Here is a 223,902-nt window from a genome sequence, read left to right as displayed (position 1 = left end):
TTGCGCTGCCTGCAGAAATGGTCGGGCCTGGATGCGCTGGAGGCGTTCCTGGACGCCAGTCACGAACTGCACGGCTTCGCTCTGGTCCAGGCCGGGATGGATTTCCTGCAGGCGCGCTACGTGGTCGCGCCGGCCCCCGCCGAATGCATTCCGGCACGCGGGCGCCTGCTGATCGTCGCCAACCATCCGTCCGGCGCGCTGGACGCGCTGGCGCTGCTGGATTGCGTGGGCCAGGTGCGGCGCGACGTGAAGATCGTCGCCAACGATTTCCTGTGGGCGCTGGAAGGCCTGCGCGAGCTGTTGCTGCCGGTGCGCATCCATGCGCGCAACTCGGCGCTGTTCAAGCCGGCCGGCACCGCGTTGCTGGCGCGCGAGATGTTCGCCCGCCGCGAGCGCCGCATCGCGCCGAGCCTGGGCCATGCCCGCGCGCTGCCGCAGGGCCAGTCCGACGCCGAACTGATGCGCGGCCTGCGCCGCGGCAGGCGCGCGAGCAGATAGTGGCCTACTACGCGCACTACTACGGCGATGCGCTGGGCGAGGCGGCCTCGGCGCGGCCGTTCGATTATGCGCAGGCGCCGCCGGCGTTCGACGCGCTGGATGCGGAGACCGCGTTCAAGGTGCTCAAGGGCAACCTGGACGCGCTCGGCGCGGCGGTGCCGATGCTCTACAAGCAATACACCGAGTTGTGCGAGCCGGGCGGCGCACGCTTCCTCACCTTCGGCGTCGATCCGGCGTTCAACGACGCGGTCGATGGCCTGATCGAACTGGATCTGCAGCGCATCCGCAGCAAGAAGCGCGTGCGCTACCTGGAACGGCCCCGCAGCGAAGCAGAGGTGACGGCATGAACACGGTGAGCAGCTTGTCCCCGCCGCCACGGCGGGCGGTGTTCGTGTCCGACGTGCATCTAGGTGCGCCGCATTGCCATGCGCGCGAGCTGGCCGATTTCCTCGGCGGCCTGCAGTGCAAGCAACTGTACCTGGTCGGCGACATCGTCGATTTCTGGTGGATGGCGCAGCGCCGTGCGGTGTGGGGCGCGGCGCACCAGCGCGTGATCGATGCGCTGCATGCGCTGGCGCGTGGCGGCACCGAACTGATCTACGTGCCCGGCAACCACGATCGCCCGATCCGCCGCTTCTGCGGCCTGGCGCTGCCGGCGATGCAGGTGCGCCGGCGCGCGGTGCACGAGACCGCCGACGGGCGCCGGCTGCTGGTGGTGCACGGCGACGACTACGACGCGGTCACCCAGTTCGGCGGCCTGCAGGAGAAGTTCGGCGACTGGCTGTACTACCGCATCCTCACCGGCAACCAGCTGATCAACCGCGTGCGCCGCCGCTTCGGCATGCGTTACTGGTCGCTGGCCGACTACCTGAAGCGGCAGAGCAGCGCCGCCGAGCGCTATATCGAACGCTTCGTCGATGCCGGCCTGGACGACGCGCACCGCCGCGGCCTGGACGGCGTGGTTTGCGGCCACGTGCACCGCGCCGGCCTATTCGAGCGCGACGGCCTGGTCTACGCCAACGATGGCGACTGGGTCGAGAGCCTCACCGCGCTGAGCGAGGACCACCAGGGCCGGCTGCAGTTGCTGTCGCATACCGGGCAGGTGCTGCAGACCCTGGCCCCGCGCGTGTTGCGTCTGCCGCAGGCGGCATGATCGCGCGCTGGTCGTGGTGGCCGCATTCCCATCCGCTCGCGCCAGGCTCCACCTGTAGCGGCTTCAGCCGCGACGAACGCAGTGGCGATGCGTGTCCAGCCTGGATGCAGTCGGGACTGAAGTCCCTCCCACAGTGCACCCAGCGAGTTGGCCGCTAGCCCTTGTGGGAGCGACTTCAGTCGCGACGAGCGAAGCGGCGGGCCTTCCGGCTTCGGAAGTTGTCGCAGCTGAAGTTCCTACAGTGCACCCAGCAGGCGATCCGCAGGCCATGTAGGAGCGGTTTCAACCGCGACAAGCAAAGCCAGTAAGCCGATTGGTCGTGGAAGCGTTCCGGGCTGACGGCCCGAAGGCCAGCCAGAGTGCATCTAACTGGTCGGCTGCAAGTCCCTTGGGAGCCAACGACGGCCTCGCGGGTTTCTTCAAATCGCTCATGATCCATGCCTGCTAGCATCGCCCGATGGACTCCCTCACCCAGATCGTGCTCGGCGCTGCCATCGCGCCCGCGCAACAGCGCCGCGCCGCGCCGCGCTGCTCGCTGGCGCCGCGCTCGGCACCGTACCCGAGCTCGATGCGCTGCTGCTGTTGCCGTTGACCCGCGACCCGGTCACGCTGATGACGCTGCACCGCAGCTTCAGCCATTCGCTGTCCGTGCTGCCGCTGCTCGGCTGCGCGAGGCACTCGTCGTCACGTTTAACAGGCCCAGCTTGAGGTGGCGCTTGGCGGCGCTGCGGCCCACGCACACACGCGTAGCGGGTTCGACGCGCGGCGCTCAGGCCGCCGCAGGCACGGCGGGCGGCACGCCGGCGATCAGCGCATCGAAGTAGTCGGCGGTCAGCGCCAGCTGCGCCTGCGCGCTCTCGGCGCGGTTGACCACAGCGCGGAACGCGGCGTTCTCGGGGCGGTCCTTGGCGTACCAGCCCAGGTGCTTGCGCGCGATGCGCACGCCCTGCGCTTCGCCGTAGAAATCGTGCAGGGCCTGCAGGTGGCCGAGCAGGGTGTCGCGCACGAACTGCAGCGACGGCGCCGGCAGCAGTTCGCTGGTCGCCAGATAGTGCGCGATCTCGCCGAAGATCCACGGCCGGCCCTGTGCGGCGCGGCCGACCATCACCGCGTCGGCGCCGGTGGCGGCCAGTACCTGCGCAGCCTTGTGCGGCGAATCGATGTCGCCGTTGGCGATCACCGGGATGCGCAGCGCGGCCTTGATCTGCGCGATCGTGGCGTATTCGGCCTGGCCGTTGTACTGCTGGTCGCGGGTGCGGCCATGCACCGCCAGCGCGGCGATGCCGCAGTCCTGCGCGATGCGCGCGATGGCCGGGCCGTTGCGGTGGTCGCAATCCCAGCCGGTGCGGATCTTCAGCGTCACCGGCACCGGCGAGGCGTTCACCACGGCGCTGAGGATGCGCGCCACCAGCGCCTCGTCGCGCATCAGCGCCGAGCCGGCCCAGGCGTTGCACACCTTCTTCGCCGGGCAGCCCATGTTGATGTCGATCAGCTGCGCGCCGTGGTCGGCGTTGTAGCGCGCCGCCTCGGCCAGTTGCTGCGGCTCGGTGCCGGCGATCTGCACGCTGACCGGGTCCGGTTCGCCGGCATGGTCCATGCGCTGCAGCGATTTGCGCGTCTGCCAGAGGCGCGGGTCGGAAATGGTCATCTCCGACACCGCCAGGCCGGCGCCCAGGCGCTTGCACAGCAGCCGGAACGGCTTGTCGGTGACCCCTGCCATCGGCGCCAGAATCACCTTCGGTTCGATCGTGTAGGGGCCGATACGCATGCCGCCAGTGTAGCGGGGCGGCCGTCGCGCCGCCTCCCCGTGGCGCCCAGGTCGCTGCGGCTGACGGCGCCCCGGCTGTCCGGCGCGCCGCCCCGCGTTGGCTAGTGCGACAGGCGGATGTTGTCCAGGTACAGCGAGGCCGGCCGGGCCGCGCTGGCGCGGAACTCGATGCGGTTGCTGCCGGCGTTCAACGTCACCGCTTGCTGCAGTGTCGCCCAGTCGCTGGCCGAGGCGGTCTGCGCGAACACCGGCGTGCCGACCTTGATGCCGTTGACGTACAGGTCCACGTTGGCGATGCTCGCGCCGGCGGTCGAATAGCGGGTCTGCAATCGATAGGTGCCGGCGCTGGCGACGCGGACATCGTCGCGGATGCTGGCGCCGCCGCCGGTGCCGAAGTCGACGTAGCCCATCCCCTGGTAGTTGCGCAGCGGGCCGGAGACGCCGTTGGCGACCATGCTGCGGATGTTGCGGAAATCGAAGTTCTCCGCCTCGTACTGCTGCACGCCGGTGTAGGCGGGCGGCGCGTCCGGCGCCTGCAGGCTCGCGACAGGGGCGGAGCTCGCGCGGCCGCTGGCGTTGCCGGTGCAGTGCACGGTGATGTCCAGCGGCCCATTGTGCGCCACGCTCAGCGTCAGCCCGTCCGCCGTCGCCGCGCTGGTGATCTTGCTTGGCTGGTGATCACCGCGATCGACGAAGGTGTAAGTCGGGGTGGCGGTGGCGCCATCGATATCGATCGTGTCCGTCTTCAGCGCGCCGTTGGGGGAGTCGAAGTTGCTCAGGTAGATCGACAGCCTGTCGGGGAATTCCTTGATCACGCCGCTGCTGTAAGGCGCGTAGTTCACGCTGACCGCGGCGCAGCTGTTGTACTTGAGCGGGATGGTGCCGCTGGCGGTCTGGTTGGCCTTGGACGGGTTGTAGGTGACCCAGGTGTTGTCCTGGCGCCCGGCGTAGATGGTGCCGGTGTATTCCTGCGGGAACAGCGCATTGAGTTCGCCGAGCTTGGCGGTCATGGTCGGCCAGCGCGCCGCATACGCGGTCTTGGCGATCTGCACCTTGAACGACTCGGCGGTGGCGTCGGTCAGCTGCCAAACGGTGGGGATGGCGGGATAGCGCCCGGTCTTCTTGTACCAGCTGTGCTGGTTCATGTAGGTGCCGTCGCCGTCCAGCAGGTACAGCCCGGAGAACAGCGTTTCCGGCGAGGAATACAGGTTCCTGTCGTCGCCGGTGTTGGTGTCGTTGACGATCACGACCTTGGAGCGGTCGATCACTTCCTGGCGGCTGAGGATGCGCAGCGTGCCGTCCAGGATTTTGCGGTAGATGTCCAGCTGGATGTTGCGGAAATGCGGGTAGAACTCCCAACGGCGGCTGTTGTAGCCGTCGGCGGTGGTCGCGTTCGGCAGGGTGTGCACCGCATCCAGGGTGATCTGCTCGGGGCCGTCGAACACGGTTTCGCCGGTGAAGGTCAGGTGTTCGATCAGGTGCGGCGAGCCGGCCTGCACCGGATAGCTGCTGCCGTCGCTGCTGTACCAGCCGCTGCGGTCCGTGCGGATGCCGTAGTGACCGGCGTAGCCGGACAGGAACATGCCCAGGCTCACGCTCTCGATGTCGTGGTAGCCGTAATCGGTGGTGAATTTCTCTTCGATGATGAAATTCTTGGCGTAGGCGCCGAGGGCGTTCCTGAAGATCGGGTTGCGCTTGACCATGGCCAGCGGATTGATGTTGGCGCTGTAGAAGCCGCCGGTGAAGCTGACCGCCAGATAGCCGCCGTACTTGTTGGTGAGCTTGAGCAGGTTGGCCCAGTGTTCCCAGCGTTGCGCGGGCGAACCAGAGCAGGGCTGGTCGAATCCCCAGAACTGCTCGGCGTAGTTGAAGCCGATGAAGTTGGGGTAGTCGCGGAAGAATTCGCCGTAGGCGGTCGCTTCCAGGTCTGCATTCGGCGCGTAGTCGGGAAGGTGGCTGAAACCGCCGCTGGAGGGTTGGATCATCGCCCACACGCCATTGGCCGCCGCGGTCTTGATCCAGGAACGCGCGGTTTCCAGGCCGTTCTCCACCTGTATCCAGTTGCATTGATTGCCGGTGGCGCCCTGGTGATTGATCGACAGGGAGATCAGCAGCACGGTGTAAGGGCGCAGGTCGGCCGGAATCAGGTCGATGATCTTCTGCGGGTCGGCCGCGTTCCAGGTGTCGGCATGGATCAGGAACATCGGCTGGTGCGGCGACAGCGGCCGGCGCAGCGATGCGTCGGGCGTCTCGCCGGCAGCGGCGGCGGTAGTAGCAGCGCGCGGCGCGGCGGCCGGGGTGCGGGTGGTGACCGACCACGCGCTCGGCGTGGCCATGGTCAGGTCGGCGGCCGCGGCCGCGCCGCTGCCGTCGGGGTCGTCGCCGCCGCAGGAACTCAACAAAACGCTCAGCAACGCGCAGGGCAATGCGGACTTGCTCAATCCTGTGTGCATCTTCATCGGGAGGGGTCAGTTTTTTGGAGGGGGAAAGGTGTACGGTCGGGTGCACAGGAGACGGTCGCGGTATGCGGCACGACGCGCGATTGCCGAGCGCAGGTAAATCCAACAAGTATCGTTCTGCGTTGGCAGATGTCGGTTTTGGCGCGCGCTGGACGCATCGCCTTGGCGACGCGTGGGGACCTGCGATCGTGGCGATGTGAGGTCGCGCAATCGCAGTTGCGAGCGTAGGGTGACCAGTGTTCCGCAGTTCGATGTCAGGCGGATGTCGCCGTTGTGCCGGCGGTGCGGACACGGCATGCGCGCGCCGGCCGCGCGTGCTTCAGCGGATCAGCTGGTACAGCTCGAAGTCCTTGGCGTTGCCGTCCAGGATCAGCAGCAGTTCGTCGGGTGCCAGCGCCACCAGGCGGCCGCCGCCGTTGCCATTGCTGCCATCGCAGACGTTGCCGGGCGCGTAGTGGCCCGGCGGATCGTCGTTGACCTTGCTGGCGCCGAGGAACGTGAACTCGCGGCTGTCCTTGGCCAGCGGAGACAGCATGCCGCTGCGGCGGCGGACAGCGGTGCAAGCAGCGCGCACCGCGCGGCGAGGGACGTGACGGAAAGACGGGGCATCGGACTCCTTGTCGGGATGCAGGCCCGTCGCGGCGACGGGCCGTGGGTTCAGTGCTCTGGGTGCACGGGAACGGATGCCGCCGTCGGCGCGGACCGCTCAGCCGGCGTCCGGCGCCAGCCGCGGCATCGACGCCGCGGCGCCTTCGGCCTCGGTCGAACGCGCCGCGTAGTGGTTGGCGAAGCGCACGTGGGTGGCGAAGCTGGCGTTCGGCGACTGCGCCAGCGAGGCGACCAGCGCACCGTTGAAGGCATCGCCGGCGCCGGTGGTGTCCACGGTCTGTGCCGCCTCGGCGCCGATGCGGTAATACGGCTGGGTGTCGCCGCGCAGGCGCTCTTCCGGATGCGAGATGAACGCGCCCACCGCACCCAGCGTCACCACCACGGTGCCGCCCGGCAACAGCTTGCGGCACAGCGCGTGCAGGCTGCCGCCATCGGTGGCGGCGACGTCGTCGGCATCCACGCGCTCGCCGACGTGGCGCGCCAGCAGCGCGGCGAACTCGGTCTCGTTCGGGGTCAGCACGTCGGCCAGCTTGAGCAGGCCGATGCTGGTCTGCGCATTCGCCGGCGCGGCGTTGAGCACCGTGGTCAGGCCGGTCTCGCGGGCCAGCGCCAGGGTGCCCTCGATGGTCTCGATCGGCGACTCCAGCTGCGCCAGCAGCACCCGCGCCGAGCCCAGCAGCGCGCGTTGCGCCTGCACGAAGCCCAGGCTCAACGCGGCGTTGGCGCCGGCGCCGATGACGATGGTGTTGCGGCCGTGGCCGTCGACGTAGATGCCGCCGGTGCCGGTCGGCTCGGTGCTGGCTTCGGCGGCCAGGTCGATGCCGTCCTGCGCCGCCAGCGCGCGCGCCATCGCGCCGCCGGCATCGTCGCCTAGCGCGCACACGAAGCTGGTGCGGGCGCCGGCGCGGGCGGCCGCCACCGCCTGGTTGAAGCCCTTGCCGCCGGGGCCGGTGCTGTAACGGCCGGCGATGGTCGCGCCCGCGGCGGGCAGGGTTTCGCAGCGCCAGACGTGGTCGACATTGAACGAACCGACGACGATGACCGAACTCATAGGCATGTGCTGCTTCTCAACTACTGGGGAAAGGGAAATCGCATCAGCCGAAATGCGACAGCACGCCGGCGATGGTGGCGGTCATGAAGGTGGCGATCGAACCGCCGAGCACCGCGCGCAGGCCGAACCGCGCCAGGTCCTGGCGCCGCTCCGGGGCCAGCCCGCCGATGCCGCCGATCTGGATCGCGATCGAGCTGAAGTTGGCGAAGCCGCACAGCGCGTAGGTGGCGATCAGCCGGCCTTCCTCGCTCAGCTGCATGCCGGGGATCTGGCCCTTGACGATTTTCGACAGCTCGCTGTAGGCGACGAACTCGTTGATCACCACCTTCTGCCCGATCAGCGAGCCGACCGTGGTCGCATCCGCCCACGGTGTGCCGATCACCCAGGCGATCGGCGCCAGCAGGTAGCCGAAGAGGGTGGACAGGTTGGTCGGGCGGCCGATCGCCGCGGCCAGGCCGGTGGCGTCGCCGAGCCAGGTCAGCGGCGCGTTGACCAGCGCGATCAGCGCGATGAAGGCCAGCAGCATCGCACCGATGTTCAGCGCCAGACGCAGACCGTCGCCGGCACCGGCGGCGGCCGCGTCGATGATGTTGTTGGTGGTCTTCTCCACGTCCATTCTGACCGTGCCGCGGGTCAGCGGCGTGCCGGTTTCCGGGATCAGCAGCTTGGCCACCACCAGCGTCGCCGGCGCGGCCATGATGCTCGCCGCCAGCAGGTGCTTGGCGTAGAACGCCTGCTGCCCCGGATCGCTGCCGCCGAGCATGCCGACATAGGCCGCCAGCACGCCGCCGGCGATGTGCGCCATGCCGCCGATCATCATCGTCAGCAACTCGGACTCGGTCATCTTTGGGATGTACGGGCGCACCGTCAGCGGCGCCTCGGTCTGGCCGATGAACACGCTGGCGCAGACGCTGGTGGTCTCCGCGCCGGACACGCGCATCACCTTGGTGATCGCCCAGGCCATCACCCGCACTACCGCCTGCATCACCCCCAGGTGGTAGAGCACGCCCATCAGCGCGGAGAAGAAGATGATCGTCGGCAGCACTTGGAAGGCGAAAATGAAACCGTTGCTGGTGGTGTCCATCAGGCTACCGAAGATGAAGTTGGAGCCTTCGTTGACGAAGCTCAGCACCTTCACGAACAGCTGCCCCAGCCAGTCGAAGACCTCGCGCCCGCCCGGCACCAGCAGCACCAGCGAGGCGAAGCCGATCTGCAGGACCAGACCGGTCGCGACCAGCTTCCAATCGACCGCACGCTTGTTGTTCGAGAACAGCCAGGTGATCCCGATCAACACCGCCAATCCGAACAGGCCGAAGCCGATCCTCCCCAAACCCTCGACCATCTGCGTTCCCTGGATCGCCGGACCAAAGAGAGTGAGCGTAGTGCAGGGGGTGACGGGCGGCAAGGTAAACCGGGTTCAGCGCCGGAAATCGGTTGCCGATCCAGGCAGCGCGTGGAATGCGAGCGCGTGACGGCCGCCTCGTTACACTGTGCGGCCGCCCGCCGGCCACGTTCGCCGGCACGCACCGCAGGAGGAATTCGCATGCAGTACCGTCGCCTTGGCGCCACCGGCTTGCAGCTGTCGGCGCTGTCGTTCGGGGCCTGGATCAACGTCGGCGGACAGATCGGCCGCGACGAAGCGCGCAACCTGATCGCCGCTGCCTGGGACCACGGGGTCAACTTCTTCGACAACGCCGAGGTCTACGCGCACGGCCGCGCCGAGCAGGTGATGGGCGACGTGATCGCCGATCTGCGGCTGCCGCGCGATGGCTATTGCGTGTCCAGCAAGGTCTATTTCGGCGCGGTCGCCGCGCCGCGCCCGACCCAGCGCGGGCTGTCGCGCAAGCACGTCACCGACGCCTGCCATGCCGCGCTGAAGCGGCTGCGGGTGGACTATCTGGACCTGTACTACTGCCACCGCCCCGACGCCGACACGCCGCTGGAGGAAACCGTGCGCGCGATGGATGCGCTGGTGAGGCAGGGCAAGGTGCTGTATTGGGGGACTTCCGAGTGGCCGGCCGCACGCATCCGCGAGGCCGCACAGGTGGCGCAGGCGCTGGGCCTGCAGGGGCCGTCGATGGAGCAGCCGCAGTACAACCTGCTGCATCGTCAGCGCGTGGAGCAGGAATACGCGCCGCTATACGTCGAACTTGGCCTCGGCACCACGATCTGGTCGCCGCTGGCTTCTGGCCTGCTGACCGGCAAGTACAACGACGGCATCGACCCGGCTTCGCGGCTGGGCCAGGCGAGCAACGCCTGGTTGCACGACGAAGTGATCGGGCCGCCGGCGCAGCGCCGGGTGGAGCGCGCGCGCCGTTTCACCGCGCTGGCGGCGGGCGAGGGCGTGGCGCCGGCGGCGTTGGCGATCGCCTGGTGCTTGCGCAACCCGCACGTGTCCACGGTGATCCTCGGCGCCAGCCGCGTCGTCCAGTTGCTGCAGAATTTCGATGCGCTGCAGCTGGCCGCGCGCGAAGACCCAGCGTGGTGGGCGCAGGTCGAGGCCGCAGTGGCTTGAGCCACTGTATATGCCTCGCATCGGTGGCCGGTGGCCGGTGGCGCCTGCAGCACTGCAAACGGTCGAAGCATTGGCAGGCGCTTTCGGAATTGGAAGTTTCATCTGCATCTTGAATCGGCACAAACGAGACCGGCTCTTGCTTAATTATTGAGAATCATTATCATCCGTATCGACCCCTGTGTACGGAATCCGATCATGACCGCTCACCCCGTCCTGTTGCGTCATCCCGAAACCCTGAGCCTGCGCGAGCGCGCGTTGCCGCGCGCGGTCCCGGCCGAAGAAACGATCAGCAGCGAGGCGCTGCTGAAGGGGCGCCGCGAAGTGCTGATCCAGCATGGCGACCGCGTGTATCGACTGCGCCATACCAGCAACGACAAGCTGATCCTGACCAAGTAAGCCGGCCGGCCGCGCAGCGCGCGGCCAGGCCACCCGCTCGACACTGCCGCCACCTGGCCGGACCCGATGGGTCCGCTGCGGCCGCCCGCAGTCGCGACCGTTTCTCTCCTCGGCCCTTGCGCCGGCTCGCGCCGGCGTGGCCGGGACTTTTCGCGACCCTCCGATGACCTCCATGATCCGTACCGCTCCGCTCACCGGCGCGCTGTGGCTGGCTTTGGCCGCCTGCTGCGCGCATGCCGCTCCCGCCGACGCTGCCGCAGACACCGCCAGTGCCGCCACGCCGCGCGACTTCGAGCGCCTGCAGGTCACCGCCACCCGCACCCAGCGCGCCATTGTCGAGGTGCCCAGCAGCGTCGATGTGATCGACCGCGAGCAGATGGACCAGGAACTGGTGTACGACCTGAAGGATCTGCTGCGCTACACCCCCGGCGTCGCGGTCACCGGCAACAGCGGTCGCTTCAGCGGCATCGGCGGCATCCGCATCCGTGGCCTGGACGGCAACCGCGTGCTGATCCAGACCGACGGCATCCCGGTCGCGGACAGTTTCAGCTTCGGCAACTATCTCAACGCCAACCGCAACGTCGTCGATATGGAAACGCTCAAGCGCGTCGAGATCGTGCGCGGCCCGGCCAGCTCGCTGTATGGCTCCGATGCGCTCGGTGGCGTGGTCGCCTACGTGACCAAGGATCCGGCCGACTACCTGGCGCCGGGCAAACATAGCTACGTGGGCCTGAAGATCGGCTACGAGAGCGAATGGGACGGCCTGTTCGCCGGTGCACTGGCCGCGTTCGGCGGCGAGCGCTGGAGTGGTATGGCCGCGGTCAGCCACCGTCAGGGCCAGGAGAGCCAGACCCAGGGCGACAACCGCAGCACCGGCGCGGCGCGCACCGCGCCCAATCCGCTCAGTAGCGACGGCCGCAGCCTGCTCAGCAAGCTGGTCTACGCGCCTAGCGCGAACCAGCGCTTCAAGCTGAGCGTGGAAGGCAACGAGGACTATTCCAGCATCGATGCGCTGAGCAACGTCAGCTCCAGCATCCTGTCGCAGCGCGGCCGCGACCATCAGACCCGCGCCCGCGTGTCGCTGACCCACGAAGTGGACCAGCTCGACGCGCTGCTCGCCGACGACCTGCAGTGGCAGCTGTATCGGCAGGACAGCGAGAGCCTGCAACGCACCGACGAGCGCCGCAGCAACAACAGCCTGCGGCACATGCAGCACGACTTCGACCAGCGCCTGTACGGGTTGCAGGCCAACCTGCACAAGCGGGTGGACCAGGGCCGCGTGGTCCACGATGTCAGCTACGGCATCGACCTGTCATGGAGCGACACCCACGAAAAGCGCGACGGTGACGCACAGAACCTGAGCACCGGCGCGATCAGCAAGACCGTGGGCGTGGAGACGTTCCCGGTGCGCGATTTCCCGGTCACCGAGACCAGCAAGGCCGGCGCCTACCTGCAGGACGAGATGCGCCTGGCCGACGGTCGCTTCAGCCTGATCCCGGGCCTGCGCCTGGACCACTACCGGCTGTCGCCGCAGGTCGATGCGATCTTCGCCGCCGACAACCCCGGCCTGGTCGCGGAGAAGGTCACCGACAGCAACGTCTCGCCCAAGCTCGGCGCGATCTGGCGCATCGACGATGCGTGGTCGCTGTACAGCAACTATGCGCATGGCTTCCGCGCGCCGCCGTACAACGACGTCAACATCGGCTTCAGCAACCTGCAGTTCGGCTACACCGCCATCGCCAATCCGGACCTGAAACCGGAGACCAGCAAGGGCGCCGAACTGGGCCTGCGCTACATCGCGGCGGCCGGCTATTTCGGCCTGAGCGGCTACTACAGCGACTACCGCGACTTCATCGAGTCCTACAGCTTCGTCGGCTACAACGCCGACGGCCTGATGCTGTACCAGTCGCGCAACGTCGACCACGTGGTGATCAAGGGCGTGGAGGCCAGGGCCGGCGTCGATTTCGGCGCGCTGTCCGCGCGCTGGGCCGGCTGGTCGCTGCATTCCAGCGCGGCCTATGCGCGCGGCGACAACAAGACCGACGCCACGCCGCTGAACGCGATCGATCCGCTGCGCGGCGTGCTCGGCCTGGCCTACGAGCGCGACAGCTGGGGCGCGCAACTGGTCGGCAGCTTCGTGGCGAAGAAGCGACGCCCGGCGCTGGCGACGTACTACACGCCGTCCGGCTACGCGACGCTGGACCTGCTCGCGCACTGGAACTTCACTCCTGGCGCGCGGCTCAACGTCGGCGTGTTCAACCTGGCCGATCGCCGCTACATCGACTGGAACGCGCTGCCCGGCGCGACCCTGGCCAGCAGCAGCGTGCTCGACCGCTATACCGGCGCCGGACGCAACGTCTCGGTCAGCCTGGCGCTGGACTGGTAGCGGCGCATGCGCAAGGCGGCCGCAGCGAGCACCGACGCGACCCGGATCGCCGCATCCGCGCCGCTGCCGCGCCCGGCGCAGCTGGCGGCGCTGGGCACCGTGCTGTGCCTGTACCGCGCGCAGCTGGGCACCGAACTGATGGGCTGGAGCCATGCGCTGCGGGTCGGCGCGCAGCTCGGCGTGGACAGCGACGGACTGCTCGAAAGCCTGTGCTTCTACGATCGCCAGCAACGCTGCTGCTGGCGCCTGTACCTGCTGCCGGACAGCGATTTCGTCGCCTGGGACGCCTTGCTGTCGGCGCTGCCGGCGATTCACAGCGGCAGCGCCGATGCCGGCGTTGCCGAACGCCTGTGGCGACGCGTGGCCGGGCGCCTGAGCGGCGACAGCTGGCGCGCACGGGCGCTGCGTCTGCACGCCAGCGACGGCGCATTGGCGGCTAGCGTCGCCAGCGTGTCGCCGCTGGGCGCCAGCATCGCCCGGCGCATCGCGCGGCTGGAAGCGGCCGAGGGCGAAGTGCTGGTCGACGACTGCTGCTGCGCCCGCGCCGGCCAGTCGGCCGCGCGCCACGATCCGCAACAGCCGTGGCCATTGCTGCGCCTTTAGGGCGCATTTCTGCTTTCCTCCTCAGCTACCGCGAACCGACCACGACGATGAAATCACCGCTCCTGTCCCTGCTCCTGCTCGCCGCGACCAACCTGGCCCACGCCGAGGACGCCGATCCGCAACGCGACCGCGCCAGCATCCTGGCGATGCAGGGCGAGTACGCCGTGGATTTCGCCTTCGACGAGACCGTGCTGCTCAAGCCCGGCTACGCGCGCGCGTCGGCGATGCGCAGCGGCGCCAACGAAGTGGTGATCGTGGTCCAGGACAGCCCGCGCAAGGTGGTGCTGCAGCATCTGCTGGTCGACACCAAGAGCGGCCACGTGACCAAGCACTGGCGCCAGGACTGGAGCTACGAGGCGCCGCAGCGTTTCGAATTCAGCGCCGACCAGACCTGGCAGGTGCGCCCGCTCGCCGCCGCCACGACCCGTGGCGCCTGGACCCAATGCGTGTACGAAGTCAGCGATGCGCCGCGCTATTGCGGCACCGGCCGCTGGGACTACGCCGACGGCCACCCGACCTGGACCAGCGACCTGAGCTGGCGCCCGCTGCCGCGCCGCGAATACACCAAGCGCAGCGACTACAACGCGCTGGCGGTGATCAACCGGCACACGCTGACCCCGGCCGGCTGGTCCCACGAGCAGTTCAACACCAAGGTGCTGCGCAAGCCTGACGGCAGCCAGCAGCCGATCGCGCGCGAATTCGGCTTCAACGACTACGTCAAGACCAGCGATGTCGACTTCACCCCGGCCTACGCCTACTGGAAGGCGACCCAGGGCTATTGGGCCAGGGTGCGCGCGCACTGGGACGGGTTCCTCGGCAAGCCGCCGGGCGTGCACCTGAAGACCAGGCTCGATGGCATGGCGATGATCGTGCCGCTGTTCGAGCAGGCCGAGGCGGTGCAGCAGGGCAAGCCTGTGGCCGATGCGAAGATCGCCGCGCTGTTCGCGCAATGGGTGGAGCCGGCGCCCGCCGCGCGTTGAACGCCGCTGCCGGCGCAGCGCCAGGGTGGGACGGCGGCCGGGAGTGGCGCCGTCCCTTTTGCGGCACGCATCGCGCTGTGGCGCTGGCCTACAGGTCGGTCACCAGGTGGTAGCTCGAGCCCTTGCGCTCGGGCAAGGTGAAGATCCATGGAAAACCGACCGATACCCCGCTGAGGTCCAGCCACTGCGGATTGAACGACTCGATCAGGCCGCGCTGCCAGCAATGGCTGAGCTGGGAGATCTCGGCGGCGCGGAGCAATGCGGCCACTTCGTTCTCGCACTCCTCGTACCACACCGCAAGGATCGCGACCGGATCCTCTTTTTCTCCGCGCACGCTGTTGCGCTCGCGCAGGATTCTGCCCAATCCCTCGAGCGCCTGCAGCGTCGGTGCGGTGGCGATGTAGTACGGCCCGCTGCGGGTCTCGGCCATGATGCAGGCCAGGTGCGGCGTGTCATTGCGGGAGAGGGTGTCGCTCATCGGCCAAGCATGCTCTACGTGGGAATGGCGATTGTGCCGGCAAGCGGCGGCGCTTGCAGCCACCGTCTTGCGCGCGCTCGCCGCGCCGCTAACGGCGGCCGCCCTCCGTCGCCTGCGGGCACTGCGCGCTGCCATCGCCGCGCACGCTCAGTTCTCGCGCAGGGCCAGCGCCGGCGGCGTGCGCAGGATGCGGCGCGTGCCCGACCAGCCGGCGAGCAGGCTCAGCAGCACGCCGCCGACCCCGCCCAGCAGCAGCGCCGGCCACGGCGGCGACAGCGCCAGGTCGAACGCCTGCTTGGCCACGACCACGCCGATCGCGGCCGCCGCGCCGACCGCCAGCAGCGCCGCGAGCAGGCCGAGCGCGCCGAATTCCACCAGCACCGCGCCGCGCAACTGGCCGCGGCGCGCGCCCAGCGTGCGCAGCACCGCGCTGTCGTAGCGGCGCTCGCCGGCGGTGGCCTGCAGCGCCGCCAGCAACACCAGCACGCCGGCCAGCAGGCTGAAGCCCATCACCAGCTGCACCGCCTGCGCCACCTGGTCGATCACCTCGCGCACCCGCCCCAGGATCGCGTCGATGTCCAGCAGCGACACGTTCGGATAGCTGCGGCTGAGGCCGCTCAACTGCGCCGCCGAACCGCGCGGCAGGTGGAACGCGGAGATCAGGTTGTACGGCGCGTCCTGCACCGCGCCAGCGTTGAGCAACAGGAAGAAATTGACCCGGAACGAATCCCAATCGGCCTTGCGCACGTTGGTCACGGTGAAACTGCGCTGCTGCTCGCCGAGCAGCAGGGTGATGCGGTCGCCGAGCTTGAGGCCGTAGCGCTGCGCCCAGGCTTGCTCCACCGAGGCTTCCGCCGCGGTGCTGTCGGCAGCCCAGAAACGCCCGGACAACAACTGATTGGCGGCGGGGAACTCATGCCGCCAGGAAAAGTTGATCGGCCGATCGGCGCCATCGCCGTCGTCCTCCGGGCCTTGCTCCTGGTGCTGCGGCGGCTTGCCGTTGATCGCCACCAGCTTGCCGGTGCTGAACGGCTCCACCGCCGCGTCGGTGACGCCCAGCCCGCGCAGCGCGCCGAGCACGTGCTCGGCCTGGTCGGGCTGGATGTTCATCAGGAAGTAGTTCGGCGTGTCCGCCGGCAGCCGGTCGCGCCATTGGCCGAGCAGGCCGGGGCCGATCACCGCCAGCAGCAGCAACGCGCATAGCGACAGCGACAGCCCGACCAGTTGCACCACGCTCAGCGCGCGGCGCCGGGTCAGCGCGGCCAGGCCCAGCTTCCACGGCCCGCGCAGGCGTGATTGCAGTCGCCGCAGCAGCACCAGCAGCAGGCTGCCGACTGCCGCGGCGAGCGCGGCCAGCAGGGTCAGTCCGCCCAGCACCCAGGCCGCGAGCACGCCGTCGCCGGTGGCGTACACCGCCAGCACCACGGTGGCAACCAGCGCGGCGGCGTAGACCAGCAGCGAGGTCGGCGGCAGCGCGGCGAAGCTGCGGTTGAGCACGCGCATCGGTGGCACGTCGCGCAGCCGCAGCAGCGGCGGCAGGCCGAAGCCGAGCAGCAGCAACAGGCCGATGCCGGCGCCGGCTAGCGCCGGGGTCGCCTGCGGCAGCGGCAGCCGGTTCGGGATCAGGCTGCCCAGCGCTTCGACCAGGCCGATCTGCGCCAGCATGCCCAGGCCCACGCCGAGCGCGCAGGCGGGAATCGCCAGTAGCAGCAACTGCAGCGCCAGTGCGCCGAGGATGTCGCGCTGGCGCGCGCCCAGGCAGCGCAGCACCGCGACCGTGTCGATGCGGCGCAGCGCGAAGCGGTTGGCGGCCAGCGCGGTGGCGACGCCGGCCAGCAGCACCGCCAGCAACGCGGTCAGCGCCAGGAAGCGGCCGGCGCGGTCGAACGCGCCGCGCACGCCGCGCTGGGTGTCCTCGATGCCGACCAGGCGGAACGCCTTGGCGCGCGGCGCCAGCCACTCGCGCAGCGCAGCGATCTCGCCCGGCGCGCCGGCGATCATCAACCGGTACGAGGCGCGGCTGCCGGGGCCGAGCAAGCCGGCGGCATCGACGTCGGCGCGGTTGACCAACAGCGGCGGCGACAGCTGCATCAGCTCGCCCGACGCATCCGGCTCGGCGCGCAGCACCCGGGTCACGCGCAGCGTGCCGGCGCCGAATTCCAGGTCGTCGCCGAGCTTCAGTCCCAGCGCCTCGAGCAGGCGCGGATCGGCATAGGCCTGGCCGCGCGGCGGCGGGCCGGCGCGCTCGCTGCCGGCGCCGACGGTGTCGCGCGCGACCAACAGTTCGCCGCGCAACGGATAGCCGACGTCGACCGCCTTGATGTTGGCCATCTGGCTGGCATCGCCATGGAACAGCACGCTGGGGAAGCTGACCAGGCGCGTGTGGCGCAGGCCGCGCCGTTGCGCCTCCGCGGCGAACGCGGCGGGGATGTCCTGGCGCCCGGTGACGCCGAGGTCGCCGCCGATGACCTCGGCGGCGCTGCCGGTCAGCGCCAGGGTGACGCGATCGACCAGGGTGCCGACCGCGGTCATCACCGCCACGCCCAGCACCAGCGCGGCGAACACGGTCAGCAGGTCGCCGGCGAACAGCTCGCGGCGCAGCGCGCGTGCGGCGTGGCGCAGTACGTTCATGCGTCGGCCACCGCTTCGGCATGGCGCAGGCGCCCGCGGTCGAGCCGGTAGCGGCGTTCGCAACGCTGCGCCAGGCGCAGGTCGTGGGTGACCAGCACCAGGGTGGTGTCGCTACCGGCGTTGAGCGCGAACAGCAGGTCGCTGATCTGTTGCCCGGTGGCCTGGTCGAGGCTGCCGGTGGGTTCGTCGGCGAACAGGATGCGTGGCCGCGCCACGAACGCGCGCGCCAGCGCCACGCGCTGCTGCTCGCCGCCGGACAGCTGCCGCGGGTAGTGCCGCGCCCGCGCGGTCAGGCCGACCGCCTCCAGCACTTCGCGCACCCGCGCCGGATCCTCGCGCCCAGCCAGTTCCAGCGGCAGCGCAATGTTTTCGGCGGCGGTCAGCGACGGCAGCAGATGGAAGCTCTGGAACACGAAACCGACCGCGCGCGCGCGCAAGGCGGCGCGCGCCTCCTCGTCCAGCGCGTTGAGCGATTGCCCGGCGAGCACGATCTCGCCGCGCGTGGGCAGGTCCAGCCCGGCGAGCAGGCCGAGCAGGGTGGTCTTGCCGGAGCCGGAGGCGCCGACGATGGCGACGCTGTCGCCTTCACCGATGGTCAATCCGACCTTATCGAGAATGTGGACCGTACCCTCCGGTCCGCTGACGGATTTGCCGACATCGCGTACGTCGATCGCGATGCCGGTGCGGGGAGTGGGGGCCAGACTGTCGATGAGGAAATCTCCGGATGCGTGGCAACGATACGAAAGGAACGCCTGCCTGGACGCGCAGCGCCTGGCTCTTGGCCTGTCTGGCATGGTGTCTGCTGCTGCCCGCCATCGCCTGTGCCAAAGGTGCGGCGGGGCCGGTGCTGGTAGTCGGCGACAGCCTCAGCGCTGCGCACAACATTCCGCTCCAGTCTGGCTGGGTGGCGCTGCTGGAGCGCCGCCTGCAACAACAGATGCAGGCGCCACCGGCGGTCGTCAACGCCAGCATCAGCGGCGAGACCTCTTCTGGCGCGCTGACCCGGCTGCCGGCGCTGCTGCAGAAACACCACCCGGCGGTGGTGGTGATCGAACTCGGCGGCAACGACGCGCTGCGCGGGCTGACCCCGGCGGAACTGCGCGGCAATCTGGAGAAGATGATCGTGCTCAGCCGTGATGCCGGCGCGAAGGTGCTGTTGCTGGGGATCGACGTGCCACCGAACTACGGGCCGGCGTACCGGCAGCGGCTGCGCGCGGTCTACGCCGACCTGGCCAGGCAGTACCAGACCGGGCTGCTGCCGTTCCTGCTGGAGGGCGTGGCGCTGAACCCGGCGCTGATGCAGGACGACGGCCTGCATCCCACCGCCGCCGGCCAGCCGAAGCTGCTGGAGAATGTGTGGCCCAAGCTCAAGCCCTTGATCGGCGGCTGATTTTGCGCTGGTCATGCATATGAAGCATTCTTCACGCGATCACCACCGGGCTTCCGGCATGTTTCACAAAGCTGAAGACTGAGGAAGCTCTATGCGTCAGACCAAGGAAACCTCCGGACTCGTTCTGGTCGTCGAGGACAACCGCAACATCTCCGAGATGATCGGTGAATATCTGGAAGGCCGCGGATTCGAAGTGGATTACGCCTGCGATGGCCTGGACGGCTACCGTCTGGCCGCGGAGAACAGCTACGACGTGGTGGTGCTGGACCTGATGCTGCCACGCCTGGACGGCATCGAGGTATGCCGCCGTCTGCGCAACGACGCGCGCAAGTCCACGCCGGTGCTGATGCTGACCGCGCGCGACACGCTTGACGACAAGCTCACCGGGCTTGGCTTCGGCGCCGACGACTACCTGACCAAGCCGTTCGCGATCCAGGAACTGGAAGCGCGGCTGCGTGCGCTGATCCGCCGCGAGCGCCGCCAGGTGGGCTCGGAAGTGCTGAAAGTGGCCGACCTGGTGCTGGACCCGGTGAGCATGCGTGCGACCCGCGCCGGCACCGAACTGCAGCTGTCGCCGATCGGCCTGCGCCTGCTGACCATCCTGATGCGCGAGTCGCCGCGGGTGGTTACCCGCCAGGAGATCGAGCGCGAGATCTGGGGCAATGGCCTGCCCGACTCGGACACGCTGCGCAGCCATCTTTACAACCTGCGCAAGATCATCGACAAGCCGTTCGACCGGCCGTTGCTGCACACCGTGCAGAGCGCCGGTTACCGCATCGCCGACATCGCCCAGCCGATGAGCTGAGCGGTACTCGCGTTCGTGCCCAGCAGGCCCCGGAAACGGAGTCTGCTTGCACGGCGGATTTACGATCCGCCCTTCTATAATCGTGGCAAAAAGAAACGGAAGCTTTAATGCCGCACGGTCTGCCGCGCAAAATCCGCCTTGCCTTGATCGCCCGGATCCTGTTCGCGGCCTGCATCGTTGCATTGGGCAGCTACCTGGTCGTGGCGGTCGTGCAGCACTCGCTGGTCGGATCGGTGATGCGCGAGGAAGCGGCGCACTACTGGCGCCTGCACGCGCAGTCGCCGGCGCAGCCGCCGCCCAACAGCCACACCTTGCGCGGTTATCTGGTGCCGGCCGGGCAATCGGATGCGGCGGTGCCAGCGGAGTTGCGCGGCCTTGAGCCTGGCCTGCACGAGAACCGCCCCGGCGGCGAAATGGTGCTGGTCGACGAGACCAAGGCCGGGCGCCTGTACCTGGTGTTCCTGCGCGCGCAGGCGCAGCGCCTGGCGTTCTGGTTCGGCATCGTGCCGGCGCTGCTGACCCTGATCGCGGTGGTGGTGGTGGGATGGCTGACCCACCACGCCTCGCGGCGCCTGCTGTCGCCGGTGAACTGGCTGGCGCGGCGCGTCTCGCAATGGGACCCGCGGCATCCGTCCACCGCCGATCTGGCGCCGGAAAACCTGCCGGCCGACGTGCAGGGCGAATCGCGGCAACTGGCCGCGGCCTTGCACTCACTGGCCCTGCGCGTCACCGATCACGTCTCGCGCGAGCGCAACTTCACCCGCGACGCCAGCCATGAGCTGCGCACGCCGCTGACCGTGATCCGCGTCGCCAGTGACATCGCCATGACCGATCCGGACCTGTCGCCGCGGCTGAGCCGCAGCCTGCAGCGCATCCAGCGCGCCGGCCGCGACATGGAAGCGGTGATCGACGCGTTCCTGATCTTGGCGCGCGAGGCAGACGTGGTGCCGCAGAGCGAGACCTTCGAGGTCGCCGACGTGGTCGAGTACGAGGCCGAGAACGCGCGCGAACTGCTGGCCGGCAAACCGGTGACGCTGCGCGTCAGCGTCGTCGCCGCCACGCGCCTGCATGCGCCGCCGCGGGTGCTGCATGTGGTGGTCAGCAACCTGCTGCGCAACGCTTGCAGCTATACCGACGCGGGCAGCATCGAGGTCGAGGTCGGCAGCGACCGCATCAGCATCCGCGATACCGGCATCGGCATGTCCAGCGAAGCGCTGCAGCGCGCGTTCGAGCCGTTCTTCCGCGCCGAACCGGACCGCCCGCAGGGCACCGGGCTGGGCCTGTCGATCGTGCGCCGGCTGTGCGAGCGCTTTGGCTGGCGGATCGGGCTGGAAAGCGCACAAGGCGGCGGCACCACCGCCACCGTGCGCTTCGACCCGGTCAAGTGAACGGCCGGATCGCCTGAAGCCGCATCGCCTGAAACGGCGGGCGTGCTCAGCGCGTCAGGTACGGCCGCACGATGTCGCGCCACAGCGCATAGCCGGCGGGGTTCATGTGCAGACGGTCCGGGCCGAACAGTTCGCCGCGCGGTTGCCCGTCGGCGCCAAGCATCGGCGTGTACACGTCGATGAAGTCCACCCGCTTCAGCCCTGCGGCCGCCTTGTGGATCAGCGCATTGGCGTCGGCCACCTGCGGCAGCAGCGCCGCGCGCGCCGGACTGGGTTTGATCGAGAGGTAGGCGATGCGGGTAGCGGGCAGGTCGCGGCGCACCCGCGCCACGAAGACCAGGAAGTCTTCGCGCAACTGCTGCGGGCTGCGGCCGCTGTTGAGGTCGTTGTCGCCGGCGTAGAACACGATCAGGCGCGGCCGGTACGGCACCACGATGCGGTCGGCGTACCAGGTGCTGTCGCGGATCTCCGAGCCGCCGAAGCCGCGGTTGAGCGTGTCCACACCCGGGAAATCGCTGGCCAGCGAGGTCCACAAGCGGATCGAGGAACTGCCGACGAACAGCACGCCGCCATGCTTGGGCGGATGCGCGGCGTCGGCCTGAGCGAAGCGCTGCATGTCCTGTTCCCAGTCAGGACTGGAGACTTGTTCGGGGATCTTCGGTGCGGCGGCAATCGCCAGGGCCGAATGCAGGCCCAGCAGGAATATGCAGGTGGCGAGCAGCGCGGCGCGTAACGGCGAACGGGACATGAAGCAGCTCCAAACGACGATCGAGCTTCGATGGTGCCGCAGGCACCGCGCCGCAGGCAAATCCGTTGCCGGCGGCGGCCTGGCTCGGCGGCGAACGGGGGCTTGTGGCAAAATTGGCGCCTACCCCGCTTTGCCATCGCCCATGACCGTTCCCTTCCGGCCGTCGCCGTCGCGTTTCCGTACCGCAGGTCGGGCTTGATCCATGGCCGACCAATTCGGGCACCTGCCGCGCGGGCCGCGCCGGATGCTGATGGCGCTGCGCTGGTCCTACCAGGGGCTGCGCGCGGCCTGGCTGCACGAGTCTTCGTTCCGGCTGGAGGTGTGTCTGTTCGTGTTGCTGGCGCCGCTGGCGCTGTGGCTGGGGCAGGGACCGGTACAGCAGGCGCTGATGATCGGCTCGCTGCTGCTGGTGCTGGCAGTGGAGTTGCTCAATTCCGCGATCGAGGCGGTGATCGAGCGCTACGGGCCCGAGCACCACGAACTGGCCGGCCGCGCCAAGGACATGGGCTCGGCCGCGGTGTTGCTGATGCTGGCCAATGTCGTGCTGTGCTGGGGGCTGATCCTGCTGCCGCGCCTGCTGTGACGTGCGCCTGTCTTTATTTACCGTTATAAGGATTCGACCCCATGGCTTTCGAGTTTCTCGCCGATCCCAACACCTGGCTGACGCTGCTGACGCTGAGCGCGTTGGAAATCGTGCTGGGCATCGACAACCTGGTGTTCATCTCCATCGCGGTGGGCAAGCTGCCCGAGGCGCAACGCCCGGCGGCGCGCAAGTTCGGCATCGCGGTGGCGTGTCTGACCCGTATTGCGCTGCTGGTGTCGCTGGCGTTCCTGGCGCGGATGCAGGGCGAGCTGTTCAGCGTCGCCGGCATGGGCATCTCGGTGCGCGACCTGGTGCTGATCGTCGGCGGCGTGTTCCTGCTGGTAAAGGGCACGATGGAGATCCGCGAGATGATCACCGGCGGCGAAGACGCCGATCCGACCACCAGCAAGGCCTCGGGCGTGTTCTGGATGGTGATCGCGCAGATCGCGGTGATCGACATCGTGTTCTCGCTGGATTCGGTGATCACCGCGGTCGGCATGGCCCAGCACATCCCGGTGATGGTGGCGGCGGTGCTGCTGGCGGTGGCGGTGATGCTGCTGGCGGCCAACCCGCTGGGCCGCTTCATTGACGCCAACCCGACGGTGAAGATGCTGGCGCTGGCGTTCATCCTGATGATCGGCGTGGTGCTGATCCTGGACGGCCTGGACGTGCACGTGCCCAAGCCCTACATCTACACGGCGATGGGCTTCTCGGTGCTGGTGGAGTGGCTGAACCTGCTGATGCGCCGCCGTGCCGCTGCGCACCACGTGCCCGGTGCCGGCCAGTGGTGAACGGCTGACCGCTTCGCGGCTGCGTTTTCACGGGGGGCGTGGCAAGCTGCGCCCTGTCTTTACCCCGGAGAGCGCCATGCGCCTGTTGTCCCGCTCGTTGTTGCTCGCCGCCGTCGCGGTGCTGTTGTCCGGTTGCGGCTACAACGCGATCCAGCAGAAGGACGAGGCGGTCAAGGCCGGCTGGTCCGAGGTCCTGAACCAGTACAAGCGCCGCGCCGACCTGATCCCGAACCTGGTCAATACGGTCAAGGGCTATGCCGACCAGGAGCGGCAAGTGCTGACCGACGTGACCAATGCGCGTGCGCGGGTCGGCCAGGTCCAGGTCAACGCCGATGATGCGGCCTCATTGCAGCAGTTCCAGCAGGCGCAGGGCCAGCTGTCCAGCGCGCTGTCGCGGTTGCTGGTGGTCACCGAGAACTATCCCAACCTCAAGTCCGACCAGTCGTTTCGCGACCTGCAGGCGCAGCTGGAAGGCACCGAGAACCGCATCACCGTGGCCCGCGGCCGCTACATCCAGGCGGTGCAGGACTACAACACCTACATCCGCTCGTTCCCGCAGGTGATCACCTCGAAGATCTTCGGCTACAAGGAAAAGCCGAATTTCTCCGTAGCCAACGAGGCGCAGATCTCCGAGGCGCCGGCGGTGAATTTCGGTGGCCAGCCGGCGCCGCCCAAGCCGCAGCCGGCGCCGGCCCAGTAAGCGTCGCGCGCCACGCGGCGGCATGCTGCCACCGCTGGCGCGCCGCCTCTGTGCTTTCTTCCCTTCGATGCCGCCGCGCGATTGCGTCGGCAGGAGTCTGCAATGCGTGATGCGATCACCCGCCAGCGCCCTGCGCGCCGCGGCCGGCGTGCCTGGATCGGAGCGCTGCTGCTGGCGCTGCTGCCGCTGCTGGCCTGGGCGCAGGCCAGCAGCGAGGCGCCGATCCCGCCGTTGGACACGCCGGTGGTCGATACCACCGGCACCCTGCAGCCGACCCAGCGCCTCGCGCTGGAGCAGCAGGCGGTGCAACTGCAACAACGCAAGGGCAGCCAGCTGCAGGTGCTGGTGGTCGCCAGCACCGCGCCGGAGACGATCGAGCAGTACACCCAGCGAGTGTTCGACACGTGGAAGATCGGCCGCAAGGGCGTGGACGACGGCGTGTTGCTGGTGGTGGCCAAGGACGACCGGCGCGTGCGCATCCAGCCCGGCTATGGCCTGGAAGGGGCGATTCCCGACGCCACCGCCAACCGCATCATCCAGGAGTACCTGGCACCGCGGTTCCGCGCCGGCGACTACAGCGGAGGCATCGCCGAGGCCACGGCGATGCTGGTCAAGCTGATCGACGGCGAGCAGCTGCCGGCGCCGGTGAGCACGCATGCGTCCGACTCGCGGTCCAACGGCAAGCTGCCGTTGGGCTTCTTCGCCGGCCTGTTCGCCGCCTTCGTCGCGCAACTGCTGTTTGCACGCGCGCCGCGGCCGCTGCGCGGGGTGCTGGCGGCACTCGCCGGCGGCGGCGTGGGCCTGTTGCTGAGTCTGTCGCTGTTCGTCGCCGCGCTGACCGGCGCGATCGGGTTGGTGCTGGGACTGCTGTCGGGCGTCTCTCCCGGCCGCTCCGCCGGTGGCGGTGGTTGGGGGGGAGGCGGCTGGGGCGGCGGCGGTTTCGGTGGCGGCTTCGGCGGCTTCGGTGGTGGTGGTGGTGGCTTCGGCGGCGGTGGAGACGGCGGTTGGGGCGGTGGCGGCGGCAGTTCGGGAGGCGGTGGCGCCTCCGGGAGTTGGTGATGCGGCTGCTCCGTCATCTGTGCGCGCCGGCAGCGCGCAGGCTGTTCCCCAACACCAGCCTGGAGCGCATCGGCGCGGCGATCGCCGACGGCGAACGGCTGCACCGCGGCCAGGTGATGTTCGCGGTCGAATCGGCGCTGGCGCCGGCGGCGCTGCTGCGCGGCATGGCGCCGCGCACGCGCGCCGAACAGGCCTTCGCGCAGTTGCGCGCCTGGGACACCGAGGCCAACAACGGCGTTCTGATCTACCTGCTGCTGGCCGACCATCGGATCGAGATCGTGGCCGACCGCGGCCTGCGCGGGCGTGTGGACGAAGCGCAATGGCGCGACGTCTGCGCGCTGATCGAGCGCGACATGCGTGCCGGCCAGCCCGAGCAGGCGGTGATCGCCGGAGTGGCGGCGGTGTCGGCCTTGCTGGTCACGCATTTCCCTGCGCAGCCAGGCCAGGCCGAGTCCGATGAATTGCCGAACATGCCGCAACTGCTGGATTGAGCGCCGCCGCGGCATGACGCGCTGCGATGCGGGTCGCGCTGGCCCATAGATGAAGCCTAGCGCCGTTCAAATCGACCAAGACCACGGTAGCAGCCGGAGCCGATGGCAGACGCTTGCGCTTGCCAGCAGATGAAGGAGAGCACCGTTCAAGTCGACCAAGACCACGGTAGCAGCCGGAGCCGATGGCAGACGCTTGCGCCTGCCGGCAGATGAAGGAGAGCACCGTTCAAGTCGACCAAGACCACGGTAGTGACCGGCGCCGATGGCAGACGCTTGCGCCTGCCGGCAGATGAAGGAGAGCACCGTTCAAGTCGACCAAGACCATGGTAGTGACCGGCGCCGGTGGCAGACGCTTGCGCCTGCCGGCAGATGAAGGAGAGCACCGTTCAAGTCGACCAAGACCATGGTAGTGACCGGCGCCGGTGGCAGACGCTTGCGCCTGCCGGCAGATGAAGGAGAGCACCGTTCAAGTCGACCAAGACCATGGTAGTGACCGGCGCCGGTGGCAGAATAGGCGACCCTCGCCCTCCGGCCGACGCTCCCCGCATGACCTATCTCCACCAGATCGATCCCATCGCCTTCTCGCTCGGCCCGGTGAAGGTGCACTGGTACGGGCTGATGTACCTGGCCGCCTTCGCTTCGGCCTGGTGGCTGGGCCGGCTGCGCATCCGTGCCGGCCGCCTGCCCGGCGTGGACATGGACGGGTTTTCCGACCTCCTGTTCTACGCGATGCTCGGCGTGGTGCTCGGCGGGCGCATCGGCTACATGCTGTTCTACGCGTTGCATGATTTCCTGGCCAACCCGCTGCTGATCTTCAAAGTCTGGGATGGCGGCATGAGCTTCCACGGTGGCCTGATCGGCGTGCTGGTGGCCGCGGCCTGGTGGTCGCGCAAGTCGCGCCTGCATTTCTTCGACACCATGGATTTCGTCGCGCCGCTGGTGCCGCTGGGGCTGGGCTTCGGCCGCGTCGGCAATTTCGTCGGCGGCGAGCTGTGGGGCAAGTTCACCAACGCCGGCTGGGGCGTGATCTTCCCGCGCGCGCCGGAGCTGCAGGACTGGCCGCTGGCGCAGATCCAGGCGCAGTACGCCAGCGGTGCGCTGGACAAGTTCGCGCGGCATCCCTCGCAGCTGTACGAGGTGGTGCTGGAGGGCCTGGTGATGTTCGTGGTGCTGTGGTCGTTCTCGCTGCGGCCGCGCGCGCGCTATGCGGTGTCGGGCCTGTTCGCGCTGCTGTACGGCGTGTTCCGCTTTGCGGTGGAGTTCGTGCGCGTGCCGGATGCGCCGATCGGCTACCTGGCGTTCCATTGGCTGACCATGGGCCAGATCCTGAGCACGCCGCTGATCCTGCTCGGCCTGTTCCTGCTATGGCGCTCGCGCCGTGCGCCCGTGTTGCAGCCAGCGCCGGTCGCAGTGGACGCCACGCCATGAAGGCCTACCTGGACCTGCTGTGCCACGTGCTTGAGCACGGCGCGGAGAAATCCGACCGCACCGGCACCGGCACGCGCAGCGTGTTCGGCTGGCAGATGCGTTTCGATCTCAACGCCGGCTTCCCGCTGGTGACCACCAAGAAGCTGCACCTGCGCTCGATCGTGCACGAGCTGCTGTGGTTCCTGAAGGGCGAAACCAATATCGCCTACCTCAAGGACAACAAGGTCAGCATCTGGGACGAGTGGGCCGATGCGCAAGGCGAACTCGGCCCGGTGTACGGCAAGCAATGGCGGCGCTGGACCGGCGCCGACGGCCGCGAAATCGACCAGATGCAATGGCTGGTGGATGAGATCAAGCGCAATCCCGATTCGCGGCGGCTGGTGATCAGCGCCTGGAACGTGGCGGAATTGCCGCAGATGGCGCTGATGCCGTGCCACAGCCTGTTCCAGTTCTACGTGGTCGACGGCAAGCTCAGCTGCCAGCTGTACCAGCGCAGCGGCGACATTTTCCTCGGCGTGCCGTTCAACATCGCCAGCTACGCGCTGCTGACCCACATGGTGGCGCAGGCCACCGGCCTGGGCGTCGGCGATTTCGTGCACACGCTGGGCGACGCGCACCTGTATTCGAACCACTTCGAGCAGGCGCGCGAACAGTTGGCGCGCACGCCGCGGCCGTTGCCGACGCTGCGCCTGAATCCTGACGTCACCGATCTGTTCGCGTTCACCTACGACGACATCGCGATCGAGGGCTACGACCCGCATCCGGCGATCAAGGCGCCGGTGGCGGTATGAGTAGCCGGGACTCGGGACTCGGGACTCAGGACTCGGAAAACGCAACAGTGGTGGTATCGGCGAGGACGGGGAGGGACGCGTCCCGCGCCCCGCGTCCCGAGTCCAGATTGATCCTGATCGCTGCGCTCGATCGCGGCAACGCCATCGGCCGCGACAACGATTTGCCGTGGCGCTTGCCGGACGATCTGAAGCGCTTCAAGGCGCTGACCCTGGGCAAGCCGGTGCTGATGGGGCGCAAGACCGCGCAGTCGCTGGGCCGAGCGCTGCCGGGGCGCTTGAATCTGGTGATGACGCGCTCCGGGCAGGTGCCGTTCGAGGGCATGCAGGCGGTCGCTTCGCTGCAGGCCGCGATCGAGGTGGCGCAGGCCAGCGGCGCCGAGGAGCTGTCGGTGATCGGCGGTGGCGACATCTTCGCGCTGGCCTTGCCGCACGCCGAGATGCTGTACCTGACCCATGTGGACACGCTGGTCGAAGGCGCCGATGCGCATTTCCCGGTGTTCGATCCGGTGCAGTGGGAGGTCGTGGCGCGGCAGGCGCACGCGGCCGATGTCAAGCATGCGCTGGCGTTCGAATTCGTGGATTACCGGCGCAGGCGTAGCGCGTCGTAGCGGATTGGGGTTGGCGACTGGTGATGCGTCGAGGGAGTCGATTGCCTGAGACCATCGGGATTTTCCCCCGCCGCAAGCGCCGCAGCAGTGCGGCCTTGCTTAGAGCATTTTCGACTGGGTATTTGCAGCCAGCGGAGTGTTGTGGGAGCGACTTCAGTCGCGACGGGCTTTACCGGTAGCGCCCGTCGCGACTGAAGTCGCTCCCACAAACAGCATCCATCGCGACCGAAATGCTTCAGACGGTTCTGTCAGTCTTGAGTGGGCGGCGGCGGTGTAGTGGCACCACCACCCGTACTGCGCCCACTGCCGGTTCTGCGCCGCGGCGGTCGCGCGCGCGGCACCGGCGGCGGTCCCTCAATCGGGCGTCCCGGCACCTGCACCACCTGCAGGTCTTCGCTGTCCAGGCGCAGCGCGGTGAGCTTGCCGCCCCACACCGCGCCGGTGTCGATCGCGTGCACGCCCTGGGTGATGGTCAGGCCCAGCGTGGACCAGTGGCCGCAGACGATCTTCAGGTCGCGCTCGACGCGGCCAGGCACCTCGAACCACGGATACAGGCCCTGCGCCTGGGTGCCCGGCGTGCCTTTCTCCTCGATCGCGATGCGCCCGCGCGGGGTGCAATAGCGGGCGCGGGTGAACAGGTTGATGATCGCGCGCGAGCGGTCGTAGCCGGTCAGTCCCGGCGACCAGGCTGGGCGGTCGCCGTACATGTTGCGGAACAGCTTGCGGTAGCCGCTGCCGTGCAGCTGCTGCTCGACCTCGCGCGCATGCTTCTCGGCCAGGGTGGTGGTCCACTTCGGCGCCAGCCCGGCGTGGATCATCATCCAGCCCAGTTCGCGGTCGGCGTGCAGCAGTTTCTGCATGCGCAGCCAGGTCAGCAGTTCGTCGCGGTCCTCGGCCAGCACGATGCGCTGCAGGTCCGGATTGACCTTGCGCTGTTCGTCCAGACTGCGCTCGCCGATCGCCAGCAGCGACAGGTCGTGGTTGCCCAACACCACCACGCTGTGTGCGCGCAACGAGTGCACCAGGCGCAAGGTTTCCAGCGACTGCCCGCCGCGGTTGACCAGGTCGCCGCAGAACCACAGCCGGTCCACCGCCGGATCGAAGCGGATCTTTTCCAGCAGCCGCTGGGTGATGTCGTAGCAACCCTGCAGGTCGCCGATGGCCCACACGCTCATGCCGATGCCATCAGTGCAGGGTCCGCGGCATGGTCAGCACGAACGGCGCGACCGGCGCGACGAAATGGGTGCCGTCGTCGGCTTCCATGTCGTAGTGGCCGCGCATCGTGCCGTGCTCGGTTTCCAGCATCAGCCCGGAGGTGTAGCGGAAGTCCTCGCCGGGACGCAGTCGCGGCTGTTCGCCGACCACGCCGTCGCCGTCCACGCGCTCCACGCGGCCGTTGCCGTCGGTGATTTCCCAGTGCCGGGCGATCAAACGCGCGGCGACGCGGCCGCGGTTGTGGATGCGGATCGTGTAGGCGAACGCGTAGCGTCCGTCCTCCGGCGCCGATTGGTCGTCGAGGAACCGGGGCGACACTTCGACCTCGATCCGATAGGGGGCATCATCGTTCATGCCACACAGTGTAAGCAAAGCCGGCGCAGGAATGGACGGCGCGCTGTCTACGAGCGCACTGCAGACAGCGCGCGCTGCGGCCGCTGCGCGTGGTGACGCGTGGCCTTGGCCGGTCGCGCACTGCGATCTGCGCCCGCGCTGCTGCGATGTTCGTGCTGTGGCGTGCGCCTGGCGCGGATGGATGCGGATCGCGCTGCGACGCGCCGACCCGGCGGGACTCAGGCCTGCGCCACGTTGGCCAGGCGCACGAAATCGGCGACTTCCAGCTGCTCGGCGCGCGCATCCGGGCGGACCCCGGCGGCCTCGAACTGTGCCGCGTCGCAGACCCCGCCCAGCGCATTGCGCAAGGTCTTGCGGCGTTGCCCGAACGCTGCGCGCACCACGTCGGCGAAGCGCCGCCGGTCGGCGATGCCGATGTCCTGCGGCGCATGCGGCACCAGCCGCACCACCGCCGAATCGACCTTCGGCGGCGGCCGGAACGCGCCCGGCGGCACCACGAACAGCGAGGTCACTTCGCAATACGCCTGCAGCATCACGCTGAGCCGGCCATAGACCTTGCTGCCCGGACCGGCAGCCATGCGATCGACCACTTCCTTCTGCAGCATGAAGTGCATGTCGGCAATCGCCGCGGCGTGGTCCAGCGCATGGAACAGGATCGGCGAGGAGATGTTGTAGGGCAGGTTGCCGACCAGACGGATGCGGCCGGCTCCGGCCAGTTCGGCGAAATCCACCGACAGCACGTCGCGGTTGAGGATGGTCAGTGCGCCGACCCCTTCCGCCGCGGCAGTCAGGGGCGCGATCAGGTCGCGGTCGAATTCGATCACGGTCAGACGGCCGTGGCGGCGCAGCAGCGGGAAGGTGATCGCGCCCTGGCCGGGGCCGATCTCGACCAGCAGCTCGTCCGGCTTGAGGTTGACCGCACGCACGATGCTGTCGATGTAGTGGCGGTCGCTGAGGAAATGCTGGCCAAGCGATTTCTTGGCCGGGGCGCTGAAGCCGGAATAGGAAGTCATGCGGGCATCTTATCTGGATGGGGGACGAAGGCGCGCGCTGCCCTGCAGGAGCGGCTTCAGCCGGGACCGGGACTAGCGGATAGCGCCTGTCGCGGCTGAAGTGGCCTACAGAAGCGGGCTCCTACAGAAGCGGGCTGCGTGCGGCCAATTGCGCGCATTGCGCGACCGCGGCGAACAGGCTGGACGGGTCGGCGATGCCGCGCCCGGCCAGCTCCAGCGCGGTGCCGTGATCGACCGCCACGCGCGGGTAGGGCAGGCCCAGGGTCAGGTTCACCGCCCGCTCGAAGCCGCTGTACTTGAGCACCGGCAGGCCCTGGTCGTGGTACATCGCCAGCACCGTATCGACACCGGCCAGTTTCTGCGGGAGGAACGCGGTGTCGGCCGGCAGCGGGCCGAGCAGGCGCATGCCTTCGCCACGCAAGGCGTCGAGGACCGGCGCCATCACCTCGATTTCCTCGCGGCCCAGATGCCCGTCCTCGCCGGCATGCGGGTTCAGCCCGAGCACCGCGATGACCGGCGCGGCGATGCCGAAGTCGCTGCGCAACGCGGCGTGGACGATGCGCAGGCAGCGTTCCAGCAATGCCGGGGTCAGCGCATCGGCGACCGCGCGCAACGGCAGGTGGGTGGTGGCCAGGGCCACGCGCACGATGTCGTTGGCCAGCATCATCACCACCTCGCATCCGGCGTGGCGGGCGAGCAGTTCGGTGGTGCCGGTGTAGGCGATGCCGCCGGCGTTGATCGCCGCCTTGTGCACCGGGCCGGTGACCAGGCCGGCCAGTTCGCCGCGCAGGCAGGCGTCGGCGGCCTGGGTCAGCGCGTCGATCACCGCGGCGGCATTGGCCGGTTCGGTATGGCCGAAGCGGCTCGGCAGCGCGTTGCGCACCGGGCGCAGGCGCAGGTCGCCGGGTGCAAGGGCCGGGGTGGAGTCGGGCAGCAGCTGCAATGGCAGCGACAGCGCCGCCGCGGCGGCGCGCAAGCTATCGGGATCGGCGAAGGCCAGCAGTTGGCAGTCGCGTCGCGGCTGTTGCGCCAGCCGCACGCACAGTTCCGGGCCGATCCCGGCCGGCTCGCCCGGCACCAGCGCGAGCGGGGGCAGCACGGCTTACTTCTTGGCGGCGGCCGGTGCCGGAGTTGCCGCCGGCGCGGTGGCGTCGGCCGCAGGCGCAGCGGCGCTCTCGGCACCGCCGACGCGCAGGTTCACATAGGCTTCGCCGCGCATTTCCTGCAGGAAGCGGTTGTACTCTTCTTCCAGCTTGCGGCGGCCGATGGTCTCGCGGACCTGGGCGCGCTGGCTGTCGCTGGTCACGTCGGTCTGGCGCGTGGCCACGCGCTGCACGATGTGCCAGCCGGCCTCGGTGCGGAACGGCTGCGAGATCTGGTTGTCGCTCAGGCCTTCGATCTGGTGGCCGAAGTCCGGGCCGAACGCGTCGACCGGGAACCAGCCCAGGTCGCCGCCCTGGCCACGGCTGTTGGCGTCGTCGGACGACTCCTTGGCCACGGCCTGGAAGTCGGCACCGCCGGCGATGCGCGCGCGCAGGGTCTCGATCTTGGCCTTGGCGGCGGCGTCGGGCTGCGCTTCGTTGACCCGGATCAGGATGTGGCGGGCGTGGTACTCGGTAACCGTCTTCTTTTCCGGGTTGGCCGAGGCATCGCGGATCTCGACCAGCTTCAGCAACTGGAAGCCGCTGGGGCCGCGCAGCGGGCCGGCGACCTGGCCCGGCTTCATGTCGCGGATCAGCTGCGCGAAGGCGTTGGGAATCTCGTCCAGGCTGCGCCAGCCGAGGTCGCCGCCTTCCAGCGCGTTGGGGCTGTCGGAATAACGCACCGCGGCGGCGCCGAAATCGATCTCGCCCTTGTCGATCAGGCTCTTGACCCCGTCGATCTTGCCCTGCCCGGTCTTGATCTGGTCGGCGGTGGCGCCTTCCGGCAGGCCGACCAGGATGTGCGCCAGGTGGTACTGGGCGCCGGTGGTGGCCTGTTGCGCCAGCGCCGCGTCCACTTCGCTCTCGCTGACGTTGATGCGGCTTTGCGCGAAGCTCTGGCGCAGGCGCTGCACGGTGATCTCGTCGCGTACCGAGTTGCGGAAATCGTCGAACGCCATGCCGTCGGCGGCAAGCTTCTTGCGCAGGCCGTCCACATCGGTGCCGTTCTGCTGGGCGATGCTGCCGATGGCGCGGTTCAGTTCGTCGTCGCCGACGCGGATGCCGGTGCTGTTGGCGCGTGCGACCTGCAGCTTGACCAGCACCAGGCGCTCGAGCACTTGGCGTTGCAGCACGTTGTCCGGCGGCAGCTGCGCTTCGCGGCCGGCATACTGCCCCTTCACGTTGTGAACGGCACGATCCAGTTCGCTCTGCAGCACGACATCCTCGTCGACGACCGCAGCGATGCGGTCCAGCGGTTGGGTTTGTTGCGCGGCGGCCGGAGCGGACACGCCGGCGATCGCCAGCAAGGTGGCGAGGAAAGTAGAAAGGGTATTGGTCATGGAATCAGGTTCGGATCGTAAGCGTCCGGATCGGTCGTGGTGTTGCTGGGCGGGACCAAGTACAGGTCGTCGCGGTTGTAGCCGAGAATAGCACGGCGCAGAACGCGGTCCGTGTCCTGGCCAAGCGAGGAAAGTCCCTTCAGCACGAACTCGACCTGGAACGCGGTGTCCAGATCGCCTTCGCGGTTGCGCACATAGCGCCGCGCCAGTGCGCGCACGGCCAGGCAGCAGCTGTCCCACTGCACGCCGGCGATGATTTCCAGCGGCTTGCTGTCTTGCAGCGAATAGTAGTGGCGGCCGACCAGGCTCCAGGTGGGGTTGATCGGGTACAGCACCGACACGTCGGTCTGCTCCAGCAGGTCGCGGCGGAAGCGGTAGCTGACGTTGATGATGCCGTCGCCGGGCAGCAGGTAACGGGTGCGGAAGCTGGCCAGGTCCTTGCGCCGGTACTTGGGATCCCACTGGTAGGTGGCGCCCATCGTCCAGCGGTCGTTGAGCATGTAGTTGGCGTCGGCGATCCATGCCGACTTGCCCTGCTGGATGCTGGTGTTGCTGCCGGGCAGACTGATCCTGGAATCGTTGAAGTACAGGATCTGGCCAACGCTGACCGACAGCTTCTCCTTGCCGTCGTCCTGGCGCAGCAGGCGCGAGCTCAGCGCCAGGGTCATCTGGTTGGCGTCGTTCTGGCGATCGGCGCCGGTATAGCGCGAATCGCGGAACAGCTGGCCCCAGCTGAAGGTGAATTCGCGCGTGTCGAAGATCGGCAGGTCGTCCTGGTTGCGGTACGGCGTGTACAGATAGAACAGCCGCGGTTCCAGGGTCTGCAGGTAGCTGGTGTCGCCGAACTTGGCGTCGCGGTCGAAGTACAGGCCGGCATCGACGGTGGTGATCGGCAGGCTGCGCGTGGGCGAGGTGTCGCCGCCCAGCGTCGCGGCCAGATCCTTGTCCAATTGGTAGGCGGTGTAGCGCCAGGCGACGGTCGGCTTGAGGAACCAGGCGGCGCCGGCCAGCGGCATCGACAGATAGGGCTTGAGATCCAGGCGGATGCCGCCGGGCTTGTCTGTTGTCACCCCGGTACGTTCGTAAGTGCCGTCCGTTCTTTTTTCATGCACGTCGTCGTGCACGAAGCGCGCCGCTTCGCTGTAGACGCCGGCTTCGAAGTAGTTGCCGAACGCGTGGTCCCAGTTGAAGAAGGCGCGCGGCTGGCGGTTGTACGGCAGCGCGTCCTCGGTCAGGGTGTAGTCGGTCAGCTGCCAGCGATCGGCCATCAGGCCGGCAGTCCAGGTCTCTCCGGTGCCGTAGACGCCGACCGTGCTCTGCAGGTTGGACACCGAGTTGCCGAGCAGGCGTCTGGAGAAGTCCTCCGTGTAGCGCTCGTCGCTGACCCAGGCTACCGAAGCGCGCGCCTGCCAGTGCGAATCCAGGTTGTGGTAACCCTGGTATTCGAACTTGCCGCGGTCCTTGTCGCGCAACCGGTCGTCCGGCATGTACGTTGACTGGAGTTCGCCCTTGCCGCCGTCGTACAGATAGCGGAATTCGCTGCCGAGCATGAAGCCGCGCGAGCTCATGTAGCGCGGGTACAGGGTGGCGTCGTAGTTCGGCGCCAGGTTCAGGTAGTACGGCTGCATGTAGTCGAAGCCGTTGCGCCCGGACAAGCCGATCGCCGGGAACAGGAAGCCGCTGCTGCGTCGATCGTCGATCGGGAACTTGAACCAGGGCGCGTACAGGATCGGCACGTTGTAGATCTTCAGGACCGCGTTGCGCGCGGTGCCGAAACCCTCGTCGTTGTCGACATCGATCTCCGGCGCATGCAGCTCCCACACCGGTTGCGACGGATCGCAGGTGGTGTAGGTGGAGCGGTGCATCTGCCCCAGCGCGCCCTGCAGGTCGACCGAGTCGGCCTTGCCGTTGCCGCGGCGTTCGATCAGCTGGTAGCGGATGTTGGTGATCTTGTGGGTGTCGGTGTCCTGGTTGCCTTCGGCGCGGTCGGCGACCATGCGGATCGACGAATCCTGGTAGCGCACGTGGCCTTCGGCGATGTAATTGCCGGTCTCTGTGTCCACGCGCAGGCTGTCGGTGCCCATGAACTGGTCGCCGCGCTTGAGCGCGACGTTGCCGTCGTAGTTGGGCAGGGTGGTGGTGCCGGACAGCTTGTCGCCGACGATATCGGTCGGCTGCTGGTCGCGGAGCGCGGCCATCTTCGGATCGACCTTGGGCGCATCGTCGAACTTGGGCAGCACGTCCGGGGTCGGGCACAGCCCCCAATTGGGTGGCTTCTCGGCCGCCATCGCCGGCAGGCAGAGGGCGATACTGAACGGAAGGGGTAGCAGGCGGAGGGCTCGGCGCACGCGCGTCAGGTATCGGGCTAAAACGACCGCTAGCTTGCCCCATCCCATGCATGGGGGCAATGAAGGCGTCCCCGGGGCGGGGGACAGGGTTCATCCGCTCGGGCTGTGCTCAGCACAGCGCGTCGACGTGGGCGACGCTGCATTCGCGCAGCGCCTGCAGGTCGTAGCCGCCCTCCAGCAGCGACACCACGCGGCCGCGCGCATGCCGTTGCGCCAGCGCGCGTAGCTCGGCGGTGAGCCAGGCGAAGTCTTCGGTTTCCAGCATCAAGTCGGCCAGCGGGTCGCGCATGTGCGCATCGAAGCCGGCCGAGATCAGAAGCAATTGCGGCTTGAACGCGTCCAGCAGCGGCAGCATCTGGTCGGCCCAGGTGTTGCGGAAGCGGAAGCCGCCGCTGCCCGGCGGCAGCAGCGCGTTGTGCAGGTTGCCGACGCCGCGGTCGTGGACCCCGCCCGAGTTGGGGAACAGCCCGGACTGGTGGGTGCTGAGATACTGCACCCGCGGGTCGCGCTCGAAGATGGCCTGGGTGCCGTTGCCGTGATGCACATCGAAATCCACGATGGCGATGCGTTCCAGGCCGTGCGTATCGCGGGCGTGGGCGGCGGCCACGGCAACGTTGTTGAACAGGCAGAAGCCCATCGCGGTGGCGGCGGTGGCGTGGTGGCCGGGCGGGCGTACCGCGCAGAAGGCGGTGTCGGTGGCGCCGTGCAGCACCGCGTCCACCGCGGCCAGGCCGGCGCCGGCGGCGCGCAGGGCGGCGGCGCGCGAGCCGGGCGAGATCACCGTGTCCACGTCGAGCATGCGATGGCCGTCGATGTCGGCCAGGACGCTATCGATCAGCTCCCGCTCGTGGACCCGGGCCAGGTCGCCGAGCTTGGCCAGCGGCGCCTCGCGCCATTCCAGGTCGGGAAAGGCCTCGCGCAGCGCCGTGGTGACGGCCTGCAGGCGTTCCGGCCGCTCCGGATGCTCCGGGCCGGGCTCATGGCCCAGGCAGGCGGGATGGGTATAGATCAGCATGACGGCCGTCCGCTGCGCGCGCTGCCGCGGCCGCTCAGGCCTGGCGGCGGTCGTGGCGCCATAGCACTTCGCCCTGGCCATCGGCCCGGGCCAGCACCCGCGCCAGCACGAACAGCAGGTCGGACAGGCGGTTGAGGTAGCGGATCGCTTCCGGCCGTACCGCGTCCTGGCGCGACAGCGCCACCGTCTCGCGCTCGGCGCGGCGCACGATGGTACGCGCCAGGTGGCAGCGCGCCGCGGCTTCGCCGCCGGCCGGCAGGATGAAGTCCTGCAGCGCGGGCAGGGTGTCGTTGTAGCGGTCCAGATGCTGTTCGAGCGCGTCGATGTCGGCGGCGTGGATCGCCGCATGACCGGGGATGCACAGCTCCCCGCCAAGATCGAACAACTGGTGCTGGATCGCGGTCAGCAGGTGGCGCACGTCGTCGGCCAGCGCACAGGCCAGGACCACGCCAATCGCCGAATTGGCCTCGTCGACGGTGCCGTAGGCGGCTACCCGTGCCGAGTCCTTGCCGACCCGGTTGCCGTCGCCCAGACCAGTGCTGCCGTCGTCGCCGGTGCGCGTATAGATCTTGGAAAGACGGTTGCCCATCGCCGGCTGCCAGGCCTTGGCTCAGTGACCGGCCGGCTGGCCGCGCTGGCCCAGCCGCGCCAGCTGTTCGACGCCGACCTGGATCGCCGCGGCCAGCGCGGTGTACAGCGCCGCGCTGCCCAGGTACGGCAGCAGCCAGTCGCTGTAGTTCTGCCACCAGCCGGCCACGCTCGGGTTGGGCACGCTGCGACTGACCCAGTAGAAGCTACCCTGCGCGATCAGGTGGCACAGCGCCACCGCCACCACCAGGCTGGCCGCGGCCAGGCGTAGCGCGCGCCAGTCGGCGCCGCGGTAGCGCCGCGCCAGCCAGCTGCCGCCGGCCCACAGCGCGAAGTAGGCCGGGAGCAGGCACCAGTACGCCGGCGACACGCAGTAGTGCTGCCAGAAGTCCAGGCCCTGGCCGCGGATCACCAGGTAATCGACCAGCACCGCCAGCCCCATCAGCAGCGGGAACGCCCAGCGGGTCCAGCTGCGCAGGTAGAAGCCGCCGATGAAGAACACCGCCCACGAGGCGTCCGGGATCGCGCCGAAGTGGTTGATGCGGGTCGCGGCCAGCAGCGCTGCCAGCAGGAGCAGGGCGGGGAGACGGTGGCGGGAAGCGGTCATGGCGGGCGGCACCGGTGCAGAGACGGACGATTCTACTGGAAGCAAAGCGCCGCGGAGTGAGCCCGCCCGGCCCCGGCGCGCGCCGGGGCCGACCACGCGCACGCGCGAACCGTGCAGTCCGATCACCGACGATTCGGACACCGGTCGTATCATGGCCGGATGAGCAAACGACATGACGTAGTGATCGTCGGCGGCGGCCTGGTCGGCGCCAGCCTGGCCATCGCGCTGGACCGGCTGGGCGTGGACGTGGGCCTGGTCGAGGCCGCGCCGCTGGGCGTGCTGCCGCCGGTGTTCGACCAGCGCAATCTCAGCTTCGCCGCGGCCACGGTCAACGCGCTGGGCGCGCTGGGGGTGATGCAGCGGCTGCGCACGCCGACCGGACCGATCCGGCGCATCCACGTTAGCCGCGAAGGCGATTTCGGCCGGGTGCGGCTGGAGGCGGCCGACTATGGGCGCGAGGCGTTCGGGCAGGTGGTGGTGGCACGCGATTTTGGCGAGGCGCTGGAGGCGCGATTGGCTGAGGCGACCCATGTCAGCCGTTACCGGCCGGCGCAGTTCGTGGCGCTGGAGGCCGGCGCGGATGCAGCGCTGCGCTGCGTGCGCATCGCCCAGGACGGCGTGACCGAGGTGCTGCAGGCGCAATTGGTGGTCGGCGCCGACGGCAGCACCAGTGGGGTGCGCGGCGCGCTGGGCATCGGCGCCGCCCGCCACGATTTCCGCCAGACCCTGTTCGTGGCGCGGGTGCGCGGCAGCCGCCAGCCCGACGGTACCGCCTACGAGCGGTTCCGCGAGGACGGCCCGAGCGCGCTGCTGCCGCGCGGCGACCGCCACTATGGCGCGATCCACGCAGTCGCCGCCGAACAGGCCGACGTCGTGGCTGGACTCGACGAGGCCGCCTGGCTGCAGCGCCTGCAGGACGGGCTGGGCTGGCGCGTCGGCCGCCTGCTGGGCAGCGGCGAGCGCAGCGCCTATCCGATCGTGCAGGTGCTGGCCGAGCGCCTGACCGACGCGCGCGCGGTGCTGCTCGGCAACGCCGCGCAGACCCTGCACCCGCTGGGCGCGCAGGGTTTCAACCTGGGCCTGCGCGACGCGCTGACCCTGGCCGAGCTGATCGAGCGCGACCGCGCCGATCCGGGCGCGCCGGCGTTGCTGCAGCACTACGCACAACGCCGCGAGCAGGACCGGCAGCGCACCGTGACCTTCTCCGGCGGCCTGGCGCGGCTGACCGCCAACCCCGCGCCGCTGCTGCGCCCACTGCGCAGCCTGGGCCTGCTGGCGGCGGCGCAGGCTGCGCCGTTGCAGTCGTTCCTGGTCGGCGGCGCGATGGGCTTCCGCGGCGACGTGCCGCAGCTGTGCCGGGAGGCGATGCCATGAGCCGGCGCGGTGTGCTGGACACGGTGGTGGTCGGCGGCGGCGTGGTCGGCGCGGCCTGCGCGTTGGCGCTGGCCGCCGAAGGCTTGGCGGTGGCCTTGGTCGAGGGCCATGAGCCGCCGCGCTGGTCGCCGGCCGAGCCGGACTTGCGGGTGTACGCGTTCGCCCCGGACAACGCCGCGCTGCTGCAGGCGCTGGGCGTGTGGCCGCAGGTGCTGGCGCGGCGCGCGCAGGCCTACCGGCGCATGCGCGTGTGGGATGCCGGTGGCGGCGGCGAACTGGATTTCGATGCCGATGCGCTGGGCCGCGATCAGCTGGGCTGGATCGTCGAGCATGCGTTGCTGGTCGAACAACTGTGGACGGCGCTGCCGGCGGCCGGCGTGCAACTGCACTGCCCGGCGCGGGTCGAGGCCCTAGAGGTGGCGGAGGAGCGCGTGCGCCTGCGCCTGGACGACGGCAGCCGGCTCGATGCGCGCCTGGCGATCGCTGCCGACGGCGCCGATTCCACACTGCGTGGCCTGGCCGGGCTGGACGCACCGGCGCACGACTACGGCCAGCGCGGCGTGGTCGCCTTCGTGCACACCGAAGTGCCGCACCAGGACACCGCCTGGCAGCGCTTCCTGCCCGGCGGGCCGCTGGCGTTCCTGCCGTTCGCCGACGGCCGCAGTTCGATCGTGTGGACGCTGCCCGAGGCCGAGGCGGCGCGGGTGCTGGCGCTGGACGATGCGGCGTTCGGCGCCGAGCTGACCCAGGCCTTCGGCGCGCGGCTGGGTGCGGTGCGCGCGCTGTCGCCGCGGATCGGTTTCGCGCTGCGCCGGCAACTGGTGGAGGACTACCACCGCGGCCGCCTGCTGGTGCTGGGCGACGCCGCGCACGTAGTGCATCCGCTGGCCGGACAGGGCGTCAACCTCGGCCTGCGGGATGTCGCCGCACTGGCCGCGCAGGTGCGCCAGGCGCAGGCGCGGCGGGTCGATTGGTCGGCGCCGCACCGGCTGGCGCGCTGGGCGCGCGGCCGCCGCAGCGACAACACCGTGGCCGCCTATGGGTTCGATGCGATCAACCGGCTGTTCTCCAACGACGACATGCACCTGACCCTGCTGCGCGGCCCGCTGCTGGGCCTGGCCGGCAGGCTGCCGCTGTTGATGCATGGGTTCTGGAAGCGGGCGTCGGGGGTGTAGCGATTCGGATGGCGCGAGCGGCGTGCGTCGCTGCTGCGGAAGCGGCAGGCGTGGCAGGGGTGGTAGGCGGGGCGCTGGATGGCCGTGGGACATCGGTTCCGCAGGAAGATCCGCCGCTGCGCTTGTGGCGGCTGAAGTCGCTTCTATAAGGGGTGTGGCGGTCTTTGTACGAGCGGCTCCGGGTGGCCTCGGGCCATCAGCCGCGACCGCTGGACTGGCGGCGTTCGTCGCGCTTGCTGGATCGAAGCAATCCAGGGCCATTCCTGATGCGGTGCCGACCCGGCCGCACTGCCTACCTGAGCCAACCGGCCAGCTGCTCGCGGCTTAGGCGTCCGCGGCGTTGCGAATCCAGCGAATCGAATTCGTCGGCCAGCGCCGGGTTGGCCTGCGCTTCGCTGCGGCTGATGTAGCCGTCGTGGTCGCTGTCCAGCGCGTCGAAGTCGATGCGGTAGTTGCCGGCGACCTTGTCGGGCTGGAGCGTGCGCACGGTGATCGGCGTCTGGCCATGCGCGACGTCGAGCCGCACCTGGTGGGTCACCTCGCCGCTGCTCAGCGGCTGTGCCAGGACCACGCTCGCCGGCACGTCGCGCAACGGCTCGGTGACCACGCTCGAGGCCGGGTGGAGGTTCTGCGCGGCCGCCGGGACGATGGCGGCGGCGAGCAGAAAGACGGCGAGGGATGAAAGGCAGTGCATGGACAGGACGGACTCCGATGGTTCGAATGATGGACGGCGCGGCAGGTTCAGCCGGGGATGAACGGGAACGCCAGTTTCAGCAATCCCTTCAGCCCGCCCTCGGCGGTGCTGGCGATGGCCTTGGCGCCGAGGCTGTTGAGCGCGCCGCGCACGTCCTCCCAGCGTAGCTTGCTCACGTCTTTCTTCAACAGGTCCGTCACTTCCTCGGCGGTCGGGGTGAGCTTTTCCAGCTCGCGCACCACCTTCTCCGGTTCCGGCTGCAGGTAGCCCCAGCGCTCGGCGATCTTCAGCAAGGTGTCAAAGCGCACCGCGACCACGTCGCGGTTGCGTTCGTACACCGGCATCGCGCCGACATCGACGATGGCCTGCTCGAAGCGCTGCTGGTCGTCCGGATGTTCGATGCGGATCGCCAGGAAGCCTTCCTTCTTGCTGCGTTCGCTGACGTGCTCGGACCCAGCGCGCAGGTTGTCTTCTGTGAGCACGCTGGCCACGATCCGCTCCAGCGCGGCATCGCCGTCTTCGGGCACCAGCGCGCGCCAGCGCGCATAGCCGTCGCGGCGCAAGCCCTTCACCTTGGCCGGGGTCACCCGCAGGCGCAGCGCCACCGCGTTGTTGGAATCGCTGCGCGAGATCGCGCCATCGCGTTCCAGCAGTACGAAGATCAGCAATTCCAGGTCGCGCTTGGTCAGCGACTGGAAGCCCTGCAACAGGGTCAGGCGCAGGAATTCGTCTGCGAAGCCGGCAGGGTCTTTCAGTTCGATCGGCTGCATGTGCGCGGCTCTCCAGTCAGTGCAGGCAGGATGCCCGACCGCGATTGCGCGGACTGAGACGACGCTGCGATGCGCATCCCAAGGGCATTCTATGGCCTTCGGGTCGCCCTGTGCGGCCACCTCGGCGGCCCAGGCGAGCCGGTAACAAGACGCGGCCGCTGGCGGCGAAGACGGCAGGTCGGCTGGGATGGCGCGATCCGGCGCGCCGCGGAACGGCCGGGTTGCCAGGCGCGCCGACGGCAGCGACAGAGCGCTCACATCGCCGGGCAAGGGATGCGCTAAGGTTTTTGACACAATGTGTCCGGCCATCAGGGATATCCGCATGTCGCTGTCCTCGCCGAATCGTCGCCGTGTGCTGCTCGCCGGGTTGTCCGCGGCGGGCGCGGGCCTGTTGGCATCGCCGCTGTGGGCGGCCCCGCGGGGCAAGCGCAAGAAACCGCTGGGAGTGGCGCTGGTCGGATTGGGCGACTACGCCAGCAACCGTCTGGCGCCGGGGCTGGCGCTGACCCAGCACTGCCGGCTGGTGGGCATCGTCACCGGCTCGCCGCACAAGATTCCGCAGTGGCAGTCGCGCTATCGCATCCCCGATCGCAACGTCTACAGCTACGACGATCTGGAGCGCATCGCCGACAACCCGGACATCGACGTGGTCTACGTGGTCACGCCGACCCATCTGCATGCACCGCTGAGCCTGCGCGCGGCCGCCGCCGGCAAGCAGGTGTGGTGCGAGAAGCCGATGGCGATGCATGCCCACGAGGCGCAATCGACGATTGCCGCCTGCGCGCGCAACAAGGTGCGGCTGAGCATCGGCTACCGCATGCAGCACGAGCCGAACACGCGGCGCATCATCGCCCTGGCCGGGGAGCGCCCGTTCGGCGCGCTGCGCACGGTGCGCGCCGAGGCCGGCTACAACGGCTACGGCGATACCGACCCGGCACAGCGGCCATGGCGGCTGCGCGCGCAGTTCGGCGGTGGTGCGATGTACGACATGGGCGTGTATTCGCTCAACGCGGCGCGCTATACGGTCGGCGCCGAGCCGCTGGCGGTCAGCGCGACCCGTTCCACCGATCGGCCGGCGCTGTTCGACGAGGTCGACGAGCACATGCAGTTCAAGCTGGAATTCCCGCACGAGATGCTCGCCGACTGCGCTACCAGCTTCGGCCGCACCATGAACCGGCTGCGTGCCGAGTGCGAGCGCGGTTGGTACGAGCTGGCGCCGTTCCAGAGCTACGACGGCATCCGTGGCCGCGCCAGCGACGGCCGTGTGTTCGACGCCAAGGTGCGTCACCAGCAGGCGCTGCAGATGGACGAGGACGCGTTGGCGATCCTCGATGGCACGCCGCTGCGCGCGCCGGGCGAGGAAGGCCTGCGCGACATGCGCGTGATCGATGCGATCTACCGTTCTGCGGGCGAGGGTGGCAAGCGGATCGTGCTGTAGCGGCGGGGCGGTGATGTGCCTGCGGTCGCGCGATGCTTTTCTCGCAGCTGTTTCGATTTCCTGTAGGAGCGGCTTCAGCCGCGACCGGGCGTTACCGGATAGATCCTGTCGCGGCTGAAGCCGCTCCTACAGGGGGGCGCCTAGTGCGTTCTCGCAACGTCAGGCCGACATCGCCAGCACCGTGATCTCTTCGCGGTCGTGGTACAGCTGTTTGGCGCGGATCTGCAGCGGGCGCTCGGCGCGCTCGGCGAACAGGTCCAGGCACAGCTGGGTCTCGTCCCAACGTTTCTTCATCGGCAGCTTGAGGTTGAAGATCGCGTGCCGGCACCAGCCTTCGCGGAACCAGGTGCCCATGCGCTCGGCGACGCGGCGCGGCTGCTCGACCATGTCGCAGACCATCCAGTCCAGCGCCTGCGGCGGCTTCCAGTGGAAGCCGTCGGCGCGCAGGTGATCGACCAGGCCGCTGTCGAGCACGTGCTGGCGCAGCGGGCCGTTGTCGACGCTGGTCACGTGGAGGTGCTGGCGGATCAGTACCCAGGTCCAGCCGCCGGGCGCGGCGCCCAGGTCGGCGGCGCGCATGCCGGGCTTTAGCAGCGCCTCGCGTTCCTCCGGCGCCAGCAGCGCCAGCAGCGCTTCTTCCAGTTTCAGCGCCGAGCGCGAGGGCGCTTCCGACAGCAACTTCAGGCGCGGGATGCCCAGCGGCCACGGTGCGCTGTCGTCGCTGTCTGCGATGGCCAGCAAGGCGTGGGTGCCGGCGAGGAAGCACACGTGCAGGCGCGGCAGCTTCGGCTGCGGTTTGTCGCTGAGCAGGCCGGCCTTGCGCAGCGCCGGACGCAGCGCGTTGCCGAAACTGCGCGCCAGCCCGGACAGTTGCTTGCCTTCGTCCGAATCCGGGTGCTCGATCCACAGGTCGCCGAAGCGGTTGTGTCCGCTCAGCGCCTGCAGCATCGGCGCGATCCGGTCGGCCGGATCCAGCTCGCGCAGTTCGGCCAGCAGGCGCAGTTTCTGCCGCGCGAAGATCAGCCCACGCCACGGCAGCGCGCGCGGCGGCAAGGCGGTTTCGCAGATCAGCAGCGCGTAACCGCTGTTGCGTTCGGTGCGCGCGTAGGCCGGCAGGTCGGCGCGCGCGGCGCGATCGTTCAGTTCGGCCGCCAGTTCGGGCTCGAAGCCTTGCCGGCAGTAGCACAGCAGGCCGTTCAGGGAGGACATGGAGGAAGCCTTCGCCGGGCGGCGGTCAGTAGCGGGGGCTGTCGAGTTCGCCGTAGCGGCGTAACACCGCGCAGGCGGCGTCGCGGTGCAGGCCGCGCACCACTTCGATGCCGCGGCGTTCCAGTTCGCCGATCCAGTCCGCCGGTAGCGGGCCTTCGTCGAACGGGGTCAACGCCATCACGTCCTCGGCGCTGGCGCCGATCAGCAGCCGATCGATGCCGGCCCAGATGGTCGCGCCGTAGCACTGGCAGCACGGTTGCGCCGAGGTCGCCAGGGTCACCGGCGCCAGTACAGCGTTCAGTCGCGGCGTCTGCAGGCGCTGTTGCGCGAGCATGTAGGCCATGTTCTCGGCATGCGCCAGCGAGGTGGTCTGCGGCACCACCCGGTTCACCCCGACCGAGATGATGCGGTGGTCCGGGCCGAACACCGCCGCGCCGAACGGGCCGCCGCTGCCGGCGTCCACGTTCCGCCGCGACAGTTCCACTGCCAGTGCCACCTTGTCGGCGTCGCCGGGATAGACCGCCTGCGGATCGACCGCATCGTGGATCCAGGCGGGCAGGGTGAGGTGGACTTGCGCGTAGAGCATCAGCGGACGGGTTCGGCAGGCTGGGGGTCGCGCAGTGTATCGGCTTGCACGCCCCTGGCGCTGCAATGCCCGGCCACGCACTGGCAACCGCTGATGGCGGGCGAGCCGCATACGCTCATAAGACCGCTGGCCTGGCATTGCGCCATCACGCCGTGCGGATCGGTGGGGCTGTCGCGGTTGACGCAGGCCGGCATCGCGCCGCAGCAGTTGCCGACGTCCTTGATCATGCAGTCGGCATCGCTGCGGCAGGTGGTGTCCACCTTCACCGGCAGGCCGTGCGCGGCGGGCTTGGCGCCTTCGCTGCGTGCGCAGCCGCTGAAGACGAGGGTGCCGGCGAACAGGCACAGGCAGCACCGCAACCGCGCGAGACGACTGGACATGGCGACCTTCCGTGCGAGAGACCGCAGCCATCGTAACGCGCATGGCCGCGGTTGCGGCGACTCAGCGGCGGCCGACGGTGATCGTATTGGCGGTTTCCTGCTTGATATGGAGCTCGGTGCCGTCGATGGCCTGGTGGATCGCCTGGCGGATGCTGATTCGGCCCTTCACCGCATTGACCTGCAGCGGCGACAGCGACGGATCGTCGTAGACGATGCTGCAACCGGTGGCATGCGCCAGCTGCTGCGCGGTTTCATCTAAGCGTGCGGCGGGCATGTCGTAGTCGTGGTCGGGCACGGCGTCGCACTTGCCTTGCGCCGCTGTGGATGCAGATCCCGGAGCAGGTGCGGGCGTTGCAGCGGCTTGCGAAGGAGCGGAAGACGGCGCCATGTCGCAACCGGCGAGCAGGGCGAGCAGGGCAAGGCTGATGCAGGAGGTGCGCAACGTAGCGGACATGATGGGATTTCCTAATGCTGGGGAGTGACGCTTTTAGTCTAGGCGGTGTGCCTTAACCCAAGGTTGCATCCGGCTTGCGCACTTGCGGGGGCGCGTGCAGCCAAGCGCACCACAGCACGCCGCCGAGCAGGCAGGCGATCGCCAAGGATTCCAGGGGCGTGGGCCAGCGCGCCTCCCACAGGAAACCGTAGAGCAGCGCGAACACGGTTTCGAACACGATCATCTGCCCGACCAGGGTCAGCGGCAGTAGCCGGCTGGCGCGGTTCCAGCAGGCGTTGCCGATCACCGAGGCGAACACGCCCAGCACGATCGCCACGCTCCAGAAGCGTGTCCACTCGGCTGCAGCGTGTCCGTGGTCGAACGCGAACGCGGGGATCGCCAGGGTCAGCGTCAGCGTGCTGGTGACCACGCCGGTGAGCAGCGACCAGTCGCGCCCGGAGATGTCGGGACGACGCGTGAGCCAGCGCGCATTCTTGATCGAATACACCGACCAGCACGCCAGTGCGCCGACCGCGCAGGCCAGCCCGGCCGCGCGCGTGCCCACGTTGGTCTGCGCGGGATGCGCGGTGTCCAGCGTCTGCGCCGCGACCAGCGCTACCCCGAGGACGCACAACGCGCACGGCGCGGCCAAACGGCGGAAGTGCATCGCGCCGGCCGCGCGCGAACCGAGCACTGTGACCACCGCCGGGAGCAGGCCGATGATCAAGGCGGTGGCCGCACCGCCAGCCCATTGCACCGCGCTGCCCAGCAACACGTAGTAGACGATGTTGCCGAGCAGGCTCAGCCGCAGCAGCGCCGCCCATTCCGGCGCTCCGAGCGCACCGGTGGCGACGCGCCAGCGCGGCGCCAGCAGCAGCGCGGCGACCGTGCCGTAGGCCAGGTAGCGCGACACGGCAAGCTGCAGCGGCGAGAACCCGGCGAGCAACTGCGGCGCCAGGAACACCAGTCCCCACGACGCGCCCGCGGCGATGCCGCTGCCCACTCCCGCCCACAAACCCTTGCGCATGCCGTGTCCTGTCTCTTCGTTGCGTAGTGCGCCAGCATGGCCTGGCAGTTGCGGCGCAGGCTTGGCGTGGGGGCCTACGCTAACGTGCCGCCACTGCCGTTGGAAAGCGCGACGCTGGCGATTGTGGTGGCGCGGAGGCGGCCATCGCGGCAGCGCCTGCGCTCAGGCAGCGCCGGTCGGCAACCGCGTCCGTGGCGCAGCGGGTCGCGGACGCGCGCCGGCCGCAACGGGAAACGGTCGGCGCGGCGCGCTTGCGTCAGGCGGCGCCGTGACCGCCGGTCCAGGTGTCGCGCAGGGTCACGCTGCGGTTGAACACCGGCGTGGCCGCGCTGTGGTCGTAGCGGTCGGCGACGAAGTAGCCGCTGCGCTCGAACTGGAACGCCTGCTCCGGCGCGGCCTGCGCGGCGGCCGGCTCAACGTAGCCGCATACGCGGCGCTTGGAGGCCGGGTTGAGATGATCGCGGTAGGTCTTGCCGTCGGATTCGTCGTCGGGCTTCTCTACCGAGAACAGGCGGTCGTACAGGCGGATTTCCGCCTCCAGCGCATGCGCGGCGCTGACCCAATGGATGGTGCCCTTGATTTTGCGGTTGGCGCCTTCCATGCCGGGACGCGATTCCGGATCCAGCCAGCCGCGCAGCTCGACGATCTCACCGGCAGCGTTCTTGATCACCTCATCGACGCGGGCGATGCCGGCGCCGCGCAGGCGCACTTCGCCGCCCGGTACCAGCCGCTTCCAGCCCTTGGGCGGGACTTCGGCGAAATCCTCGCGCTCGATCCACAGTTCGCGCGAGAACGGCACCTCGCGCTGGCCGAAGCTCTCGTCCTTGGGATGGTTGGAGAAGAGCAACGTCTCGCTGTGGCCTTCGGGCAGATTGCCCAGCACCAGCTTGAGCGGGTCGATCACCGCCATGCGCCGCGGCGCCGCCGCATCCAGGTTTTCGCGCAGGCAGCCTTCCAGCACCGAGAAGTCGATCACCGAGTTCTGCTTGCTGATGCCGACCCGGTCCACCAGCAGGCGTAGCGCCGCCGGCGTGTAGCCGCGCCGGCGCAGGCCCTGCAGGGTGTACATGCGCGGGTCGTCCCAGCCATCGACCAACTGCTCGGCCACCAGCTGGGTCAGCTTGCGCTTGCTCATCACCGTGTAGTTGATGTTCAAACGCGAGAACTCGATCTGCCGCGGCTTGGCCGCCTCGCGCGGCAGGCCTTTGTCCAGCAGCGGCTGCAGCAGCTCGGGATGGCCGGCCAGGTCGACCTTGTCCACGCACCAGTCGTACAGCGGGCGATGGTCTTCGAATTCCAGCGTGCACAGCGAGTGGGTGATGCCTTCCACCGCGTCGCCCAGCGCGTGCGCGAAGTCGTACATCGGGTAGATCGGCCAGGCGTTGCCGGTGTTCTGGTGCTCGACGTGCTTGATCCGGTACAGCGCCGGGTCGCGCAGGTTGATGTTGCCGCTGGCCATGTCGATCCTGGCGCGCAGGGTGCGTGTGCCGTCGGGGAACTCGCCGGCGCGCATGCGCCGGAACAGGTCCAGGTTCTCTTCGACGCTGCGCGCGCGGTACGGCGAATTGCGGCCCGGCTCGGTCAGCGTGCCGCGGTATTCGCGCACCTGCTCGGCGCTCAGGTCGCAGACGAAGGCGTGGCCGTCGCGGATCAGCTTCTCGGCAGCCAGGTAGTACACCTCGAAGTAGTCCGAGGCGTGGCGCAGTTCGGCCCAGTCGAAGCCCAGCCAGCGCACGTCGTCCTGGATCGCGGCGACGAACTCGGGGTCTTCCTTGGCCGGATTGGTGTCGTCCAAGCGCAGGTTGCAGCGCCCGGCGAACTCGGCGGCGATGCCGAAATCCAGGCAGATCGCCTTGGCGTGGCCGATGTGCAGGTAGCCATTGGGCTCGGGCGGGAAGCGGGTACGGATGGCCGCGTGCTTGCCGCTGGCCAGGTCCTCGCGGACGATCTGGCGGATGAAGTCTTTCTTCTCGGCCGGGGCGGTGGCGTCGGTGGCGGGGGTCTCGGACATGCGCGCTTCAGCAGATAAGTAAAGCGCAAGTTTAGCCGAGCTGGCCGCTGGCCGCCCCGCCGCGTACGCTGCGGATCCGTCCACCCCCGAGCATGCGCCATGCCGCTTCCCCGTCTGGTCATCGGCGACAAGAACCTGTCCTCGTGGTCGCTGCGGCCGTGGCTGCTGCTGCGGCACTTCGCGGTGCCCTTCGAGGAAGTGCCGCTGGCGCTGGACACGCCCGCGTTCGCCGCGCGCATCGGCGCTTATTCGCCGACCGGGCGGGTGCCGGCGCTGTGGGACGGCGAACTGCAGCTCTGGGATTCGCTGGCGATCTGCGAGTATGCCAACGAGCGCTGGCTGGGCGGCCGCGGTTGGCCGGCCGCGCTGCAGGTGCGGGCGCAGGCGCGCGCGGCGGCCTGCGAGATGCATTCCGGGTTCCTGGCGTTGCGCCGGCAGCTGCCGATGCAGGCCTGCCGCACGCCCGACGATGACCGCTGGGACGCCGAGGCGCAGGCCGATATCGCGCGCATCGTGCAGCTGTGGGCGACGCTGCGCCAGGCCCATGGCGTCGGCGGCGCGTTCCTGTGCGGCGACTTCGGCATCGTCGATGCGATGTTCGCGCCGGTGGCGGTGCGCTTCGCTGGCTACGGGGTGGCGGTGCCGGCGCCGGCCGCGCAGTACATGGCGGCCCTGGAGGCCTTGCCGGCGATGCGCGAATGGCGCGCCGGTGTGGTCGCCGAAGTCGCGACGCGCGGTTGAGGGCAGGGCATGCAGATCGCCTATCGCGCCCAGCACCTGATCGATGCGCACCTGGCCAAGCACGCGCTGGAGGACGCCGGCATCACCGCGTTCGTGTTCGGCGAGGCGTTGCTCGGCGGCGCTGGCGAACTGCCGTTCGGCGTGGTGCAGGTGTGCGTGGCTGACGAACTGCTGGAAAAAGCGCAGGAAGTGCTGATGGCGCTGGGTCTGGGCGGGTGGGTGACGCGGGCAATGTAGGTGTGGGGCCGGGACTCGGGACTGGGGACTCGCAGTCAACGGCGAGTGCAAGGCCGCGACTGTCTGCGGAAACAGAGTAAGCGCGGCGCTGGGCTTGCGCTGCGCGCCGCCGCCGCTCAGCCTTTCCCGGGTCCCGAGTCCCGAGTCCCGAGTCCCGAGTCCCGGTCCCACCTCAACCTCTCCACCCTGGCGGCACCGCTTCCGGATCGGCCAAAGCGCACAGGCGCTTGAACAGCACCGTGGTCTCGGCCACGTTCCAGACCCGCAGCCCCACTTCGCAACCCGGACGGCAGCACCCGCAAGGTGCAGGCGCGCTATACCTTCGTCTATGAGAAGCGCGACGGCCGCTGGCTGATCATCAACCAGCACAGCTCGGCGATGCCGGAAGTGGCGAGCGGCGGCAGCAAGACCGCAGCGCATTGACCGGGCGGACACTTGGCGTGGGTCGACAACGGCCCGCCGCCATGGCGCCGTGCGGCGTCGGCGTGCCCGGCGCTGCGCCACGCGCACCTTGAAAGCCGGCGCCGGCAGCGCCATCCAGAAGACATCCCTTTCGATGCCAGGAGTCCGCGCCATGTTGGGAATCGGTGCCTTCAAGCAGCGCCTGCCGCGCCCGGGCGAAAGCCTGCCCGGTCGCGCGCAGCCGCTGCCGCTGCACAACCGCCATTTCGTCAACGGCCACCCGCTGCGCGACGCGTTCGCCGGCCTGCAACAGGTGCAGTTCGGGCTGGGCTGCTTCTGGGGCGCCGAGCGCGCCTTCTGGTCGCTGCCGGGGGTGTTCAGCACCGCGGTCGGCTACGCCGGCGGGCAGACGCCCAACGCCACTTACGGAGAAGTGTGTTCCGGCCAGACCGGCCACACCGAGGCGGTGCTGGTGGTGTTCGACCCGCAGGCGCTGAGCTTCGCGCAGTTGCTGCAGGCCTTCTGGGAAAGCCACGATCCGACCCAGGGCATGCGCCAGGGCAACGATACCGGCACCCAGTACCGCTCGGCGATCTACTGCAGCACGCAGGCGCAGTACGATGCGGCGCTCGGCAGCCGCGACGCCTACCAGCAGCGCCTGCGCGCGGCCGGCTACGGCCAGATCACCACCGAGATCCTGTTCCCGGCGCCGCCGTTCTACTACGCCGAGGACGAACACCAGCAGTACCTGGCCAAGAACCCGGGCGGTTACTGCGGATTGGGCGGCACCGGGGTCAGCTGCCCGCTGGGGCTGGAGGCCTGAGCCGCCTCGCGCAGCGCCCACGTGCTGCGCGCTCGTCAGCGAGCCGGAAATCGGCGGCGCAGCGGACACCCGCATTGCCCATTCCCTATTCCTGTTCAGTCCCTGCACCCAAAAAAAAGAGCGGCGCCGCCGCCGCTCTGGTTTGCACTGGTGCAGCGCCGTCGCTCAGGCCGCCAGCTTCTGCCTGATCGTGTCGCGCAGCGTCTGCAGATCCTTGGCGAAAGTGTCGATGCCGCTGGCCAGCTTCTCGGTCGCCATCGGATCGGCGGCCAGGTCGGCGGCGAACTGCTGGGCATGGATCTGCGCGATCTGCGCGCCGTCTGCCCGGCCGGGCGACAGTTTGCGCGGCAGCTCGCCATGATCGGCGTCGAGCTTTTCCAGCAGCTCCGGGGAGATGGTCAGGCGATCGCAGCCGGCCAGCGCCTCGATCTGTGCGGTGGAGCGGAACGAGGCGCCCATCACCACCGTCTGCGAACCGCGGCGCTTGAATTCGGCGTACACGCCGCGCACGAACTGCACGCCCGGGTCGTCGTCGATGCTGGCCGGGGTCTGCCCGTTGGCGACGTACCAGTCCAGGATGCGGCCGACGAACGGCGAGATCAGGAACACGCCGGCCTCTGCGCAGGCCAGCGCCTGGGTGCGGTTGAAGATCAGCGTCAGGTTGCAGTCGATGCCGTCGCGCTGCAGCTGGCGCGCGGCTTCGATGCCTTCCCAGGTCGCGGCGACCTTGATCAGGATCTTGTCCTTGGGCACGCCGCGCTCGGCGTACATGGCGATGAACTTGTGCGCCTTGGCGATGGTGGCGGCGGTGTCGTGGGCCAGGTCGGCGTCCACCTCGGTGGATACGCGCCCGGGCACCAGCGCGCTGAGCTTGCTGCCCACGTCGATCGTCAGGCGGTCGGCGATCTCGTCGACCAGGGCGGCGTGGTCGCGGTCCTGGCTGCGCGCCCAGGCCAGCGCCTCGTCGATCAGCTCGGCGTAGACCGGCAGGTCCAGGGCTTTCTTCACCAGGGTCGGATTGGTGGTGCAATCGACCGGCTTGAGCCGTTTGATCGCATCGTAGTCGCCGGTATCGGCCACGACCACGGACAAGTCGCGCAGCTGGGCAAGTTTGGAAGGAGCGGAAGACGTCATCGACAGGTCTCGGAACGAATGAAGTGAAGAGTAGCCCTGCGCACGTTAACGCGTTGCGCGCGCGGCGGCGTCCGCGGCCTGCACCGCGAGCACGCGCAGCCGCAGCGCGCGGCCGCCGGGCGCCTGCCAGTCGATCGACTGGCCGACGGCCAGGCCCAGCAGGGCGCTGCCGACCGGCGCCAGCACCGAGATGCGGCCTTGCGCGGCATCGGCCTCGTGCGGATAGACCAGGGTCAGTTGGTGGCGCTCGCCGTGCATTTCGTCTTCGCATTCCACGCGCGAGTGCATGGCGACGATGCCGGCGGGAATCTGTTCGGGTGGCACCACCGTGGCACGGCCGAGTTCTTCGCCCAGCGCGAGCGCGGCCGGGTGCTGCTTCAATGCGGGGGACTCGAGCAAGGCCTCCAAACGGGCCAGGTCGTGGCTGGACACGATCAGTGAAGGGGGTAGGCCGCTTTGCGGTTGAGAGGACATGGCAAACTCCTTGGGTCATGAAAAAGGCGGCGCTGCGAGGCGCCGCCCGGATGGCGCTGGCTGTCGCGTGGCATCGGCCGCAGGGCCGATGGCCGCGCTCAGACAGCAGTGACGTGCGGCTGCGTGGGCAGCAGTTGCTCCAGCAACGCCAGCAACAGCGGGCCATCGAACAAGGCGGTGTAGCTGACGCTGACCTTGCTGCCGCCGCGCAGCTGGAACTGCAGGCGCGAGGTCCACGCCGACACGTCCGTGGCCACGATATCGTCGATGCGGATCTCGCTGCCGGCGAAGGCGAGACGCTCGCGGCTCAGCTGCACCGTCTCGAGCGGGCCGCGGGTGAAACCCTTCATGTTGACCGCGAATTCGCGGCGGATCGCGCCGGCGGTGGTGACCATGCGGAAACTCAATGTCTGCCCGGCATCGAGCTTGGCCATCAGCACCGGCAAACGCGCCTGCAGGTAGCCGTGCATGAAGCGGTCGAGGAACGTGTAGTAGCCGCCGATGTTGCCGTTGGCCGCCTGCCATTGTTCCTGGCCTTCGCGCCGCCAGCCGAGGTTGACCGAGAGGCCGGCACGGTAGAACTGGCAGGTTTCGACGATGTCGCGATAGAGATAGGTGCCGTCGCTGCGCTCGGGAAACTGGCGCACGCCCAGTTCGCCCTGTTCCCAGCCGCCGCGGCGGATCGCCCAGCCCAGCAGGAGCGTCAATACGCCGACCAAGGCAAGGCCGAGCATGATCCATTGCAGCGTCTGCGCCGCGTCCGGCGCGACCTTGTCGCGCACCACGAACAGCAGCACGCCGCAGGCCAGAAGTGCCACGCCGAACAGCATGACCAGGATCGACAGCGTCGCATTGTTGCGATGGCGGCCGAGCACGGTTCCGATAGATGTCATCCGCATTCCTTTACACAAGTAATGACGGGATTGTCGCACCGTGGGCTGTAAACCGGGCGTCAGCGTCGCCCGTACGCCTTGCGGCAACGGCGCGGCGCTGCGCTCAGGGCGTCGCCACGCGCGGCAGCGCGGCGGCTACCGGGGCGAGCGCCGACGGCGTGGTCTTGGCCGACAGCAGCGCTTCGGGCAGCGCCTTGAACAGCGTCGCCAACTGCTCCAGGAAATCGCTCATCGCCGAGCTGCGGCGCCACAGCATCGCGATGCGTCGGCTCGGGCCGGAGGCATCGTCGAAGCGCAGTAGATGGATATTGGACGAGTTCGCCACCGGCGGTTGCACCGCCAGCAAGGGCAGCAAGGTCACGCCGACATTGGCGGCCACCATCTGCCGCAGCGTTTCCAGGCTGGTGGCCTGAAATTCGGCCTTTTCCAGCGCGCCGGACAGGTGGCACACGTCCAAGGCCTGCTCGCGCAGGCAATGGCCGTCCTCCAGCAACAGCAGCCGTTGCTGGTGCAGTTCGCTCAAGCTCAACGAATCGCGCTTGGCCAGCGGGTGGTTATCGGGCACCGCCAGGACGAACGGTTCCTCGAACAGGAATTCGGTATGCAGCTGGTCGTCGTGCAGCGGCAGCGCGAGCAGCGCCGCATCCAGCCGGCCCTCGCGCAGCCGGGTCAGCAGCACGTCGCTCTTTTCCTCGATCAGCAGCAGTTCCAGTTGCGGGAAGCGCTCGCGGATGCCCGGGATCACGTGCGGCAGCAGGTACGGGCCCAACGTCGGGAAGATGCCCAGGCGCACCGTGCCAGCTTCCGGGTCCTGGCTGCGCCGCGCCGCCTCCTTCATCTGCTCGATCTCGGCGACGATGCCGCGCGCGCGGCTGGCTGCCTCGCGTCCGGCCGGGGTCAGCATGACCTTGCGCGGTGCGCGTTCGACCAGCGGCACACCGAGTTCGTCCTCGAGCTTCTTGATCTGCGTTGACAGCGTCGGCTGGCTGACGAAACAGGCCGCCGCGGCACGCCCGAAATGCTTGTGATCGGCCAGCGCCACCAGGTATTTCAGATCACGCAGGTTCATCGGCAGGTTCCTTGGCGGTGCGGCTGTGCTGGGAAACAGCATAGACCCCGCGCCGGCTCGCGGCGCGGGGCAAGCAGGTCAGGCCGCTTCGGCGACCGCGCTGCTGACCGGCGCGCTGCTGCGGATCAGGTGGTCGAACGCGCTCAGCGCCGCCTTGGAGCCTTCGCCCATGGCGATGATGATCTGCTTGTACGGCACCGTGGTGGCATCGCCGGCGGCGAACACGCCGGGCAGCGAGGTCTGGCCACGGTCGTCGACGACGATCTCGCCGCGCGGCGACAGCGCCACCGTGCCCTGCAGCCATTCGGTGTTGGGCAGCAGGCCGATCTGCACGAAGATGCCTTCCAGCGCCAAGCGGTGGACGTCGCCGCCGACGCGGTCCTTGTAGACCAAGCCGGTGACCTTGCTGCCGTCGCCGATCACCTCGGTGCTCTGCGCGTTGACGATGATGTCCACGTTGCCCAGGCTGCGCAGCTTGCGCTGCAGGACTTCGTCGGCGCGCAGCTTGGCGTCGAACTCGACCAGGGTGACATGGCTGACGATGCCGGCCAGGTCGATCGCCGCTTCCACGCCGGAATTGCCGCCGCCGATCACCGCCACGCGCTTGCCCTTGAACAGCGGGCCGTCGCAATGCGGGCAATAGGCCACGCCCTTGTTGCGGTACTGGTCTTCGCCGGGCACGTTCATCTGCCGCCAGCGCGCGCCGGTGGACAGGATCAGCGTGCGGCTCTTCAGCGAGGCGCCGTTGGCCAGCCTGACCTCGATCAGACCGTCGGCGCCGGCCGGAAGCAACTGCTCGGCGCGCTGCAGGTTCATGATGTCCACGTCGTACTGGCGCACGTGCTGCTCCAGCGCCGCGGCCATCTTCGGGCCCTCGGTTTCCTGCACCGAAATGAAGTTCTCGATCGCCATGGTGTCCAGCACCTGGCCGCCGAAACGCTCGGCCGCCACCCCGGTGCGGATGCCCTTGCGCGCCGCATAGATCGCCGCCGCCGCGCCGGCCGGGCCGCCGCCGATGACCAGCACGTCGAACGGCGCCTTGGCCGCGATGTTGGCCGCATCGCGCTTGGCCGCGCCGGTGTCGAGCTTGGCCACGATCTGCTCCAGGCTCATGCGGCCCTGGTCGAACACGTCGCCGTTGAGGTACACGGTGGGCACCGACATGATCTGCCGCGCCTCCACCTCGTCCTGGAACAGCGCGCCGTCGATGGCCACGTGCTTGATGTTCGGGTTCAGCACCGCGGCCAGGTTCAGCGCCTGCACCACGTCCGGGCAGTTCTGGCAGGACAGCGAGAAATAGGTTTCGAACACGTAGTCGCCCGGCAGGTTGCGCACCTGCTCGATGACCTCGGCGGTGGCCTTGGACGGATGCCCGCCGACCTGCAGCAGCGCCAGCACCAGCGAGGTGAACTCGTGGCCCAGCGGCAACCCGGCGAAGCGCAGGTGGATGTCGTGGCCGGGGCTGGTCAGCGCGAACGATGGGGTGCGCTCGGCACTGTCGCGGTGCACGTCCAGGCTGATCTGGTCCGACAGCAGCACCAGGTCCTCGAGCAGGTCGAGCATCTCGCGCGACTTGGTGCCGTCGTCCACCGATGCGGTGATGTGGATGGGCCGAACGACCCGCTCCAGGTAAGCCTTCAACTGGGTTTTCAGATCGGCATCCAACATGGCGGACTCCTGACGATGGGCAAAGCGCGGGGAAGGCGTTGCTGCCGCAGGGGCAGACCGCCGTAAAGAATTGGGAGGAGGGGTGAACCGCAGCCAGCGCGCGCTGCCGGTGGCTGGCGTGAGGCAGGCGTACTGGCCGCGACGCAGGCTGCGGTTCACCCCCACCCCCGCCGAAACGGCGGAGATGGGAGTGCGGCGGCTTAGATCTTGCCGACCAAGTCCAGCGACGGCTTCAGGGTCTTTTCGCCTTCCTTCCACTTGGCCGGGCACACCTCGCCCGGATGCGAGGCGACGAACTGCGCGGCCTTGAGCTTGCGCAGGGTCTCGGTGACGTCGCGGGCGATTGCGTTGTCGTGGATTTCCAGCGTCTTGATCACGCCTTCCGGGTTGATCACGAAGGTGCCGCGCAGGGCCAGGCCTTCCTCGTCGATATGCACGCCGAACGCGCGGGTCAGCTGGTGGGTCGGGTCGCCGACCAGCGGGAACTGCGCCTTGCCCACGGCCGGCGAGGTCTCGTGCCACACCTTGTGCGAGAAATGGGTGTCGGTGGTGACGATATAGACCTCGGCGCCGATCTTCTGGAACTCAGCGTAGTTGTCGGCGGCGTCTTCCACTTCGGTGGGGCAGTTGAAGGTGAAGGCGGCCGGCATGAAGATCAGCACCGACCACTTGCCCTTCAGGTCCGCGTCGGTGACTTCGATGAATTCGCCGTTCTTGTAAGCGTTGGCCTTGAACGGCTGGACCTGGGTGTTGATCAGAGACATGGAGTTTCCTCGTGGTTGCGAAGGGGAACGGGGGATAGAACGAGGTTCATCATAGGAGGGTTCGATAGATATCTCAAATCGATTGATGGAATTGAATAGATAGTTTTTGCCTATCGCTATTCAAGCCTGGCTCTTTGCTGCGCTGCGGGGGAAGCACGCAGTCCCAACGTTCTATCACGTTGGCTTTTCCGGACTGCTGCGGCATCGTGACGTCGATGAACGCCCCTACCCCCGAGTCCCTGCTGCGCGCAGCCTGCGCGCAGATCGACCGCGCCGATGCCGAAGCCCTGCTGATCCACGCCCTGCAGCGCCACCGCGCCTGGCTGTTCGCGCATGCCCGCGACCCGTTGCCCGCGGATGCCGTCGAGCGCTTCGGCGCCCTGCTGGCGCGGCGCGCGCAGGGCGAGCCGGTGGCCTATCTGACCGGCCGCCGCGGCTTCTGGACCCTGGACCTGGCGGTCGGCCCGGCCACGCTGATCCCGCGCGCTGACACCGAGCGCCTGGTGGAACTGGCGCTGGAGCGGCTGGACACGGCGCCGGGCCGCCGCGCCGCCGACCTGGGCACCGGCAGCGGCGCGATCGCGCTGGCGCTGGCCAGCGAGCGGCCGCAGGCGCAGGTGCTGGCCACCGACCTGAGCGAGGCGGCGCTGGCGGTGGCGCAAGCCAATGCGCGAACGCACGGCCTGCACAACGTCCGCTTCGCCCACGGCCCCTGGCTGGCGCCGCTGGCCGGACAGCGCTTCGACCTGATCGCCAGCAACCCGCCCTATATCGCCGCCGGCGACCCGCACCTGGCGCAAGGCGACCTGCGCTACGAACCGGCCAGTGCACTGGCGTCCGGTGCCGACGGGCTGGACGACATCCGGATGATCGCCGCCGAGGCATCGGCGCATTTGCGGCCGGGCGGCTGGCTGCTGCTGGAGCATGGCTGGGAACAGGGCGAGGCCGTGCGTGCGCTGCTGGCCGATGCCGGCTTCGATGCTGTGGCGACCCACCAGGACCTGGAAGCACGCGACCGGGTCACGCTGGGGTGCTGGCCGGTCATTTGACTCGGTGGCGATGCGGACTCGCCTGTCGTGTCTCGACGTGTGGATGTGCCACCCCGTCCCTGCGCGAGGGCATCGAACGCAACGTGCCGGTGCAGAAGGGCTGAACACGGCCTGCGCCTATGGCGCCGCCGTCATCCCTCTGGCGCTGCGGGCTGCGGGCATGGCGGGGCATGGCCACCGCTGACCATGCCCTCACTCGCCCCACGGACATGTCGAGCCGTGGCGGCATGGAGCCGTTCATCGGCGAGCAGCACGTACCCGGCAAGCGGCTCGGAAAGATCCAGACCATCGCCGCGATCTTGTATCCGGACGCACAAGGCCAGGATCCGTTCTGGACAAGCCAAAGTCGCGCCGCGTTCAGCGCGTTTGCGTCCTACATGTTTGAAGCCCGGGATCACACCATCGACGAACTCATGGCATGGAAGGCTCCGGAAGCACTGTTTCCGCACATCAACACCTCGCCGCTGTTCCCCAGCCTTGAGCGCATCCTGCATCTGTCCAGCGGCCACGACGGCAACAGCACGCAGCAGATGCTGCAGGACATCCTCATAAATCCCAACTACACCTACATCAGCGTGCAGACGCGCACCGTGTTCGGCAACCTGGCGGGGCTGGCCGAGCAGACGTTCAGTTCCGTCATCGCCACCATGCAGGCGCCGCTGCAGCAATTCCTCAGCCCGACCCTGGCGGCAGCCACCAATGCCACGGACATCGACATTCTGAGCCTGCGCAAGCGCCCGACCACCTTGTACGTGATCATCCCGACCAACAAGCTGGACGAGAGCAGCAAGCTGTTGAACATCTTCTTCAGCAGCCTGATCGGCAACAACCTCGGCAAACAGCTGGGTGAGGAGCCGGACCTGCAATACCAGATGCTGATGCTGATGGACGAGTTCACGGCGATGGGCCGCCTGGACGTGTGGTCCAAGCGCATCTCCATTTCGGCCAGCTACGGCGTGCGCGACCTGTGCATCGTACAAAGCCGCGCGCAGCTGCGTTCCAACTATGGCGACAACGACGCGCAGAACTTCATTACCAACCATGGCGCGCAGGTTGTGTTCGCGCCGCGCGAGCAAAGCGACGCCAACGAGTACAGCGAAATGCTGGGCTACAAGACCGTGCGCAAGCAACAGCGCAGCCACAGCCGCAGCCGTGGCGCTGGTGCGAGCCAGGTATCGATCAGCTGCGTGGAGCAGAAGCGGGCGTTGTTCCTGCCGCAGGAGATCAAGGAACTGCCCAGCGACGACGAAATGATCTTCTACGAAGGCAGCAAGCCGATCCTGGCGCAGAAGAACTGGTTTTTCAAAGACAAGCAATTCAAGGCCCGTGCGGCGATGCCGCCGGCGCGCATCAAGGTGGTGGGGCATGATGCGCAGATGGCATTGCCAGAGCACGTCATCCAGGTGCAGAACGAGAAGGACGTAAACCGGTTGAGCTAAGCACGCCGGGTGTCCGCGCCTCGACGGATGTGATGCAGCAGGCCGCACCATTGCAAGAGACGGTGCAGCAGGCACAGACCCTCAATCAACAGCGCGAGCAGCAGCTGGCGCTGGAAGCGCAGCAGCGGCAGCAGGAAGGCCCTGGCGGTAGGGGGCCGGCCGGTCAGGGGCTAACCTTGCGGGAGTCATCGGTGCGGCTGCTGGGCGACGTTTGCTGCAGGCAGCGCCGCCAATATGCCATCCGCGAGTAAAATCCAGTTTTCAGGCAGGAACCGCCATGCGCACGCTATATCCCGAGATCGAACCGTTTGACAGCGGCATGCTGCCGGTGGATGCGCGCCACACGCTGTACTACGAACAGTGCGGCAATCCGCAGGGCAAGCCGGTGGTGCTGCTGCACGGCGGGCCGGGCGGCGGCTGCAATGCCAAGATGCGCCGCTTCCACGATCCGGCCAAGTACCGCATCGTGCTGTTCGACCAGCGCGGCTCCGGCCGCTCCACGCCGCATGCGGACCTGGTCGACAACACCACCTGGGATCTGGTGGCCGATATCGAGACGTTGCGCGAAACGCTCGGCATCGCGCGCTGGCAGGTGTTCGGCGGTAGTTGGGGCTCGACCTTGGCGCTGGCCTATGCGCAGACCCATCCGCAGCGCGTCACCGAGCTGGTGCTGCGCGGCATCTTCATGCTGCGCCGCTGGGAACTGGAGTGGTTCTACCAGGAAGGCGCCAGCCGCCTGTTCCCCGATGCCTGGGAACATTACGTGGCGGTGATTCCGCCGGTGGAGCGCGCCGACCTGATCTCCGCGTTCCATCGCCGCCTCACCAGCGACGACCAGGCCACGCGTCTGGCCGCGGCGCGCGCGTGGAGCGTGTGGGAGGGCGCCACCAGCTTCCTGCACGTGGATGCGGATTTCGTCGACGGCCACGAGGACGCGCAGTTCGCGCTGGCGTTCGCGCGCATCGAGAACCACTACTTCGTCAACGGCGGCTTCTTCGAGGTGGAAGACCAGTTGCTGCGCGATGCCGGGAAGATCGCCGATATCCCCGGCGTGATCGTGCAGGGCCGTTACGACGTGGTCTGTCCGGCGCAGAGCGCCTGGGAGTTGCACAAGGCCTGGCCGAAGGCGACGCTGCAGATCAACCCGAGCGCTGGTCATTCCGCGTTCGAGGCGGAAAACGTCGACGCCCTGGTGCGCGCCACCGACGCCTTCGCCTGAGCTGGGCATGGCGTGCGCCGCCATGCGCGGCAGGCGCCAATACGCGGTCTGTTGCGCGAATGCGAGGATCTACAGCATCACCAGCAGAGCGAGGTGGACAGCGACTGCGGCCGGGCAGCAAGGCGAAATTCCGGCAAGCGACCGTCTGGCGATGCTGTGTCGCCGCGTTTGCTGGATTGTATCGCTGCCAGCCGAGCAGTGCGCCTCTGCCTTATCCATTACCCCTTTTCGGGGCAGGTGTGCCGGAGCAGCGGGCGGGGGGGCTGAGTTCTGTAAGTGCGCTGCAGTCGGGACTTGAGTCCCTCCCACAATGGGCCGAAGCGTCCGTCGCCTGGCCGAATGTTCCCGCGGGATCACAGCTGGATGGCTTGGGGCTAGCGCTCGCGACCGACTCCCGCTCCCGCCAGCGCCCTTGCCTGCAACCAAGCCATGCTAGGGATAAAGCCCTTCGGTGTGCAGCGCGGCCGCGCCGACGCCGACGCCGCTGGCGGCGGGACGTGGATCCAGGCGCGCCTGGTCGGTCTCGTCGGTCCACACTACGAACGATTCCAGCGTGTTGTAGCCGAAGGTGTTGCTGATCGCCACGTCGGCGGCGTCGCGGCCGCGCGCGATCAGCACCCGGCCGATGCGCGGCAGGTTGTGGCGCGCGTCGAAGGTGTACCACTGGCCGTCCAGGAACGCCTCGAACCAGCCGGAGAAATCCATCGGCGCGGCCGAGGCGGGCACGCCGATGTCGCCCAGGTAGCCGGTGCAATAGCGCGCCGGGATGTTCATGCAGCGGCACAGCGCGATCGCCGAGTGGGCGAAGTCGCGGCACACGCCGCGGCCTTCCTGCAGTGCCTGCGCCGCGCTCTTGGTCGGGCGCGCGTGCTCGTAGCCGAATTGGATCTGCGCATGTACGTAGTCGCAGATCGCCTGCACCCGCGCCCAGCCGGTCGGCGCGCTGCCGAACAGGTCCCAGGCCATGCCGCTGAGCAGGTCGGTCTCGCAGTAGCGGCTGCCGAGCAGGTACATCAAGGTGTCCTCCGGCAGCTCCTGCACCGGCGTCTGCGGCGCGTCGTAGCGATATTGGTCGGGCAGGCCGCTGTCGCGCACCACTGCGTCGGCGCGCAGGGTCAGCGCGCCGGCCGGGGCCAGCATGCGCGTGCAGCTGTTGCCATACTGGTCGCGGTAGCCGCGCAGCGGGATCGCCGGCTCGGTCTGCAGCGCGGTGGCCACGACGATGTCGGTGCGGCGGCTGTCGTGGATGTCGAGCATGGCCAGCACGGGGGTGGGCTGCAGGAAACGGTAGCGGATCTCGTAGCCGAGGCGGATGAGCATGGGGGAGGCTCCGGTGGGAAAGCTAGGGCGTTGAACGGACGGCGATGATCGAGAGTGCGCAGCCTGCGCTCAGCCCGATGTGAAGGCAGCTTGCAACCGATTCAGCATGTTGAGCAAGCGTTGCGCCCATTGCCGCTGTCCGCTGGGGTCGGCGATCAGGTCCTGGCGAATCTCCAGTTCCACGTGCGCCAGGCCGCGCGCCTCGGCATGCACCGGGATCGCGTAGTCGGTGGCATCGCTGACCGAATACGGCTGGTTGTCGCCGACCACCAGCCCCGGTTCGGCGCGCAGCTCGGCCAGCAGCGCCTGCGCGAAACGGGCATCGCGCTGATATAGCACGCCGGCGTGCCATGGCCGGGACTCGCCGGCCATCGACGGGGTGAAGCTGTGCATCGCGATCAGGATGGTGGCGCGGCCGGCGTCGCGGCGCCGGTCCAGTTCCGCGGCGATGCGCGCGTGGTAGGGAACGAAGATCGCCGCGGCGCGCGCGGCGCGCGCGGCGGCATTCAACCCCTGGTTGCCCGGCACCAGGGTGCCGTCGCTACGCTCGGCGACCGAACCCGGCGCCGCCAGCGGCCGGTTGCAGTCGATCACCAGCCGCGAATAGGTCTGCTCGATCGCGAACGCATCCAGCGCCTGCGCCAGTGCGCGGGTGACCGCGGCGATGCCGATGTCCCAGCCGATGTGCCGGTCCAGTTCGTGCTGCGGCAGGCCGAGGCCGGCCAGCGCCTGCGGCACCTGCTGCCCGGCGTGGTCGGCGATCAGCAGGTAGGGCGAGCGGCCCTGCGCCTGGTGCACGCGGTAGGGCGGCGGATCGCCGACACCGAGCAGGGGCGGGCCGGCGTGCGCATGCGTCGTCGGCTCAACCACGTGGGGTGCCGTCCAGCTGGTGTTCGATCATCCACAACCCGGCCCACAGCTTGGCGTCCAGCTCGTAGCCTTCGCCCATCTTCTGCACCAGCCAGGCCGCGGCGCGGGCGCGCGGCACCGCGTGCACGGTGATGTCCTCGCTGGCGTCGCCGCCGCCGTCGCCGACCTTGCGCAGGCCGCTGGCACGCACGAAGGCAACCTTTTCGTTGCTGGCGCCGGAGGAGGTCGGGCCGATCATCAGCACTTCGGCGTGGTCGGCGGTCCAGCCGGTCTCTTCCTCCAGTTCGCGCACCGCCGACAGCTCGATCGATTCGCCCGCATCGATGTCGCCGACCAGCCCGGCCGGCATCTCGATGGTGCGCGCCTGCAGCGGCACGCGGAACTGCTCGACGAACAGCACCTCGTCGTCCGGGGTCACCGCGACGATGATCGCCGCCAGGCCGCCGGCATGCACGCGTTCGGAGTACTCCCAGGTACCGCGCACCACCATGCGCTGGTATTTGCCTTCGTAGACGATGCGGGGCGGGGAATCGGGGCGGGTCATGGGCGGCGTTCGCTCGGTTCGGGAGAGGAGGGCGCGGCCGCGGCAGCGCGCGGCCCGGCTGTACCGCAGTGTAGTGGCATCGCCGTGCTCAGCCGAGCGGAGCGTCCAGTCCCGCCGCCTGCAGCAAGCGGCGCCGGGTCAGCGGGCCGAGGCGCAGCGCTTCGCACAGGCCGTGCAGCATGTCGGCGTCGGCCTGGCCGCAGGCGAAGCCGGGCGCGGCAGAATCCAGCGGCGCATCCAGCGCGATGGTGGCCAGTTGCCGCCACAGCAGCGCCTGTTCGCGTTGCTCGCGCAGGCGCGCCGCCATCTGCGCGGCGCCGCGCAGGCGCAGGAACGCCACTTCGTCGATCCGCGTCAGCAGCGTGTCAAGGTCGCCGAAATGCGCCAGCAGGATCGCCGCGGACTTGGCGCCGATGCCGGTGACGCCGGGAATGTTGTCGATCGCATCGCCGGTCAGCGCCAGGTAGTCGGCGATCTGGTACGCATGCACGCCGTGCCGCGCTTTCACTCCGTCCGCGCCCCAGCGCTGGCCGCGCGCGTAGTCCCACTGTTCGTCGAAGTCGAGCAGCAGTTGCGACAGGTCCTTGTCGGCGGACACGATCACGCCGTGGAAGCCGGCGCCGCGCACGCCGTGCAGCGCGCTGCCGATCAGGTCGTCCGCCTCGTAGTCGTGGTGCGCCAGCACGCCCAGGCCGAGCGCGGCGCACAGCGCCTTGCAGTGTGCGAATTGCCGCCGCAGCGCATCCGGCGCCGGCGCGCGGTTGGCCTTGTAGGCTGGATACAGGCGATTGCGGAAGCAGCTGTCCAGCGCTTCGTCGAAAGCGATGGCGATGTGCTGCGGGCGCTCGCGTTCGAGCAGGTCGAGCAGGAAGCGGGCGAAGCCGTGCACCGCGTTGGTCGGCCAGCCCTGTGCGTCCTGGAACTCGTCCGGGATCGAATGCCAGGCGCGGAACACGTACAGGCTGGCATCGACCAGGTACAGCGGTCGCGTCGGCGTCGTCGCGTTCACGGGGTCCAGTCGCTGAGCAGCTGCTGCGGATCGGGGCGCTCGCGCTCCGGCACTTCCATGCGCGGCGTGCCGATATGGATGAAACCGGCGATGCGCTCGTTTTCGGCCAGGCCCAGCCGCGCTGCCACCGCTTCGTCGTAGGCCATCCAGGCGGTCAGCCACTGCGCGCCGAAGCCGTAGGCCTGCGCCGCCTGCAGCAGGGCGAAGCAGACCGAGCCGGCGGTCAGCCATTGCTCGATTTCCGGCACTTTCGCCTCGCGTTGCAGCCGCGCGATCACCGTGATCGCCAGCGGCGCGTGCGCGAAGCGTTCGCGATCCTTCTCCACCGCGGCGGGCGGCGCGCCCGGGTCGAGCTGCAGCGTGCGTTCGGCCAGAAAGTCGCCCAGCGCCAGGCGCGCCTGGCCGGCGATGCGCAGGAACCGGAACGGCACCAGCTTGCCGTGATCGGGCACGCGCACCGCCGAGCGCAGCATCGCCAGCAGAGTTGCGTCGTCGGGCCCCGGCTCGCCCAACTGCCTGGACGGCACCGAGCGGCGTTCATCCAGCGCTTGCAGCGAGTGAAGTGTGCGCATAGTCTCGATTCCGTGGGGTGGGCGCCGAATTATAGTCGCGCGCCCAACAGCGGCAGCGGATGCCGCGGTTACTCAGAGAGTCAAGTTCCTTCCATGATCTGCCGCTAACTCCCGAATCGATGCCGGTTTCACTTGCGCTTGCGTATCACACCGCCATGCCAATCTCCGAATATGCCGAGGAGCTGCTGCCCAGCCGCAACTCGGACCTGCTCGACCAGGTCCGGGACGTGGTGTCGGTGCCGCTTGCATAGGCGTTCGGCGAGACACGGGACGTGCTCGCCGATGCGCTGTTTCGCCTGGCCGAGCGCGCCGGGGCGACGCAGAACGATTATTTCGAGGCGATCGAGTTGCTGCGGCAGCAGCGCGAGCCGATCGCCGCGCGCTTCCGCGGCCATCTGGCGCAGGCCAGTACCGGCGCAGGGTGGAGATCGCCGCACGCCGCGCGAGCGAGCTGCAGCGCGCCGATGAGCGCCGCGACAAGGCGCGTGGCCTGGCCGTGCAGGCCGTGGACGAGCGCCTGCAGCGCGGCGCCGACCGCAGCATGCTGCCGGGTCCGGTCGAGGCCTTCCTGCGTCGGCCCTGGTGCCAGTACCAGCAGCAATCGGCGCTGCGCGACCACGGCCATGGCGCGGCGGTGAGCGCGGCGCTGGCGCTCGGCGACGCGGTGCTGGCGCAATGCCGCCAGGCGCAGGCCGGCGGCGGCGTGCCGGCAGGCGGCTGGCTGCAGCCGCAGCGCGTCGAGTTCTGGATGCGGCCGCTGCCGCGTGGCTGGGCCTGCGCGCGGCCCTGGACGATCTGGCGCATGCGCGCCCGCTGCAGACCGCGGCGCGCGCGCCGGTGGCCGTCGCGCCCGAGGCGCCGCCGGCCAGCCGGAGCCGGCGCAGGCCTCCGATTTCGACCACCGTACCGCCGGGTATTTTCGCCCCCTGGCGACGGGTGCCTGGCTGGATTTCGTCGATCGCGAAGGGCGCGTGCAACCGGGCAAGCTGTCCTGGGTCAGCCCGATCTCGTCGCCGTTGACGTTCGTCAACCGCCGCGGCGGCCGCCTGTGCGTCGCCTCGCCGGAACCGCTGGCGAGGATTGTGCAGCTGGATCGCCTGTGCCTGCACCGCGACGACGATGCGTTCTACAGTGCCATGCAGGGGGGTGGACCGGCTGCAGTGGGTCGCCGTCGCGGCCTGAATCCGTGGCGGCAGCTGCGGGTTCGCGTCGCGCTGCAGCCGGCGTTGTGCAATGACCCCCTAGGATGGGGTAAGAGGTCATGCTCCGGAGTTTGAAATGCCAAGCGCATCATGGTTGATGTTCAGGTACCCTGCCTACCATGCACAGGCGGAAACAGGGGCCGTGTCCGTTCGACTTCCTCTTACTCTTTTTCTTGCGCCGCTCCCGGCGCGGAGCCTTTGCGCATGAGTTTCAGCCCCAGCTCGCCGCACGCACATCCCGCGCGCGACCCGCATCTGCTGATGCAGGCGCGCGACGGCATGCTGCCGGTGCTGGGGCAGGCGTTCGCCGCCGCACTGGCGCATTTCGACGACGTGCTGTTCGACCGCGCCGAAAGCGCCGGCGCCTCGCAGCTGCTGTTCCTGGATGGCATGCGCGAGCTGCGTCGCCGCCGCGACGAGATCGCCGCGCGCTTCCGTGCGCAACTGGACCAGGCCTGGCAGGCGCTGGATGCCGGCACGCCGCTGTCGGCCGAAGTGGCGCTGGCCGGCTACGGCCAGGGCCTGAGCCTGGTGTCGGAAAGCGAACTGGAATCGCGGCTGGCGGTGCGCAACCTGGCCAGCGTGCTGCTGCGCGAATGGAAGTCGGTGCTCAACCGCATCGATCGCCGCCTGGGCTGGATCGCCGGCGGCCTGGAACTGGACGCCGACACCAATCCGGTCGGCCCCGAACACATCGGCGTTGCGGTGCATGCCGCCTTCTCCACCAGCGACCTGGCCCCGGAAGTGCGGCTGGTGCTGATCAAGCTATGCGAGCGCGATCTCACCGCCGGCATCGGCAGGCTCTACCAGGAGTTGGACGACAGTCTGGCGCGGGCCGGCGTGATGCCGGAGATCTCGCGGCCGCCGCCGCCGCGGCGTGCGCGTGCTGCGGAAGAACGCCAGTCGCGCGGCGACGCTGCCGGTGTCGGCGAGGACGGCGGCGCTGCCGGCGAGACGGGCGAGTACGACGACCACGCGCCGGCCTGGGCCAGCCGCTTCGTCGACCGTTGGGCGCAGAGCCGCGGCCGTCCGCAGTCCGCCGAGGCTGGCGCCAGCCAGGGCATGTTGCTGGAAGCGCTGCACGAACTGCTGCAGCAGACCCGCAACGTGCGCGAGAACGCCACCTCCGCGGCCACCGCCGCGGTCGGTCAGCAGCGTTCGCTGAGCCAGCGCGAGATGATCTCGGTGCTGTCGCTGCTGCAGGCCACGCCCAGCGCCACGCTGCGCGCGGCGATCGGCGACGACGGCGAATCGCTGGCGCAGCGGCTGAAGAGCGAGGTGCTGTCCAATGCAACCCAGCTCGGCGTGGACCCGACACATGCGCGGCTGGATCCAGTCGACGAGGATGCGATCGACCTGGTCGGCATGCTGTTCGACGTGATGCTCGACGAACGCGACCTGGAAGGGCGCTCGCGCGAGATGATCGAACGCCTGGTGGTGCCGTTCGTCAAGGTCGCGCTGCTGGACCGGCGCATGTTCGTGCAGAAGACCCATCCGGCGCGGCGCCTGCTCAACGCGCTGGCCGAGGCCTGCGAAGGCAATACCGGCGAAAGCCCGGCCGAGCGCGTGCTGATGGGCAAGGTCGAGGAGATCATCGAGCGCCTGGTCGCCGATTTCAACGAGAACCTGGCGATCTTCCTGACCCTGGAAGAGGAGTTCCGTGATTTCCTGGCCCAGCACCGGCGCCGCATCGAGATCGCCGAGCGCCGCGCCGCCGAGACCCAGCGCGGCCAGGAAAAGCTGGAACTGGCCCGGCAGCGCGCCGAGGCCGAGTTGCAGATGCGGCTGCAGGGGGCGCCGTTGCCGCAGGCGCTGGACGACTTCCTGCGCCTGCCGTGGCTGCACCACCTGACCATGGCGGTGCTGCGCGAGGGCGAGGACGGCGCCGGCGTGCGCGATGCGCTGGCGCTGGCCGACGGCCTGCTTGAGGAAGCGACCGAGGCGCGGCGGCATATCGTCGGCAAGCCCTGGCTGCAGGCCTGGCAGGGGCCATTGCACAAGGTCTTCGCCAGCGTCGGCCTGCATGCCGAGGCGGCCGCTGCGGCGATCAATGCGCTGCACGACACGCTGCAGGCCGTGGCCGAACTGCGACCGGAACTGGAGCGCCCGCTGCCGGAGCTGCCGCAGGTGGCGCTGCCGCAGCCGCCGCTGCAGGAGGCGCAGCCGGTGGAGGTCACCGCTGCGGAAACGACCGAGGACTACGACAACGCCGACGCCGACCGTTTCCGCGCGATGCCGATCGGCACCTGGCTTGATTTCATCGATCGCGACGGCAAGGTGCAGACCGGCAAGCTGTCGTGGGTGAGCCCGATCTCGGCGCGGCTGCTGTTCGTCAACCGCCGCGGCGTGCGCTTTTGCGTGGTCTCGCCGGAGGAACTGGCGGTGATGGTGCGGCTGGGCCGGCTGCGCAGCCACATCAACGACGGCGCTTTCGACAGCGCGATGCAGAGCGTCATCGACCGGCTCGATCCGCAGAACGCGACGCTGCACTGAACCGGATCGACCTTCGCCGCGTGGCGCGGGCTGTCGCCATGCCAGCGTCGGCCGCATGACGGGAGCGGTCCGCTTGCAGGGCGTCACGATCCCGGTGTGCGCTGATGCACCGTTTTCATATAGCTTCTTGATTGCTGGTCTATACGATTATTTTATATCTGTGCGATGTCGGTTGATGGAGCGGAATCGGCGTGTTAATTTTTCACGGGATTTTGAAAAGTCCCGCGTTGCGCTGTATCTTGATAATGCAATGAAATATGCTCTTCATGCAAATTTAAATAAATGTAATTTCAATAAAATAATCAAGGAGTCCATATGGAAATCAGTTTCTCGTTTTCGCATTTGCAGCGCCGTGCGTCGGCCGTTTCCGCTGCAGTCCTGCTGTGTGCGATGTTCGTGGCTTCTGATGCCAGCGCTGCCGAGGTCGGTCGCACTAGAGTCACTGGGGCAATGCTAGGACCGGGGGAAGACAACAAAACGGTCTCGGACCAACAGGTTTTCAATGCATTTTGGGGAAATGCATATCGTTCATGCCGCATATACCACAGCGACACCAAGTCTGTTGGCTTGGTGAGCTATACTGTTAACAGCAGGGATCTTCAAGGGCATTACAATGTCACTAGTATGTGGGTTTGCAAAAATAATCCGTGACGACATACGGAAATTCATGCTGTGAACGGGGTGTGGATTTTTCAGTCGCTCGCCGAGTCTATTGATTATTTGAGTATTGGCAAGAAGCGGTAGCGCTGCCTTTCCTTTTCCTGCTTGCGGGAAAAGGAAAGGCTCTATCTGCGAATCTGCTTCGTTCCCGGCATTTTCCGTTCTCCACATCGGCTTGATGGTGCGGGGTAGTAACTCCTAGACCCTGTCCATGCCGGGATGCCCCGTCGTCCCGCGATGTCCGGCTCAAGCGTGCCGTGCGGACCAGTCCGTGATGCCTGGCAGTCTTCGTTTTACCTCCATGCCATCCACATGGCGCTTGTCCGGCCGCCATCATGTCGCTGCGTTGTACGCCCAGGCTGCAAGCGGCGAGGGCTAGGCCACGCATGCCGGTTGCCGGCGCTGCCAGCGCCGCGCGGACCCTGTAGCATCGGCGCCGACTAGGGCGGGCAACGCATGGGGAATCGCATGGCAGTGCAGGTGCTGGTGGTGAAGGAAACGGCGCACGGCGAACGCCGCGTGGCGGCGACGCCGGAGACGGTGAAGAAGCTGGTCGCGCTCGGCGCGCAGGTGCATGTCGAACCGGGCGCCGGCGTGTCTGCCGGCTTCGTCGATGCGGCCTATCTCGCGGCCGGCGCGCAACTGGCCGATGCCGCGACCCCGGCGCAGGCCGATCTGGTGCTGTGCGTGCAGCCGCTGCCGGTCGCCGCGCTGCATCAGCTCAGGCCCGCCGCGTGCGTGGTCGGGATCCTGCAGCCGCAGGCCGATGCGGCGCGCGCCGAGGCGATGCAGGCGCGGCAATTGGTCGCCTTTCCGCTGGAACGTCTGCCGCGCACCACCCGCGCCCAGGCGATGGACGTGCTCAGCTCGCAGGCCGGCATGGCCGGCTACAAGGCCACCCTGATCGCCGCGCAGCTGGCGCCGCGTTTCTTCCCGATGCTGACCACCGCCGCCGGTACCATCCGCCCGTCCAAGGTGCTGATCGTCGGCGCTGGCGTGGCCGGCCTGCAGGCCATTGCCACCGCCAAGCGCCTGGGCGCCCAGGTCGAAGGTTTCGACGTACGCCCGGAGACGCGCGAGCAGATCGAATCGCTGGGCGGCAAGTTCCTCGACCTGGGGGTCAGCGCGGCGGGTGAGGGTGGCTATGCCCGGCAGCTGACCGAGGAGGAGCGCGCCGAGCAGCAGCGGCGCCTGGCCGAGCACCTGAAAGGCATCGATGTGGTGGTGTGCACCGCCGCGGTGCCCGGTCGTCCGGCGCCGAAGATCCTTAGCGCGGCGATGGTCCAGGGCATGAAGCCGGGCAGCGTGGTGGTGGATCTGGCCGCCGAGACCGGCGGCAACTGCGAACTGACCCGCCCCGGCGAGACCATCGCGCACGCCGGCGTGGTCGTCGCCGGCCCGCTCGATCTGGCCAGCATGGGCGCGGTTCACGCCAGCGAGATGTATGCGCGCAACGTCTACAACTTCGTCGCGCTGTTCCTGAAGGACGGCGCGATCGGCTACGACTGGGACGACGAGCTGCTGGCCAAGACGCGCTGGACCGGTTGAGCGTGATCCACGCACCATGCCTGGCTGTCAGCCTGCACAGAAAGCGGCTGCCGTCTGCCTTCGAGCATCTTCGGCCGCAGCCTCAACACGCTTACGGGGCGGTCACTCCGAGCCGGGCGAAGGTCCGCTGTCCGGGCCAGCGTTGGCCTTGATCCAGGCGTCGCGCTGCGGCGGGGTCATCGCTTCCCAGCGGTCGCGCAGCGCCTTGCGTTGTTCCGGCGGCAGCGCCCGCATGCGTTCGAACAGCACCCGCGCCTCTTCGCGCTGCTGCGGACTCATGACTTCGTAGCGGCGTGCGCCCTTGCGCGCTCGCTCGCGCTGCTCCGGGGTCATGCTCTGCCAGCGCTGCGCATGCTCTAGCATCCTGCGCCGCTGCTGCGGCGCATCGTTCCAGCGCTGGCGCATCGGCGCGATCAGCAGCTCGCGCTGCTGCGCGCTCAGGTGCTCCCAGTCCGGCAGCGGCGGACCCGCATCGGCGTCGGCATCCGACGGCGGTGGTGGCGCTGGCGGTGCGGCGAACGTCGGCAACGGGGGGGCGCCGGCCAGCAGGGCCAGCGCCAGGGACATGCGGATCAGGCGCTTCATCGTGTTCATTCCATCGCCAGCGAGGTATCGGAACCCAGCCACAGGTACAGGTCGGGGTTTTCTTCGAGCAGGCCGGCCGCGCTGTCGTCGCCGTCGCCTTGCGCGGCGGCGCTCGCCGAGACCGTGGCCGCCGCCGCAGTGCCGGCGACGCTGGCCGGGACCGCGACCGGCAGTGCCGGGCGCAGCAACAGGTGCATGCCGAATGCGGCGCCGAGCAGCGCCGGTGCCGCGGCCAGCAGCCAGCCCCAGCGCCGGGCCGGCGCAGCGTGCCCGCGGCGGGCGGCGCGCAGTCGCGCCAGGGTCGGCGCCGGCAGCGCCTGCAGCGAGGCCTGGTGCGCGCGGCGCATCTGCGCGTCGAATGCGGCCGAATGTGTGCGGTCGGGTTTCACCGGACGTCCTCCAGATGTTTCTGCAACGCCTCGCGGGCGCGCGACAGATGGGTCTTGACCGAGCCTTCGGAGCAGCCCATCGCGCGTGCGGTGGTGGCCACGTCCAGCTCCTCGAGCACGCGCAGGGTGAAGGCTTCGCGCTGCCGCGCCGGCAGTGCGCGCAATGCCGCGACCAGCCGCGCATGCGTCTGCCGCTGCTCGTGGCGCTGCGCCGGGGTCGGGCCTTCGTCGGCCCAGTCCGGCTGGCTGTCCTCGCTGCGCTCGCTGGCCGGCGCCCAGAAGCGCAGGCGGAAGCCGCGGCGGCGCTGCAGGTCGATGATGCGCCGGCGCAGGATGCTCCAGAACAGCGGGGTCCATTCCTGCGCCGGCCGCTCGCGGTAGGCGAGCAGCTTGATCATCGCGTCCTGCACCGCATCCAGCGCATCCTCGCGCTGGCGCAGGCCGGCCTCGGCGAAGCGGAATGCGCGTGGACCGATCTCGGCCAAAAACGCGTCCAGCGACACCGGCAGCTGGCGCATGGCATCGTCGCTGTCGTTGTCGGCCGATGCGGGTTCGAGGGCGGGCGTGCTCACCAGCACAGCTTAGCTTCCTGGCGCGGGGATACCGTGGAGAACGTCTTGCCGGCGCCGCGGTTGACCGGCCATCGTGTCGATGTCTACCGATGGTTGCCGGCCCGGGGCGTGCGCTCGATCGGCCCGGGCCGGGCAAGCGAGAACGCGCCCCGCTGCCATCGCCCGCCGATTCAGCAGCCGGTTATGATTGCGACGGTCGGGCGCGGCGCCCGGGAGAAGCGAGAATGAACGACGGTTTCGTGGCCTTGTACATCTTCATGCTGGCGGCCATCGCCGGGCATGTGATCATCTCGCGGGTGCCGGTGATCCTGCATACCCCGCTGATGTCCGGTTCCAACTTCATCCACGGCATCGTGCTGATCGGGGCGATGGTGGTGCTCGGCCACGCCGACACCACGCTGGAGAAGGCGGTGGGCTTCCTCGCCGTGCTGCTCGGCGCCGGCAACGCCGCCGGCGGCTATGTGGTCACCGAGCGCATGCTGGAGATGTTCAAGTCCAGCAAGAAGCCGGAGTCCAAGCCGTGACCCCGACCACTGCCGAGGCACTGTCCTGGCTGGTGAAGGCCAGCTACCTGGTGGCCGCCACCCTGTTCCTGCTCGGCCTGCAGCGCATGGCCTCGCCCAAGACCGCGCGCAGCGGCATCCATTGGGCCGGCTTCGGCATGCTGTTGGCGACCGCGGCGACGTTCCTGCTGCCCGGCCTGCACAACCTGCCGCTGATCCTGCTGGCGATCGCGATCGGCACCGGCGCGGCCTGGATCTCGGCCAAGAAGGTCGCCATTACCGACATGCCGCAGATGGTCGCGCTGTACAACGGCATGGGCGGCGGTTCGGCCGCGGCGATCGGCGCGGTGGAACTGCTGCGCTTCTCGTTCCTGGCGCACCGCGACACCTCGCACTGGAGCGAAAGCGCGATCGCCGCGCTGGCCGCGCGCCAGCCCGACGCGACCACGCTGGCGCTGGCCATCGTCGGCTCGGCGATCGGCGCGATCTCGCTGTCCGGCTCGGTCATCGCCTGGGCCAAGCTCGACGGGCGGCTGGACAAGCGCGTCACCTTCCCTGGCCAGCAGGCCTTCAACCTGCTGGTGTTCGTGGCGATGCTGGGCCTGGGCGCCTGGGCCGCGATCGGGCTCAGCCCGGTGGCGATCGTGGCCTTCTTCGCGGTCGCACTGGCGCTGGGCGTGCTGATGACGCTGCCGATCGGTGGCGCCGACATGCCGGTGGTGATCTCGCTGTACAACGCCTTCACCGGCCTGGCGGTGGCCTTTGAGGGCTACGTGCTGGGCAACGAGGCGCTGATCATCGCCGGCATGATGGTCGGCGCAGCCGGCATCCTGCTGACCCGGCTGATGGCCAAGGCGATGAACCGGCCGATCAACGGCGTGCTGTTCTCCAATTTCGGCGGCGGCGGCCAGGCGCAGGAGATCAGCGGCGCGCAGAAGCCGATCGAGGCCGGCGACGTGGCGGCGATGATGGCCTACGCCGAACGCGTGGTGATCGTGCCCGGCTACGGCATGGCGGTGGCGCAGGCGCAGCACAAGATTTGGGAGCTGGCGCAGCGGCTGATCGAGCGCGGGGTCAAGGTCAAGTTCGCGATCCACCCGGTGGCCGGGCGCATGCCCGGGCACATGAACGTGCTGCTGGCCGAAGCCGGCGTGCCCTACGATCTGATCGCCGACATGGACGACATCAATCCCGAGTTCCCCAGCACCGACGTGTCGCTGGTGATCGGCGCCAACGACGTGGTCAATCCTGTCGCCAAGACCGATCCGGCCAGCCCGATCTTCGGCATGCCGATCCTGGATGTGGTCAAGTCCAGGAACGTGGTGGTGATCAAGCGCGGCAAGGGCACCGGCTTTGCCGGGATCGAGAACGCGCTGTTCTACGCTGGCAACACGCGCATGCTGTACGGCGACGGCGCCGAGGCGGCCGGCGCGCTGGTCAGCGAATTGAAGGCGCTGGACGGCGGGCATTGAACCGGCGCCGGCGATCGGCGCCCATGGATTGTGCGCGGCTGAAGCCGCTCCTATCCCCCTGTAGGGGCGGCTTCAGCCGCGACCACTACCTCAGCGCGCGCTGAAATAGGCCACGATCAGGCCGATGCCCAGCCACAGCACGTCGCCGGGGCGGTTGGCCAGCACGGTCAGCGTCCACGCGTAGCGCGCGCCCAGTTTCAGCGACGAATCCCACGCATCCAGGCCCAGCCCGGCACCTACATGCGCGGCGGCGATGCCCCAGTTGGCGGCGACGATCACCAGTGCGGTGGCGAGCACCGCCACGGCGATGCGCAGCTTGCCGCGCGGCAGCCTGCCCAGGCGCAACATCCACGCGACCTCCAGCGCCACCAGCACCGCCATCCAGCCGGATTGGTGGCCCAGGCTGAGTGCGACCAGCATCCAGGCGATCAGGGCGGTGAAACAGCCCAGGCACAGCAGCAAGGGCCATAGCCAGTGCGAGGTCCTGGCCGGCGTGGAGGAGGGCGGCATGCGATGTTCCCGGAGAATCCGCACAGGATACCCTCCACCGCGTTCCCCGCGCACTCGGATAAACTGGGCGACTTGCACCGGCGGGGCCTGCCCCCATATCGCCCCCATGTACTCACGCAGCAGCGAACCTGTCCAATTCGAACGCGATTGCGCCGCGGTGATGGTGCCGCAGGGCGATGCGGTGACCCTGCCGGCCGGCAGCTACGGCTACATCACCCAGGCGCTGGGCGGCAGCTATACGGTGTTCGTGGAGGGCAACCTGTTCCGCATCGCCGGCAAGGATGGCGACGCGATCGGCAAGGAACCGCCGCCGGGCCTGGACCTGCCGGAAGGCGCCAGCGACGAGCAGGTCGAGACGCTGATCTGGCAACAGCTGCGCACCTGCTTCGATCCGGAGATCCCGTTCAACATCGTCGATCTGGGCCTGGTCTACGAGGTCGGCGTGCAGCCGCGCGAGGATGGCCAGCGCATGGTCGAGGTGAAGATGACGCTGACCGCGCCGGGCTGCGGCATGGGCGAGATCCTGGTCGACGACGTGCGCAGCAAGCTGGAGCTGATCCCGACCATCGCCGAGGCCGATGTCGAACTGGTGTTCGATCCGCCGTGGGGCCGGCATATGATGTCCGAGGCCGCGCGCCTCGAAACCGGCATGCTCTGACCCGCGCGACTGCGCGACCCGGGGCCGGGACAAGGCGCCGCCGCTGCGCTCGGATGATGTAGCGGCACGGCCGTCCCTCGACTACCACAGGAAAACCGGTGTCCGCTACCGAGCCGTCTTCGCAGTTCCGCCTGATCCCGTCCACCACCGCGCGCAGCGCCGACGAGCGCGCTCAGATCCTCGCCGCGCCGGGCTTCGGCAACTCCTTCACCGATCACATGGTCGCCATCGAATGGGACCGCGAGCAGGGCTGGCACGATGCCCAGGTCCGCGCCTACGGTCCGCTGGCGCTGGATCCGGCGGCCTCGGTGCTGCACTACGGCCAGGAGATCTTCGAGGGCATCAAGGCCTACCGCCATGCCGACGGTTCGATCTGGACCTTCCGCCCGGAGGCCAACGGCAAGCGCCTGCAGCGCTCGGCGCAGCGCCTGGCGCTGCCGGAGCTGCCGGTGGAACTGTTCGTCGAATCGCTGCGTCAGCTGATCGCGGTCGATGCCGCGTGGGTGCCGTCGGCGCCGGAGACCAGCCTGTACTTCCGTCCTTTCATGATCGCCAACGAGCCGTTCCTGGGCGTGCGTGCAGCGCAGAAGGCCGGTTACTACGTCATCGCCAGCCCGGCCGGCGCCTACTTCGCCAAGGGCGTGGCGCCGGTGGCGATCTGGCTGTCCACCGACTATGCGCGCGCGGCCAAGGGCGGCACCGGTGCCGCCAAGTGCGGCGGCAACTACGCCGCCTCGCTGCTGCCGCAGCAACAGGCGCAGGCGCAGGGCTGCTCGCAGGTGCTGTTCCTGGACCCGGTCGAGGGCAAGTACCTGGAAGAGCTGGGCGGCATGAACGTGTTCCTGGTGATGCGCGACGGCAGCCTGGTCACCCCGGCGCTGTCCGGCAGCATCCTCGAGGGCATCACCCGCGACAGCATCCTGCAACTGGCACGCGATCGCGGCATGCACGTGGTCGAGCGCCAGGTGAGCATCGACGAATGGCGCGAGGGCGTGGCCTCGGGCGAGATCGCCGAGATCTTCGCCTGTGGCACCGCCGCGGTGGTGACCCCGATCGGCCAGTTGAAGGGCAAGGAGTTCGTGGTCGGCGACCTGACCGCGCCGGCTGGCCCGGTAACCCTGTCGCTGCGCCAGGAACTGACCGACATCCAGTACGGTCGCGTGGCCGACCGCCACGGCTGGCTGCTGCGGCTGGGCTGAGTCCCGGCGTTCTTCTCCCGCCCACTGGCGGGCGCCGAGCTGGGCGTGGCAACAGCCGCGCCCAGCCTCAATCTTCCTTGCGCAAGTTCGCCGCATCCCGGCGTTGCCGCCGCGGGCGCGGCAGCCCCGCTCTGCCGGTGCCCAGAACACGACTGCTCGGCCCAGGCAGATCCTGTGTCGCGCGTGATCACGCCGCGCCATGCAGGGATTTTCAGGAGGTGTCTCCGGTTTGCGCTTCACTTTGCCGCGAAAAGCGAAGTGGATACCGCGTAATATCTTGACTTGATTCACTTTTATTGATTTTGGACGATCAATACTCCGTCCGTACGCACCTGTATTGAGGTGGCGTTGGATGAACGGCTGGTAACAGGGTCGGCCTGGGAATCGCGCTGCATTCGGAGTCCGTGCCTGTTCTGGCATTCGCAGCGCGAAAAATCGCCGTCAGGTGGCAATCAACGAAACGGAAGTTTCGAATGTCCGATATTTCGCAACGTGGTTCGCGCCAGCGCCCTTGGCTGATCGTACTTGGAGCGTCCGCATTGACCTCGCTGTTGCTGGCGATGCCGGCATTCGCCGGCGACGTCAACCTCTCCGGCCTGTCCGCCGAGCCGACCGTGCAACGTTTCATCGTCAAGACCAAAGGCGCTGCCTCCGTCGCCACTGCAAATGCCGCCGCCACTTCGCTGTCGTTGCGCGCGACGCTGCAATCGGTCGCCGCAGCGATGCCGGCCAAGAACGGCCGCGCGCTGGGGTTGACCAGCCTGCGCCGCCTGGCGGTGGGCGCGTAAGTGATCAAGGCCGACCGGCCGTTGGACCGCACCGAGGCGCTGATGCGCCAGCTGGCCGCCGATCCGAACGTCGCGTCCGTCGAAATCGATCAGCGCATGACCATCGCGCTGACCCCGAACGATCCCAGCCTGTCCAACCAGTGGGCCTTCGGCACCACCACCGCCGGCATCAACGTGCGCCCGGCCTGGGAACAGGCCACCGGCACCGGCGTGGTCGTGGCGGTGATCGATACCGGCATCACCAGCCATCCTGACCTCAACGCCAACATTCTGCAGGGCTACGATTTCGTCAGCGATGCGGACATGGCGCGCGACGGCAACGGCCGCGACAGCAACCCGGCAGACCAGGGCGACTGGATCGAAGCCAACGGGTGCTATTCCGGTTCGCCGGCGACCCATTCCAGCTGGCACGGCACCCATGTGGCCGGCACCATCGCCGTGGTGACCAACAACAGCACCGGCCTGGCCGGTACCGCGTTCAATGCCAAGATCCTGCCGGTGCGCGCGCTCGGCAGGTGCGGCGGCTACACCTCCGGCATCGTCGACGCGATCACCTGGGCGTCCGGCGGCACCGTCAGCGGCGTGCCGGCCAACACCACTCCGGCCGAAGTGATCAACATGTCGCTGGGCGGCAGCGGCGCCTGCTCGACCACCTACCAGAATGCGATCAACGCTGCGGTCGGCCGCGGCACCACCGTGGTGGTGGCGGCCGGCAATCGTTCGGTCAACGTCTCCACCTCGTCGCCGGCCAATTGCGCCAACGTGATCGCGGTGGCCGCGACCACCTCCTCGCGGCCCAAGGCCAGTTACTCGAACTACGGCAGCGGCATCGACATCTCCGCGCCGGGGTCGAGCATCCTGTCCACGCTCAACGACGGCACCAGCACGCCGGGCAACGCGCGCTACGACGGCACCTCGATGGCGGCGCCGCATGTGGCCGGCGTGGCCGCGCTGGTGCTGTCGGCATCGCTGAACCCGCTGACCCCGGTGCTGCTGGAGGCGCGCTTGAAGGCGACCGCCAGTGCATTGCCGGTGGCCTGCACACTGGGTTGCGGCGCGGGCCTGGTCAACGCCGGTGCGGTGGTGGCGGCCACGCTGAAGCCGCAGACCCCGGTCCGCGGCGTGCCACTGGGCAACCTGGCGCTCAAGGCGGGGACCTCGCTGTACTACCAAGTCAGCGTACCGGCCGGCACGCACTGGCTGAAGCTGGCCCTGGCCGGCGGTAGCGGCAACGCCGACCTGTCCCTACGCGGCGGCAGCCTGCCGACCGATACGCTCTACGGCTGCCGCTCGATCGCCGCGGCCAATGCCGAGAGCTGCCCGCTCAACCTGCCTGCCGGCACTGACTACGTGCGGGTGAAGGCGGTCACCGCCGTGGCCGGGGTGGGCGTGACCGCCAGCTACTGAGCGGCGTCATTCGCACAGGTCGCAAGCGCGCGCCTGCAGCACGTCGAGCAATCGCGCGGCGTCGATTTCCAGCAGCAAGCCGCGCTTCCCGGCGTTGAACCACACGCTGCCCGGAGCCAGCGCCGACTGCTCGACCAGCACCGGCGCCGGCCGCTGCTGGCCCAGCGGACTGATGCCGCCGATCTTGTAGCCGCTGCGGCGTTCGGCCTCGGCCACCTCCATCATCCGCGCCGATTTGCCGGCGCCTGCCGCGGCGAGCTTCTTCAGCTGCACGCGGCGATCGGAGGGCACCACCACGCACACCGCGCGCGCGTCGACCCAGGCCATCAGGCTCTTCAGCACCCGCGCCGGCGGCAGGCCCAGCGCCTGCGCCGCCTGCAGGCCCTTGGCGCCGGCTTCGGCTGCGTATTCGTAGGGATGCAGGCGATAGGCGACGCCGGCCGCGTCCAATGCGCAGGTGGCACGGGTGGCCTTGGACATGGCGGCTCAGGCCGGTTCGAAGCGGTTCGCGGCCACGTTCTTGCGGACCTTCTGCGGGTCCCAGATCTGCCCGTTCATGGCGATGTAGACCCCGGCCGGCAGCGACTGCACCGCGCCGACTGCGCAGCCGATGTTGAATTCCGCATCGGAGCCGCGGAAGCGCGCCGGGTTCAGCGCACCGGTCATCACGATGGTCTTGTCCGGGATCGTCTGCAGCACCTTGCCGGTCTGCACCATGGAGTCGGTGCCGTGGGTCAGCAGCACGTGGCGCGCGGACTGCGCGGCGACGGTGGCGCGGATCAGCTCGCGGTCCTCGTCGGTGATGTGCAGCGAGTCCTTGCGAATGATCGGGATCACGCTGAAGCGGAAGGTCACGCCCAGTTCCTTGAGGATCTGGCCGATCTGCGGATCGCCGATCTGGTAGTCGGACTTGTCGTCGAAATAGATCTTGTCGATCGTGCCGCCGGTGGTGACGATCAGGAGTTCTTCCATTGCCGGTTCCTAGAGCATGACGGGCGCCGCGGTGGCCGCAGCTAGGCGGCCATGATACCCGGCAGGCCGCCGGCGCCGGCCGCTCAGGGCCTTTCGCCGCCGGGCGGCCTGGCGCCGCGCTTGCGGGCGAAACGCGCACGCAGTCCCGGTGCGCTGGACAGGCCGATCGCCAGCAGCGCCAGCAGCAGTTCGGCCCAGGCGTAGGCGCGCTGCGGCGGATGGCTCCAGGCGGCCATCACTCCGTGGCTGAACCAGAACAGCCCGAACACGCCGCCCCAGAAGCGCGCCACCGCCGAGCCGCGCAGCACCCCGATCGCCAACAGCAGCGGCGGCAGCGCGAATACCATCAGCGCAGCGAGGCGGTGGCGGTCGTCGTGGAACCAGGCCGCGTACAGCAGCGCCAGGACCAGCAGCGTGGCTGCCAGCGCGTTACGCAGGCGGGCGGTGCTCACGGCACCGCCAGGCGTTGCGCGATGCCGGCCAGGCGCCGCCCCAGTGCGCGTGCCAGCTGCGCTTCTTCCTCGCTGGGCTGCGGGTCGTCGTCGGCGCCGGCGACATGGCTGGCGCCGTACGGGGTGCCGCCGCTGCGCGTGCTGCTGAGCAGCGGTTCGGTATAGGGAATGCCGACGATCACGCAGCCGTGGTGCAGCAGCGGCAGATGCATCGACAGCAGCGTGGCTTCCTGGCCGCCGTGCAGCGAGGCGGTGGAGGTGAACACCGCCGCCGGCTTGCCGGCCAGGGTGGCGCTGGCCCATTCGGCGCCGAGCCCGTCGATGAAGTGCTTGACCGGCGCGGCCATGTTGCCGAACCGGGTCGGGCTGCCCAGGGCCAGGCCGACGCAGTCGCGCAGGTCGCTGGCCTCCACGTACGGCGCGCCGCTATCGGGTACCGGCGGCGCGCTGGCCTGGGTGACCGCGGCCACCGGCGGCACCGTGCGCAGGCGCGCGGCCATGCCGGGCACTTCGCCGACGCCGCGCGCGATCTGCCGCGCCAGGCGCGCCACCGAACCGCCACGGCTGTAGTACAGGACCAGGATCTCGGCCATGCGGCCCTCGCTATGCTTGCACCAGAACGGCCGCCAGTATCGGCGATGCCGGCATCCGTGCGCATCGGGTACCCTTGGCCGATGCAGCCTTTGGACACGGTCAATCTCTGGACGGAGCGGGTGCGCGACCGCGCGCGGATGCGCAGCTTCGCCGGCTTCCTGTGGCGGCGCTTCCTCGACGACCGCCTGTTCCAGGCCGCCGCGTCGCTGGCCTACACCACGATCTTCGCGCTGGTGCCGCTGGCGATGGTGGTGTTCGGCGTGCTCTCGGCGTTCCCGGTGTTCGATCGCTGGAGCGACCAGCTCAGCGACTACATCTTCTCCAACTTCGTGCCGGCCGCGGCGCGCTCGGTGGAGGCCTATCTGCGCCAGTTCTCGGCCAGCGCCGGGCAGCTGACCAGCGCCGGCACCATCGCGCTGATGGTGTCGCTGCTGATCACCTTGAACAGCGTCGAGCAGACCTTCAACCGGATCTGGCGGGTGGTTTCGGCGCGGCCGCGGCTGACCCGCTTCCTGGTGTACTGGACGGTGCTGACCTTGGGCGCGCTGCTGGCCGCGGCGTCGCTGGCGGCGTCGGCGCGGTTCTTCGCGCTGCCGCTGTTCCGCACCAGCGAAGGCCGGCTGCTGGCGCAGATGGCGCTGGGCCTGGCGCCGGTGCTGATCGAGTTCGTCTGCGTCACCCTGGTGTACCGGGTGGTGCCGCACCACACGGTCAAGCTACGCCATGCGGTGCCGGGCGCGCTGCTGGCGGTGGCCCTGCTGGAACTGGTGAAGTGGGGACTGAGTCTGTACCTGGGCAGCTTCCAGTCCTACCAGCGCATCTACGGCACGGTCGCGTTCGTGCCGATTTTCCTGCTGTGGATCTATCTGAGCTGGATCGGGATCCTGCTCGGCGCCTCGCTGGCGTCCTCGATCGCCGCCTTCCGCTACCAGCCGGCGTCGATGCGGCTGCCTGCCGGCTACGAGATCTACGGCTTGCTGCGCCTGCTCGGGCGCTTCGCGCAGGCGCGCAAGGACGGCCACGGCCTGCACGAGGACCGGATCCTGCAGCTGGAGCCGATGCTGACCGATTCGCTGGTGCAGGAACTGCTGTGCGAACTGGAGCGCAGCCGCCTGCTCAGCCGCGCCGAGCATGGCGAGTGGCTGCTGGCGCGCGACCTGGCCGACGTGCCGCTGACCGAACTCTACGAAAACTGCCAGCTGCGCATCCCGATCGCCGAAGCCTACCTGCCGTGCCGCGACGACGCGCTGGGGCAGGCGGCATGGCGCGCGCTGGACGAACTGCGCATGCCGCTGCGCGACGTGCTGAAACGTCGCGTCGGCGATCTTTACACCGATATCGGAGACCTCGCATGACCCTGCGTATCCTGTTCCCGTTGTTCGCCGCTGCCGCGCTGCTGGCGGGCTGCGATCGGCATCCTTCGCCGGCCGTTGGCGCCGCGCCGGGCGCGTCGGCGCCTGCAGCTCCCGCCGCCCCAGCGGCGCCCGCTGCGTCGACCGCGCCGGCCGCTGCCGAAGGACCGAACGTGGTGCAGGAGACCCGGCCGCAGCCGACGCTGAAGGTGAAGGCGGTGGACGGCAGCGACTACGACCTGGCCGCGCATCGCGGGCAGTGGGTGGTGGTGAATTTCTGGGCCACCTGGTGCGCGCCGTGCCTGAAAGAAATGCCGGAGTTGTCGGCGTTGCACGTGATGCGCGACAACATCGAAGTGGTGGGCCTGGCCTATGAGGACATCGAGCCGGCGGAAATGCAGGCGTTCCTGAAGGACCATCCGGTGGCCTACCCGGTGGCGATCCTCGACACCTACGCGCCGCCGGCCGATTTCGCCACCCCGCGCGGGCTGCCGATGACCTATCTGATCGCCCCGGACGGCAAGGTCGCCAAGCAGTTCCTGGGGCCGGTCAATGCGCACGACATCGAGGAGGCGATCGCCGCGGCCGGCGGCAAGGTCGCCGGCCAGGCGAAGGCTGCGGGCTGATGGCGACCGCCCGCTTCCTGGTCTGCGGCCGGGTGCAGGGCGTGTATTTCCGTGCCGCCACCCGCGAATGCGCGCTGGCGTTGGGGCTGGACGGGCAGGCGCGGAATCTGGCCGACGGCCGCGTCGAGGTCATCGCCGCTGGCGAGGCCGCGGCGCTGGAGGCGTTGGCCGAGTGGCTGCGGCACGGCCCGCCTGCAGCGCGGGTCGAGCAGGTGCTACGTGAGCCATGGCCGACGCCGGTGGCGACGGGCTTCGCGATCGGGTGAAGCCCCGGGAACCGTGGCGGCTCGCTGTAGGAGGGACTTCAGTCCCAACGCGCTACCGGTAAGGCCTCGTCGGGACTGAAGTCCCTCCCACGCCACCGCCTGCCGCTGCAGAAGGGGGGCAATCCGGCAGTGTCTTTGCGCAGACGTCCGGTCGCGGCTGAAGCCGCTCCTACAGAAAACCCGTGCACCGTCCGTTGCGCGCTGCACCATCGAGTCCCGAGTCCCCGGTCCCGACTCCCGGCCTCAACCAGGATACGCCGCGATCGGCGGCAACACGCCGAACTTTTCCTTGCGCGGCCTGTGCTTCAGTGGCGGCAGTTCCAACTCCGGCTCCTGCAGCGGCGTGTCGGGCAACTGGTCGAGCAGATGCCGGATCAGCGTCAGGCGGCCGCGCTTCTGGTCGTTGAAATCCACCAGCGTCCACGGTGCCTGTTCGCGGTGGGTGGCGTCCAGCATCGCCTCGCGGGCGCGGGTGTATTCGGCGTACTGGGTGCGCGACTGCAGGTCCACCGGCGAAAGCTTCCAGCCCTTCAGCGGATCGTGCAGGCGTTCGGCGAAGCGCTTCTCCTGCTGCTCCTGGTCCACGCACAACCAGTACTTGAACAGGCGGATGCCGTCGTCGACCAGCAATTGCTCGAACAGCGGCGCCTGGCGCAGGAAGGCCTGGTATTGCGTGTCGCTGCAATAGCCCATCACCCGCTCCACCCCGGCGCGGTTGTACCAGCTGCGGTCCATCAGCACCATTTCGCCGGCGGCCGGCAGATGCGTGGCGTAGCGCTGGAAATACCACTGCGTGCTTTCGCGGTCGGTCGGCTTGGGCAGCGCCACCACCCGGCACTGGCGCGGGTTCAGATGTTCGGCGATGGCCTGGATCGCGCCGCCCTTGCCGGCGGTGTCGCGGCCTTCGAACAGCACCAGCACCCGTTCGCCGCTGTGCTGCAGCGCTTGCGCCAGTGCCGCCAGTTCCAGTTGCAGCGGTTGCATCAATGCCTGGTACTGCTTGCGTTTGAGTTTGCTCATTTGCTGCGCCTGGTGCGGGTGCCGGCCATGCTGCGCGCCACTTCCAGCAGCGCGCCCTGTTGGCGGCTGTCGAGTGTGCGGTAGGCCTGCAGGAGGTCGTGTTCGCCGCGGGTGCGGGCCGGGTCGAGTTGGCTGGCGAGTTCGCCGAGCAGCGCGCCGGCGGGAACGCCGAACGCACGCGCCAGCGCGTTGAGTTGGTCGCGGCCGGGCATCTTTTCGCCGGCCAGCCAGGCCTTGACCGTGGCCGCACCGGCGCGCGGGATGGCGGCGGCGATGTCCGCGGCGCTCATGCCGCTGGCCTTGGCCAGCAGGCGCAGGGTGGTGTCCAGGGGCATGCGCGGTTCCAGGTCATTCCTTCAGGCGTGGGCGCAGCGTGGCCAGGTTGCACGGCCGGGTGCGCGCGTCCAGCTGTGCGGCGACGATCCTTTCCCAGGCGGTGCGGCAGGCCGAGGTCGAGCCGGGCAGGCAGAACACGAAGGTGGCGTTCGCCAGGCCGGCGAAGGCACGCGACTGCAGCGAGGAGGTGCCGATCTCATCGAAGCTGATTGCGCGGAACAGCTCGCCGAAGCCGGGCATCTGCTTGTCCAGCAGCGGCAGCAGCGCCTCGGGGGTGGAGTCGCGGCCGGTGAAGCCGGTGCCGCCGCTGACCAGGATGCCGTCGACCTGCGGGTCGGCGATCCACGCCGAGACCACCGCGCGCATCCGGTAGCGGTCGTCGGGCAGCAGCTCGCGCGCATACAGGCGGTGGCCGGCCTCGCCGAGCACCGACACCAGATAATCGCCGGAACTGTCTTCGGCCAGGCTGCGCGTGTCCGAGACGGTCAGCACGCACAGGTTCAACGCGATGAAATCGGCTTTGGCGCTCATGCCCGAAGCCTAGCGGCTCGCCCGGCTGGCGTATAGCCCGGGGTTCAAAGCGCTTGCCGGCATGCCATGCGTGCCGGCAGCGTCATCGCGGCCAACGCGCGTCACCGGCGCATGCGCCGCGTGGCCGCCAGCAGCGCGGCGGCTCGATGCGCGTGCAATCGGCGATGGCGGCCGAACCGCCGCCATCGCCAGTGCCGCAACTTACGACAATGAAAAATCAAGGGATCGCGTCTGTGGCACTATCGGCCCGGTGCGATCCGCCATCCGCCTATGCCATGCCGAGCCATGGCGCTACGGCCGCCGCCGCGCTCTTGCGACCAACCCGGGCGCCTGCCGCCAGCGGACCGGCAGGATGGCGCTGCGTCACTTTTACGGTTGCTCGCTGACGCTGGCGGCGCTGCCGATTGCGGGATAAGCGTTCTTGACCAGCATGACGAATTGATCGTGGAACCAGGCGCCGGAGATCGGCGCGTTGGGCAGTGCGTCCGACAACACGCCATCCGGTGTCGTATAGGTAGGATCGCACATACGGTCGAAGCCCTTGCCCTGGTTGTTCTTGATGAATTTGCTGGAGCCATCCGATACGCCTGGCTGTTTGACGAATGCATAAGCATGCAGATGCCCGCCCGGCGCCGCAGTCGGGGGCGTGCCGATGCCTGTTGCACTCTGGTTGCACCAGTTGCCCCGATGATCGCGACGATCGATACGTCCCGAATTCACATAGGTATCGATGTCGTTGCCGCTGGCGGAAGTTGGGCGATTGTGCCCGCCCCAGCCGTTGCGGCTGGTATCGATGATGAATCCGATGCTATTTCGCCAGCCTGCGGCGACGAAGCCGTTGTACAAGGCTTCCGCGTAATGGGATTCGTCAAAGTTGGGATTCCACTGGTAGAACTTGGATGACTTGATGGGTTGCCCGCCTACCGTCAGGTCCGGGTTGGGCAGATTCGGTTCGGTCAGCGGTGTCACGTTCGCGGTATTGCTGACGAACCCATCGACGCTGGCAAGGCCTGCAGCGGTGCTTTGAAAGACTTGCGTGTACAGGGAAATCGCCGCCGTCATGTTGTTTTTCCAACCCAGCCAGCCGGAATGGGCGATATCGAGGTAGTTGTAGGTGTTTGGAATCGCATGCAGCTTGTCGACCGCGTACTTGATGCCTTCCTCATAGATGCCCGTGCTTTGCGCCTGCGCGCAACGCGGGGTGCTCAAGTTGGTCACCAGGTTCGGCAGGCTGTCCGGTTCGATGACGTTGACGATGCGGATGTTCTTGTATTTTGGATCTGCGATAATGCCGGCGATCACATCGATGTATTGCTGCTTGTAGCGGGTGAGGCCGGCTTGGGTGAGCGGCAGTTCGCCGTTGGAGGCCAGCGCGTGGCAGTCGCGTCCGGGAATGTCGTAAATGACCAGCCCCACCGTGATCGGCGTATTCGGTTTTTGCTGCGCCAACGCGTTGTTCAGATGAGCGGTCAAGCCGAGCAGGCCCGCATTGCGCGCGCCGCCGTAGATTGCGTTGATCGAATCGAGCCAGACGAAGGTGGGGTAGCCCGCCACGATCTTCATCTTTTGTTTGAAGTGCAATCTCCGGGGCGGCCAAGGTCAGCCTGCGTTCTGCCACCCGCGTTCATGTGCCAGTCCACGCAGCAGCGCGGCGAAGTCTGCTGCGAAGCCTTGCATGTCGAACAGGCCGGCGCTGGCGCGGCGCTGTTGCAGCGTGTCGCGCAGTGCGCGTAGCGCCACCGGATCGCGGCCCAGCTGTACCGCCTTGGCAATGAAGGCATCGTCGTCGGTGACGTTCATCGCGTCCATGCCCAGGTGATGGTTGAGACTGCCGGCCACGCGTGCGGCGAAGGTCGTGCCGGGGCAGGTCAGTAGCGGGCAGCCGGCCCACAGCGCGTCGGAGGCGGTGGTGTGCGCGTTGTACGGATGCGTGTCCAGGAACAGGTCGGCATGCCGGTAGCGGGCCAGATAGTCGGCATGCGCCAGCTTGGTCATGAAGCGCAACCGCGCCGGATCCACTTCGGCGCGGCGCGCGGCATCGCGCAGCCGCGCATCGGCCTGGCCCGGGCCGGACAGCAGCCACAGCACGCTGTCCGGCACCTGGCGCAGCACCGCCAGCATCCGCGTCATGCTGCGTGGGGTCAGCTTGTAGCTGTTGTTGAAACAGCAGAACACAGTGCCATGCTCTGGCAAACCGCAGTCGCGGCGCGCTGGCGGCGCCGCGATGCGGCGGCTGTCGTCCGAGGGCTGGAACGCGCGCGGCAGGCGCAGCACGCGCTCGCTGTAATGCGTGGCCAGCGCATCGGGCAGCGCGAACGCATCGCCGATCACGTAGTCGATCCAGGGCGCGCCGGACGTGCCGGGGTAGGCCAGCCAATTGATCTGCAGCGGTGCCGGACGCAGTGCCAGCACTTCCGGCGCGCCGCCGCCGCCCCAGCCGCGCAGATCGAACAGGATGTCGATGCCGGCATCGCGAATGCCTTGCGTGATCGCCCGGTGCGGCTGTCCTGCTACGTCGTGCCAGGCATGCGCGGCGGCCCGCAGGCGCGCGCCGATCGCGCTGCCGTCGTCGCGGTTCAATGCGAACAGCTGCACCTGCAGGTCGGCATGCGCGCGCAGCCGTTCGAACAAGGCCACGGTCAGCAGCCCGGTGGGATGCGCGCCGAAGCCGTTGGACAGGAAGCCGATCTGCAAGGGGCCGGCGCGGCGTAGCGTCGCGGCCGGCAAGGGCGTCAGCGTCTGCGCCAGGGCAAGCGCACGGTTGCGCGCGCAGTGCAGCTGTTCGGCGGCAGTGGCGTCCTCGTTGAGGAAGGCGAACGGTTCGATCGCCGGATGGCCCTGGCGCACCGCGCCGCGGACCTGCTGCGACAGCGCGTCCAGCGCGCGCCAATCGCACAGTTTGCGTCGCCAGTTCAGCAGGTGCGCGGCGATCGACGGTTCCTGCGGCAGCAGCACATGCGCGTGCGCATAGGCCTGCGCGGCGGCTTCGGCCTCGCCGTTGTCCTCCAGCGCATGGCCCAGCCACAGGGCGATGCCCGGATGCTGCGGCGCGTGTTGCAGCGCCTGGCGCAATGCGGCTGTGGCCTCGGCGTGGCGGCCCTGGCTCCAGCGTACCCGGCCCAGCCGCGCCAGGGCTTCCGGATGCGCCGGGCGCAGCTGCAATGCGCGCACCGCGGCCTGTTCGCCGGCGGCGATCGCGCCGGCACCGAGCTCGGCGTCGGCCAGCATCACCCAGGCGATGAAGTCCTGCGGGTCGCGGCGCACCGCATCCTGCAACTGGCGCAGTTCGTCCAGCGCGCTGCCGCTCACGCGCGTGCGGCGGCCGGCGCACGCGCAGCGGTGCGGCGTACGCGCCTGCTCACGGGCTGTCGCTCAGCCGCGCCAGTTCGTCCACCTGGTGCTCGTGGCTCAGGCGCTGGATCAGCGCGTCGAGATCGCCTTCGATCACGTTCGGCAGGTCGTACAGGGTCAGGCCTTCGACCCGGTGGTCGGTGATGCGGCCCTGCGGGAAGCTGTAGGTGCGGATGCGCTGGCTGCGGTCGCCGCTGCCGACCTGCAGCTTGCGGTCCTGCGCTTCGGCGGCGGCCTGCCTGTTGCGCTCGGCGTCGAGCAGCTGCGCCTTCAGCCGCTTCATGGCCTTGTCGCGGTTGGCGTGCTGGCTGCGCTCGGTCTGGCATTCGACCACCACCCCGCTCGGCACGTGGGTGATGCGGATCGCCGATTCGGTCTTGTTGACGTGCTGGCCGCCGGCGCCGGAGGAGCGGAACGTGTCCACCTTCAGGTCGGCCGGATTGATCGCGATCTCTTCCACGTCGTCGGCCTCGGGGATGATCGCCACCGTCGCCGCCGAGGTGTGGATACGGCCCTGCGATTCGGTCGCCGGCACCCGCTGCACGCGGTGCGTGCCGGATTCGAACTTGAGCTTGGAATAGGCGCCGCGGCCGACGATGCGCGCCACGATCTCCTTGTAGCCGCCGTGCTCGCCGGGGCTGTCCGACTCCACTTCCACCTTCCAGCCCTGGCGTTCGGCGTAGCGCGCGTACATGCGGAACAGGTCGCCAGCGAAGATCGCCGCCTCGTCGCCGCCGGTGCCGGCGCGCACTTCCAGGAACAGGTTGCCGTCGTCGCGCGGATCGCGCGGCACCAGCAGCAGCGCCAGCTGTTCGTCCAGCGCAAGCAGGCGCGTGTGGGCGGCGGCGATTTCCTCCTCGGCCAGTTCGTGCAGTTCCGGATCGCCGCGCATCGCCTCGGCCGCGGCCAGGTCGGCCTTGGCCGCGGCCTCGTCGGCCAGCGCGGCGGCGACCGGCTCCAGCTGCGCGAATTCGCGCGAGTAATCGCGGAAGCGCGGGTTGTCGTTCACCACCTCGGGATCGGACAGCAGGCGTTCGAGTTCTTCGCGACGCTCGGCCAGCGCCTCCAGCTTACGGCGCAGGGTCGGTGTCATCGGTCTTCAGAGTGGGATGGAGATAGCCCGGTTTTTCCGGGAACAAGCGCTCGGCGGCGCGAGCCAGGTCGGCATCGCCGCTCAGCGCCGCCTCGCGCAGCGCAGCAGTGGGCGGATGCAGCAGGCGGTTGGTCAGGGTGTTGGCGAGGAATTCCAGCACCTCGTCGGCCGGCTTGCCGTTGGCCAGCTGCTGCCGCGCCTTGGCCAGCACGTCGTCGCGGGTACTGTCGCCGTGCGCGCGCAGGCGCTTGAGCGGTGCCTGGCGGGTGCTGGCCTGCAGGGTCTCGATGTAGCGCAGCACCTGCAGGTCGATGATCGCCTCGGCGGCCTCGGCCGCTTCGCGGCGGCCGCGGCGATTGTCCTCGACCGCGCGTTCCAGGTCGTCCACGGTGTACAGATAGGCATCGGCCAGTTCGGCCACGCCAGCTTCGATGTCGCGCGGCACGGCCAGGTCGAACAGCAGCATCGGCTTGTGCTTGCGCGCGCGCAGTGCCTGCTCGACCTGCGCGCGGGTCACCACCGGCTCGCGCGCGGCGGTGGCCGAGAACACCACGTCGGCTTCCTGCAGATGCCGTTCCAGCTCGCCCAGCGGCAGCGCCACGCCGCCATGGCGGCTGGCCAATTCCTGGGCGTGGGCTAGGGTGCGGTTGGCGATCAGCAGGCGCCGCACGCGGCCTTCGCTGAGGTGCCTGGCGGCCAGTTCGATGGTCTCGCCGGCGCCGATCAGCAGCACCGTCGATTCGCTGAGCCGGGCGAAGGAATTCTGCGCCAGGCGCACCGCGGTCGAGGCCACCGACACCGGATTGGCGCCGACCCGGGTATCGGTGCGCGCGCGCTTGGCCACCGAGAAGGTTTGCTGGAACAGCCGGTCCAGGCGGTTGCCCATCGCCCCGTGCGCGCGCGCCAGCGCCCAGGCGTCTTTCACCTGGCCGAGGATCTGCGGCTCGCCAAGTACCATCGAATCCAGCCCGGTGGCGACGCGGAACAGATGCCGCACCGCGTCGGCGTTCTGGTACTGGTACAGGTAGCCGTGCAGGCCGGCCGCGTGCGAATCCAGCCAGTCGGCCAGGCTCTGCGCGTCGTCGGCGATCGCGTACAGCTCGGTGCGGTTGCAGGTGGACAGCAAGGCGGCCTCGGCGACGTTCGGCAAGGCGCGCAGCGACTGCAACGCGCGCGGCAGCGCATCGCCGGCGAACGCCACCCGTTCGCGCAGGTCGACCGGCGCGGTCTGGTGGTTCAATCCGAGCACCCACAACGTCATCTGTTCAGTTGCTTGCGATAAGCTGCTGGCCATTCAGGGCCCCATTTTACGGCCCGGTTGCCCCCGATGCCCGCATTGATTCGCATCCGTACCGTTCTATTGCTGTCCGCGCTCGCCGCGCTGCCCGCCACCGGGGTCGCGGCGGCCATGCCGGCCACCACCGCCAAGCCGGCGCCGAGCGCCGCTTCGTCCTCGCTGACGCCGGTGCTGGCCGGCGAGTTCGCGCTGCAGGCCGGGCAGCTTGCCGATGCCTCGCACTGGTACCTGCAGGCGGCGAACGATGCCCCCGGCGATGCCGGCCTGGCCGAGCGCGCGACCCGCATCGCGATGCTGGCCAACGACAACGCGGCCGCGACCCATGCCTTGGCGCTGTGGCGCCAGCGTGCGCCGGAATCGCTGCCGATGCGCAGCGCCGAGGCCTCGCTGGCGCTGCGCATCGGCAACCTGCGCCAGGCGCGCGGCCTGCTGGTGGCGCTGCTGCGTGACAAGGACCCCCGCGGCTGGCGCTACGCGCTGGTGGCGCTGGTCAGCGGCAACCGCGATCCGGAAGTGGCGGCCAAGGTGCTGGACCAGTTGCTCGACGCCAACGCCATCCCCGACCAGCTCGAGGCGTGGCAGGAGTTCGGGCGCCTGGCGCTGCGCCTGGAGCAGCCGAAGCTGGCCGAGCGCATCGTCGATCAACTGGTCAAGCGCTTCCCGGAAGAGCCGCGGGTGGCCCTGCTGCATGCCACCCAGTTGCAGCAGGCCGGCAAGACCGAGCAGGCGCGTGCGCTGCTGCAGGGCGTGGAGCCGAAAGCGCCGCGCGACCCGGAACTGCGCGGTGCGCTGGCCTACGCCTACGACGCGATCGGCGACACCGCCGCGGCGGCGCGGGTGCTGGCGCTCGGCCCGCAGGACACCCAGAACTACGGCCTGCGCGCCTCGATGCTGGCCAAGCTGCAGGATAATGCGGCGTTGAGCGCGTTGTACGATGAGTTGCGCAAGGGTGCGGCGCAGCCGGATCCGGAGCGGCGCCTGCTGCTCGGCAAGATCGCCGAGTTCCTGAAGCGTTATCAGGAAGCGGTGACCTGGTACCGCGGCGTGCCGGGCGGCCCGCTGCGCAACGAGGCGCGGCTGCGCACCGCCGGCGCGCTGTACGAACTCGGGCAGAAGGAGTCTGCCTTCGGTGAAGCGCGCGCGCTGCAGGACGATGCCGAGGCCGACGACGCCGCGCGCCGCGATGCCTATGTACTGGAGGCGGAATTGCGTCAGCGCAGCGGCGACGACAGCGGCGAGCTGCAGGTATTCGAGCGCGGCCTGGCCGCCTATCCTGACGACAACGGGCTGCTCTACGCGCGCGGCCTGGCCTGGGAGCGGCGCGACCGCATCGACCGTGCCGAGGCCGACCTGCGCAAGATCCTGGTCACCGAGCCGGAGAACGTGGCCGCACTCAATGCGCTCGGCTACACCCTGGCCGATCGCACCCACCGCTATCGCGAGGCGTTGCAGCTGATCGACCGCGCGCGTACCGCCGATCCGGACAACGCCGCGATCATCGACAGCTACGGTTGGGTGCTCTACCGGCTGGGCAAGACCCAGGAAGCGCTGGTCCAGCTGCGCCGCGCCTGGACCCTGTTCAAGGATCCGGAGATCGCCGCGCACATCGGCCAGGTGCTGTGGGAGCAGGGCAAGCACGACGAGGCAACCAAATACTTCGACGATGCGCGCAAGCTCGATCCGAAGAATCGCGCGCTGCAGCGGGCGATGGAAAAGGTCGCGCCGTGAGGTCGGCGGCGCGTGCGGTCTGGGCGCTGCTGGCGCTGCTGGCGCTGGCCGGCTGCAGCACGTTGGCGCCGCGGCAGGCGCCGCCGGCCGCGAGCGCGCCGCTGAGCGACGCCGCGCGGCAGGCCGAATCGGCCCGCGGCGCCTGGCTGGCCGCGCATCCGAACTGGTCGTTCCAGGGCCGGGTGGCGATCACCAAGGGCCGCAATGGCGGCAGCGGGCGCATCGACTGGGCGCAGCAGCGGCGGCAGTACCAGGTCGAACTCAGCGCGCCGGTGACCCGCCAGAGCTGGCGCCTGAGCGGCGACAGCCAGCGTGGCGGCGGCCGTCTGGAGGGATTGGAAGGCGGTCCGCGCGCGGGCGAGGACGCGCAGCAGCTGCTGCTCGAGGCCACCGGTTGGGAGATTCCGGTCAATCTGCTGCCGGACTGGGTGCGCGGACAGGTTGCGGTGGACGCAGGCGCACCGGAGCAGGTGAGCTACGACGCTGAAGGGCGTCCGCAGGCGCTACGGCAGATGGGCTGGGAGATCCAGTTCCAGGAATGGTATCCGCCCAGCGACGGCCGTCCGACCCTGCCGCGGCGCATCGAGGCGCGCAACGGCGACGCCAAGGTGCGCCTGCTGCTGGACCAGTGGGGCTTCGTCGCGCCATGAGCGTGGTGGGAGAGCGTGGCTGGTCGGCCTGGCCGGCGCCGGCGAAGCTGAACCTGTTTCTGCAGATCACCGGCCGCCGCGCCGACGGCTACCACACGTTGCAGACCGTGTTCCGCCTGCTCGACTGGGGCGATACCGTGCATCTGCGCGTGCGCAACGATGGCGTGGTGGCGCGGCTTGGCGCTTCCGTGGCCGGCGTCGCCGAGGCCGACGACCTGCCGGTGCGCGCCGCGCGCCTTTTGCAAAAAGAAGCCAAGATCGCGCAAGGTGTGGATATCCGCGTCGAAAAACGCATCCCGGCGGGTGGCGGCTTCGGCGGCGGATCGTCCGACGCGGCGACCGCGCTGGTCGCGCTGAATGCGTTGTGGGGCGCTGGGCTGGACGAGGACACGCTGGCCGGCCTGGGCCTGGCGCTGGGCGCGGACGTGCCGGTGTTCGTGCGCGGTCGCGATGCCTGGGCCGAGGGCGTGGGCGAGCGGCTGACCCCGTTGCGCCTGTCGCCGGCCTGGTATGTGCTGGCCGATCCGGCGGTTCACGTGCCCACCGCGGCCTTGTTCCAGGCCGAGGATTTGACGCGGGATGCTGCGCCCGCGAAAATGTCCGACTTCGTTTCAGGTTTCCTGCTCGGCAATGCGTTCGAGCCGGTGCTGCTCCGCCGCGAACCGGCCATCCAGGTCGCGTTCCAGGCGCTTGCGCAGATCGGCACGCCGCGGCTTACCGGGTCGGGGAGCGGGTGTTTCGTCGAGTTCGCCGATCGCGCTGCCGCCGTGCGCGCGCTGGCGTCCTTGCCGGACGGGTTGCGCGCCTGGGTGGCTGGCGGCGTGACCCGCTCGCCGCTGCTCGACGCGCTGGAGGCATAGCGACAGTTTCATGCAGGGGCGTCGCCAAGAGGCCCAAGGCACCAGGTTTTGATCCTGGCATTCGTAGGTTCGAATCCTACCGCCCCTGCCATTTATGCGAGTCCCTCGCAAGAGCCCGCACATCCGTGTGCGGGGGGTCAAGCGGGGCGACTCCCTCGCAAAAGCCCGCACATCCATGTGCGGGGGTTCAACAGGTAGAAGCGTCGCTTCGCCTGGGTTTTTCGGTTTCATGCTGTTTCTTCGTTCCGCAGTTTTTTCGCCGCCGCCGCTCGAGACACTCCTCATGCAAGATCAACGTAACCTGCTGGTGTTCTCCGGCAATGCCAACAAGCCGCTTGCCAAGAGCATCTGCAAGGAGCTGGGCGTGCGTGCGGGCAAAGCGATGGTGTCGCGCTTCTCCGATGGCGAAGTGCAGGTTGAGATCGAGGAGAACGTGCGCCGGCAGGAAGTGTTCGTGATCCAGCCGACCTGCGCGCCCAGTGCGGAGAACCTGATGGAGCTGCTGGTGTTGATCGACGCGCTCAAGCGCGCCAGCGCCGCCAGCGTCACCGCGGTGGTGCCGTACTTCGGCTACTCGCGGCAGGACCGGCGCATGCGCTCCTCGCGCGTGCCGATCACCGCCAAGGTCGCGGCGAAGATGTTCACTGCGGTCAACGCCGACCGGGTGCTGACCGTGGACCTGCACGCCGACCAGATCCAGGGCTTCTTCGATATCCCGGTCGATAACGTTTACGCCTCGCCGCTGCTGCTGGCCGACATCTGGCGCGCCTACGGCACCGACAACCTGATCGTGGTGTCGCCGGACGTGGGCGGCGTGGTCCGCGCCCGCGCCGTGGCCAAGCGGCTGGACGACGCCGATCTGGCGATCATCGACAAGCGCCGTCCGCGCGCCAACGTGTCTACGGTGATGAACATCATCGGCGACGTCGAAGGCAAGACCTGCGTGCTGGTCGACGACATCGTCGATACCGCCGGCACCCTGTGCGCGGCCGCGGCCGCTTTGAAGGCGCAGGGCGCGCTGAAGGTCGCCGCGTACTGCACCCACCCTGTGCTGTCCGGCCCGGCGGTCAGCAACATCACCAATTCGCAGCTCGACGAGCTGGTCGTTACCGACACCATTCCGCTGTCGGACGCCGCGCGCGGCTGCAACAAGATCCGCCAGCTCAGCGTCGCCGAGCTGCTGGCCGAAACCATCCGCCGCATCGCCTTCGGCGAGTCGGTGAGCTCGTTGTACGTGGATTAAGGCTGCAGAGTGGTGAATCGGGAATCGCAACGGCGCAGTGTCGCGCCTTGCCCGATTCTCCATTCCCGATTCCCCGCTCCCGGCTTCACAGACTCTTCTGGTCGCGGAAGAGTCCTCAAAACCGCCGCGAGGCGGTTCATTCAACCAAGGTAGTAAACGCAAATGGCAACCACACATGAAATCAAGGTTCAGCGCCGCGAGGTCGAGGGTAAGGGTGCGAGCCGCCGCCTCCGTCGCGACGGCCTGATCCCCGCCATCGTCTACGGTGGCGAACTGAAGCCGGTCAACATCCAGCTCAACCACAACGAAGTTTGGCTCGCCAGCCAGAACGACTGGTTCTATTCGTCGATCCTGAGCCTGAGCCTGAACGGCGACATCCAGAAGGTGCTGCTGCGCGATATGCAGCGCCATCCGTTCAAGCAGCTGATCCTGCACATCGACTTCCAGCGCGTGAACGACAACGAGGCGCTGCACGCCTCGGTGCCGCTGCACTTCCTCAACGAGGACACCTCGCCGGCCGGCAAGTCGGTTGAAGTGGTCGTCACCCACGAGCTGAACGAGATACAGGTGGTGTGCCTGCCGAAGGACCTGCCGGAGTTCGTCGAAGTCGACCTGTCCGCGCTGTCCGTTGGCGACGTGATCCATCTGTCCGACCTGAAGCTGCCAGCCGGCGTCGAGTTGCCGGAGCTGAAGCTGGGCAAGGAGCACGACGTGGCGGTGGTCATCGCCAGGCACGGCCAGATCGAGGTCGAGCCGGAAGCGACCGAAGCCCCGGCTGCAGTCGAGCCGGCGAAGAAGGACGGCAAGTAATCGCCTGCGCAGCGCCCGGGCCGTTGGCTCCAGGCGCTGCAGCGATGCTGCGGCATGACTGGTCTGCGTCTGATCGTCGGTCTGGGCAATCCCGGCGCCGAACATGCGAACACCCGGCATAACGCCGGGTTTCGTTTTGTCGAACATCTGGCCGAGCGGGCCGGCGCGCGCTGGAGCGTGGACGCCAAGCTGTTCGGCGAAACCGCCAAGGTCGATGTGGCCGGGCAGGCGCTGTGGCTGCTGAAGCCGGCCACCTTCATGAATCTCAGCGGCAAGTCGGTGACCGCCGCGTTGCGCTATTGGAAGATCGAACCGGCGCAGGCGTTGCTGGCGCACGACGAGTTGGATCTGGCGCCGGGCACGGCGCGGCTCAAGTTCGACGGCGGCCATGGCGGGCAGAACGGCTTGCGCGACACCATCCGCCTGCTTGGGCATGCCGGCTTCCACCGGCTGCGCATCGGCATCGGCCATCCCGGGCACAAGGACAAGGTCGTACCCTGGGTATTGGGGCGTGCCGGCAAGGACGACCAGATCCTGATCGACCGCGCCATCGACGCCGCCATCGCGGTGCTGCCGCTGGCGGTGCAAGGCGATTTCAACGAGGCGATGAAGCGGTTGCATACGGGAAAGGATCGGGACCGGGGACCGGGGACCGGGGATCCGTAACGGCGAAAGCGCCGGCGTTGATGCTTGCGGTCCCGTCCCGCATCAAGACTGTTCCATTACCAATGAGGCTAATCATGCAGATGTGTGCGCTTTTCCCCGGTCCCCGGTCCCCGGTCCCCGGTCCCGACATCGCCTTGGGAGGCCGCCATGGGCATTAAGTGCGGCATCGTCGGCCTGCCCAACGTCGGCAAGTCGACGCTGTTCAATGCGCTGACCAAGGCGGGCATCGCTGCGGCCAACTTCCCGTTCTGCACCATCGAGCCGAACGTCGGCGTGGTGCCGGTGCCGGACCCGCGGCTGGGCGAGCTGGCCAGGATCATCAATCCGCAGAAGGTGGTGCCGACCGCGGTCGAGTTCGTCGACATCGCCGGGCTGGTCGCCGGCGCGGCCAGCGGCGAGGGCCTGGGCAACAAGTTCCTGGCGCATATCCGTGAGGTCGATGCGATCACCCACGTGGTGCGTTGCTTCGAGAACGCCGACGTCATCCACGTCAACAACAAGGTCGATCCGATCTCGGACATCGACACCATCGACACCGAGCTGGCCCTGGCCGATCTGGACAGCGTCGAAAAGGCGTTGAATCGCGCCGAGCGCAGCGCCAAGGGCGGCGACAAGGACGCAGCCGCGCGCAAGCCGGTGCTGGCCAAGCTGCAGGCCGCGCTGGCCGACGGCAAGGCCGGGCGCAGCGCGGGCCTGGACGAGGAAGAGAAGGCGCTGGTGCGCGATCTGTTCCTGCTCACGCTCAAGCCGGTGATGTACATCGCCAACGTGCTCGAGGACGGGTTCGAGAACAATCCGCACCTGGATGCGGTGCGCGCGCGCGCCGCCACCGAGGGTGCCGAAGTGGTGCCGGTGTCGGCGGCGATCGAGGAAGAGCTGTCGCAGCTGGACGATGCCGACCGTGACACTTTCCTGGCCGACCTGGGCCTGGCCGAGCCGGGCTTGAACCGGGTTATCCGCGCGGCGTATTCGCTGCTCGGGTTGCAGACCTATTTCACCGCCGGGGTGAAGGAAGTGCGCGCCTGGACGGTCAAGGCCGGCTCGACCGCGCCGCAGGCCGCCGCGGTGATCCACACCGATTTCGAGAAGGGCTTCATCCGCGCCGAAACCATCGCTTACGCCGACTTCATCAAGTACAAGGGCGAAGTCGGCGCCCGCGAGGCCGGGCGGTTGCGCCTGGAGGGCAAGGAATACCGCGTGCAGGAAGGCGACGTGCTGCATTTCCGCTTCAACGTCTGACCCGCATGCGCGCGTTCGCGCCGCGCCGCAGGCGCGGCGCGCGGGGGCGCGTTTCCTGCGACATCGCGTCAAAATACTGTTGACAAGGTGGGGATGTCAGGGAAGAATAGCGGGCTGTTTCACCCCGTACTGATTTTGGCCTTGCGGCCTGATCGGCACGGGTAGTTGGAGGGATACCCAAGCGGCCAACGGGGGCAGACTGTAAATCTGCTGGCTTACGCCTTCGGTGGTTCGAATCCACCTCCCTCCACCAGTTTTTTTGTTGTGGCAGTGCGGCATCCCGTAGCGGGAGTAGTTCAACGGTAGAACCTCAGCCTTCCAAGCTGATGGTGCGGGTTCGATTCCCGTCTCCCGCTCCATTGAACGCGCTTGTGTCACAATAGAACTACGCTCACGTAGCTCAGTCGGTAGAGCACCTCCTTGGTAAGGAGGAGGTCGAAGGTTCGATTCCTTTCGTGAGCACCATATTCAGTCTCCAAATCTTTCTACGATCACCGAGAAGAAGCAGCCATGGCCAAGGGTAAGTTCGAGCGCACCAAGCCGCACGTCAACGTCGGCACCATCGGTCACGTCGACCACGGCAAGACCACGCTGACCGCAGCGCTGACCAAGATCGGCGCAGAGCGCTTCGGCGGCGAATTCAAGGCCTATGACGCGATCGATGCGGCGCCGGAAGAGAAGGCGCGCGGCATCACGATCTCGACCGCGCACGTGGAATACGAATCGCCGAACCGCCACTACGCGCACGTCGATTGCCCGGGCCACGCCGACTACGTCAAGAACATGATCACCGGTGCGGCGCAGATGGACGGCGCGATCCTGGTGTGCTCGGCCGCGGACGGCCCGATGCCGCAGACCCGCGAGCACATCCTGCTGTCGCGCCAGGTCGGCGTGCCGCACATCGTGGTGTTCCTGAACAAGGCCGACATGGTCGACGACGCCGAGCTGCTCGAGCTGGTCGAGATGGAAGTGCGCGAGCTGCTGAGCAAGTACGACTTCCCGGGCGACGAAACCCCGATCATCCACGGTTCGGCGCGTCTGGCGCTGGAAGGCGACCAGAGCGAGATCGGCGTGCCGTCGATCCTGAAGCTGGTGGAAGCGCTGGATACGTTCATCCCGGAGCCGCAGCGCGACGTGGACAAGACGTTCCTGATGCCGGTGGAGGACGTGTTCTCGATCTCCGGCCGCGGCACGGTGGTGACCGGCCGTATCGAACGCGGCATCATCAAGGTGGGCGACGAAATCGAAATCGTCGGCATCCGCGCCACGCAGAAGACCACGGTCACGGGCGTGGAAATGTTCCGCAAGCTGCTGGACCAGGGGCAGGCGGGCGACAACGCCGGTCTGCTGCTGCGCGGCACCAAGCGTGACGACGTGGAGCGCGGCCAGGTGCTGTGCAAGCCGGGCTCGATCAAGCCGCACACCGAGTTCGAAGCCGAAGTGTACGTGCTGTCCAAGGACGAGGGCGGTCGTCACACGCCGTTCTTCAAGGGCTACCGTCCGCAGTTCTACTTCCGCACCACCGACATCACCGGCGCTTGCGAGCTGCCGGAAGGTGTGGAGATGGTGATGCCGGGCGACAACGTGAAGATGGTGGTCACGCTGATCAACCCGGTGGCGATGGACGAAGGCCTGCGTTTCGCGATCCGCGAAGGTGGCCGTACCGTTGGCGCCGGTGTGGTGGCCAAGATCATCAAGTAATGCCCGCTGCGGCGACCTCGGTCGCCGCGGTTTGACGATGTGCAGGCGGCTTCGGTCGTCGGGTTCAGCGAAGGGCGGGCCGGAACCTTCGGTCCGCCTTCGCCGTCTAAGGGAAATGCAGCGTTCGTAACTACACGCCAGTAGCTCAATTGGCAGAGCAGCGGTCTCCAAAACCGCAGGTTGGGGGTTCGAGTCCCTCCTGGCGTGCCAATCTGCCGCACCCTATCCAGTGACCTTGGTCGCATAGCCGCAAGAGTCGGATGAACAGCAAGATCGAGCATTCCAAAGGCACCACTGCTTCCTCCGGTGGCGATATCGTCAAGTACGTCATCGCTGCATTGCTGGTGGTTGCGGGCTTGTTTGTCTGGTTCTGGTTCGGCGAGCCGAGTCGTGCGACGCAGCTGGGTAACTGGTCCGGGCCGCTGCGTGTCCTCGCGGTCATCGTCGGCCTGGTTGCGGGCGCCGCGGTGTTCCTGCTGACCGCCAAGGGGCGCGAGGCCCGCGAGTTCGTGTCCGAGTCCAGGTTCGAACTGCGCAAGGTGGTCTGGCCGACCCGTCAGGAAGCGATCCGCACCACCTGGGTCGTGATCGTGGTGGTGATCATTCTGAGTTTGCTGCTGGGTGGGTTCGATTTCCTGATCCAGAAGCTGATGCAGTGGTTCGTGAGTCGTTGAGGAGAGTGCAGCAGTGAAGCGTTGGTATGTCGTTCACGCCTATTCAGGCTTCGAGAAGTCCGTGGCCCAAGCGCTGCGCGACCGCATTGTGCGTGACGAGATGCAGGAGCGCTTCGGTGACGTGCTGGTTCCGACCGAGGAAGTGATCGAGATGCGCGCCGGCCAGAAGCGCCGTTCCGAGCGCAAGTTCTTCCCGGGCTACGTGCTGGTGCAGATCGAGACCCATGAAGAAGCCGGCATCCCGCGCATCGACAACGAAAGCTGGCACCTGGTCAAGGAAACCCCGAAAGTGATGGGTTTCATCGGCGGCACCGCCGATCGTCCGCTGCCGATCCGCGACGAAGAGGCCGATGCGATCCTGCAGCGCGTTCAGGATGGCGTGGAGAAGCCGCGTCCGAAGGTGCTGTTCGAGCCAGGCCAGATGGTCCGCGTCACCGACGGTCCGTTCAACGACTTCAATGGCGTGGTCGAGGAAGTCAACTACGAGAAGAGCCGCCTGCGCGTCGCGGTGCTGATCTTCGGCCGGTCCACTCCGGTTGAACTGGAATTCGGCCAGGTCGAGAAGGCCTGAGCCCGCGCCGGCGCAGCTGCGCCGGACGCCAGAATCTCTGCTATACTGCGCGGCTTGCTGTCCAGGCTCGCCGCCTGGCAGGACCGGAAGCCGCCGCAAGGCGGCTTTCTGCGCACGTCAAACGTGATGGCGGGACACGTGATTTTCCCGTCGCGATGGGGAGCCTGCAAGTTGGGCGCTAGCACCCGGAGACCATTGAAATGGCAAAGAAAGTAGTCGGTTACATCAAGCTGCAGGTGAAGGCCGGTCAGGCCAATCCCTCGCCGCCGGTCGGTCCTGCGCTGGGTCAGCGCGGCCTGAACATCATGGAATTCTGCAAGGCGTTCAATGCCGCCACGCAGAAGCTGGAGCCGGGCCTGCCCACTCCGGTCATCATCACTGCCTATTCGGACCGTACCTTCACCTTCATCACCAAGAGCACCCCTGCGAGCGTGCTGTTGAAGAAGGCCGCAGGCATCACCTCCGGTTCCAAGCGCCCGAACAGCGAAAAGGTCGGCAAGGTCACCCGCAAGCAGCTCGAAGAGATCGCCAAGGCGAAGGAGGCCGACCTGACTGCAGCCGAGCTGGAAGCGGCGGTGCGTACGATTGCGGGTTCCGCCCGCAGCATGGGCCTGACGGTGGAGGGTTAAGCGATGGCACAGACCAAGCGACAGAAAGCAATCCGTGCTGCCGTGCAGCCGGGCAAGGCGTATTCGATCGACGAAGCGCTGAAGATCATCAAGTCCACCAGCAAGGCCAAGTTCGTCGAAGCCGTCGACGTGGCCGTGTGCCTGGGCGTGGATGCCAAAAAGTCCGATCAGCAGGTGCGCGGTTCCACCGTGCTGCCCGCCGGTACCGGCAAGAGCGTGCGCGTGGCGGTGTTCGCCCCGGCCGGCGCCAAGGCTGACGAAGCACTGGCCGCTGGCGCCGAAGCCGTCGGCATGGACGACCTGGCCGAGAAGATGCAGGCCGGCGACCTCAACTACGACGTGGTCATCGCCACCCCGGACGCGATGCGCGTCGTCGGCAAGTTGGGCACGCTGCTGGGCCCGCGCGGCCTGATGCCGAACCCGAAGGTCGGCACCGTATCGGCCAATCCGGCCGAAGCGGTGAAGAACGCCAAATCGGGTCAGGTGCGCTACCGCACCGACAAGGGCGGCATCATCCACTGCACCATCGGCAAGGCCAGCTTCGAAGACGAGGCACTGAAGAACAATCTGCAGGCGCTGCTGCTGGACTTGGTCAAGGCCAAGCCGGCGACCTCGAAGGGCACCTACCTGCAGAAGATCTCGGTGAGCTCGACCATGGGTCCGGGCGTCACCGTCGATCAGGCGTCGCTGTCCCTGAAGTAATTCGCGATACGGCGGCGCTCCGCGAGGGGCGGCGCCGGTTCCACCCTTTTGAAGGCGTCGCCGAGGGGCAACCCGGAGCGAAGCCGTCAAAGACCGCAGGCGCGGTCGGCGCATACCGACGACGGGCACGGAAGCTCGATATGGCAAGGAGTCGCCGTCGGTACAGCGGGATCGCTTAATCCAGTCCCCTCGGGGACGCGCCGGCGTAGATGGTGCCGCCTTTCTGGAGTTTTTCTGGTTCAGGCCAGTTCGGGGTTTCCCGAGCGCGCTCACTCCAGGTCTGGAATGGCCGCCAACTGGGATGCCATTCGGCGTCCCCGGCATCCAGGATGGAGGCCGCCCAGGACCGCACGCGGCAGGAGCCGCAAGCGGAGTTTGTTTGAAGCAGGGATTCGGGATTGAGGATCGGGGATTGGCAAGAGCGCATCACGGCTCCTGCGGCTCCCGAACCATCGGCCTGGAACCCGGCTTTAACGGAGGAGTGCAATGGCTCTCAATCTGTCCCAGAAGCAAGAAGTCGTCGCCGAACTGGCAGACGTTGCCGCGAAGGCTCACTCCTTGGTTGCTGCCGAGTACGCCGGCATCACGGTCGCCCAGCTGACCGCGATGCGCAAGAAAGCGCGCGAAACCGGTGTGTACTTGCGTGTTGTCAAGAACACCCTGGCCTCGCGTGCCTTTGCCGGTACCGAATACGAGTGCGTCCAGGACGCGCTGGTCGGTCCGCTGCTGTATGCGTTCTCGACGGAAGAACCCGGCGCTGCCGGTCGTCTGATCAAGGAATTCGCCAAGGGTAACGACAAGCTGCAGACCAAGGTCGTGTCGATGGGTGGCCAGCTGTATCCGGCCGCTCACCTCGAGGTGTTGGCATCGCTGCCGACCCGCGAGCAGGCGCTGGCCATGCTGGCACGTGTCCTCGCCGAGCCGGCGAGCATGTTCGCCCGCGCGGTGAAGGCAGTGGGCGACAAGCTCGGTGGTGGCGAAGAAGCCCCCGCTGCAGCGGAAGACGCCCCGGCCGAAACGGCTTAAGTTCGCGACACCTGAAACGGTTCACTAGAACCTCATCCAGAAAAAAATTCCAAAGGTAATCACAATGTCCCTGTCTAACGAACAGATCGTCGACGCAATCGCCGAAAAGACCCTCATGGAAGTGATGGAGCTGGTCAAGGCCATCGAAGAGAAGTTTGGCGTCTCCGCCGCCGCCCCGGTCGCCGCTGCCGGCCCGGCCGCTGCTGCCGCCCCGGTCGAAGAGCAGACCGAGTTCAACGTCATCCTGAAGGCTGTCGGCGAGAAGAAGGTCGAAGTCATCAAGGCCGTCCGCGCCATCACCGGCCTGGGCCTGAAGGAAGCGAAGGACCTGGTCGAAGGTGCTCCGCAGACCGTCAAGGAAGCCGTGTCGAAGGAAGATTCCGAGAAGTTCAAGAAGGATCTCGAGGCCGCCGGCGCGACCGTCGAAATCAAGTAATCGGCATCTTGCATCGCCAGCGTGTCAGGTGATGCATCGAAGGCTGGGGACGCAAGTCCCCGGCCTTTGGCCGTTTCGGGCGGGAACCGGCAACAGGGAACGGAGAATCGGAAAAGCCGCGTTGCGTGCTCTCCCGATTCCCATGTCTCCAGTCCCGATTCCCAGCCGCACCGAGTTGGTAGTTGGAAGTAGCAAGAGAAGGCGTGCTGGTGCCGGCAATACCAGCGACTTCCAACTGACAATTTATGTTCACTCAGGGCCGCGGACGCGCGGCCCGCACAGCCAAGGTGATACCTCATGACGTCCTATTCGTTCACCGAAAAGAAGCGTATCCGCAAGGATTTCGGCAAGCAGCGCTCGATCCTCGAAGTGCCGTTCCTGCTGGCGATCCAGGTAGATTCCTACCGCGAATTCCTGCAGGAAAACACCGACCCGAACAAGCGTTCGGACCACGGCCTGCACGCGGCCCTGAAATCGGTGTTCCCGATCTCCAGCTACAGCGGCAACGCGGCGCTGGAGTACGTCGGCTACAAGCTCGGCGATCCGGTGTTCGACGAGCGCGAATGCCGCCAGCGCGGCATGAGCTACGGCGCCCCGCTGCGCGTGACCGTGCGCCTGGTGATCTACGACCGCGAGTCCTCGACCAAGGCCATCAAGTACGTGAAGGAGCAGGAGGTCTACCTCGGCGAGATCCCGCTGATGACCGACAACGGCACCTTCATCGTCAACGGTACCGAGCGCGTCATCGTCTCCCAGCTGCACCGTTCGCCGGGCGTGTTCTTCGACCACGACCGCGGCAAGACGCATAGCTCGGGCAAGCTGCTGTACAGCGCCCGCATCATCCCGTACCGCGGTTCCTGGCTGGACTTCGAGTTCGACCCGAAGGACGCGCTGTTCACCCGTATCGACCGCCGCCGCAAGCTGCCTGTGTCGATCCTGCTGCGCGCGCTCGGCTACTCGAACGAAGAGATGCTGGCCGAGTTCTTCGAGATCAACACCTTCCACATCGATCCCAAGGAAGGCGTGCAGCTGGAGCTGGTGCCCGAGCGCCTGCGCGGCGAGACGCTGAACTTCGACCTGGCCGATGGCGACAAGGTCATCGTCGAGGCTGGCAAGCGCATCACCGCGCGCCACGTCAAGCAGCTCGAAGCCGCCGGCGTCGCCGCACTGGCCGTGCCCGACGAGTACCTGGTCGGCCGCATCCTGTCGCACGACGTGGTCGATGCGGCGACCGGCGAACTGCTGGCCAGCGCCAACGACGAGATCAGCGAAGACCAGCTGAACGCGTTCCGCAAGGCCGGCGTCGATGCCGTGGGCACGCTGTGGGTCAACGACCTGGACCGTGGTCCGTACCTGTCCAATACCCTGCGCATCGATCCGACCAAGACCCAGCTGGAAGCGCTGGTCGAGATCTACCGCATGATGCGTCCCGGCGAGCCGCCGACCAAGGACGCCGCGCAGAACCTGTTCCACAACCTGTTCTTCACCTTCGAGCGCTACGACCTGTCCACGGTCGGCCGGATGAAGTTCAACCGCCGTGTCGGCCGCAAGGAAGTCACCGGCGAGTCGGTGCTGTACGACAGGAAGTACTTCGGCGAGCGCAACGACGAAGAGTCCAAGCGCCTGGTCGCCGAGCATGCCGACAGCTCCGACATCCTGGAAGTGATCAAGGTCCTGACCGAGATCCGCAACGGCCGCGGCGTGGTCGACGACATCGACCACCTCGGCAACCGTCGCGTGCGTTCGGTTGGCGAAATGGCCGAGAACGTATTCCGCGTGGGCCTGGTTCGCGTCGAGCGCGCGGTCAAGGAGCGTCTGTCGATGGCCGAGTCCGAAGGCCTGACCCCGCAGGAACTGATCAATGCCAAGCCGGTGGCCGCCGCGATCAAGGAGTTCTTCGGCTCCTCGCAGCTGTCGCAGTTCATGGATCAGAACAACCCGCTGTCGGAAGTGACGCACAAGCGTCGGGTCTCCGCGCTGGGTCCGGGCGGTCTGACCCGCGAACGCGCCGGCTTCGAAGTGCGCGACGTGCATCCGACCCACTACGGCCGCGTCTGCACCATCGAGACGCCGGAAGGCCCGAACATCGGCCTGATCAATTCGCTGGCGGTGTATGCCCGCACCAACCAGTACGGCTTCCTTGAGACGCCGTACCGCAAGGTCGTGGACGGCCAGATCACCGACGACGTCGAATACCTGTCGGCGATCGAAGAGAACGAGTACGTGATCGCGCAGGCCAACGCGCTGCACGATTCCAAGAGCCGCCTGACCGAGCAGTTCGTGCCGTGCCGCTACCAGGGCGAGTCGCTGCTGAAGCCGCCGGCCGAAGTGCACTTCATGGACGTGTCGCCGATGCAGACCGTGTCCATCGCGGCGGCGCTGGTGCCTTTCCTGGAGCACGATGACGCCAACCGCGCACTGATGGGCGCCAACATGCAGCGCCAGGCCGTGCCGACGCTGCGTGCGCAGAAGCCGCTGGTCGGTACCGGCATCGAGCGGGCGGTGGCGCGCGACTCGGGCGTGACCGTGAACGCCAAGCGTGGCGGCGTGATCGAGCAGATCGACGCGGCGCGCATCGTGGTCAAGGTCAACGAAGAAGAGATCGGCGGCGGCACCGATGCCGGCGTGGACATCTACAACCTGATCAAGTACACGCGCTCCAACCAGAACACCTGCATCAACCAGCGTCCGCTGGTCAATGTGGGCGACGTCATCGCGCGCGGCGACGTGCTGGCCGACGGCCCCTCGACCGACATCGGCGAGCTGGCCCTGGGCCAGAACATGCTGATCGCGTTCATGCCGTGGAACGGCTACAACTTCGAAGACTCCATCCTGCTCTCCGAGCGCGTGGTGGAAGAGGATCGCTACACCACGATCCACATCGAAGAGCTGACCTGCGTGGCGCGCGACACCAAGCTGGGGCCGGAGGAAATCTCCGCCGACATCCCGAACGTGTCCGAGCAGGCGCTGAACCGCCTGGACGAGTCGGGCGTGGTGTACATCGGCGCCGAAGTGCGCGCCGGCGACATCATGGTCGGCAAGGTCACGCCGAAGGGCGAGAGCCAGCTGACTCCGGAAGAGAAGCTGCTGCGCGCGATCTTCGGCGAGAAGGCCTCGGACGTGAAGGACAGCTCGCTGCGCGTGCCGCCGGGCATGGACGGCACCGTCATCGACGTGCAGGTGTTCACCCGCGACGGCATCGAGAAGGACAAGCGCGCCCGCCAGATCGAGGAAAACGAGATCAAGCGCGTCAAGAAGGACTTCGACGACCAGTTCCGGATCCTGGAAAGTGCGATCTATGCGCGTCTGCGGGCCCAGCTGATCGGCAAGGTCGCCAATGGCGGTCCGAACCTGAAGAAGGGCGACACCATCACCGACGCGTACCTGGACGGGCTGAAGAAGTCCGACTGGTTTGCGCTGCGGATGAAGGACGAGGAACCGTCCGACGCGATCGAGCGCGCGCAGAAGCAGATCCAGGCGCACGAGAAGGAATTCGAGCGTCGCTTCGCCGACAAGCGCGGCAAGATCACCGCTGGCGACGACCTCGCCCCGGGCGTGCTGAAGATGGTCAAGGTGTTCCTGGCGGTGAAGCGCCGCATCCAGCCCGGCGACAAGATGGCCGGTCGCCACGGCAATAAGGGTGTCGTGTCGATGATCCAGCCGATCGAGGACATGCCGTACATGGCCAACGGCGAGACCGTGGACATCGTGCTGAACCCGCTGGGCGTGCCGTCGCGTATGAACATCGGCCAGGTGCTGGAAGTGCATCTGGGCTGGGCCGCCAAGGGCCTGGGTCGCAAGATCCAGAACATGCTCGAGGCGCAGACCAAGGTCGCCGACCTGCGCAAGTTCCTGACCCAGATCTACAACCACGACCAGAAGCTGGGCGAAGACCGTGTGGACCTGGATCAGTTCAGCGACGCGGAGCTACTGGCCCTGTCGAAGAACCTGACCGACGGCGTGCCGATGGCCACCCCGGTGTTCGACGGTGCGACGGAAGCCGAGATCAAGCACATGCTCCAGCTCGCCGACCTGCCGATCAGCGGCCAGACCCAACTGTACGACGGCCGCACCGGCGAGGCGTTCGATCGCCACACCACGGTCGGCTACATGCACATGCTGAAGCTGAACCACCTGGTCGACGACAAGATGCACGCGCGCTCCACCGGCCCGTACTCGCTCGTCACCCAGCAACCGCTGGGCGGCAAGGCGCAGTTCGGCGGTCAGCGCTTCGGCGAAATGGAAGTCTGGGCGCTGGAAGCCTACGGGGCGGCCTACACTCTGCAGGAAATGCTGACGGTGAAGTCCGACGACGTGCAGGGCCGCAACCAGATGTACAAGAACATCGTCGACGGCGAGCACGAGATGGTCGCGGGCATGCCGGAATCCTTCAACGTGCTGGTGAAGGAAATCCGCTCGCTGGCCATCAACATGGAACTGGAAGACTGAGACGCCGGGACCAGGGACCGGGGACCCGGGAAAAGCCAGAGGCGCAACGCTCCTGCTTTTCCCGGTCCCCGGTCTCCGGTCCCGCAACAAGCTTTCTAGCCCCGTCCTCGATACGAAATTCCTCCGACCCGGAGATACCCAATGAAAGACCTGCTCAACCTCTTCAACCAGCAGCGCCAGACGCTGGACTTCGACGCGATCAAGATCGCGTTGGCCTCGCCTGACCTGATCCGTTCGTGGTCCTTCGGCGAAGTGAAGAAGCCGGAAACGATCAACTACCGCACCTTCAAGCCCGAGCGCGACGGCCTGTTCTGCGCTGCCATCTTCGGCCCGATCAAGGACTACGAGTGCCTGTGCGGCAAGTACAAGCGCATGAAGCACCGTGGCGTGGTCTGCGAGAAGTGCGGCACCGAAGTGACCCTGGCCAAGGTGCGCCGCGAGCGCATGGGCCATATCGACTTGGCCTCGCCGGTCGCGCACATCTGGTTCCTGAAGTCGCTGCCCTCGCGCATCGGCCTGATGCTGGACATGACCCTGCGCGACATCGAGCGCGTGCTGTACTTCGAAGCCTACGTGGTGACCGAGCCGGGCCTGACCGCCCTGGAGCGCCGCCAGTTGCTGACCGAAGAGCAGTTCCTGACCGCGCGCCAGGAGCACGGCGACGACTTCGATGCCGCGATGGGCGCCGAGGCGGTGTACGAGTTGCTGCGCACGATCGATCTGCAGTCGGAAATGACCCGCCTGCGCGAGGAAATCGCCGGCACCGGGTCGGAAACCAAGCTCAAGCGTCTGACCAAGCGCATCAAGCTTGTCGAAGCCTTCCTCGAGTCGGGCAACCGTCCGGAGTGGATGGTGATGACGGTGCTGCCGGTGCTGCCGCCGGACCTGCGTCCGTTGGTGCCGCTGGACGGCGGCCGCTTCGCGACCTCCGATCTGAACGACCTGTACCGCCGCGTCATCAACCGCAACAACCGCCTGCGCCGCCTGCTCGAGCTCAACGCGCCGGACATCATCGTGCGCAACGAAAAGCGCATGCTGCAGGAGTCGGTGGATGCGCTGCTGGACAACGGCCGTCGCGGCCGTGCCATCACCGGCACCAACAAGCGCCCGCTGAAGTCGCTGGCCGACATGATCAAGGGCAAGCAGGGCCGGTTCCGCCAGAACCTGCTCGGCAAGCGCGTGGACTACTCCGGCCGTTCGGTCATCGTGGTCGGCCCGACCCTGCGCCTGCACGAGTGCGGCCTGCCGAAGAAGATGGCGCTGGAGCTGTTCAAGCCGTTCGTGTTCGCCAAGCTGCAGCGTCGCGGCCTGGCCACCACCATCAAGGCCGCCAAGAAGCTGGTCGAGCGCGAAGAAGCCGAAGTCTGGGACATCCTGGAAGAGGTCATCCGCGAACATCCGGTGCTGCTGAACCGTGCGCCGACCCTGCACCGCCTGGGCATCCAGGCGTTCGAGCCGGTGCTGATCGAAGGCAAGGCGATCCAGCTGCATCCGCTGGTGTGTACTGCGTTCAACGCCGACTTCGATGGCGACCAGATGGCCGTGCACGTGCCGCTGTCGCTGGAAGCGCAGCTGGAAGCGCGCGCGCTGATGATGTCCACCAACAACATCCTGTCGCCGGCCAACGGCGAGCCGATCATCGTGCCGTCGCAGGACGTGGTGCTGGGCCTGTACTACATGAGCCGCGCCCTGGAGAACAAGAAGGGCGAGGGCATGGTGTTCGCCAACATCGCCGAAGTGAAGCGCGCCTACGACAACCGTGCGGTCGAACTGCACGCCAAGGTCAAGGTCCGCATCACCGAGACGGTGATCGACGAGGACGGCAACCGCAGCAAGAAGACCTCGATCGTGGACACCACGATCGGGCGTGCGCTGCTGGCCGAAATCCTGCCGGAAGGCCTGCCGTTCGCGCTGGCCAACACCGAGCTGACCAAGAAGAACATCAGCCGCCTGATCAACTCCAGCTACCGCCAGCTGGGCCTGAAGGACAGCGTCGTGTTCGCCGACAAGCTGATGTACACCGGCTTCGCCTACGCGACCCGCGCCGGCGTGTCGATCGGCATCGACGACATGCTGATTCCGGACGAGAAGAAGGGCATCCTGACCGAGGCCGAAGCCGAAGTGCTGGAAATCCAGGAGCAGTACCAGTCCGGCCTGGTCACCGCCGGCGAGCGCTACAACAAGGTCGTGGACATCTGGTCGCGCACCAACGAGCGTATCGCCAAGGCGATGATGGACACCATCGGCACCGAGAAGGTCACCAATGCCAAGGGCGAGATCATCGACCAGAAGTCGATGAACTCGCTGTACATCATGGCCGACTCCGGTGCGCGTGGCAGTCAGGCGCAGATCCGTCAGCTGGCCGGCATGCGCGGCCTGATGGCGCGCCCGGACGGCTCGATCATCGAGACCCCGATCAAGGCCAACTTCCGCGAAGGCTTGAATGTGCAGGAGTACTTCAACTCCACCCACGGCGCGCGTAAGGGTCTGGCCGATACCGCGCTGAAGACCGCCAACTCCGGTTATCTGACCCGTCGCTTGGTCGACGTGGCGCAGGACGTGGTGATCACCGAACCCGATTGCGGCACCACCGAAGGGTTGACCATGACCCCGATCGTGGAAGGTGGCGACGTGGTCGAGCCGTTGCGCGACCGCGTGCTCGGCCGCGTGGTGGCCGAGGACGTGTTCCTGCCGGGCAACGACGAAGATCCGATCGTCACCCGCAACACGCTGCTCGACGAGCAGTGGGTGGCCAAGCTGGAAGAGGCCGGCGTGCAGACGCTGAAGGTGCGCTCCACGATCACCTGCGCCTCCTCGTTCGGCGTGTGCGCCCGCTGCTACGGCCGCGACCTGGCGCGCGGTCACCTGGTCAACATCGGCGAAGCGGTCGGCGTCATCGCCGCGCAGTCGATCGGCGAGCCGGGCACCCAGCTGACCATGCGGACCTTCCACATCGGCGGCGCGGCATCGCGTGCGGCGGCGGTAGACAACATCACGGTCAAGACCACCGGTTCGATCAAGTTCAACAACCTCAAGTCGGTCGAGCACGCCAACGGTTCGCTGGTGGCGGTGTCGCGTTCGGGCGAACTGTCGGTGCTCGACGGCCATGGCCGCGAGCGCGAGCGCTACAAGCTGGCCTACGGCGCCACGATCACCGCGAAGGACGGCGACGCGGTCAAGGCCGGCCAGTCGGTGGCCAACTGGGATCCGCATAACCACCCGATCGTGTCGGAAGTGGCCGGTTTCATCCGCTTCATCGACTTCATCGACGGCGTCACCGTCATCGAGAAGACCGACGACCTGACCGGCCTGGCCTCGCGCGAGATCACCGATCCGAAGCGTCGCGGCACCCAGGCCAAGGACCTGCGCCCGATCGTGCGCATCGTCGACGGCAAGGGCAACGACCTGAACATCCCGGGCACCGATCTGCCGGCGCAGTATTTGCTGCCGCCGCGCTCGATCGTCAACCTGCAGGACGGTGCGGCGGTGGGCGTGGGCGACGTGGTCGCGAAGATCCCGCAGGAAGCGTCCAAGACCCGCGACATCACCGGTGGTCTGCCGCGCGTGGCCGATCTGTTCGAAGCACGCAAGCCGAAGGATCCGGCGATCCTGGCCGAGCGCTCGGGCATCATCAGCTTCGGTAAGGACACCAAGGGCAAGCAGCGCCTGATCATCAAGGATACCGATGGTTCGGAACACGAAGAGCTGATCCCGAAGTACCGCCAGATCATCGTGTTCGAAGGCGAGCACGTGGCCAAGGGCGAGACCGTGGTGGACGGCGAGCCGAGCCCGCAGGACATCCTGCGCCTGCTCGGCGTGGAGCCGCTGGCCGCGTACCTGGTCAAGGAAATCCAGGACGTGTACCGCCTGCAGGGCGTGAAGATCAACGACAAGCACATCGAGGTCATCACCCGGCAGATGCTGCGCAAGGTCGAGATCACCGACCAGGGCAACAGCAAGTTCCTCAACGGCGAGCAGGCCGAGCGCCAGCGCGTCATCGAGGAAAATGCCCGTCTGGGCACCCGCAACGAGCTGCCGGCCAAGTACGACCCGGTGCTGCTGGGCATCACCAAGGCCTCGCTGGCCACCGAGTCGTTCATCTCCGCGGCCTCGTTCCAGGAGACCACCCGCGTCCTCACCGAGGCGGCGGTCCGCGGCACCAGCGACACGCTGCGCGGCCTGAAGGAAAACGTGATCGTCGGCCGCCTGATCCCGGCCGGTACCGGTCTGGCCTACCACAGCCTGCGCCGTCGCAACTCCAGCGGCCTGACTGAGTCGGAAATGCAGACCCTGTCCGGCGGCAACGCCGAGCCGGTGGTCGAAGCGCCGGCAGCGGCGGCGGCCAGCAGCGAAGAGTGAGCCGGATCGGCCGCGTGCGCGGGGCCGGTCGCAAGCGAAATGGGGCGCACCGGATGCGCCCCGTGTTCTGGCCCGGGATGGGCAGCAGGTCAAGTTTCCGTTGAGTTGACGGCGCTTTTACTTGCCCGCTATACTTTCCTGTCTCGGCAGGCCGTCCTTCGGCCTGCCTTCGTTTTCACGCATCCAGGCCCCACGGCCTCAATCAGAAGAATCCACTGATGGCGACGATCAACCAGCTGGTCCGCAAGCCGCGGCAGGCGACCACCTACAAGAGCGCCTCTCCGGCGCTGGACAAGTGCCCGCAGCGCCGTGGCGTCTGCACGCGCGTGTACACCACCACCCCGAAGAAGCCGAACTCGGCCCTGCGTAAGGTCGCCAAGGTGCGCCTGACGAACCAGGAAGAGGTCATCAGCTACATCGGCGGCGAAGGCCACAACCTGCAGGAGCACTCCGTGGTCCTGATCCGCGGCGGTCGCGTCAAGGATCTGCCGGGCGTGCGTTACCACACCGTGCGCGGTTCGCTCGATGCCGCCGGCGTCGCCAAGCGTCGCCAGGGTCGTTCCAAGTACGGCGCCAAGCGTCCGAAGAGCTAAGGGAAAGCACACAAATGTCTCGTAAAGGTTCTACTCCGCAGCGCACCGTCCTGCCGGATCCGAAGCACAGCAGCGAAACCATCGCCCGTTTCATCAACATGGTGATGCTGAGCGGCAAGAAGTCGGTCGCCGAAAAGATCGTCTATGGCGCAATGGACGTCATCGGCGAGAAAAACCCGAATGCGGTCGAGCTCGTGCAGAAGGCGCTGGACAACGTCGCTCCGGCGGTCGAAGTCAAGTCGCGTCGCGTCGGCGGTTCCACGTACCAGGTGCCGGTCGAGGTGCGTTCCTCCCGTCGCATGGCGCTGGCCATGCGCTGGCTGATCGACTCGGCGCGCAAGCGCGGCGAGAACTCGATGCCGCGCAAGCTCGCGGCCGAGCTGGTCGACGCCTCGGAAAACCGTGGTGGTGCCATCAAGAAGCGTGAAGAAACCCACCGCATGGCGGAAGCGAACAAGGCGTTCGCGCATTACCGCTGGTGACCTTCCGGGCCTTGTGAACAGGGCCCATCAGCACAATCTCCATGTGCTGCTAGCGGCGCCGTCGAGCGCTGCACAAATCCGAAGGCCGCCGCAAGGCGGCGTTCGGCCATCCGCAATCCAAGAATTCTGAGAGGCTCCCTGTGGCCCGCAACACTCCCATCGAGCGTTACCGCAACTTCGGCATCATGGCCCACATCGATGCCGGCAAGACCACTACCTCCGAACGCATCCTGTTCTACACCGGCGTCAGCCACAAGATCGGCGAGGTGCATGACGGTGCCGCGACGATGGACTGGATGGAGCAGGAGCAGGAGCGTGGCATCACCATCACCTCAGCCGCGACCACCGCGTTCTGGAGCGGCATGGACAAGTCGCTGCCGCAGCACCGCTTCAACATCATCGACACCCCCGGGCACGTCGACTTCACCATCGAAGTCGAACGTTCGCTGCGCGTGCTCGACGGCGCGGTGTTCGTGCTGTGCGCGGTCGGCGGCGTGCAGCCGCAGTCCGAGACCGTGTGGCGCCAGGCCAACAAGTACGCGGTGCCGCGTCTTGCCTTCGTCAACAAGATGGACCGCACCGGCGCCAACTTCGATAAGGTCGTTGAGCAGCTGAAATCGCGCCTGGGTGCCTATCCGGTGCCGATGCAGGTGCCGATCGGCGCCGAAGACGGCTTCGAGGGCGTGGTCGACCTGCTCAAGATGAAGGCGGTCCATTGGGATACCGCCTCGCAGGGCACCGTGTTCGAGTATCGCGAGATCCCCGCCAACCTGGCCGACAAGGCCGTCGAGGCGCGCGCGTTCATGGTCGAGGCCGCGGCCGAAGCCAACGAAGAGCTGATGGACAAGTACCTCAACGAGGGCGAATTGTCCGAAGAGGAAATCGTCAGCGGCCTGCGCGAGCGCACCCTGAAGGTGGAAGTGGTGCCGGTGTACTGCGGCACCGCGTTCAAGAACAAGGGCGTGCAGGCGATGCTCGACGGCGTGATCCAACTGCTCCCGTCGCCCAGCGATCGTCCGCCGGTCAAGGGCATCGACGAGGACGATAAGGAAGACAGTCGCCCGGCCACCGATACCGCGCCGTTCTCGGCGCTGGCGTTCAAGATCATGACCGACCCGTTCGTGGGCTCGCTGACCTTCTTTCGCGTCTACTCCGGCACGCTGAACTCCGGTGATCAGGTGTACAACCCGGTCAAGTCGAAGAAGGAGCGCGTGGGCCGCATCTTGCAGATGCACTCCAACAATCGCGAAGAGATCAAGGAAGTGCGCGCGGGCGACATCGCCGCCGCGGTGGGTCTGAAGGACGTCACCACCGGCGACACGCTGTGTGCGCAGGACCACATCATCATCCTGGAGCGCATGGTGTTCCCGGAGCCGGTGATCTCGATGGCGGTGGAGCCGAAGACCAAGTCGGACCAGGAAAAGATGGGTATCGCGCTGAGCCGTCTGGCCCAGGAAGATCCCTCGTTCCGCGTCAACACCGACGAGGAATCCGGCCAGACCATCATCCGCGGCATGGGCGAGTTGCACCTGGAAATCATGGTCGACCGCATGAAGCGCGAGTTCAACGTCGAAGCCAACGTCGGCAAGCCGCAGGTGGCCTACCGCGAGACCATCCGTAAGGCGGTCAAGCAGGAAGGCAAGTTCGTGCGCCAGTCCGGTGGTAAGGGCCAGTACGGTCATGTCGTGCTCGAGATCGAGCCGCAGGAGCGTGGCCTGGGCTACACCTTCGAGAACGCGATCGTCGGCGGCGTGGTGCCGAAGGAATATATCCCGGCGGTGGACAAGGGTATCCAGGAAGCGGTGGCCAACGGCGTGATGGCCGGCTACCCGATCGTGGACATCAAGGTCCGCCTGATCGACGGTTCGTACCACGACGTCGACTCCTCGGAAATGGCGTTCAAGATCGCCGGCTCGATGGGCTTCAAGGAAGGCTTTAACAAGGCCAGCCCGGTGCTGCTGGAGCCGATCATGAAGGTCGAGGTGGTGACCCCGGAAGATTACCTGGGCGATGTGATGGGCGATGTCAGCCGTCGTCGCGGCATTCTGCAGGGCCAAGACGACAGTCCGTCCGGCAAGGTGATCAACGCGATGGTGCCGCTGGGCGAAATGTTCGGCTACGCCACCACGCTGCGCTCGATGTCGCAGGGTCGCGCCACGTTCTCGATGGAGTTCGACCATTACGCCGAAGCGCCGACCAACATCGCCGAGTCGGTCATCAAGAAGAGTTGATATCAGCGCGACGGGATTCGGGATTCGGGCATCGCAAGTCCCGCATCCCGGTCCCTGTCCCCCATTACGAATTAGAAGGTAACTACATCATGGCAAAGGGTAAGTTCGAGCGCACCAAGCCGCACGTCAACGTCGGCACCATCGGTCACGTCGACCACGGCAAGACCACGCTGACCGCAGCGCTGACCAAGATCGGCGCAGAGCGCTTCGGCGGCGAATTCAAGGCCTATGACGCGATCGATGCGGCGCCGGAAGAGAAGGCGCGCGGCATCACGATCTCGACCGCGCACGTGGAATACGAATCGCCGAACCGCCACTACGCGCACGTCGATTGCCCGGGCCACGCCGACTACGTCAAGAACATGATCACCGGTGCGGCGCAGATGGACGGCGCGATCCTGGTGTGCTCGGCCGCGGACGGCCCGATGCCGCAGACCCGCGAGCACATCCTGCTGTCGCGCCAGGTCGGCGTGCCGCACATCGTGGTGTTCCTGAACAAGGCCGACATGGTCGACGACGCCGAGCTGCTCGAGCTGGTCGAGATGGAAGTGCGCGAGCTGCTGAGCAAGTACGACTTCCCGGGCGACGAAACCCCGATCATCCACGGTTCGGCGCGTCTGGCGCTGGAAGGCGACCAGAGCGAGATCGGCGTGCCGTCGATCCTGAAGCTGGTGGAAGCGCTGGATACGTTCATCCCGGAGCCGCAGCGCGACGTGGACAAGACGTTCCTGATGCCGGTGGAGGACGTGTTCTCGATCTCCGGCCGCGGCACGGTGGTGACCGGCCGTATCGAACGCGGCATCATCAAGGTGGGCGACGAAATCGAAATCGTCGGCATCCGCGCCACGCAGAAGACCACGGTCACGGGCGTGGAAATGTTCCGCAAGCTGCTGGACCAGGGGCAGGCGGGCGACAACGCCGGTCTGCTGCTGCGCGGCACCAAGCGTGACGACGTGGAGCGCGGCCAGGTGCTGTGCAAGCCGGGCTCGATCAAGCCGCACACCGAGTTCGAAGCCGAAGTGTACGTGCTGTCCAAGGACGAGGGCGGTCGTCACACGCCGTTCTTCAAGGGCTACCGTCCGCAGTTCTACTTCCGCACCACCGACATCACCGGCGCTTGCGAGCTGCCGGAAGGTGTGGAGATGGTGATGCCGGGCGACAACGTGAAGATGGTGGTCACGCTGATCAACCCGGTGGCGATGGACGAAGGCCTGCGTTTCGCGATCCGCGAAGGTGGCCGTACCGTTGGCGCCGGTGTGGTGGCCAAGATCATCAAGTAATGCCCGCTGCGGCGACCTCGGTCGCCGCGGTTCGAAAAGAAGGGTCGGCGCAAGCTGGCCCTTTTTCGTTGCGGGAAAGGGCGGGCTCGTGATCCGTAAAATTGTTGCCACGTGATGTTGCGGGCGGGTGAAACAGTCGCTACAATGCGCGGCTCGGCATTCCTGGGTAGGGTGCCGGATACACCGCGAAAAGAGAGGCAGGATGCCCCTCGTGTTCGCCAGACCGGGAAGGTCGCGTTGCATGAAGCATTCAACGGCCTTGCGCTGTTGACCTTGTTTTATTCGCGCATTATACTTTTCCGTCTGGGCAGGCCGGGTAACTGGTCTGCCTCAGTTTTTGGGCGGAGGAATGGCCCTCGCCAGCTGGATGCTCGGCGGTATACGACGTCAGGAAATAATCGGGGCAGGTATCCCAGAGGCCTTGCCCGTCGCTCTTTTAACGAAGGAACCCACCGCCATGGCGGAGCAAAAGACCGGTCAGAAAGCGGATCAGAAGATCCGGATTCGGCTGAAGGCGTTCGATCATCGTCTGATCGACCGTTCGGCCAGCGAGATCGTTGAGACGGCCAAGCGGACCGGCGCGCAAGTGCGCGGCCCGATCCCGCTGCCGACCAAGATCGAACGCTACACCATTCTCGTTTCTCCGCACGTCGACAAGGACGCGCGCGACCAGTACGAGACTCGCACGCACAAGCGCGTGCTCGACATCATCGGCCCTAACGACAAGACCGTGGACGCGCTGATGAAGCTCGAGCTCGCGGCGGGCGTCGATGTCCAGATCAAGTTGACCTGAGGACTACGACCATGACGAAGAAATATTCGTTGGGCTTCGTGGGCCGCAAGGCCGGCATGAGCCGCGTCTTCACCGAAGACGGCCGCTCCATCCCGGTGACCCTGATCGAAGCGACCCCGAACCGCATCACCCAGCTCAAGACCGTTGAAAGCGACGGCTACAGCGCCGTGCAGATCACCGTGGGCGCCCGTCGCGCCGCGCTGGTCAATAAGCCTGCCTCCGGCCACTACGCCAAGGCGAAGGTCGAAGCCGGCCGCGGTCTGTGGGAATTCCGCGTTGCAGATGCGCAGCTGGGCGATTACGCCATCGGCGGCGAGATCAAGGCGGACATCTTCGAGGTCGGCCAGAAGGTCGACGTCCAGGGCGTCACGAAGGGCAAGGGTTTCCAGGGCACCATCAAGCGGTACAACTTCCGCATGGGCGATGCTACTCACGGTAACTCGCTGTCGCATCGCGCACCGGGTTCGCTGGGTCAGCGCCAGACCCCGGGTCGCGTTTTCCCGGGCAAGAAGATGTCCGGCCACATGGGCTCGGTGCAGCAGAGCACGCAGAATCTGGAAGTGATCAAGGTCGACGTCGAGCGTGGCCTCATCGCCATTCGCGGCGCTGTGCCTGGCGCTGCCGGTGGCGACGTGATCGTGCGCCCGGCTAGCAAGGCATAAGGAGAGATGACGATGGAACTCGTTATCATGGGTAGCAATAACAAGGTCTCGGTCTCCGACGCCGTGTTCGGTCGCGATTTCAGCGAGGATCTGGTCCACCAGGTCGTCGTCGCTTATCGCAACGCCGGCCGCGCCGGCACCAAGGCGCAGAAGACGCGTTCGGAAGTTAGCGGCACCACCAAGAAGTCGAAGAAGCAGAAGGGCGGTGGCGCACGCCACGGCGCGCTGACCGCTCCGATCTTCGTCGGCGGCGGCGTGACCTTCGCGGCCAAGCCGCGCAGTTTCGAGCAGAAGGTGAACCGCAAGATGTATCGCGCCGCGATCTGCGCGATTCTTTCGGAGCTCAACCGTCAGGGTCGCCTGATGGTCGTCGAGGCGTTCGACGTGCAGGCCAGCAAGACCAAGGATCTGATCGAGAAGCTGAAGGGTCTGGACGTGGGTAAGCGCCCGCTGATCGTGACCGAAGAGGCGTCCGAGCATCTGTACCTGTCCGCTCGCAACCTTCCCTACGTGGAAGTGCGCGACGTGCAGGGTCTGGATCCGGTGTCGCTGGTCGGGGCCGATACGGTCGTGATCACCGCCGACGCGGTCAAGAAGGTCGAGGAGTGGCTGGCATGAGCAACGAAAAAATCTTCAGCGTGCTGCGTGCCCCGCGTGTCTCCGAAAAGACCGCGCGCCTGCAGGAACTCTCCAATCAGTACGTCTTCGAGATTTCGAGCGAAGCCACCAAGGCCGATGTCAAGGCCGCGGTCGAGCAGCTGTTCGACGTCAAGGTCGAGTCGGTCAACGTGTTGAACGTCAAGGGCAAGAACAAGTCCTTCCGTTCGCGCAGCGGTCGTCGCGGCGATTGGCGCAAGGCGTACGTGCGTCTGGCCGAAGGCCAGTCCATCGACGTAACGGCCAAGGCCTGAGGTCCATCCCATGCCATTGATGAAATTCAAACCCACTTCTCCCGGCCGTCGTTCGGCCGTGCGCGTGGTCACGCCTGATTTGCACAAGGGCGCTCCGCACGCCGCCTTGCTGGAGCCTCAGAGCAATACCGGTGGTCGTAACCACCACGGCCGCATCACCACCCGTCACGTCGGCGGTGGCCACAGGCAGCATTACCGCATCATCGACTTCAAGCGCAACAAGGAAGGCATTCCGGCGCGTGTGGAGCGGATCGAATACGATCCGAACCGCACCGCCCATATCGCCCTGCTGTGCTATGCAGACGGCGAGCGTCGCTACATCATCGCGCCGAAGGGCCTGAAGGCCGGCGACCAGGTGATTGCTGGTTCGGACGCGCCGATCAAGACCGGCAACACGCTGCCGCTGCGCAACATCCCGGTCGGTACGACGGTGCACGGCATCGAGCTGAAGCCGGGCAAGGGCGCGCAGATCGCACGCGCTGCCGGCGCCGCGGTGCAGCTGGTCGCGCGTGAAGGCATCTACGCCACCCTGCGTCTTCGCTCCGGCGAAATGCGCAAGGTGCCGGTCGAGTGCCGCGCCACCATCGGCGAAGTCGGCAACGACGAGCATAACCTCGAGAAGCTGGGCAAGGCAGGCGCCAAGCGCTGGCGCGGCGTGCGTCCAACCGTTCGCGGTGCGGCCATGAACCCCGTCGATCACCCGCACGGTGGTGGCGAGGCGAAGGCCGGTCAGGGTAATCCGCATCCGGTCACCCCGTGGGGTGTACCGACCAAGGGTTACAAGACGCGCCATAACAAGCGCACCGAACAATTCATCGTCCGCGATCGTAGGGGCTAATCGACCATGGCACGTTCACTCAAGAAAGGCCCGTTCGTCGATCATCACCTCGTCAAGAAGGTGGAGGCCGCGGCCGGCAGCAAGCGTCCGATCAAGACCTGGTCGCGTCGCTCGATGATCCTGCCGGAGATGGTGGGTTTCACCATCGCCGTGCACAACGGCAAGAACCACGTTCCGGTGCTGGTCAACGAGAACATGGTCGGCCACAAGCTCGGCGAATTTGCCGTCACCCGGACCTTCAAGGGTCACGGTGGCGACAAGAAGTCGAGCCGGTAAGGAGAGATGACGATGGAAGCGAAAGCAATCCTGCGCACTGCGCGCATCTCCCCGCAGAAGGCCCGCTTGGTCGCCGACCAGGTGCGCGGTCTTTCCGCCGAGCGGGCGGTCAACCTGCTGAAGTTCTCGGATAAGAAGGCTGCCCATCTGATCAAGAAGGTGGTGGAGTCGGCGATTGCCAATGCCGAGAACAACCAGGGCGCGGATGTCGACGAGCTGAAGGTCAAGACCATCATGGTTGATGAAGGTCCGACACTGAAGCGTTTCATGGCGCGGGCGAAAGGCCGCGGTACCCGCATCCTCAAGCGCACCAGCCACATCACTGTGGTTGTGGGCGCCGCCAAGTAAGCGGAAAGGAAAAGACGATGGGTCATAAAGTTCATCCGATTGGAATCCGCCTGGGTGTCTCCAAGGACTGGAATTCCAAGTGGTACGCCAACAAGGGCGAGTTTGCTGGTTACCTGGCAGCCGACCTCAAGGTTCGTGAAATGCTGCGCAAGAAGTTGGCGCAGGCCGGCATCAGCAAGATCCTGATCGAGCGTCCGGCCAAGACCGCACGCGTGACGATCCACACCGCCCGTCCGGGCGTGGTGATCGGCAAGCGCGGTGAGGACATCGAGAAGTTGCGCAAGGAAGTGAGCGAGATGATGGGCGTCCCCGCCCACATCAACGTCACCGAAGTGCGCAAGCCGGAGCTGGATGCGCAGCTGGTCGCCGAGTCGATCGCGCAGCAGCTGGAGCGTCGCATCATGTTCCGCCGCGCGATGAAGCGCTCGGTCGGCAATGCGATGCGCCTGGGTGCCCTGGGCATCAAGGTCAACGTTGCTGGCCGCTTGAACGGTGCGGAAATCGCCCGTTCCGAGTGGTACCGCGAAGGCCGCGTGCCGCTGCATACGCTGCGTGCCGACATCGACTATGGCTTCGCTGAAGCCAAGACGACCTACGGCATCATCGGCATCAAGGTGTGGATCTACAAGGGCGAGATCTTCGATTTCTCCCAGGTTGGCCAGGAAAAGCAGGACGATTCCCCGCGCAACGATCGTAACGATCGCGGCGACCGCGGTGACCGTCCGTCGCGTCCGGCTCGTGAAGCGAGGTAACGGCAATGTTGCAACCCAAGCGAACCAAATACCGCAAGATGCACAAGGGCCGTAACGACGGCCTGGCGTGGAGCGGCAACGCCGTCAGCTTCGGCGAGTACGGGCTGAAGGCCACCGCGCACGGTCAGCTGACCGCGCGCCAGATCGAAGCGGCCCGCCGCTCGATCAGCCGCTACGTGAAGCGTGGCGGCAAGATGTGGATCCGCGTGTTCCCGGACAAGCCGATCACCAAGAAGCCGATCGAAGTGCGAATGGGCTCCGGTAAGGGTAACGTCGAGTACTGGGTCGCCCAGATCCAGCCCGGTCGCATGATCTATGAAATCGAAGGCGTCGGCGAAGATATCGCGCGCGAGGCGTTCCGCCTGGCCGCTGCCAAGCTTTCGGTGACCACCACCTTCGTGACCCGGACGGTACGCTGATGGACATCAAACAACTCCGCGAGAAGTCGGCTGACGATTTGAAGGCCCATCTGACCGATCTGCGCAAGGAGCAGTTCGCCCTGCGCATGCAGCAGGTCACCGGGCAGCTGCCGAAGACCCACGAAACCCGCCGGGTGCGCCGCGAGATTGCTCGCGTGAAGTACCTGATCGGCAGCACGAAGTAAGGATGGCCGCCATGAGCGACACTAACGAAAGCAAGACGCTGCGCACGGTCGAAGGCCGCGTCGTCAGCAACAAGATGGACAAGACCGTCACCGTGCTGGTGGAGCGTCAGGTCAAGCACGCGTTGTATGGCAAGTACATCAAGCGCTCGACCAAGCTCCATGCCCACGACGCCGACAACGCCTGTAGCGAAGGCGATGTCGTGCGCGTGACCGAGATTGCGCCGATGTCCAAGACCAAGAACTGGCGGGTGGTTGAAATCGTCACCCGTTCGGCCGACTAAGGGAGATCTGAATCATGATCCAGATGCAGAGCTACCTCGACGTCGCCGACAACTCCGGTGCCAAGGAAGTGATGTGCATCAAGGTGCTCGGCGGCTCCAAGCGCCGCTACGCGCACATTGGCGACATCATCAAGGTCACCGTCAAGGACGCGATCCCGCGCGGCAAGGTAAAGAAGGGCGAAGTCTACGACGCCGTCGTGGTGCGCACCCGCAAGGGTGTGCGTCGTGCCGACGGTTCGCTGATCCGCTTCGACGGCAACGCTGCGGTATTGCTCAATAACAAGCAGGAGCCGATCGGTACACGCATCTTCGGGCCTGTTACCCGCGAGCTGCGTTCCGAGAAGTTCATGAAGATCGTCTCGCTCGCTCCTGAAGTGCTGTGAGCGGAGGACATACACATGGCTAACCGTATCAAGAAGGGCGACCAGGTTGTCGTCACTACCGGCAAGGACAAGGGCAAGCAGGGCGAAATCGTCCGTGTTGACGGTGATCGGGTGATCGTCTCCAACGCGAACATCGTCAAGCGCCATACCAAGCCGAACCCGCAGGCAGGCGTTGCCGGCGGCGTGGTCGAGCGTGAAGCGTCGATCCATATCTCCAACGTGGCGATCGTCAACCCGGCAACGGGCAAGGGCGAGCGCGTTGGCTTCAAGGTGCTGGAGGATGGACGCAAACTGCGTGTGTTCCGCTCCAGCGGTGAGGCGCTCGACGCCTGAGGAATGACACAATGAATTCCCGTCTCGAAAAGATCTACAAGGAAGAAGTGGTACCGGCTTTGATGAAGAAGTTCGGTTACACCAATCCGATGCAAGTGCCGAAGCTGGTCAAGGTCACCCTGAACATGGGCGTGGGCGAGGCGGCGACGAACAAGAAGATCCTGGAAAACGCCGTGGCCGACATGGCCAAGGTTTCCGGCCAGAAGCCGGTGGTCACCAAGTCGCGTATCTCGGTGGCGTCGTTCAAGATCCGCGATGGCTGGCCGATCGGCTGCAAGACCACGCTGCGTCGCTCCAAGATGTACGAGTTCCTGGACCGCCTGATCAACATCTCGCTGCCGCGCGTGCGCGACTTCCGTGGTGTGTCCGGTCGTTCGTTCGACGGTCGCGGCAACTTCAACATGGGTGTGAAGGAACAGATCATCTTCCCGGAAATCGACTTCGACGCCGTCGATGCGATCCGCGGTATGGATATCGCCATCACCACCACCGCCAAGACCGACGCCGAAGCGAAGGCGCTGCTCGAAGCGTTCAAGTTTCCGTTCCGCAATTAACGATCGTTCCTGATCAAGAGCCCGGCCATCCATGGCCGGACTTTCTAATTCGAAAAGGCATCGAAATGGCAAAGACCTCCATGGTCAACCGCGACATCAAGCGGAAGAAGCTGGCGAAGAAGTTCGCCGACAAGCGCGACGCGCTGAAGAAGATCATCTCCGCCGACAGCTCGTCCTACGACGAGAAGGCCGAGGCGGTGGTCAAGCTGCAGAAGCTGCCGCGCGATTCCTCGCCGTGCCGTCATCGCACTCGTTGCGAGTTGTCCGGTCGTCCGCGCGCCGTGTACCGCAAGTTCGGCCTCGGCCGCAACATGCTGCGCAAGGCGACGATGAACGGCGACGTGCCGGGCCTACGCAAGGCCAGCTGGTAACAACCGGCGGTCCCGGCTCCGTTCGCGGAGCCCGGGGCAGGGCGGTCGCCCGCCCGCTTGGTGTTCAGTCAACGAGTCCGACGCAAGTCGGACTTTTTGTCGTATAATCCCGCTTCTTGCTTGCGCCCGGCAGGGCTGCTTGCGGCAAACAGGCCCTGGCCTTCTCCAGGACGCTCCACGCTTCACATCACCGCGTCATTCCACAGTTACACATCACAAGATTTTCGCGAAAGCGGATATCGGTGCACTCAAAGGTAGATACCATGAGCATGACTGATCCCATCGCCGACCTGCTGGTCCGCATCAAGAATGCGGCCGCGGTTGGCAAGCCGACGGTGAAAATGCCGTCCTCCAAGATCAAGGTTGCGATCGCAGAAGTGCTGAAGGCCGAAGGCTACATCGGCGACCTGCGCGTCAACCCGATCGAGAACAACAAGTCCGAACTGGAAATCGTGCTGAAGTATTTCGAGGGCCGTCCGGTCATCGATACGCTCAAGCGCGTGTCCCGTTCGGGTCTGCGTCAGTACCGCGGTAAGGCCGAGCTGCCGAAGGTTCTCGGCGGCCTGGGCGTTGCCATCATTTCCACGTCCAAGGGCATCATGACCGATGCGCAGGCCCGTCAGGCCGGCGTCGGTGGCGAAGTCCTGTGCTTCGTGGCCTAAGGGAAGGAGTAAGTAAATGTCCCGCGTAGCCAAGAAGCCGATTTCCCTCCCGAAGGGCGTCGAACTGAATGTCCAGCCCGAGCTGGTGAGCGTCAAGGGCCCGAAGGGCACCCTGTCGCTGATCAAGCCGGCTGGCGTCGAAATCAAGCAGGAAGACGGTGTCGCCACGCTGTCGGCCAACGACCCGTCGCAGATCGCCATCACCGGCACCGTCCGCGCGATCCTGGCGAACATGGTGCACGGCGTTTCCGAAGGCTTCGAGCGCAAGCTCGAGCTGGTCGGCGTCGGTTACCGTGCCACGATGCAGGGCAAGGACCTGAGCCTGGCGCTCGGCTTCTCGCACCCGGTCGTGTTCAAGGCGCCGGAAGGCATCACCCTGGCCACCCCGACTCAGACCGAGATCGTGGTGCAGGGCGCCGACAAGCAGCGCGTCGGTGAAGTCGCCGCCAAGATCCGCGGTTTCCGTCCGCCGGAGCCCTACAAGGGCAAGGGTGTGAAGTACGCCGGTGAAGCCATCATTCGCAAGGAAGCCAAGAAGGCATAAGGCAGGTCCTTCTGCGAGGAGCCCGGCCATTCATGGCCAGACTCTTCAATGCAAAAGCCTGTTCTCCTTCAGCTTCCGTAGGACATAGACATGACCATCAACAAGAACATCGCCCGTCTGCGCCGCGCCAAGTCGACCCGTGCGCACATCCGCGAACTCGGCGTCGCGCGCCTGTCGGTGCTGCGCACCGGTCAGCACCTGTATGCGCAGGTCTTCACTGCCGACGGCTCCAAGGTGATCGCTGCGGCGAACACTCTGCAGGCCGACGTCAAGGACGGCCTGAAGAGCGGCAAGAACAGCGAGGCGGCCGTCAAGGTCGGCAAGCTGATCGCCGAGCGCGCCAAGGCCGCAGGTATAGAGAAGGTCGCCTTCGACCGCTCGGGCTACCGCTACCACGGCCGCATCAAGGCACTGGCCGACGCCGCGCGCGAAGGCGGCCTGCAGTTCTGATCCTTGCGGGTGCGGCGTCCACGCCGCGCCCGACCTGTCGATGCGGGCCGCATCGGACCCTGACGCGCCTTATGTGCGCGTCCGGGGAACACGGTTCCAGTCAACAACTATAAGCGGCATGCAAGCCGTAACTCTTTCAACTACCAAGGAATACACAATGGCTGAAGAACAGCGTGCACCGCGGGGTCGTGATCGCGACCGCAACCGCGAAGAGAAAGTCGACGACGGCATGATCGAGAAGCTGGTCGCGGTCAACCGCGTCAGCAAAACGGTCAAGGGCGGTCGCCAGTTCACCTTCACCGCGCTGACCGTGGTCGGCGACGGCAACGGCAAGATCGGGTTCGGTTACGGCAAGGCGCGCGAAGTGCCGGTCGCGATCCAGAAGTCGATGGAATATGCGCGCAAGGGCATGCTCAACATCGATCTGAACAACGGCACCCTGTGGCACGCGGTGAAGTCCGGCCACGGCGCGGCGCGCGTGTTCATGATGCCGGCGTCGGAAGGTACCGGCGTCATCGCCGGTGGCGCGATGCGTGCTGTGTTGGAAGCGGTCGGGGTCAAGAACGTGCTGGCCAAGGCCGTCGGTTCGCGCAACCCGATCAATCTGGTGCGCGCTACGCTGCGCGGCCTGGAAGATATGCAGTCGCCGTCGCGCATTGCGGCCAAGCGCGGCAAGAAGGTGGAGGAACTCAACCATGGCTAATGCGTCCAACAAGACGGTGAAGGTGCGCCTGGTGCGCGGCCTTCGTGGTACCCAGTCGCGTCACCGCCTGTCGGTGCGTGCGCTGGGCCTGAACAAGCTCAACGATGTGCGTGAACTGAAGGACAGCCCGCAGGTGCGCGGCCTGATCAACAAGGTTCACTACCTCGTCCAGGTTGAGGAGTAAGCGACCATGACTTTGCATCTGAATGATCTGAAGCCCGCCGAAGGCGCGCGGACCGAGCGCACCCGCGTCGGTCGCGGCATCGGTTCGGGCCTGGGCAAGACCTGCGGCCGCGGCCACAAGGGTTCGTTCGCGCGCAAGGGCGGCGGCAAGATCAAGGCCGGCTTCGAAGGCGGCCAGACCCCCATGCAGCGCCGTCTGCCGAAGATCGGCTTCCGTTCCAAGATGGCCAAGGACACGGCCGAAGTGCTGTCCTACCAGCTCGACAACCTTCCGGAAGGCGAGATCGATTTCGCCGCGCTGCGCGCTGCCAAGCTGGTCCCGAGCACCGCGAAGAAGGCCAAGGTCGTCCTCAAGGGCGAGCTGAGCAAGAAGTTCGTGCTCAAGGGTATCGCCGCGACCGCCGGTGCCAAGGCGGCAATCGAAGCTGCCGGCGGCAGCGTGCAGGAGTAACACGCAGATGGCGCAGGCTGGCATGGGTAACCTCGGCGGCGGGCTTGGCAAGTTCACGGAACTTCGCCAGCGCCTGTTGTTCGTTCTCGGCGCATTGATCGTCTACCGCATCGGCTGCTACGTGCCGGTGCCAGGCGTCAATCCCGAAGCCATGCTTGCGCTGATGCAGGCGCAGGGCGGCGGCATCGTGGACATGTTCAACATGTTCTCGGGCGGCGCCCTGCACCGTTTCAGCATCTTCGCGCTGAACGTGATGCCGTACATCTCGGCATCGATCGTGATCCAGCTGGCCACGCACATCTTCCCGTCGCTGAAGGCGATGCAGAAGGAAGGCGAGTCTGGTCGGCGCAAGATCACCCAATATTCGCGCATCGGCGCGGTGCTGCTGGCGGTGGTGCAGGGCGGAAGTATCGCGCTGGCGCTGCAGAACCAGACCGCACCGGGCGGTGCGCCGGTCGTGTACGCGCCGGGCATGGGCTTCGTGCTCACCGCGGTGATCGCACTGACCGCCGGCACCATCTTCCTGATGTGGGTCGGCGAGCAGGTCACCGAGCGCGGCATCGGCAATGGCGTGTCGCTGATCATCTTCGCCGGCATCGTCGCTGGTTTGCCGGCGGCGTCGATCCAGACCGTGGAAGCCTACCGCGACGGCAACATGAGTTTCATCTCGCTGTTGCTGATCGTGCTGACCATCCTCGCCTTCACCCTGTTCGTGGTATTCGTCGAACGCGGGCAGCGGCGCATCACGGTGAACTACGCGCGGCGCCAGGGCGGCCGCAACGCGTATATGAATCAGACCTCGTTCCTGCCGCTGAAGCTGAACATGGCTGGCGTGATTCCGCCGATCTTTGCCTCGAGCATCCTCGCCTTCCCGGCGACCCTGTCGATGTGGTCGGGCCAGGCCGCGTCCAACAGTACCTTCGGCAGCGTGCTGCAGCGTATCGCCAATGCTCTTGGGCCGGGCGAGCCGGTGCACATGATCGTGTTCGCCGCGTTGATCATCGGTTTCGCGTTCTTCTATACCGCGCTGGTGTTCAACTCGCAGGAAACCGCGGACAACCTGAAGAAGTCCGGTGCGCTGATTCCTGGCATCCGTCCGGGCAAGGCCACGGCCGATTACGTCGACGGCGTGCTGACCCGGCTGACCGCCGCCGGCTCGCTGTACCTGGTGATCGTGTGTCTGCTGCCGGAAATCATGCGCACGCAGCTCGGCACCTCGTTCCATTTCGGCGGCACTTCGCTGCTGATCGCGGTCGTGGTGGTGATGGACTTCATCGCGCAGATCCAGGCGCACCTGATGTCGCACCAGTACGAAAGCCTGTTGAAGAAGGCCAACCTCAAGGGTGGCTCGCGCGGCGGTTTTGCCCGCGGTTGATGGCTATAATTTAATTTCCTTCCGCGAAGACGCTCCAGTTCCCGGGCGCAGTCTTCCGACTTGAAGGGCGGCCCATGCAGCGGTCTCGTGCGTGGGTGTGACGTGGTGGTCCTGCGCTGGAGTAGCGCGGGCGGCCAGGGTGGATCCTCACCTGGGCCAACGACGTCCGGCGCCGGAGCATGGGCACACTCCCCATGCCGGGCTTGCGGAACCGAAAGGTTCCGCGGGCTTCCATGTAACCCGAGACCTTGCTAGACTTATAAGTTCACTTTTTGATCCATCCTGCCGGATGGCGCCGCAGTGCGCTGTCGGGCCATCACTCAGTTGGAGAACCGCGTCATGGCGCGTATTGCAGGCGTCAACCTGCCAGCCCAGAAGCACGTCTGGGTCGGGTTGCAAAGCATTTTCGGCATCGGCCGTACCCGTTCCAAGAAAGTCTGCGAAGCCGCAGGCGTGACCTCGAGCACCAAGATCCGTGACCTGTCCGAGCCTGAAATCGAGCGCTTGCGCCTCGAAATCGGCAAGTACATCGTCGAAGGCGACCTGCGTCGCGAAGTAGGCATCGCCATCAAGCGGCTGATGGACCTGGGCTGCTACCGCGGTCTGCGTCATCGTCGTGGCCTGCCGCTGCGTGGTCAGCGCACCCGCACCAACGCCCGCACCCGCAAGGGCCCGCGCAAGGCGATCAGGAAGTAAGGCACAGACATGGCTAAGCCCGCAGCAGCAAAGACCAAGAAGAAGATCAAGCGCGTCGTCACCGACGGCGTCGCCCACGTCCACGCTTCGTTCAACAACACCATCGTGACCATCACTGACCGTCAGGGTAATGCATTGTCCTGGGCGACCTCCGGTGGCGCCGGTTTCCGCGGTTCGCGCAAGTCCACGCCGTTCGCGGCGCAGGTTGCCGCCGAGAAGGCCGGGCGCGCTGCGCTCGACTACGGCGTGAAGTCGCTGGAAGTGCGCATCAAGGGCCCGGGTCCGGGTCGCGAGTCCGCCGTCCGTTCGTTGAACAACGTCGGATACAAGATCACCAACATCATCGACGTGACGCCTATCCCGCACAACGGGTGCCGTCCGCCGAAGAAGCGTCGCGTCTAAAGGAGCGATAAGAAATGGCTCGTTATATCGGTCCTACCTGTAAGCTCGCGCGCCGTGAAGGCGCCGATCTTTCCCTCAAGAGCCCAGCGCGTGCCCTGGACTCCAAGTGCAAGCTGGAGCAAAAGCCCGGCCAGCACGGCGCGACCGCCCGCAAGGGCAAGTTGTCCGACTACGCCACCCAGCTGCGCGAAAAGCAGAAGGTCAAGCGTATCTACGGTCTGCTGGAGCGTCAGTTCCGCAACTACTACAAGAAGGCCTCGACCAAGAAAGGCAACACCGGCGAGAACCTTCTGCAGCTGCTGGAAACCCGCCTGGACAACGTCGTCTACCGCATGGGCTTCGCCGTCACCCGTCCGGCTGCGCGCCAGCTGGTGTCGCACCGTGGCGTGATGGTCAACGGCAAGTCGGTGAACCTGGCCTCGTATCAGGTCAAGGCCGGCGACGCGATCGCCCTGTCGGAAAAGGCGCAGAAGCAGCTTCGCGTGCAGGAAGCGCTGACCGTTGCCGAAACGCACGACCTGAACCCGTCCTGGGTCGAGGTCGATTCGAAGAAGTTCAGCGGCATCTTCAAGGCCGTGCCGGATCGTGCGGACCTGCCTGCTGACATCAACGAAGCGCTGATCGTCGAGTTGTATTCGAAGTAATCACATTGGAGAGCCTCCGGCAACGGAGGCTCGTCAGGAGAACCCGCAACATGACGGTTACCGCCAACCAGGTTCTGCGCCCCCGTGGGCCGCAGATCGAACGCCTTACCGACAACCGCGCCAAGGTCGTAATCGAGCCCTTGGAGCGCGGGTATGGGCATACGCTGGGCAATGCCCTGCGTCGCGTGCTGTTGTCCTCGATCCCCGGCTTCGCGATCACGGAAGTCGAGATCGACGGCGTGCTGCATGAGTACACCACGGTCGAAGGGCTGCAGGAGGACGTGCTGGATGTCCTGCTCAATCTCAAGGACGTGGCCATCCGCATACATACGGGTGACAGTGCCACGCTGTCGCTGTCCAAACAGGGTCCGGGCACGGTCACTGCCGCCGACATCAAGACCGACCACAACGTCGATATCCTCAACAACGACCACGTGATCTGCCACCTGACCAAGGATATGGCGATCAACATGCGTCTGAAGATCGAGCGTGGCTTCGGCTACCAGCCGGCCGCCGCGCGTCGCCGTCCGGACGAGGAAACCCGCACCATCGGTCGCCTGATCCTGGATGCGTCGTTCTCGCCGGTGCGTCGCGTCGCCTACGCGGTCGAATCCGCGCGCGTCGAGCAGCGCACCGACCTGGACAAGCTGGTCCTGGACATCGAGACCAACGGCACGATCGATGCCGAGGAAGCCGTGCGCACCGCCGCCGACATCCTCAGCGATCAGCTGTCGGTGTTCGGCGACTTCACCCATCGCGACCGTGGCGCGGCCAAGCCTGCCAGCAACGGCGTGGATCCGGTACTGCTGCGTCCGATCGACGATCTGGAACTGACCGTGCGTTCGGCCAACTGCCTGAAGGCCGAGAGCATCTACTACATCGGCGATCTGATCCAGAAGACCGAAGTGGAACTGCTTAAGACCCCGAACCTCGGCAAGAAGTCGTTGACCGAGATCAAGGAAGTGCTGGCCCAGCGTGGCCTGTCGCTCGGCATGAAGCTGGAGAACTGGCCGCCGGCCGGCGTCGCCCAGCACGGCATGCTCGGCTAAGCACGCGCACCTGGCCGATGCCGCACTGGCATCGGCCACGGACGCTGCCTGTCCGCGCACCCACGGGCGCCCTCGCGGCGGCTCGCGCAGCATCAAACGCACCACTACGTCGACGGGTCGCTAAGCCCGCTGCGTTGTCCGGTCAAGGACGGCCGGCTCGGACCATCCGCAGTCCATTGTTCAACGCCAGGACGGCGACAGCGATCTCCAGCAGTTTCAACTTTCCATAGGAACCAAGACCATGCGTCACCAGAAATCCGGCCGCAAGTTCAACCGCACCAGCGCCCATCGCCAGGCGATGTTTTCCAACATGGCGGCTTCGCTGTTCAAGCATGAGCTGATCAAGACCACCTTGCCGAAGGCCAAGGAACTGCGTCGCGTCGCCGAGCCGCTGATCACCATCGCCAAGATCGATGGCGTTGCCAACCGCCGTCTGGCCTTCTCGCGCCTGCGCGATAAGGAAGCGGTGGGCAAGCTGTTCGTTGAGTTGGGCCCACGTTACCAGTCGCGTCCGGGTGGCTACCTGCGCATCCTGAAGTGCGGCTTTCGCGCCGGCGACAACGCGCCGATGGCGTACGTCGAGCTGGTCGATCGCCCGACCGCGATCGCCGAGGAAGTGGCCGAGTAAATCCGGCCCCCACCGCGTCAGCAAGAAGCCCGGCATGTCCGGGCTTTTTTGCGTGCGGGGCTGGCGGTTTGCGCCGCGCGCGTGGCGCGCTCGCTGCGCGCAAGGACGCACGGCACATGGTGGCGAGGCGGGCGATGGCGGATAATGCGCGGACCGTTCATGTGAGCCCGACCCGATGAACCCGTTACGCTGGAGTTTCCGCGCGCAGTTCCTGTTCGGCTTTCTGATCTGTGCCGGGCTGCTGGGCTATGCGATCTACGTGCAGCTGCAGCTCGCCATCGAGCCCTGTCCGCTGTGCATCTTCCAGCGCATCGCGTTCGCCGCGCTGGGTCTGCTGTTCCTGCTTGGCGCCTTGCACGGCCCGGCGCGCAGCGGCGGGCGCAAGGTCTATGGCGTGCTGGCGTTCCTGGCCGCGGCCATCGGCGCCGGCATCTCCACCAAGCACGTGTCGGTGCAGTTGTTTCCCGATCCGATGGCCTCCTGTGGTCCGCCGCTGAGCTTCCTGCGCGAGACGCTGGGGCCGTTCGAGGTGCTGCGCCGTGTGCTGACCGGGACCGGCGACTGCGGCAACATCGACTGGCGCTTTCTCGGTCTGTCGATGCCGGTGTGGTGCTTGATCTGCTTCGTGGCGCTGGCGCTGTTCGCGCTGTATGCCGGGTTCAAGGCCCGGCGACGTTCGTTGCACTGAGAATTCTGTGCGAGCGACTTCAGTCGCGACAAGGCACTACCGGTAAGGCCTGTCGCGACTGAAGTCGACTCCCACAACATCTCGTGGGCGGCGAATACATGGGGGGGGCATCCAGCGAAGTTCGGTTTGGCCAACCGGGCGCGCCCGGTTTCGGCACTTGAGCGACTCGCGGCTGCAAGCCCCCCGTGCAGCATCGCTCTTCTCACGGCATCCAGGCCGGCCCGTCGCGGGCGCGGCCTGGCGCAGCGGCCTCAGAAATCCTGCTGCAGGCTCAGGTAGACGCCGCGGCGCGGCGCCCATTGCGGGGCGAATACGCCGATGCCGCCGCCGTCGCGCAGCTGGTAGGCGCGATCGAGCACGTTGAGCACCGCCACTTGTGCGTGCAGCGGATGCGTGCCGAGCGCGAAGTCATGGCCGGCGCTGAGGTTCAACTGGAAGTACGACGGCAGCTCGGCACCGTTGGGCACCGTGTCGGTGTCGGTGCGCAGGCCGCTGCCGAACAGGTAGTTGGCGCCGATCCGGCTGGCGTCGTCGATCGCGTAGCTGATGCCGCCGGACGAAGTGAACTTCTGGTCGTGGTCCAGGTGGATCCAGTTGTCGTAGGCGTAGGCCAACGCGTCCGGATCGAAGTTGTATAGGCTGGTCATGACCCGCTTGCCCATCGCCTTGCTGTAGGCGACGTTGAAGTAGGCGGTGACCGGGCCGTTGTTGTAGTCGGCGCTGAACTCGGCGCCGCGGATGCGGCCGTAGCGGTAATTGAACGTGGAATAGACGTAGGCGGCGCCGAACTGGCCTTCGTCCTGCAGGCGGTCTGCCTTGCGGTAGTACGTGTCCAGGCCCAGGGTCAGGTGCTCGTTGACCACCTGCGAGATGCCCATGTCGTAGTAGTCGCTGCGCTCGCTCAGCGGCGTGGTCGCGCCGCCGGCGGTGGACTGCTGGTTGGTGGTGCCGTCGTACAGGGCGATGTCGCTGGTGGAGATCAGTTCGCTGGCCGGCGGGGTGAAGTAGCGCGCATAGCCGGCATGCACGGTGGTGTCGGCGCTTGCGCGCCAGACCATGCCCAGGCGAGGGCTGAGCTGGCCTTCGGTGGTGCCGAACGCCTTGTAGCGGTCGCCGCGCACGCCGTAATTCACGGTCCAGTCGTCGCCGATCTTCCATTCGTCCTGCAGGTACAGCGCGTAGGTGCTGGCGTGGAAGCGGCTGGCGTCGGGGATGAAGATCGGCGCGTTGCTGGTCTGGTTGCCGTCGGCATCGGCCGGGAACACGTAGGAGTTGTTGCTGGCGACGGCATGCTCGAAATTGCCGTACACGCCATAGCGCAAGGTGTGCGCGTCGCCGAGTGGGGTGGAGAAGTCGGCCTGTACGGTGTTGGCACGGTTGCTGCGGTTCACCTGCGAGGCGACGCCGTCGAAGATCAGGTCGCCGGCGACGTCGGGCGAGAACGCGACGCTGCTGTAGCGCTGCCCGGCCGACAGTTGGTAGCTGGTGGCGCCGAGCGAACCCTGCAGCACCAGGGTGCCGAAGCGGGTGTTCTCGCGCTGGTTTTCGTCGAGCTTGGACGAGTCGAAGTCGGTCGCGCCCAGGTAATCGAACGCCGGCGTTTGCCCGGGATTGTTCGGGATCTGGAAGCGGTTGTTGGCATAGCCGACCAGCAGGCTGAGCCGGGTGTTCTCGTCGATCAGGTAGCTGAGGTCGGCGAAGCCTTTGCCCTGGTGGGTCTTGTCGTGATCGGGATTGCGGCTGTTGACCGGATTCTCCAGGCCGAGCTTGTTTTGCTCGTAGTCGCCGGTGACGAACCAGCTCCAGCGGCCGCTGCTGCCCCACCAGGAGGCGTTCGGATTGAGCGTGCCGTAGGAACCGCCGGTGATGCCGACGCTGCCGCCGTTGCCCAGTTCCGCGCCGCTCTTGGTGGTGATGTCCACCACCGCTGCGGTGCGCTCGCCGAACTGCGCGGGCAGCGCGCCGTCGAGCAGCTTGATGCTCTTGATCGTCCGCGGCTCCAGGCTCTGGCCGAAACCGGAAATGGATTCGGGGATCAGTACGCCGTTGATGCGGTACTGCAAATTGGCGTGGTCGCCGCGCACGTGGATGCCGCCGTAGGAGTCCTGGACCACGCCCGGGGCTTGCAGAAGCACCTGGTTGAGCGGGGTGGCGGCGCCAAGTGGCAAGCGCTCGATGTCCTCGGCGGTGATCGCGTACTGGCTGCTGCCGATGTCCGGCGACAGCGCGTTGCGTGCCGCCTCCAGCTTGGCGGTGACGGTGACCGCATCAAGGTCGGTGGTGCGCTGGGGGCCGGCATCGGCGGCGAGTGCGAAGCCGGGGGCGGCCAGCACGACGAGGGCGATGGCGGCGGAAAGGGGGCGGGGCGTCATGGCGTAGGCGAAACCTGGAATGGAAGGGATACAAATTTGCAATGTAATAACATTCTACTTTCGTAGTGGCGCTGGCGTAGGTCGGAAGTCACGGCTGGCTTGCGTGCTTTGCCTGGCGTTCATGTCCCGGCCTCGATTGCGGCCACGGCCGCGCGCGCGTGTCACGTAGTGCTTTGCGTCGCGGCCAGGCTCTGCGAACATCGCAGGTTGCCAAGGAGTCCTTCCATGAATCTGTCCGTCCCCGCCGCCGCGCCTGAATCCACCCAGCCGTCTTGGGCGCCTGCCAGTTGGCGCGGCAAACCCGCACTGCAGATGCCGGTGTATCCGGATCCGCAGGCGTTGGAGGCGACGCTGGGCGAATTGCGCCACCTGCCGCCGCTGGTCACCTCGTGGGAGATCTTCGCACTGAAGAAGCAGCTTGCCGAGGCGCAGGAAGGCAAGCGTTTTCTGCTGCAGGGCGGCGATTGCGCGGAGAACTTCAGCGATTGCGAGTCCGCCACGATCTCCAACCGACTCAAGGTGCTGCTGCAGATGAGCCTAGTGCTGGTGCACGGCTTGCGCCTGCCGGTGGTGCGGGTGGGACGTTACGCCGGTCAGTACGCCAAGCCGCGCTCGGCCGATACCGAGACCCGCGACGGGGTGACTCTGCCGAGCTACCGCGGCGACGTGGTCAATGGCCCGGAGTTCACCGCGCAGGCGCGCGTGCCCGATCCGCGGCGGATGATCACCGCGCACTCGCGTTCGGCGATGACGATGAATTTCGTGCGTGCGCTGATCGATGGCGGCTTCGCCGACCTGCACCATCCCGAGTACTGGAACCTGAGCTGGGTCGGCTACTCGCCGCTGGCCGAGGACTACCAGAAGATGGTGTCCTCGATCGGCGACGCGGTGCGCTTCATGGAGACCCTGTCCGGCGCGCAGCTGTACAACCTCAACCGGGTCGATTTCTACACTTCGCACGAAGCGCTGCTGCTGCCGTACGAGGAAGCGCTGACCCGCCAGGTGCCGCGGCAATGGGGCTGGTTCAACCTCAGCACGCATTATCCGTGGATCGGCATGCGCACCGCGGCACTGGACGGCGCGCACGTGGAGTATTTCCGTGGCATCCGCAACCCGATCGCGATCAAGGTCGGGCCGTCGGCGCAGCCGGACCAGTTGCTGCGCCTGATCGACGTGCTCAATCCCGAGGACGAACCCGGCCGGCTGACCTTCATCCACCGCATGGGCGCGGCGCAGATCGCGCAGAAACTGCCGCCGCTGCTGGATGCGGTGAAGCGCGATGGCCGCCGCGTGCTTTGGGTATGCGATGCGATGCACGGCAATACCGAGAGCACCAGCAACGGCTACAAGACGCGGCGCTACGACAACGTGCTGGGGGAGGTGGAGCAGTCGTTCGACATCCATGCCGCGGCCGGCACGCGGCTGGGCGGCGTGCATCTGGAGTTGACCGGCGAAGACGTCACCGAATGCACCGGCGGCGCACGCGAGCTGACCGAGCGCGACCTTGAGCGGGCCTACCGCTCCAGCGTGGACCCGCGCTTGAACTACGAGCAGTCGCTGGAGATCGCGCTGGCGATCGTGCGCAAGCAGAACGGGCGCAGCGTGCCGCTGACGACTGACTGAGGCCGCGCCAAGCGCGCGGCTGGTGAGCGCATCGCGCCGCTCGACATCGCGCTCATACCCGCTTTGCCACACTGTCGCGCCTCCTCCCCCCCTTCAAGGAGCGCATCTTGAACCTGGATCTCGACTGGATCCCGTGGCGCAATTACACGCTGCCGATCGGCGCAGCGGTGGTGCTCGGCTTCCTGGCCTGGTGGCTGCTGCTGCGCATCGCGCAGCGCATGCGCGGGCGCGACTACCGGCGCGCGCGCATCGTGGGCGTGCTCAGCGTGCCGATGGCGTTCCTGCTGCCGATGCTGATGCTCAGCTTCGCGCTGGAATCCACGCCGCTGGAGCAGCGCGCGCTGACCGACCTGCAGCACCTGCTGCACATCGGCATGATCGGCTGCGTGACCTGGCTGCTGGTACGCGGCGCCGCCGCGCTGGAAGCGGCGATCCTGCGCAGCTATCCGATCGAAGTGGCCGACAATCTGGCCGCGCGGCGCATCCAGACCCAGACCCGGGTGCTGGCGCGCGTGGCGATGGGCACGATCATCCTGCTCGGCACCTCGGTGGTGCTGCTGACCTTCCCGGCGGTACGCCAGATCGGCACCACGCTGCTGGCCTCGGCCGGCATCATCGGCCTGGTCGCCGGCATCGCCGCCAAGCCGGTGTTCGGCAACCTGATCGCCGGTCTGCAGATCGCCTTGACCCAGCCGATCCGGCTCGACGACGTGGTCATCGTCGAAGGCGAGTGGGGCCGCATCGAGGAGATCGGCAGTTCCTACGTGGTGGTGCGCATCTGGGACGAGCGGCGCATGGTGGTGCCGCTGACTTGGTTCATCGAGAACCCGTTCCAGAACTGGACGCGCAGCAGTGCCGACCTGCTCGGCACCGCGTTCCTGTGGCTGGACTACCGCACGCCGATGCCGCAGCTGCGCGCCGAGCTGGAGCGGATCTGCAAGAGCGAGTCGCTATGGGACGGGCGCGTCTGCGTGACCCAGGTGACCGAAACCAGCGAGAGCGCGATCCAGGTGCGCCTGCTGGTCAGCGCGCGCAATTCCAGCGATGCGTTCGACCTGCGCTGCATCGTGCGCGAGCGGATGATCGATTTCCTGACCCGCGAACATCCGTATGCCTTGCCGAGGATGCGCGCGGAGATCTCTTCGGATACCGCACGCGCGTCACAGCGGCCGCCATCGACCACCAGCGACTCGGCGGCGATGCGCTCGCCCGGCGCCGAGGATGGCGCGCCAGCGGCGACAGGGGGGCAGGATCCTGATGCGCCGCGGCCGGATACGGCATAGCGTTAGCTTGTGCCGTGTCTTCGTGTCTTCGTTGCGGCAGGCGCCTGCAGCGTCCACGCGTTGTTGGTAACGCATGGATTCTCATTGAAACCTGTAGGGCTTCAGCCGCGACCGGGCTTCACCAGGAAGATCCGGTCGCGGCTGAAGCTCCTACACGGCCTGCGGATCGCCTGCTGGGTGCACTGTAGGAGCAACTTCAGCCGCGACATCGTCCGAAGCCGGAAGGCCTGCCGCTGCGCTCGTCGCGACTGAAGTCGCTCCCACAAGGATTCCACCGGCGCCGCGGAGCGGCGAGGCCTCTTGTGGGAGGGACTTCAGTCCCGACTGCATGCCAGTTCGGAACATTCACCACTGCGCTCGTCGCGGCTGAAGACAGTTGCTCCTACAGAGGTTTACTTCGCCAGTCGTCTGTTGATGCGTTGCGCCTTGGCGTCGTTGCGGCGTCACCCGCTTTACGGTGCGGCAGCGCGCGCCTGCGCCGCGGCGATGTCCGGGCTCTGCGTCAGCGGCGAGGGCAGCGGGCCGATGCGCACGCCGCGCAGGTGTGTGCGGCAGTCGGCCGGATGGGCGCGGCGCTGCGGCGGCAGCCGGGTCGGCGGTGTCGCGCGCGGCCAGCACGCTCAGCACCGTCGCGGCGTCGGCGACGCTGCGGGTCGTCGGTTTGGCGCTGTCCTGGCTGGCGGAGATCGGGATGATGCCGTCGCGGCTGATCAGGCCGACGGTCGGTTTCAGCCCGACCAGGCCGTTCACCGCGGCCGGGCAGACGATGCTGCCGTCGGTCCCGGTCCCGATGCCAGCCGCGGCCAGATTGGCCGACACCGCCACGCCGGTGCCGGCGCTGGAGCCGCAGGGATTGCGATCGAGCACGTACGGATGGCGGGTCTGCTCGCTGCGCGCGCTCCAACCGGAACTGGATTTGCTGGAGTGGAAGTTGGCCCACTCACTGAGGTTGCTCTTGCCCAGGATCACCGCGCGGGCCTGGCGCAGGCGCTGCACCAGGATGGCGTCGTGCGGCGGATGGAAGTCGGCCACCGCCAGCGAGCCGGCCGAGTTGGCCATCGGCCGCGCATCGATGTTGTCCTTGAGCACGAGCGGAATGCCGTGCAGCGAGCCGCGCAGATGCCCGGCGCGGCGTTCGGCGTCCAGTTGCTGCGCTTCGTCCAGGGCGTGCGGATTGCGCTGGATGATCGCGTGCAACGCCGGTCCTTGCCCTTGCCGGTCCAGCGCATCGATCCGCTGCAGGTAGGCGGCAGTCAGGCCGGCGCTGTCGAGCGTGCCGCGCGTCATCTGCGCCTGCAGCGTGGGTGTCGGGCAAGTGCGGCGTGCCGGCAGCCGGCGAGGGTGCCGCACAGCAACAAGACGTGCAACAGACGCATCGGCGGCTTCCCCGGGAGTCGTTCTCCAGGAGGCTACGCAGCGCTGTGCGGATTGGCAAACCGGTGCGGAGGGTGGCCCGCAGACACTCAGACGGCAGGACGCCGCCGGCGCCGGACCAGGTCGCGCGCCAGGATGCCGACCACGGCCAGGTTGATCGCCAGGACCGCCCATGACGCCCAGCCGGGATGGCGCGCGATCGCGTAGATGTCGAACGGCAGATAGATGGCCGCGGAGATGCAGCCCAGCATCGACGCCCAGGCCTTGGCGCGCCACAGGCCCCAGGCTTCGACGATGTGCAGCACGCCGTAGGCGAGCATGCCGGCGGCGGCAAGATGCACCGCGCCGGGATTGATCATGGTGAGCAGCGACGGCAGCGCGCCGTGCTCCGGGTCCAGGCTGAAACGCACGATCAGCCGGCCCACCGCCGCGCGCAGCGGCAGTGGGCCCATCAGTTCCAGGCCCGTGGCCGCGAGCACCGCCAGCAGGCCCTTGCCGGCCTCCAGCAGTGCGATCAGGTGCAGACCCGGATGCGCATGCGGATCCGGGTTGTACGCCTTCTTGCTGGCCACGGGGAGTCGGCGATCAGCCGCCGCGACCGGCGCGCTTGCGATCGCTTTCGGTCAGGAACTTCTTGCGCAGGCGGATTTCCTTCGGGGTGACTTCGACCAGCTCGTCGTCCTCGATGAAGTCCAGCGCCTGTTCCAGCGTGTACTTGATCGCCGGAGTCAGCTTGATCGCATCGTCCTTGCCCGAGGCGCGCATGTTGGTCAGCGGCTTGGTCTTGATCGCGTTGACGGTCAGATCGTTGTCCTTGGAATGGATGCCGATCAACTGGCCTTCGTACACGTTGTCGCCTTCGGCAGCGAACAGACGGCCACGCTCTTCCAGTGGGCCCAGCGAGTAGGCGGGGGTGGCGCCGGCGGCGTTGGCGATCATCACGCCGTTCTGGCGCTTGGCGATGGCGCCCTGTTCCTTCGGGCCGTAATGGTCGAACACGTGGAACAGCAGGCCCGAGCCCTGGGTCAGGGTGCGGAACTCGTTCTGGAAGCCGATCAGGCCACGCGCCGGGATCATGTAGTCCAGGCGCACGCGGCCCTTGCCGTCCGGCTCCATGTTCTTCAGCTGGCCCTTGCGCACGCCCAGCTTCTCCATCACCCCGCCCTGGTGCTGCTCTTCGATGTCCACCACCAGCTGCTCGACCGGCTCCATCAGCTTGCCGTCGATTTCCTTGACGATGACTTCCGGACGCGACACCGCCAACTCGAAGCCTTCGCGGCGCATGTTCTCGATCAGCACCGATAGGTGCAGCTCGCCGCGGCCGGAGACCAGGAACTTGTCCGGGTCCGAGCCTTCCTCGACCTTCAGCGCGACGTTGTGCAGCGTCTCGCGCTCCAGGCGCTCGCGTATCTGGCGGCTGGTGATGAACTTGCCGCCGCTGTGTTCCTTGCTGCCGGCGAACGGCGAGTTGTTGACCTGGAAGGTCATCGAGATGGTCGGCTCGTCCACGGTCAGCGCCGGCAGCGCTTCCGGGGTGTCGAGCGCGCAGATGGTGTCGGAGATGCTCATGTCGGCTACGCCGGAGATGGCGACGATGTCGCCGGCCTCTGCCTCTTCCACTTCCACCCGCTCCAGGCCCATGAAGCCCAGCACCTGCAGGATCTTGCCCTGGCGCTTCTTGCCTTCGCGGTCGACGATGCTGACCGGCATGTTCTTCTTGACCTTGCCGCGCTGGATGCGGCCGATGCCGATCAGGCCGACGAAGTTGTTGTAGTCCAGCTGGCTGATGCGCATCTGGAACGGACCGTCCGGGTCCACCTGCGGCGGCGCCACGTGCTTCATGATCGCTTCGTACAGCGGGGTCATGTCGCCTTCGCGGGCGCTGTCGTCCAGGCTCGCGTAGCCGTGCAGCGCCGAGGCGTAGACGATCGGGAAGTCGAGCTGTTCGTTGGTCGCGCCGAGCTTGTCGAACAGGTCGAACACCTGGTCGATCACCCAGTCCGGACGCGCGCCCGGACGGTCGATCTTATTGACCACCACGATCGGCTTGAAGCCCATCGCGAAGGCCTTCTGGGTCACGAAGCGGGTCTGCGGCATCGGCCCGTCCATCGCGTCGACCAGGATCAGCACCGAGTCCACCATCGACAGCACGCGCTCCACTTCGCCGCCGAAGTCGGCGTGTCCAGGGGTATCGACGATGTTGATGCGATTGCCCTGCCAGGTGATGGCCGTGTTCTTGGCCAGGATCGTGATGCCACGCTCCTTTTCCTGATCGTTGCTGTCCATCACGCGCTCGGCCAGCACGGTGCGCTCGGAGAGGGTGCCGGACTGCTTCAGCAGGCAGTCGACGAGGGTGGTTTTGCCATGATCGACGTGGGCGACGATGGCGATATTGCGAAGATTTTCGATGGACATGCGAAAGGGGGCCAACCGGCGCCAGAAAGGAAGGAGAGTTAAGTCTCCTAGTATACCTGCATCTCGGTGCGCCTGCCTGTTCAGGATTCAAGCGGCGGCGACAGGGCCGTTGGCGGTGCCGGAAGCGGGCGAAACAGGCTGCCGTGTATTCTATGCGCCCAAATGACGCCCCCGTTTCCAAGGAATTCCATGTCCCTGATCGCCCATTTCGACACCGCCCGCGGCCCGATCACGATCGAGCTGTATCCCGACAAGGCGCCGCTGACCGTTGCCAACTTCGTGAACCTGGCCAAGCGCGGCTTCTACGACGGGCTGAGCTTCCACCGCGTGATCGCCGACTTCATGATCCAGGGCGGTTGCCCGGAAGGCTCCGGCCGCGGCGGCCCGGGCTACCGGTTCGAGGACGAGACCAACAACGGCGTGCGCCACGATCGCGGCGTGCTGTCGATGGCCAATGCCGGTCCCAGCACCAATGGCAGCCAGTTCTTCATCACCCACACCGCCACCCCTTGGCTGGACGGCAAGCACACCGTGTTCGGCAAGGTGACCCAGGGTCTGGACGTAGTCGACAGCGTCGCCCAGGGCGATGCCATCAACAAGATCACCATCGAAGGCGACACCGATGCGGTGCTGGCGGCCAAGGCCGACCGCGTCGCCGAGTGGAACCGCTTGCTCGACGCCTGAGTGCCGCCGCGACCGGCCTTGCGGCCGGTCGCCGATGGCCGGCGTGCTAACATTTCCAGGTTGATTGCCGCGCCCGAACCTCGATGATGATGCGTTCCCTTTTGCTGTGCGGCTACTGCCGCCGGCAACAGGCAGGTTTCGAACGTGCCCAGGTCCGCTACCGCGTGCTCGATGTGGAGCAGGAGCAGGGCCGCCGTGCGGCCGCCGCACTGCGCCGCGAAGGCGTGCCGATCATGGTGATCGGCCAGCACGTGGTCGACGGCTACCGCATCGCTGATCACCGTGGTGCCGCCCTCGACGCACACCTGCTGCCGCTCGGCTACCGCGTCTACTGACCCCTTATCCCTTTTTTCGCAGAGGAACCCCCCATGAAGACACCCGTACGTGTTGCTGTGACCGGCGCTGCCGGCCAGATCGGCTATGCCCTGCTGTTCCGTATCGCCTCCGGCGAAATGCTGGGCAAGGACCAGCCGGTGATCCTGCAGCTGCTCGAGTTGCCGATGGAGAAGGCCCAGGCCGCGCTGAAGGGTGTGATGATGGAGCTGGAAGATTGCGCGTTCCCGCTGCTGGCCGGCATGGTCGGCACCGACGACGCCGAAGTGGCGTTCAAGGACGCCGACGTCGCCCTGCTGGTCGGCGCGCGTCCGCGCGGCCCGGGCATGGAGCGCAAGGACCTGCTGCTGGAGAACGCCAAGATATTCACCGCGCAGGGCGCGGCGCTGAACAAGGTCGCCAGCCGCAACGTCAAGGTGCTGGTGGTCGGTAACCCGGCCAACACCAACGCCTACATCGCGATGAAGTCGGCGCCGGACCTGAACCCGAAGAACTTCACCGCGATGCTGCGCCTGGACCACAACCGCGCGCTGAGCCAGCTGGCTGGCAAGCTCGGCAAGCCGGTCGGCGGCATCGAGAAGCTGGTGGTGTGGGGCAACCACAGCCCGACCATGTATCCCGACTACCGTTTCGCCACCGTCGATGGGGCGTCCATTGCCGATGCGATCAACGACCAGGACTGGAACGCCGGCACCTTCATTCCGACCGTGGGCAAGCGCGGCGCGGCGATCATCGAAGCGCGTGGCTCGTCCTCGGCGGCCTCGGCCGCCAACGCCGCCATCGACCACGTGCGCGACTGGGTGCTGGGCAGCAACGGCAAGTGGGTGACGATGGGCGTGCCGTCCGATGGCTCCTATGGCATTCCGGAGGGCGTGATGTTCGGCTTCGCGGTGACCACCGAGAACGGCGAGTACACCCTGGTCAAGGATCTGCCGATCGACGACTTCAGCCAGAAGTACATCGACAAGACCCTGGCCGAGCTTGAGGAAGAGCGCAGCGGCGTGGCGCACCTGCTGGGCTGATCGCTCCCGCGATCGCGTCACCGAACGCCGGGCGCTGCCCGGCGTTCGGCGTTGTGGGGCTCCAAACCTGGGGGCTGCCTTGATTGGGGGGCGCGAGGCTGCGCCCGTACCCTCATCCGCTCCTGCGGGGCACCTTCTTTCGCTGGGAGAAGGAACAGCTAGCCCTTCTCCCGTCGGGAGAGGGGGGGGAGCGTCCGGCGCGAAGCGTCTCGCGGAGTTTGAGTGCACGAGACTGCTTCGTACAGTGACTGGTCGGCTTCGTGGAGTGTCGGGGGGAGAAGCCACCGCGCTGTGCTACGTTCCTGCAACCATTCGCCAGGGAACAACCTCATGCTCGCGCCGTATCGCTGGATCGGAGTGCTGGCCATCGCCAGCCTGTTGCCGCTCGCCGCCGCGGCCGCCGACGGCGGTTACCGCCAGCCGCCCGAGCCGCTGCTGGGGGTGATGCGCGCGCCGTTGAATCCATCGCCGCGCTTGGATCCCACCGGCAAGACCCTGCTGCTGGTGCAGCGCACCCAGTATCCACCGATCGCGCGCGTCGCCGAGCCGTACCTGAAGCTGGCTGGCGTGCGCGTGGAGCCGCGCAGCCATAGTCGCCACGACATGTCCAGCGGTTACGGCATCCGTGCCTGCCTGGAAGGCTTCAGCCTGGTCGAGGTGGCCAGCGGCAAGCAGACCGCGGTGACCCTGCCGGCCGGCGCGTGTCCGGCGCAGCCGGTGTGGTCGCCGGACGGGCGTCGTTTCGCCTTCAACAACACTGCCGCCGACCGCGTCGAGCTGTGGTTGGGCGACGTCGCCACCGGCAACGTGCGCCGCATCGACGGCGTGCAGCTCAACCCGGTGCTGGGCGGCGAGATCCAGTGGCTGGGCGGCAGCGACACGCTGCTGCTGAAGACCGTGCCGCAGGACATGGGCGCACCGCCACGTAAGGCTGCGGTGCCGCCTGGACCGGAGGTCAAGGAAACCATCCAGGGCAAGGGCGAGAGCAGTACCTACGAGGCGCGCGACACGCTGTCCAGTCCCGAGGACGAGGCGCTGTTCGCGTATTACGCGACTTCCCAGTTGCTCACCGTCGATGCGGCCAGCGGCAAGCAGAACAAGGTCGGCGCGCCGGCCGTTTACACCGCAGTGGATGGCGCGCCCGACGGCCGCCATGTGCGCGTGGAGCGGCTCAAGCGGCCGTATTCCTACGTCACCACCTATGCGCGTTTCGCCCATGATGTGGCGGTGCTCGATCTGGCCAATGGCGGCGAGCGCGTGCTGGCCGATCTGCCGGTCGCCGACCGGGTGCCGGTGCAGGGCGTGCCGACCGGTCCGCGCGCGTATTCCTGGCGGGCCAACCAGCCGGCCACGCTGGTCTGGGCCGAGGCGCTGGACGGCGGCGACTGGAAGGCCAGCGTGCCGGCGCGCGACAAGCTGCTGACCCTGGCGGCGCCGTTCACCGCCAAGCCGCGCGAACTGGCGCGGGTGGCCCAGCGCTACGCCGGCCTGTCCTGGTTCGCCCAGGGCGGGCAGGCGCTGCTGGACGACTACGACGAGAACCGCCACTGGCGGCGCACCACCCTGCTGGACGCCGACCGCCCCGGCACGCCCGGCCGGGTGCTGTTCGATCTGTCCACCGACGATCTGTACGCCGATCCCGGTGCCCCGGAACTGCGCGTGCTGGCCAACGGCGAAGCGGTGCTGCGCGAGGACCGCGGCGCCCTGTTCCTGAGCGGGCAGGGCGCCACGCCGGCCGGCAACCGCGCGTTCCTGGACCGCTACGCACTGGCCAGCGGCAAGACCGAGCGCCTGTTCCGCAGCGACGCCAGCGTGGACGAATTTTTCTTCGGGTTCGCCGGCGACGACACCACCCGGTTGCTGACTTGGCGCCAGTCGCCGACCGATCCGCCGAACGTGTACCTGCGCGCGCTAGGCCAGGCACAGACCGGTGCGACGGCGGGTGACGCGGTCTATGCATCGGCGGCCGCGCCGATCACCCGCTTCCCCGATCCGACGCCGCTGGTGCGGCAGATCAAGAAGCGGCTGGTGACCTACAAACGCAAGGACGGGGTGGAACTGTCGTTCACCCTGTACACGCCGCCGGGCTACAAGGAAGGCACGCGGGTGCCGGCGATCCTGTACGCCTATCCGCTGGACTACGCCGATCCTTCCAAGGCCGGCCAGGTCAGCGGCGCCAACGAGCGCGACTTCACCAGCCTGCGTTCCTACCAGCTATTGTTGCTGGCCGGCTACGCGATCATCGACGACACCGCATTCCCGATCGTCGGCGATCCCAAGACTGCCTACGACACCTATCTGCAGCAACTGGTGGACAACGCCACCGCCGCGGTGGACAAGGCGGTGGAGCTGGGCGTGGTCGATCGGCAGCGGATCGGCGTCACCGGCCACAGCCACGGCGCGCTGATGGCGGCCAACCTGCTGGCGCATACCGACCTGTTCCGCGCTGGCGTGGCGACGAGTGGCAGCTACAACAAGACCCTGACCCCCTTCGGCTTCCAGAACGAGCGGCGTTCGTTCTGGGCCGCGCCGGAGGTCTACGCGCAAGCGTCGGCGTTCTTCCATGCCGACAAGATCGACGAGCCGCTGTTGATCGTGCACGGCATGGACGATGCCAATCCCGGCACCGAAACCACTCAGGCGCCGCGCCTGTTCCAGGCAATCCGCGGCAACGGCGGCACCGCGCGGCTGGTGCTGCTGCCGTTCGAGCCGCACTGGTATAGCGCGCGCGAGTCCAACGAAGACGTGGTGGCCGAGATGCTGGAGTGGTTCGACCGCTACGTGAAGCATGCGCCGTCGCGTGCGGCGGCTGCGAAGGCGAAAGCGGCAGCGCAAAAGCAGTAAGCAGTCTACCGGCGGCGGCACAGGCAGGTGCCGCCGCGGCGGCGCCCGCGCCCTTTGGCGAAGGTCGGAACGACGCCCGCGCTGCGCAGGGACGATGCTCGGCGCGGGTGCATCGCCTTGGAAGGAGCCGCATGGACGATGCGACGCTGTCCACTGGCAGCCGTCGCCGCAGACGATCTCCGGCACCACCGGCAAGCCCAAGGGCGTGCTGGTGATCGAGCCGCCGCTGCCGCCGGGCTGCATGACCGCGGTGTGGAACGACGACGCAGCTGTTTCGGCCATTTCGAGGAGCTGCTGTACAGCACGCTGGATTGGGCGATCTGCGACGACGATGGCCATACCTTCATCCTCGGCCGCACCGACGACGTGATCAACGTCGCCGGCCATCGCCTGGGCACGCGCGCGATCGAGGAAGCCATCGCCGGCCACGCCGATGTGGCCGAGGTGGCGGTGATCGGCATGCACGACGAACTGATGGGACAGGTGCCGCTGGTGTTCGCGGCGCTGAAACAGCAGGCCGCGCCCGATGCAGCGAACACCAGCGCCGCGCAGTTGCGGCAATGCGTGGTGGAGCGGCTTGGTGCGGTCGCGCGGCCGGCGCAGGTGTACCTGGTGCAGGCATTGCCGAAGACGTGCTCGGGCAAGCTGCTGCGGCGTTCGCTGCAGGCGCTGGCCGAGCAGCGCGATCCCGGCGACCTGTCGACGCTGGATGATCCCTGCGCGCTCGACGAGATTGGTCGGGTGCTGGCGCGCTGATGCGCCATTGCATCGCGCCGGCTGCCGCTGACGCGCAATCGGTGGAGGGAGCGCTGAGCGAGCGCTATGCCGATCCGCGCTGATGCAGTTCTGCAGCCAACGCAATGTGCGGGAGCGATTTCAGTCGTGACCGGCGTCACCGGGAAGGCGTGTCGCGACTGAAGTCGCTCAGACGTGGTATCAGCTGGCGCGGAAATCGTCCAAGAAGTTACCTGCGTACGCAGCAAACAACACCCGCATGCGATGCGGCTGCGTCGCTACGCTCACTCCAGGCCTTCGGCCTGCAGCGCCGCCAGCACCTGCGGATCGGCGGCCATGCGCTCGAAGAAACGCTGCAGATTGGCGCCGGTTTCGAGCTTCAGTCCCCGCGCCCAGCGCAGGGTCACGAACAGATACGCATCGGCGATCGAACGCTGCGTGCCGGCGAGCCATTGCTGCGTCCCCAGCTGCGCGTCCACGCGCGCGTACAGCGTGCGCAGGCGTTCGCGCGCATGTTCCTGGGTGCGCGCGATCGTCGCCGCGTCCTCAAGGTAGCGCGTGCTGCCGAACAACGGATGGAAGGCGGGATGCAGGTCGGCGTTGAGGAAGGCGAGCCAACGCTGCACTTCGGCGCGACTGCGCGCGCTGCCGTCGCCGGCCAGCTGTGCCGCGGGTGCGACATCGGCGATGTAGTTGAGGATCGCCGAGTTCTGGGTCAGCACCCAATCGTCGATCTGCAGCGTGGGCACCGCGCCTGCAGGGTTGATCGCGAGATAGGCCGGTGCCTTCATCGCGGCGGCGTCGAGCAGTTCCAGTTCGAACGGCAATTGCGCCCAGCGCAGCGCGATGTGGTCGGCCAGCGAACAGGCGCCAGACTTGGCATACAGTTTCATTGCAGGACTCCGCACCGACAAAGGGCCGACAAGCGTAACCGGCCCTGCGTGCAGATGGCGATAGCGCGGCGTTTTCGCTCAGGATGCGTTGCGTGGCCGCAGCTTCTGCACGCGGTAGAACGTGTGGTCGCCGATCGTCGCCACCTGGTAGGCGTTGCGCCAGCTCGGATTGGCGATCGCGTGCGCGGCGAAGTGGCTGGCGCCGGGCACGATCTCCTTGCGCTGGCCCTGCGGCAGCGCCCAGTTGCGTTCGGCGGCGAAGGCGACGTTGACCGCGTCGGCCCAGGCGTCCTCGTTCTTGAGTTCTGTACCCGGTTTCACCAGCCCCGGCGCGAACTGCTTGCGCGCGGTGACCACCTGGCACATCGAGTTGCCCCACAGGCCGCTGTCCAGGCGCCGCAACGCGACTTCGGCGACTGCCTGCTGGCCGCGCAACGTCTGGTCGCGCGCTTCCAGGTAGACGGTGGTGCTCAAACACAGCGAATCGGCGGCGGGTTGCGGCAACAGTTGCGACAGCCAGAGTATCCAGGCCAGTTTCATATAACTCCTTGCTCCGTATGGGCCGTCATCGGCGCTGCAGCGGGTGGCGCGGCAAGGCGATGCGGCTTGGCGTCATGGGGAGGCGGCCTGTCACGGGCCGCCCGGGTGCCGGCGCGATCTGGAGGCCGGCGAATCCGCCAGAATGGGCGGATCGGAAGTGGCGCGCACAATAGGCGCCGCTTCCACAATCGCAACTGAACCTTGGTCGTTGACAGGGTTCACTATCCGTGTCGCGCGCGCGGCGCGTGGCGCCGCGCGCGGAGATCGAAGCGTGGTGTATCGGTTGCGACGACGCTCAGGGAAACTGACGGCGCTGCATCAGCATCGCGTAGACCTTCACCACCGGATCGCGATGTCCGACCAATTGCGCGAGCCTTTGCGTGCGGTCGGGCCAACGCTGCATCTGCTCGGCGACCACGTGTAGGTCGCCGAACCAGGTGTCGTGGTCCTGCGCGTAGTACGGGCCGGACAGCAACGCTGCCATCAGCGCGACGCCGCGATCGCGCGACGCGCCGCTGGGCGCATATTCCAGATAGCGCAGCAGTTCGCGCAGCCGCGCACGCTGCACGCGGCCGCTGCCATCGCCTGCTGCGGTTTGCTGCAGTACGCCATGGTCGAGCTGGTCGAGGAATTCGGCGGAGGCTTTTTCCAGCGCTGGATCGGCCGCAGAGGCGTCGGGCAGCAGCAGTTGCGTGCGCACGTTGTAGCCAGCCTCGCGGATCAAGGAGATCGCCTCGTCGTCGATCGATTCCTGCACTACCGGCGGTGCCGGCGGGATGCGTTCGTTCGGCAGTTCGGCGACGAAACGCTGTTCGAGCAGCCAGTGGTTGCCGAGCAGGCTCGCCGGGCAACGCGCCTGCGCCAGATGCGCCGCGACATAAGTGCGGTACGCCGCATGCAGCCGCTCGCGCAGTGCCGTGTCCTGCAGCCATTGCAGCAGCAGCGGCATGTCCGCGGCGACGCCCAGTTCGGTGGCGGTGAAGCCCGGATCGTTGCCGCGGATGCGCGCGAACATGCGCAGCAGGCTGTCGGCGACCTGGGCTTGGCCGTTGCGATCCAGCGCCGTGCTGGCGAGCACCATCTTCAGCGCCGGCGCCACGTCGGTTTCCTGTTGCGCCTTGTCCACGCGCTCGGCGAGCGCAGCCGCCTGCGGCGCGGCCTGGGCCGGCTGCAGCGCGGTCGCCAGCGCGTAGGTGGCGCTGGGATCGTCGATCAGCTCGGTATCGCAGCCGGCAGCCTGCGGCGCCGGCAGCGTCGCGAACAGCGCGGCTGCCTGTGCGGGAGACGTCGCCAGGAAGCGCGCAGCGCGCGTTTGCAGCGACAGCCGGTCCAGGCCGGCGGTGCGGGTGTTGCGCAATTCGTCGCTGCGCTCTTCGCTGGCATAGCCGGCGCTGGCCAGACCGGGCATGCGTCGCATCGCGCGTTCTGCCAGGACCGAGGCCTGTTGCGCAAGGCGCATCGCGGCGTCGCGGCGATCGCCGCCGGCCGTCAACGGCAGGTCTTTGGCGTCAGCGATGCGCAGCAGCGCGTCGGCCTGGAAATCGGCCGGTAGCGCCTGTGCCGCGGCGATGACCTCGCGCGCCGATGGGCCGGGCACGGTGTCGATAGAAGAAGGCGATGCGGACGACATGTCGTTCGCGGAGACAGCGCGATGCCCGGACGCAGGCGCGGCGGCTGGCGCCGTGCTGGCGCGGGCGCCTTCCGCGGTCGCTGCGCGTTGCAACAGGAGCCAGCTCACACCAGCGACGAGAAGCAGGACAAGCAGGTGACGGGGGCGTGGACGGTGAATGGGACGCATAGCGGATGCTTCCTGGGTGGAGAGTGCGGCGGGAAGCCGGGGAGCGGACTCCCCGGCCGGATCATGCCGCGATCACTCGTAGCGCGAGGTATTACGGAAAATGTGCGAACGGGTAATGCTGAGCGGGTCGTCGGTGATGATGCTGGTGAAGCCGGCCAACGCCTGCACGCCGAAGTCGGAACGGTCGTCGGCGGCTTCGTTGCCGAAGTACTTGGTGCGCGTCAGGTAGTCGCTCAGCGCCGCACAGCAGGTCCCGTTGCTACGAACGAAATGCTGGCCGTCGTGGGCGCTGAGGCGGTACTCCGGCACCGGCGAGAACGCACCGAGCGCGTGGTGATGGGCCTGCTGGCCGGCCAGCAGTTCGGCGGTCGGATCGCTGCGGCGCGGTTGTTTGTTGCCGATTTCCAGCCAGGCGAAGCCGTTCTGGCCGCGGGCCTGTTCGATCCAGGCATTGACGCGGCAGGACGGCGAGTTGGGAGTGATCGCTCCGCACAGGCCGGTGTAGCCGCCGTCGGCGAGCCTGTCCATGTCGCCGGCGTAGACGGTCGGTGCGAACGCGACGCCCTTGGTGAAGCGGGTGATGTCGCCAGGCTTGCCGGCCAGCAACGAGGCGCTGAACTTCAGCACCACCTGGTTTTCCATGCGGAAGGAGCGGGCCAGGTCGGCCGCGCGCGACACCGCGTCCAGGGTTTTCAGGTCCAGCACCACGACCATATGATTGGCGTGGCTGACAACGGTGTTGAGCGCGCCGCCGAGCGGCACAGGACGGTAATTGGTCTTGGCGAAGTTCTTGTCGCGCAGGAACGAATTGACCAGCTCGTGGCTGGTCATGGTGCGGATGTCCGGATTCCAGCCGGACGGGTTGAGCCCATTCTGGAAGATGTTGAAGTTCGGCGAATGGTCGATCACGCGGCCGGCGTTCTGGTCGTGGAACAGCCACAGTTGCCCATCGGAGGACTGCTTGACGTCCAGTTCGATTGCTTCGATGTTGTTGTTGTAGGTGTTGAGGATGGAGCAGGTGGAATTTTCCGGGCAGCCGTTGCCGACCAGGCCGCGATGCGCGATCACCGCGACGCTGGCGCGGTTGCCCTGGTAGGGGCTTTTCATGGTGTTGAGGATGTGCTGCGGATTCCAGTTGTTGGCCGCCGAGGCGAGGCCGGACAACACGGTCAGCGAGGCGCAGGCCAGGACCAGCGATAAGGTCTTGAAGCGTTTCTTGGACGATTTCATATGTTCTCCCCTTGGGATTGGATGGATGTCAGTGAAGCAGGCGCAACGACGCCGATGGCGGCCGACCGTGTTGGCTCGACCGTCGTGGCGAATCGCTCGGAACGACGGCTGCGCCGTCCATTGGCGCGATCCGGCTGCATGCCGACCGTGTGTGACTTGAGTGCTCGCGAGGTTCGCGAGGATTAAGAGCGACGGTGGCTACCGGTGTATGTCCGATGTGCGCAAGTAGCGTTGCAGCGCCATTGGCTCGTCGGTCTGGATCATGCTCACCCCCTGTGTTCGCAGCGCGCCCCAGACGCTGGCCGGATCGCGCAGCGCGCGCTGGTCGGTGTAGTTCGCCGATAGCCGCATCGGCTTGCCGCTGGCGATGTCGTTGCTCATCGTGTTGACGAACAGGCGCGTATGCGGCGCCAGTTCGCGTTGGGCGATGGCCAATACCGCCGGGTCGTCGAACATCAACTGCACCACTGCTGGACGCAGCGCGGCGGCTTGGTGCAGCGCCTGTTGCGGCGAAAGCGCGGTGTCGCGTTGCAGGTACAGCACCTGCAGCGCGATGCCGGCCTTGCGCGCGCGCTGCAGCGCCGCCTGCGGCACGTCCAGCGGGACGTTCAACAGCACGTCACGCTGCGCCGCGGCCGCCTCGACCACATCGATGACGTGGTCCAGCGCGGCTGCCTTGACGTCCAGGTCCACCAGTACCCGGCCGCGCGCTGCGGCCAGCGCCTGCGCCAACGTCGGCGGGTGGCGCTCGGTCAGCATGCTGGCGCGGCCGCCGCCGCCGCTGCGCACGCGCAACGCGGCGATCTGCGCCGCGTCCAGGTCGGCCACCGCGCCATGGCCATTGGTGGTGCGATCCACGCGTTCGTCGTGCATCAGCACCAGCGCGCCGTCGCGAGTGGTGCGCACGTCGACCTCGACCATGTCCACGCCTTGCGCGATGCACGCGGCGATGCCGTCGAGGGTGTTCTCCGAGGCGAACTTCCAGCATGCGCGGTGCGACACCACCAGCGCATCGCCGTGCGGATCGCGCAGGCGCTCCGGCAAGTCCGTCGCCGTCGCCGTCATCAACGGCAGCCAGATCGCCACGCCCATCAGCAGTTTGCGGTAGCACATGCTCACCACCGCCAGGTCAGCGATGCGTTGTAGTTGCGGCCGAAGATCGGCCGCGCATAGATCGCTTCGGCGGTGCCTTGCCCGGACAGCGTATCCACCCGCGCGTTGCCTTCGGTCAGGCCGGCGCTGTTGTCGACGTTGGCCGCATGCAGCTGCAGTTCCAGGTTGTTGCTGAGGTGGGCGAACAGGCCCAGGTCGTAGGTGGTGTAGGCCGGCAGCGCGGTGGCGTTGGTGTAGTCGACGTAGCGCTGGCCCATGCGGTAGGCCGTGGCCGACAGTTCGAGCGGGTGCCCGGCGATGTCGAAGTACAGGGTCGGGCTGAGCGAGGCCATGAACTTGGGGATGCGCGAGATCTGCTTGCCGTCCAGGTCGCCGTAGCTGGCGCCGGTGCTGGCGTTGCTCAGGCTGCGGGTTTGCGGATCCTGCAGCGTGACCGAGCCGGTCATGCCGAAGTACGCCGAGGGACGCCAGGTGAACTCCGACTCCAGGCCGAAGGTCTGGGTCTGCCCGACCAGGGCCAGGGTCTGCACCGCACCGGCGTCGTCGAGCACGATCGCGCTGATCGACAGATCGTTGAAGCGGCTCCAGAAGCCAACGGTGGAGAACGAGAAGGTGTCGCCGAAGGCGCCGCGCAGGCCGGCTTCGGCCTGGTCGATGTCGGTGACCGCCGCATTCTGCGTCTGGTACACGTTCTGCAGCCGCGGCAAGCGCTGCGACTTGGTGTAGCGGGCGAAGGTCTGCAACTGCGGGGTCAGCGCGAACTCGGCGCCGAGCGTCCATTGCGTGGCATGGCGGCGATCCTCGCGCGCGCTGAACGCGCCGCTGAGGCCGCCCGCACTGTCGTCGGCCAGGGTGGTGGGATCGCCGAGGTTGCGCGTGGTGTTGGCGTACACGCCGCCGTCGGCGCTGTAGCGGGTGTAGCGCACGCCAGCGTCCACGCCGAAGCGGCCGAAGCGCACCGAATCCCACAGGTACGGCGACAGGTAGGTGCCGTTGGCGAAGCCGCGGGTGACGCCGTTGCCGTAGCGCACGAAGCCGTTCTGGGTGACCGCGCCGACCACGTTGCCGGCCGCGTCGTAGGCCAGCACGTCCAGGCGCTGCGCATTGTTCTGCAGCGTGGTCAGCACGGTGTTCTGCAGGCGGTCCTGGGCGTATTCGAAGTGCTGCACGTTCACGCCGGCGGTAAGCGTGTGCTGGCCGAGCGCCGATGCGCCGAACGCCTTGCTCAGGCGCAGATCGTCGGACAGCGTGCGCAGGTGGGTGCGCGCGTTCCACAGGCCGCTTTCCAGCACCAGGCCGTCGGCGCCGGCCGGGTCGTAGACGGCGCCGTCGCGGCTGGTGACGTAGCCGACGCGGGCCACGCGGTTGCCGAAGCCGGTGCGCGCGCGGCCGAGCTGGGTGGACAGGTAGGCGGCGGCGTCGGAGGGCGCGGCGCCGGAGAACAGCGCGGTGTAGTCCACTTCGGCATCGACGAAGCGCATGCGGTTGTTCAGGGTCAGGCCATCGTCCAGGTTCCATTCCAGGTGGGTGCCGAGTTGCTTGACCTTGTTGTGGATGCCGTCGGCCAGATCCAGGTTGCGGGACACGATGCGGTTGCTGTCGAAGGTCGGGACCGTGGTGCGGCGCAGGTCGTTGGACAGCAGGGTGCCGTCCAGCGGGTCGAGCAGCGCCGACAGCGACTGCGAAGGAGTGCGCGGATCGTCTAGCGGGATCGGGTTGTAGAACGCGGTGCGGTCGTCGAGGTACTTGGCGTCCACGTCGAGGATCGCATCGCCCATCAGGAAGGTCAGATTGCCGCGCAACTGGCCGCCCTTGTCGGCGGTATAGCCGGTCTCGCGCAGGCCGTCGTCGCTGCGGTGGTAGCCGCCGATGCTGTAGAGCACGTTCTCGCTCAGCGGGCCGGAGCTGTAGGCGTCCTCGCGGCGCAGGCCGTCGCTGCCGACGGTCATGCGCACCGCGCCCTCGGGCGTGGCCGTGCCGTGGCGTGTGATGGCGTTGACCGTGCCGCCCGGCGCGTTGGTCGCGAACAGCGGCGAGGTGCCGCCGCGCACCACTTCCAGGCGCTCAGTCATCATGTCCAGCGAAAACAGCGTATCGACGTTGAAGAAGCTTTCCTGCGGCTCGTCGAACAGGGTCATGCCGTCTTCCTGGTACTGCACGTAGTACCAGCCGCCGGCGGGCAGGCCGCGCACGTACAGGTTCTGGCCGCCACCCTGGCCGCCGGAGGGCTCGGCCGAGAAGCCGGGCACGGCGCGCAGCATGTCGACGCTGCTGCTCGGCGCCGCGCGATCCAGGCGTTGTTTCGACACCACGCTGATCGCGAACGGCGCGTCCTTCTGTGACTGGCCCTGCGGGGTGCCGGTGACGACGATCTGATCCAGGGTGGTGGTGGCTTCGACTGCAGGCGCTTGCTGCGGCTCCTGGGCATGGGCGCCGGCGGCGAGAACGGAAGACAGGGCCAGCGCTAGCAGGCTCTGCTGTAGTTGGTTGGTACGCATGAAACTCCCCCATTAAAATTATGTGGGGGTAATACTATTTACCATGTATGAAATATATGTGTCCACATGCTAGCGTCGCGGCATCGCCACTTCGGGTCCGTCTCGTCCCATGCCCCATGCCGATTCCCTGCCGCGCGTCAGCGCTGGTGGCCGTCAATTGCTTGACCGTGTGTTCAAGGCCGGGGTGCAGACCCAGGCGGCGCTGAGTCGCGAACTGGGCCTGTCGCAGCCCACGGTCGCACGCCTGCTGCAGGGCTTCGTGCAGGACAGAATGGTGCAGCTCAGCGCGCGCGCCGCCGAGGGTCGCGGCAACCCCAGCGTCGATGTGCGCCTGGCGCCTGACTACGCTTACGCGTTCGGCATCGGCCTGATGGGCGACGTGGTGGCGCTGGCCTTGGTCGATTTCGCCGGCGCCGTGCGCGGCCAGCGCCGCGTCGGCCTGACCGACATGCGGCGCGCGCCGGTGCTGGCGCAGCTGCTGCGGTTCCGCGAGGAACTGCTTGCCGAAACCGGCGTGGATCCGGCGCGGGTAGTCGGCGCGGGCATGGCGATCTCGGCCTTCTTCACCGGCCAGGGCCAGCAGATGGCCGGGCCACCGGCGCTGGAGGACTGGACCCAGGTCGAGTTGGGGCCGATCCTGGAGGAGGCGTTGGGCTGCCCGGTCACGGTGGAGAACGACGGCGCGGCAGCGGCGGTGGCCGAGAGCCTGTACGGGGTCGGCCGCGACTGCCGCGACTTCGCCTACCTGCACCTGACCAACGGCTTCGGCGGCGGCATCATCGCCGACGGCCGGCTATTCCGCGGCCATCGCGGCAATGCCGGCGAGTTCGGCGGCATCTGGACCGTCGCCGGCATGGCCTATCCGAACCTGGACGCCTTGCTGGCCCTGGCCCGCGCGGCCGGGCAGGACTACGCCAGCGTCGAACAGATGCTGGGCGACATCGGCCCGCACAGCCCGGGGGTGGACGCCTGGTTAGCGCTGGCCGAAGCGCCGTTCTCGCAGCTGTGCGCGCACCTGGCCTACACCCTTGATCCGCAGGCGATCGTCATCGGCGGACGCCTGCCGGCACCGATCGGCGAGCGTCTGATCGAACGCATCCGTATCCCGCGTGCACCCAACCGGCATGGGCTGGCACCGCCGCTGCCGGAACTGCGCATCGCGGGTACTGCTGGCGATGCGGTGACCCTGGGCGCGGCGCTCATGCCATTGCAGCGAGCTTTCTTCGCCTGAGCGGGCGGCGCTCTGCCAGCAGTGCCAGCAGCAGACACAGCGCGCCGCAGGCCAGCGGACCGGCAGCCATCGCCCAGCGCAGCAGCTGGCAATGGCTCTGGCGGTAGTCCACCGCGCCCAACAGCAGCCCGATCACGGCGATGCCGGCAGCCAGCGCCACCTGTGCGCTGGCGACCAGCGCAGCGAAGCACAGCGCGTGCTGGGCGACCCCGCGTTCGGCGGTCAGCTGCGCATGCCAGGCCCAGACGAGCTGGCCGCTGCTACCGCCGATCGCGCCGATCCACGCTGCCGCCAGCAGGCTCAGCTGCGGCTTTGCCGGCAGCGCCAGCGCGAACAGCGGGGCGCTCAGCAGCAGTGCCGCGCCGAGCCAGGCCAGCCGTTGTTGCGGCGAATGCCGCCGGCCCAACCGCGCCGCCAGCGGCTGCACCAGCACCGACCCCAGCGCATAGGCGATCAGTACCGCGCTGCCCCAACCTGGCGACAGCAAGCCGTAGGCGGCCACGTACGGTGCCAGTTTGGTGAAGGCGGGCAGGGTCAACGAGATCGCTGCGATCAGCAGCAGCGGCTGCCAGGGAATCGCGCGCCAGCGCGGCGCCGGCGCGGTGTGTGTCGGCGTACCGGCTGTGGTGCGCGGAAGCGGCGCGCCATCGCGCGGTAGCGCGCGTCGCAGCTGCCATGCGCACGACACAGCTACTGCGGCCAACAGGGCGCTGGCCTGCAGTGCGAAGGCCGCGCCGCCGGTGCCGCGCGCCAGCATCGCGCCAACCATCGCACTGACAAGCAGCGCCGCGATACCGCTGCCGGCCAGACGCAACGCGCTGGCACCGTCATAACCGCGCCATGGCCAACGCACCAGGCTCAGCAAGGTGTTCTGCGCCACGTCGCAGACGGCGTAGGCGATGCGGAACAGCAGGCTGAGCACCAGCACGTAGCCCAGCCGTAGCAGCGCCGGCAGCAGCGGCGCGGCGAACACCAGCAGCAGCGCCAGCGCCGCCGCGCTCAGGCCGAGCCATTGCAGGTGCCCGCTACTGGTCACCTCGCGCAATCGCCGGCGCAGGTTCCAGCCGGCGACAAGACCAATCGCTGCGCTGACCAGCAGGCCCAGCGCCAGCACCAGCCCGGCGGCGGCCGCGCCCAGTTCGGCGTGTTCGGTCAACGAATAGATCAGCAGCAGTTCGCTGGCGTACCACAGCAGGCTCTTGCCGAAATGCGCGCAGGCATACGCCGCCAGCGCTTTGTGCGGCAGCGCGGGCAATGGCGGCGGGGTGGCGGGCGGCGTCCGGTGCATCTGACGCCTTATAGCGGCGCGATGCGACAGCACTAAGTCCAGGCGTGCCGATCGGTGCCTGCTAGGGTCGGGGATAGTGGCTCGAGCCATCCGGGAGGTGTCCATGTCCGTGCGCATTTCGTTCCTGTTCGCGCGGCTTGCGGCGCGAGGCCTGTGCTGGCTGCGCCTGCGCGGACATCGAACGCCGATGTCCATCAGCTATCCGGGGCGCACTTGCTGCAACTGCTCAAGGGCGATCCGGATGCCGTTGCCGTGCTGGAACCGCAACTGGCCGAACGCCGTCGCCACCAGGCCAGCGAAGCGGCGACGTTCTGCATCGCCGGCGTCGCCGATCGCGCCGAAGGCGTGCAGTGGTGCGCCCGCGGCGGCGTGCTGCGGCACCAACTGGCCGATCGCGTGGACACCGCGCTCAGCGCGTTGCCGCCGGCCCAATTGCAGCAGCGCGCCTCGATCGCGGTGATCCAGGCGTTGCGCGCGTCCTTTCCCTGGCTCAGGTAGGCGCGCCTACAACTGCGCCGCCAGGCGGCTGCCCTGGGCGATGGCGCGCTTGGCGTCCAGTTCCGCGGCGACGTCGGCGCCGCCGATCAGGTGCGGCTTGCGGCCGGCCGCCTGCAGCGCAGCGTGCAAGTCGCGGCGCGGTTCCTGGCCGGCGCAGACCACCACGGTGCCGACCGGCAGCAACTGCTCGGTGCCGTCCACGCGGATGCGCAGGCCGGCGTCGTCCATGCCCAGGTACTCGACCCCGCCGAGCATGGTCACGCCCTTGGCCTTGAGCGTGGCGCGGTGGATCCAGCCGGTGGTCTTGCCCAGGCGCGCGCCCGGACGGCCTGCACTGCGCTGCAACAGCCACAGCTTGCGCGCCGGCGCTTCCGGCTGCGGCTTGCGCAACGCGCCGCGCGCCTCGAACTGCGGATCCACGCCCCATTCGGCCATCCAACGCGCCGGATCCAGCGCGGTCGATACGCCGGCATGCACCAGGAACTCGCCGACGTCGAAACCGATGCCGCCGGCGCCGATGATCGCGACCTGGTCCGCCGCTTGCACCCGGCCCTGCAGCACATCGAGATAATTGACCACGTTGGGATGATCGGCGCCGGGGAAATCCACCGCGCGCGGCACGATACCGGTGGCCAGCACCACGTCGTCGAAACCGGCCAGCAGCGCCGCATCGGCGGTGGTGTGCAGGCGCACGTCCACGGCGGTGGCCTCGAGCTGGTGGCGGAAATAGCGCAGCGTCTCGTGGAATTCTTCCTTGCCGGGAATGCGCTTGGCCACGTTGAACTGGCCGCCGATCTCCGCGGCGCTGTCGAACAGGGTGACGTGGTGGCCGCGTTCGGCGGCGACCGTGGCGCAGGCCAGTCCGGCCGGGCCGGCGCCGACCACGGCGATGCGCCTGGGCGCCGCCGTGGGCAGGTAGTTCAGTTCGGTTTCGGCCGCGGCGCGCGGGTTGACCAGGCAACTGGCGGTCTTGTTCTCGAACACGTGGTCCAGGCATGCCTGGTTGCAGGCGATGCAGGTGTTGATGGCCTGCGCCTGGCCGCGCCGCGCCTTGTTCGGCCATTGCGGATCGGCCAGCAGCGGGCGCGCCAGCGACACCATGTCGGCGCCGCCGCCGGCGAGGATGCGCTCGGCCACGTCGGGCATGTTGATGCGGTTGGTGGCGATCAGCGGCACCCGTACGTGCGGCTTGAGCTTGGCGGTGACGCCGGCGAACGCGGCGCGCGGCACCGAGGTGGCGATGGTCGGCACACGCGCCTCGTGCCAGCCGATGCCGGAGTTGATCAGCGTCGCGCCGGCGGCTTCGATCGCCTGCGCCTGCGCCACGATCTCCTGCCAGTCGCTGCCGTCCTCGACCAGGTCCACCAGCGACAGCCGGTAGATGATGATGAAGTCCGGCCCGCAGGCCTCGCGGATCCGGCGCACGATCTCCACCGCGAAGCGCATGCGCCTGGTCGCGTCGCCGCCCCAGGCATCGTCGCGACGATTGCTGCGCGGGGCCACGAACGTGTTGATCAGATAGCCTTCCGAGCCCATCACTTCCACGCCGTCGTAGCCGGCCTCGCGCGCCAGCCGTGCGGCGCGCGCATAGGCGCCGATCTGGCGCTCGACCCCGCGTGCGGACAAGGCGCGCGGCGTGAACGGGTTGATCGGCGCCTTCAGCTTCGATGGCGCCACCGACAGCGGGTGGTAGGCGTAGCGCCCGGCATGCAGCAGCTGCAGGCAGATCTTGGCGCCGTGCGCATGCACCGCGCGCGTCACCTGCCGGTGCGGGCGCACTTCCCACGGCCACGACAACTTGCCGCCGAACGGTTTCAGCCAGCCGACCACGTTCGGCGCGAAGCCGCCAGTGACGATCAGCGCGGCGCCGCCGGCGGCGCGCTCGGCGAAATACGCGGCCAGCTTGGGGAAGTCGCGCGCGCGATCCTCCAGGCCGGTGTGCATCGAGCCCATCAGCACCCGGTTTCGCAGCTGGGTGAAGCCCAGGTCGAGCGGGGCGAACAGGTGCGGGTAGGCAGCGGATGAGGGGTCAGGCTGGCCGGAGGCGGGCGACATGGCTTGGATACGCTTGCGTACGGAATCGCGCAGGGTGGCGCGAAACCCGGGCTACGGCAAGAGGGGCGTTGCCTTTGCCATTGTCTTGGTCCTGGCACAGGGATTTTGAAGCTTTAAAGCAAGAGCAACAGCTTCCGGTGGCGCGGGTCACTTTTCTTTGCTTGTGCAAAGAAGCGCTCCTCAGCAGCCGCAGGCTGATCAAAGTAACCAAAAGAAGCGCTTTACCACAGCCGAAGGCTGGTCAAGCACACCCCGCAGCGCGCTCCGGGTCCGCAGCCCCAACGGGCATTGGCACATCGCTGTGCCAACGAAAAACGCCGCGCATCCTGCGCGCCGCCCTTCGGGTATTCGCCCGCCCGGTCTGCCGCGCTGAGGGGACCCGGTAGATCAAAAGCAAAGCAAAGGCGACAGCAACAGCAGGAGCAACAGCGGAGCTGGCGCACGGTCGTGGGAGGGCCAATGACCGCAGCGCGCGCAAGCAGGGCTATCACGCCAGTGTCCGATCAACTGCTGCGCTTGCCGCTCAGCCCCAGCCAACCAGCGCCAGCTTGCCGATGGTGCTGCCGGATTCCAGCCGCTGGTGCGCCTGCCGCAGGTTGGCCGCGTCGATCGGCGCCAGGGTCTCGGTCAGGGTGGTGCGCAACGCGCCGGCGTCGATCAGGCTGGCGGCGCGCGCCAGGATGCGGTGCTGCTCGATCATGTCGACGGTCTTGAAGCGCGCCCGCGCGAACATCATTTCCCAGTGAATGCCGATGCACTTGGCCTTGTACGGATCGCCGATGCGCAGCGCGCCGGCCGGTTCCACGATCAGGCCGACATGGCCCTGCGGCGCGACCAGTTCGCCGAGCGCGTCCCAGTAGCGGTCGGTGTCGGCCAGGTTCAATGCCGCATCCACCTGTTCGATGCCCAAGGCCTGCAACTGCGGCGCCAGCGGCTGGCGATGGTCGATCACGTGCTGCGCGCCCAGCTGCAGGCACCAGTCGCGGGTCTGCTGGCGCGAGGCGGTGGCGATGACCTCGAAGCCGGCATGCCGCGCCAGCTGGATCGCGATCGAACCGACCCCGCCGGCACCGCCGATCACCAGCAGCCGGCGGCCGCGGTTGCGCGCGTCGTCGAAGTCGAATGGCATGCGCTGGAACAGCAGTTCCCAGGCGGTCAACGTGGTCAGCGGCAGCGCTGCGGCCTGCGCGAAATCCAGCGTTGCCGGCTTGCGCGCGACGATGCGCGCGTCGACCAACTGGCACTGCGCATTGCTGCCGGCACGGGTGATGTCGCCAGCGTAATAGACCTCGTCGCCTGGTTCGAATCCCTCGACATCGGCGCCGACCGCCTCGACCACGCCCGCAGCGTCGTAGCCCAGCACCCTGGGCTGCGCTTCCACCTGCGGCTTGGGCGCGCGCACCTTGGTATCGACCGGATTGACCGAGACCGCCTCCACCCGCACCAGCAGATCGAAGCCGGTGGCCGCGGGCGGGGTGGGCAGGTCGGTATCGAACAGGGACTGCGGATCGTCGATCGGCAGGTAGCGGGTCAGGGCGACGGCTTTCATGGTGTCTCCAGGAGTGCGGAATCGATTGTCGGAGTGCGTTGCGGTTGCGGTGGCGCGCGGCGGATTCGGCTCAGACGGGCCGCGGATTGCGCTCGGCGAAGCCGCGCTGATGCCAGTACGGATACGGCGGCACCACCGCGCTGGCCGCGTCCAGCCGTTGCACCTGCGCGGCGTCGAGGTTCCAGCCGACCGCTCCCAGGTTCTGTCGCAACTGCGCCTCGTTGCGCGCGCCGATGATGACGCTGCTCACTGTGGGCCGCTGCAGTAGCCAGTTCAGCGCGATCTGCGGCACGCTCCTGCCGGTCTCGGCAGCGATCGCGTCCAGCGCGTCGACCACCCGGAACAGGCGCTCGTCCTCCACCGGCGGGCCGGCCTCGGTGACCTTGCTGTTGTGCAGCCGGCTGCTTTCCGGCAACGGCTTGCCGCGGCGGATCTTGCCGGTCAGCCGGCCCCAGCCCAACGGACTCCACACCACCGCGCCGACGCCCTGGTCCAGCCCCAGCGGCATCAGTTCTTCCTCGTAGTCGCGGCCGATCAGCGAGTAGTAGGTCTGGTTGGCGACGTAGCGCGACCAGCCATGGCGGTCGGCCACCGCGAGCGACTTCATCAGGTGCCAGCCGGAGAAATTGGACACGCCCAGATAGCGGATCTTGCCGGCGCGGACCAGGTCGTCGAGCGTGGATAGGGTTTCTTCCACCGGCGTCTTCGCGTCGAAGCCGTGCAACTGGAACAGGTCGATGTAGTCGGTGTCCAGGCGCTTGAGCGCGGCATCGACCGCGCGCAGCAGGTGGAAGCGCGAGGAGCCGACGCTGTTCGGATCGTCCGGGTCGAAGCGGAAGGTGGCCTTGGTCGAGATCAACACCTGGTCGCGGCGGCCCTTGATCGCCGCGCCCAGTACCGATTCGGCGGCGCCGCCGGAGTAGATGTCGGCACTGTCGAACAGGTTGACCCCGGCCTCCAGGCAGATGTCGATCAGGCGCCGTGCCTGGTCCACGTCCGAGTTGCCCCAGGCGGCGAAGAAGTCGTTCGAGCCGGCGAAAGTGCCGGTGCCGAAGCTGAGGACAGGGACCTTGAAGCCGGAGGCGCCGAGATGACGGTATTCCATGGTGGAGATTCCTTTGCGGGGGAACGGAAGGGAGAGGCGATCAGCGTGGCGAAGCAGCATCGCGATGCGTGTCGGCCGCGTTGCCGAGCACGCGCGCGGCGGCCTCGGCCATGGCGGCATAGCCGGCGTCGCCGGGGTGCAGGTGATCGCCGGAATCGAACGCGGGCAGCATGCGGGTGGGGTGCGCGGGGTCGCGGAGCAGGGCGTCGAAATCGATGATCGCATCGAAACCGTTGCCGTCGCGTATCCATGCATTGACCTGCTGGCGCACGTGCTCCTTGTTTGCGCTGTGGTAGCCGTGGATTGGCGTGTCCGGCAATGCGCGCTCGAACGGGGTCAGTGTGGCGCCGATCACGCGCAGACCCCGCGCCTGCGCACGCTGCAGTAGTTGCCGGTAGCCGGCGATCAGCTCCTGCGCGGAGACCGGCGCATCGTCCGGCGCGAACGGCGTGGCGTACCAGCTGATGTCGTTGATGCCGATCAGCAGCACCAAGGTATGCACCCCCGGTTGCGCCAGCACGTCGCGATCCAGCCGCGCCAGCGCATTGCGGCCCATCCGGTCGCGCAGCACGCGGCCGCCGGAGATGCCGGCGTTGAGCACCGCCACCCGCTGCGGCGCCAGCCGCGTGGCCAATTGGTCCGGCCAGCGCCGGTCTGCACCTGGGGTGGACGCGGCGCCGTCGGTGATCGAATCGCCCAGCGCCACCACCGCGCCGGCGGCGTCGGCGCGGCGCACCTGGATACCGCTGACGAACAGCCGCACCGGCAGCGCCGTGGCATCGTCCAGCGCCGCATCCGCGGTGCGATTGCCTGCGGCCAGCCAGACGCTGTGCAGGCCTTCCCAGTGGAAGGTGGACGGCGCGGTCGGCTGCGGCAGATACAGGCTGACGCTGAGCCGGGCCAGGTCCGGCACGCTCAGTGCGACCGGATCGCTGAGCACCGGCGCGCCGGGCGGGATGGTCACCCCTTGCTGCCCGCCGAAGCGCAGCGTACGGTCCGAGCCAGGCACGATCGCCGCACCGTCGCCGGCCAGCGCCAGGTGCGCGGCGCCGATTTGCAGCGGCGCGCGGCCGTAGGCGTTAGACAGTTCTACCCGCACCGTCTCGCCGCCCAGGCTGACCCGCGCCACCTGGCGCACGGTCTGCCGCCACAGGTTGAACGGGGTCTGGGTTGGGAACGGGAAGTCCGCGGCCCACAGCGGCTGCGGACTCGCCTGCCAGGTCGCGATCCAGTCGCGCTCGCCGGCGCCGGCCGGCAACGCGAGCGTGCCCAGCAAGGCGCCGGCCAGGGCTGCTTGCTGCAGGTGCTGCCGGCTCACGCCGCACCGCCCGCGGCGCAGGCCGCCGCAGGCGCAGGTTCGAATGCGGGCGACAGCCGTAGCGCCAGCAGCGCCACCGCCAGGCCGGCCGCGGTGACCAGCGCCGCCCAGGGCAATTGCGCCAGGCTGCCGCCATGGCCGATCACCAGTCCGCCGAGCCAGGCGCCCAGCGCATTGCCCAGGTTGAACGCGCCGATGTTCAGGCTCGACGCCAGATGCCGTCCGGCGTCGCCGGCCTTGCCCAGCACCCACAATTGCAGCGGCGCCACCGTGGCGAACGCTGCCACCCCGAGCAAGCCGACCCCCAGCGTCATCGCCGGCGCCGAGCGCAGCGCGAAGGCCAGCGCCGCCAGCACCAGCGCCAACAGGCCCAGGGTCAGCGGCAAGGCGTGGCGCGGATGGCGGCCGGCCAGGCGTCCGCCGAGCACGTTGCCGACGATCATGCCCACCCCGAACACCAGCAGCAGCGGCGACACCGCGCCGTCGGCCAGGCCGGTGACCCGGGTCAGGATCGGCTGGATGTAGGTGCAGGCGGTGAACACGCCGGCATAGCCGAGCACGGTCGTGGCCAGCCCCAGCAGCACCGGCGCGCGGCCGGCCGCGTGCAGTTCAGCGCGCAGCGGCGGTGCGGGCGTGGCGTCGTCGCTGGCCGGGACCAGCGCGGCGATCACCACAGTGGCCAGCAGGCCGATCGCGGCCACCGACCAGAACGTCGCGCGCCAGCCGAACTGCAGGCCCAGCCAGGCGCCGGCCGGCACCCCCAGCAGGGTGGCGACGGCGAGCCCGGTGAACATGGTCGCGATTGCCGAGGCCTTGCGTTGCGGTGCCACCAGCCCGGTGGCGACCACCGCTCCGACGCCGAAGAAGGTGCCGTGCGCCAGCAAGGTGAGCACCCGCGCCGCCATCAGCGTGGCGTAGTCCGGCGCCAGCGCGCAGGCCAGGTTGCCGGCGGTGAACACCAGCATCAGCGCCACCAGCACGCGCTTGCGCGGCCAGCGCCGGCTGGCCACGGTCAGCAGCGGCGCGCCGACGAACACGCCCCGCGCATAGCCGGAGATCAGCCGCCCGGCAGCGGGCACGCTGACCTGCAGGTCGACCGCGACCTGCAGCAGGCCCATGATCACGAACTCGGTGCTGCCGATGCCGAACGCGCCGCCGGTCAGCGCGAACACGGCGAGCGGCAGCCGCGGCGCTGGCCCGGCGTTGGGCGAGGGCGCTGGGGACGGGGGGCATGGCGGATTCCGGAAGGCGGGACGAGCACAGCCTATGGCCCCGCTTTATCAACACAAACTGGCAAGATGTTGAGTGACTTTCAATGAAATCGATAAAATGGACCGGATCGGCGACATCGCGCTGTTCCTGCGCGTGTTCGACCTGGGCTCGATCAGCGCCGCCGCGCAGCCTGGACCTGTCGGTGGCGGTCGCCAGCCAGCGGCTGCAGCGGCTCGAGCGCGATCTCGGCGTGTGTCTGCTGCACCGCACCACGCGGCGCCTGCACCCCACGCCCGAAGGCCTGCAGCTGGCCGAACAGGGCCGTGCGCTGGTCGAGGGCCTGGAGTCGCTGGCCGGCCGCCTGCGCGAAGCCGGCCGTAGCGCCGCCGGCACCTTGCGGGTGACCCTGTCGGCCTCGTTCGGGCGCCAGTACGTGTCGCCGCTCCTGCCGCAGTTCATGGCTCTATATATCCGCAGATGCGGTTGAGCGTGCACCTGAGCGACAACGTGGTGGATCTGGTCAGCGAGGGCTTCGACCTGGCGATCCGGATCGGCGCGCTGCGCGATTTCAGCCTGGTGGCGCGGCGCTTGGCCGGCAATCGCCGCGTGCTGTGCGCCGCTCCCGACTACCTGCGCCGCCACGGCGAACCGGCCACCCCGGCGGACCTGTCCGCGCATGCCTGCCTGCTGCTGACCGGCGCCGAAGGCCGCCAGGACACCTGGCAGCTGCACGGCGCCGAGGGCGAGGTGGCGGTCAAGGTCGGCGGGCCGCTGGAATCCAACTTCGGCGAAGTGCTGCGCGATGCGGCGCTGAACGGCCAGGGCATCGCCCTGCATTCGGTATGGCACGTGGCCGAGGACCTGCGCCGCGGGCGCCTGCGCCAGGTCCTGCCGCAGTATGCGCTCGCCGAAACCGGCATCTACGCGGTGATGCCGCAGCGCCGGCTGGTGCCGCCGCGGGTGCGCGCCTTCGTCGAATTCATGCAGATTCAGCTCGCCGATCCGCCGCCCTGGGAGCGTCTGCAGTGAGAATCCCGCGCCATCTGGGCATCTGTCTACAAGCGCGCACGGCTTGTGCACCTCGCATTGCATCATTTCATGAAGCTGTATAGGGTGTATCCACGACCATCGAGGGGCTGGTCGTGGGTTTCACATGTTACGCGCCCGTTAACGCCGTCTTCACCATGCCGAGCATAATGTGCGCGGCGATGGCGTGCGGAACGGCCGTCTGGATGTGACGAGACATCTGTACTGAACCATGCCCTATCGGTTTTTATATCCCCGAAACAAGGAGCTGTATTAATGAACAAGAAAATTCTCACCGCCGCGTTGCTCGGCGGTCTGGCCGTCGCCCAGGCAGCGTCCGCACAGGAATTCGACGATCGCTGGTACCTGACCGGTTCGGCCGGCTTCAACTTCCAGGACAACGACCGTCTGACCAACGACGCCCCGTTCGTCACCCTGGGTCTGGGCAAGTTCGTCAGCCCGAACTGGTCGATCGACGGTGAACTGAACTATCAGAACCCGAACTTCGATGCCAACCAGGACCTGAACTGGAGCCAGTACGGCATCTCGTTCGACCTGCGTCGCCACTTCATCCAGGAAGGCCGTGGCTGGAATCCGTACCTGCTGTTCGGTCTGGGCTACCAGCGTTCGGAAGAAGAGTTCGACACCGGCGGCGCCGTGTCCCCGGGCCAGCGCAAGGACGGCAACTTTGCCGCCAAGGCCGGCGTCGGTCTGCAGACCACCTTCGACAAGCGCGTCGCCGTGCGTGCCGAAGTGGCCTACCGCGCCGACTTCGACGACAAGAGCGTTGCCGCTCCGTCCGAGAACTGGTTCGGCGACGTGCTGGCTTCGGTCGGCGTCGTGATCCCGCTCGGCCCGCCGCCGGCTGCCCCGGTTGCCGCTCCGGCTCCGACCGCTGCCCCGAGCTGTGCGGATCTGGATGACGACGGCGACGGCGTCAACAACTGCGACGACAAGTGCCCGGCCTCCCAGCCTGGCCAGACCATCGGTCCGGATGGTTGCCCGGTGCCGGTGTCGATCGACCTGAAGGGCGTGAACTTCGACTTCAACAAGTCGACCTTGCGTCCGGACGCGATCGCGATTCTGAGCGAAGCCACCGAGATCCTGAAGCGTTACCCCGACCTGAAGGTCGAGGTTGCCGGTCACACCGACTCGAAGGGTACCGACGCTTACAACCAGAAGCTGTCCGAGCGTCGTGCGACCACCGTGTATGACTACCTGACCAAGAACGGCGTGGACGCTTCGCGTCTGGTCGGTCCGATCGGTTACGGCGAGAGCCGCCCGATTGCGCCGAACACCAACCCGGATGGTTCGGACAACCCGGAAGGCCGTGCGAAGAACCGTCGTACCGAGCTGAACGTCCAGAACTGATCGGACGCTTCATGCTTCAAGCAAAGCCCGGCCTCGCGCCGGGCTTTGTTTTTGTGCGTGTGGAGCCGGGACCGGGGACCCGGGACTCGGAAAAGCGGCGCTCTTGCAGAAGCAGGACAAAACGTCTTGCAAGCTGAACTTTTTCAGCCTTCCCAATTATTTAGCGCATGCAGTGCCGGTATTGGTTGAAACTGCGCCTGGCCCTGCCTACACTCGCGGCGTCGTCTCGCCTGAATGGAAAAAAACCGATGCTGCGTATCGTTATGGCCGGCTTGCTTGGTCTTGCCTTGATTCCTGCTGCCCATGCCGCACCGGATTGCGCCGGCGATGTGCTGCCCAAGCCGCTGCCGCTGCCGGCCACGGTCGGTGCGCCGATCGCCTCTGAACTGTCCACGCGCAACCTGCAATTGGGCATGCCCAGCGGAGTGCTGGCGCAGTCCTACAGCAGCGACCAGTCGCTGGACCGGGTGCTGCTGCGGCTGCGCGCCGAGGGTTGCCAGAGCCTGGCCAATGCGATGCCGGGCGGTGCTGCGGTGAAGCCGAACGATCCGGCCGCCTACAAGCCGACCACCGCATTCGACAACACCCCGTGGCGCTTCGACATGAGCCAGAACGGCAAGCGCATGACCGCCGAAGAGTTCGACGCCTGGATGAAGGCGCGCGGCGTGCGTGTGGTCAAGGCGCGTCCGGCGCCAGCCGCAGTGCCCACCGCCGCAACGGCGCCCGACGCGGCCGCGCCGGTCGACAAGCAGTAAACGCTGCGCGCGGTCGCAACAGCGACCGCGCCTGCGTAGCGAAGCGCGAGCGGTGAAATCTCCTTCGCGTTCCCGCCGGCCCGCATCGCGCACCTCGGTGCCAGCGGCCGACGTCTCGCGATCGCCGCACGCCGGCCAAGCACGCCACGGCCTGGCGCGCACCCTGTCCAAGCTCGGTCTGTGCTCGCGCACCGAGGCCGCGCGCTGGATCGCCGCCGGCCGCGTTGCGGTCGATGGCCACACCGTCACCGATCCCGAATTCCCGATCCTGCGCGGCCGCCACCGGCTGGCCCTGGATGGCGTGGCGCTGGCCGCGACGCAGCGCCTGTACCTGATGCTCAACAAGCCGCGCGGCCTGGTCACCACCGCGCAGGACGAGCGCGGCCGCGACACCGTCTACCGCTGTTTCGACGGCGCCGGATTGCCCTGGCTGGCCCCGGTCGGGCGCCTGGACAAGGCCAGCGAGGGCTTGCTGCTGTTCTGCAACGATCCGCAATGGGCCGCGCGGGTCGCCGATCCGGCCAGCGGCCCGGACAAGGCCTATCACGTGCAGGTCGATGCGTTGCCCGACGCGGCGCTGCTGGCGCGCATGTGCGCCGGCGTCGTCGCCGACGGCGAGCCACTGCGCGCCAAACAGGTGCGGCTGCTGCGGCAAGGCGACAAGCACGCCTGGCTAGAAGTGGTGCTGGACGAGGGTCGCAACCGGCAGATCCGGCGCCTGCTTGCCGAACTCGACCTGGGCGTGCTGCGCTTGGTGCGGGTGGCGATCGGCGGGCTGGCGCTGGGCGAACTGGGCAAGGGCGCGTGGCGTGAGCTGAGTGTGGCGGAGGTGGAGGCGTTGGGGGCGGGACCGGTGACCGGTGACCTGTGACCTGGGGGATGATCGCGAGTGCGTTGCATCTCTGCTTTTTTGTAGGAGGGGCTTCAGCCCCGACGCGTTTACCGGCAAGGCGTCGGGGCTGAAGCCCCTCCCACAGAAAAGCGGCGAGCTGAAACGCAAAAAAGCCGTTTTTCACCCAAAAACGTCATTTTTTATCGAATCGCTTGACAGCGATTTTCGCTCGGACATCATCCTGCGGTCCCCGGTCCCCGGTCCCCGGTCCCCGGTCCCCGGTCCCCGGTCCCCGGTCCCCGGTCCCCGGTCCCCGGTCCCCGGTCCCCGGTCCCCGGTCCCCGGTCCCCGGTCCCCGGTCCCCGGTCCCCGGACCCCGGTCCCCGGTTTCAGATCACTCCCAACTCGCGCCCGATCCGTACGAACGCGTCGATCGCCCGGTCCAATTGCGCGCGGGTATGCGCGGCGCTGATCTGGGTGCGGATCCGCGCCTGGCCCTTGGGCACCACCGGGAAGAAGAAGCCGATCGCGTAGATGCCTTCCTCCAGTAGCCGCTCGGCGAAGCGTTGCGCCAGCGGTGCGTCGTACAGCATCACTGGGCAGATCGGATGGGTGCCGGGCTTGATGTCGAAGCCGGCCGCGGCCATGCGTTCGCGGAAGTGGCGGGTGTTCTCGACCAGTTGCGCGCGCAACTCGTCGGCCGCGTCCAGCATCGCGAAGGCCTTGATCCCGGCGGCGACCACGTGCGGCGGCAGCGAGTTGGAGAACAGGTAGGGGCGCGAGCGCTGGCGCAACAGTTCGATCACCTCGCGCCGGCCGGTGGTGAAGCCGCCAAGCGCGCCGCCCATGGCCTTGCCCAGGGTGCCGGTGAAGATGTCGATCTGGTCCATCACCCCTTTGACCTCGGCCGAGCCGCGCCCGCTGGCGCCTAGGAACCCGGTGGCGTGGCATTCGTCGATATGCACCAGCGCGCCGTACTTCTTCGCCAGCGCGGTGATCTGGTCGAGCGGGGCGATGAAGCCGTCCATCGAGAACACGCCATCGCTGGTGATCAGCTTGGTCTTGCAGCCGGCCGCGTCGGCCGCCTGCAGCTGCACTTCCAGGTCGGCCATGTCGCAGTTGGCGTAGCGGAAGCGCTTGGCCTTGCACAGGCGTACGCCGTCGATGATCGAGGCGTGGTTGAGCGCATCGGAAATGATCGCATCGGCTTCGCCGAGCAGTGGCTCGAACAGGCCGCCGTTGGCGTCGAAGCAGGCGGCGTAGAGGATGGTGTCCTCGGTGCCGAAGAACTCGGCGATGCGCGCTTCCAGCTGCTTGTGCAGGTCCTGGGTGCCGCAGATGAAGCGCACCGAGGCCATGCCGAAGCCGTGGGTATCCAGCGCATCCTTGGCCGCGGCGATCAGCGCCGGGTGGTCGGCCAGGCCCAGGTAGTTGTTGGCGCAGAAGTTCAGCACGCGGCGGCCGTCGGCCAGCACGATTTCGGCCGACTGCGGGCCGACGATGATGCGTTCGGACTTGAACAGGCCCTGCGCGCGGATCGCGTCCAGTTCGTCGACATAGTGCTGGGTGAGACGGGAATCGGTCATGACGGGCACGCGCAGGCGGGAGAGGTGGAGATTTTAACGCGGCGTGTGCGATGGTCTGCAGGCGTCATGCACAAATCGCATAAGCATCGGCGGTGAAGTCATTTCACCAGACGAATGCGGCTGCGCAGCATGGCGCACTGGCCGTGGTCGCATGGCCGGACCGCCCGTGCCTCGACCCATCTTCCGGAGATCCGCCCATGCCCAGCCTCCTGCCGCGCCGATTCAGCCCGCTGCTCGCGCTCGCGCTGTGCGCGTTCGCCGGCACCGCCGCGGCGCGCGACGTGCAGTTGCTCAACGTATCCTACGATCCCACGCGCGAGCTGTACCGCGACTACAACACCGCCTTCGTCAAGCACTGGGAGCAGACCCACAGCGGCGACAAGGTCAGCGTGGAGACCTCGCACGGCGGTTCAGGCAAGCAGGCGCGCTCGGTCATCGACGGGGTCGAGGCCGACGTGGTGACGCTGGCGCTGGCCTATGACGTGGACGCGATCGCCGACAAGGGCAAGCTGATCGATCCGGGCTGGGCCAAGCGCCTGCCCGACAACAGCGCCCCGTACACCTCCGCCATCGTGTTCCTGGTGCGCAAGGGCAACCCGAAACAGATCAAGGATTGGCCGGACCTGCTGCGCACCGGCGTGTCGGTGATCACCCCGAACCCGAAGACCTCCGGCGGCGCACGCTGGAACTACCTGGCCGCCTGGGCCTACGCCGACCACATCTTCAAGGGCGACCGCGAGCGCATCCTCGGCTACATGCGCGCGTTGTTCCGCAATGTGCCGGTGCTGGACACCGGCGCGCGCGGCGCCACCACCACCTTCGTCCAGCGCGGCATCGGCGACGTGCTGCTGGCCTGGGAGAACGAGGCGTTCCTGGCGCAGGAGGAACTAGGCAAGGACAAGTTCGAGATCGTGGTGCCGAAGCTGTCGATCCTGGCCGAGCCGTCGGTGGCGGTGGTCGACAGGAACGTGGACAAGCACGCTACCCGCGCCGTCGCCGAGGAGTACCTGAAATACCTGTATTCGCCGGAAGGGCAGAAGATCGCGGCCAGGCACTACTACCGCCCGCGCCATCCCGAGTACGCCGATCGCGCCGACATCGCGCGGCTGCCGAATGTGCAACTGGTGACCATCGATCAGGCGTTCGGTTCCTGGGCCAAGGCCCAGGCCGAGCACTTCAACGACGGCGGCCTGTTCGACCAGATCCAGGCGAGCAAGTGACGCGATGGGAGTGAACGCCGTCGCCGCCACCCGCGCTCCGTCGCGGCGCAGGGTGATCCCCGGGCTGGGCCTGAGCCTGGGCATTACTCTGACCTGGTTGGGGTTGGTGGTGCTGATCCCGCTGCTGGGCGTGGTGCTCAAGACCAGCGGCCTGGGCGGGCATGGCGTGTGGCAGGTGTGGAGCGAACCGCGAGTGCTGTCGGCGCTGCGGGTCAGCTTCGGCACCGCCTTCGTCGCCGCCGCGTTCAATGCGCTGATGGGGACCTGGGTAGCCTGGGTGTTCGTGCGCTACCGTTTCCCCGGCAAGCGCCTGTTCGACGCGATGATCGATCTGCCGTTCGCGCTGCCGACCGCGGTGGCCGGCATCGCGCTGACCGCGCTTTACGGCGGCAACGGCTGGGTCGGCCGCTGGCTGGAACCGCTGGGGCTGAAGATCGCCTACACCCAGCTCGGCATCGTGGTGGCGCTGGTGTTCGTCGGCTTGCCGTTCGTGGTGCGGATCGTGCAGCCGGTGCTGGCCGAGGCCGAGCGCGAAGTGGAGGAAGCCGCGGCCACGCTCGGCGCCGGCCGCTGGCAGACCATCCGCCGCGTAGTGCTGCCGGCCCTGTGGCCGGCGGTGCTGACGGGATTCGCGCTGGCCTTCGCGCGCGGCATCGGCGAATACGGCTCGGTAATCTTCATCGCCGGCAACCTGCCCAACGCGACTGAGATCGCGCCGTTGCTGATCACTATCCGCCTGGAGGAATTCGACTACGCCGGCGCTACCGCGATCGCCGCGGCGATGCTGCTGCTGTCGTTGCTGATGCTGCTGGTGGTCAATGGCGTGCAGGCGCGCTTCGCGCGACGCGGTCTGGCGGCGCATTGAGATGAACGATACCGTGTCCAGCTTGACCCTCCCGTTTTCGGAGACTGCGTTGAGCGCATCGCCTCCCGCCGCTCGCCGCCGCGCCGCCTCGGTCACCACCGAGCCGTGGTGGGTGCAGGCGCTGTTGATCCTCGGCGCGATGGGCTTCCTGCTGTCGTTCCTGTTCCTGCCGCTGCTGCTGGTGTTCGTCGAAGCGCTGCGCGGCGGCATCGGCGTGTTCTGGCGGGCGATCTCCGATCCCGACGCGCTCGCCGCGATCCGCCTGACCCTGCTGGTGACCGCGATCGTGGTGCCGTTGAACCTGGTGTTCGGCGTCGCCGCAGCGTGGGCGGTGAGCAAGCACCGCTTTCCCGGCAAGCGCCTGCTGGTGAGCCTAATCGACCTGCCGTTCTCGGTGTCGCCGGTGGTCGCCGGGCTGGTCTTCATCCTGATCTTCGGCCGCAGCGGCTGGGCCTGGCCGCTGATCGACGAAGGTTGGCGGCTGCACCTGCCGGTGTTCGGCGAGGTGCTGCTGCAACTGCCGCGGATCGTGTTCGCGCTGCCCGGCATCGTGCTGGCGACGACCTTCGTCACCTTCCCCTTCATCGCCCGCGAGTTGATGCCGCTGATGGAGCAGCAGGGCAGCGACGAGGAGCTGGCGGCGCTGAGCCTGGGCGCCAACGGCTGGCAGATGTTCTGGCGGGTGACCATGCCCAACATCCGCTGGGGCCTGTTGTACGGCGTGCTGCTGTGCAGTGCGCGGGCGATGGGCGAGTTCGGCGCGGTGTCGGTGGTGTCTGGGCATATCCGCGGGCGCACCAATACGCTGCCGCTGCACGTGGAGATCCTCTACAACGAGTACGCCTACAGCGCCGCGTTCGCCTGTGCCAGCCTGCTGGCGCTGACCGCGCTGCTCACCCTGGCGCTGAAGTCCTATCTGGAATGGCGCCACGGCGAATCGCTGGCCGCCAATCACCGACACTGAGGTTGCGATGACCATCCGCGTACAGCACCTGGGCAAGCGTTTCGACGCGTTCGTCGCGCTCGACGACGTCAGCCTGGATATCCGCCAGGGCGAACTGCTTGCATTGCTGGGGCCGTCCGGCTCGGGCAAGACCACCTTGCTGCGGGTGATCGCCGGGCTGGAGCATGCCGACGCCGGGCGCGTGCTGATCGACGGCGAGGACGCGACCGGCCTGCCGGTGCAGTCGCGCCGGGTCGGCTTTGTGTTTCAGCACTACGCGCTGTTCAGGCACATGACCGTGCGCGACAACATCGCCTTCGGCCTACGCGTGCGCCGCGGCGCCGAGCGCCTGGCCGAGTCGGCGATCCGGGCGCGGGTGAGCGAACTGCTCGCGCTGGTGCAGTTGGACGGACTGGAGGCGCGCTATCCGACCCAGCTGTCCGGCGGCCAGCGCCAGCGCGTGGCCTTGGCGCGTGCACTGGCGATCGAGCCGCGCGTGCTGCTGCTGGACGAACCGTTCGGTGCGCTCGACGCGCAGGTGCGGCGCGACCTGCGGCGCTGGCTGCGCGAGCTGCACGACCGCACCGGACTGACCACCGTGTTCGTCACCCACGATCAGGAAGAGGCGCTGGAACTGGCCGACCGCGTGGCGATCCTCAACCGCGGGCGCATCGAGCAGCTCGGCAGTCCGGCCGACGTCTACGAACGCCCGGTGTCGCCGTTCGTGTACGGCTTCGTCGGCGCGGTCAACCGGCTGCCGGCGCACCTGCACGACGGCCAGTTGCAGGTCGCCGGCCTGGCGCTGCCGGCGCCGGACACATCGCTGTCCAGCGGCCCGGTCGATCTGTACGTGCGCCCGGAAGATCTGGCGCCCAGCGACAGCGGCTGGGCGGCGACGGTGCTGTCCTCGCAGCGCAGCGGTTCGCGCCTGCGCCTGCGCGCGCAACTGGCGCATGGCCAGGACGAAGTGGAAGTGGAGTTGCCGGCGGGCGAGGGCGCCACCCGTTACGCGCCGGGCCAGGTGCTGCAGCTGAGCGCACGACGCTTCGGCCTGTTCGCGCAGCAGCGCAGCTAGCGGATTCGAATCGGCGCGCCGGCTCGGCGTAGGAGCGACTTCAGTCGCGACGGGCTTTATCGGTAACGCCGGTCGCGGCTGAAGCCGCTCCCACACGTTCCTGTCCGCAAGCAGATAAAAGCCCGCCAGGCCCCGGACGCAGGCTTGGCCGCTGGCGCATGGCGTAGACAAACATTGACCCGAAGCCCGCAGCGGCAAGGCCTGCGCTGACTTGGTTTGTCTTGAAAGTGTTGCACTGCAAGAAAAAACGGGTTAAAAAATTGTGAGGCCAGCATTGCAGCACGCGCTGGAACCACCCTCTCGTCAACCCGTAGGAGAATGACCGGTGAACAAGATCAAGCTTGGTGTCGCCCTGGCCGTGGCGCTGGCCGCCGCCCCACTGAGTGCGTTGGCCCAGGACGAGGCGGCTGCCTCGCCGATTACCGGCTCCTATGGCGTGGTCAGCGACTACGTGTTCCGTGGCGTGTCGCAGACCAACGAACGCCCCGCGTTCCAGGCCGGCGTCACCTACACCTCGCCGTTCGGCCTGTACGTCGGCACCTGGGGCTCCAACGTCGATTTCGGTGCCGGCGACCCGGATTGGGAAGTGGACGGCTTCATCGGCTACAACGTCGATTTCTCCGAGAACTGGAACTTCGATGTGATGGTCAACCGCTACGGCTATCCCGGTGCCGGCGGTTCCAACTACAACGAACTGATCACCAAGACCAAGTTCCTCAAGACCTACGCGCTGACCGTCGCCTACACTGACGACGTCTACGGCCTGGACGAGGACAGCTTCTACTACGCGCTGGACGGAAACTGGGCGCTACCGAACGAGTTCAGCATCGGCGCGCACGTCGGCCGCACCACCTATGCCAGCGCGTTGACTCAGTATCGGGACTACACCGACTACAACGTCAGCGTCGGCAAGATGGTCGGTCCGCTGGCGCTGAGCGTGGGCTACTACGACACCGACGAGAAGGGCAACCAGAACTTCAGCAAGAAGCTGGCCGACCACCGCTTCGTGGTCTCGGCGACGATCGCGTTCTGATACGCGCAATACCGTCGCGAACGAAGAAGGGTGCCTTGTTTGGCGCCCTTCTTTTTTGTGCGATCGCCAGGCCGATGATGCAGCCCTGGCGGCGCAGCGTGCGGCAGCATGGCCGCCGCGCCGGACATCACCAGCTCAGCACCACCTTGCCGGCCTTGCCTTCTTCCATCAGGTCGAAGCCCTTCTGGAATTCGTCGATGGTCAGCTGGTGGGTCAGCACCTTGCCGAGCGGGAAGCCGGACAGCACCAGCTGGGTCATCTTGTACCAGGTCTCGTACATCTTGCGGCCGTAGATGCCCTGCACGGTCAGACCCTTGAAGATGATCTTGTCCCAGTCGCAGCCGGCGCCGCGCGGCATGATGCCGAGCATGGCGATCTTGCCGCCGTGGTACATGCAGTCGAGCATGTCGTTGAACGCGCGCGGGTTGCCGCTCATCTCCAGGCCCACGTCGAAGCCTTCCATGTGCAGGTCGGCCATCACCTCTTTCAGCGAGGTGTTGGCGACGTTGACCACGCGCGTGGCGCCCATGTCGGCAGCGAGCTTCAAGCGAAAATCGTTGACGTCGGTGACCACCACGTTGCGCGCGCCGATGTGCTTGCAGATGCCGGCGGCGATGATGCCGATCGGGCCAGCGCCGGTGATCAGCACGTCCTCGCCGATCACGTCGAACTCCAGCGCGCAGTGCGCGGCGTTGCCGTACGGATCGAAGAACGCGGCCAGCTCGGACGGGATCTGGTCCGGGATCGGCCACAGGTTTGAGGCCGGCATCACCATGTATTCGGCGAAGGCGCCGTTGACGCTGACGCCGATGCCGACCGTGTTCGGGCACAGGTGCGGGCGCCCGCCGCGGCAGTTGCGGCAATGCCCGCAGACGATATGGCCTTCGGCCGAGACGCGCTGGCCGACCTGGTAGCCGCTGACTGCCGAGCCGAGTTCGGCGATGCGGCCGACGAACTCGTGGCCGATGGTCAGGCCGGGCTTGACCGTGCGCTGGCTCCACTCGTCCCACAGATAGATGTGCAGGTCGGTGCCGCAGATCGCGGTCTTCTCGAGCTTGATCAGCACCTCGTTGGGGCCAGGCACCGGCACCGGCACCTGATCCAGCCAGATGCCCTTGGCTGCGTCGCGCTTGACCAGCGCCTTCATTGTTTGCGCCATGGCGGTGCAAGACTCGGGGTTGAGAGGGCGCGAAGTATAAGCCGCCCGTTGATGCGGCCATGTTGCGGTGCGTGCGGGGTGCCGTTGGTCATGGTCGCGGCATCGGTTGCATTCGTTACACTCTAACGTCTATTTCATGCCTGTCGCGAAGGAATCCATTCGATGCGCTCGAATCTGCTGGCTGTCGCCGTCGTCGCCACCCTGGCCTGTGCTCCGGCCGCCCATGCCGGCGAAGGCATGTGGGTCCCGCAGCAATTGCCGGATATCGCCGGGCCGCTGCAGCAGGCCGGGTTGAAGCTGTCACCGCAGCAACTGGCCGACCTGACCGGCGATCCGATGGGCGCGGTGGTGTCGCTGGGCGGCTGCACCGCCAGCTTCGTGTCCCCGCAAGGCCTGGTGGTGACCAACCATCACTGCGCCTACGGCGCGATCCAGCTCAATTCCACGCCGCAGAAGAACCTGATCCGCGACGGTTTCAGCGCGGCCAGCAACGGCGCCGAACTCAGCGCCGGGCCGAACGCGCGCATCTACGTGCTCGACCGTATCAGCGATGTCACCGAACAGGCCAAGACCGCGATGGACGCCGCCGGCAACGACGCGCTCAAGCGTACCCAGGCGCTGGAGGCCTTCGACAAGGCCCAGGTCGCGGCCTGCGAAGCCGAGGCGGGCTACCGTTGCGAGCTGTACAGCTTCGCCGGCGGCAATACCTACCGGCTGTTCCGCACCCTGGAGATCCGCGACGTGCGTCTGGCCTACGCGCCGCCGTCGGGGATCGGCAAGTTCGGCGGCGATGTCGACAACTGGATGTGGCCGCGCCACACCGGCGATTTCTCGTTCTACCGCGCCTATGTCGGCAAGGACGGCAAGCCGGCGGCCTACGCCAAGGACAACGTGCCGTACCAGCCCAGGCATTTCCTCAAGTTCGCCGACCAGCCGCTGGGCGCCGGCGACTTCGTGATGGTGGCCGGCTATCCGGGCCGCACCAACCGCTATGCGCTGGCCTCGGAATTCGACGCCACCGCCGGCTGGGCCTATCCCACTGCCGCGCGCCAGTACCGCGACCTGATCGCGCTGGTGGAGCAGGCCGGCAAGCAGGACCCGGACATCCAGGTGAAGTACGCGGCGACGATGGCCAGCTGGAACAACGTCGCCAAGAACTACGAAGGGCAACTGGAAGGCTTCAAACGTATCGACGCGGCCGCGCAGAAGCAGGCCGAGGAACGCGCGGTGTTGGCCTGGCTGAAGCGCCAGGGCCGCGATGGCCGCGCCGCGCTGCAGGCGCATGCGCAGCTGCTGGCGCTGGACGGGCAGGCCAAGGCCACCCGCGACCGCGACCTGATCCTGCGCCAGATGCGCCGTACCGGCGTGCTCGGCAGCGCGTTGTCGCTGTACCGCTTGTCGATCGAGCGGGCCAAGCCCGACGCCGAACGCGAGCCCGGCTACCAGGAGCGCGACCTGCCGGAGATCGAAGGCGTGCAGAAGCAGATGGAGCGCCGTTACGTCGCCGCCATGGACAGCCAACTGCAGCGCTACTGGTTCGACCAGTACCTGAAGCTGCCGAAGGCGCAGCGCCTGCCGGCGCTGGACCAATGGCTGGCCGGCGCCGATGCGCAGGCCGCCGCCGCGCGGCTGGCCGGCACCAAGCTGGGCAGCACCGAGGAACGCCTGAAGTGGCTGCGCGCCGACCGCGCCGCGTTCGAATCCAGCGACGACCCGGCCCTGCGCTATGCGGTGGCGCTGATACCGGCGCTGCTGCAGATCGAGCGCGAGGAAAAGCGCCGCCAAGGCGAGGAACTGCTGGCGCGTCCGCGCTACCTGCAAGCCTTGGCCGACTACAAGAAGAGCCAGGGCGAGTCGGTCTATCCGGACGCCAACTCCTCGTTGCGCATCACCTTCGGCAACGTCAAGGGCTACGCCCCCAAGGACGGCGTGGCCTACACCCCGTTCACCACGCTGGACGGCGTGCTGGCCAAGGACACCGGCGCCGACCCGTTCGATTCGCCCAAGGCGCTGCTCGACGCTGCCAGGGCCAAGCGCTACGGCGGCTTGGAGGACAAGCGGTTGGGCTCGGTGCCGGTCGATTTCCTGTCCGACCTGGACATCACCGGCGGCAACTCCGGCTCGCCGGTGCTCGACGCGCACGGCAAGCTGGTCGGGCTGGCGTTCGACGGCAACTGGGAGTCGGTGAGTTCCGACTGGGTGTTCGATCCGGCGATGACCCGGATGATCGCGGTCGATACGCGCTACCTGCACTGGATCATGCAGGAGGTGGCGCCGGCGCCGCGGCTGCTGAAGGAACTGAACCTGGCGCGTTAACGTTGCTGGGCACACAGCCTGCCCGCCGCTAAATGCGCAGCGCGGCGGCGGCGGAGCGGGATGCGGTTCGGCGGTTTCCGGCGACGGAGCAGGTATCATGCCGCTCCGTTTTCGCTCGCGAGACGGCAATCTCTCCCCCAACGGAATTCCAGCGCATGCGCATCCTGCTCGCTCGTCACGGCGAAACCCCGTGGAACGCCGAAGGCCGCTACCAGGGCCAGATCGACATCCCGTTGTCGCCGGTTGGCGAAGCGCAGGCCCAGGCGCTCGGCGCGCGTTTGCGCGAGGTGCCGCTGACCCGCGCGGTGGCCTCGCCGCTGTCGCGCGCGCAGAGCACCGCCCGCTACGCCCTGGGCGCGCAGCGCGAGGCGATGCTGCTGACCGATCCGGATCTGCAGGAAATCGCCCACGGCGAATGGGAAGGCCTGCTCGCCAGCGAGATCAACGACAAGGATCCGGCACGCCTGCGCGCCTGGCGCGAGGAGCCGGACACGGTGCTGATGCCGGGCGGCGAATCGCTGCGCCAGGTGCTGGACCGTTCCTGGCGCGGCCTGACCCGCGCCGCCGAGGGTCTGGGCGAGTACGACACCTTGCTAGTGGTGGCGCACGATGCAGTCAACCGGGTGATCCTGTGCCGGGTGCTGGGCCTGCCGATCGCCAAGCTGTGGAGCTTCCGCCAGGCGCCGACCACGCTGAACCTGCTGGAAGGCCCGGACGTGGAGCATCTGGAAGTGGTGCGGCTGAACGATTGCGCGCACCACACGCCGTTCTTCGGCGAGGCCAAGCACCGGGCGTTGTAGGGCGCTGTTCCAAGTTCTCGCATCATGGCTCGCTGGCGCGACGCAAAAACATGAGCAAATGCTTTCGCGCTTGGCGCGAGTCACTTTTCTTTGCTTGTGCAAAGAAAAGTAACCAAAAGAAAGCACACCCGGGCGGCACGCCCTCCGCGCTGCGCGCTCCGGGTGCGCAAGCCGACCGGACATTTTTCGGCGGCACATCCATGTGCCGTCGAAAAACGGCGCGCGTCGTGCGCGCCGCCCCTTCGGGGTTTTCGTCCGATCGGCTTGCCGTGCCTTACGGGGCCCGGAACAGCCAAAGCAAATGCAAAGCACAACCCCGGCGATTCAATCGCTATCGGCGCATCAGTCGAGTCCAGTCGAACGCATGAAAACCCTCCCTGATTGGCTCGCCTACATCGAGCAGCAGCACCCGCAGGACATCGCGATGGGCCTGGAGCGCGTGCGCGCGGTGGCCGAGCGCATGCGCCTGACCCGGCCGGCGAAGAAGGTCATCACCATCGGCGGCACCAACGGCAAGGGCTCGACCGTGGCCTTCGTCGAGGCGATCGCGCGCGCCGGCGGCTGGGCGGTAGGCAGCTACACCTCGCCGCACCTGCTGCGCTACAACGAGCGCGTCCGCGTCGGCGACGAAGAGGCCAGCGACGCGCAACTGGTGGCTGGCTTCGAGGCGGTGGAGGCCGTGCGCGGCGACACCCCGCTGACTTATTTTGAATACGGCACGCTGGCCGCGCTGTGGCTGTTGCAGCAGGCCGAGCTGGACCTGGCGGTGCTGGAAGTGGGCCTTGGCGGACGCCTGGATGCGGTCAACCTGGTCGATGCCGACGTGGCGGTGATCACCACCGTCGATATCGACCATACCGACTGGCTGGGCAGCGACCGCGAAGCGATCGGTGCGGAGAAGGCCGGTATCGCGCGGCCATGGAAGCCGCTGGTGCTGGGCGAGATCGATCCGCCGTCGAGCGTGCTGCGCCACGCCTATGCGATCGGCGCCAACGCGATCCGCGCCGGCAGCGACTTCTTCCATGAGCCGATCGACGCCGAACGGTGGCGCTGGCGCGACGTCGGCACCGAACTGGAGCTGCCGTCGCCGCAGCTGCGTGCGCCGGTGCAGCGCGCCAACGCCGCCACCGCCATCGCCGCCTTGCGCGCGCTGCGCAAGGCCTTGCCGCGTACCGCCTATGCCGAGGGCATCGCCGCCGCGCAGCTGCGCGGACGGCTGCAGCCGTTCGCGCGCAACGGGGTGGAGGTGCTGGTCGATGTCGGCCACAACCCGCAGGCCGCACGCGAACTGGCCGCGGCGCTGCAGGCGCAGCCCTGCAGCGGCGCCACCCGCGCGGTGTTCGCTGCCCTGGACGACAAGGACGCGGCAGGCGTGGTGCAGGCGCTGGCCGGGCAGGTCGCTGCCTGGCATCTGGCCGGGCTGTCCGGCGCACGCGGCCAGAGCGGCGCGCAGTTGCAGGCGCGCCTGGCCGGCACCGACGCGGCCGCCGCCGCGCTCGCTGACAGCGTGGCGCAGGCGTTGCAGCAGGCCCTGGCGCAGGCGCGGCCGGGCGACCGGGTGCTGGTATTGGGCTCGTTCCACACCGCGGCCACCGCCTTGCACTGGCTGCATTCAGCCGGCTGACCCCGCCGGCAGCCGGCCCGACCTTATAATCGCTGCGGCACTCCGCCATGCCGCCCCCTCAAGCTTTCCGTGGATACCGTCCTGAAACAGCGACTGATTGGCGCCCTTGTCCTGGTGGCGCTCGCCGTGATCTTCCTGCCGATGCTGGTCAAGGGCCCTGCGCCCGACAGCGGCGTCGCCAATGTTCCGCTGAAGGCCCCGGACGCCCCGGCCGACGGCCAGTTCCAGACCCGCGAATTGCCGCTGGTGACGCCGGGCGACGCGCCCAGCGGCGGTGCCGTGGGCATGGCTAGCGCGCCGGCCGTGACGCCGGCGCCGGTGCAGGACAATCCCGATGCCGCCGACCTGGCCACCCCGGCCGCGGCCGGCAGCGCCGCGCAGCCGTCGCCGGCGACCGTGGCCGCTGGCAATTACGCGGTCAATTTCGGCGCCTATTCCACCCAGGCCGACGCCGATGCGGTGATCGCGCGGCTCAAGCAGGCGCAACTGCCGGGCTTCCGCGAGGCGGCCACGATCGGCGGGCGCCAGGCCTGGCGCGTGCGCATCGGCCCCTACGCCGATCGCTCCCAGGCCGAGTCGGTGCGGCTGCAGGCGGTGAAGGTGCGCAACGACGTCAACGCCCAGGTGGTGACCCTGGACGCGCCGAGCGCGTCCGCGGTGGCGGCCGCCGCGACGCCGGCCGCGAGCGCGGCGCCGGCCAAGACCGAAGCCTTGCCGCCGGAGCCGGCCAAACCAGTGGCCGCGTCCAAGCCGGCTGTGCCCGCCGCGCCCAAGCCGGAACAGCCCAAGCCCGAGCCGGCCAAGCCGGCAGCGACGCCGGTTCCGGTCGCCGCGGCCAAGCCGGCGCCGAGCGTGCCGAGCGTGCCGGCCGCGTCCGGTACCGGCTTCGCGGTGCAGCTGGGCGCGTTCGGCAAGGCCGAGGATGCCAATGCGTTGCGCGACAAGGTCCGCGCCGCGGGGTTCAGCGCCTTCGTCGAACAGGTGCGCACCGACAAGGGCGCCTTGAACCGGGTGCGGGTCGGCCCGGTCGCCAATCGTGCCGAAGCCGAACAACTGCGCGGGCAGGTTGCCTCGAAGGTCGGTATCAGCGGTATGGTACGTCCACACCCTTGAACCGGGCTTCGGCCTTCGGAGTCGCAAGCATGTACCAGGGAAGGGGATTGCGGCGCGCTGCCGCCGCCATGGCGCGGTGCAGCCGCGGGAGGTATGCATGATCGATATGGTGCTGCTGGCGGTGATCCTGGTCTCGGCGTTGCTTGGCGCGCTGCGCGGCTTCGTCGGCATCGTGGTCGGCACGCTGTCGTGGCTGCTGTCCGGCTGGGCTACCTTCCAGTTCGGCGGCGATGCAGGGCGCTGGCTGGCCGACGGCGCGCATCCGAGCATGACCTATTACTTTGGCGGCTACGCGCTGACCTTCGTGGTGACGATGGCGGTGGTCGGCATCGCCGGCATGGTGATCCGCAGCGCGGTCCGCGCCACCGCGCTGTCCGGCACCGACCGCGCGCTTGGCTTCGGCCTGGGGACGCTGCGCGGCGGATTCTTCGCCGCGGTGCTGGTGCTGCTGATGAGCTTCACCCCGCTGACCCGCGAGCCTGCCTGGCGCCAGTCGGTGGTGCTACCGGTGCTCAGCCCCGGCGTGCACTGGATGCGCGCGCAGCTGCCGGACTGGCACATGCCGCAGATCCCGCAACTGAATATGTCGCAGATGAACCTGCAGCAGATGAACATGCCTCAGATGGATTTGGGCAAGTTGCCCGCGGCAGGCGATAATGCCGCCTTGGGCAATGCCGTGTCCGGCAGCGGCCTGCAGGATGTGATGTCCAAGGTCCTGGGGCGTCCGGCGACCCGATCGGCCCAGCCTGGCGGCGATCCGACTCAGGTCCTGCCTGCGAACATCGATCCGGCGCAGGCGCGTCCGGCAGCAAACGACCCGGCACGGGTCGAATCCAACGGCCAGGCACGGCCACCTTCCCAATAGCGGCGCAGTCGCCGCGGAGAGCGTTCAAATGTGTGGCATCGTCGGAATCGTCGGCAACCAGAATGTCGCGGCGCAACTGTATGACGGCCTGGCCGTGCTGCAGCACCGCGGCCAGGATGCCGCAGGCATCGCCACCGCCGACGGCACCCGCCTGCGCGTGCAGAAGGCCAACGGCCTGGTCCGCGACGTCTTCGACGAGAAGCGCATGGCGGTGCTGGAAGGCCGGGTCGGCATCGCCCATTGCCGCTATCCCACCGCCGGCTCGGAAGGCATGGATGAGGCGCAGCCGTTCTACGTCAACTCGCCGTACGGCATCGCGCTGGCGCACAACGGCAACCTGATCAACACCGAGGCGCTGCGCCAGCAGGTGTTCGAGGCCGACCGGCGCAACATCAACACCGATTCGGACAGCGAAGTGCTGCTGAACGTGTTCGCCTACGAGCTGGACGCGCAGCGCATGCTGACCCCGGAAGCGGCGATCCGCGCGGTGGCCGGCGTGCATCGCCGCTGCAAGGGCGGCTACGCGGTGGTCAGCGTGGTGCTGGGCCTGGGCCTGGTTGCGTTCCGCGACCCGCACGGCATCCGTCCGCTGGTGCTTGGCAAGCGCGAGAGCGTGGAAGGCGACGAATACATCGTCGCTTCCGAGTCCTCGGCGCTGGACATCCTCGGCTTCACCCGCCTGCGCGACGTGCGCCCCGGCGAAGCGCTGGTGATCACCGGCCGCGGCGAGCTGTTCTCCGAAGTCTGCGCCTCGCCCACCGACCACACCCCGTGCATCTTCGAGTACGTGTACTTCGCGCGCCCGGACTCGATGATCGACAACGTCTCGGTGCACAAGGCGCGCATGCGCATGGGCATGAAGCTGGGCGAGAAGATCCTGCGCCTGCGCCCGGACCACGACATCGACACCATCATCCCGATCCCGGACACCTCGCGCGATGCCGCGCTGGAAATGTCCAACGTGCTCGGGGTGAAGTACCGCGAGGGCTTCGTCAAGAACCGCTACGTCGGCCGCACCTTCATCATGCCGGGGCAGGTCGAGCGGGTGAAGTCGGTGCGCCGCAAGCTCAATCCGATCCATCTGGAATTCCGCAACCGGGTGGTGCTGCTGGTCGACGATTCGATCGTGCGCGGCACCACCAGCCGGCAGATCGTGCAGATGGCACGCGAGGCCGGTGCGCGCAAGGTGTACCTGGCCAGCGCCGCGCCGCCGGTGCGCTACCCGAACATCTACGGCATCGACATGCCGGCCGCCGAGGAACTGATCGCGCATGGCCGCAGCGAGCAGGAGATCCAGGAATTCCTGGGCTGCGACTGGCTGATCTACCAGGACCTGGAAGACCTGGAGACCGCGGTGCGCGAGGGCAACCCGGAGCTGAAGACATTCGATTCCTCGTGCTTCAACGGCGAGTACACCACCGGCATCGAGCCGGGCTACTTCGAGCGCATCATGCAGCTGCGTTCGGAAGAAGCGAAGAAGAAGCGCCGCGCCTGACGCGGCCCTGCGCGGCGCACGCATGCACGACGACGCGCACGCCGGCGGGGACCTGCTGCACGCGGCGCGGTTGTGCCTGGCCGCCTGCGCGCCCGAGGACAAGGTCGCACTGACCCAGCGCTATGCCGTCGCGTTCGCCGCCGGCATGCTGCGCGTGCCGGCGGATGCCGAAGACCCCGAACCGATCCGCATGCCGGGGCGTCCGCCGCGGCCGCTGCTGGTGCATCCGCGCGAACTGCCGCGGCGCGGTCTGGGCAGCGCCGAAGGCCGTGCCGCGTTCATCCATGCCATCGCGCATATCGAGCTCAACGCGATCGACCTGGCCTGGGACGCGGTGTACCGCTTCCGCGGGTTGCCCGAGGCGTTCTACGCCGACTGGGTGGCGGTGGCCGCCGACGAAGCGCGCCACTTCACCCTGCTGCGCGACCGGTTGCGTGCGCTGGGCCACGACTACGGCGATTTCGCCGCGCACAATGGGCTGTGGGAGATGTGCGAGAAGACCGCGCACGACGGCCTGGCGCGCATGGCCTTGGTGCCGCGGGTGCTGGAGGCGCGCGGGCTGGACGTGACCCCGGGCATGATCGTCAAACTGCGCGCGCTCGGCGACGCTGCCACGGTCGAGATACTGGAACTGATCCTGCGCGAGGAAGTGGCGCATGTCGCCGCCGGCTCGCGCTGGTACCGCTGGTATTGCGCGCGTGCCGGGATCGAGCCGCGCGCGCGGTTCGCCGAGCTGCTGCGCGACTACGCCGGCGGCTACCTGCACGGCCCGTTCAACCTGCCGGCGCGGCTGCTGGCCGGCTTCGACGAGGACGAGCTGCTTGCCCTGCAGCGTCAGGTCGGCTGAGGCTGAGCGGCGCGCTGCCGCGCTGGCGCGCGGCGAAGCGGACGGCTGCACCCGCAGGCCGGCGCGGACGGTCCCGAAGGATCGCCGCTTGGCGTGCGCCGCTACCGGGTTCGCCGCGATGTCTTGGGATTGCGCCACCGGCGACTACAGCTGCGCCCACGAGATCGGCCATCTGCAGAGCGCGCGGCACGTCATGGCCACCGACTCCGGCACCTCGCCATACGCCTAAGGCCACGGCTATCGCTCACCGCTGGCGCACGCGCATGGCCTACGACGGCTCCGTCGACTGCCCGCGCCTGAACTACTGGTGCAACCCGAACATCTCCTAAGGCGGCGTGCCGATGGGCAATGCCCTCACTGCGGACAACCAGCGCGTGCTGGTCAATACCAAAGCGACGGTCGCCGCGTTCCGCTGAGGTGGCAGTTCCAGGGCGCTCCGGTGCAGGCCGCGCCAGGCCAGCGCCGGGGCGCCCCGCTTGCCGATCCTGCAGACCGGCCGGACGCCGTGGCGTCCGGCTTGGGCTATGCTGCGCCAGTACGTATCCGGCAGCCGGGCGTGCACCGCTCATTACTCCTGGAATCGGCGATGGTGTTGAAGAGCATGGGCCTGCCAGCGGCCTTGGCGCTGGCGATGTTGAGCATGGGCTGCGGCCCGGCGGCCGATCCACCGGCTGCACCGGAGCCGGCGCCTGCCGCACCCGCGATCGCACCCGCCGCGGGCGATGCGCCGGCGGCCGCGTTCGACGCAACCCGCGCATTGGACATGCTGCAGGCGCGGCTGGCGGCCGATCATGTCTATGCCGATGCGCCGTGCCTGCAATACGCGGCCGAGACCGACGCCGAACCCGTGGCCGCTGACGCCGCTGCATCGTCGTCGGCGAGCACCGAACCCGCTTCCACCGCATCCGCCGTGATCGAGGTCGCGGTGCGCGAGAAACACGGCGATGGCTGTCCGGGCGACCCGCAGACCGCACCGGTCAGAGACCGCTACCGGGTCGAACGCTCCGGCGCGATCCTGTGGTACGACGCGGCCGAGGGCGATTTCGTCGGCTATACGCAGCGTGCGCGCGGCAGCGCCGGCGGCATGCTGTAACGGTCGCGGTTCTGCGCGCGCGTTTCTCGCCGCGGCGGATTACAGTTGCTGCAGCCGGCAGCCCTGCGCATCCACGCGTAGCACCGACCCCTGTTCGTACCAGTCGCCGAGCACGATGCGGGTGCAGTCGCGGCCGTTCACGTCCAGCGTGTGCACCGCGGGGCGATGGGTATGGCCGTGGATCATCCGCGCCACGCCGTAGCGCGTGAAATTGGCCACGACCTCGGCCGGTGCCACGTCGGTGACGGTTTCGAACTGCGCCGTGTCGTCCTGCTTCATTTCCGCCTGGCGTGCCTGGCTGGCGGCGCGCGCCTGTTGCGCAAAGGCGATGCGCGCGGCCAGCGGCTGCGCCAGGAACTGCTGCTGGAATGCCGGGTCGCGGGTCTGCGCGCGGAACGCCTGGTAGGCGGTGTCGTCGGTGCACAGCAGGTCGCCGTGCAGCAGCAGGGTCGGCTCGGCGTAAAGCTCGATCACGCATGGATCCGGCAGCAGGTGCATGCCGGCGCGGCGCGCGTAGTCGGCGCCGAGCAAGAAATCGCGGTTGCCGTGCATGAAGAACACCGGTACGCCGTCGTCGCTCAGCGCGCGCAGCTCGAGCGCCACCGCGTCGGCCGTCTGCGATGGCGTGTCGTCGCCGATCCAGGCTTCGAATAGGTCGCCGAGAATGTACAGCGCCTCGGCACTGCGCGCTTCGCCGCGCAGGAAGTCCAGAAACAGCTCGGTGATCGCCGGCCGGGACGGATCCAGGTGCAGGTCGGAGATGAACAGGGTGGTCATGCGGGTATTGTGCCGGGACCGGTGACCGGGAGCCAGGAAAAACGCGGTGTCGGGTGGAGTCGGGACCAGGGACCAGGGACCGGGGACCCGGAAAAGCGCAATGTCTGAATGGAAGGGTTTGCGCTTTTTTGGAAGGTTCCAGGTTCAATGAATTCAAAGGCGATTGACGTCGGATCGATCTAGCAGATCCTGGCCCGGTCCCCGCGTCCCGCTAGCCGAGCAACGCCGGCATCGGCAACAGCCACAGCGACACCCCGGCCAGCACTGCACCGATCGCGGTGGCGGCGAGCACGTCGCTGGGATAGTGCAGGCCCAGCACCACCCGCGACAGCGCCACGCAGGCGATGAACGGGATCAGCAGCGGTGCCAGCCACGGGTAGTAGGCCAGGGCGACGATGCCGAACGACACCGCGTGCAGGGTATGCCCGGACGGGAAGCTGAACTCGTCCAGCGGAGCCACCCAGGCGCGGATGCGCAGGTCGGCCGCGTACGGGCGCGGGCGCCGGGTCCAGCGCTTGAGGCCCTTGTACAGGCTCAGCGCGACCACGCCGGTGGCGGCCATGTGCGCCGATGCGAACACGCCGTCCATGCCGTCGCAGGCCACCAGCAAGGTCATCAGCGCGTACCAGAACACGCCGTCGCCGAGCCGGCTGATCAGTGCGAAGAAGCGCCGCACCGAACGCCGCCGGCACCAGTGGTTGGCTTGCCGGCACCAGCGGGTTTCGTGCCCGCGCAGAATCTCAAGCCGCGTCGACATGGGGCCTCCTGCTGTACGCCAGTTCGCCGAGAAGCGCTTCGAAATCGGCCACGACCTGTTCCGGGCGCAGCTGCTGCATGGATGCGCAGGCGGCATCGCCCAATCGCCGGCGCAGGACGTCGTCGCCGGCCAGGCGCACCGCCGCGGCGACGAAGCCGTCGTCGTCGGCTACCGCCGCACCGTTGACGCCGTCGCGCAGGTATTCGTGCGCCGCGCCGTAGTCGAAGGCGACCGTGGCCACACCGCTGGCCATCGCTTCCAGGGTCACGTTGCCGAAGGTCTCGCTGCGGCTGGGAAACAGGAACAGGTCGCCGCTGGCGAAGTGCCGCGCCAGCGCGTCGCCGCGCTGCACACCGCAGAAGATGAAGTCGGGGTTTTCCTGCGCCAGGCGCTCGCGCATCGGGCCGTCGCCGACCCAGACGAAGCGCGCTTCCGGCCGCACCCGCTGCAGTTCGCGGAACGCGCGCACGGCCAGCGGCAGGTTCTTTTCCGACGCGATGCGGCCGACGTACAGGGCCGCGCAACCCTCCGCCTGCAGCCCCCACTCGCGGCGCAGCTGCGGATCGCGGCGCTGCGGTTCGAACTGGCGGTTATCCACCGCGCGCGCCAGCAGGCGCACGCGCTCGAAGCCATGTGCGGCGAGAAAGCCGAGCAGTTCGCGGGTCGGCACAAGGGTCGCGGCGGCCTGGTTGTGGAAGCGCCGCATCCAGCGCAGCGCGGTCGATTGCAGCCAGGCGGCGCCGTACTGCGGCAGGTATTCGTCGAAGCGGGTGTGGAAGCCGGTGGCGATCGGGATGCCCAGGCGCCGCGCGGTGCGCAGCGCCGACCAGCCGAGCGGGCCTTCGGTGGCGATGTAGACCGCGTTCGGCGGCGTGGCCTGCCACAGCCGGGCCAGGCGCCGCGGCGCAGGCAGGCCGAACTTCAGGCCGGGGTAGCGCGGCAGCGACGCGCCGCGCACCAGGTGCGCATCGTCGTCGTGGTCGCCGACCTGGCGCGGCCGCACCACATCGACCTGATGGCCGAGCGCGCGCAATCCAGATTCCAGCCCCTGCACGGTCAGCGCGACACCGTTGACCTCAGGGGGGTACGTTTCGGTGACGATCGCGTAGCGCATGCTTCAGGCTCCGGTTTGCCAAAGCTTGGCGCGAGGCGGTGAAGCGAACATGTCGGGTGCATGTAGGGATGATGACGCTGGGCCGGGGCGAATTCCTGGCAGTTCGCGCTTTTTCGGGACTCGGGACTCGGGACTCGGGACTCGGGACTCGGGACTCGGGACGGCAGGATGATGTCCCGGGGTAAATCGATGTCAAGCGATTTGATGCAAAAAGGGCCACTTTTTTTCAAGAAAGCGGCCCTTTTTTTGCAGCTGCGGCGCAGCCGCTTTTCTGTGGGAGGGGCTTCAGCCCCGACGCGTTATCGGTAAGGCGTCGGGGCTGAAGCCCCTCCCACAGAAAATGCAGCATTGCTGCAGACATGGGAAAATCCCGAGTCCCGTCAGTCAAGCCACAAATGGCCGGAAATTGATCCCCAGCCCCGCCATGCCCTCGACCTCGCCGATCAGGTCGGCGCGCTGCAGCGGCCGCGATTCGATCCACGGCTGCGACAGGATCAGGTGCAGGTCGTCGCCATTGGCCTTCAGGTCCAGCGACGGTATCGGTTCGGATTCGTGTGCGCGATGCAACAGCACCGCCAGCCGCAGCAGCGCGGCCTTGCGCCTGGCGCTGAGCAGCAGGCGGTCGGGCAGGGCGTCGAACGCGGTCTTGGACACGTTGCGGCGATGGGTGCGTACCAGCGTCGCCAGCACCTGCTGCTCCTGCCGCGAGAAACCGGCGATATCGGAGTGCTCGAGCACGTAGGCGCCGTGCACGTGGTACTGGCTGTGCGCGATGGCCTGGCCGAGCTCGTGCAGGCGCGCGGCCCAGCCGAGCATGCGCCCGTCGTCGGCATCCAGCGCCCAATCGGTGGCGACCTGTTCGAACAGCGCCATCGCGGTGGCTTCCACGCGCGCGGCCTGCGCCTCGTCGATGCCGTAGCGCTGGGTGAGTGCGGCGATCGCGGTCTCGCGCGGATCGTTCTCGCCGCCGCGGCCGAGCATGTCGTAGAGAATGCCTTCGCGCATGGCCGCCTTGCTCACCATCAGGCGCTGCAGGCCCAGTGCCTGGAACGCGGCCTCCAGCACCAGCACGCCGCCGGCGATGATCGGCCGGCGGTCGGTGGACAGACCGGGCAGGTCGATGTCCTCGATACGCTTGGCCAGCAGCAGGCGTTCGCGCAGCAGCGGCAGCGCCTCGGCGGTGATCGCGCCCTTGGTCAGCTTCATCGCCGCGCAGATCTCGCCGATCGCCTTGTGCGTACCCGATGAGCCCAGTGCCTCGTCCCAGCCCAGCGTGCGGTACAGCCCAGCGAACTGCTGGAACTCGGCGCCGATCTCGGTCAGCGCGTCCTTCCATTTCTTTTTCGACAGCTTGCCGCCCGGGAAGAAGCGGCGCGTGCTGGCGATGCAGCCGGCCTGCAGGCTTTCCCGCTCCAGGGTCTGGAAACCGCGGCCGATGATGAATTCGGTGGAGCCGCCGCCGATGTCGATCACCAGCCGGCGCTGGTCCGGCTTGGGCGGCTGCGCATGCGCCACGCCCAGGTAGATCAGACGCGCTTCCTCGCGGCCGCTGACCACTTCGATCGGATGGCCGAGCGCGGTTTCGCCGGGGATCAGGAACGCCTGCGGCGAGCGCAGCTGGCGCACGGTGTTGGTGGCCAGCGCACGCACGTGCAGCGACGGCACGTCGCGGATGCGCTGGCCGAAGCGCGCCAGGCATTCCAGCGCGCGCTGCCGCGCTTCGGCCGACAGCCCGCCCTTGTTGTCCAGGCCGTCTGCCATGCGCACGGTCTCGCGCAGGCGGTCCACCACCCGCAACTGTCCGAGCTGATAGCGCGCCACGACCATGTGGAAACTGTTGGAACCCAGGTCGATGGCGGCCAGCAGGTCGCCATCGCGCAACGGCGTGTACGGGGAGATGGAAGGCATGGGCGGAATGGTAGCCGATGCACGGCGGATGCCGTCCATCGGCGCGCGGGCGGCGTGGCTCAGAGTCCGTCGAGCAGGGTCAGCTGCGCCGAATGCAGCGGCTGGTCCTGGCCCGGCGCCAGCTTGCGGTAGCTGCCGCTGGCATCCAGTTCCCACGCGTTGGCATTGTCGGCCAGATAGTTCTGCAACACCTCGCGATGGATGCGCTTGACCAGATCCGGATCCATGATCGGGAAGCAGGTCTCCACGCGCCGCAGCAGGTTACGCTCCAGCCAGTCGGCGCTGGCGCAGAACAGCTCCGGCGCGCCGTCGTTGCCGAACCAGTAGACGCGGCTGTGCTCGAGGAAGCGGCCGACGATCGAACGCACCCGAATGTTTTCCGACACGCCCTGCACGCCTGGGCGCAGCGTGCACGCGCCGCGCACGATCAGGTCGATCTTGACCCCGGCCTGCGAGGCCGCGTACAGCGCGCGGATCACCTGCGGCTCGTTGAGCGCGTTCATCTTGGCGATGATTCGGCCCGGGCGCCCGGCCAGGGCCAGCTTGGTTTCGCGCTCGATCCGGTGCAGCAGACCCGGGTGCAGGGTGAATGGCGATTGCAGCAGGCGCTTGAGGCGGATCTTCGGCGCCAGCCCCGACAGCTGCTGGAACAGCAGGTGCACGTCGTTGCAGATGTCCGCATCGGCGGTGATCAGGCTCAGGTCGGTGTAGGCGCGCGCGGTGCCGCTATGGTAGTTGCCGGTGCCCAGGTGCACGTAGCGGCGCAGCTTGCGGCCCTCGCGGCGCACGATCAGCAGCATCTTGGCGTGTGTCTTGTAGCCGACCACGCCGTACACTACCTGCACGCCGGCTTCCTGCAGGCGATCGGCCAATCCCAGGTTGGCTTCCTCGTCGAAGCGCGCGCGCAGCTCGACCACCACGGTCACGTCCTTGCCGTTGCGCGCGGCCAGTACCAGCGCATCGACAATGCCCGAGTCCTTGCCGGTGCGGTACAGGGTCTGCTTGATCGCCAGCACCTGCGGGTCCACCGCGGCCTGCTTGATCAGGTCCAGCACCGCGGTGAACGCGTCGAACGGATGGTGCAGCAGCACGTCGCCGGCGGCGGCGATCTCGAAGATGCCTTCGCTGTCGCGCAGCGTGCGCGGATTCATCGGCGGATACTTCAGGTCCGGGCGCTGCACCAGGTCGTAGACCTGGTTGACCCGGCTCAGATTGACCGGACCATTGATGCGGTAGACCGCGTTTTCAGGCAGTTCGAAGTTCTGCAGAAGGGTGCGCACGATCGGCTTCGGGCAGTCCTCGGCGATCTCCAGCCGCACCGCCGGCCGGTAGCCGCGATTGACCAGCTCGTCGCGCAGCGCCAGCGCCAGGTTCTCCACTTCCTCCTCGTCCACCACCAGCTCGGAATTGCGGGTCACGCGGAACTGGTAGGACCCCATCACCTCCATGCCCGGGAACAGTTCGTCGACGAAGGTGGACAGTACCGAGGACAGGAACACGAAACTCTGTCCGCCCTCGGCCAGGCTTTCCGGCAACTGGATGATGCGCGGCAGCGAGCGCGGCGCGCGCACGATCGCCAGGTGGCCGATGCGGCCGAACGCATCCACGCCCTTCAGCACCACCACGATGTTCAGCGACTTGTTGAGGATCTTCGGGAACGGATGCGCCGGGTCCAGGCCCAGCGGCGACAGCACCGGCATGATCTCGTTGCGGAAGTAGGCGCGCAGCCAGCGCTTCTGCCGCGCGTTCCAGCTGTTGCGGCCGAGCACGCCGATGCCGGCGTCCTTCAATGCCGGCCGCAGTACTTCGTTCCAGCAGCGGTACTGATGGTCGACCAACTGCGCGGCACGGTCGTGGATGGTGTTGAGGACCGCGCTTGAGCTCAGCCCGTCCGGCGCCGGCGGCAAGCCGAACTCCAATGCATGGCGCACGGTGGCGGCGCGGATCTCGAAGAACTCGTCGAGGTTGGTGCAGGAGATGCACAGGAAACGCAGCCGCTCCAGCAGCGGCACGCTCGGATCCTGCGCCTGCGCCAGCACGCGGAAATTGAAGTCCAGCTGCGACAGTTCGCGATTGAGATACAGCGAGGGGTCGCGCAGCGGGTCGCTGGGAACGTCCGGTGGCGGCGTGGGCGGCAAAGCGGCGGCGCGGGGCATGGCGGTACTCGTTAGGCGGAGGTCAGGGTGGCACGGTCGCGCCGCGGATGCACGCGTCCGGCGCCGAAGTGGCAGGAGAACGTGCTGCCCTTGCCGACTTCGCTTTCGATGTCCAGCCGCGCCTGGTGCAGGCCCAGCACATGCTTGACGATCGACAGCCCCAGCCCGGTGCCGCCGCTTTCGCGCGAACGGCTGCTGGACACGCGGTAGAAGCGCTCGGTGATGCGCGGCAGGTGGTGCGACGGGATCCCGTAGCCGCTATCGCGCACCGATAGCACCGCGCCGTCGCCTTCGCGGGCGAAGGTGATGCTGACCGAGCCGCCGGCAGCGGTGTAGCGCACTGCGTTGGTGACCAGGTTGGAGAACGCGCTGTGCAATTCCTTGTTGGACCCGACCAGATCCAGATCGGCCTCGTCGTGCACCTCGATGCGGTGCCGGCCCTGGCTATGCGCCTCGGCCTCGCGGCGCAGCGTGGCCAGCATCGGCGCCATCGCGATGGTCTCTTCGTTGGCGTGTTCCTGCGATTCCAGCCGCGACAGGGTCAGCAGGTCTTCGACCAGCTGGGTCATGCGCTGCGACTGCTTGCGCATTTCGGCGATCATCGGCCCGGAATCGGGGAAATCCTCCGGGTCGAGCATGTCCAGATAGCCGTGCACCACGGTCAGCGGGGTGCGCAGTTCGTGCGAGACGTTGGCGACGAAGTCGCGGCGCACCTGCTCCAGCTGCAGCAGCTTGCTGACGTCGCGCGCGACCAGCAGCCAGTAATCGTCGGAGTAGGGAATCAGGCGCAGGTTCAGGCGCAGCCGGTCGTCGATCGGCGAGGGCATGTCCAGCATCGGTTCGGCGTTGCGGCCACCGGCCAGCCAGTGCGCCAGCGGCATCGGCTGCAGGCGTTCCACCACCGGCACGTTCAGGTCGCCGGGGTGGCGCAGGCCGAGCAGGGTGCTGGCGGCTTCGTTGAACCACTGGATGCGCTGGCTCTTGCGGTCCACCACCATCACCGCGTCGGGCAGCGCGGCGGCGGCGCCGCGGTAGGCACGCAGCATGTCCAGCAGGCGCCGCTTGCGCGTGCGCATTTCCGCCTGGCTGCGGTACAGCAGCCGGTCCAGCTCGTTCCACACGCCTGTGCCGGCCGGCGGTTCCCAGCGCTGGCGCGCGGTCAGTCGGCGCAACACGCGGCTCAGGCGCCAGTAATGCCAGCCCATTACCGCCAGCGAGGTCAGGGTCAGCCCCATCCACAAGTGACCGCCGATCCAGCCGGCCAGCACCGCCAGCAGCAGTAGCGCGGCGAGGGTGCCGAGGGTCTTGAGCCAGGCGTAACGCATGTGGCGGGGCATCGGAAGCGTGCTCTGTCGCAATGGATCGTGTCCGTCGTGCGCCGGTTATAGCAGGCGCAGGCGGCAGTCAGATGGACGAAGAGAAGCGGTAGCCGGAGCCGCGCACCGTCTGCACCATGTTCTCCACTGCGAACGGTTCCAGGGTCTTGCGCAGCCGGCGGATGTGCACGTCGATGGTTCGCTCCTCGACATAGACGCTGCCGCCCCACACGTGGTCGAGCAGTTGTGCGCGGCTGTAGACGCGCTCGGGATGGGTCATGAAGAAATGCAGCAGGCGGTATTCGGTGGGGCCGATCGGCACCGGCGCGTCGCCGGCGAACACGCGGTGCGCGGCGCCGTCGATGCGCAGGCTGCCGACCGAGACGCTGCCGTCCTCGTCGTCGTCGCGGGTACGCCGCATCACCGCGCGGATCCGCGCCAGCAGCTCGCGTGCCGAGAACGGCTTGACCACGTAGTCGTCGACCCCGGCTTCCAGGCCGCCGACCCGGTCGTTCTCTTCGCCGCGCGCGGTGAGCATGATGATCGGTACCTCGCGGGTCATCGCGTCCTTGCGCCAGCGCCGGGCCAGTTCCAGGCCGCTGGTGCCGGGCAGCATCCAGTCCAGCAGGATCAGGTCGGGGACGCGGTCGGCGATGGAAGTCTGCGCTTCCCGCGCGTCGCCGGCGTGGACCGGTTCGAAATCGCCCTTGCGCAGGGCGAACGCCACCATGTCGCGGATGGAGGGTTCGTCGTCGACGATCAGGATGCGTTTCTGCACGACGGCACCGTGGGGACTGGGAGGAGAGGCCGCCAGTAGACTACGGTTTTATTACTATTCAATGACTGACGCCGCGTTGCGTTTCACTGCTGTTTCACGTCCGGGTCCTGGACGCCCTGGCGGCGCAGCTCCAGCACCGTGGGGGTAATCGCGGCGATACGCGCGTCGATGCGCGCGCGCGCCACGTAGTCGAGGTCGTCGCGCTTCTTCAGATTGTTCAGCTGGATCAGTGCCTGCTCGGGGCGACCGTTCAGGTAGGCGGACTCGGCATAGGCTTCGCCGGCGCGGTTGCCGTCCCCGGCCAGCTCGCAGGCGCGGGCGAAGGTGCGCTGGAACACCGGATCGTCGGCGGCCGCGCTCAGTAGCGGCCGCAGCACCGCCTGCGCGCGCTGCCCGGCGGCACGGCCGCCTTGCTCGTTCAGCGCCATGGCATAGGTCAGTGCCACCGCACGGTTGCTCGGCAGTCGCTCGAGCAGGGCGTCGAAGCGCGGGTTGGCCTGCTGGCTGCGGCCGTTGCGCGATTCGGCCTCGGCCACCGCCAAGCTCAGCCACCAGCTGTCCGGGTGCGCCTTCAGTAGCTCTTCCAGGGTCTGCATGCCCTCCTGCGGGCTGCCGCCGCCGCGCAGCCGGGCCAGCGCCAGGCCGTAGCGCTGGGCGTCGCTGAGGCCCTGCTTGCTGCCCTGGCGCAGGCCCTCGTACTCGCGCACCGCATCGGCCGGGGTATTGGCGCTGAGCACGCGCAGGCGCTCGCGAGCCCACTCGAACTGGCCGCTGGCGCCGCGCGAATAGGTCGCGAACGGCAGTTGCAGGCGCCCGGGCAGCAACGGATTGCCGGGGGCGCCCAGCGGCTGGCTCAGCGACACATCGTTGGGATCGACCCGCTCCTGCAAGGTGCCGCCGGGCACGCTGGTGGTCAGTGTCACCGTGTTCTTCTTCATCTGTTCGGCGCGCTGCCGCGCCTCGCTGATGCGGGTGCTGGTGACCGGGTGGGTCATCAGATAGTCGGGGGTGCTGTAGCCGCCCTGATTGCCGCGCATCGCCAGCGACATGCGCTCGAAGAAGCCGGCCATCGCGTCCACGTCGTAGCCGCTGCGGGCCAGGGTGCGGATGCCCAGGCGGTCGGCCTCCGATTCGTTGGAGCGGGTGTAGTCGATCTGGCGCTGCTGCATCAGCCCCAGGCCGCTGGCGATCGCCGCCTGGGTGGCGTCGCCGCTGGAGCGGCCACCGGCCTGCTGCGCGGCGACCACCGCGGCGAGCATGCCGAGCAGGATCGGCACCTGGTCGCGCTGCGCCCGCTCCACCCCGCGCAGCACGTGCTGCTGGGTGATGTGCGCGATCTCGTGCGACAGCACCGCGGCGACCTCGTCCTCGCGCTCGGCGGTCAGCACCAGCCCGGCATTGACCGCGACGTAGCCGCCCAGCGTGGCGAAGGCGTTGATCTGGCGGTCGCGCAGCATGAAGAACGTGTACTTCTGCTGCGGATGGTCGCTGTTGGCGCCGAGCCGGGTGCCCATGGTCTGCAGCCAATCGTCGATCAGCGGGTCTTCGAGCACGTAGCCGTAGTTGCGCAGCTCGGCCAGCATCATCTTGCCGTATTCGGCCTGGCGTGCCGGGGTCAGCAGCTCGCCGGCCGAGGAGCCGATGTCCGGCAGCTTGTTCTCCTGCGCCGGCGCGATGGCGGCGGCGGTAGCCAGGGTGATCGCGAAGGCAAGCGGCAGCGGGCGCACGTGAGGCTCCAGGGCAGGGCGGGGGCCGCGGTGGCGGCGGGTGAATCCAGGGTGATCCGCAGTGTTGCGGCAGCGGACTCGAAAATCCAGCGGACCGCTACCATAGTGGCTTGGACCCCTTTTCCCGCCCGGAGTTTCCCGTGGACACCCAAGCTACCGATGACGGCCAGGCCGGCGGCCCGCCGATCACCCTGTATTCCAGCGCGATCTGCCCGTACTGCGTGGCGGCCAAGAACTTCCTGAAGAGCAAGGGCCGCAGCTGGACCGAGGTGCGCATCGACCTGGACCCGGCCGAGCGCGAGAAGATGGTGGCCCTGGCGCGCCGCACCAGCGTGCCGCAGATCTTCGTCGGCGACACCCATGTCGGCGGCTACGACGACATGATGGCGCTGCACCGGGCCGGCAAGTTGCAGCCGCTGCTCGACGGCCAGGCGCCCGAGGCGCAGGCGTGAGCGCTGCGCAGACGGGCGGCGAGGGCGATGCCGGCAAGGACCGGCTGCGCGAGTTCACCGAGTTCCGCCAGCGCATGAACCAGCGCATCCTGGCGGAGCCGAACCAGGTGGTGCGGCGTTTCTTCGCGCTGGATACCCAGACCTACCAGGCCGGCGCGCTGGACGTGAAGACCAAGGAACTGCTCGGCCTGGTCGCCTCGCTGGTGCTGCGCTGCGACGACTGCATCAGCTACCACGTGGCCCAGTGCAAGGAGGCCGGGGTGCAACGCGACGAGTTCTTCGAGACCTTCTCGGTGGGTCTGGTGGTCGGCGGCTCGATCGTGATTCCGCACCTGCGCCGGGCGGTGGATTTCCTCGACAAGCTCGAGGAAGGCGTCGCCGCGGCGCCGGCAGAGCACGCGCACGGCTGAGTAGCGCCGGATCGGCCAGGTCAGCGCCGCCTGCAGGCGGCGCGCTGCGTTTTGCGCCTGCCTGGTTTGGGGGGCCTTCACCGGCTTCGGGCATAATTACCGGTGAAATCTCCTTGCGCCTGCAGCCCGGGCTTCCGGTCGGCGCGTTCCCCCTCTGTACGGAAACCCCAATCCTATGACGCAGACAATCACGGTCATTCGTGGCGATGGCATCGGCCCCGAGATCATGGACGCCACGCTGTTCGTGCTCGACGCGCTGAACGCCGGCCTCACCTACGAATACGCCGACGCCGGCCTGGTCGCCCTGGAGAAGCACGGCGATCTGTTGCCGGCCGCCACCCTGGACTCGATCCGCAAGAACAAGATCGCGCTGAAGAGCCCGCTGACCACGCCGGTCGGCGAGGGTTTCAGCTCGATCAACGTGGCCATGCGCCGCCAGTTCGACCTGTACGCCAACGTGCGCCCGGCCAAGTCGTTCCCGAACACCAAGTCGCGCTTCGGCGCCGGCGTGGACCTGATCACCGTGCGCGAGAACACCGAAGGCGCCTACCTGAGCGAAGGCCAGGAAGTGTCGGCCGACGGCGAGACCGCGGTGTCGATGGCCAAGGTGACCCGCAAGGGCTCCGAGCGCATCGTCCGGTATGCCTTCGACCTGGCGCGGGCGACCGGCCGCAAGAAGGTCACCGCAGTGCACAAGGCCAACATCATCAAGTCCACCTCGGGCCTGTTCCTGAAGGTGGCGCGCGAAGTGGCCGCGAACTACCCGGAGATCGAGTTCCAGGAAATGATCGTGGACAACGCCTGCATGCAGCTGGTGATGCGTCCGGAGCAGTTCGACATCATCGTCACCACGAACCTGTTCGGCGACATCCTGTCGGACCTGTGCGCCGGCCTGGTCGGCGGCCTGGGCCTAGCCCCGGGCGCCAACATCGGCGTCGACGCGGCGATCTTCGAGGCCGTGCACGGCTCGGCCCCGGACATCGCCGGGCAGGGCAAAGCCAACCCGTGCGCGCTACTGCTGGGCGCCGCGCAGCTGCTGGACCACGTCGGCCAGCCGCAGAACGCCGAGCGCCTGCGCAGCGCCATCGTCGCCACGCTGGAAGCCAAGGACGGGCTGACCCCGGACCTGGGCGGCAGCGGCAACACCATGGGCTTCGCCAAGGCCATCGCCAGCCGCCTGTAAGCTAGCGCGCAGAAAACAAAAAAAGGGCGCCACCAAGCGCCCTTTTTTTATTGCCGGCCAGAACCGGGACTACGAAGCTCTTCGAGTCCCGAGTCCCGCTCAGTTCCGCGACTGCAACTTCGACAACAGCCGCAGGAACTCGATGTACAGCCACACCAGGGTGACCATCAGCCCGAATGCGCCGTACCACTCCATGTACTTGGGAGCGCCCTGTTCCACGCCGCTCTCGATGAAGTCGAAATCCAGCACCAGGTTCAGCGCCGCCACCACCACCACGAACAGGCTGAAGGCGATGCCCAGGCCGCTGGATTCGTGGATGACCGGGACGGTGATGTTGAAGAAGCCGAGGACGATGGAGGCCAGGTACACCAGCGCGATGCCACCGGTGGCCGCGACCACGCCCAGCTTGAAGTTCTCGGTGGCCTTGATCAGCCCGCTGCGGTAGGCGAACAGCAGCGCGAACAGGGTGCCGAAGGTCAGCAGCACGGCCTGCAGCACGATGCCGTTGAAGCGCACTTCGTACATCGCCGAGATCGAGCCCAGGAAGAAGCCTTCCACCAGCGCGTACAGCGGCGCGGTGATCGGCGCCCAGGTCTTCTTGAAGGTGGTGATCATGGCCAGGATGAAGCCGCCGATGGCGCCGCCCAGCACGTAGCCGATGATGCCCGGGGCGATCACTTCGTTGCCGGCGCCATCGACCGAGATCGACTGGCTCCAGGCGAACGCCGCGGTCAGCACGGTCAGCAGCAACAGCGCGCCGGTCTTGTGGATGGTGCCGTTCAGGGTCATCGCCTCGCCGTCGCGCGAAACGACTGCGCCGCTGCCGAGGTCGAGGAAGGTGGATTCCTTCAAGGCGGGGTTGCCGCTGCGGATCATGCTGTTTCTCCCTGTAAATGAAGACGATCGGCCGGTATCGGCCACAAGTGGCGAGGATAGCGCAGGCAGCGTTGACGCGATGTGCCGTTGACACCGGGCCGCAAGCTTCCCACAATAGCCGACCTTTCCGGCCTCGGCCGCGAGGGATGTTCCGCCGGGGTATAGCGCAGTCTGGTAGCGCGCCTGCTTTGGGAGCAGGATGTCGGGGGTTCGAATCCCTCTACCCCGACCAATCCGATGTCCAAACGGCGGAGAGGAATGCGACAATCCGGCCCGGGCGCCCGTAGCTCAACCGGATAGAGCACCGGCCTTCTAAGCCGGGGGTTACAGGTTCGATTCCTGTCGGGCGCGCCACACCGGTGCCGGATAGGGCGTTGCAAGAGTTCGATGGTGGCTGTAGCTCAGCTGGTTAGAGTACTGGATTGTGATTCCAGATGTCGGGGGTTCGAGTCCCCTCAGCCACCCCATTGATCGCGTGACCCGCCGCTTCGCGGGGTGTTGCAACGAAGCAAGAAAGCACATAAGATGTGCAGCTCAGTTTCAGGGCCGTTAGCTCAGTTGGTAGAGCAGTTGACTCTTAATCAATAGGTCCAAGGTTCGAATCCTTGACGGCCCACCAAATAGAAAGGCATCTGCTCCGGCAGGTGCCTTTTTCTTTGTCGGCAGGCCTGCGACAATAAGCGCGCGCGCTCAGGCGCCAAAGCGCGAAAGTGGCGGAATTGGTAGACGCCCTGGTTTTAGGTACCAGTGCCGCAAGGCGTAGGGGTTCGAGTCCCCTCTTTCGCACCATCCTGGCACCGCGTGTGCGGCCTGCGCTCCCGTCCGCATCGGTGTCGCGTCAGGTACCGCTGTCGTGCATGCCGTCCTGGCGCGCTGGCAGGCGCCGCGGGAATAGGCGAAACTATCTGGCTGCGGCGGCCGTCCCGTGCCCGCGTCAACCCGTATTTCTCTACATCGTGCCGAGAGCCGTGGGCTCCCGGTGGCAGGAGTCCACATGCAAGCTTCGATCGAAACCACCGGTACCTTGGAACGGCGTCTGACCTTCACCCTGCCGGAGGAGCGCCTGGAGACCCATATCGGCGGGCGCCTGCGCGAAGTCGCGCGGACCGCGCGGATCAAGGGCTTCCGTCCCGGCAAGATTCCGCCGAAGGTGATCGAGCAGCGCTTCGGGCCGCAGATCCGCGCCGAGGCGCTGGACGGCCTGCTGCGCGAAACCTTCGATTCGGCGGTGCGCGAGCACGAACTGCGCCTGGCCGGCAATCCGCGCATCGACCGCGCCGGCGACAACGCACTGCAATTCGTGGCTACCTTCGAAGTGGTGCCTGACTTCGGCGACATCGACGTGGCCAAGCTGGAAGTGATCCGCCACACCGCCGAGGTCACCGACGCCGACATCGAGCAGATGATCGAGAACCTGCGCCTGCAGCGCCGCACCTGGCAGCCCGCCGGGCGTCCGGCGCAGGACGGCGATCTGGTGACCCTGGAAACCTGGTCGCAGGCCGGCGACGAGCGCCTGCCCGCCGAGGGCGTGGAGAAGGGCAGCAGCGTGATCGGCTCCGGCGTCATGTTCCCGGCGATCGAGCAGGGCCTGGTCGGCCTGTCCAAGGACGAGGAAAAGACCCTGGCCGTCGATTTCCCGGCCGATTGGCGCGTGCCGCAGTTCGCCGGCAAGCAGGTCCAGGTGCACGTGAAGGCGGTCGAAGTCGCCGCGCCGGTGCTGCCGGAGGTGGACAAGGAGTTCATCAAGAGCTTCGGCGTGAAGAGCGGCGATGCCGAGCAGTTCCGCAAGGACATCCGTATCAACCTGGAGCGCGAGCTCAAGGGCGCGCTGATGAACCGGCTGCGTCGCGAGGTCGGCGAGCAGCTGATCGCCGCCTACGCGTCGGTGGAAATGCCGCCGCGGCTGGTCGAGAACGAAGCGCGTTCGATGCTGGCGCAGCAGGTGGAGCAGCTGCGCCGCTCCGGCCGCGATCCGGGCCAGGTGCCGGACGACGCCCACCAGGGTTTCGTGGACGCGGCGCGCAAGCGCGTGCTGGTCGGCCTGCTGGTCGGCGAGGTCGCCCGCCGCAACGAGTTGCGCCTGGACCCCAAGCGGGTCTCGGAAACCCTGCGCCTGATCGCCTCGACCTACGAAGAGCCGGAACAGGTCATTGAGATGTACCGCAACGATCCCCAATTGATGGGGGGACTGCAGAGCCGTGTGATGGAAGAGCAGGTGATCGACTGGATCGCCGAGCGCGCCAAGCACACCGAGCAGGCGATGAGCTTTCAGGAAGCGATCCGGCAGTAATGCGAGTCCCTCGCAAGAGCCCGCACATCCTTGTGCGGGGATTTAGTAAGGCGAGTCCCTCGCAAAAGCCCGCACATCCCTGTGCAGGGATTCAATCAAAAGCAGGAGTTCCCGCGTGGACAATGTGACCAAGGCGTTGAATCTGGTTCCGATGGTGGTCGAGCAGACCAGTCGCGGCGAACGTGCCTACGACATCTATTCGCGCCTGCTGAAGGAGCGGCTGATCTTTCTGGTCGGTCCGATCGACGACCACATGGCCAACGTGATCGTGGCGCAAATGCTGTTCCTGGAAGCGGACAACCCGGAAAAGGACATCAACATCTACATCAACTCGCCGGGCGGCGTGGTCACTGCCGGCATGGCGATCTACGACACCATGCAGTACATCAAGCCGGACGTGAGCACCATCTGCATCGGCCAGGCTGCTTCGATGGGCGCGCTGCTGCTGGCCTCGGGCGCGGCCGGCAAGCGTTACGCGCTGCCGAATTCGCGGGTGATGATCCACCAGCCGCTGGGCGGCTTCCAGGGCCAGGCCACCGATATCGACATCCACGCGCGCGAGATCCTGACCCTGCGTTCGCGGCTGAACGAAATCCTGGCCAAGCACACCGGGCAGTCGCTGGAAACCATCGCCCGCGATACCGAGCGCGACAACTTCAAGAGCGCCGTCGACGCGCAGGCCTACGGGCTGGTCGACCAGGTGCTGGAGCGCCGTCCGGAAGAGTCGATCCAGCCGGCATAAGGCTTGCATGTACCATAAAACGCAGCGTATTCCGCAGGGTCGGGGCCGGGCTAGCGTCCTCCCGGCCCTGTGTTATTCTCGAAATCGAACCCCCGTTCATCGGGTGGGGTAACTGGGTAAGCGAAGCAATGAGCGAAGACCGGCAAGGCCGTTCCGGCGACAGCAACAAGATTCTGTACTGCTCGTTCTGCGGCAAGAGTCAACACGAGGTCCGTAAGCTGATCGCCGGGCCGAGCGTGTTCATCTGCGACGAGTGCGTCGAGCTGTGCAACGACATCATCCGCGAGGAGCTCGAGGAGAAGGCGCAGTCCGCACGCAGCAGCCTGCCCAAGCCCAAGGAAATCCTCGAGGTGCTGGACCAGTACGTGATCGGGCAGCTGCGCGCCAAGCGCACGCTCGCCGTGGCCGTGTACAACCACTACAAGCGCATCGAGAGCCGGCAGAAGAACGACGAGGTCGAGCTGGCCAAGTCCAACATCCTGCTGGTCGGTCCGACCGGTTCGGGCAAGACGCTGCTGGCCGAAACGCTGGCGCGCCTGCTCAACGTGCCGTTCACGATTGCCGATGCGACCACGCTGACCGAAGCCGGCTATGTCGGCGAGGACGTGGAAAACATCATCCAGAAGCTGCTGCAGAAGTGCGACTACGACGTCGAAAAGGCGCAGCAGGGCATTGTCTACATCGACGAGATCGACAAGATCTCGCGTAAGAGCGAAAATCCGTCGATCACTCGCGACGTGTCCGGCGAAGGCGTGCAGCAGGCGTTGCTGAAGCTGATCGAAGGCACCGTGGCGTCGGTGCCGCCGCAGGGCGGGCGCAAGCATCCGCAGCAGGAATTCCTGCAGGTGGACACCAAGAACATCCTGTTCATCTGCGGCGGCGCGTTCGCCGGCCTGGACAAGGTGATCCAGCAGCGTTCCAACGACGTCGGCGGCATCGGCTTCGGCGCCAAGGTGAAGAGTTCCGAGCGAAAGCGCGAGGTCGGCAAGATTCTGGCCGAAGTGGAGCCGGAAGACCTGATCAAGTTCGGCCTGATTCCCGAGTTCGTCGGCCGCCTGCCGGTGGTCGCCACGCTCGAGGAGCTGGACGAGCCGGCGCTGATCCGGATCCTGACCGAGCCGAAGAACGCGATCACCAAGCAGTTCAAGAAGCTGTTCGAGATGGAAGGCGTGGAGCTGGAATTCCGGCCCGACGCGTTGCTGGCCATCGCCAAGAAGGCGCTCAAGCGCAAGACCGGCGCGCGCGGCCTGCGCACCATCGTCGAGTCGGTGCTGCTGGACACGATGTACGAGCTGCCGTCGCAGGAAAACGTCAGCAAGGTGGTGGTGGACGAGTCGGTGATCGAACACAAGTCCGAGCCTTACCTGATCTACCAGACCCCGCCGCCGGCGCCGAAGGTGGCCTCGGCCGAGTGAGTGCCGGGTGAAGCTGCGGCGCTGTCGTGCCGCGGCCTTCGCGACTGGCTAAATGCTTGAAAAAAAAGGCGCTTTTTCGTTGCCCTTGCATCATCCAGCCGATGGCCCCATAACGGGGCCATCGGCATTTTTATGCCCGCCTTTTCCGCATTCCCGCACCCCACATCGGAACCCTCATGGCCCAGTCCACATCCGAAGTCCTCGACCTGCCGGTCCTGCCGTTGCGCGACGTCGTGGTCTTCCCGCACATGGTCATCCCGCTGTTCGTCGGCCGCGACAAGTCGATGCGCGCGCTCGAGCACGCGATGGAAGCCGACAAGCGCATCCTGCTGGTCGCGCAGAAATCCGCCGAGACCGACGATCCGGTGGCGGCCGACCTGTACAACGTCGGCACCCTGGCGCAGGTGCTGCAATTGCTGAAGCTGCCCGACGGCACCATCAAGGTGCTGGTCGAAGGGCTGTCGCGGGTCAGCGTCGAGAAAGTGGCCGAGCGCGACGGCGCGCTGCAGGGCGAAGGCAGCAAGATCGATCCGGCCGAATCGCGTGAGGAGCGTGAGGTCGAGGCGATCGCGCGTTCGCTGATGTCGCTGTTCGAGCAGTACGTCAAGACCAACCGCAAGCTGCCGCCGGAGCTGCTGCAGACGCTGACGGGCATCGACGAGCCTGGCCGCCTGGCCGACACCATCGCCGCGCACATCGGCGTGCGCCTGGCCGACAAACAGCGCCTGTTGGAAACCCTGGAAGTGGGCGAGCGGCTGGAGATGCTGGTCGGCCTGGTCGATGGCGAGATCGACGTGCAGCAGTTGGAGAAGCGCATCCGCGGGCGGGTCAAGTCGCAGATGGAGAAGAGCCAGCGCGAGTACTACCTCAACGAGCAGATGAAGGCGATCCAGAAGGAACTGGGCGACCTGGACGATGCGCCCGGCGAGCTGGAAGAGCTGGCGCGCAAGATCGCCGAGGCTGGCATGCCCAAGCCGGTGGAGACCAAGGCCAAGGCCGAGCTCAACAAGCTCAAGCAGATGTCGCCGATGTCGGCCGAAGCGGCTGTGGTGCGCAACTATCTCGACTGGTTGCTGGGCGTGCCGTGGAAGAAGCGCAGCAAGGTACGCAAGGACCTGAAGGTCGCGCAGGAAACGCTGGACGCCGATCACTACGGCCTGGAAAAGGTCAAGGACCGCATCCTGGAATATCTGGCAGTGCAGTCGCGGGTGAAGCAGATGAAGGGCCCGATCCTGTGCCTAGTCGGCCCGCCCGGCGTCGGCAAGACCTCGCTCGGCCAGTCCATCGCCAAGGCCACCAACCGCAAGTTCGTGCGCATGTCGCTCGGCGGCGTGCGCGATGAGGCGGAGATCCGCGGGCATCGGCGTACCTACGTCGGCTCGATGCCGGGCCGCATCGTGCAGAACCTCAACAAGGTCAGCAGCAAGAATCCGCTGTTCGTGCTCGACGAGATCGACAAGATGTCGATGGACTTCCGCGGCGATCCGTCCTCGGCGCTGCTGGAAGTGCTCGACCCCGAGCAGAACAACGCATTCAACGACCACTACCTGGAAGTGGACCTGGACCTTTCCGAAGTGATGTTCGTGGCGACCTCCAATTCGCTGAACATCCCCGGCCCGCTGCTCGACCGCATGGAGGTGATCCGCATCCCCGGTTACACGGAGGATGAGAAGCTGGCTATCGCCATGCGCTACCTGGTGCCCAAGCAGCTGAAGGCCAACGGCCTGAAGGGCGACGAGCTGGAGATCGCCGCCGACGCGATCTGCGACATCGTGCGCTACTACACGCGCGAGTCCGGCGTGCGCAACCTGGAGCGCGAAGTCGCCAAGATCTGCCGCAAGGTGGTCAAGGAAATCGCGCTGGCCGGGCCGCAGCCGGTGGCCGCCAAGAAGGCGCCGGCGAAGAAGGGCGCGGCGCCGCGCAAGGACAAGGCGCGGGTCAGCGTCGGTTCCAGGAATCTGGACAAGTACCTGGGCGTGCGCCGCTTCGATTTCGGCCGCGCCGAGGAGCAGAACGAAGTCGGCCTGGTCACCGGCCTGGCCTGGACCGAAGTCGGCGGCGATCTGCTGCAGATCGAATCGACCTTGGTTCCGGGCAAGGGCGCGGTGATCCTGACCGGCCAGCTCGGCGACGTGATGAAGGAATCGGCCTCGGCGGCGCTGTCGGTGGTGCGTTCGCGCGCCGAGCGGCTAGGGATCGAGGTCGACTTCCTGCAGAAGCACGACGTGCATCTGCACGTGCCTGACGGCGCTACGCCGAAGGACGGCCCCAGCGCCGGCATCGCGATGGTGACCTCGCTGGTGTCGATGCTGACCAAGGTGCCCGTCAAGGCCGATGTGGCGATGACCGGCGAGATCACCTTGCGCGGCCGCGTCTCGGCGATCGGCGGGCTCAAGGAGAAGCTGCTGGCGGCGCTGCGCGGCGGCATCCACACGGTGATCATCCCGGAGGAGAACCGCAAGGATCTGGCCGACATTCCGGACAACGTCACCCGCGATCTGAAGATCGTGCCGGTCAAGTGGATCGACGAAGTGCTGGATCTGGCGCTGGAGACGCCATTGAAGGCGAACGCGGCGACCGCCGGCGACGCGGCGCCGGTACGCCGCAAGCCCAAGCCGAAAGCATCCTCGAACGCGCGCGTCAAGCACTGAAAGGCGCTGAACCGCGCCCGCGCAAGTGGCTCAAACCCGCGCCGTTGCTGGCTTTTCGGCTTGCGCGGGTGGGGGGGCGCTGGTATAAATGCACGACTTGCGAGCATGGCGAACGCGCGTGCTTGGTAGTAAAGAAATCAATCGGGGCCTCGTCACGGACGAGGCAGGCCAAGCCGACACCCGATCCTCAATTCCGCGGTTTTCTGCCGCACATGGAGTCATCAAGAAATGAATAAAGCCGAACTGAACGACGCTATCGCCGCCGCTGCGGATATCTCCAAGGCCGAAGCCGGTCGCGCCGTCGACGCCTTCGTGTCCGAAGTCACCAAGGCGCTTAAGAAGGGCGACAGCGTGACCCTCGTGGGCTTCGGCACCTTCCAGGTGCGCGATCGTGCCGAGCGCACCGGCCGCAACCCCAAGACCGGCGACTCGATCAAGATCGCCGCGTCGAAGAATCCGACCTTCAAGGCTGGCAAAGCGCTGAAGGATGCCGTAAACTAACCGACTCGCTAGGGTGCTTAGCTCAGCGGTAGAGCGTCTCCTTTACACGGAGAGGGTCGGGGGTTCGAAACCCTCAGCACCCACCAGACAAGCACCGAGCGGCAAGTTTCAAAAGCGGAGTGGTAGTTCAGTTGGTTAGAATGCTGGCCTGTCACGCCGGAGGTCGCGGGTTCGAGTCCCGTCCACTCCGCCAGTCGCACCGAAGCCCCTGAGAAATCGGGGGTTTCGTTTCTCGAAGCATCCGCCGCGCATTGCGCTGCGCAGATACCCAGAGATTGCGGGCCTTGTGCCTGCCTCAGTTCAAAAAGCGGAGTGGTAGTTCAGTCGGTTAGAATGCTGGCCTGTCACGCCGGAGGTCGCGGGTTCGAGTCCCGTCCACTCCGCCAGTTTTGTACGCGAAACCCCCGAGTGATCGGGGGTTTCTTTTTTTCTGGGAGGCCTTGCCGGCCACTGCCGTGCGGGCCGCGGATTTCATGCACGCGCACGCCCCGTGGCACGCCATTCCGCCGCAGGCCGTGAAGCGGGTTAAACTGCGCGGCTCGCCAACAGGCCTCGGTTCCCAACCAATGCTGCAGAAACTCCGCGAAAAGACCTCGGGCTGGATCGCCACCGCGATCATCGGCCTGTTGATGATTCCGTTCCTGTTCGTCATCGACAGCAGTTACCTCGGCGGCGTCGGTGCCAACAACGTCGCCAAGGTGCAGGCGCCGCCGTCGTGGTGGTCCTCGGCGCCGTCGTGGTGGCCTGTGTCGTTCCTGTGGCGGCACCACGAGGTGAGCACCGAGCAGTTCCGTATGCGCTTCGAGGAAGCGCGGCAGCAGGCGCGCGAACAGCGGGGCGAGAGCTTCGATCCGCGCGAGTTCGAGAGCGCCGACAACAAGCGCAAGGTGCTCGACCAGTTGATCGACGAGCAGGTGGTGAAGTTGGCCGCCGAGCAGGCGCACGTGGTGGTCGGCGATGCCGCGGTCCGCGACTACATCGCCACCATTCCGGCGTTCCAGAAGGACGGCAAGTTCGACCCGGAACGCTACCGCCTGGCGTTGGCTTCGGGGACGCCGCCGCGGACGCCGGCGATGTTCGATCAGTTGGTGCGCGATGGTCTGCAGCAGTCGTTGATCCCGTCGGCGCTGATGGAGTCGGCGTTCGCGACCAAGCAGGAAACCGAGCGCTTGCTGAAGATGCTCGGCGAGACCCGCGACGTTGACCTGGGGCTGTTGCCGGAACAGCCGGCCGATACCGCACCGGTCAGCGACGCGCAGGTGCAGCAGTGGTACGACGCGCACCAGGCCGATTTCAAGCAGCCGGAGCGGGTGTCGATCGAATACGTCGAACTGGACGCCAGCAAGCTGCCGCCTGCCAAGCCGGCCGACGAGGCGGCCCTGCGCAAGCGCTACGAGGACGAGAAGGCCCGCTTCGTCGAACCCGACCAGCGCCTGGCCTCGCACATCCTGATCAGCGCCGGCAAGGACCCCGCGTCGCAGAAGGCGGCCGAGGCCAAGGCGGCCAAGCTCGCCGCCGAGGCCAAGCAGCCTGGCGCCGATTTTGCCGCGCTGGCGCGCGCCAATTCCCAGGACCCGGGTTCCAAGAACGCCGGTGGCGATCTGGGCTGGGTCGAGAAAGGGGTGATGGTCAAGCCGTTCGAGGACGCCTTGTTCGCGATGAAGGCTGGCGACATCGTCGGCCCGGTGAAGAGCGAGTTCGGCTACCACGTCATCCAGCTGCGCGAGATCAAGGGCGGCAAGGGCAAGCGCTTCGAGCAGGTGCGCGACCAGCTCGCCGGCGAACAGCAGCAGGCCGACAATGAGAAGGTCTACAGCGATCTGAGCGGCAGGCTGGTGGACCTGGTGCTGAAGAGCCCGACCGCGCTGGCGCCGGCGGCCAAACAAGTCGGCCTGCCGGCACAGAGCCTGGGGCCGTTCTCGCGCGCCAATGCCAGCGGCATCGCCGCGCAGCCGGCGGTGCTGCGTGCGGCGTTCTCCGACACGCTGGTGCAGGACGGCACGGTCAGCGACCCGATCACCCTGGGGCCGAACCACACCGTGCTCATTCGGGTCACCCAGCACCTGCCGGAGCAGACCCAGCCGCTGGCCAAGGTGCGCGAACAGGTCGCCACCGCGGTGCATGCCGATCGCACCGCCAAGGCCGCCGCGGCGAAGGCCGACGCCTTGCTCGAGCGGCTGCGCAAGGGCGAGACCCTGCAAGCCCTGGCCGGCCCGGAGAAGTTGCAGATCAACCCGATGCCGGGGCTGCCGCGCACCGTGCCGATGCCGAGTCCGGAAGCCAATCGCGCGATCTTCAGCGCGCCGCTGCCGGTCGCGGGCAAGCCGTCGGTGGGCAAGGTCGAGCTCTCGGCCAACGGTGTCCCCGGCGGTGTCAAGCGCTACGCGCTGTTCGTGCTCAACAAGGTCAACCCGGGCGACCTGAGCAAGGTACCGGCCGAGCAGCAGGCAACGCTGAAGCAGCAACTGGGCCAGATCGAAGGCGCCGCCGCGGCGAAGGCCTACATCGACGCGATGCGCAAGCGCTACAAGGTCAGCGTGCAGGAAGCGGATCTGTAAGCGTTGCTTGCACCGATGCGTGATGCGAACAAGCCCGGCCATGCCGGGCTTGTTCGTTTCCGGCGGAGCGGGGTGTGGTCGCCAGAGGTGCTGCGGACACACGGCATGCGCTGCCAGTTGCCGGATATGCGACGCGATGCGACCGAAGCGTGGGCCATGCGCGCTCGGTGCGAAGGCCGATGCCAGACGTTTTCTAGGCGGATCGTTACGCTGTGGAGCGACTTCAGTCGCGACGGGCTGCGCTCGCAGCGCGGCAACGGAACTTCGCCTGCTGCGGGCTGGGCAACTGCTGTGGCAGTGCAGTCGCAGTGGTCGGCCATGCTGCGCCGGCAACCGGCACCGACTGCGATGTTTGGTCGGTAGCTCGATCTTCCCGCCGCAGCGGGAGACTTATTCCTCGTAGCTCAGCACCATGCCCGGGCGCAGCACGCTGCGCGCGGACAGGCCGTTCTTCGCCAGCAGCGTCTGCACGGTGATGCCGTAGCGCTTGGCGATGGTCCAGGCGGTGTCGCCGTCGCGGACCGTATGGGTGCGGCGCGCCGCAGGCGTGCGCTGGCGCATACGTGGCGGTGTGGCCTCGGCGAGGCTGGCGACGGCGCGCGTCGCCAGCGCCTCGGGCTGCTGCGGTTGCGCCGCCGCGGCCATGGCATCGGCGGCGGCCGTGGCGGCGATGCCGCCGCTACCGACCGGCGCCAGCACCGGCAGTGCGCGCTTTTTGTTACCTGCGCTGCCCAGCGCCGGATTCAGCCGTGCGACCTGGTTGTCCTGCAGCGCCTGCTGCCGCGCCCACTCGTCCAGCGCCATGCCGGCGGGCAGGGTGCGCGCCTGCAGGATCGGCACTTCGCGGTCCAGCGAGGCCATCCATTCGTCGTGGGTTTGCGCCTGCTCCAGGACACAGGCCAGCGCGTGCAGCTTCTCGACGTAGTCATAGGTGATCGGCGACAGCCCCGGCAACTTCTCAGGCTGCGCGTTCTGCGCGTTCATGCCGCCCCGGCGCATCGACTGCAGCACGCGGTATTCGCCGGCGTTGTAGGCCATGATTGCCAGGCGCCAGTCGCCGCCGAACATGCCGTGCAAGGTCTTCAGGTAGCGCACCGCTGCGCGGGTGGAGTCCACGGCGGACAGGCGGCCGTCGTAGCCGCCTTCGACCGGAACGTTGTGGTTGCGGGCGGTATCGGCGATGAACTGCCACAGTCCGGCTGGACCACCGCTATTGCGCGCGGCAGGGCGGTAGCCGCTCTCCACGAACGGGATCAGCGCGAATTCGGTCGGCAGGTCGGCTGCACGCAGTTCGTCCACCACGTAGCCGAACAGCGGCAACACGTCTTCGTCCTCGTTGGCCAGTCGCGCCGGCGCGCGCGCGAACTGCTGCTTCCAGCGCGCATCGACGGTGCCGCCCTCGCATTGCGCATCGGCCAGACCGTCGCGGAAGCTGGCGAGGATGGCGTGGCCGTTACGGGTGGTGGCCGGCGGCAGCGCCGCTGCATCCGTCGGCAGCACGTTCAGGCCGGCCACGGTCTGCTCCAGCGCCGCGCCGATCGGCGCCGCCGCGCTCACCGAAGGGGACACCGACGCGATCGCCAGCGTCAGCGCCGCTGTCAGGAACAGCGACCTCATGCGCGAAAATCGTCTTTCCAGCGCCTTAATTCGGCAAATACTTCCACTTCGTCGCGGGCGCCGTGGCCGAGCCGGGCGCCGACCGCCTGCTGGATCGCCGCCGAGGCGGTGCGCAGAAACGGATTGGTCGCCACTTCGCTGGCGAGGCTGACGGGAACAGTGGGGCGGGCAACATGACGCATGGCCTGGACTTCCTGATGGCGCCGCCGCAAGGCAGCGTTGGTGGGATCGACCGTGACGGCGAATGCCGCATTGGCCAGGGTGTATTCGTGTCCGCAACACAGCAGCGTGGCGCCCGGAAGGGCGGCCAGCCGTTGCAGCGAACCCAACATCTGGGAGGGCGTACCTTCGAACATGCGTCCACAGCCCAGGCTGAACAGGGTATCGCCGCTGAACAGATGGCCGTGGCCGACATAGGCTACATGCGAGCGGGTATGCCCTGGCACGGCAAGGGTCCGGAACTCCCATTGCAGCACCTGGACGCCATCGCCGTCGCCGACGCGCTGGCTGGCGTATGGGATTCGCGGCTCGTCCGCCGGGGCATACACCGGCAGATCCGGCCAGCGCTCGCGCAGCGCGGCGACGCCGCCGATGTGGTCGTCATGATGATGGGTCAGCAACACCGCTGCTGGGCGCAATCCTTGCGCCGCGGCTTCGAACACCGGCTCGGCCTGGCCGGGATCGACCAGCAAGACGCGGCCGTCCGCGGCGGCGATCGCCCAGATGTAGTTATCCTGGAATGCGGGCAGGGCGATCAGTCGCATAGAATTGGCACCATGCCTGCCGCCCCGTTCCCCCGTCAAGGCGCCGTCTCATCATGGTTTGATACGGCGGTGGCGCAACAGCTGCTCCAGGCCGAGCAGCCGTTGATCCTGGACGCCTTGCTCGGACGCCCCGCGCAGCCCTGGTTGTGGCTGGCGCCGGTGCCGTTCGCGCCGCTGGCGCGCGAGCTGCCGGGGCGCGGCGTGCGCCTGCACCGCACCGCGCGCGGCTATGCCGGCGATCTGGTGTGCACGCTGCCACTGCCGCTGCCTTCGGAAAGCGTCAACGCGATCGTGCTGCAGCACGTGCTCGGCGCCGACGCCGCGGCGCTGCTGGAGGAATGCGAGCGGGTGTTGCTGCCGGGCGGCCGGATCTGGCTGTTCGCGCTCAATGCGGTGAGCCCGTACCGGCTGCGCTGGCGCCGGCAGGGACTGCTGGCGCGCCCGCCCGGCAGCTGGCGCGGTCTGCTGCAGCGGGTCGGGTTGCCATGCACCGAGCCGTTGCGCTACCTGGGACCGGTCTGGCCGACCCGCGGCGGCGTCGGCTCGGCGACCTCCGGCGCGCCGTTGCGGGCGGTGTGCCTGCTGCAGGCGGAGAAACGTACCGCCGCCGGCATCGGCCCCATTCCGCTGCGCGTACCGGTACGCTGGCGCGGTTCGACTGCTTCCATCTGATTTCCGGACGTATATGAAGACTATTGATATCCATACCGACGGCGCCTGCCTGGGCAATCCCGGCCCCGGCGGCTGGGCCGCGCTGCTGCGCTACAAGGGCCTGGAGCGCGAAGTGGCCGGCGCCGAGGCGCACACCACCAACAACCGCATGGAGCTGATGGCGGCGATCATGGCGCTGGAGACGCTCAGCGAGCCGTGCCAGATCGTGCTGCACACCGATTCGCAGTACGTGCGCCAGGGCATCACCGAATGGATGCCGGGCTGGGTGCGGCGGCAGTGGAAGACCGCCGGCGGCGACCCGGTCAAGAACCGTGACCTGTGGGAGCGGCTGCATGCCGCCGCGCAGCGGCACACCATCGATTGGCGCTGGGTCAAGGGCCATAGCGGCGATCCGGACAACGAGCGGGTCGACGTGCTGGCGCGCAACCAGGCGCTGCGGGTACGCGCCGGCGGCACCGCGGTCGCGTCCTGATCCCTTACACGCCTCATCCTGCAGCGAGCCACATGCGTCAGATCATCCTCGATACCGAAACCACCGGCCTGGAATGGAAGAAGGGCAACCGCGTCGTCGAAATCGGCGCGGTGGAACTGCTCGAGCGCCGACCCAGCGGGCGCAACTTCCACCGCTACCTGCGCCCGGACTGCGACTTCGAACCCGGCGCGCAGGAAGTCACCGGCCTGACCCTGGAGTTCCTCGCCGACAAGCCGGAGTTCCACGAGGTGGTGGACGAGTTCCTGGCGTTCATCGACGGCGCCGAACTGATCATCCACAATGCCTCGTTCGATCTGGGCTTCCTCGACTACGAACTGTCGCGGCTGGGCGCGTCCTACGGGCGCATCCTCGACCGCGCCACGGTCATCGACACGCTGCTGATGGCGCGCGAGCGCTTCCCGGGCCAGCGCAATTCGCTGGACGCGCTGTGCAAGCGGCTGGGCGTGGACAATGCGCATCGGCAACTGCACGGCGCGCTGCTCGATGCGCAGATCCTCAGCGAGGTGTATATCGCGCTGACCTCGGGCCAGGAGGAAATCGGTTTCGCCCTGGCCGACGACCGCGGCAGCCATGCCCACGGACAGCATGTGGCGTTCGACATGGCGACGCTGCTGCCGCGGCCGCGGGTGCTGCCCACGGCATCGGAGCTGGACGCGCACCAGGCGCGGCTGGAGAAGCTGCGCAAGAAGGCCGGGCGTGCAGTGTGGGACGCCGCCGAGCCGGTGCTGGCCGACGCCGTAGCGGGTTGAGTGGCGCGATGTCCAGCAGCCGATCGCTCGCTGGCGCCGCTTCGGGCTTGACCGAGGCTACTACCGGCGCCGCCAGCGCGGCGACGGTGCACCCCTGCGTGAGCTGAGCGCGGCCGCGCGCCGCGCCTGCCGGCTGCGGCCCGGCCGGCGTCGGCGCATCGGCTCAGTGGCAGCGCACCAGGATCGCGGTGATGTTGTCCGAGCCGCCGCCGTCAAGCGCCGCGGCCACCAGCGTGTCCACGCATTCCTGCGCGCTGCAGTCGTCGTGGCTGAGCGTGGCGGCGATGCCGGGGTCGTCCACTTCCTCGGTCAGCCCGTCGCTGCACAGCAGCAGTTGCATGCCCGGACGCAGTTCGCCGGTCATCGTGGCCACGTTGAGGTGCAGCGGATCGGTGACCCCCAGCGCCTGGGTGACCACGTTGCGGTGCGGGTGCGCGCGTGCCTGTTCGGCGGTCAGCGCGTCTTGCGCGATCAGTTCCTGCACATAGCTGTGGTCCTGGCTGAGCTGGGCCAGCTTGCCGTCGCGCCACAGGTAAGCGCGGCTGTCGCCGACCCAGGCCACTTCGAAGCGGTTGCCCTGCACGCGCGCGGCGACCACGGTGGTGCCCATCGGCAAGCTGTCGTTGCGACGGCGCGAGGCGCGGATGATCTCTTCGTCTGCGATGCGGATCGCCTGCGCCAGCTGCGTGCCGCCGCGCACCTCGCGGACGATGGCCTCGCGCGCCAGCGCGCTGGCGACTTCGCCACAGGCATGGCCGCCCATACCGTCGGCGACCAGCCACAGGCCGAGCTCGCTGTCGCCGTAATAGGTGTCCTCGTTGAGTTCGCGGCGCAGGCCGACGTGGGTGAGGTGTCCGAATTCGATCATTGCGTGCCCGCGGCCGGCCTGGCGTCCTGTCATTCAAACGGCATCATCGCGGCCAAGCGGACATCAGGCAATCGTTGGCCGCGCCGCAGAGCAGGCGGGGTTCATGGCGGTACGGGCGCTGCCGGGCGACGCGGCGCTTGTCCACGCGCGGTGGGAACCGTATGATGCACGCCCCCGGTCCGCCGGGGACCACCCGGGAAGGTGGCAGAGCGGTTGAATGTACCTGACTCGAAATCAGGCAGGCGTTTATAGCGCCTCGGGGGTTCGAATCCCCCCCTTCCCGCCAGTTTTTGCATAAGGCCCCGTCAGGGGCCTTTTGTTTTAGACGGCCGCGGCCACGCCGCGCCGACATGGCTTTAAGGCCGGTTCGCTACACTTTCCGTCAACTATCGCCTGGGTGTGCCCATGTCCGAAATCCTCGTCCCCGTGTCCTTCGGCGAACTGCTCGACAAGATCGCCATCCTGCAGATCAAGTCCGAGCGCATCGGCGATGCGTCCAAGCTGGCCAACGTGCGCGCGGAGCTTTCGGCGCTGGAAAGGACCTGGATGGCGCATCCGGCCGCCAGCGGCGACGTGGCCCGCCTGCGGCTTGATCTGAAGGCAGTCAACGAGCGCCTATGGGTGATCGAGGACGAGATCCGGATCAAGGAGAAGGCGCAGGCCTTCGACGAGGAATTCATCAAGCTCGCGCGCAGCGTGTACTACGAAAACGACGAGCGCGCGCGGATCAAGAAGGAGATCAATCTGGCGCTGGGTTCCAGCTACGTCGAAGAGAAGTCCTACCAGGACTATCGCGGCGCGGTGTCCTGAGCGAAGCACCCGGCTGAGCGACGCGTCCGGGAGGCGCTTCCGTGTGCTGGGGCGCATCGTGGCAAGGCGGCGCTCGGGCCCGCGCGCAAGCCGGCTTACATGCCCAGATCGGCGCGGTAGCGCTCGAACGCGGCGATCGCGTCGTCCACGCCGATCAGCGCCATCACCGCGTCGAATTCGATCTTGCTGCCCCATTTCAGTTCTACCGCCGGTTTGCCTAGGAACTTGCGCGCCGCCGCGTCGTACTTGTCCACGCAGTAGCGGATGTCCGAATAAGGGCCGCTGCGGCGTGGGTTGCTGGCCGCGTGCAGGCCCAGCACCTTGCTGCCCACGGCATTGGCGATGTGCATCGGTCCGGAATCGGGGGTCATCACCAGCGCGGCGCGTTGCAGCAGCGCCGGCAGTTGCTTGAGCGTGTCGCGGCCGACCAGGTCCAGCGCCGGCGAGCGCATCGCCGCAACGATGGCGTCGGCCGTGCTGCGCTCCAGGTCGCTGCGCCCGCCGCACAGCACCACCCGCCAACCCTGCGCGGCGGCGTGATCGGCGACCGCGGCGTAGCGGTCGGCGTACCAGTTGCGGCGTACGTGGCTGGAACAGGGCGAGATCAGCAGCGCGGGGCGGCCGTCGTCGGGCCATTGCGCCTGCGCCCAGGCGTGCGCGTCGTCGGGAATCGGCAGGTCCCAGCGCACCTCGGTCTGGCACAGGCCCAGCGGTTGGCAGAAGCTGCCGATCGCGTCCAGCACGTGGAGGCCGGGGCGGTCGGGAATGCGTTCGTTGACGAACAGGCCGTGCAGGTCCTTGGAGCGGCTGCGGTCGTAGCCGATGCGGCGCCGTGCGCGCACGAACGCGGACAGAACGTTGGCGCGCAGCGCCACCTGCATCTGCAGCAGCGCATCGAAGCCTTGTGGCGGCAGTTCGCGGCGCAGCACGCGCATCCCGGCCACGCCGCTACGCTTGTCATAGGCGTGGAACACTACCCCGGGCAGGCCGTCGAGCAGCTTGTGCCCGGGCTGGTCGATGATCCAGTGCAGCGGCGGCGCGGCGGGCCGGGCGCGCTGCAGGGTGCGTACCAGCGGCAGCACATGGGTCACGTCCCCCAGCGCCGACAGGCGCAACAGGCACAGCGAAGGGAGCGTTGCTGCCATGGTGTTGTTAGACTCGCTGAATGGTTGCATTCGACGCCACCGAAGCACTGATGCCGTACCGCGAGGGCCGCGGCTATGGCGCCATTCTGTTCGACCGCCAGCGGCTGCGGCAAGCCGAGCCGGCGCTGTTCTCCGCCGCGCACTGGGCCGAGCGTGCGCGTCCGGTGGACGAGGGCGGCCGCGGCGGCGCCTGGTTCGTCGATGCCCCGTTCGGCGCCAGCGTGCTGCGCCAGTACCGGCGCGGCGGCCTGGTCGCCAAGCTCAGCCGCGATCGCTACCTGTGGTCCGGCGCCGACCGCACCCGCAGCTTCGCCGAGTTCCGGCTGATGCGCACGTTGATCGCGCGCAAGCTGCCGGTGCCGCGGCCGCTGGCCGCCTGCTACCTGCGCCAGGGGCTGCGCTACCGCGCCGCGATCCTGATGGAACGGCTGGAAGGGGTACGCTCGCTGGCCGATCGCGCGCATGTCGCCGGCCGCGGCGCGCCGTGGGAGGAGACCGGGCGGCTGGTCGCGCGCTTCCATCGCGCCGGGCTGGATCACGCCGATCTCAACGCCCACAACATCCTGTTCGACGGCAACGGCCGCGGCTGGATGATCGATTTCGACCGCAGCGTGCTGCGCATTCCGGCCACACGCTGGCGCGAGCGCAACCTCAAGCGCCTGCACCGCTCGCTGCTGAAGCTGCGCGGCGAGCGCAGCGTGGACGAGGTCAACAAGGACTACGCGCGCCTGCGCCGCGCCTACGATCTGGCCTGGAACCGGGGCTACTGATGGCCTGGGTGCTGCGCTTCCAGGGCGTGGGCAACGCGTCGGCGGTGGAGCTGGGGTCGCCGATGGCCACGATCGAGCGCGATGGCGCGCCGTGGCTGAGCATCGATTGCGGCGGCGAGGGTCTGAGCGCCTACCAGGCGCATTACGCGGCGATGCCGCAGGCGCTGTTCGTGACCCATGTGCACCTGGACCATGTGGCCGGCTTCGAACGGCTGTTCGTGGATGCCTATTTCTCGGCGCGGCGCGGCAAGGTGCGGGTGTACGTGCCGGCGCCGCTGGTGCCGCTGCTGCATCGCCGCATCGGCGACTACCCGAACGTGCTGGCCGAGGGCGGTGCCAATTTCTGGGACGCGTTCCAGCTGATCGCGGTCGGCGATGCGTTCTGGCACGATGGGGTGCGGCTGGAGGTGTTCCCGGTGCGCCACCACTGGCCCGACACCGCCTACGGGCTGCGCCTGCAGGGCGCGCTGGTATGGAGCGGCGATACCCGGCCGATTCCGGAAATGCTGAGCCGTTATGCCGGCGACGGCGAGCTGGTCGCGCATGACTGCGGCCTTCACGGCAACCCGTCGCATACTGGGGTGGATGACCTGGAACGGGAATATCCCGCCGAGTTGCTGCAACGCATGATGCTGTACCACTACGCCAGCGCCGAGGAGGCCGAAGCCTTGCGCGCGCGCGGCCACCGCGTCGCGCGGCCTGGCGAATGCGTGGCGCTGGAGACGCCGCGCGCACCGCAGGTGCCGGCGCCATGAGCGCCGTGTTGCGCCAGCCGCTGCCGCTCGCGCCCATCGCGCCGTTGGATCGGCTGGGGCGGCCGCTGCGCGACCTGCGCCTGTCGGTGATCGAAGCCTGCAATTTCCGCTGCGGCTACTGCATGCCGGCCGACAAGGTGCCCGACGACTACGGCTTTGATGCGGCCTCGCGGTTGTCGTTCGAGCAGATCGAGACGCTGGTGCGCGGTTTCGTGCGCAACGGCGTCAGCAAGCTGCGCCTGACCGGCGGCGAGCCATTGCTGCGCCGCGACCTGCCCGAACTGGTGCGACGCCTGGCGCGCATTCCCGGCCTCGACGACCTGGCCATGACCACCAACGGCTCGCTGCTGGCGCGGCACGCGCAGGCGCTGCGCGACGCGGGGTTGCGCCGGGTCACGGTGAGCCTGGACGCGATCGACGCGGCGACCTTCCGGCGCATGTCCGGCGACCGCGGCGAGGTGGCGCAGGTACTGGCCGGCCTCGACGCGGCCGTGGCGGCCGGGCTGGGGCCGGTGAAGATCAATTGCGTGGTCCAGCGCGGCATCAACGACGACCAGGTGCTGCCGCTGCTGGCGCACTTCCGCGGCAGCGGCCACGTGCTGCGCTTCATCGAATACATGGACGTGGGCACCTGCAATGCCTGGCGCCGCGAACGGGTGGTGCCGTCGGCGGAATTGCACGCGCGCATCGCCGCACGCTGGCCGTTGCGCGCGCTGGACCCGCATTACGCCGGCGAAGTCGCCGCACGCCATGCCTTCGTCGATGGTGGCGGCGAGATCGGCTTTGTCAGTTCGGTCAGCGCGCCGTTCTGCGGCGATTGCCATCGCGCGCGGGTGTCGGCCGATGGCCAGCTCTACACCTGCCTGTTCGCCGCCGCCGGCACGGATCTGAAGCCGGCCCTGGCCGGCGGCGAGGACGCGCTGGCCGAGCGCGTGCAGGCGCTGTGGGGCCAACGCGGCGATCGCTACAGCGAACTGCGCGGCGATGCGCGCGCGGCGCGCGGCAAGCACGTCGAGATGTTCCTGATCGGCGGATGAGCGCAATGGACGAGTCGCTGAAGCACCGATTGTTCGCGCTGGAGCTGGAATTGCTGGAGCCGGCCACGCGCGCCTCGGTGGCGCGGTTGTCGGCGCTGCTCGACGAGGCGTTCGTCGAATTCGGTGCGTCCGGGCGATGCATCGACAGGCAGGCGCTGTTGCAGGAACTACCGGCACTGGCCGGCGCGGTCCGCTATCACGCGTTCGATTTGCAGGCGTGGTTGCCGGCGCCGGATCTGGCGCAGCTGCGATATCGCAGCGAGCGCCACGATGGCGACGGCGCTCCGGTACGGCATGCGCTGCGCAGTTCGCTGTGGCGCTGCCGCGACGGCGAATGGCGCATGCTGTTCCACCAGGGCACGCCGATTCCCGGCGCCGCCTGAGCATGGTGTCGTGGGAGCGGCAGCGCAGCCTATGAGCGAAGAAAAGGCCAAATACGCCGTCGCGGCGAGCAAGAGGCTGACCCATCTGGATCCGCAGGGGCTGCCGACGATGGTGGACGTCTCAGCCAAGGCCGTCACCGCACGCGTCGCCGTGGCCGAGTCGCGGGTGCGCTTTCCCGTGGCGGTGGCCGTGCAATTGCGCGCCGACGCGCTGCGCAGCGCCAAGGGCGGCATCGTCGACACGGCGGTGATCGCCGGGACCATGGCGGTCAAGCGCACCCACGAACTGATCCCGTTCTGCCATCCGCTGCCGATCGACGGCTGCCGCTTCGCGATCGACTGGGCCTCGCCGCAGGTGCTGCGCATCGAATGCACAGTGCGCACCGTGCACCGCACTGGGGTGGAGATGGAGGCGCTGACCGGCGCCAGCATCGCTGCGCTGACCGTCTACGACATGTGCAAGGCGCTGACCCATGCGATGACGATCGGCCCGGTACGGCTGCTCGGCAAGCGTGGCGGCAAGCGCGACGTCGGCAGCGCAGCATGAGCGTGCGCGTGACCGTGCTGTATTTCGCCAGCCTGCGCGAGGCGGCGGGCATTGAGCGCGAACAGGTGCAGACCGCCGCGGCCGACCTGCGCGCGCTGTACGCCGAACTCGACGCGCGGCACGGCCTGCGCTGGCCGTCGCAGCGTTTGCGCGTAGCCGTGGACGGCGCCTTCGTGGGCTGGGACGACGCGCTGCGCGAGGGCAGCGAGGTGGTGTTCATTCCGCCGGTCTCGGGAGGCTGACCGATGTCCGACACGCACCGCTTCCATCTCGCCGACCGCGCCCTCGACATCGCCGCGCTGCGCGCGCCGCTGGCGCATGCGCAGGCAGGCGCCTACGCCAGTTTCGAAGGCTGGGTGCGCGACCACAACGACGGCCGCGCGGTCGATGGCCTGCGCTACGAAGCCTATGCGGCACTGGCCAAGGCCGAGGGCCGGCGCATCGCCGACGAAGCCCTGGCCCGCTTCGACATCCTCGACCTGCGCTGCGTGCATCGCGTCGGCGACTTGGCGATCGGCGACCTGGCGGTCTGGGTGGGCGTGATCGCGGCGCACCGCGACGCCGCCTTCGGCGCCTGCCGCTACGTCATCGACGAGGTCAAGGCGCGGGTGCCGATCTGGAAACACGAGCGCTACCGCGAGGGCGACGCCGGCTGGTTGCATCCGGAGGCGTAGGGCTGTGCCAGCCGCGACACGGCGGACGAGCAGGCACGAACTACGCAACAAGCGCATAAGCGGCCTGCTGCGCTTGCGTTTCAGGATTTAGGGTGGCGACCCCGCCGGCTGACCTCGGCGCCCGCGTCGATCGATACCGTTGCTGCCTTCCGGCCCTGGCGGAGTTTTCGACCTAGCGTCGCGAGGGGCCGACGGGGCCACCATAGAGACGGAGCCGCGCCAGCGGCGCGGTCTTTCCCCTTGAACGCTTTCGCCGGCGGCGACGCAATTCTGCGAGGGAAGCGCAATTCGAATCTGGCGGAGAGAGGGGGAGGTACTGATCCCGATCCAACGTCCTGACTCTCCTACAGCACGCAAACCAGAGATGTCTCCTGACTTGCGAGGCGCCATTGTAGCTGGTCTGGCATGTTTGCCGCTAGCCTCCAAGTAGATGGGCCGCGCCGTCCATGATTTGTCTGTAGCGCTGCGCTCAGGCGTCGCAGAGATAGGACGCAGATAGCACTCAAGTTCGGAAATGAAATGAAACGGCTCAGGAACCTGGTCTCGCTGCCCTATCAAATTCAGCTCGACCCGTTTCAGGTGGCTTCGTATCAGGCACCAGCCATTCGCGTAGCATCCGAACGGCGCAGCATTCGATGGTTTACTTAGGCATCGACGTGGCGCCCATCGACCAGTGATTGAGTAGCGAACTGCTTGCGTTGAAACGGCGATCACAGGCGCCACAGAAACATCGCTGGGGATGCGTCAGCTGCGATCGCATGATGAAGAAGTGCAGGGCTGATCCAACATCGCGCGATGCAAGCACTGAGACATGCAGCGTGATCCGGTAGGCAGACTGAGCGCTATGACGCACGTGAAACTAGTAGTGCACCACGCCGTGGCACCGGGCGTTTTCGCTGACTTGGCGGGCCTTTCTGTGCCACACCACCAAGATC

General features: G+C 67.7%; 213 protein-coding genes, 14 tRNA genes, 1 other RNA gene and 10 pseudogenes (1 of these 238 cut by a window edge). 153 read left to right on the top strand and 85 right to left on the bottom strand.

All coding sequences use genetic code 11. The features are described from left to right. The 4 genes and pseudogenes from E4A48_RS21140 to E4A48_RS13410 all read left to right on the top strand — a co-directional run. Positions 1-498, top strand: the 3' portion of a protein-coding gene (locus tag E4A48_RS21140; protein ID WP_260607952.1) for a lysophospholipid acyltransferase family protein. The gene continues 81 nt to the left of window position 1, outside the view; 498 of the gene's 579 nt are visible here — the last part of the coding sequence; its start codon lies beyond the left edge, outside the window; it ends in the stop codon at positions 496-498. Further along, positions 498-845 (top strand): hypothetical protein, encoded by a 348-nt coding sequence (locus E4A48_RS21135; RefSeq protein WP_039007641.1) that lies wholly within the window; start codon positions 498-500, stop codon positions 843-845. The genes E4A48_RS21140 and E4A48_RS21135 overlap by 1 nt, the downstream gene beginning before the upstream one ends. Then, positions 842-1,651 carry a UDP-2,3-diacylglucosamine diphosphatase gene (locus E4A48_RS13415; RefSeq protein ID WP_142742574.1) on the top strand — a complete coding sequence of 270 codons (810 nt, stop codon included), beginning with the start codon at positions 842-844 and terminating at the stop codon, positions 1,649-1,651. Before E4A48_RS21135 ends, E4A48_RS13415 begins: the two co-directional genes overlap by 4 nt. Before the next feature lie 457 nt (positions 1,652-2,108). Beyond that, a pseudogene (locus E4A48_RS13410) lies at positions 2,109-2,317 on the top strand (metal-dependent hydrolase); the annotation flags it as partial. Positions 2,318-2,420: 103 nt separating this feature from the next. Here the strand turns inward: E4A48_RS13410 and dusB are convergent. The 5 genes from dusB to E4A48_RS13385 form a co-directional block, all read right to left on the bottom strand. After that, positions 2,421-3,419: a tRNA dihydrouridine synthase DusB gene (dusB, locus tag E4A48_RS13405; protein ID WP_039007639.1), complete on the bottom strand. Its 999-nt coding sequence runs from the start codon at positions 3,417-3,419 to the stop codon at positions 2,421-2,423. Positions 3,420-3,520: 101 nt separating this feature from the next. Then, positions 3,521-5,878, bottom strand: coding sequence for a glycoside hydrolase family 98 domain-containing protein (locus E4A48_RS13400; RefSeq protein ID WP_142742573.1), 2,358 nt, complete (start codon positions 5,876-5,878; stop codon positions 3,521-3,523). Positions 5,879-6,197: 319 nt separating this feature from the next. Beyond that, a complete protein-coding gene (locus E4A48_RS13395; protein ID WP_235426540.1) occupies positions 6,198-6,413 on the bottom strand; it encodes a DUF4228 domain-containing protein in 216 nt (71 codons plus the stop codon). Between the two features lie 171 nt (positions 6,414-6,584). Then, positions 6,585-7,538: a ribokinase gene (locus E4A48_RS13390; protein WP_039007636.1), complete on the bottom strand. Its 954-nt coding sequence runs from the start codon at positions 7,536-7,538 to the stop codon at positions 6,585-6,587. Between the two features lie 43 nt (positions 7,539-7,581). Then, positions 7,582-8,880: a NupC/NupG family nucleoside CNT transporter gene (locus tag E4A48_RS13385; RefSeq protein ID WP_142742571.1), complete on the bottom strand. Its 1,299-nt coding sequence runs from the start codon at positions 8,878-8,880 to the stop codon at positions 7,582-7,584. A gap of 201 nt (positions 8,881-9,081) precedes the next feature. Between E4A48_RS13385 and E4A48_RS13380 the strand changes: the two genes are divergently transcribed. From E4A48_RS13380 to E4A48_RS13360, 5 genes are all read left to right on the top strand, one after another. Then, on the top strand, positions 9,082-10,053 hold the full coding sequence (locus E4A48_RS13380; protein ID WP_142742569.1) for an aldo/keto reductase: 972 nt from the start codon (positions 9,082-9,084) through the stop codon (positions 10,051-10,053). Between the two features lie 195 nt (positions 10,054-10,248). Then, a complete protein-coding gene (gene hemP, locus E4A48_RS13375; protein ID WP_052235065.1) occupies positions 10,249-10,449 on the top strand; it encodes a hemin uptake protein HemP in 201 nt (66 codons plus the stop codon). Between the two features lie 172 nt (positions 10,450-10,621). Next, positions 10,622-12,835, top strand: coding sequence for a TonB-dependent hemoglobin/transferrin/lactoferrin family receptor (locus E4A48_RS13370; protein ID WP_142742568.1), 2,214 nt, complete (start codon positions 10,622-10,624; stop codon positions 12,833-12,835). A 6-nt stretch (positions 12,836-12,841) separates the two neighbouring features. Further along, positions 12,842-13,438, top strand: a complete 597-nt coding sequence (locus E4A48_RS13365) for a ChuX/HutX family heme-like substrate-binding protein (RefSeq protein WP_142742567.1) — start codon at positions 12,842-12,844, stop codon at positions 13,436-13,438. A 47-nt stretch (positions 13,439-13,485) separates the two neighbouring features. Further along, positions 13,486-14,418 (top strand): DUF6607 family protein, encoded by a 933-nt coding sequence (locus E4A48_RS13360; RefSeq protein ID WP_142742565.1) that lies wholly within the window; start codon positions 13,486-13,488, stop codon positions 14,416-14,418. Positions 14,419-14,506: 88 nt separating this feature from the next. Here the strand turns inward: E4A48_RS13360 and E4A48_RS13355 are convergent, their stop codons facing one another. The 3 genes from E4A48_RS13355 to E4A48_RS13345 all read right to left on the bottom strand — a co-directional run bounded on the left by E4A48_RS13355 (position 14,507) and on the right by E4A48_RS13345 (position 18,126). Beyond that, positions 14,507-14,896 carry a GIY-YIG nuclease family protein gene (locus E4A48_RS13355; RefSeq protein WP_039007629.1) on the bottom strand — a complete coding sequence of 130 codons (390 nt, stop codon included), beginning with the start codon at positions 14,894-14,896 and terminating at the stop codon, positions 14,507-14,509. Positions 14,897-15,043: 147 nt separating this feature from the next. After that, positions 15,044-17,527: an ABC transporter permease gene (locus E4A48_RS13350; RefSeq protein ID WP_142742564.1), complete on the bottom strand. Its 2,484-nt coding sequence runs from the start codon at positions 17,525-17,527 to the stop codon at positions 15,044-15,046. Continuing rightward, on the bottom strand, positions 17,524-18,126 hold the full coding sequence (locus E4A48_RS13345) for an ABC transporter ATP-binding protein (protein ID WP_142742562.1): 603 nt from the start codon (positions 18,124-18,126) through the stop codon (positions 17,524-17,526). Before E4A48_RS13345 ends, E4A48_RS13350 begins: the two co-directional genes overlap by 4 nt. Positions 18,127-18,251: 125 nt before the next feature. Here E4A48_RS13345 and E4A48_RS13340 point away from each other — a divergent pair, with 125 nt between their 5' ends. The 3 genes from E4A48_RS13340 (at position 18,252) to E4A48_RS13330 (ending at position 21,110) form a co-directional block, all read left to right on the top strand. Beyond that, a complete protein-coding gene (locus tag E4A48_RS13340) occupies positions 18,252-18,917 on the top strand; it encodes an arylesterase (protein WP_039007626.1) in 666 nt (221 codons plus the stop codon). Positions 18,918-19,008: 91 nt separating this feature from the next. Continuing rightward, a complete protein-coding gene (locus tag E4A48_RS13335) occupies positions 19,009-19,722 on the top strand; it encodes a response regulator transcription factor (protein WP_003481607.1) in 714 nt (237 codons plus the stop codon). A 107-nt stretch (positions 19,723-19,829) separates the two neighbouring features. Further along, positions 19,830-21,110, top strand: coding sequence for a sensor histidine kinase (locus E4A48_RS13330; RefSeq protein ID WP_039007625.1), 1,281 nt, complete (start codon positions 19,830-19,832; stop codon positions 21,108-21,110). 46 nt (positions 21,111-21,156) lie between these two features. On the opposite strand, the gene E4A48_RS13325 is transcribed toward E4A48_RS13330, so the two are convergent. After that, entirely contained in the window at positions 21,157-21,858 is a 702-nt protein-coding gene (locus tag E4A48_RS13325) for an SGNH/GDSL hydrolase family protein (RefSeq protein ID WP_142742560.1), read from the bottom strand. A gap of 202 nt (positions 21,859-22,060) precedes the next feature. Between E4A48_RS13325 and E4A48_RS13320 the strand changes: the two genes are divergently transcribed. From E4A48_RS13320 to E4A48_RS13285, 8 genes are all read left to right on the top strand, one after another. Next, positions 22,061-22,441, top strand: coding sequence for a diacylglycerol kinase (locus E4A48_RS13320; RefSeq protein WP_039007623.1), 381 nt, complete (start codon positions 22,061-22,063; stop codon positions 22,439-22,441). Between the two features lie 41 nt (positions 22,442-22,482). Then, positions 22,483-23,232 (top strand): TerC family protein, encoded by a 750-nt coding sequence (locus E4A48_RS13315; protein WP_039007622.1) that lies wholly within the window; start codon positions 22,483-22,485, stop codon positions 23,230-23,232. Between the two features lie 76 nt (positions 23,233-23,308). Then, positions 23,309-23,932 carry a LemA family protein gene (locus E4A48_RS13310; RefSeq protein WP_009577265.1) on the top strand — a complete coding sequence of 208 codons (624 nt, stop codon included), beginning with the start codon at positions 23,309-23,311 and terminating at the stop codon, positions 23,930-23,932. Positions 23,933-24,034: 102 nt separating this feature from the next. Continuing rightward, a complete protein-coding gene (locus E4A48_RS13305) occupies positions 24,035-24,991 on the top strand; it encodes a TPM domain-containing protein (protein ID WP_142742559.1) in 957 nt (318 codons plus the stop codon). After that, on the top strand, positions 24,991-25,482 hold the full coding sequence (locus E4A48_RS13300) for a TPM domain-containing protein (RefSeq protein ID WP_142742558.1): 492 nt from the start codon (positions 24,991-24,993) through the stop codon (positions 25,480-25,482). The genes E4A48_RS13305 and E4A48_RS13300 overlap by 1 nt, the downstream gene beginning before the upstream one ends. Before the next feature lie 546 nt (positions 25,483-26,028). Then, the gene (gene lgt, locus E4A48_RS13295; protein WP_039007620.1) at positions 26,029-26,910 is read left to right on the top strand and encodes a prolipoprotein diacylglyceryl transferase; all 882 of its coding nucleotides are present in this window, start codon (positions 26,029-26,031) and stop codon (positions 26,908-26,910) included. Continuing rightward, the gene (locus E4A48_RS13290; RefSeq protein ID WP_039007619.1) at positions 26,907-27,701 is read left to right on the top strand and encodes a thymidylate synthase; all 795 of its coding nucleotides are present in this window, start codon (positions 26,907-26,909) and stop codon (positions 27,699-27,701) included. The genes lgt and E4A48_RS13290 overlap by 4 nt, the downstream gene beginning before the upstream one ends. 107 nt (positions 27,702-27,808) lie before the next feature. Next, positions 27,809-28,309 carry a dihydrofolate reductase gene (locus E4A48_RS13285; protein ID WP_058196378.1) on the top strand — a complete coding sequence of 167 codons (501 nt, stop codon included), beginning with the start codon at positions 27,809-27,811 and terminating at the stop codon, positions 28,307-28,309. A gap of 248 nt (positions 28,310-28,557) precedes the next feature. Here the strand turns inward: E4A48_RS13285 and E4A48_RS13280 are convergent, their stop codons facing one another. The 9 genes from E4A48_RS13280 to E4A48_RS13240 all read right to left on the bottom strand — a co-directional run bounded on the left by E4A48_RS13280 (position 28,558) and on the right by E4A48_RS13240 (position 37,931). Then, positions 28,558-29,484: a symmetrical bis(5'-nucleosyl)-tetraphosphatase gene (locus E4A48_RS13280; RefSeq protein WP_142742557.1), complete on the bottom strand. Its 927-nt coding sequence runs from the start codon at positions 29,482-29,484 to the stop codon at positions 28,558-28,560. Positions 29,485-29,494: 10 nt separating this feature from the next. After that, entirely contained in the window at positions 29,495-29,878 is a 384-nt protein-coding gene (apaG, locus tag E4A48_RS13275; protein WP_003481580.1) for a Co2+/Mg2+ efflux protein ApaG, read from the bottom strand. 218 nt (positions 29,879-30,096) lie between these two features. Next, complete coding sequence (gene rsmA / locus E4A48_RS13270) at positions 30,097-30,891, bottom strand: 16S rRNA (adenine(1518)-N(6)/adenine(1519)-N(6))-dimethyltransferase RsmA (RefSeq protein ID WP_142742556.1); 795 nt, start codon at positions 30,889-30,891, stop codon at positions 30,097-30,099. Between the two features lie 121 nt (positions 30,892-31,012). After that, a complete protein-coding gene (gene pdxA, locus E4A48_RS13265) occupies positions 31,013-31,990 on the bottom strand; it encodes a 4-hydroxythreonine-4-phosphate dehydrogenase PdxA (RefSeq protein WP_039007615.1) in 978 nt (325 codons plus the stop codon). 3 nt (positions 31,991-31,993) lie between these two features. Then, a complete protein-coding gene (locus E4A48_RS13260; RefSeq protein ID WP_142742555.1) occupies positions 31,994-33,373 on the bottom strand; it encodes a peptidylprolyl isomerase in 1,380 nt (459 codons plus the stop codon). After that, positions 33,370-35,721: an LPS-assembly protein LptD gene (lptD, locus tag E4A48_RS13255; RefSeq protein ID WP_142742554.1), complete on the bottom strand. Its 2,352-nt coding sequence runs from the start codon at positions 35,719-35,721 to the stop codon at positions 33,370-33,372. The genes E4A48_RS13260 and lptD overlap by 4 nt, the downstream gene beginning before the upstream one ends. 109 nt (positions 35,722-35,830) lie before the next feature. Beyond that, a complete protein-coding gene (locus E4A48_RS13250; RefSeq protein ID WP_039007612.1) occupies positions 35,831-36,736 on the bottom strand; it encodes a histone deacetylase family protein in 906 nt (301 codons plus the stop codon). 34 nt (positions 36,737-36,770) lie between these two features. Next, complete coding sequence (locus E4A48_RS13245; RefSeq protein WP_003472711.1) at positions 36,771-37,325, bottom strand: cob(I)yrinic acid a,c-diamide adenosyltransferase; 555 nt, start codon at positions 37,323-37,325, stop codon at positions 36,771-36,773. 21 nt (positions 37,326-37,346) lie between these two features. Then, on the bottom strand, positions 37,347-37,931 hold the full coding sequence (locus E4A48_RS13240; protein WP_039007611.1) for a hypothetical protein: 585 nt from the start codon (positions 37,929-37,931) through the stop codon (positions 37,347-37,349). Between the two features lie 159 nt (positions 37,932-38,090). On the opposite strand from E4A48_RS13240, the gene ubiH reads away from it, so the two are divergent. Together ubiH and E4A48_RS13230 are read left to right on the top strand one after the other, a co-directional pair. Continuing rightward, positions 38,091-39,305 (top strand): 2-octaprenyl-6-methoxyphenyl hydroxylase, encoded by a 1,215-nt coding sequence (gene ubiH / locus E4A48_RS13235; protein WP_058197140.1) that lies wholly within the window; start codon positions 38,091-38,093, stop codon positions 39,303-39,305. Next, a complete protein-coding gene (locus tag E4A48_RS13230) occupies positions 39,302-40,480 on the top strand; it encodes a UbiH/UbiF family hydroxylase (RefSeq protein ID WP_039007608.1) in 1,179 nt (392 codons plus the stop codon). The genes ubiH and E4A48_RS13230 overlap by 4 nt, the downstream gene beginning before the upstream one ends. A 292-nt stretch (positions 40,481-40,772) precedes the next feature. Here E4A48_RS13230 and E4A48_RS13225 read toward each other — a convergent pair whose 3' ends face one another. Both E4A48_RS13225 and E4A48_RS13220 read right to left on the bottom strand, forming a co-directional pair. Further along, positions 40,773-41,174: an EF-hand domain-containing protein gene (locus tag E4A48_RS13225; RefSeq protein WP_142742553.1), complete on the bottom strand. Its 402-nt coding sequence runs from the start codon at positions 41,172-41,174 to the stop codon at positions 40,773-40,775. Positions 41,175-41,221: 47 nt separating this feature from the next. Then, complete coding sequence (locus tag E4A48_RS13220; protein ID WP_039007603.1) at positions 41,222-41,944, bottom strand: hypothetical protein; 723 nt, start codon at positions 41,942-41,944, stop codon at positions 41,222-41,224. Between the two features lie 322 nt (positions 41,945-42,266). On the opposite strand from E4A48_RS13220, the gene E4A48_RS13215 reads away from it, so the two are divergent. Next, positions 42,267-43,382 (top strand): Gfo/Idh/MocA family protein, encoded by a 1,116-nt coding sequence (locus E4A48_RS13215; RefSeq protein WP_142742552.1) that lies wholly within the window; start codon positions 42,267-42,269, stop codon positions 43,380-43,382. Between the two features lie 159 nt (positions 43,383-43,541). Here the strand turns inward: E4A48_RS13215 and rlmM are convergent, their stop codons facing one another. The 6 genes from rlmM to E4A48_RS13185 all read right to left on the bottom strand — a co-directional run bounded on the left by rlmM (position 43,542) and on the right by E4A48_RS13185 (position 49,028). Continuing rightward, the gene (gene rlmM / locus E4A48_RS13210) at positions 43,542-44,582 is read right to left on the bottom strand and encodes a 23S rRNA (cytidine(2498)-2'-O)-methyltransferase RlmM (RefSeq protein ID WP_141696284.1); all 1,041 of its coding nucleotides are present in this window, start codon (positions 44,580-44,582) and stop codon (positions 43,542-43,544) included. Positions 44,583-44,616: 34 nt separating this feature from the next. After that, on the bottom strand, positions 44,617-45,177 hold the full coding sequence (locus E4A48_RS13205; RefSeq protein WP_009577417.1) for a nucleoside deaminase: 561 nt from the start codon (positions 45,175-45,177) through the stop codon (positions 44,617-44,619). Further along, on the bottom strand, positions 45,177-45,557 hold the full coding sequence (locus E4A48_RS13200) for a hypothetical protein (protein WP_142742551.1): 381 nt from the start codon (positions 45,555-45,557) through the stop codon (positions 45,177-45,179). Before E4A48_RS13200 ends, E4A48_RS13205 begins: the two co-directional genes overlap by 1 nt. A 61-nt stretch (positions 45,558-45,618) precedes the next feature. After that, positions 45,619-46,011 (bottom strand): STN domain-containing protein, encoded by a 393-nt coding sequence (locus E4A48_RS13195; protein WP_142742550.1) that lies wholly within the window; start codon positions 46,009-46,011, stop codon positions 45,619-45,621. Positions 46,012-46,063: 52 nt separating this feature from the next. Further along, the gene (locus E4A48_RS13190; protein ID WP_142742549.1) at positions 46,064-47,017 is read right to left on the bottom strand and encodes a DMT family transporter; all 954 of its coding nucleotides are present in this window, start codon (positions 47,015-47,017) and stop codon (positions 46,064-46,066) included. A gap of 256 nt (positions 47,018-47,273) precedes the next feature. Next, positions 47,274-49,028 (bottom strand): glutamine--tRNA ligase/YqeY domain fusion protein, encoded by a 1,755-nt coding sequence (locus E4A48_RS13185; RefSeq protein WP_142742548.1) that lies wholly within the window; start codon positions 49,026-49,028, stop codon positions 47,274-47,276. Between the two features lie 99 nt (positions 49,029-49,127). Here E4A48_RS13185 and E4A48_RS13180 point away from each other — a divergent pair, with 99 nt between their 5' ends. Continuing rightward, positions 49,128-49,769 (top strand): glutathione S-transferase family protein, encoded by a 642-nt coding sequence (locus tag E4A48_RS13180; protein WP_142742547.1) that lies wholly within the window; start codon positions 49,128-49,130, stop codon positions 49,767-49,769. Positions 49,770-49,778: 9 nt separating this feature from the next. Beyond that, positions 49,779-50,006, top strand: a complete 228-nt coding sequence (locus E4A48_RS13175; protein ID WP_003472682.1) for a putative signal transducing protein — start codon at positions 49,779-49,781, stop codon at positions 50,004-50,006. Between the two features lie 172 nt (positions 50,007-50,178). On the opposite strand, the pseudogene E4A48_RS13170 reads toward E4A48_RS13175, so the two are convergent. Then, a pseudogene (locus E4A48_RS13170) lies at positions 50,179-50,283 on the bottom strand (response regulator); the annotation flags it as partial. Between E4A48_RS13170 and E4A48_RS13165 the strand changes: the two are divergent. Both E4A48_RS13165 and msrA read left to right on the top strand, forming a co-directional pair. After that, positions 50,280-50,429: pseudogene (locus E4A48_RS13165) on the top strand (SgcJ/EcaC family oxidoreductase); the annotation flags it as partial. The pseudogenes E4A48_RS13170 and E4A48_RS13165 overlap by 4 nt on opposite strands. 151 nt (positions 50,430-50,580) lie before the next feature. Further along, positions 50,581-51,231 carry a peptide-methionine (S)-S-oxide reductase MsrA gene (gene msrA, locus E4A48_RS13160; RefSeq protein ID WP_039007583.1) on the top strand — a complete coding sequence of 217 codons (651 nt, stop codon included), beginning with the start codon at positions 50,581-50,583 and terminating at the stop codon, positions 51,229-51,231. 165 nt (positions 51,232-51,396) lie between these two features. Here msrA and E4A48_RS13155 read toward each other — a convergent pair whose 3' ends face one another. The 6 genes from E4A48_RS13155 to ahpC all read right to left on the bottom strand — a co-directional run bounded on the left by E4A48_RS13155 (position 51,397) and on the right by ahpC (position 57,233). After that, the gene (locus tag E4A48_RS13155; protein WP_142742546.1) at positions 51,397-52,365 is read right to left on the bottom strand and encodes a transaldolase; all 969 of its coding nucleotides are present in this window, start codon (positions 52,363-52,365) and stop codon (positions 51,397-51,399) included. Between the two features lie 45 nt (positions 52,366-52,410). Then, positions 52,411-52,839 (bottom strand): nucleoside diphosphate kinase regulator, encoded by a 429-nt coding sequence (gene rnk / locus E4A48_RS13150; RefSeq protein WP_142742545.1) that lies wholly within the window; start codon positions 52,837-52,839, stop codon positions 52,411-52,413. Positions 52,840-52,937: 98 nt separating this feature from the next. Continuing rightward, the gene (locus tag E4A48_RS13145) at positions 52,938-53,732 is read right to left on the bottom strand and encodes a hypothetical protein (protein WP_142742544.1); all 795 of its coding nucleotides are present in this window, start codon (positions 53,730-53,732) and stop codon (positions 52,938-52,940) included. A gap of 103 nt (positions 53,733-53,835) precedes the next feature. Next, a complete protein-coding gene (locus tag E4A48_RS13140; RefSeq protein ID WP_039007577.1) occupies positions 53,836-54,801 on the bottom strand; it encodes a LysR substrate-binding domain-containing protein in 966 nt (321 codons plus the stop codon). Positions 54,802-54,879: 78 nt separating this feature from the next. Next, complete coding sequence (gene ahpF / locus E4A48_RS13135; protein ID WP_039007576.1) at positions 54,880-56,469, bottom strand: alkyl hydroperoxide reductase subunit F; 1,590 nt, start codon at positions 56,467-56,469, stop codon at positions 54,880-54,882. Between the two features lie 200 nt (positions 56,470-56,669). Beyond that, on the bottom strand, positions 56,670-57,233 hold the full coding sequence (ahpC, locus tag E4A48_RS13130) for an alkyl hydroperoxide reductase subunit C (RefSeq protein ID WP_039007575.1): 564 nt from the start codon (positions 57,231-57,233) through the stop codon (positions 56,670-56,672). Between the two features lie 215 nt (positions 57,234-57,448). Here ahpC and prmC point away from each other — a divergent pair, with 215 nt between their 5' ends. From prmC to pip, 4 genes are all read left to right on the top strand, one after another. Then, positions 57,449-58,282: a peptide chain release factor N(5)-glutamine methyltransferase gene (gene prmC, locus E4A48_RS13125; protein ID WP_039007574.1), complete on the top strand. Its 834-nt coding sequence runs from the start codon at positions 57,449-57,451 to the stop codon at positions 58,280-58,282. A 209-nt stretch (positions 58,283-58,491) separates the two neighbouring features. Beyond that, the gene (locus E4A48_RS13120) at positions 58,492-59,721 is read left to right on the top strand and encodes a type IV secretory system conjugative DNA transfer family protein (protein WP_260607951.1); all 1,230 of its coding nucleotides are present in this window, start codon (positions 58,492-58,494) and stop codon (positions 59,719-59,721) included. Positions 59,722-59,753: 32 nt separating this feature from the next. Further along, positions 59,754-59,972 (top strand): hypothetical protein, encoded by a 219-nt coding sequence (locus tag E4A48_RS13115; protein ID WP_142742543.1) that lies wholly within the window; start codon positions 59,754-59,756, stop codon positions 59,970-59,972. 26 nt (positions 59,973-59,998) lie between these two features. Continuing rightward, positions 59,999-60,940 (top strand): prolyl aminopeptidase, encoded by a 942-nt coding sequence (pip, locus tag E4A48_RS13110; protein WP_058196966.1) that lies wholly within the window; start codon positions 59,999-60,001, stop codon positions 60,938-60,940. A 432-nt stretch (positions 60,941-61,372) separates the two neighbouring features. Here the strand turns inward: pip and E4A48_RS13105 are convergent, their stop codons facing one another. From E4A48_RS13105 to E4A48_RS13085, 5 genes are all read right to left on the bottom strand, one after another. Further along, positions 61,373-62,260, bottom strand: coding sequence for a transglutaminase-like domain-containing protein (locus E4A48_RS13105; RefSeq protein ID WP_058196965.1), 888 nt, complete (start codon positions 62,258-62,260; stop codon positions 61,373-61,375). A 69-nt stretch (positions 62,261-62,329) separates the two neighbouring features. After that, positions 62,330-63,130: an N-formylglutamate amidohydrolase gene (locus tag E4A48_RS13100; RefSeq protein ID WP_039007570.1), complete on the bottom strand. Its 801-nt coding sequence runs from the start codon at positions 63,128-63,130 to the stop codon at positions 62,330-62,332. Continuing rightward, positions 63,123-63,674, bottom strand: coding sequence for an NUDIX hydrolase (locus E4A48_RS13095; protein ID WP_003481247.1), 552 nt, complete (start codon positions 63,672-63,674; stop codon positions 63,123-63,125). The genes E4A48_RS13100 and E4A48_RS13095 overlap by 8 nt, the downstream gene beginning before the upstream one ends. A gap of 88 nt (positions 63,675-63,762) precedes the next feature. Then, positions 63,763-64,683, bottom strand: coding sequence for a 5'-3' exonuclease (locus E4A48_RS13090; protein WP_142742542.1), 921 nt, complete (start codon positions 64,681-64,683; stop codon positions 63,763-63,765). Further along, entirely contained in the window at positions 64,680-65,255 is a 576-nt protein-coding gene (locus E4A48_RS13085; protein ID WP_039007567.1) for a nitroreductase family protein, read from the bottom strand. Before E4A48_RS13085 ends, E4A48_RS13090 begins: the two co-directional genes overlap by 4 nt. Positions 65,256-65,527: 272 nt before the next feature. On the opposite strand from E4A48_RS13085, the pseudogene E4A48_RS21130 reads away from it, so the two are divergent. The 5 genes and pseudogenes from E4A48_RS21130 to E4A48_RS13060 form a co-directional block, all read left to right on the top strand. After that, positions 65,528-65,635, top strand: a pseudogene (locus E4A48_RS21130) (hypothetical protein); the annotation flags it as partial. A 26-nt stretch (positions 65,636-65,661) separates the two neighbouring features. Then, positions 65,662-66,400, top strand: a pseudogene (locus tag E4A48_RS21625) (DUF1631 family protein); the annotation flags it as partial. A gap of 261 nt (positions 66,401-66,661) precedes the next feature. Then, positions 66,662-68,950, top strand: coding sequence for a DUF1631 domain-containing protein (locus E4A48_RS13070; RefSeq protein WP_142742541.1), 2,289 nt, complete (start codon positions 66,662-66,664; stop codon positions 68,948-68,950). A gap of 315 nt (positions 68,951-69,265) precedes the next feature. Further along, a complete protein-coding gene (locus E4A48_RS13065; protein ID WP_142742540.1) occupies positions 69,266-69,601 on the top strand; it encodes a hypothetical protein in 336 nt (111 codons plus the stop codon). Between the two features lie 477 nt (positions 69,602-70,078). Continuing rightward, on the top strand, positions 70,079-71,158 hold the full coding sequence (locus E4A48_RS13060; RefSeq protein ID WP_142743172.1) for an NAD(P) transhydrogenase subunit alpha: 1,080 nt from the start codon (positions 70,079-70,081) through the stop codon (positions 71,156-71,158). A 102-nt stretch (positions 71,159-71,260) separates the two neighbouring features. Here E4A48_RS13060 and E4A48_RS13055 read toward each other — a convergent pair whose 3' ends face one another. Genes E4A48_RS13055 through E4A48_RS13045 form a run of 3 tightly spaced genes read right to left on the bottom strand, consistent with a single transcriptional unit; the run spans position 71,261 to position 72,710 of the window. Continuing rightward, on the bottom strand, positions 71,261-71,743 hold the full coding sequence (locus tag E4A48_RS13055; RefSeq protein WP_142742539.1) for a DUF3106 domain-containing protein: 483 nt from the start codon (positions 71,741-71,743) through the stop codon (positions 71,261-71,263). Positions 71,744-71,748: 5 nt separating this feature from the next. Beyond that, complete coding sequence (locus E4A48_RS13050; protein ID WP_052235138.1) at positions 71,749-72,090, bottom strand: hypothetical protein; 342 nt, start codon at positions 72,088-72,090, stop codon at positions 71,749-71,751. Positions 72,091-72,128: 38 nt separating this feature from the next. Next, the gene (locus E4A48_RS13045; RefSeq protein ID WP_039007560.1) at positions 72,129-72,710 is read right to left on the bottom strand and encodes an RNA polymerase sigma factor; all 582 of its coding nucleotides are present in this window, start codon (positions 72,708-72,710) and stop codon (positions 72,129-72,131) included. Positions 72,711-72,928: 218 nt separating this feature from the next. Between E4A48_RS13045 and E4A48_RS13040 the strand changes: the two genes are divergently transcribed. Continuing rightward, a complete protein-coding gene (locus E4A48_RS13040) occupies positions 72,929-73,228 on the top strand; it encodes an NAD(P) transhydrogenase subunit alpha part 2 (RefSeq protein ID WP_003472229.1) in 300 nt (99 codons plus the stop codon). Beyond that, positions 73,225-74,679, top strand: a complete 1,455-nt coding sequence (locus tag E4A48_RS13035; RefSeq protein ID WP_142742538.1) for an NAD(P)(+) transhydrogenase (Re/Si-specific) subunit beta — start codon at positions 73,225-73,227, stop codon at positions 74,677-74,679. Before E4A48_RS13040 ends, E4A48_RS13035 begins: the two co-directional genes overlap by 4 nt. Positions 74,680-74,769: 90 nt before the next feature. Here the strand turns inward: E4A48_RS13035 and E4A48_RS13030 are convergent, their stop codons facing one another. Next, positions 74,770-75,189 (bottom strand): hypothetical protein, encoded by a 420-nt coding sequence (locus E4A48_RS13030; protein WP_039007554.1) that lies wholly within the window; start codon positions 75,187-75,189, stop codon positions 74,770-74,772. A 106-nt stretch (positions 75,190-75,295) separates the two neighbouring features. On the opposite strand from E4A48_RS13030, the gene sufT reads away from it, so the two are divergent. The 3 genes and pseudogenes from sufT to E4A48_RS13015 all read left to right on the top strand — a co-directional run bounded on the left by sufT (position 75,296) and on the right by E4A48_RS13015 (position 79,241). After that, complete coding sequence (sufT, locus tag E4A48_RS13025; protein WP_039007553.1) at positions 75,296-75,847, top strand: putative Fe-S cluster assembly protein SufT; 552 nt, start codon at positions 75,296-75,298, stop codon at positions 75,845-75,847. Between the two features lie 131 nt (positions 75,848-75,978). Next, a complete protein-coding gene (locus tag E4A48_RS13020) occupies positions 75,979-77,046 on the top strand; it encodes a branched-chain amino acid aminotransferase (RefSeq protein ID WP_409975481.1) in 1,068 nt (355 codons plus the stop codon). A gap of 473 nt (positions 77,047-77,519) precedes the next feature. After that, a pseudogene (locus E4A48_RS13015) lies at positions 77,520-79,241 on the top strand (S8 family peptidase). Positions 79,242-79,247: 6 nt separating this feature from the next. Here the strand turns inward: E4A48_RS13015 and E4A48_RS13010 are convergent. From E4A48_RS13010 to wrbA, 4 genes are all read right to left on the bottom strand, one after another. After that, positions 79,248-79,721 carry an aminoacyl-tRNA deacylase gene (locus E4A48_RS13010; RefSeq protein ID WP_142742537.1) on the bottom strand — a complete coding sequence of 158 codons (474 nt, stop codon included), beginning with the start codon at positions 79,719-79,721 and terminating at the stop codon, positions 79,248-79,250. Positions 79,722-79,727: 6 nt separating this feature from the next. Further along, the gene (locus tag E4A48_RS13005) at positions 79,728-80,213 is read right to left on the bottom strand and encodes an asparaginase domain-containing protein (protein ID WP_009578129.1); all 486 of its coding nucleotides are present in this window, start codon (positions 80,211-80,213) and stop codon (positions 79,728-79,730) included. An 83-nt stretch (positions 80,214-80,296) separates the two neighbouring features. Further along, complete coding sequence (locus E4A48_RS13000; RefSeq protein ID WP_039007546.1) at positions 80,297-80,665, bottom strand: DUF2069 domain-containing protein; 369 nt, start codon at positions 80,663-80,665, stop codon at positions 80,297-80,299. Continuing rightward, positions 80,662-81,258, bottom strand: coding sequence for an NAD(P)H:quinone oxidoreductase (wrbA, locus tag E4A48_RS12995; RefSeq protein WP_058196827.1), 597 nt, complete (start codon positions 81,256-81,258; stop codon positions 80,662-80,664). Before wrbA ends, E4A48_RS13000 begins: the two co-directional genes overlap by 4 nt. Before the next feature lie 81 nt (positions 81,259-81,339). On the opposite strand from wrbA, the gene E4A48_RS12990 reads away from it, so the two are divergent. From E4A48_RS12990 to E4A48_RS12980, 3 genes are read left to right on the top strand one after another with little or no spacing between them, the layout of a single operon-like run. Continuing rightward, positions 81,340-82,614 carry a YihY family inner membrane protein gene (locus E4A48_RS12990; RefSeq protein ID WP_039007545.1) on the top strand — a complete coding sequence of 425 codons (1,275 nt, stop codon included), beginning with the start codon at positions 81,340-81,342 and terminating at the stop codon, positions 82,612-82,614. After that, a complete protein-coding gene (locus E4A48_RS12985; RefSeq protein WP_409975449.1) occupies positions 82,611-83,237 on the top strand; it encodes a TlpA family protein disulfide reductase in 627 nt (208 codons plus the stop codon). Before E4A48_RS12990 ends, E4A48_RS12985 begins: the two co-directional genes overlap by 4 nt. Continuing rightward, positions 83,237-83,503 (top strand): acylphosphatase, encoded by a 267-nt coding sequence (locus tag E4A48_RS12980; RefSeq protein ID WP_039007543.1) that lies wholly within the window; start codon positions 83,237-83,239, stop codon positions 83,501-83,503. Before E4A48_RS12985 ends, E4A48_RS12980 begins: the two co-directional genes overlap by 1 nt. 243 nt (positions 83,504-83,746) lie before the next feature. Here the strand turns inward: E4A48_RS12980 and ppk2 are convergent, their stop codons facing one another. From ppk2 to hemA, 7 genes are all read right to left on the bottom strand, one after another. Next, entirely contained in the window at positions 83,747-84,523 is a 777-nt protein-coding gene (gene ppk2 / locus E4A48_RS12975; RefSeq protein ID WP_039007541.1) for a polyphosphate kinase 2, read from the bottom strand. Then, positions 84,520-84,858 (bottom strand): helix-turn-helix domain-containing protein, encoded by a 339-nt coding sequence (locus E4A48_RS12970; RefSeq protein ID WP_039007540.1) that lies wholly within the window; start codon positions 84,856-84,858, stop codon positions 84,520-84,522. The genes ppk2 and E4A48_RS12970 overlap by 4 nt, the downstream gene beginning before the upstream one ends. 13 nt (positions 84,859-84,871) lie before the next feature. Beyond that, positions 84,872-85,390: a molybdenum cofactor biosynthesis protein B gene (moaB, locus tag E4A48_RS12965; RefSeq protein ID WP_039007539.1), complete on the bottom strand. Its 519-nt coding sequence runs from the start codon at positions 85,388-85,390 to the stop codon at positions 84,872-84,874. A gap of 369 nt (positions 85,391-85,759) precedes the next feature. Further along, the gene (locus tag E4A48_RS12960; protein WP_260607950.1) at positions 85,760-86,953 is read right to left on the bottom strand and encodes a glycoside hydrolase family 6 protein; all 1,194 of its coding nucleotides are present in this window, start codon (positions 86,951-86,953) and stop codon (positions 85,760-85,762) included. Between the two features lie 36 nt (positions 86,954-86,989). Beyond that, the gene (locus E4A48_RS12955; RefSeq protein ID WP_058196835.1) at positions 86,990-88,699 is read right to left on the bottom strand and encodes an O-linked N-acetylglucosamine transferase, SPINDLY family protein; all 1,710 of its coding nucleotides are present in this window, start codon (positions 88,697-88,699) and stop codon (positions 86,990-86,992) included. Positions 88,700-88,748: 49 nt separating this feature from the next. Then, a complete protein-coding gene (prfA, locus tag E4A48_RS12950; protein WP_058196836.1) occupies positions 88,749-89,834 on the bottom strand; it encodes a peptide chain release factor 1 in 1,086 nt (361 codons plus the stop codon). Continuing rightward, positions 89,812-91,095 (bottom strand): glutamyl-tRNA reductase, encoded by a 1,284-nt coding sequence (gene hemA, locus E4A48_RS12945; RefSeq protein ID WP_039007534.1) that lies wholly within the window; start codon positions 91,093-91,095, stop codon positions 89,812-89,814. Before hemA ends, prfA begins: the two co-directional genes overlap by 23 nt. A 66-nt stretch (positions 91,096-91,161) precedes the next feature. Here hemA and E4A48_RS12940 point away from each other — a divergent pair, with 66 nt between their 5' ends. The 53 genes from E4A48_RS12940 to E4A48_RS12675 all read left to right on the top strand — a co-directional run bounded on the left by E4A48_RS12940 (position 91,162) and on the right by E4A48_RS12675 (position 133,041). After that, positions 91,162-92,859: a tetratricopeptide repeat protein gene (locus E4A48_RS12940; RefSeq protein ID WP_039007532.1), complete on the top strand. Its 1,698-nt coding sequence runs from the start codon at positions 91,162-91,164 to the stop codon at positions 92,857-92,859. Continuing rightward, positions 92,856-93,509: a lipoprotein insertase outer membrane protein LolB gene (gene lolB, locus E4A48_RS12935; RefSeq protein ID WP_052235063.1), complete on the top strand. Its 654-nt coding sequence runs from the start codon at positions 92,856-92,858 to the stop codon at positions 93,507-93,509. Before E4A48_RS12940 ends, lolB begins: the two co-directional genes overlap by 4 nt. Then, a complete protein-coding gene (ispE, locus tag E4A48_RS12930; protein ID WP_142742535.1) occupies positions 93,506-94,369 on the top strand; it encodes a 4-(cytidine 5'-diphospho)-2-C-methyl-D-erythritol kinase in 864 nt (287 codons plus the stop codon). Before lolB ends, ispE begins: the two co-directional genes overlap by 4 nt. 14 nt (positions 94,370-94,383) lie before the next feature. After that, positions 94,384-94,460, top strand: a tRNA-Gln gene (locus tag E4A48_RS12925). Between the two features lie 192 nt (positions 94,461-94,652). Next, entirely contained in the window at positions 94,653-95,612 is a 960-nt protein-coding gene (locus E4A48_RS12920) for a ribose-phosphate diphosphokinase (protein WP_003471025.1), read from the top strand. Positions 95,613-95,774: 162 nt separating this feature from the next. Then, the gene (locus E4A48_RS12915; protein WP_039007527.1) at positions 95,775-96,422 is read left to right on the top strand and encodes a 50S ribosomal protein L25/general stress protein Ctc; all 648 of its coding nucleotides are present in this window, start codon (positions 95,775-95,777) and stop codon (positions 96,420-96,422) included. A 54-nt stretch (positions 96,423-96,476) separates the two neighbouring features. Then, positions 96,477-97,088, top strand: coding sequence for an aminoacyl-tRNA hydrolase (pth, locus tag E4A48_RS12910; RefSeq protein WP_039007525.1), 612 nt, complete (start codon positions 96,477-96,479; stop codon positions 97,086-97,088). Between the two features lie 147 nt (positions 97,089-97,235). Continuing rightward, positions 97,236-98,327 carry a redox-regulated ATPase YchF gene (ychF, locus tag E4A48_RS12905; protein WP_039007524.1) on the top strand — a complete coding sequence of 364 codons (1,092 nt, stop codon included), beginning with the start codon at positions 97,236-97,238 and terminating at the stop codon, positions 98,325-98,327. 167 nt (positions 98,328-98,494) lie between these two features. Continuing rightward, positions 98,495-98,580: transfer RNA gene (locus E4A48_RS12900), tRNA-Tyr, on the top strand. A 32-nt stretch (positions 98,581-98,612) separates the two neighbouring features. After that, positions 98,613-98,686: transfer RNA gene (locus E4A48_RS12895), tRNA-Gly, on the top strand. A gap of 30 nt (positions 98,687-98,716) precedes the next feature. Continuing rightward, positions 98,717-98,792: transfer RNA gene (locus E4A48_RS12890), tRNA-Thr, on the top strand. A gap of 45 nt (positions 98,793-98,837) precedes the next feature. Beyond that, positions 98,838-100,028 carry an elongation factor Tu gene (tuf, locus tag E4A48_RS12885; protein ID WP_142742534.1) on the top strand — a complete coding sequence of 397 codons (1,191 nt, stop codon included), beginning with the start codon at positions 98,838-98,840 and terminating at the stop codon, positions 100,026-100,028. 134 nt (positions 100,029-100,162) lie between these two features. After that, a tRNA-Trp gene (locus E4A48_RS12880) sits at positions 100,163-100,238 on the top strand. A 50-nt stretch (positions 100,239-100,288) separates the two neighbouring features. Next, complete coding sequence (secE, locus tag E4A48_RS12875; RefSeq protein ID WP_039004883.1) at positions 100,289-100,702, top strand: preprotein translocase subunit SecE; 414 nt, start codon at positions 100,289-100,291, stop codon at positions 100,700-100,702. A gap of 13 nt (positions 100,703-100,715) precedes the next feature. Further along, positions 100,716-101,273, top strand: a complete 558-nt coding sequence (gene nusG, locus E4A48_RS12870) for a transcription termination/antitermination protein NusG (RefSeq protein ID WP_003469129.1) — start codon at positions 100,716-100,718, stop codon at positions 101,271-101,273. A gap of 200 nt (positions 101,274-101,473) precedes the next feature. Next, complete coding sequence (gene rplK / locus E4A48_RS12865; protein WP_003469132.1) at positions 101,474-101,902, top strand: 50S ribosomal protein L11; 429 nt, start codon at positions 101,474-101,476, stop codon at positions 101,900-101,902. A 3-nt stretch (positions 101,903-101,905) separates the two neighbouring features. Then, a complete protein-coding gene (gene rplA, locus E4A48_RS12860; RefSeq protein ID WP_003479558.1) occupies positions 101,906-102,604 on the top strand; it encodes a 50S ribosomal protein L1 in 699 nt (232 codons plus the stop codon). A gap of 486 nt (positions 102,605-103,090) precedes the next feature. Continuing rightward, positions 103,091-103,630: a 50S ribosomal protein L10 gene (rplJ, locus tag E4A48_RS12850; protein WP_039004884.1), complete on the top strand. Its 540-nt coding sequence runs from the start codon at positions 103,091-103,093 to the stop codon at positions 103,628-103,630. A gap of 64 nt (positions 103,631-103,694) precedes the next feature. Next, positions 103,695-104,066, top strand: coding sequence for a 50S ribosomal protein L7/L12 (rplL, locus tag E4A48_RS12845; protein ID WP_003469142.1), 372 nt, complete (start codon positions 103,695-103,697; stop codon positions 104,064-104,066). A 297-nt stretch (positions 104,067-104,363) separates the two neighbouring features. Further along, positions 104,364-108,515, top strand: coding sequence for a DNA-directed RNA polymerase subunit beta (rpoB, locus tag E4A48_RS12840; protein WP_039004886.1), 4,152 nt, complete (start codon positions 104,364-104,366; stop codon positions 108,513-108,515). Between the two features lie 141 nt (positions 108,516-108,656). Then, positions 108,657-112,874, top strand: coding sequence for a DNA-directed RNA polymerase subunit beta' (gene rpoC / locus E4A48_RS12835; protein ID WP_039004887.1), 4,218 nt, complete (start codon positions 108,657-108,659; stop codon positions 112,872-112,874). A 218-nt stretch (positions 112,875-113,092) separates the two neighbouring features. Further along, entirely contained in the window at positions 113,093-113,467 is a 375-nt protein-coding gene (gene rpsL, locus E4A48_RS12830; RefSeq protein WP_003469157.1) for a 30S ribosomal protein S12, read from the top strand. Between the two features lie 14 nt (positions 113,468-113,481). Beyond that, positions 113,482-113,949, top strand: coding sequence for a 30S ribosomal protein S7 (gene rpsG, locus E4A48_RS12825; protein WP_039004888.1), 468 nt, complete (start codon positions 113,482-113,484; stop codon positions 113,947-113,949). Positions 113,950-114,089: 140 nt separating this feature from the next. After that, entirely contained in the window at positions 114,090-116,180 is a 2,091-nt protein-coding gene (fusA, locus tag E4A48_RS12820) for an elongation factor G (RefSeq protein WP_039004889.1), read from the top strand. 89 nt (positions 116,181-116,269) lie between these two features. Further along, entirely contained in the window at positions 116,270-117,460 is a 1,191-nt protein-coding gene (gene tuf, locus E4A48_RS12815) for an elongation factor Tu (RefSeq protein ID WP_142742534.1), read from the top strand. Positions 117,461-117,917: 457 nt separating this feature from the next. Continuing rightward, on the top strand, positions 117,918-118,253 hold the full coding sequence (gene rpsJ / locus E4A48_RS12810) for a 30S ribosomal protein S10 (RefSeq protein ID WP_003470680.1): 336 nt from the start codon (positions 117,918-117,920) through the stop codon (positions 118,251-118,253). An 11-nt stretch (positions 118,254-118,264) separates the two neighbouring features. After that, entirely contained in the window at positions 118,265-118,915 is a 651-nt protein-coding gene (gene rplC, locus E4A48_RS12805) for a 50S ribosomal protein L3 (protein WP_039007522.1), read from the top strand. A gap of 12 nt (positions 118,916-118,927) precedes the next feature. Next, positions 118,928-119,533, top strand: coding sequence for a 50S ribosomal protein L4 (rplD, locus tag E4A48_RS12800; RefSeq protein WP_058196280.1), 606 nt, complete (start codon positions 118,928-118,930; stop codon positions 119,531-119,533). Further along, positions 119,530-119,826 (top strand): 50S ribosomal protein L23, encoded by a 297-nt coding sequence (gene rplW / locus E4A48_RS12795; protein ID WP_039007520.1) that lies wholly within the window; start codon positions 119,530-119,532, stop codon positions 119,824-119,826. Before rplD ends, rplW begins: the two co-directional genes overlap by 4 nt. Before the next feature lie 10 nt (positions 119,827-119,836). Beyond that, positions 119,837-120,664: a 50S ribosomal protein L2 gene (gene rplB, locus E4A48_RS12790; RefSeq protein ID WP_039007518.1), complete on the top strand. Its 828-nt coding sequence runs from the start codon at positions 119,837-119,839 to the stop codon at positions 120,662-120,664. A gap of 6 nt (positions 120,665-120,670) precedes the next feature. Next, positions 120,671-120,940, top strand: a complete 270-nt coding sequence (gene rpsS, locus E4A48_RS12785; RefSeq protein WP_003470666.1) for a 30S ribosomal protein S19 — start codon at positions 120,671-120,673, stop codon at positions 120,938-120,940. Between the two features lie 12 nt (positions 120,941-120,952). Continuing rightward, complete coding sequence (gene rplV / locus E4A48_RS12780) at positions 120,953-121,288, top strand: 50S ribosomal protein L22 (protein WP_003470663.1); 336 nt, start codon at positions 120,953-120,955, stop codon at positions 121,286-121,288. 17 nt (positions 121,289-121,305) lie between these two features. After that, a complete protein-coding gene (rpsC, locus tag E4A48_RS12775) occupies positions 121,306-122,040 on the top strand; it encodes a 30S ribosomal protein S3 (protein WP_003470660.1) in 735 nt (244 codons plus the stop codon). Positions 122,041-122,045: 5 nt separating this feature from the next. Further along, positions 122,046-122,459: a 50S ribosomal protein L16 gene (gene rplP / locus E4A48_RS12770; RefSeq protein WP_012915063.1), complete on the top strand. Its 414-nt coding sequence runs from the start codon at positions 122,046-122,048 to the stop codon at positions 122,457-122,459. Beyond that, the gene (gene rpmC, locus E4A48_RS12765) at positions 122,459-122,644 is read left to right on the top strand and encodes a 50S ribosomal protein L29 (protein ID WP_039007513.1); all 186 of its coding nucleotides are present in this window, start codon (positions 122,459-122,461) and stop codon (positions 122,642-122,644) included. Before rplP ends, rpmC begins: the two co-directional genes overlap by 1 nt. Positions 122,645-122,655: 11 nt before the next feature. Next, positions 122,656-122,925, top strand: a complete 270-nt coding sequence (gene rpsQ / locus E4A48_RS12760) for a 30S ribosomal protein S17 (RefSeq protein WP_039009252.1) — start codon at positions 122,656-122,658, stop codon at positions 122,923-122,925. A gap of 14 nt (positions 122,926-122,939) precedes the next feature. Next, complete coding sequence (rplN, locus tag E4A48_RS12755; protein WP_003479595.1) at positions 122,940-123,308, top strand: 50S ribosomal protein L14; 369 nt, start codon at positions 122,940-122,942, stop codon at positions 123,306-123,308. A 15-nt stretch (positions 123,309-123,323) separates the two neighbouring features. Beyond that, positions 123,324-123,641 carry a 50S ribosomal protein L24 gene (rplX, locus tag E4A48_RS12750; protein WP_009607346.1) on the top strand — a complete coding sequence of 106 codons (318 nt, stop codon included), beginning with the start codon at positions 123,324-123,326 and terminating at the stop codon, positions 123,639-123,641. Between the two features lie 11 nt (positions 123,642-123,652). Continuing rightward, on the top strand, positions 123,653-124,195 hold the full coding sequence (rplE, locus tag E4A48_RS12745) for a 50S ribosomal protein L5 (protein ID WP_039007512.1): 543 nt from the start codon (positions 123,653-123,655) through the stop codon (positions 124,193-124,195). A 65-nt stretch (positions 124,196-124,260) separates the two neighbouring features. After that, on the top strand, positions 124,261-124,566 hold the full coding sequence (gene rpsN, locus E4A48_RS12740; protein ID WP_009607347.1) for a 30S ribosomal protein S14: 306 nt from the start codon (positions 124,261-124,263) through the stop codon (positions 124,564-124,566). Positions 124,567-124,829: 263 nt separating this feature from the next. Then, positions 124,830-125,228, top strand: a complete 399-nt coding sequence (gene rpsH, locus E4A48_RS12735; protein WP_003470646.1) for a 30S ribosomal protein S8 — start codon at positions 124,830-124,832, stop codon at positions 125,226-125,228. A gap of 16 nt (positions 125,229-125,244) precedes the next feature. Next, complete coding sequence (gene rplF / locus E4A48_RS12730; protein ID WP_039007508.1) at positions 125,245-125,772, top strand: 50S ribosomal protein L6; 528 nt, start codon at positions 125,245-125,247, stop codon at positions 125,770-125,772. Positions 125,773-125,862: 90 nt separating this feature from the next. Then, positions 125,863-126,222 (top strand): 50S ribosomal protein L18, encoded by a 360-nt coding sequence (gene rplR / locus E4A48_RS12725; protein ID WP_003470642.1) that lies wholly within the window; start codon positions 125,863-125,865, stop codon positions 126,220-126,222. A gap of 157 nt (positions 126,223-126,379) precedes the next feature. Further along, complete coding sequence (rpsE, locus tag E4A48_RS12720; RefSeq protein WP_003470641.1) at positions 126,380-126,925, top strand: 30S ribosomal protein S5; 546 nt, start codon at positions 126,380-126,382, stop codon at positions 126,923-126,925. Next, on the top strand, positions 126,918-127,109 hold the full coding sequence (gene rpmD, locus E4A48_RS12715; protein ID WP_003470639.1) for a 50S ribosomal protein L30: 192 nt from the start codon (positions 126,918-126,920) through the stop codon (positions 127,107-127,109). Before rpsE ends, rpmD begins: the two co-directional genes overlap by 8 nt. A 6-nt stretch (positions 127,110-127,115) precedes the next feature. Then, positions 127,116-127,559 (top strand): 50S ribosomal protein L15, encoded by a 444-nt coding sequence (gene rplO, locus E4A48_RS12710; RefSeq protein WP_003470637.1) that lies wholly within the window; start codon positions 127,116-127,118, stop codon positions 127,557-127,559. Positions 127,560-127,566: 7 nt separating this feature from the next. After that, on the top strand, positions 127,567-128,934 hold the full coding sequence (gene secY / locus E4A48_RS12705) for a preprotein translocase subunit SecY (protein WP_058196276.1): 1,368 nt from the start codon (positions 127,567-127,569) through the stop codon (positions 128,932-128,934). Positions 128,935-129,273: 339 nt separating this feature from the next. Further along, the gene (gene rpsM, locus E4A48_RS12700; RefSeq protein WP_039007503.1) at positions 129,274-129,630 is read left to right on the top strand and encodes a 30S ribosomal protein S13; all 357 of its coding nucleotides are present in this window, start codon (positions 129,274-129,276) and stop codon (positions 129,628-129,630) included. Positions 129,631-129,639: 9 nt separating this feature from the next. Beyond that, complete coding sequence (gene rpsK / locus E4A48_RS12695) at positions 129,640-130,032, top strand: 30S ribosomal protein S11 (protein ID WP_003470632.1); 393 nt, start codon at positions 129,640-129,642, stop codon at positions 130,030-130,032. Positions 130,033-130,046: 14 nt separating this feature from the next. Next, positions 130,047-130,676 carry a 30S ribosomal protein S4 gene (gene rpsD, locus E4A48_RS12690; protein ID WP_039007500.1) on the top strand — a complete coding sequence of 210 codons (630 nt, stop codon included), beginning with the start codon at positions 130,047-130,049 and terminating at the stop codon, positions 130,674-130,676. A 50-nt stretch (positions 130,677-130,726) separates the two neighbouring features. Then, entirely contained in the window at positions 130,727-131,725 is a 999-nt protein-coding gene (locus E4A48_RS12685; protein WP_039007499.1) for a DNA-directed RNA polymerase subunit alpha, read from the top strand. A 241-nt stretch (positions 131,726-131,966) separates the two neighbouring features. Further along, positions 131,967-132,353 (top strand): 50S ribosomal protein L17, encoded by a 387-nt coding sequence (rplQ, locus tag E4A48_RS12680; RefSeq protein ID WP_039007498.1) that lies wholly within the window; start codon positions 131,967-131,969, stop codon positions 132,351-132,353. Between the two features lie 175 nt (positions 132,354-132,528). Beyond that, positions 132,529-133,041, top strand: a complete 513-nt coding sequence (locus tag E4A48_RS12675) for a disulfide bond formation protein B (RefSeq protein ID WP_058196277.1) — start codon at positions 132,529-132,531, stop codon at positions 133,039-133,041. 251 nt (positions 133,042-133,292) lie between these two features. Here the strand turns inward: E4A48_RS12675 and E4A48_RS12670 are convergent, their stop codons facing one another. Beyond that, positions 133,293-135,413 (bottom strand): TonB-dependent receptor, encoded by a 2,121-nt coding sequence (locus E4A48_RS12670; RefSeq protein ID WP_058196278.1) that lies wholly within the window; start codon positions 135,411-135,413, stop codon positions 133,293-133,295. Between the two features lie 225 nt (positions 135,414-135,638). On the opposite strand from E4A48_RS12670, the gene E4A48_RS12665 reads away from it, so the two are divergent. Both E4A48_RS12665 and E4A48_RS12660 read left to right on the top strand, forming a co-directional pair. Beyond that, entirely contained in the window at positions 135,639-137,036 is a 1,398-nt protein-coding gene (locus E4A48_RS12665) for a class II 3-deoxy-7-phosphoheptulonate synthase (protein ID WP_142742533.1), read from the top strand. Between the two features lie 113 nt (positions 137,037-137,149). Further along, positions 137,150-138,319, top strand: coding sequence for a mechanosensitive ion channel family protein (locus E4A48_RS12660; protein WP_176717163.1), 1,170 nt, complete (start codon positions 137,150-137,152; stop codon positions 138,317-138,319). Positions 138,320-138,783: 464 nt separating this feature from the next. Here E4A48_RS12660 and E4A48_RS12655 read toward each other — a convergent pair. The 3 genes and pseudogenes from E4A48_RS12655 to typA form a co-directional block, all read right to left on the bottom strand. Further along, a pseudogene (locus E4A48_RS12655) lies at positions 138,784-139,606 on the bottom strand (amidase family protein); the annotation flags it as partial. 176 nt (positions 139,607-139,782) lie between these two features. Next, a complete protein-coding gene (locus E4A48_RS12650) occupies positions 139,783-140,265 on the bottom strand; it encodes a DUF2127 domain-containing protein (protein WP_039007490.1) in 483 nt (160 codons plus the stop codon). 13 nt (positions 140,266-140,278) lie between these two features. Then, a complete protein-coding gene (gene typA, locus E4A48_RS12645) occupies positions 140,279-142,108 on the bottom strand; it encodes a translational GTPase TypA (protein ID WP_003470617.1) in 1,830 nt (609 codons plus the stop codon). Between the two features lie 189 nt (positions 142,109-142,297). Here typA and E4A48_RS12640 point away from each other — a divergent pair, with 189 nt between their 5' ends. The 5 genes and pseudogenes from E4A48_RS12640 to E4A48_RS12620 form a co-directional block, all read left to right on the top strand. Next, positions 142,298-142,792: a peptidylprolyl isomerase gene (locus E4A48_RS12640; protein WP_039007485.1), complete on the top strand. Its 495-nt coding sequence runs from the start codon at positions 142,298-142,300 to the stop codon at positions 142,790-142,792. A gap of 86 nt (positions 142,793-142,878) precedes the next feature. Then, positions 142,879-143,127, top strand: coding sequence for a thioredoxin domain-containing protein (locus E4A48_RS12635; protein ID WP_230812700.1), 249 nt, complete (start codon positions 142,879-142,881; stop codon positions 143,125-143,127). A 33-nt stretch (positions 143,128-143,160) separates the two neighbouring features. Then, positions 143,161-144,147, top strand: coding sequence for a malate dehydrogenase (locus E4A48_RS12630; protein WP_039007480.1), 987 nt, complete (start codon positions 143,161-143,163; stop codon positions 144,145-144,147). A gap of 330 nt (positions 144,148-144,477) precedes the next feature. Then, positions 144,478-146,991 (top strand): S9 family peptidase, encoded by a 2,514-nt coding sequence (locus E4A48_RS12625; protein ID WP_142742532.1) that lies wholly within the window; start codon positions 144,478-144,480, stop codon positions 146,989-146,991. A gap of 199 nt (positions 146,992-147,190) precedes the next feature. Next, positions 147,191-147,747, top strand: a pseudogene (locus E4A48_RS12620) (AMP-binding enzyme); the annotation flags it as partial. A 263-nt stretch (positions 147,748-148,010) separates the two neighbouring features. On the opposite strand, the gene E4A48_RS12615 reads toward E4A48_RS12620, so the two are convergent. The 6 genes from E4A48_RS12615 to E4A48_RS12590 all read right to left on the bottom strand — a co-directional run bounded on the left by E4A48_RS12615 (position 148,011) and on the right by E4A48_RS12590 (position 155,798). Beyond that, a complete protein-coding gene (locus tag E4A48_RS12615) occupies positions 148,011-148,619 on the bottom strand; it encodes a glutathione binding-like protein (protein ID WP_039007475.1) in 609 nt (202 codons plus the stop codon). A gap of 78 nt (positions 148,620-148,697) precedes the next feature. Beyond that, on the bottom strand, positions 148,698-149,159 hold the full coding sequence (locus E4A48_RS12610) for a cell wall hydrolase (protein ID WP_039007472.1): 462 nt from the start codon (positions 149,157-149,159) through the stop codon (positions 148,698-148,700). Between the two features lie 295 nt (positions 149,160-149,454). Beyond that, the gene (locus tag E4A48_RS12605; RefSeq protein WP_142742531.1) at positions 149,455-150,789 is read right to left on the bottom strand and encodes a hypothetical protein; all 1,335 of its coding nucleotides are present in this window, start codon (positions 150,787-150,789) and stop codon (positions 149,455-149,457) included. A 240-nt stretch (positions 150,790-151,029) separates the two neighbouring features. Further along, on the bottom strand, positions 151,030-152,187 hold the full coding sequence (locus E4A48_RS12600; RefSeq protein WP_039007467.1) for a glycerophosphodiester phosphodiesterase family protein: 1,158 nt from the start codon (positions 152,185-152,187) through the stop codon (positions 151,030-151,032). Positions 152,188-152,385: 198 nt separating this feature from the next. Then, on the bottom strand, positions 152,386-153,300 hold the full coding sequence (locus tag E4A48_RS12595; protein WP_237655019.1) for a glycerophosphodiester phosphodiesterase family protein: 915 nt from the start codon (positions 153,298-153,300) through the stop codon (positions 152,386-152,388). 2 nt (positions 153,301-153,302) lie between these two features. Beyond that, positions 153,303-155,798, bottom strand: coding sequence for a TonB-dependent receptor (locus E4A48_RS12590; RefSeq protein ID WP_142742530.1), 2,496 nt, complete (start codon positions 155,796-155,798; stop codon positions 153,303-153,305). Between the two features lie 109 nt (positions 155,799-155,907). Between E4A48_RS12590 and E4A48_RS12585 the strand changes: the two genes are divergently transcribed. Then, on the top strand, positions 155,908-157,029 hold the full coding sequence (locus tag E4A48_RS12585) for an ROK family transcriptional regulator (RefSeq protein ID WP_058196753.1): 1,122 nt from the start codon (positions 155,908-155,910) through the stop codon (positions 157,027-157,029). Here the strand turns inward: E4A48_RS12585 and E4A48_RS12580 are convergent. After that, positions 156,998-158,317, bottom strand: coding sequence for an MFS transporter (locus tag E4A48_RS12580; RefSeq protein WP_142742529.1), 1,320 nt, complete (start codon positions 158,315-158,317; stop codon positions 156,998-157,000). The two genes, E4A48_RS12585 and E4A48_RS12580, sit on opposite strands and share 32 nt — an antisense overlap. A 213-nt stretch (positions 158,318-158,530) precedes the next feature. Between E4A48_RS12580 and E4A48_RS12575 the strand changes: the two genes are divergently transcribed. Then, positions 158,531-158,815, top strand: a complete 285-nt coding sequence (locus E4A48_RS12575; protein WP_058196751.1) for a Rap1a/Tai family immunity protein — start codon at positions 158,531-158,533, stop codon at positions 158,813-158,815. A gap of 6 nt (positions 158,816-158,821) precedes the next feature. Here E4A48_RS12575 and E4A48_RS12570 read toward each other — a convergent pair whose 3' ends face one another. The 5 genes from E4A48_RS12570 to E4A48_RS12550 all read right to left on the bottom strand — a co-directional run bounded on the left by E4A48_RS12570 (position 158,822) and on the right by E4A48_RS12550 (position 166,014). After that, complete coding sequence (locus E4A48_RS12570) at positions 158,822-160,870, bottom strand: NADPH-dependent 2,4-dienoyl-CoA reductase (protein WP_039007458.1); 2,049 nt, start codon at positions 160,868-160,870, stop codon at positions 158,822-158,824. 523 nt (positions 160,871-161,393) lie between these two features. Continuing rightward, complete coding sequence (locus tag E4A48_RS12565) at positions 161,394-162,419, bottom strand: zinc-binding alcohol dehydrogenase family protein (RefSeq protein ID WP_142742528.1); 1,026 nt, start codon at positions 162,417-162,419, stop codon at positions 161,394-161,396. 70 nt (positions 162,420-162,489) lie between these two features. Further along, on the bottom strand, positions 162,490-163,524 hold the full coding sequence (locus E4A48_RS12560) for an aldo/keto reductase (RefSeq protein ID WP_039007453.1): 1,035 nt from the start codon (positions 163,522-163,524) through the stop codon (positions 162,490-162,492). A 40-nt stretch (positions 163,525-163,564) separates the two neighbouring features. Next, the gene (locus tag E4A48_RS12555) at positions 163,565-164,842 is read right to left on the bottom strand and encodes an SGNH/GDSL hydrolase family protein (protein ID WP_142742527.1); all 1,278 of its coding nucleotides are present in this window, start codon (positions 164,840-164,842) and stop codon (positions 163,565-163,567) included. After that, on the bottom strand, positions 164,839-166,014 hold the full coding sequence (locus tag E4A48_RS12550) for an MFS transporter (RefSeq protein ID WP_052235060.1): 1,176 nt from the start codon (positions 166,012-166,014) through the stop codon (positions 164,839-164,841). Before E4A48_RS12550 ends, E4A48_RS12555 begins: the two co-directional genes overlap by 4 nt. Positions 166,015-166,171: 157 nt before the next feature. Here E4A48_RS12550 and E4A48_RS12545 point away from each other — a divergent pair. From E4A48_RS12545 to E4A48_RS12530, 4 genes and pseudogenes are all read left to right on the top strand, one after another. Next, positions 166,172-167,083: pseudogene (locus tag E4A48_RS12545) on the top strand (LysR family transcriptional regulator). A gap of 273 nt (positions 167,084-167,356) precedes the next feature. Next, positions 167,357-168,451: an OmpA family protein gene (locus E4A48_RS12540; RefSeq protein WP_039007448.1), complete on the top strand. Its 1,095-nt coding sequence runs from the start codon at positions 167,357-167,359 to the stop codon at positions 168,449-168,451. A gap of 248 nt (positions 168,452-168,699) precedes the next feature. Beyond that, positions 168,700-169,206 carry a hypothetical protein gene (locus tag E4A48_RS12535; RefSeq protein WP_142742526.1) on the top strand — a complete coding sequence of 169 codons (507 nt, stop codon included), beginning with the start codon at positions 168,700-168,702 and terminating at the stop codon, positions 169,204-169,206. A 52-nt stretch (positions 169,207-169,258) separates the two neighbouring features. Continuing rightward, a complete protein-coding gene (locus E4A48_RS12530) occupies positions 169,259-170,077 on the top strand; it encodes a pseudouridine synthase (protein WP_409976340.1) in 819 nt (272 codons plus the stop codon). A gap of 350 nt (positions 170,078-170,427) precedes the next feature. Here E4A48_RS12530 and kbl read toward each other — a convergent pair whose 3' ends face one another. Continuing rightward, positions 170,428-171,624: a glycine C-acetyltransferase gene (gene kbl, locus E4A48_RS12520; protein WP_039007442.1), complete on the bottom strand. Its 1,197-nt coding sequence runs from the start codon at positions 171,622-171,624 to the stop codon at positions 170,428-170,430. A gap of 197 nt (positions 171,625-171,821) precedes the next feature. Between kbl and E4A48_RS12515 the strand changes: the two genes are divergently transcribed. The 5 genes from E4A48_RS12515 to E4A48_RS12495 all read left to right on the top strand — a co-directional run bounded on the left by E4A48_RS12515 (position 171,822) and on the right by E4A48_RS12495 (position 176,760). Beyond that, positions 171,822-172,844: a sulfate ABC transporter substrate-binding protein gene (locus tag E4A48_RS12515; RefSeq protein WP_039007441.1), complete on the top strand. Its 1,023-nt coding sequence runs from the start codon at positions 171,822-171,824 to the stop codon at positions 172,842-172,844. A gap of 4 nt (positions 172,845-172,848) precedes the next feature. Beyond that, positions 172,849-173,709, top strand: a complete 861-nt coding sequence (gene cysT / locus E4A48_RS12510; RefSeq protein ID WP_142742524.1) for a sulfate ABC transporter permease subunit CysT — start codon at positions 172,849-172,851, stop codon at positions 173,707-173,709. Position 173,710: 1 nt separating this feature from the next. Continuing rightward, positions 173,711-174,673 carry a sulfate ABC transporter permease subunit CysW gene (gene cysW / locus E4A48_RS12505; protein ID WP_058196463.1) on the top strand — a complete coding sequence of 321 codons (963 nt, stop codon included), beginning with the start codon at positions 173,711-173,713 and terminating at the stop codon, positions 174,671-174,673. A gap of 7 nt (positions 174,674-174,680) precedes the next feature. Next, the gene (locus E4A48_RS12500) at positions 174,681-175,727 is read left to right on the top strand and encodes a sulfate/molybdate ABC transporter ATP-binding protein (RefSeq protein ID WP_039007438.1); all 1,047 of its coding nucleotides are present in this window, start codon (positions 174,681-174,683) and stop codon (positions 175,725-175,727) included. Positions 175,728-176,052: 325 nt separating this feature from the next. Further along, positions 176,053-176,760 (top strand): TorF family putative porin, encoded by a 708-nt coding sequence (locus tag E4A48_RS12495; RefSeq protein ID WP_039007437.1) that lies wholly within the window; start codon positions 176,053-176,055, stop codon positions 176,758-176,760. A gap of 127 nt (positions 176,761-176,887) precedes the next feature. Here the strand turns inward: E4A48_RS12495 and tdh are convergent, their stop codons facing one another. After that, positions 176,888-177,919, bottom strand: coding sequence for an L-threonine 3-dehydrogenase (gene tdh / locus E4A48_RS12490; RefSeq protein WP_039007436.1), 1,032 nt, complete (start codon positions 177,917-177,919; stop codon positions 176,888-176,890). Between the two features lie 162 nt (positions 177,920-178,081). On the opposite strand from tdh, the gene E4A48_RS12485 reads away from it, so the two are divergent. The 9 genes and pseudogenes from E4A48_RS12485 to E4A48_RS12445 all read left to right on the top strand — a co-directional run bounded on the left by E4A48_RS12485 (position 178,082) and on the right by E4A48_RS12445 (position 188,072). Next, on the top strand, positions 178,082-180,235 hold the full coding sequence (locus tag E4A48_RS12485) for a S46 family peptidase (protein WP_039007435.1): 2,154 nt from the start codon (positions 178,082-178,084) through the stop codon (positions 180,233-180,235). A 155-nt stretch (positions 180,236-180,390) separates the two neighbouring features. Further along, positions 180,391-181,035 (top strand): histidine phosphatase family protein, encoded by a 645-nt coding sequence (locus tag E4A48_RS12480; RefSeq protein ID WP_039007433.1) that lies wholly within the window; start codon positions 180,391-180,393, stop codon positions 181,033-181,035. 364 nt (positions 181,036-181,399) lie between these two features. Then, the gene (gene folC / locus E4A48_RS12475; protein WP_039007430.1) at positions 181,400-182,659 is read left to right on the top strand and encodes a bifunctional tetrahydrofolate synthase/dihydrofolate synthase; all 1,260 of its coding nucleotides are present in this window, start codon (positions 181,400-181,402) and stop codon (positions 182,657-182,659) included. Between the two features lie 69 nt (positions 182,660-182,728). Then, positions 182,729-183,772 carry an SPOR domain-containing protein gene (locus tag E4A48_RS12470; RefSeq protein ID WP_142742523.1) on the top strand — a complete coding sequence of 348 codons (1,044 nt, stop codon included), beginning with the start codon at positions 182,729-182,731 and terminating at the stop codon, positions 183,770-183,772. A gap of 97 nt (positions 183,773-183,869) precedes the next feature. Then, entirely contained in the window at positions 183,870-184,637 is a 768-nt protein-coding gene (locus E4A48_RS12465) for a CvpA family protein (protein WP_039007425.1), read from the top strand. 28 nt (positions 184,638-184,665) lie between these two features. Continuing rightward, positions 184,666-186,132: an amidophosphoribosyltransferase gene (gene purF / locus E4A48_RS12460; RefSeq protein WP_003470549.1), complete on the top strand. Its 1,467-nt coding sequence runs from the start codon at positions 184,666-184,668 to the stop codon at positions 186,130-186,132. A 22-nt stretch (positions 186,133-186,154) separates the two neighbouring features. Then, a complete protein-coding gene (locus tag E4A48_RS12455; protein WP_142742522.1) occupies positions 186,155-186,979 on the top strand; it encodes a ferritin-like domain-containing protein in 825 nt (274 codons plus the stop codon). Positions 186,980-187,076: 97 nt separating this feature from the next. Continuing rightward, positions 187,077-187,395 (top strand): annotated as a pseudogene (locus E4A48_RS21120) (peptidyl-Asp metalloendopeptidase); the annotation flags it as partial. Positions 187,396-187,565: 170 nt separating this feature from the next. Beyond that, entirely contained in the window at positions 187,566-188,072 is a 507-nt protein-coding gene (locus E4A48_RS12445) for a hypothetical protein (RefSeq protein ID WP_052235059.1), read from the top strand. Positions 188,073-188,111: 39 nt separating this feature from the next. On the opposite strand, the gene lpxH is transcribed toward E4A48_RS12445, so the two are convergent. The 8 genes from lpxH to E4A48_RS12405 all read right to left on the bottom strand — a co-directional run bounded on the left by lpxH (position 188,112) and on the right by E4A48_RS12405 (position 198,605). Further along, positions 188,112-188,849, bottom strand: coding sequence for a UDP-2,3-diacylglucosamine diphosphatase (gene lpxH / locus E4A48_RS12440; protein ID WP_039007419.1), 738 nt, complete (start codon positions 188,847-188,849; stop codon positions 188,112-188,114). Positions 188,850-189,060: 211 nt separating this feature from the next. Beyond that, positions 189,061-189,606 (bottom strand): phosphatase PAP2 family protein, encoded by a 546-nt coding sequence (locus E4A48_RS12435; protein WP_039007417.1) that lies wholly within the window; start codon positions 189,604-189,606, stop codon positions 189,061-189,063. Beyond that, entirely contained in the window at positions 189,590-190,720 is a 1,131-nt protein-coding gene (locus tag E4A48_RS12430; RefSeq protein WP_058197092.1) for a glycosyltransferase family 4 protein, read from the bottom strand. Before E4A48_RS12430 ends, E4A48_RS12435 begins: the two co-directional genes overlap by 17 nt. A 384-nt stretch (positions 190,721-191,104) precedes the next feature. After that, on the bottom strand, positions 191,105-192,628 hold the full coding sequence (gene ppx / locus E4A48_RS12425) for an exopolyphosphatase (protein ID WP_142742521.1): 1,524 nt from the start codon (positions 192,626-192,628) through the stop codon (positions 191,105-191,107). A gap of 59 nt (positions 192,629-192,687) precedes the next feature. Beyond that, complete coding sequence (gene ppk1 / locus E4A48_RS12420; protein ID WP_039007411.1) at positions 192,688-194,784, bottom strand: polyphosphate kinase 1; 2,097 nt, start codon at positions 194,782-194,784, stop codon at positions 192,688-192,690. Between the two features lie 11 nt (positions 194,785-194,795). Next, positions 194,796-196,121 carry a phosphate regulon sensor histidine kinase PhoR gene (gene phoR, locus E4A48_RS12415; protein ID WP_039007408.1) on the bottom strand — a complete coding sequence of 442 codons (1,326 nt, stop codon included), beginning with the start codon at positions 196,119-196,121 and terminating at the stop codon, positions 194,796-194,798. Between the two features lie 67 nt (positions 196,122-196,188). Further along, positions 196,189-196,878: a phosphate regulon transcriptional regulator PhoB gene (gene phoB / locus E4A48_RS12410; protein ID WP_039007406.1), complete on the bottom strand. Its 690-nt coding sequence runs from the start codon at positions 196,876-196,878 to the stop codon at positions 196,189-196,191. 83 nt (positions 196,879-196,961) lie between these two features. Next, complete coding sequence (locus tag E4A48_RS12405) at positions 196,962-198,605, bottom strand: M48 family metalloprotease (RefSeq protein WP_142742520.1); 1,644 nt, start codon at positions 198,603-198,605, stop codon at positions 196,962-196,964. Between the two features lie 140 nt (positions 198,606-198,745). Between E4A48_RS12405 and grxC the strand changes: the two genes are divergently transcribed. The 3 genes from grxC to E4A48_RS12390 all read left to right on the top strand — a co-directional run bounded on the left by grxC (position 198,746) and on the right by E4A48_RS12390 (position 200,650). Then, positions 198,746-199,057 (top strand): glutaredoxin 3, encoded by a 312-nt coding sequence (gene grxC / locus E4A48_RS12400; protein ID WP_039007402.1) that lies wholly within the window; start codon positions 198,746-198,748, stop codon positions 199,055-199,057. 74 nt (positions 199,058-199,131) lie between these two features. Next, on the top strand, positions 199,132-199,467 hold the full coding sequence (locus E4A48_RS12395; protein ID WP_230812580.1) for a carboxymuconolactone decarboxylase family protein: 336 nt from the start codon (positions 199,132-199,134) through the stop codon (positions 199,465-199,467). Between the two features lie 175 nt (positions 199,468-199,642). After that, positions 199,643-200,650, top strand: coding sequence for an isocitrate dehydrogenase (locus E4A48_RS12390; protein ID WP_003468529.1), 1,008 nt, complete (start codon positions 199,643-199,645; stop codon positions 200,648-200,650). 99 nt (positions 200,651-200,749) lie between these two features. Here E4A48_RS12390 and E4A48_RS12385 read toward each other — a convergent pair whose 3' ends face one another. Continuing rightward, positions 200,750-201,526 carry a Bax inhibitor-1/YccA family protein gene (locus E4A48_RS12385; protein ID WP_080763445.1) on the bottom strand — a complete coding sequence of 259 codons (777 nt, stop codon included), beginning with the start codon at positions 201,524-201,526 and terminating at the stop codon, positions 200,750-200,752. A gap of 155 nt (positions 201,527-201,681) precedes the next feature. On the opposite strand from E4A48_RS12385, the gene E4A48_RS12380 reads away from it, so the two are divergent. The 14 genes from E4A48_RS12380 (at position 201,682) to E4A48_RS12315 (ending at position 211,683) form a co-directional block, all read left to right on the top strand. Continuing rightward, a tRNA-Pro gene (locus E4A48_RS12380) sits at positions 201,682-201,758 on the top strand. A 45-nt stretch (positions 201,759-201,803) separates the two neighbouring features. Further along, positions 201,804-201,880, top strand: a tRNA-Arg gene (locus E4A48_RS12375). Between the two features lie 36 nt (positions 201,881-201,916). Further along, positions 201,917-201,993: transfer RNA gene (locus tag E4A48_RS12370), tRNA-His, on the top strand. A gap of 76 nt (positions 201,994-202,069) precedes the next feature. Further along, positions 202,070-202,145: transfer RNA gene (locus tag E4A48_RS12365), tRNA-Lys, on the top strand. Between the two features lie 85 nt (positions 202,146-202,230). Then, a tRNA-Leu gene (locus E4A48_RS12360) sits at positions 202,231-202,315 on the top strand. Positions 202,316-202,520: 205 nt separating this feature from the next. Next, positions 202,521-203,816, top strand: a complete 1,296-nt coding sequence (gene tig, locus E4A48_RS12355) for a trigger factor (RefSeq protein WP_142742519.1) — start codon at positions 202,521-202,523, stop codon at positions 203,814-203,816. Between the two features lie 115 nt (positions 203,817-203,931). Continuing rightward, complete coding sequence (clpP, locus tag E4A48_RS12350) at positions 203,932-204,558, top strand: ATP-dependent Clp endopeptidase proteolytic subunit ClpP (protein ID WP_003468536.1); 627 nt, start codon at positions 203,932-203,934, stop codon at positions 204,556-204,558. A 128-nt stretch (positions 204,559-204,686) separates the two neighbouring features. Beyond that, positions 204,687-205,973 carry an ATP-dependent Clp protease ATP-binding subunit ClpX gene (gene clpX / locus E4A48_RS12345; RefSeq protein WP_039007396.1) on the top strand — a complete coding sequence of 429 codons (1,287 nt, stop codon included), beginning with the start codon at positions 204,687-204,689 and terminating at the stop codon, positions 205,971-205,973. Positions 205,974-206,149: 176 nt separating this feature from the next. Next, positions 206,150-208,624, top strand: a complete 2,475-nt coding sequence (lon, locus tag E4A48_RS12340) for an endopeptidase La (RefSeq protein WP_039007395.1) — start codon at positions 206,150-206,152, stop codon at positions 208,622-208,624. 183 nt (positions 208,625-208,807) lie between these two features. Next, entirely contained in the window at positions 208,808-209,125 is a 318-nt protein-coding gene (locus tag E4A48_RS12335; protein WP_228320647.1) for an HU family DNA-binding protein, read from the top strand. Positions 209,126-209,136: 11 nt separating this feature from the next. Further along, positions 209,137-209,211 (top strand) — tRNA-Val (locus tag E4A48_RS12330). 30 nt (positions 209,212-209,241) lie between these two features. After that, positions 209,242-209,318, top strand: a tRNA-Asp gene (locus tag E4A48_RS12325). A 116-nt stretch (positions 209,319-209,434) separates the two neighbouring features. Next, positions 209,435-209,511: transfer RNA gene (locus E4A48_RS12320), tRNA-Asp, on the top strand. Between the two features lie 180 nt (positions 209,512-209,691). Then, positions 209,692-211,683 carry a peptidylprolyl isomerase gene (locus E4A48_RS12315; RefSeq protein ID WP_039007393.1) on the top strand — a complete coding sequence of 664 codons (1,992 nt, stop codon included), beginning with the start codon at positions 209,692-209,694 and terminating at the stop codon, positions 211,681-211,683. A gap of 390 nt (positions 211,684-212,073) precedes the next feature. On the opposite strand, the gene E4A48_RS12310 is transcribed toward E4A48_RS12315, so the two are convergent. Both E4A48_RS12310 and gloB read right to left on the bottom strand, forming a co-directional pair. Then, complete coding sequence (locus E4A48_RS12310; RefSeq protein WP_142742518.1) at positions 212,074-213,300, bottom strand: lytic transglycosylase domain-containing protein; 1,227 nt, start codon at positions 213,298-213,300, stop codon at positions 212,074-212,076. Continuing rightward, positions 213,297-214,064, bottom strand: a complete 768-nt coding sequence (gene gloB, locus E4A48_RS12305) for a hydroxyacylglutathione hydrolase (protein WP_039007391.1) — start codon at positions 214,062-214,064, stop codon at positions 213,297-213,299. The genes E4A48_RS12310 and gloB overlap by 4 nt, the downstream gene beginning before the upstream one ends. A gap of 12 nt (positions 214,065-214,076) precedes the next feature. Here gloB and E4A48_RS12300 point away from each other — a divergent pair, with 12 nt between their 5' ends. The 3 genes from E4A48_RS12300 to dnaQ are packed head-to-tail and all read left to right on the top strand — an operon-like array spanning position 214,077 to position 215,978. Next, positions 214,077-214,736: a class I SAM-dependent methyltransferase gene (locus E4A48_RS12300; RefSeq protein WP_039007389.1), complete on the top strand. Its 660-nt coding sequence runs from the start codon at positions 214,077-214,079 to the stop codon at positions 214,734-214,736. Positions 214,737-214,749: 13 nt separating this feature from the next. Next, on the top strand, positions 214,750-215,208 hold the full coding sequence (gene rnhA, locus E4A48_RS12295) for a ribonuclease HI (protein WP_142742517.1): 459 nt from the start codon (positions 214,750-214,752) through the stop codon (positions 215,206-215,208). 32 nt (positions 215,209-215,240) lie between these two features. Then, the gene (gene dnaQ / locus E4A48_RS12290) at positions 215,241-215,978 is read left to right on the top strand and encodes a DNA polymerase III subunit epsilon (protein WP_039007386.1); all 738 of its coding nucleotides are present in this window, start codon (positions 215,241-215,243) and stop codon (positions 215,976-215,978) included. A 163-nt stretch (positions 215,979-216,141) separates the two neighbouring features. Here dnaQ and E4A48_RS12285 read toward each other — a convergent pair whose 3' ends face one another. Next, positions 216,142-216,846: a PP2C family protein-serine/threonine phosphatase gene (locus tag E4A48_RS12285; protein ID WP_039007383.1), complete on the bottom strand. Its 705-nt coding sequence runs from the start codon at positions 216,844-216,846 to the stop codon at positions 216,142-216,144. Between the two features lie 195 nt (positions 216,847-217,041). Between E4A48_RS12285 and E4A48_RS12280 the strand changes: the two genes are divergently transcribed. Continuing rightward, positions 217,042-217,132, top strand: a tRNA-Ser gene (locus E4A48_RS12280). A gap of 119 nt (positions 217,133-217,251) precedes the next feature. Continuing rightward, positions 217,252-217,656, top strand: coding sequence for a DUF6165 family protein (locus tag E4A48_RS12275; protein WP_058196139.1), 405 nt, complete (start codon positions 217,252-217,254; stop codon positions 217,654-217,656). Between the two features lie 95 nt (positions 217,657-217,751). Here the strand turns inward: E4A48_RS12275 and E4A48_RS12270 are convergent, their stop codons facing one another. Beyond that, positions 217,752-218,801, bottom strand: coding sequence for a glycosyltransferase family 9 protein (locus tag E4A48_RS12270; protein WP_142742516.1), 1,050 nt, complete (start codon positions 218,799-218,801; stop codon positions 217,752-217,754). A gap of 20 nt (positions 218,802-218,821) precedes the next feature. On the opposite strand from E4A48_RS12270, the gene E4A48_RS12265 reads away from it, so the two are divergent. The 7 genes from E4A48_RS12265 to E4A48_RS12235 are packed head-to-tail and all read left to right on the top strand — an operon-like array spanning position 218,822 to position 222,967. Then, positions 218,822-219,571 carry a 3-deoxy-D-manno-octulosonic acid kinase gene (locus E4A48_RS12265; RefSeq protein WP_039007378.1) on the top strand — a complete coding sequence of 250 codons (750 nt, stop codon included), beginning with the start codon at positions 218,822-218,824 and terminating at the stop codon, positions 219,569-219,571. Next, positions 219,571-220,326: an MBL fold metallo-hydrolase gene (locus E4A48_RS12260; RefSeq protein ID WP_039007377.1), complete on the top strand. Its 756-nt coding sequence runs from the start codon at positions 219,571-219,573 to the stop codon at positions 220,324-220,326. The genes E4A48_RS12265 and E4A48_RS12260 overlap by 1 nt, the downstream gene beginning before the upstream one ends. Further along, positions 220,323-221,363: a GTP 3',8-cyclase MoaA gene (moaA, locus tag E4A48_RS12255; protein WP_039009242.1), complete on the top strand. Its 1,041-nt coding sequence runs from the start codon at positions 220,323-220,325 to the stop codon at positions 221,361-221,363. The genes E4A48_RS12260 and moaA overlap by 4 nt, the downstream gene beginning before the upstream one ends. A gap of 5 nt (positions 221,364-221,368) precedes the next feature. Then, positions 221,369-221,746 carry a nuclear transport factor 2 family protein gene (locus E4A48_RS12250; protein ID WP_039007375.1) on the top strand — a complete coding sequence of 126 codons (378 nt, stop codon included), beginning with the start codon at positions 221,369-221,371 and terminating at the stop codon, positions 221,744-221,746. A 31-nt stretch (positions 221,747-221,777) separates the two neighbouring features. After that, positions 221,778-222,293 (top strand): cyclic pyranopterin monophosphate synthase MoaC, encoded by a 516-nt coding sequence (gene moaC / locus E4A48_RS12245; protein ID WP_142742515.1) that lies wholly within the window; start codon positions 221,778-221,780, stop codon positions 222,291-222,293. Continuing rightward, the gene (locus E4A48_RS12240; RefSeq protein WP_003468589.1) at positions 222,290-222,535 is read left to right on the top strand and encodes a MoaD/ThiS family protein; all 246 of its coding nucleotides are present in this window, start codon (positions 222,290-222,292) and stop codon (positions 222,533-222,535) included. The genes moaC and E4A48_RS12240 overlap by 4 nt, the downstream gene beginning before the upstream one ends. A gap of 3 nt (positions 222,536-222,538) precedes the next feature. Then, the gene (locus E4A48_RS12235) at positions 222,539-222,967 is read left to right on the top strand and encodes a molybdenum cofactor biosynthesis protein MoaE (protein ID WP_058196137.1); all 429 of its coding nucleotides are present in this window, start codon (positions 222,539-222,541) and stop codon (positions 222,965-222,967) included. A gap of 98 nt (positions 222,968-223,065) precedes the next feature. Here the strand turns inward: E4A48_RS12235 and ffs are convergent. Further along, positions 223,066-223,162, bottom strand: an RNA gene (gene ffs / locus E4A48_RS12230) — signal recognition particle sRNA small type. Positions 223,163-223,902: the final 740 nt, after the last annotated feature.

Origin of the sequence: Xanthomonas translucens pv. cerealis, from assembly GCF_006838285.1 — a bacterium.
Lineage (GTDB): Bacteria > Pseudomonadota > Gammaproteobacteria > Xanthomonadales > Xanthomonadaceae > Xanthomonas_A > Xanthomonas_A cerealis.
Note: the sequence above shows the minus strand (reverse complement) of the source record. Positions and strands in the feature narration are given on the sequence as shown.

Bases quoted from the DNA above. Each gene is read 5' to 3' on its own strand.
- E4A48_RS13415 (WP_142742574.1), top strand. From the start codon at position 842: ATGAACACGGTGAGCAGCTTGTCCCCGCCGCCACGGCGGGCGGTGTTC.
- dusB (WP_039007639.1), bottom strand. From the start codon at position 3,419: ATGCGTATCGGCCCCTACACGATCGAACCGAAGGTGATTCTGGCGCCG.
- E4A48_RS13400 (WP_142742573.1), bottom strand. From the start codon at position 5,878: ATGAAGATGCACACAGGATTGAGCAAGTCCGCATTGCCCTGCGCGTTG.
- E4A48_RS13395 (WP_235426540.1), bottom strand. From the start codon at position 6,413: ATGCTGTCTCCGCTGGCCAAGGACAGCCGCGAGTTCACGTTCCTCGGC.
- E4A48_RS13390 (WP_039007636.1), bottom strand. From the start codon at position 7,538: ATGAGTTCGGTCATCGTCGTCGGTTCGTTCAATGTCGACCACGTCTGG.
- E4A48_RS13385 (WP_142742571.1), bottom strand. From the start codon at position 8,880: ATGGTCGAGGGTTTGGGGAGGATCGGCTTCGGCCTGTTCGGATTGGCG.
- E4A48_RS13380 (WP_142742569.1), top strand. From the start codon at position 9,082: ATGCAGTACCGTCGCCTTGGCGCCACCGGCTTGCAGCTGTCGGCGCTG.
- hemP (WP_052235065.1), top strand. From the start codon at position 10,249: ATGACCGCTCACCCCGTCCTGTTGCGTCATCCCGAAACCCTGAGCCTG.
- E4A48_RS13370 (WP_142742568.1), top strand. From the start codon at position 10,622: ATGATCCGTACCGCTCCGCTCACCGGCGCGCTGTGGCTGGCTTTGGCC.
- E4A48_RS13365 (WP_142742567.1), top strand. From the start codon at position 12,842: ATGCGCAAGGCGGCCGCAGCGAGCACCGACGCGACCCGGATCGCCGCA.
- E4A48_RS13360 (WP_142742565.1), top strand. From the start codon at position 13,486: ATGAAATCACCGCTCCTGTCCCTGCTCCTGCTCGCCGCGACCAACCTG.
- E4A48_RS13355 (WP_039007629.1), bottom strand. From the start codon at position 14,896: ATGAGCGACACCCTCTCCCGCAATGACACGCCGCACCTGGCCTGCATC.
- E4A48_RS13350 (WP_142742564.1), bottom strand. From the start codon at position 17,527: ATGAACGTACTGCGCCACGCCGCACGCGCGCTGCGCCGCGAGCTGTTC.
- E4A48_RS13340 (WP_039007626.1), top strand. From the start codon at position 18,252: ATGCGTGGCAACGATACGAAAGGAACGCCTGCCTGGACGCGCAGCGCC.
- E4A48_RS13335 (WP_003481607.1), top strand. From the start codon at position 19,009: ATGCGTCAGACCAAGGAAACCTCCGGACTCGTTCTGGTCGTCGAGGAC.
- E4A48_RS13330 (WP_039007625.1), top strand. From the start codon at position 19,830: ATGCCGCACGGTCTGCCGCGCAAAATCCGCCTTGCCTTGATCGCCCGG.
- E4A48_RS13325 (WP_142742560.1), bottom strand. From the start codon at position 21,858: ATGTCCCGTTCGCCGTTACGCGCCGCGCTGCTCGCCACCTGCATATTC.
- E4A48_RS13320 (WP_039007623.1), top strand. From the start codon at position 22,061: ATGGCCGACCAATTCGGGCACCTGCCGCGCGGGCCGCGCCGGATGCTG.
- E4A48_RS13315 (WP_039007622.1), top strand. From the start codon at position 22,483: ATGGCTTTCGAGTTTCTCGCCGATCCCAACACCTGGCTGACGCTGCTG.
- E4A48_RS13310 (WP_009577265.1), top strand. From the start codon at position 23,309: ATGCGCCTGTTGTCCCGCTCGTTGTTGCTCGCCGCCGTCGCGGTGCTG.
- E4A48_RS13305 (WP_142742559.1), top strand. From the start codon at position 24,035: ATGCGTGATGCGATCACCCGCCAGCGCCCTGCGCGCCGCGGCCGGCGT.
- E4A48_RS13300 (WP_142742558.1), top strand. From the start codon at position 24,991: ATGCGGCTGCTCCGTCATCTGTGCGCGCCGGCAGCGCGCAGGCTGTTC.
- lgt (WP_039007620.1), top strand. From the start codon at position 26,029: ATGACCTATCTCCACCAGATCGATCCCATCGCCTTCTCGCTCGGCCCG.
- E4A48_RS13290 (WP_039007619.1), top strand. From the start codon at position 26,907: ATGAAGGCCTACCTGGACCTGCTGTGCCACGTGCTTGAGCACGGCGCG.
- E4A48_RS13280 (WP_142742557.1), bottom strand. From the start codon at position 29,484: ATGAGCGTGTGGGCCATCGGCGACCTGCAGGGTTGCTACGACATCACC.
- apaG (WP_003481580.1), bottom strand. From the start codon at position 29,878: ATGAACGATGATGCCCCCTATCGGATCGAGGTCGAAGTGTCGCCCCGG.
- rsmA (WP_142742556.1), bottom strand. From the start codon at position 30,891: ATGACTTCCTATTCCGGCTTCAGCGCCCCGGCCAAGAAATCGCTTGGC.
- E4A48_RS13260 (WP_142742555.1), bottom strand. From the start codon at position 33,373: ATGACCAATACCCTTTCTACTTTCCTCGCCACCTTGCTGGCGATCGCC.
- E4A48_RS13250 (WP_039007612.1), bottom strand. From the start codon at position 36,736: ATGCTGATCTATACCCATCCCGCCTGCCTGGGCCATGAGCCCGGCCCG.
- E4A48_RS13245 (WP_003472711.1), bottom strand. From the start codon at position 37,325: ATGGGCAACCGTCTTTCCAAGATCTATACGCGCACCGGCGACGACGGC.
- E4A48_RS13240 (WP_039007611.1), bottom strand. From the start codon at position 37,931: ATGACCGCTTCCCGCCACCGTCTCCCCGCCCTGCTCCTGCTGGCAGCG.
- ubiH (WP_058197140.1), top strand. From the start codon at position 38,091: ATGAGCAAACGACATGACGTAGTGATCGTCGGCGGCGGCCTGGTCGGC.
- E4A48_RS13230 (WP_039007608.1), top strand. From the start codon at position 39,302: ATGAGCCGGCGCGGTGTGCTGGACACGGTGGTGGTCGGCGGCGGCGTG.
- E4A48_RS13225 (WP_142742553.1), bottom strand. From the start codon at position 41,174: ATGCACTGCCTTTCATCCCTCGCCGTCTTTCTGCTCGCCGCCGCCATC.
- E4A48_RS13220 (WP_039007603.1), bottom strand. From the start codon at position 41,944: ATGCAGCCGATCGAACTGAAAGACCCTGCCGGCTTCGCAGACGAATTC.
- E4A48_RS13215 (WP_142742552.1), top strand. From the start codon at position 42,267: ATGTCGCTGTCCTCGCCGAATCGTCGCCGTGTGCTGCTCGCCGGGTTG.
- E4A48_RS13205 (WP_009577417.1), bottom strand. From the start codon at position 45,177: ATGCTCTACGCGCAAGTCCACCTCACCCTGCCCGCCTGGATCCACGAT.
- E4A48_RS13200 (WP_142742551.1), bottom strand. From the start codon at position 45,557: ATGTCCAGTCGTCTCGCGCGGTTGCGGTGCTGCCTGTGCCTGTTCGCC.
- E4A48_RS13195 (WP_142742550.1), bottom strand. From the start codon at position 46,011: ATGTCCGCTACGTTGCGCACCTCCTGCATCAGCCTTGCCCTGCTCGCC.
- E4A48_RS13190 (WP_142742549.1), bottom strand. From the start codon at position 47,017: ATGCGCAAGGGTTTGTGGGCGGGAGTGGGCAGCGGCATCGCCGCGGGC.
- E4A48_RS13185 (WP_142742548.1), bottom strand. From the start codon at position 49,028: ATGTCCGAGACCCCCGCCACCGACGCCACCGCCCCGGCCGAGAAGAAA.
- E4A48_RS13180 (WP_142742547.1), top strand. From the start codon at position 49,128: ATGCCGCTTCCCCGTCTGGTCATCGGCGACAAGAACCTGTCCTCGTGG.
- E4A48_RS13175 (WP_003472682.1), top strand. From the start codon at position 49,779: ATGCAGATCGCCTATCGCGCCCAGCACCTGATCGATGCGCACCTGGCC.
- msrA (WP_039007583.1), top strand. From the start codon at position 50,581: ATGTTGGGAATCGGTGCCTTCAAGCAGCGCCTGCCGCGCCCGGGCGAA.
- E4A48_RS13155 (WP_142742546.1), bottom strand. From the start codon at position 52,365: ATGACGTCTTCCGCTCCTTCCAAACTTGCCCAGCTGCGCGACTTGTCC.
- rnk (WP_142742545.1), bottom strand. From the start codon at position 52,839: ATGTCCTCTCAACCGCAAAGCGGCCTACCCCCTTCACTGATCGTGTCC.
- E4A48_RS13145 (WP_142742544.1), bottom strand. From the start codon at position 53,732: ATGACATCTATCGGAACCGTGCTCGGCCGCCATCGCAACAATGCGACG.
- E4A48_RS13140 (WP_039007577.1), bottom strand. From the start codon at position 54,801: ATGAACCTGCGTGATCTGAAATACCTGGTGGCGCTGGCCGATCACAAG.
- ahpF (WP_039007576.1), bottom strand. From the start codon at position 56,469: ATGTTGGATGCCGATCTGAAAACCCAGTTGAAGGCTTACCTGGAGCGG.
- ahpC (WP_039007575.1), bottom strand. From the start codon at position 57,233: ATGTCTCTGATCAACACCCAGGTCCAGCCGTTCAAGGCCAACGCTTAC.
- prmC (WP_039007574.1), top strand. From the start codon at position 57,449: ATGAACGCCCCTACCCCCGAGTCCCTGCTGCGCGCAGCCTGCGCGCAG.
- E4A48_RS13120 (WP_260607951.1), top strand. From the start codon at position 58,492: ATGTCGAGCCGTGGCGGCATGGAGCCGTTCATCGGCGAGCAGCACGTA.
- E4A48_RS13115 (WP_142742543.1), top strand. From the start codon at position 59,754: ATGCAGCAGGCCGCACCATTGCAAGAGACGGTGCAGCAGGCACAGACC.
- pip (WP_058196966.1), top strand. From the start codon at position 59,999: ATGCGCACGCTATATCCCGAGATCGAACCGTTTGACAGCGGCATGCTG.
- E4A48_RS13105 (WP_058196965.1), bottom strand. From the start codon at position 62,260: ATGCTCATCCGCCTCGGCTACGAGATCCGCTACCGTTTCCTGCAGCCC.
- E4A48_RS13095 (WP_003481247.1), bottom strand. From the start codon at position 63,674: ATGACCCGCCCCGATTCCCCGCCCCGCATCGTCTACGAAGGCAAATAC.
- E4A48_RS13085 (WP_039007567.1), bottom strand. From the start codon at position 65,255: ATGCGCACACTTCACTCGCTGCAAGCGCTGGATGAACGCCGCTCGGTG.
- E4A48_RS13070 (WP_142742541.1), top strand. From the start codon at position 66,662: ATGAGTTTCAGCCCCAGCTCGCCGCACGCACATCCCGCGCGCGACCCG.
- E4A48_RS13065 (WP_142742540.1), top strand. From the start codon at position 69,266: ATGGAAATCAGTTTCTCGTTTTCGCATTTGCAGCGCCGTGCGTCGGCC.
- E4A48_RS13060 (WP_142743172.1), top strand. From the start codon at position 70,079: ATGGCAGTGCAGGTGCTGGTGGTGAAGGAAACGGCGCACGGCGAACGC.
- E4A48_RS13055 (WP_142742539.1), bottom strand. From the start codon at position 71,743: ATGAAGCGCCTGATCCGCATGTCCCTGGCGCTGGCCCTGCTGGCCGGC.
- E4A48_RS13050 (WP_052235138.1), bottom strand. From the start codon at position 72,090: ATGCGCCGCGCGCACCAGGCCTCGCTGCAGGCGCTGCCGGCGCCGACC.
- E4A48_RS13040 (WP_003472229.1), top strand. From the start codon at position 72,929: ATGAACGACGGTTTCGTGGCCTTGTACATCTTCATGCTGGCGGCCATC.
- E4A48_RS13030 (WP_039007554.1), bottom strand. From the start codon at position 75,189: ATGCCGCCCTCCTCCACGCCGGCCAGGACCTCGCACTGGCTATGGCCC.
- sufT (WP_039007553.1), top strand. From the start codon at position 75,296: ATGTACTCACGCAGCAGCGAACCTGTCCAATTCGAACGCGATTGCGCC.
- E4A48_RS13010 (WP_142742537.1), bottom strand. From the start codon at position 79,721: ATGTCCAAGGCCACCCGTGCCACCTGCGCATTGGACGCGGCCGGCGTC.
- E4A48_RS13005 (WP_009578129.1), bottom strand. From the start codon at position 80,213: ATGGAAGAACTCCTGATCGTCACCACCGGCGGCACGATCGACAAGATC.
- wrbA (WP_058196827.1), bottom strand. From the start codon at position 81,258: ATGGCCGAGATCCTGGTCCTGTACTACAGCCGTGGCGGTTCGGTGGCG.
- E4A48_RS12990 (WP_039007545.1), top strand. From the start codon at position 81,340: ATGCAGCCTTTGGACACGGTCAATCTCTGGACGGAGCGGGTGCGCGAC.
- E4A48_RS12985 (WP_409975449.1), top strand. From the start codon at position 82,611: ATGACCCTGCGTATCCTGTTCCCGTTGTTCGCCGCTGCCGCGCTGCTG.
- E4A48_RS12980 (WP_039007543.1), top strand. From the start codon at position 83,237: ATGGCGACCGCCCGCTTCCTGGTCTGCGGCCGGGTGCAGGGCGTGTAT.
- ppk2 (WP_039007541.1), bottom strand. From the start codon at position 84,523: ATGAGCAAACTCAAACGCAAGCAGTACCAGGCATTGATGCAACCGCTG.
- E4A48_RS12970 (WP_039007540.1), bottom strand. From the start codon at position 84,858: ATGCCCCTGGACACCACCCTGCGCCTGCTGGCCAAGGCCAGCGGCATG.
- moaB (WP_039007539.1), bottom strand. From the start codon at position 85,390: ATGAGCGCCAAAGCCGATTTCATCGCGTTGAACCTGTGCGTGCTGACC.
- E4A48_RS12960 (WP_260607950.1), bottom strand. From the start codon at position 86,953: ATGAAGATCGTGGCGGGCTACCCCACCTTCGTCTGGCTCGATTCGATC.
- prfA (WP_058196836.1), bottom strand. From the start codon at position 89,834: ATGACACCGACCCTGCGCCGTAAGCTGGAGGCGCTGGCCGAGCGTCGC.
- hemA (WP_039007534.1), bottom strand. From the start codon at position 91,095: ATGACGTTGTGGGTGCTCGGATTGAACCACCAGACCGCGCCGGTCGAC.
- E4A48_RS12940 (WP_039007532.1), top strand. From the start codon at position 91,162: ATGCCCGCATTGATTCGCATCCGTACCGTTCTATTGCTGTCCGCGCTC.
- ispE (WP_142742535.1), top strand. From the start codon at position 93,506: ATGAGCGTGGTGGGAGAGCGTGGCTGGTCGGCCTGGCCGGCGCCGGCG.
- E4A48_RS12920 (WP_003471025.1), top strand. From the start codon at position 94,653: ATGCAAGATCAACGTAACCTGCTGGTGTTCTCCGGCAATGCCAACAAG.
- E4A48_RS12915 (WP_039007527.1), top strand. From the start codon at position 95,775: ATGGCAACCACACATGAAATCAAGGTTCAGCGCCGCGAGGTCGAGGGT.
- pth (WP_039007525.1), top strand. From the start codon at position 96,477: ATGACTGGTCTGCGTCTGATCGTCGGTCTGGGCAATCCCGGCGCCGAA.
- ychF (WP_039007524.1), top strand. From the start codon at position 97,236: ATGGGCATTAAGTGCGGCATCGTCGGCCTGCCCAACGTCGGCAAGTCG.
- tuf (WP_142742534.1), top strand. From the start codon at position 98,838: ATGGCCAAGGGTAAGTTCGAGCGCACCAAGCCGCACGTCAACGTCGGC.
- secE (WP_039004883.1), top strand. From the start codon at position 100,289: ATGAACAGCAAGATCGAGCATTCCAAAGGCACCACTGCTTCCTCCGGT.
- rplK (WP_003469132.1), top strand. From the start codon at position 101,474: ATGGCAAAGAAAGTAGTCGGTTACATCAAGCTGCAGGTGAAGGCCGGT.
- rplA (WP_003479558.1), top strand. From the start codon at position 101,906: ATGGCACAGACCAAGCGACAGAAAGCAATCCGTGCTGCCGTGCAGCCG.
- rplJ (WP_039004884.1), top strand. From the start codon at position 103,091: ATGGCTCTCAATCTGTCCCAGAAGCAAGAAGTCGTCGCCGAACTGGCA.
- rplL (WP_003469142.1), top strand. From the start codon at position 103,695: ATGTCCCTGTCTAACGAACAGATCGTCGACGCAATCGCCGAAAAGACC.
- rpoB (WP_039004886.1), top strand. From the start codon at position 104,364: ATGACGTCCTATTCGTTCACCGAAAAGAAGCGTATCCGCAAGGATTTC.
- rpoC (WP_039004887.1), top strand. From the start codon at position 108,657: ATGAAAGACCTGCTCAACCTCTTCAACCAGCAGCGCCAGACGCTGGAC.
- rpsL (WP_003469157.1), top strand. From the start codon at position 113,093: ATGGCGACGATCAACCAGCTGGTCCGCAAGCCGCGGCAGGCGACCACC.
- rpsG (WP_039004888.1), top strand. From the start codon at position 113,482: ATGTCTCGTAAAGGTTCTACTCCGCAGCGCACCGTCCTGCCGGATCCG.
- tuf (WP_142742534.1), top strand. From the start codon at position 116,270: ATGGCAAAGGGTAAGTTCGAGCGCACCAAGCCGCACGTCAACGTCGGC.
- rpsJ (WP_003470680.1), top strand. From the start codon at position 117,918: ATGGCGGAGCAAAAGACCGGTCAGAAAGCGGATCAGAAGATCCGGATT.
- rplC (WP_039007522.1), top strand. From the start codon at position 118,265: ATGACGAAGAAATATTCGTTGGGCTTCGTGGGCCGCAAGGCCGGCATG.
- rplD (WP_058196280.1), top strand. From the start codon at position 118,928: ATGGAACTCGTTATCATGGGTAGCAATAACAAGGTCTCGGTCTCCGAC.
- rplW (WP_039007520.1), top strand. From the start codon at position 119,530: ATGAGCAACGAAAAAATCTTCAGCGTGCTGCGTGCCCCGCGTGTCTCC.
- rplB (WP_039007518.1), top strand. From the start codon at position 119,837: ATGCCATTGATGAAATTCAAACCCACTTCTCCCGGCCGTCGTTCGGCC.
- rpsS (WP_003470666.1), top strand. From the start codon at position 120,671: ATGGCACGTTCACTCAAGAAAGGCCCGTTCGTCGATCATCACCTCGTC.
- rplV (WP_003470663.1), top strand. From the start codon at position 120,953: ATGGAAGCGAAAGCAATCCTGCGCACTGCGCGCATCTCCCCGCAGAAG.
- rpsC (WP_003470660.1), top strand. From the start codon at position 121,306: ATGGGTCATAAAGTTCATCCGATTGGAATCCGCCTGGGTGTCTCCAAG.
- rplP (WP_012915063.1), top strand. From the start codon at position 122,046: ATGTTGCAACCCAAGCGAACCAAATACCGCAAGATGCACAAGGGCCGT.
- rpmC (WP_039007513.1), top strand. From the start codon at position 122,459: ATGGACATCAAACAACTCCGCGAGAAGTCGGCTGACGATTTGAAGGCC.
- rpsQ (WP_039009252.1), top strand. From the start codon at position 122,656: ATGAGCGACACTAACGAAAGCAAGACGCTGCGCACGGTCGAAGGCCGC.
- rplN (WP_003479595.1), top strand. From the start codon at position 122,940: ATGATCCAGATGCAGAGCTACCTCGACGTCGCCGACAACTCCGGTGCC.
- rplX (WP_009607346.1), top strand. From the start codon at position 123,324: ATGGCTAACCGTATCAAGAAGGGCGACCAGGTTGTCGTCACTACCGGC.
- rplE (WP_039007512.1), top strand. From the start codon at position 123,653: ATGAATTCCCGTCTCGAAAAGATCTACAAGGAAGAAGTGGTACCGGCT.
- rpsN (WP_009607347.1), top strand. From the start codon at position 124,261: ATGGCAAAGACCTCCATGGTCAACCGCGACATCAAGCGGAAGAAGCTG.
- rpsH (WP_003470646.1), top strand. From the start codon at position 124,830: ATGAGCATGACTGATCCCATCGCCGACCTGCTGGTCCGCATCAAGAAT.
- rplF (WP_039007508.1), top strand. From the start codon at position 125,245: ATGTCCCGCGTAGCCAAGAAGCCGATTTCCCTCCCGAAGGGCGTCGAA.
- rplR (WP_003470642.1), top strand. From the start codon at position 125,863: ATGACCATCAACAAGAACATCGCCCGTCTGCGCCGCGCCAAGTCGACC.
- rpsE (WP_003470641.1), top strand. From the start codon at position 126,380: ATGGCTGAAGAACAGCGTGCACCGCGGGGTCGTGATCGCGACCGCAAC.
- rpmD (WP_003470639.1), top strand. From the start codon at position 126,918: ATGGCTAATGCGTCCAACAAGACGGTGAAGGTGCGCCTGGTGCGCGGC.
- rplO (WP_003470637.1), top strand. From the start codon at position 127,116: ATGACTTTGCATCTGAATGATCTGAAGCCCGCCGAAGGCGCGCGGACC.
- secY (WP_058196276.1), top strand. From the start codon at position 127,567: ATGGCGCAGGCTGGCATGGGTAACCTCGGCGGCGGGCTTGGCAAGTTC.
- rpsM (WP_039007503.1), top strand. From the start codon at position 129,274: ATGGCGCGTATTGCAGGCGTCAACCTGCCAGCCCAGAAGCACGTCTGG.
- rpsK (WP_003470632.1), top strand. From the start codon at position 129,640: ATGGCTAAGCCCGCAGCAGCAAAGACCAAGAAGAAGATCAAGCGCGTC.
- rpsD (WP_039007500.1), top strand. From the start codon at position 130,047: ATGGCTCGTTATATCGGTCCTACCTGTAAGCTCGCGCGCCGTGAAGGC.
- E4A48_RS12685 (WP_039007499.1), top strand. From the start codon at position 130,727: ATGACGGTTACCGCCAACCAGGTTCTGCGCCCCCGTGGGCCGCAGATC.
- rplQ (WP_039007498.1), top strand. From the start codon at position 131,967: ATGCGTCACCAGAAATCCGGCCGCAAGTTCAACCGCACCAGCGCCCAT.
- E4A48_RS12675 (WP_058196277.1), top strand. From the start codon at position 132,529: ATGAACCCGTTACGCTGGAGTTTCCGCGCGCAGTTCCTGTTCGGCTTT.
- E4A48_RS12670 (WP_058196278.1), bottom strand. From the start codon at position 135,413: ATGACGCCCCGCCCCCTTTCCGCCGCCATCGCCCTCGTCGTGCTGGCC.
- E4A48_RS12665 (WP_142742533.1), top strand. From the start codon at position 135,639: ATGAATCTGTCCGTCCCCGCCGCCGCGCCTGAATCCACCCAGCCGTCT.
- typA (WP_003470617.1), bottom strand. From the start codon at position 142,108: ATGTCCATCGAAAATCTTCGCAATATCGCCATCGTCGCCCACGTCGAT.
- E4A48_RS12640 (WP_039007485.1), top strand. From the start codon at position 142,298: ATGTCCCTGATCGCCCATTTCGACACCGCCCGCGGCCCGATCACGATC.
- E4A48_RS12635 (WP_230812700.1), top strand. From the start codon at position 142,879: ATGATGCGTTCCCTTTTGCTGTGCGGCTACTGCCGCCGGCAACAGGCA.
- E4A48_RS12630 (WP_039007480.1), top strand. From the start codon at position 143,161: ATGAAGACACCCGTACGTGTTGCTGTGACCGGCGCTGCCGGCCAGATC.
- E4A48_RS12625 (WP_142742532.1), top strand. From the start codon at position 144,478: ATGCTCGCGCCGTATCGCTGGATCGGAGTGCTGGCCATCGCCAGCCTG.
- E4A48_RS12615 (WP_039007475.1), bottom strand. From the start codon at position 148,619: ATGAAACTGTATGCCAAGTCTGGCGCCTGTTCGCTGGCCGACCACATC.
- E4A48_RS12610 (WP_039007472.1), bottom strand. From the start codon at position 149,159: ATGAAACTGGCCTGGATACTCTGGCTGTCGCAACTGTTGCCGCAACCC.
- E4A48_RS12605 (WP_142742531.1), bottom strand. From the start codon at position 150,789: ATGTCGTCCGCATCGCCTTCTTCTATCGACACCGTGCCCGGCCCATCG.
- E4A48_RS12600 (WP_039007467.1), bottom strand. From the start codon at position 152,187: ATGAAATCGTCCAAGAAACGCTTCAAGACCTTATCGCTGGTCCTGGCC.
- E4A48_RS12595 (WP_237655019.1), bottom strand. From the start codon at position 153,300: ATGTGCTACCGCAAACTGCTGATGGGCGTGGCGATCTGGCTGCCGTTG.
- E4A48_RS12590 (WP_142742530.1), bottom strand. From the start codon at position 155,798: ATGCGTACCAACCAACTACAGCAGAGCCTGCTAGCGCTGGCCCTGTCT.
- E4A48_RS12585 (WP_058196753.1), top strand. From the start codon at position 155,908: ATGCCCCATGCCGATTCCCTGCCGCGCGTCAGCGCTGGTGGCCGTCAA.
- E4A48_RS12580 (WP_142742529.1), bottom strand. From the start codon at position 158,317: ATGCACCGGACGCCGCCCGCCACCCCGCCGCCATTGCCCGCGCTGCCG.
- E4A48_RS12570 (WP_039007458.1), bottom strand. From the start codon at position 160,870: ATGTCGCCCGCCTCCGGCCAGCCTGACCCCTCATCCGCTGCCTACCCG.
- E4A48_RS12565 (WP_142742528.1), bottom strand. From the start codon at position 162,419: ATGAAAGCCGTCGCCCTGACCCGCTACCTGCCGATCGACGATCCGCAG.
- E4A48_RS12560 (WP_039007453.1), bottom strand. From the start codon at position 163,524: ATGGAATACCGTCATCTCGGCGCCTCCGGCTTCAAGGTCCCTGTCCTC.
- E4A48_RS12540 (WP_039007448.1), top strand. From the start codon at position 167,357: ATGAACAAGAAAATTCTCACCGCCGCGTTGCTCGGCGGTCTGGCCGTC.
- E4A48_RS12535 (WP_142742526.1), top strand. From the start codon at position 168,700: ATGCTGCGTATCGTTATGGCCGGCTTGCTTGGTCTTGCCTTGATTCCT.
- kbl (WP_039007442.1), bottom strand. From the start codon at position 171,624: ATGACCGATTCCCGTCTCACCCAGCACTATGTCGACGAACTGGACGCG.
- E4A48_RS12515 (WP_039007441.1), top strand. From the start codon at position 171,822: ATGCCCAGCCTCCTGCCGCGCCGATTCAGCCCGCTGCTCGCGCTCGCG.
- cysT (WP_142742524.1), top strand. From the start codon at position 172,849: ATGGGAGTGAACGCCGTCGCCGCCACCCGCGCTCCGTCGCGGCGCAGG.
- cysW (WP_058196463.1), top strand. From the start codon at position 173,711: ATGAACGATACCGTGTCCAGCTTGACCCTCCCGTTTTCGGAGACTGCG.
- E4A48_RS12500 (WP_039007438.1), top strand. From the start codon at position 174,681: ATGACCATCCGCGTACAGCACCTGGGCAAGCGTTTCGACGCGTTCGTC.
- tdh (WP_039007436.1), bottom strand. From the start codon at position 177,919: ATGGCGCAAACAATGAAGGCGCTGGTCAAGCGCGACGCAGCCAAGGGC.
- E4A48_RS12485 (WP_039007435.1), top strand. From the start codon at position 178,082: ATGCGCTCGAATCTGCTGGCTGTCGCCGTCGTCGCCACCCTGGCCTGT.
- E4A48_RS12480 (WP_039007433.1), top strand. From the start codon at position 180,391: ATGCGCATCCTGCTCGCTCGTCACGGCGAAACCCCGTGGAACGCCGAA.
- folC (WP_039007430.1), top strand. From the start codon at position 181,400: ATGAAAACCCTCCCTGATTGGCTCGCCTACATCGAGCAGCAGCACCCG.
- E4A48_RS12465 (WP_039007425.1), top strand. From the start codon at position 183,870: ATGATCGATATGGTGCTGCTGGCGGTGATCCTGGTCTCGGCGTTGCTT.
- purF (WP_003470549.1), top strand. From the start codon at position 184,666: ATGTGTGGCATCGTCGGAATCGTCGGCAACCAGAATGTCGCGGCGCAA.
- E4A48_RS12455 (WP_142742522.1), top strand. From the start codon at position 186,155: ATGCACGACGACGCGCACGCCGGCGGGGACCTGCTGCACGCGGCGCGG.
- E4A48_RS12445 (WP_052235059.1), top strand. From the start codon at position 187,566: ATGGTGTTGAAGAGCATGGGCCTGCCAGCGGCCTTGGCGCTGGCGATG.
- lpxH (WP_039007419.1), bottom strand. From the start codon at position 188,849: ATGACCACCCTGTTCATCTCCGACCTGCACCTGGATCCGTCCCGGCCG.
- E4A48_RS12435 (WP_039007417.1), bottom strand. From the start codon at position 189,606: ATGTCGACGCGGCTTGAGATTCTGCGCGGGCACGAAACCCGCTGGTGC.
- E4A48_RS12430 (WP_058197092.1), bottom strand. From the start codon at position 190,720: ATGCGCTACGCGATCGTCACCGAAACGTACCCCCCTGAGGTCAACGGT.
- ppx (WP_142742521.1), bottom strand. From the start codon at position 192,628: ATGCCTTCCATCTCCCCGTACACGCCGTTGCGCGATGGCGACCTGCTG.
- ppk1 (WP_039007411.1), bottom strand. From the start codon at position 194,784: ATGCCCCGCGCCGCCGCTTTGCCGCCCACGCCGCCACCGGACGTTCCC.
- phoR (WP_039007408.1), bottom strand. From the start codon at position 196,121: ATGCCCCGCCACATGCGTTACGCCTGGCTCAAGACCCTCGGCACCCTC.
- E4A48_RS12395 (WP_230812580.1), top strand. From the start codon at position 199,132: ATGAACCAGCGCATCCTGGCGGAGCCGAACCAGGTGGTGCGGCGTTTC.
- E4A48_RS12390 (WP_003468529.1), top strand. From the start codon at position 199,643: ATGACGCAGACAATCACGGTCATTCGTGGCGATGGCATCGGCCCCGAG.
- E4A48_RS12385 (WP_080763445.1), bottom strand. From the start codon at position 201,526: ATGATCCGCAGCGGCAACCCCGCCTTGAAGGAATCCACCTTCCTCGAC.
- tig (WP_142742519.1), top strand. From the start codon at position 202,521: ATGCAAGCTTCGATCGAAACCACCGGTACCTTGGAACGGCGTCTGACC.
- clpX (WP_039007396.1), top strand. From the start codon at position 204,687: ATGAGCGAAGACCGGCAAGGCCGTTCCGGCGACAGCAACAAGATTCTG.
- lon (WP_039007395.1), top strand. From the start codon at position 206,150: ATGGCCCAGTCCACATCCGAAGTCCTCGACCTGCCGGTCCTGCCGTTG.
- E4A48_RS12315 (WP_039007393.1), top strand. From the start codon at position 209,692: ATGCTGCAGAAACTCCGCGAAAAGACCTCGGGCTGGATCGCCACCGCG.
- E4A48_RS12310 (WP_142742518.1), bottom strand. From the start codon at position 213,300: ATGAGGTCGCTGTTCCTGACAGCGGCGCTGACGCTGGCGATCGCGTCG.
- gloB (WP_039007391.1), bottom strand. From the start codon at position 214,064: ATGCGACTGATCGCCCTGCCCGCATTCCAGGATAACTACATCTGGGCG.
- E4A48_RS12300 (WP_039007389.1), top strand. From the start codon at position 214,077: ATGCCTGCCGCCCCGTTCCCCCGTCAAGGCGCCGTCTCATCATGGTTT.
- rnhA (WP_142742517.1), top strand. From the start codon at position 214,750: ATGAAGACTATTGATATCCATACCGACGGCGCCTGCCTGGGCAATCCC.
- dnaQ (WP_039007386.1), top strand. From the start codon at position 215,241: ATGCGTCAGATCATCCTCGATACCGAAACCACCGGCCTGGAATGGAAG.
- E4A48_RS12285 (WP_039007383.1), bottom strand. From the start codon at position 216,846: ATGATCGAATTCGGACACCTCACCCACGTCGGCCTGCGCCGCGAACTC.
- E4A48_RS12275 (WP_058196139.1), top strand. From the start codon at position 217,252: ATGTCCGAAATCCTCGTCCCCGTGTCCTTCGGCGAACTGCTCGACAAG.
- E4A48_RS12270 (WP_142742516.1), bottom strand. From the start codon at position 218,801: ATGGCAGCAACGCTCCCTTCGCTGTGCCTGTTGCGCCTGTCGGCGCTG.
- E4A48_RS12265 (WP_039007378.1), top strand. From the start codon at position 218,822: ATGGTTGCATTCGACGCCACCGAAGCACTGATGCCGTACCGCGAGGGC.
- E4A48_RS12260 (WP_039007377.1), top strand. From the start codon at position 219,571: ATGGCCTGGGTGCTGCGCTTCCAGGGCGTGGGCAACGCGTCGGCGGTG.
- moaA (WP_039009242.1), top strand. From the start codon at position 220,323: ATGAGCGCCGTGTTGCGCCAGCCGCTGCCGCTCGCGCCCATCGCGCCG.
- E4A48_RS12250 (WP_039007375.1), top strand. From the start codon at position 221,369: ATGGACGAGTCGCTGAAGCACCGATTGTTCGCGCTGGAGCTGGAATTG.
- moaC (WP_142742515.1), top strand. From the start codon at position 221,778: ATGAGCGAAGAAAAGGCCAAATACGCCGTCGCGGCGAGCAAGAGGCTG.
- E4A48_RS12240 (WP_003468589.1), top strand. From the start codon at position 222,290: ATGAGCGTGCGCGTGACCGTGCTGTATTTCGCCAGCCTGCGCGAGGCG.
- E4A48_RS12235 (WP_058196137.1), top strand. From the start codon at position 222,539: ATGTCCGACACGCACCGCTTCCATCTCGCCGACCGCGCCCTCGACATC.